This is a genomic window from Williamsia muralis (assembly GCF_051487485.1).
In the GTDB taxonomy this organism is placed as follows: domain Bacteria; phylum Actinomycetota; class Actinomycetes; order Mycobacteriales; family Mycobacteriaceae; genus Williamsia; species Williamsia muralis_B.
Genome location: NZ_JAHVCV010000010.1, coordinates 1 through 178,932 on the forward strand (window position 1 = coordinate 1; position 178,932 = coordinate 178,932).

Here is a 178,932-nt window from a genome sequence, read left to right on the forward strand (position 1 = left end):
CTCACGGATCCCTTCCGTGGCACTGCATACCCCAAAACCCGGTTGTTCGACGTCAGGACTGGTTCGCCCGCAATGGCCGCTTTCAGTCCGTCTCGCCGTTCACCAAATGCAATTCCCCACTAATCGTCTGATGCGCAATTTAAACACAGAAAGTCCGTTACCAGATCGCCAATTCGGCCATGCTGGTCGAACTGTGATTTACCGAACCCCTTCGCGCGTGTTCACGGACTCGGAAACATGGTTCTGGTAATGAGCTGTGCAAGCGACTTGGCCGGCGAACAGGCTCGTCCGGCTCGTGACTCTGCCGCAGACATTGAGCGATGAGCCGGAGTTCAAGACAACGACGCGGACGGCTTCGCGGACCACTCGGACGACCGACCAGTCGATCAAGTCCACGAGAGTCCCTGTGAGCCACTAACGCTCAGGGTTACTCGTCTCGCCGATCGAGACAGCAAGGGTGATTCACGTCCACGAACCCAGTTTCGTGATCATTGATATGCATTCGCAATACCTCGGCGATTGCGGGGAATGCGGGCGCGGCGGATCGTGCAGCTGGGGTTCGAGCTTCGGGGGTTACCGGCTCGGCGTCCGGGGAGCGTTCCTTCCGACTAGATGTCTTCGTCGGGCATTCGCGGCGTGAATACGAAAAGCCGCAGTCCGGTTGACTCCCGCTGCAAATCGAGCGACAAAACAGCCGGTTCAACGCCACCCGATTGCACGCAGCCGTTTGCAGAAGCGATGGATACGCCGCCGCCAGCACCGAGCCTCGCGGTGTCTCATCCACGCCATCGAACAATCCAGCGCAGGAATTTGCAGATCGGCGACCCGTGTCGCCTGCGGGGCCCTATAGTGGGCCAATCTCCAGTGTCGAGCGACGGCACTGGTGGCGCCAGAGGAAGTTTTCGTTCGACGGGTAACGCGGCACCGCCCGACGACGACATCTCCTACAGTGCCTTAGTCGTCGGGGACCGAGATCAAGGAGCCAGTCCCCGCATGCCCTCACCTGCAATCCCCAGCGGCAACCTCGTTCCAGCTTGGAGAATCGACTCGACCGACAAGCAGCCCGGCAGGTCCAGTGGTCGGCGCAAGCCTCGGCTCCTGGTCATGAGTGCTGTTGTGGCCGTGCTCAGTATCGGGTTGACGGCCGCGAGTTCGTTCCTGTTCACATTTACGTCCGCATCCGCGCTGACCGGCCATCCGGAGGTGCTGCGAGATGGTTGTTCGTGGGACTCATCCGGCAGCTTCGTACAGAACTGCCCGGTCTGGTCCCCGTCGCAGAACAAGTGGGTCACGGTCCAGATCCGCGCGTCGCAAGGCAGTGACCAAGGCGTGTATCTCCTCGACGGCATGCGAGCCCGCGAGGATCGTTCGGCGTGGACAACCGATGTGAGGGCCGCGGACGTCTACGACCACACCACCGACACCACGCTGGTGATGCCCGTGGGCGGCGCGTCCTCCTTCTACACCGATTGGAACGGCGGCGCGGGCGACCAGAACAGCACCATCAAGCAGGAGACGTTCCTGACCGACGAATTGCCCGCTTATCTCGCACAGAACTTCGGCGTGAGCCCGTCCAACAACGCCATCATCGGCTTGTCGATGTCGGCAGGCCCGGCGGTCACCCTGGCTGAACGTCACCCCGAGCAGTTCAAAGTCGTGCAGGCGATGTCCGGTTACTACCAAACCGACAACCCGCTGGGCGCTCTCGGCGTCTTCGCGTCTCAGACGTTGGTCTCCAACTACACAAACGGAATCCTCAACATGTGGGGTCCCCCCGGTAGCGCGCAATGGGCCGAGAACGACCCCTCCAAGAACGTCAGCAAGTTGAAGGACAACGGGCAGGTCCTCATCATCTCCTCGGGTAACGGCTTGCTGACACCCGGTGAACTCGCCCATCTGGCGCCGCAGGATCAGATCAGCGCCATCGCCTTGGAGATGTTGTCGGCGGTGTCGACCATCTTGATGCAGATGCAGGCCAGGCAAAGCGGGGCCAACGTGGTCGTCCTCCCCAATTACGGCGGGCACACCTGGGAGAACTGGGGCCGCGGACTCCGCGATGGGCGAGAAGAAGTGACGGAGGCGCTACGCAGCACCCCGCCTGTCACCGCCAAGACCCAGGTGGTCACCGCCGCGGGATCACCGGTGCCCGACGGATCGGCGAAGGTCACCGACGCCGCATTGCTGGCGGCGCAAACCCCTTCGGTGCTTCCGTCCGACATCCCGGAGACGGCAACCGCGCCCGAAAGCGTTGACCCGAGCTCCGACCCACCGGCGACCGAGTCCGCGCCCAGCGGGCCGACGTCCGCAACGGAGCCGGCGGCGACTGGGACCGCCACGCCCACCGACACCCCCGCAACCACCACGCCCGATGCAGAACAGTCGCAGGTGAACATCGAGGCACCTGCGTTGGACACTCCATCGGCGACGACCACACCCTCGGCCACGAGTGGAGCGTCGTCGGCACCGTCAGCTCCATGACCGGGCTTCAGCGGGCGGGTGACAGCGATCGCTGACGGATCGACGGGTTCACCGTCGGACGTGGGCGAGCTACGAGGGGTGACCCGCCCGCTGCCTGCGAAGCGCCGACCACGCCCCGGTCGACCAGAGCGCCCATGCGATCAACACCGGCTGGAAGAGCAGTCGGGTGGCACGGGCCTGGTCGGTGTTGAGCCCGAACGCATCACGATGGTTGATCAGCTGCGCCAGGTTGCCCGGAAACACCGCGACGAAGAACGCGGCCAGCACCAGACCGACAGCGGCTCGGCGGCGTTTGAGGAAGACGGTCGAAGTTCCCAGCGCGATCTCGACCACACCCGAAGCGAGAACGGTCACGTCCGGGCCGAATGGCACGAAGTCCGGGACCTGCGCCTGAAAATCCTGCCGCGCAAACGTCAGGTGTCCGATACCCGCGAACACCAACGCCGATCCGAGCGCAATGCGAGCGACAGCGCGCGCCGGCTCCTCAGCTGAAGGAGAGTCGGCGAGAAACACCGTCAGAGGGTTTGGCCGATTCGTCATTGGTCACCTTTGGAGTCGAGATAGCCGAAGTGGCGTGCTCAACCAGCGTAGGCAACCGGTCTGCACCATGCAGCTGATGTGAACACATCCGTTGTCCGACGCATGTCGCCGCGCCGTGCGGTTGAACGGTTGTCGCGACCGTCAGGCAGCCGACCTGGGGACGTGGTTTACTGTCGCGGGGTCGGGAGCCCAGTATCGACGGCACGGGGGAATCAGTAAGTGAGACGGCGCTTTTCGGCCATCGTGGCCATTGTGATCTTCTGTGTCATAAGTGAGCTTGCGGCAGCCCCTGTGGCGATGGCGGCACCGATGACTGACGGACTTGCGGCGCCTGCGCGCATCGAGACGTTGGTGATGGTGACGCCTCAGCGAGCAAAGCTCACCGTCTACTCGCCGATGATGCGCCGGACCGTACGTGTTGATGTGCTGTTGCCGGAGCGGCCGAGAGCCGCTACCCCACGCCCGGCGCTCTACATGCTCGACGGCATCGACGCTGGTGTCTACTCGGGGTACAGCCAGAGCGGATGGACCCAGTACACAGACATCGTCGAGTTCATGGCAGACAAGAACGTCAACGTCGTGCTTCCCATCGGCGGCACCGGCAGTTACTACACCGATTGGAAACAGGACGATCCCGCGTTGGGCAGGAACAAGTGGGAAACATTCCTCACCCGCGAACTCCCCCCGCTCATAGACTCGACGTTCGAGGGCAACGGCCGCAATGCCATCGAGGGGTTGTCGATGGGTGCCACCGGCGCATTGATGCTGGCCGTGCGGAACCCTGACCTTTACAGCGGCGCTGCGCTTTTCAGCGGCTGCCTCGACCTCGGAGACCAGACCGCCCAGAACGCCACGACCGCAAGCGTGATGACTCGCGGCGGGGATCCGGCCAACATGTGGGGTCCGGCGTACAACGAGGCGTGGCTTGCCCACGATCCAGGCGCGAATATCGGTGCCCTGCGCGGCCAACCGTTGTACGTCGCGGTCGGAAGCGGCGTGCCGGACTGGTCGATGGGCGTGGCGGGGCTTGCCTCACCCGTCGGCGGAGCTCTCGAGGCCGCAGCGTTGGCCTGCACCCGTACCTTCGAGACCAAGGCCAAGGCAGCGGGCGTAGACATCACGTTCGACTACCGAGAAGGCTTGCATTCCTGGGGCTATTGGAACGACGATCTACACCGCTCCTGGCCGACGATCCAACAGGCACTCGGACTGTGACTCCCCTGTCGCCAAGCGCGTCGGTGCAGGGAGCACGCATGCCCTGATCGCTGCCCGTCTCGACAGCGATGGGGGTAGCGGTGTGTCAGACCGTCGCCACCGGAAGCCGGGCAAGTGCCACCACGGTCACGTCGTCGGGATTGTTCGTCCGGGATGCCATGGCAGAGATCGCATCCACGATCTCGCCGGCGGACGAGGCCGCCACGGCAATGGCTGCGACGTGGTCGACAGCGGCCATCGATCCGTCGTACAGGTCCAGGACACCGTCACTGAAGCACACCACCATGTCCCCCGGCTGGAGGAACAGTTCTTGCATCGTCCAGTCGTCATCGAGTCCGAGTCCCAGCGGTAGGTCCTCGGAGCCGAGCCGCTCCCACGATCCGTCGGCGCGAGCGATCAAGGTCAGTCCATGCCCGGCATCGGCGTAGAGCATTCGGCCGTCTTCGGCGCGAATCCTGGCGTGAAAGAGGGTTGCGAACGATTCGGTGTCACCCAGATCGGTTGCAAGGCAATCTGCGGTCCGCGTGAAGGCGACGACCGGGTCCTCGTCGTTGCGGGCGCTTCGCACCACAGCCCGGGCTGTCGCCGCAATGATGCCCGCACCGACACCCTTGCCCATCACGTCTCCGAGAGTGAAACCCAGACCCCCGCGAATGGGATACCAGTCGAAGAAGTCGCCGCCGATCGCGGTCGACGGAATGCACGCGCCCGCAACCTGATAGCTCGGCAGTGGTGTTCCACTCTTCGGCAACAATGCCCGCTGAACCCGCGAAGCCTGGTCGAGTTCACTGGTCGTCGCACGCTCGCGCCGTTGGATGACAGACAGTTTCTTTCTCGACAGCCGCGACAATTCGTTCACCACGGTCGCTGCAAATGTGAATGCGCACGCACTGAACAATCCGCGCCACAACTCGTTCGGATTGTCGGACACACTCGTGCCCAGGGCGAATGGCACGAGGAGGGCCGCACACACGCCGAGGAACGAATAGAAGATGAATCGACGACCCTCTGAACTGGCGAACCAGATCACCGGCAGTATCACCAGAGACGCAAAGATCGACCTACTCTCTCCCGTCGCGAAACGAAGCGCGCCACAGGCGAACAGATCGAGTGTGGGAACGATGAAGCCGTACCTGTACAACGACTCGTCACGGGAGAAGGCAACCGCGAGAACGGTTGCGATCACGGTGACCAGCACCGCGCTCACCAGCACCCGCGCATCGCTGACGACCAGCGTCGGGATGGTGCCGCTGAGGACCACCGCCACCGAGAAGAGCGCAACGAATGGAAGTTGTTTGAGGAGGGGCGAAGGGCGATCCACACCCAATCGGTGACGAAGAGAGCCTTGCGGCATGAACTCCCTTTCCCGGAATAACGAATGTCTGATTCGACACTAGTGGACTGATCGACGATGAGCTCGGGGCATTCGGCGTCGTGTTGATGTCAGTTCCCGAAAAACAGTTGCTGCGAGGCCATCAGCCCGCTCCATGACCATCGGACAACCGCGCTGTAATCGAGAAATTTCGTCCCCAGTTCGACGGCGTTCCGTCACATCAGGTGCGGTCGAATGCGGCGAGCAACATTCGCGCTCCGGTCGAGATCAGATTCGATCGGTCTGAATGTTCAGGTCGTAGTAGAGCAATGCGCAGACAAAGGCTTGCGGTCGCGCCCATCGTGAGGAAGACGAGGTCGTCGAGCGCCGCGCCCTCCAGGTCGGGCCGCAGACGGGCGGGGAGAACGCGGGCCAGCGGTACCAAGGGGCCCTCGACCTCGCGCCAGGCGTCACCGAACTCCGCCTCATCCGAGGCAAATGACGCGCGGAGGACAGGGGCGTGTTTCTCGAACGCAGAAGTGAGGGTTTCCACCACGATCACCATCGCGTCCATCGGATCCTTGTCCATGGCGCTGCCGACGCCGGTTGCCAGTTCGGTGGTGATCTCGTGAACCGCGGTGGTCCGCAGGTCGTCGATGATGGCGTCCATATCCGCGAAGTAGCGATACACCGTACCGATGCTGACGTGTGCAAACTGCGCCAGTTGCTGGGTTGTCGGGCGGCGGGAGGGCTCGCGCCGGAGAAGCTCCACGGTTCCTTCCAGCAGCGCCTCACGCATCTCGACTCCGCGTTTCTGTCGCGGCGTCACGCGTCGATGTGGTGGGGTCGCCCGGGCCCTCTGGGTGGTCACAAAAGTGAATAGTAAGTGAGGATTCCTCGTGTTTGACTGAGATCATGACTACCGTGCCACCGAATGACCTGGTGAACACCGATGCAGCAGTCGCTCGATTCGGCGACGCCGGTCGGGTATGGCTCGAGGCCATGTGGCTGGGCGACGACCTGGCGGATGCCGTCGTGAACGACAACTTCTCCGAGTCGTCGGCCTCCTCGGCAACCGAAGCCGTATGGACTGCGCTCGCCGACGGTGTTGAGGCGGTGCCAAACGCCCCGCGGTCTTTGCAGGATCTCTTCACATTTCTGGACGCCGAACCCGACTGGGTGGACCATGAGCGGCTCGACCGCGCCGCAGATGCACTGATACGCCACACCGCCGCACTGGGAATCGTGCTGGGGGCAGCATCTCTGGTGCGAGGTGCAGGTAACACCATCGCCGGGAAGCCGCTGGCGCTGACAGGCCGGTACGTATCCCAGCCGGCCATTCGATCGGTCGAGGTCGGCGAGTGGCTGCGCAATGTCATCACCCCGGGGGGAATGCGTCGCGGCGGTGACGGCTTCGCGTACACCGTGCGGGTTCGGATGATCCATGCGCATGTGCGCCGCGCCCTTCGGCACCTGGAGGTGTGGGACGAGGCTGCATGGGGAGTACCGATCCCCCAGCCCTACATGGCGTTCACGCTGGCCGAGTTCGGCCACATCGCCATCGATGCGATGCACAAGTTGGGCGTTCGGTTCACCGACCGCGAACTCGCCGACATCTACCATCTGTGGAGATACGTCGGCCATGTCGTCGGCATGGACGAGCGGCTCAACCCGGTCAGCGAATCCGATCAGATCCGGATCGAGGAACTGTACCGGTTGACCTCACCCGGTCCCGGTGAAGACGACCGCGACTTCGTCGTGGCACTCACCGACGACTACCTGATCCCCGAACTCGCCAATGCGTTGCCAGGACCGCAACGGATCCGCCACGCGGCCGCCTCCACGCTGATGCGATCGCTGCAGAGAGTGTTCATCGGCGACGACGCGGCCGACGAATTGCACATTCCCGACGGCCGACTCAAGCACGTCGTGGGTCGCGTCGGTCCGCTCCTGGCTGTCGCGGCGCGTGTCCGGCTGGCCGTGGCCGGGGACCCTGAGCGGCTGACCCGCAGTGCCTATCTCGCGCGCGACGAGGACATGGATCGGATGCGGGCCGCCTATCGGGTCACCCATGATCTCGTGGACAACGCCCCGCCCACCCCGTTGCGGGCTGCAGCCGGACGGGGCTGACCGCCTCGGGCGTCTCGGCCGGCGTCAGCCGTCTGCGACAATTCGAACAATGACGTCCCCTCTCACCGCCTCCCGCTCTGACTGTCTCGCCGAGCATCCATGACGCGGTTTCTTGTTTTCGCACTACTGCTCGCGCTGGTGTCCTACTGGCTCCATCGGCGACTTGTCCGAGCCGCCGGCGTTGCCCGCCCGTGGTCGATCATCGTCGACATCCTCCTCGGACTGCTGTGGGTGCTGGCGATCATCGGTGTCGGCAGCGGCGAGCTGCTCGACCCGTCGTGGGCTCGCACCCCCGGGTTCGCCGGATGGGTGTGGCTGGGAACGGTCTTCTACCTCGTACTCGGACTTGCGATCATCGCCGTGGTATCTCTTGTCGCGCGGATGGTTCGGCGCCTTCGGGGCTCGCGGAGCGAATCGTTCGATTCGTCCCGTCGTCGCGCGATCCGGATTGCCACCGTGGGGGTGGTGATGGCCGCCGTTTCTACGACGAGCTACGGACTGGTCGAAGCGGCACGACCTGAGGTCGTCCGTGTCACCGTGCCGCTCGCGGCGCTTCCCGACGAGTTCGACGGATTGCGGGTGGCTCTGATCTCCGATCTCCACGTGGGACCCTCTCGCGGCGGCGAGTTCACCGCACGCGTGGTGGAAACAGTGAATGCCGAACGCCCAGACCTCATTGTCATCGCGGGCGATCTCGTCGACGGAACGGTCGAGAAGGTGGCCGGCGACCTACAGCCACTCGAACGGCTGTCGGCGCCTCTCGGGGTGTACGGCGTCAGCGGCAACCACGAGTTCTATGCCGACGACGGGGGGCGGTGGCTCGACGTGTGGGACAGGCTCGGCATCCGGACGCTTCGCAACGAGCACGCCCTCGTCGAACGAGCGGGCGCAAGCATCGACATCATCGGCATCCACGATTACTCGTCTCCGAAGCCCTACGAGCCCGACCTCGGCCGAGCACTCGACGGCCTGGACCGCGAACGCTTCGGTTTGCTCCTGGCCCACGAACCGCGCCAGGCGTTCGAGGCATCCGACATGGGTGTCGATCTCCAGCTCTCCGGTCACACCCACGGAGGTCAGATGTGGCCGATCCGCTACCTCGTGCCGCTGCAGCAGCCATCCGTGGAAGGCCTGGACCGAGTGGGCGAGACCACGTTGTACACAACACGGGGTGCCGGAGCGTGGGGTCCTCCGACCCGTGTCGGCGCGGCGCCAGAGATCACCATCTTGGAGCTGGTGCGTTCTCGGTGAATGGTTTTCGCCCGGGACACGCGGGAAACATGCGAACGCCGCGCCGACCCACCGGCGTGTCGACGGGGCAGCGGTCGCGCGTCTTCGAGACTCTTGCTTAGATGTGTCCTATGAGTACCTACACGTCGCTCGACGCTGCCATCGATACATTCCTCAACACCAACCCCTGGGCCGTTGACGTCCTCCAGTTCTTCTTGAACGGCCTGCCCTGATCAGTCGCTGAACGGGCACTGTGCCCGCAGCGCAATTGTTCGACCGAATCGGTCCGTCGCCTCACGGCGACGGGCCGATTTGCTATATGCAACATAGCCATTCATGAGTTGACTCCGGAGCTCTCCGGGTCTCGATTCCTCACTCCCCCGTAGATTCCCCGCCTGACAATCCACGGTTGCAGCACCCGGTCGATCGACCAGGCCGGAAAGCGAAACGGGCGGCCCGAGGGTGTGAACACCTCGAGCCCGTCCGGTTGGACGCCGAGGACCGACCCCCACCTCCGATTGCGCGGACGGTAACCACGTAGTGAACGCCCGGCCAATTCGGCACGAACGTTGCGAGCGACGAGGCGGTCGGCCCTGTTCCGAGCCGACCCACGCAAGGGATCGCTCGCAGCCACATCCCCCAGAGCGAAAACACCCGGGTGCCCCGGTACTTGCAGCTGATCGTTCACGCGAACGAATCCCCCTGCGTCGAGCACGCTTTCGGGCAGCCAGCCGGTGTTCGGATGTACGCGGCCGACCGCCCACAACACTGCGTCGGCAGACGCCGGAGCCTGCCCGGTGGTCCACTTGACGGCTCCTGTCGTGATCTCGTCGCCGACGAACCCCTCGTCCAAGGCGGCACGATGGCCAGGGTGGAGCTGAACTCCGAGGTCCATCAAACGGCCTCGAACACGGCGCCAGGTTCGGATGTGGTGTTGCGGAAGAGCTCTCTCGCCGGGGTACCACAGGCTGACCTTCTTCTCCGGCCACATGCCTGCCACGTTGGCCGCGCTGCTGACAGCTGCCGCACCGCCTCCGATCACCATCACAGATGGTGCCGCAGCGAGCGTTTCGTGCGCATCCCGCAGACCGGCTTTGACCTCGTCGGGCGACTGCATCGTGGGTGTGCGCCAGAATCCGTTGCTGACTCCTGTCGAGATGACCAGGGCGTCATAGGATTCGATCGACATCGAGGCGTCCGCACTCCTCACGGACAGGGTTCGTGCCACCAGGTCCACGCCGGTGATCGTGCCGTGGACCGTGCGAACGCCATCGAGGCCCCGAAAGCGGTCGAAGGAGACCCAGTAGTCGCGAGACCAGTCGTCCGGTCGGCTCAGCCTCGTCCCCAATTCCTGCCCGCTGACCAGACCAGGTTTGACCGAAATACCCACGACATCGACGTGTCCCGCCAGGTGAATCGCTGTCAGCACCCCGCTGTCGCCGAGGCCGGCCACGACAACTCGCTTGCGTGTCACACGGTCACCCGTCGCGGACGCCATGGGACAAATCTCGGTACGCGGTCGATCACGTCCTGATACCCCGCGCGGCGTTCCAGGCTGCGCTTCTCCATCATCGGAATGCTGGCCCCCAGGAACATCCCGAGCATCGCTGCTGCGCCCAGGAACAACCACCACGCATCGGACGGCGACACAGCGACCCCGAACAGCGCCAACGCAAACCAGAAACCGAACTCCCCGAAGTAGTTCGGGTGTCTCGACCAGCCCCACAGACCCCGGTCCATCACGTCGCCCGGTCTTCCGTCCCGGACGAATTGATGTAGCTGAGCATCGGCGACGAGCTCGAGCCCCACCGCGGCCAGTCCTACGGCGAAAGCGATGGCGGTGAGCCAGATGATGTCGTCACCCGGACGCGTGACGGCGATGTAGACCGGGAGCATTCCCGCGAAGACCTGCAGGGTGGGGATCACGTGGATGGCAAGAAGATCGGTGACGAACTCGAATCGGCCGGCCTGACCGCGCAACATCCCGTACCGCCAGTCCTCATGGTGCAGGCCGGGAAAACCGCGGATCCAGTTCGCCGTCAGCCGTACTGCCCAGAGCATCACCACGATCGCGATCAACCAGCAATGCACCTCATCGATGCCGAGGTCGCCGCTGGCCCACCAATAGATCATCAGAAGCGGCGGAACCACACTCCAGTAGGCGTCGTAAAAACTGGAGTTGCGATAGAACCGGCTGAACCCGAAGATCACCACGGTCGCCAGAACGTCGGCGATCAACGTGTCCAGCCACAGCCACGCCGTCTTCGGGCCCCATCCCAACCAGAGGACGGCCACCAGGATGGCGATGGAGTATGCCACTGCGATGCGTACGAGTGATGCTGTCTTCGTCACGAGGTCTGATGATGCCAGTACCGATCCCACCGGTGCCGTAAATCGACCATCATGGCTTCTTGCCGATCCCGCCGAAGCGGGCTCAGGCCAGTACGATCACAGCGCACAAGGTGAGCGTCACGTGGACGAGGCTGTACAACTTGTAGGCCAGACGGTTCCGTGACCGAGTGTTGCGAATCGCGGTGAGTACGGCCGTCGGCCAACACAACAACGCCATCAGCCCAGAGGCGACCGCGACTGCGACGTCGGATCCTCCGCTGGTGCGGAACAGCACCAGATAACTGACCGCCGGCCAGATCACCATCATCACCACGAACCAGGTGCGCACAGCGGTGGCGCCGAAGAGCAGCGGCTGGGTCACTCGTCCGATGATCCGGTCACCGCCCATGTCCCGGACATCTTCGATCGAGAGAGGAATGATGAACATCGTGGCCAGTGCGACTATCCAGAACCAGGCTGTGGCGTCCAGCGAATGCGCTATCGCCCACGAACCCCCGAGCTGAGCGATCACACCTACCCACGTGGTGACCGGTTTCCACAAGATGTAGAAGCGGGGCTTGAGGAAACGGTGCGTGATCTGCACCGTCGCAATCCAGACGATGGCGGCAACAAAGGTGGTGAGACCGAGCATCGCCGACAGGCCGACAAAGATGGCCGAGCCGACGTAGTTCCTACGCCACATCCCGGCCGGCGTGACCAGGCCTGACGGAATAGGGCGGTAGGGCTTGTTCGCATGGTCTTCTTCGGAGCCGCCCGCTTGGTTGGCGGTGTCGAAGACATAGATGAAAAGCATCGACCACAGCACACTCGCGACGATCGCGACGGCCAGATCGATCGCATCGAGATCGAATCGCAGCGCGGCGGTCAACGTGAAGAGCACCGGCGGCAGGCTTGCGACCCAGACGTTGTCGGCGTTGAGCCTGGCGGTGACAACAAGCTCGCGGCGCACACTCCACCGCGGTGTCACCGCTCGTGGAGACTTCTCCTCGACGTGCACGACTTCCCCGTCTTCCTCAACCATCGGTCGGCACAATTGCCGGTAGCCAATACGCTACTGAACACGCGTTCACAGTTCGAACCGAACCTCGGTCAACTGCTCATCGTGGAAATCCGCCCCGGGACGGAACAACCGTTGTGTACCGGCCGGCCGGCGTCGGCGATGACATGAAAGGAGCCCAGCAATTGAATCAGCTCCTGCTCGATGACGGATTCCCCCACCGGCCTCGCCGGGAGCTCGCACCCGGCGCGGTCCACATCCCGGCCTGGTTGACGCTGCAGCAGCAGCGGTGGCTCGTGGCGCAGTTCAACGAGTGGGCGACCGGACCGGTACCCATCCGCGCGGCGCGGGTGCGTGGTCGTGAGATGTCGGTGCAGATGGTGTGTCTCGGGTGGCATTGGCAGCCGTATCGGTACAGCCGGACGGCCACCGATGTCAACGGTGCGCGAGTGCTCGACTTCCCGGACTGGATGGCCCGACTCGGCCGCAAGGCAGTCGCAGACGCTGCCGAGAACACGCCGTCCGGGGAGGCCTATGAGCCGGACGTCGCCCTCGTCAATTACTACGACGACTCTGCTCGCATGGGGATGCACCAGGACAAGGATGAGCTCTCCAGAGCGCCTGTTGTCTCCCTCTCGATCGGTGACACATGCCGATTCCGATTCGGGAACACCGAAAGCCGTAACCGCCCATATACCGATATCGACCTCGAATCCGGCGATCTGTTCGTCTTCGGCGGGCCTTCACGGCTGGCCTACCACGGGGTCACGAAGATATACCCCGGAACCGCACCAGCCGATTGCGGTCTGACGCAGGGTCGGATCAACATCACCATTCGGATGACCGGGATGGAGGGCTGACCGCTACCAGTAGATTCCCGGGACGAGACGGGCAATCCGCTTCGCGGACTTGGGGATCGGCGGGGTGACCGGCAGGCTCGACCGCGTCTGACGATCTGCCGACGGCTCCGCCGAAGTGGCTTCGTCGTCCGCCGGTGCACCCTTGGCTGCGGCGGAGTCCGGAAACAGGCGGTAGGCCTGATGCAACAAAAGGTGTTTGAAGCGAGGCGCGAACAACCCTGTGAACTCGGCAGCGGTACCGACTGGGGTATCGATCCTGTCGGGGCGTTTCTCGAGCGCGCGGACCACCATCTTCGCCGCGTCGTCGGGTGAGGCCACGGGAAGCGATTGATAGATCGTCGTGGGCGCGATCATCGGAGTCCGCACCAACGGCATCCGGATCGAGGTGAACGTGATCCCGTCGTCCAGGGTTTCCGACGCGATCACGTCGCTGAACGCATCGAGCGCGGCTTTGCTCGCGACGTAGGCCGAGAACCGCGGCACCTTGCTCTGCACCCCGATGGACGAGATGTTCACTATGTGCCCGAAACGACGCTCGCGCATCGATGGCAGCAGCGCGAGGACCAACCGGACGGCCCCGAAGTAGTTGACCGCCATGGTTCGTTCGAAATCATGCATCCGGTCCGTCGACTGCGCGATACTCCGTCGGATGGAACGACCGGCATTGTTGACGAGGTAGTCGACGTGGTCGTGTTCGTCGAGGACCGTCTTGACCATGGTCTCCACCGATTCGTGATCGGTGATGTCACACGGATAGCCGAACGCCGAACCCCCTTCTGCCCGAATGTGTTCCACTGCCGCCTGCAGGTCCTCCGCGCCACGAGCTATGAGCAGGACCGTCGCTCCACGTTGGGCGATCTTGTGCGCGGAGGCCAGCCCGATTCCCGACGATGCACCCGTGATCACCACAACCCGGTCTGCGAGTTCGCCTGCGGGACTGGGCCTTCGGGCCAGGTCGGGATCGAGGTGGTCGTACCAGTACCGCCAGAGCTTGTCGGCATACGATCCGAACTTCGGTACCGTCAGACCACTGTCGGCCAGAGCAGCTCGTGTGGTCGCCGACGCGAACAGGGAGGGGAGAGTGAGATGTTCGATGACCACAGGCGGTATCCCGATCTGGTCGAGCACCAGATCGCGCGCGATCTTCACGCCCGGTAGATCGCCGAGCCCGAGAAGCGGACGTGCGATCGGCGCCGGTACCGAACTCACCGCCATCGGCGCACCTGCGGCGCGCGCCAGTGCTCCGTAGACCTCGCGGACCGACTGGGGCTTCGGGTTGACCAGATGGAAGGCCCGCCCGTCGAGGCCGGGCTGCAGCATGAGCTCGACAAGCGCCGCGGCCACGTAGTCGACAGGCACCATGTTGGTGGAGCCGATGTCAGGTACCGCGGTGGGCAGAAACGACGGCAGTCGGCTGAGCATTCTCAGCGCGGTGAAGAAGTAGTACGGACCGTCGATCTTGTCCATCTCGCCGGTCTCCGAGTTACCGACGACGATTGCAGGCCGATACACCCGCCACGTCAGTCCCGGTGACTGACGAACCAACTGCTCGGCGATGAACTTCGTCTCGTGGTACGGCGACGGAAGGCCTTGCCCCAGATCAAAATCGTCCTCGGTGAAGACGCCGGCATGGTCGCCCGCCACCGCCACCGAGGACACGTGGTGGAAGGTGGCGTCGAGTTCGTGAGCCAGGTCGATCATCGATCGGGTGCCGTCGACGTTGGCCGCCTTCGACTCCTCAGCGCTTGCGGTCATGTCGTACACCGCACCGAGATGCAGGACGTGTTCTGCTGCCGGCGGCGGCTTCTCGAGGCCCAGCCCCGGCGCGGTGAGGTCCCCGACGATCGGAACCACCCGATCGCCGCCCACCCAGGTGGCTGCCAGCCGCTGCATCCGCTCGACGGACGCTTTGCGCACCAGCACATAGACCTGAGCGTCGGGATCTCGTTCGAGAAGTTTCGGCAATACGTTCCGACCAAGGAAGCCGGTTCCACCGCTCACCATGTATGCCATCTGATCTCGACCTCCACGCTCATCGTTCGCACTCGGCTGTCGGCGCGCGTTACTCGTCGGTAATGAGGGTAGGTCAACTGACGCCCGGCAACTCCCGGTTCTTCATATTCCGGGCGACCTACCCGCCGGGCGATCACCAGCGAGTCACATGCTTGTACCGACGATCCGATCGCCGCCTGCGTTCTTGGCCCGGTACATCGCCGCGTCGGCGTTACCGACCATCACATCGACGATGTCGCCGTCCGGCGGGGGCCACGACGGAACAAACGTCGTGACCGTCCCGATGCTGACGGAGACAAAATCGGTGCCTTCTCCCCCCGCCAGACTCTGCCTGATCCGCTCGGCGAAAACCTGGGCCTGCTTGGCGTCGAGGTGCGCGAAGATCGCGAACTCGTCGCCTCCGATCCTCGCGAGAGCGTCGACTCCCCGGCACAAATCGGCAAGGCAGTTCGCTGTGCGGATCAGAACAGCGTCGCCGGTGATGTGGCCGTGCGCGTCGTTGATCGATTTGAACTTGTCGATGTCGACGACAAACGCGGTCAGTGGTGACCACGGCGGATACACAGCATGCGACTGCTGCAACGCCTCGGCCAGACCACGTCTGTTCAACACGCCGGTGAGTGCGTCGGTGAACGATTCCTTCGCATCGCGACGCAGGAATGTGAGCGCGATCTGCGCGAGGATGTTCGTCGAGAGTCCGGCGCACATCGCGGTGAGTGCGAGCGCAGAGGCCACCAGGACGGACGTGTCAGGCGACATCACCGAGTACGTGTACGTGGCAACTATGACAGCAAACAGGTAGGCCAGCTGGGCGCACATCAACCGGGGCCCGTGAACAAAGGTCACGTACATCCCCGGGACAACAAACAGATTCAGCAGGGCAAGGGCCACGAGTGGCTCCCCGACGAACAGATAGGTGGTGATGGCCGCGTCGACGAAAGCGACGAACCATGCCGAGGTCTTCTCGCGGGGCCACGGACGAAACCACCAGGCGGCCGAACAGACCGCGAAGCCCATCGCTGCAGCCAGCACAAGACCGTTGGGCAACAAGCACCTGCAGGGGTTGATCAAGATGACGAGTACCCCGAACAGCGCATACACGAGGCAGCAGATCATCGCGCAGACCCGGGTGACCAACAGCCATGTGCGTGACTCTCCGTAGGTATGCGCCCATTCATAGTCGTAGGGCTGGGTGTACCACCAGCGCAACAGGCGGAAAACGACAGCCCAACGGTGTTTGCGAGATGGCTGTGGCAGACGAGGCTGTCCACGCTCGGTCCCGCGGCGAAGCCTCATTCACCTTCTATCGTGACGGATGGTCAAAGCGTTAGATCCTGTTCGCATTTGAGCACGGCTCGGCTTGGGTGTCGACACTGGACACCTATCTCAGACGACAGAACCCCGGCCACGGTTTCATCTCGAAGAGATGGCGCAACAGAGCGATTCCGTAGAAGTTGCCTTTCGGACAGATGATTGACGCTCGCAAATCTGGGTACATCGATCCTTAGGTTGGAGCCGACCGGCCTATCTCTGCATCTACTTACTAGAGAGAACGCGAGACACACAATGACATCTTCAAGTGGTATTCCCATCCACGATCAGATGACGCCGAGTTCTGGGCCATCGCCGACTTCTGGTGAGACGTCAACCGCAGACGTCGCCAAGCAGCAAGCAGGCGATGTTGCCAGTGGCGCGACAGATGCCGGTAAGCACGTTGCATCGGTTGCAGGCGATCAGGCGTCGCAGGTTGCCGGCGAGGCCAAGACCCAGGCGAAAGACCTGCTGCACCAGACCAAGGGCGAACTGACAACACAGGCCTCCGAGCAGCAGAAGCGTGTTGCCGGTGGTTTGCGGGCACTCTCCGACGAGTTCGGATCGATGGCCGACAAGTCCGAGAATCAGGGTATGGCAACCGATCTCACGCGTCAGGCCGCCCAGCATGTGCAGACGGTCGCATCGTGGCTCGACGACCGGGAGCCCGGACAGATCCTGGACGAGGTGACCCGATTCGCCCGGCGCAAGCCCGGGATGTTCTTGGCTCTGGCTGCAGGTGCCGGCCTCGTGGCCGGCAGGCTCGGCCGAGGACTGACCGCAGCCAACAGCAGTGACAGCGGCTCCAGTTCGGGTGGAACGGCCAGTGCGGCGAACCTCCCCGACAACACGCAAACCGCGCCCATCCCGCCGATCCAGGCAGCTCCCCCGGTCGCCGGGTACGGCAGCGGACAGCATGCGGCTCCGCCTGCGCAGCCCGGTTACGTACCCGAGCCTCCCCCGTACACCGTTGCACCCGGGTATCAGACGCAACCCGGCTACCAGGCGCAGCCGGGATACCAGCAGCAGCCCGGCTACCAGCAGCCGCCGGCCCCGGGCGTGAACCCATGAGCGCCCCGTACGGCGCACACGCCGGAGAGGGAGCCGAGACAAACCCGCCGTCGATTGGCGAGCTGCTCTCAAATGTGAGCGAAGACCTGTCCATTCTCGTCCGACAGGAACTCGCACTCGCGAAAGCCGAAGCCACACAGACCGCCAGCCGGGTGGGCAAGGGCTCAGGAATGCTGGCAGGCGCTGCGGTCGCCGGCTACTTCGTACTCCTGTTCCTGTCCATCGCGCTGTGGTGGGGGCTCGGCAACGCGATCGGGCACGCATGGTCGGCTCTTGTCGTCATGTTGATCTGGGCCATCATCGCCGGTGTTCTGGCCGTCCTCGGTCGGACAGCACTGCGCAAGGCCAAAGGACTCCCGCAAACCACCGACACAGTCAAGAACATTCCCGGCGCACTGACGCCCCATCCTCAGGAGAGATCATGACCAGCAGCTCAGACCCCGATCAGATTCGTGCCGAGATCGAGCGCACCCGCGCGGCGCTCAGCTCAGACGTGGATACCCTTGCGTACGAGGCCAATCCGGCCACCATGGCCAAGCGGAAGGTCGGTCGCGTGACCGGCCGGCTCAGTGGCGTTCGTGAGCGCGTCATGGGTTCGGCACAGGACTCCGCCCAGAATGCCTCTGCGACAACCAGTTCGGCAGCATCCTCGGTCACGGGTGCGGTTCAGTCCGCGTCCGGCACCGTGCAGGATGCCGTGCAGTCGGCACCCGGAGCGGCGAAGGCCCAGACCCAGGGCAACCCGCTGGCCGCCGGCCTGATCGCCTTCGGAGCGGGCCTGCTGGTGTCTGCGCTCATTCCCGCCAGCGAGAAGGAGCAGCAGGCGGCAGTGGCCCTCCAAGAGAAGGCTCAGCCCCTCAAAGACGAGGTCACCGAGGTGGCCAAGCAGACCGCGCAGAATCTGCAGGGTCCGGCGCAAGATGCGGCCGCTGCGGTCAAGGAGACAGCCACCGACGCTGCTGACACCGTCAAGCAGGAGGGCACCTCTGCGGCCCAAGGCGTGCAGGAGCACGCGAAGGACGCGACAAACAAGGTTGCCGACCAACAGAAGTGACGTGGGGTGCCGCGCGGTGGGTCTCCCATCGCGCGGCCACGCGTGCGTCCGCGAGCCGTTCGGGGATGGCCCCTCCCCCCGATCCTCTATCGTTCTTGCACCACCCACAAAGGAAAAATGAGGCAGACATGAAGAAGTTCGCGGCACTGGTGGCATTCATCGGTTGCATGTTGTTCGCCGGCGCATGCAGCAGCGACGATGTGCAGGAAGCCACCGATCGAGCTACGGACAGCGCGAAGCAAGTGGCTGGCGACGTCTCGGACGCCACGGGGGATCTACGGGACGACGGCTACATCGAAGCTCTGAAGACTCAGGACGTGACGTTCGGAGATCGCACCAAGCAGATCGAGACCGGCAAAATGGCCTGCACGGAGCTGTCCAATGGTTCGAGTATCGCCGACACCACCAAGAAGGTGGCCGAGGATGCCGGTATCAGCGAAGACAAGGCTCGAACACTGATCAACATCGCCGTTCCCGCGTACTGCACGCAGAACTCGGCGAAACTCGCCGGCAACTGACCGGCTTTCATACCCCACTTCCGGCCCTGACCCAGTCAGGGCCGGAAGTCCATCCAGAGCTGAGTTCATAGTCTAGACTGTGAACCATGACCGACAGCGTGGCAACCGTCCTCGGAACGGTGGGCGATCGCTGGGCTCTGCTGATCGTCCGGGAGGTATCGCTCGGGCTGCGACGTTTTGACGAGATCCAGCGCGCCACCACCGCACCCCGGCAGGTGGTCTCCGATCGACTTCGCCGGTTGACCGAAGCCGGCATCCTCGCAACCCGCCCCTACTCGGTACCGCGGCGGCGGTCTCGCGATGAGTACGTGCTGACGGACGCCGGGCTCGATCTGCTGCCCGTCCTGTCCGCGCTGTCCGACTGGGGCGAGCGTCACCTCGGGTCCGGCGCCCTCCCCGACGTCGTCTACCGGCACAGCGGCTGCGGTGGCCGGATCACCGCAGTCCTGCAATGCGAATGTGGCGACCACGCCGATCCGCGCCACCGCCTCGTCGCCGAGGTCAACCGACTGTGACCACAGCCCTGCGTCAACCGCGTGCAACCTCTGGAGGACTGATCATGCCCCTCGTCCACGTATCGGAGTCTTCATTCGACAGCGACGTCCTGGGTGGTGACCGCCCTGTTCTCGTCGAATTCACCGCCCCCTGGTGCCCACCCTGCCGGATGATCGCGCCGGTACTCGACCAGATCGCCGTCGACGAAGCAGACGTCGTGGATGTGGTGGCGATAGATGTCGACGAAAACCCCGTCACGACAGCGCGTTACCGGGTCATGAGCATGCCAACGCTCGTGTTGTTCCACAGCGGCCAAGAGCGGGCACGCATCGTGGGCGCGAAGTCGCGACAGGCAATCATGCGTGAGCTCCGGCCACACCTGCCGCAAGCTGCACCCGCACATCAATAAGTTTGCGACCCACCCATCGCCGGGCTGAGGCATCTACGCTTTTCAGGTGCCGAAGCCTGATGGGAACGCCTTATGACGCCGTCGATTCTCATCGCGATGGTTGTCATCATCGGCTGGTCGCTTCTGGCCGGACGGCTCGAACGGTGGCGAATACCCGGTCCCCTGCTGATGGTCATCGCCGGCATCGCCATCGGTTTCAGCACTCGCAACGAGATCGGCAACACACTCAACACCGTGATCGCCGAACGAGCCGTGGAACTCATCCTCGCTCTGCTCCTGTTCGTCGATGCCTCCGAGGTGAAAGGTGGCTATTTCGGAGGTGAGCGCGCCATCACCGCGCGATTGCTCTGTATTGCCCTACCTCTCTCGCTCATTCTCGCCACGGTGCTCGGAGTCCTACTCCTGCCAGACCTATCGGTTGCCGTGGTACTCATCGTGGCGTGCGTGGTGGTACCCACAGACTTCTCGCCGGCGTCCTCGATCTTGCGTGACAAACGCCTTCCGGCGCGCGTTCGCCACGTGATCAATGTGGAGAGCGGATACAACGACGGCATCGTCGCACCGATCTTCGTCTTCGCTCTCACGCTCGCCGGCGACCACGAGCACGCCGCAACGCCCATCGAAGCGCTCGAGTCGGCGTTTCCTGCGGCAGCGTTCGCCATCCTGGCGGGTGCCGCCGTAGGCCTGATCTGCGCGTGGCTGACCAATTCGGCTGTGCGCCACCACCTCACCACAGCTCAGTCACTCAGGATAGGGATCGTGATGATCCCACTGCTCGCCTATGGGTGCTCGGTCACTTTGGGCGGCAACGGTTTTGTGGCCGCATTCATCAGCGGCATCGCCTACCGGGCGGCCCGGTCTCACCAAGAACTGGGCGACGAACAGTTGGGTCTGCTCGACGAAGTGGGCATTCTGGCCGGCCTGGTGATGTGGTTTGTCTTCGGGAGCACGTCGGTGCTGTTGCTGTCGCTCGGGATCGAGTGGTTGATCGTGCTGTACGTGGTGCTCGCCTTGACCGTTGTACGAATCGTTCCCGTCTACATCGCACTCACCGGGTCCGACCTCCCGCGGTCGGATCGGTTGCTCGTCGGCGCAATAGGCCCCCGTGGGACAGCGTCGATCGTGTTCGGACTTCTCGCGTTCAACGCTCTCGACGACGACTTCGCCGCGGAGACCCTCTATGCAATGACCATCACCATCATCGGCAGCCTGGTCATCCACGGCCTGGGGTCGTCGCTGATCGCTCAGCGGATGGCTTCAGATGCACGTCCAGCGACCGGCAAGTCGGTGCGCTGACCAGCCGATCAGATGTCGGCGAGTTTCTTGCGGGCGGCCTCCAGTCGCGCTTGTTCGTGTTCGGCCTTGTGTTCTGCCGCAGTCACATTCGACGCAGCGGTACGTTCGGACTTGTGCGCGAACTGCCGTTCCTGCTCCGCCTGTGACAGCTGGTCTCGCAGGTCTTCGATTCGCGAATCCAATTCGGCGACCCGGGCGGCGGCTTCTTGTGCGTCGGCCTGGGCGGTGTCCACGGCTTCTCGAGCCTCGAGCTCAGCACGTTCGGCTGCATCCACTTCCGCTTGTGCGTCGGCTCTTTGCTTCGTGGTGTCCGGCTTCTTCGCAGACGTCGTCGGCTTCGATCTACCGCCCACAACCGTCATGCCCGCAGGACCCATTCCGCTGTAGCTCGCTGCGGTGACAAGGCGTCCGGCCCGTACCAGATCGGCGAGCTCCGGGTCGGCCAGAGCGGCGTGCAGCGACTGCCCGACCTCACGGGCCGCCGTCTCGCTCACCTGCTGCCCGCGTGTTGCCGCCAACTCACCCGCGCGGCGCGCCATCGCCCGGATCACGCGCTGTCGTTGGGTGGTCAGTGCGCGTAGGTCGTCGCCGGAAAGGTGACGTTGTGCGTCACGGAGGGCCTCGCCCAGTTCGAGTAGTTCTTCCACTTGCTCGGGTTCTTCTCGAGCGAAGTTGTTCACCACCCACGCGACCAGGGTCGGCTTGCGCATCTTGCCTATCGCGGTCGCGAGTTCGCGATCACCTTCTTTGCGCGCCTGTGTGACACGAGCTTTGCGCGCTTCCACGAACTCGGCCGGGTCGAGCCCATACAGCTCGTCGGCGACCTCGTCGATGTCCACCGGTCTACTTCCTGTGCCCCCGCCCCTACGACCCGGAGGCGATCGGCGAGAGAAAGAAGACGGGAATCGTCCGCTCCGTGCGCTTCTCATAGACGGCGAAGTTCGGCCACACCGCGAGCATCCTCTGCCAGGCCTGCTCGCGTTCGGCTCCGGTCACCTCACGCCACGAGACCTCGATGGTCTTGCGCCGGTAGATGATCTCCGCCTTCTCACAGGCACGGAGGTTCAGAACCCAGACCGGCATCCGTTTGGCGCCGAAGTACGAGCCGGCGATCAGCCAGCCGCCGTCCTGGGGCACGCACAGAAGCGGCGTGGATCGTGGGACTCCCGACTTGCGGCCCGGCACGGTCAACGTGATGTTCGGTAGACCGGCGATGTCCAGTGCGCTGAGTCGCCCATTGCTGACCCGTTGTAACCGGGTGTCCCACTTCTCGATCTGCGGCAGCAATTTCGGCATCCACGAGACCGCACCTATTTTAATCGCCACCGGCGTCAGAATCCCCACCGGAACAAGGCTACTCACAACGGCACAACCTCATGGGAGAAGCGGCATCGCAGCCGTCATGTCTCGGTTGTGTCCATGTTGCTCCGGCGCCGCCGGACGATCCCGGTGACCACCGCGACGATCGCGCCGACGGCCAGGACGATGGCCGACGCGAAAGGAAGGGCATTGTCGATGAACCCGACGATGATGACGGCAGGGATGGCCAGTGCCGGCCACGGGAAGATGGTTTTCCAGTTGCTCGAACTCCAGGCCACGATGCAGCAGACACCGCTGATGAACAGCGCCAGACCACCACACAGCACCCACCGCCCGGTTGCAGTCAGTTCGCCTACCGGGTGCAAGACGTACTGTTCGATGCCGACCCCGAGAAGAGCAGCACCGAGGGTGAGCGGCAGATGCCCGTAGATGTACCCGTCGGCGCGGCCGCTGCCGACCGCACTCTCATCGTCCTGCAGCAGCGTTTTCGCCTCTGCACCACCGATGTCGAAGTACATCCACCACACGGCAGCCGCGATGGTGAAGCCGAGAGCAGCGACACTGAGCGACGACCACGCCCAATGGGTCTCGTGCATTCCGAGCACGATGGCCGAGATCGATTCACCGAGAACCAGGATCACGAACAGACCGAAGCGTTCCGGCAGATGTTCGAGGTGCAGTGGGACATCAGGACCCCACCGGGTGGCTGCGAACGGCGCCATCGCTTCGATAGCGATCCCCAGCGCCCAGAGCCAGTACGTGATCGGCGACGGGGTCAGCAACGAGACCGTCCAGATCAGCGCGCTGATCACGGTCGCGGCGAAGTACAGATTGATCGTGACGCGGACTTCGCTGATGTGTCGCCATGCCCGCAGGTAGAGGCCGGCGAGGATCACGCGGGTGGCGATGTACCCGACCGCGAAGGCCACTGTTCCGTCGCCGCCGACGGCCGCGGACGCACTCGCCGCCATGACCGCGACCGCAAACGTGGCGGCCAGTTTCAGCACTCGGTAGAGGACGTCGTTCGTGTCGAATCTGTTCGCATACAAGGTGGTGGTTACCCACGACCACCATGTGACCGCGAACAGACCGGCGAAGACAGCCACACCGTGCCAGCCGAGATCGTCTTTCAGCGCCAGCGCGAGCTGGTGAATGACCAGAACATAGGCAAGGTCGAAGAACAGCTCGAGTCTTGTCGCGGCTCGATCATCTTCGGTGCGCAGACGAGGCGGCGCCAGGAGCGGGGTGCTCTGGTCTGCCCCGCTGTCCGCACTGTCACCGTCGGATCGATCGCCCCCGAGCTCAGATGTGCGGTCAGCCATTACGTGGAAGGTCCTAACTGTTGGCCCCGACGAGGGGACGCGCGGCCTGAGCCGGCACGACGCATCCTCCGTCAGTACCCCGTGCAACGTAAACGCAAACCGGACATCCCACCACTCGTGTGGGTGTGTGTGCGATCAGTTCGACGCGGCCACGGGGGTGCGTGACTGTGTCGACCCTGCCGCCAGCCATCGAACGCGCGGCGCCAGCAGGGCATCCACGCTGAGACGACCCGCGCCGACCATTGCCAGGAGCAGCGATCCCATTCCTAGCGACAGCACCAGTTCATATCCGCCGTCGGCCACCCAGAGGCCCATGTCGATGTGCGCGAAGAAGTAGGCGCCGAGCATGTCGAGCGCGAACAGGGCACCGACGATCGGGGTGAGTACACCGACGATGAGGGCGATTCCGCCCAGGATCTCGAGCCACGTGACCACAAATGCGGACACCGAAGCCATGGGCACATCCATACCCTGGAAGCTGGCCTTGGTACCGGCATACCCATAGGTGTTCAGTTTCTGCAGTCCGTGCGCCAGGAACACCGACCCAATACCGATGCGCGCCAGCAGAATCCCGACACTCCGCACGATGGAATAGTTCATATCACCCTCGATCGACTCGTAAATCACTTGATGTTTCAAGTGAACCCTAGAGGGGAGATAATTGAAGCGTCAACTGAAGCATCAAGTAAGCAGCGGGGTTTACACTCTTTCCATGACTGGCCGACCGCCGACCCGATGGCTCGATGAGCAGGAGATGGAGGCCTGGCTGCAGGTCGCGGTTCTGCTGTCCAGACTCCCCCATGCACTCGACGCCCAGCTGTTACGCGACGCCCAATTGACCCACTTCGAATACGAGGTCCTGGCTGCGTTGTCAGAAGCACCCGAACGAACACTCCGGATGAGCGCCCTGGCCGAGTTGGCGAACGGATCCCTTTCCCGCCTGTCCCACGTCGTCAAACGGCTTGAACAACGCCAGTGGGTGTACCGCTCCGCCTGCCCAGAAGACGGTCGGTTCACCAATGCCGTCCTCACCGACGCCGGGTGGGAGAAAGTGGTGCAGACAGCACCGGGCTACGCCGAGAACGTCCGCAGACTGGTCATCGACCCGCTGACCCGCACCCAGTTGCGACAGCTCGCCGCCATCGGCCGGCGGATCAACGACGGCGGCCCACCCTCCCGATGAGGCCCGACAACCAGCACGGCTAACGGGTCGGGCCAACGGGTCAAGGGGCCACGGAAAACCAGTCGGCAAAGCCCGATCGGTCGTGCCGCCCGAGAGCACCGTGCTCGAACAGGCCAAAACCCTCCGAGCCGTCAGCTCCGGGGCCGTGACACACCGCCCGCCCCACGTGATCGATCACCCCGAACATGATTCGTCCCGCGACGCTTTCGTCGGTGACATCGTAGGTGCGGCGTTCGGTGAACTTCTCCCCTTTCCACATCCCGTGGGTCCAGTCCGGGTCGCCGCCGTATCCACCGCCGAGGTGGATCGGTACCGCCAGCCGTGATTCGATCTCGAGCCGCAACTGCTGTCCATCAGGGGTGGTGCACAGGATGGTTGCGCCGGTGGGAGTTCGGGTTCCCGACTCGTACCGGATATCGACCTGCGGCCAGCCCAGTTGCTCGACTCGGCCGTCCTTCCACACCCGCGTGCAGTCGTTGAGGATCCGGTAACCATCCGGGTTCTCTTGGATGATGAGAACGATGGCGAAGTCGTCGAAACGCATCGGCACGTACAGCCACCACATCCCATCGAAGGGCGGGTCGGCCGGTTTACCGGCGGGTTCGGCTTCTCCGACCGGACGTATGCCCCACGAGCGGTCACGGGTCCCGACCCATTTCTCCGGGCCCACCGCAATGTCCTCTCCGTCGATGGTCAGACTTCCGCTCCACGTGCCGACCTGCGCAAAACGCTGAGCCTGCAACGTGATCCGACTGCCGGTGCGCATGATGTGCGGCTGCTCCTGCAGAACGTCGAATGACCCTTCCCAGGTCATGTCCATCGCGATGCCCTCGGTCTCCTCCAAGACCAGACGCAATCTCCGCAGTGGCTCCACGACCTCGATCCGATAATTACCCACGCGCTGGTTGAGCCGGTCGGAGTCGATGGCATCACCGAGGTGAACCGCGGTCTGTACGTCACCGCGCCGCACGAGGACAAAGGCATCCTTGGTGCCGAGGTTGGGGTAATACCCGGCCCCGGTGATCACGAAGATGTCGCCGGTCCTGTCGTGCGCGTTCAGATAGCACCGGTCGTAGAAGTTGCGATCACTCGCGTCCACCAGCCCGATCGGCAGCGGCGCCTGATGGATGGGGTACTCGTCCAACGGCCCGATCACAGTGCATCCCCCGTCTCGTCGCCGATGAGGTCGGCGAGCAGTTGTCGATGATGGAACAGGCCGTCGACTTCTTCCGGCATCTCGATCTCCCCGAAGTGAACCTGCCGAGCTCCCGTTCTCATGAACACACATCCCCAGATGACTGCCGAATACGTGTAGAACCAGGTCAAGTCACCCACCTCGACGCCGGTGAGCTCTGTGTACGTACTCAACACATCTTCTTCGCGCAACGTCGTCGGCATTCCCGGCAATCCGAGAGACGTTGTTATGTGCTGAAACACCCTGTGCGCGAATACCATCCACGCCAGGTCAAGCTCACGTGGACCGAGTGCTGTCATCTCCCAATCCAGTACGGCCACGGGCTCGAAGTCTCGGTACACCGTGTTTCCCAACCGGGCGTCGCCCCACAACAACACCGGTTCGGCCGCGTCCGCTTGTGCCGGCCAATTCTCTTCGAGCCAGACGAATGCACGATCGAGCAACGGCGAACGCCCGATGCCCGGGACAGCGAACTCGTACCAGGACTTGCACCAGTTGACGTTGCGCCGCAACGCGGTATCGCCCGTCAACCCGTCGCCGAGGAACGCGAACGTCTCCACGGGCTGAGGAATGGAGTGCAATTTCGCCAGAACCGCGACGGTCGCATCCTGCAGGTGCCGTTGGCGTTCGACCGGGGCGTCATGAAACCAGTTGTCGCCGAACGTATAAGGCATCACATCCGGGGGCACCACGCCTTCCACGTGATCCATCAGGAAGAAGGGCGTTCCGAGTACGTCCCCCGTCGCCTCCATCCAATGCACCCTGGGCACGGGAACGTCCGTCAATTCACCCACCAGACGCATGACCTCGAACTGATGGTCAAGGCGATAGCTGGGGAACACCGGGATGTCTTCGTCCGCCGGCGTCACCCGGGCCACCCACCGCTGCTTTTTCTGCTCGGCGCCGTCGGTCCACACCGCGTTCAACACGATGGTCTCCGACGACATCCCATTCGAATCGATCCCGCTCTCCACCGTGATCTGCGGGTTCGCGCCACCGGGAACCACGGTGCACAGCCAGGACGCCAGCCGATCTGGAAGAGTGGTGACATCACGACTCGAGCGTTGGAGTTTCATGTCTGCAAGTGGTTGTTCAGCGGCCAAGGTGCCCCTCCGGAAACTCGTACGTCCCACCAATAGTGTGACGCAGATTACGGTACGGTCGGTTGCGTAATGAAAGCAGACGAGACAGTGGAAGACAAGACCGCCGGCGCCGGACGGCCACGTGACCCCCGCATCGACGAATCGATTCTGGCCGCCACCGCAGAACTGCTCGTCACCATCGGGTACCCCGCCCTCACCCTTGCCGCGGTCGCCGAGAAAGCCGGTACAACCAAGACCGCCCTGTACCGGCGATGGTCGGGCAAGGCACATCTGGTCCACGAGGCCGCGTTCCCCGCGACGTGGACAACCCTCATCCCGGAATCCGGAGATCTCGCCACGGACATCCGGGCGATGATCGACGGTTCACGGAGGATGTTCACCGACCCGGTTGCACGGGCTGCTCTGCCAGGACTTCTCGCCGAGATCGGGGCCGACCCGCAACTCAACGAACTCGTCATGCGGCGGTTCGAAGACGGCGTGTTCTCCGCCATGCGTACGCGTCTCGCGCAAGCTGTGGCTCGAGGTGAGGTCCGAGCGGGAGCGGATCCCGACCGGCTACTCGAAGTCGTCGGCGGGACAACGATCATCCGGTTGATCATGCGACCAGGCGACGACCTCGACGATGAGTGGGTCGATCAGACCACCGACCTGATCCTGCATGGCATCGCGCCCCCGGCGATCACCCGAGGCGGCCAGAAGGTGGCAGACAGTGCCACGTGAGGGCGAACCACTCCACAAGATGGGTTTTCTGACCATCGGGCGGTTTGATCCGGCCGATCCCGGAACCGGGCACGAGGAATTGCTGCGAACCATCGAACTGGCAGAAGAACTCGGCTTCGACAGCGTGTGGCTTCGACACCGGCACCTGCAGTTCGGCATCTCCTCCCCTGTCGCGGTATTGGCTGCGGCAAGCCAACGCACGAGCCGGATCGAACTCGGTACGGCGGTGATCCCACTCGGACTCGAGAACCCCTTGCGCCTCGCCGAAGACCTGGCGACGGTGGATCTGTTGTCCAGGGGTCGGTTGAATCCCGGGGTCTCGGTCGGAACCCCGATGCGGTACGAGGACTTCAAACACAAGCTCTATCCCGAAACCCATGCGCAGGAGAACTTCAGCAAAGACCGGGTGATCCGGCTGATGGACAACATCCGCGGGAAACCGGTGAGTGACTTCGAGGGCACAGTTGGCATCGAGCAGTACTCGAGAATCGTCCAGCCGCACTCCCCCGGGCTGATCGACCGCCTGTGGTACGGCGGAATGATGTCGTCGGCGATCTGGGCCGGACAGCAAGGATTGAATTACCTGACCAGCTCGGTGGTGACCACCGAGGCCACATCCTCCACCGACTTCGCCTCGATACAGGGCGAGCACATCGACGCCTACCGTGCGAATCACCCGAACCCCGAAAAAACCCGGGTGTCACAGGGATTGGTTGTCATCCCGACCGATTCGGCGACACCGGAGCAACGACGCAAATACCGCGACTATGCCGATGCCCGATTCGAGCGGACTCTCTCGCCTCAGGGCCCGCGCCGGATGCTCTTCGCCCCTGACATAGTCGGAACCTCGGACCAGATAGCGGAACGGTTGTTCGCCCACGCCGGCTTCCAGAGAGCCGGCGAGGTGGCGTTCGCGTTGCCCTTCTCGTTCGACGAGACCGACTATCTGCAGATCATCACCGACATGGCCACCCACCTCGGCCCGAAGATCGGCTGGTCACCCGGAGTCTGAACGGCCAGAGCCTGAACGGCCACCTGAGAACGTCGGCAGGCCTTTCATTTAGACGAACCCGGCAATGAGACTCCCAGCGCCCCACCACAACGTCAGGTGTCCTTCGTGCCGGCGTCACCTCGGGGACCTCGGCCAGACAGCTGATCCTGGTCGAGTACTCCTGTGGCATCACCCGAGCTGTCGATCGACCGGGACAAGGTTTTGCGGGCTGGGACCACCCGTCGCAGGTTCTTGACCTGGGCAGGCGTCGCCGGCGCCCTGGCCTTCACTCCTGGTTTGGTCAGTTCCCCCACCGCATTCCCCTCGCCCGCTGCTCGCGGCGATCACGTGTTCACCCTCGGCGTCGCTTCTGGCGATCCACTCGCCGACGCGGTGATCCTGTGGACCCGGTTGGCTCCAGAACCCTTGGCCCCGCGGGGCGGGATGTCCGAGTCCGATGTGCCGGTCGACTGGGAGATCGCCCTGGACAACAAGTTCACAAACGTGGTTCGACGCGGCACCGTGAACGCAATCGCACGCGACGCACACAGTGTGCACGTGGATGTCCGTGGCCTCGAGCCATCCACCGAGTACTACTACCGTTTCCGGTCCGGCGGCCACATCTCTGACGTGGGAAGGACACGGACCGCACCGGCGGCGAGCGCCGATGTGGCCGGCATGACGTTTGCCTGGGCATCCTGCCAGGCCTGGGCAGATGGATTCTTCAACGCCTACGGGGACATGGCCTCGGCTGCACCAGATGTCGTCTTCCACCTCGGCGACTACATCTACGAGAAGCCGATACCGGCTGACGGAGGGCGACGCGGATCGTCTGCCATGCCGAGCTCGTGCCACTCCGAGGCACACAGCCTCGATGACTATCGCGATCGATACGCCCTGTACAAGCTCGACCCTCATCTGCAAGCGGCACATCGCACCTCGCCGTTCATCGTCACGTTCGACGACCACGAGATCGAGAACAACTGGGCTGCAGGCATTTCGGAGGACAGCGCACCTCTGCCGGAGTTCTTGACACGGCAGGCGGGCGCACTCAAGGCGTGGTGGGAGAACACACCCGTCCGGGCGACCATTCATCCCACGCGCGGCGACATCCGAGTCTATCGCCGATTCACGTTCGGCAACCTCGCCGAGTTCAGCGTGCTCGACACCCGCCAATACCGAAGCGATCAGGTCAACGGGGACACCGATAGCCCGCTGAACAGACTGACCGCAGATCCCGCTCGCACCATCACCGGCGATATCCAGGAGCGGTGGATACTCGACGGTCTCGGCTCCAGCACAGCACGATGGAACGTACTGGCCCACCAGACACCCATGGCAGACCTCGCCCGCTCGCGGCGGGGATCCCGTGCCGTGAGCATGGACGCCTGGAGCGGTTACGAGGCATCGCGCAAGCGCGTCCTCGACGGCGTGAGAGCTCGTGGCATCGACAATCTCGTGTCGATCGTCGGCGACATCCATCGGTCCGTGGTGTCCGAACTCAAGACCACCTATACAAGGCCCGCGCCCGCGGTGGGCGTCGAGATCGCCGGCACGTCAATCGCCTCCGGAGCCGACGGGTCTGATAGCGACGAGGGAGATCGCCAACTCAAAGCGGCATCCCCGCACGTCAAGTTCGGCAACTCTCAACGCGGATATGTTCTGAACACACTGTCGAGGTCGAGCTGGGAAGCCACGTTCCGGGTGGCCGAATCGATCGCCGATCCCGGCAACACCCTGCATACGCGGGCCACGATCACCATTCCGTCCGCGAGGCCAGAAGTCCAGGTGACGTGATCACATCGGGGTGATGGATTCGGCCAGCTCACAGGCCTCATCCAGGTCCACACCATTCTTGTTGCTCAACCAGGTCATCCACCATCGCTCGCCCGCCTTCTCGACGACAGCTGAGAACACTTCGGCATCTGATCTAGACCGGTCATCGAACTCGACGCGGTAGAACTCGAAGGCCCCGGTGGTCTGGGCACCGCTCAGAGTTCCACCCTCGCGGTCCACGCGGGTACCCGAATCCGGGAAGAAGAACTCCCCCATACCCGAACCGAGTTCTTGTGCGGCAACGCGATTGTCGGCCCGGGCGGACGCAAAGATGGACCCGTCCAACACTCCGATGAGAACCATCGACGCATCGTCGCCGTTCTTCGTGAGCGCGACATCGCCATAGATGAGTTCGTCGGAATCGTCTCGGACCGTCCAGCCCGGAGGCGCGGTGATGCTGAACCCCGCGTCGGCAAACTCGACGAAACCGACCGGTCTGGGATCAGTGACCGGCACCGGTCGACCATCAACACCCCTGGCGCATCCGCCTACCACCATCATGCAAATCCACGCCGCGACAACAGTTGCGGTCACCATCCCCCGAGTGGTCACGTCCGCGACTCTAGTACATCCTCGACCGGGCCGGTCCGCCCGGAAGTGCGTTCAGGCCCGGGCAGGCCATTCAGGCCGACTCGACCCACGGGGCACCAGAACAGTTTTGTACCGGCCCGGGGTGTGCGACATCGAGACCTGTTCGGTCACCCCCTGATAAAAGCCGAGTGGGGTGTCCGCGGTGAAAGTCTCCGGATCTCGGTACATGTGTTCGTTACAGGATCCGGGCGCCGTTGTCGCGTATGCCTTGTCGAACACCCCCATGGACAGGATCCACAGTGCGGCCCTCGTCAGGGACACATGCACCTTGTAGCTGCCACCGTGAACAGCCCGGCGATGCAACGCCTCGACGATGCCCGCGGTCATCAGCCAGGACACTATGTAGTCGTTGACCACCAAGATCGGCGGCAGCCGCGGCGGGCCTTCCCCACCCTCCAGCATCATCATGCCCACAAGGGACCCTGCAGTCTGATCGAACCCCACGCGGTCGGCCCACGGCCCTGATTCACCGTTGAGAGAGGCTGTGGCATAGATGATTCCGGGTCTTTGCCGCGCAGCCTCTCGTGGACTGACGCCGATGCTGTCCAGATAACCGGGCCGTCGATTGGCGTAGAAGACGTCTGCATGGCTCAGGAGTTCGCCAATCTTGGCGGCGCCCTCGGGCCGATATGGATCGATGGTCGCCGACCGGCAACCCAGGTTCGCCGTGATGTAGGTGACGTCATGTTCGAGTTCGTCCGGTCGCCACAGATTCAGGATGTCCGCGCCGTGCAGGGCCAGCGTTCGCCCCACGCCTGCGCCGGCGATGACATGGCCCATACCGAGAGCCCTGACTCCGGAGAGAGGCTGATCGTCAGACCCGACTCTCCAGTGGGCGGAAGACAGCGGTTCCGGAGCGCTGTCGCCGATCTTGGTGATCTCGACCAGGGGCATATCCGCCAGGACGTCGCGGTAGTGCGGCTCGTCGAGCAATTCCTCGGTGGTCCGCAGCATGGGCATCACCACACCGGCGTCAGCGCCTGCCTGTTCGAGTTCGGCGCCTTTCCAACCGGCGACGGCGCGGGCGACAGCGTCGGGATCGTCGGGCACGCCCAGCAGTTTCTGCGCACCTACCTTGAGTTTCGGATATGGGTTGAGCGGCATCATCCATCGATCGTCGGCCGTGCGGTAGAAGCGAAATCCCAAGGCCTGCGAGGGATTCGACGGCGCGGTCGCCGGATAGCCGTTGAGCAGCTCCCATCGTCTGTCGTAGAACGGGCACAGCCGGTGGGGTGTCACGCGAAGGTCGACAGCGATGTCTTGGCCTGGAAATCCGCGTGATCGACCGAGTTTGGCGATGGCGATCGACTTGGCGGCCAGCGCGATGGCCGACGCACCACCGAGCCGGAGCGTGCTGGGGACCACCGGGTCGGCGCCTTTGAAGGACGTGGATCCACCGGAGTCACCCGCGGTCATCCCGAGACCGGCGAGCACGTCGGACAACTCCGCATGGACATCGAACCCATCGTTCGAAGCAGGTTGGGTGACAGCCTGTGTGAGTCTGCCGGTGAGCGTCATGACTGCTTCCGGACTTGATCGAGGACGGCGTCAGGTATGACCACGTGTTTGGCGCGCAGGTATTCACCCACAGCCTTGCCGACCTGATCGACCCGTACGTTGGACGAACCGCCGGTACCCAGCAGGCCGCGCACCACAAAGTGCACCGCCCGCAGTTCCGGGAATTCATGGCGGACGATGTCGAGATCCTTTGTCTCGGGCATCAGCCGGTGCAGTTCCTCGGTCGAGAGGAACCGCCGTAGCCACGGCCAGACCTTCGGGTAGGGGGTCCAGATCCCGACGTTGCTGTTCCCGCCCTTGTCCCCACTGCGTGCGTGCGCAACCACCCCGAGCTCAACCGTGGTCGTGGCCCCCGCATACTCCGGATCAGCCGGCTCGGGATGCTCGGGCTGGCCTGTCGTCTGGGTGACGGCGGACGGGGCGATGTCCACGGTTACGTCGTCGAGCACTGCGCGGTGGTCGATCGCGGCCAACGGCAGCAGAGCAGGCCAGTAGTCCACGCGTGGTTTGGGTGTGGAATGCAGACCGGCGGCGCCGTCATGAAAGAAACCTGGGATGCCCTGCAGGTAGAGGGCTCCAAGGCGACGTGCCATGTCCGCCGATGCCAGCACGTCGGCGTCGGCTGACATCGCCATCACCCGCACCGCGATGGTTGCGTCCCACTGCGTGTGCGGGTCGGTTGCCGCCGTCCCGATCCGAGTGCAATGAACTTCCACCCCCTCAGGCATGTCCCGGTCGATCTGGCTACGTAGCAGGGACACCTTCTCGTCCACATCCGGTGCCGTCACGAACACCGTGTTGACCACGCTGTACCCGACGAGCCCGAAAACAGCGACCTTGGTGGTGGCGGGGGGCGGCGAACCCGTGACACCGGTGACCCGGATCCGGTCTGTGCCTTCGGGCTGCAGCCGAACGTTGTGCAGGTCGACGGTCACATCGGGGTTGAGGTACTGCGGCCCCTGTATCTCGTAGACGATCTGGGCGGTGACCGTGTCGGCTGTCACCACACCGTCGTCGGTGCTGTGCTTGGTGATGACCGAACTGCCATCGGCCTCGATCTCCGCGATCGGGAACCCCGGCGTCAACGTCGGCCGCAGCGCTGTGAAACCGGAGAAATTGCCACCTGTCGCATGAGGGCCGCACTCGATGATGTGCCCTGCCATCACCGCTCCGGCCAGGCGGTCCCAATCGTCGGTTGCCCAGCCGTGCCACCACGCCGCCGGGCCGACGGTCAACGATGCATCGGTGACTCGTCCGCACACCACGATGTCCGCCCCTGCATCCAGCGCTGCCGCGATACCCCAGCCGCCCAGATAGGCGTTGGCGGCAATCGGCGTGACACCCCACTCGGACAGATCCCGTCCGGTGTCCATGTTCTCCAAACGATGACCGGCCCGCTGCAGGTTGTCGAGTTCGGCGAAGACGTTGTCCCCCTCGACATGTGCCACCCTCAGCGACAAGCCCAAGGTGGTGATCTCCGAACGCAGCGCCGCGGCGAGGGCAGCCGGGTTGAATCCACCGGCGTTGGTGACCACCCGCAGGCCCCGGTCGGCCAACGCGGGCAGGTGGGGCCGAACCTGGTCGACAAAGTACTCGACGTAGCCTTTGCTCGCATCACGCGCATACCGCGCTGCCAGTGCGGCGAGCGTGATCTCAGCCAGATAGTCACCCATCAAGACGTCCACCGGGTCGCCGCGCATCACTTCGTCGAGCGCGGTGTACCGATCTCCGAGGTATCCCGAGAAGTTTGCGATCCGGATCGGTGGAACAGCCATTCATGTACTCCCAGCGCCGTGCTCGATGTCGTCTTCTGGGAGACTATGACGCGCGTGACCGGAGGACCATGACCAAGTTCAGTGGGCCGAGATGACCGCAACGGTCCGATGCGCGACTAGCCTGATCCGGGTGGACATGTTGCACCTGCGCTACTTTGTCGCCGTTGCCGAGGAGGGCACATTCGCGCGCGCCGCGCAGCGACTGCACATGGCGGCATCACCACTGAGTCAACGGATCAAGTATCTGGAAAACAGTCTGGGTACAGCGCTTTTCGTGCGCGCCCACCATCGTGTCGATCTCACTCCCGCGGGCCACGCCCTGTTGCCACAGGCGCGCGACCTGGTCGAACGATTCGACGCCATCCCACGGCTCATCGAAATCGCCACCGCCGATCTCTCCCCCACTCTCGATGTCGGCGTGGCCTCCGACGTCACCAGCGAACTGAGGACCCGCGTTCACGATGAGTTCGCCCGTAGCCACCCCGAACTCGTCGTCACCTTCCATCCCGGCGCCACCGAACCACTGCTGCAGTCGTTGCAGGGCGGGCGCCTCGACGCCGCGCTCCTACACGGACCGATCGTGGCGCGCGGGATCGAGACGGTGCGTCTGCACACCGCCGTGGTGAAGGTTGCGGTGGGGCGCGGCAACGGATTCGACGGCCGATCGAGCGTGCGACTCGACGAACTGGCGCACCTCGCGTTTGTGTCGATCGAGCACGACGCAGCTCCGGCCATCTACCGAGGGATCGATGAGCTACTCCGCCGTCACGGAGTTCACAAGCGGATCATCCTGCCCGACCACAACTTCGGGGGTCTGGCGCATGTGGTGGCCGGCGGCAGGGCGTTCTCGCTCGTCGGATCTCCCACGGGCGCAATGGCAAAAGCGTTTGTCGGCGAGCCGATCGATGTGCTCGACGTGGAGGGGACCCGACTGAGACTGCCCACCCTCGCCGCTTGGCGCTACGACACCGACGGCGCGATACCGAGGGGTGCGCTGGCCGACGTTTTCCGGACACTCGCACGCAGGACAGGCCGGAACACCGAACCCCCTGCTTGATTCGTCGATCAGCTCTTGGACATCTGCGGACTGTCCAAGTCGTCGGCATCCATGGGCCCGACGAACTGGCTGTTGTACAGCCGGTAATACGCACCCTGCGCCGCGAGGAGTTCGTCGTGCGAACCCTGTTCGACGATCTGTCCCTGTTCCATCACCAGGATGGTGTCGGCATCGCGGACCGTGGAAAGTCGGTGGGCGATCACGAAACTGGTGCGGTCGGAGCGCAACGCGGCCATCGCCTTCTGGATCAGCAATTCGGTCCTGGTGTCCACCGAACTGGTCGCCTCGTCGAGGATGAGCAGGGTCGGCCTTGCCAGGAACGCCCGGGCAATGGTGATCAGCTGCTTTTCGCCTGCGCTGACACCGCCACCCTCCTCATCGATGACCGTGTCGTATCCGTCCGGCAAGACCCGCACGAAATGGTCGACGTGGCTGACCCGCGCCGCCTCCATGATCGCCTCGTCGTCGGCTTCGGGATCGCCGTACGCGATGTTGTCGCGAATAGTTCCACCGAACAGCCAGGAATCCTGCAGCACCATCCCGGTTCGCTCGCGAAGGTCATCCCGGGTCATCAATGATGTGTCCACGCCGTCGAGACTGATCGTCCCCGCATTGACGTCATAGAACCGCATGATCAGATTCACCAGTGTCGTCTTGCCCGCTCCCGTGGGCCCCACGATCGCGACCATGTGCCCGGGCTCGGCCACCAGCGACAGTTGCTCGATCAGCGGCCGATCCGGGGCGTAGCGGAAAGAGACGTCGTCGAACGTGATGCGGCCCTTGCTCGTTCCGGGGCTGATCGGGTCCGAGGGATCGGGTACCTGCTCGTCCGCGTCGAGGATGTCGAAGATGCGTTCGGCAGACGCGACACCGCTCTGCATGAGATTGAACATCGACCCGATCTGGGTCAGCGGTTGGGTGAACTGTCGCGAGTACTGGATGAAGGCCTGGACATCACCCAGGCTCAGCGAACCCGAGGCCACCCGCAGGCCACCGACCACCGCGACTGCCACGTAGTTCAGATTTCCCAGGAACATGATCGCCGGCATGATGATCCCGGAGATGAACTGGGCCCGCCAACTCGACTCGTAAAGCTTCTCGTTCCGGTCGTCGAATCTTGCCTCGACGTCGTCCTGCATGCCGAAGGCCTTGATCACCTCGTGTCCGGTGAACGCTTCCTCGACCTGACCGTTGAGTCGTCCGGTGCTCGACCACTGCGCCAAGAAGTGCGGTTTGGAGCGCTTTGCCACAAGGGTTGTCACGATCACCGCGGCGGGGATCGTGACGATGGCGATCAGTGACAGCAGCGGTGAGATCCACAGCATCATCACGAGGATGGCGAGCACCATCAACACCGAATTGAGTAACTGGGCGATTGTCTGCTGGAGACTCTGCGAGACGTTGTCGAGGTCGTTGGTCACCCGGCTCAGTAGGTCACCCCGCTGATTGCCGTCGAAGTAGCTCAGCGGCAGACGGTGGATCTTGTTCTCGACATCCGAGCGCATCCCCTGCACGGTGCGCTGGGTGACGACGTTGAGCAGACGCCCCATCAGCCAGCTGAGCAACGAGGAACCCACGTAGAGCCCCAGAACCAGGATCAGCACCCGGCCGACGGCGTCGAAATCGATTCCGACGCCCGGCGTCAGGTCCATCGCTGCGACCATGTCGGCGAATGTCCCATCGCCGTCTTGTCGTAGCGTCTCCACGGCCTCGGCCTTCGTTTCGCCTGCGGGCAGGCGGTCTGCGATCACCCCGGAGAAGATCAGATCTGTTGCATGGCCGAGCAACAACGGGCCCACGGCGTTGAGGACCACCGACGCCACGGCGCAGAAGAGCACGGCCCACAACGCGATGCGATGGGCGGACAGCACTGCGATCAGCCGCTTCACCGAGGGACCGAAATCGCGTGCCTTCTCAGCGGGCATCGCACCCATCGACGGTCCGCCTCCGCCACCGGGGCGGGTCATCTCCGTCCCTCCACGGAGAGCTGGGATTCCGCGATCTCGATGTACGTGGGGCAGTCGGCGAGCAGTTGCTCGTGTGTACCGATGCCGGCGACGGTTCCGCGGTCGAGTACCACAATCTGGTCTGCGTCGGCGATGGTGGTGATGCGCTGGGCCACGATGATGACACAGGCGTCGCCGGTGGCAGGTTTGAGCGCTGCCCTCAGGCGTGCGTCCGTGCTCAGGTCCAACGCCGAGAACGAGTCGTCGAACAGATAGATGCTCGGCTTACGGATGAGGGCGCGCGCGATGGCCAGCCGCTGACGCTGCCCTCCGGAGACCGTTGTCCCGCCCTGCGCAACCTTCGTCTCGAGCTGATCCGGCATGTCTCGCACGAAGTCTGCGGCCTGCGCAACGGTCAACGCCTCCCACATCTCGGCTTCGGTCGCGTCCTTCTTGCCGTATCGCAGGTTCGACGCGATGGTTCCCGAGAACAGATAGGGCTTCTGCGGAACGAGGCCGATCGATTCGCGCAAGACGGCGGGGTCGAGCTCACGTATGTCGGTGCCCCCGATGAGCACGGCGCCATCGGTGACGTCGATGAGACGGGGCAGCAGCGCCACCAAAGTGGTCTTTCCCGAGCCGGTCGACCCGACAACAGCCGTGGTTGTGCCCGGCGCGGTTCGGAAGCTGATGTCGCGCAACACCGATTCGTCTGCCCCCGGATACCGGAAGCACGCGGAGCGCACCTCCACGATGCCCGCCGAGGTACGGAGCGGCTTCGGGTCGGTGGGTGGGACCACCGATGTCTCGGTGTCGAGAACCTCGTAGATGCGCTCGGCGCACACCGATGCCCGCGGCGCCATCATCGCGAGGAAGGAGGCCATCATGACCGCCATCAGGATCTGCATCACGTAGGCGATCATCGCGGTGAGTGCGCCGATCTGGACGTCACCGTCTTCGATGAGGTGGCCGCCGAACCAGATGATGAAGACGATGGTGACGTTGCTGATCAGCATCACCGACGGGAACATCAGTGCCATCAGACGTCCGACCCGCAGTGCGGCATCGGTCAGGTCGTCGTTCGCGGCGGCGAATCGCTTGCGTTCGTGGGGTTCCCGCACGAAGGCGCGAACCACCCGGATCCCGGTGATCTGCTCGCGCAGGACGCGGTTGACCGTGTCGATGCGCTCCTGCATGGCGCGGAAGCCCGGCATCATCCGGTAGATGATGACCGCCATGGTCACGCCGAGTATGGGGACCGCAACCACGAGAACCCACGCGAGTTGGCCCCCGACCCCGATGCCGAGGACGATGCCGCCGATACACATGATGGGTGCGGTGACCAAGATGGTGCAGGCCATCACGCCGAGCATCTGGACCTGCTGAACATCGTTGGTCGTCCGCGTGATCAACGACGGCGCCCCGAACGAGCCGACCTCTCGCGCGGAGAAGCCGTCTACGCGGTGCAGCAGGTCGTGGCGGATGTCGCGGCCGGCACCGAGTGACGCGCGTGCACCGAAGTACATCGACACGATCGATCCCAGGATTTGAATCAGCGAGACGACTACCATCACGGCCCCCACCCGCAGGATGTAGCCGGTATCGCCTTGCGCCACACCGTTGTCGATGATGTCGGCATTGAGAGTCGGCAGGTAGAGCATTGCCGCGGTGGCCACGAATTGGAGGATCACCACCGCACTCAGTTCGCGACGGTAGGCGCCCATGTAGGTACGCAGAAGGCGGGTCAGCATGGGGCAGTCACAGGTTCGACGGTATCAACTCCCGCTCAGCCCGGTCACACCATTAACCAGCGGTGTAGGTCGGAGTCCGATTGCGAACTCTGCCCATCTCGTCAGATGTCGAGGCCCGAGTACATCGTGCGCGCGGGGTCGTATTTGGTACGGACGGAGCGCAGGCGCGGAAGATTGGCACCGAAGTAACGAGACGGCGCGACCCCGGATTCGATGTAGTTGACATAGGTACCCGCGGACGCCGCGCCGATCGTGCTGTGTGCGCTTTTCACCCACGACGTCGGCGACAGATACGACGCACCGGGGGCGACGTCGGTGAACCACTGCAGGCTCGCCGCGTGTGTGCGCCACGGGAATGCTGTGGCACCGGGAGCGACCCCGCTGATCGCACCGTCGAGCGGGTCGATGATCACCAGCCCGGCGCCGCCGGCCCTGGAACGGTTCCGCACCGCGGTGACGATTGCTGCAGCGATGGGGTCGGTGATCTGCGCGAGGATGTCGGACCCGGCGACAAATCCATGTCGCGGCGCGGTCGCGCCACCTGACAGCCGCAGGAACGTCGCCATCGGATCAAGCGTCGAGTAGTCGCTTCCACTCGGCGCCACCCCGACGGCCGCCGAGATGTCGGCCGCGATGCGGCGGCCCGCGCCGGTCGCGCAGACGAGCAACACCGAACAGGTGACGCCACCCCGACGGTCCGAACCGATGTTCACGTTCGCCCACGCCGATGGTTCGGCGACCGAAAGCCACCGCCGCCACCCCGATATCACCGTGGCCGCCGACGCGGGTGCAAAGTTCATGGTCACAACGTCTTTGCCCACCGAGGGTGTGGTGCGGAAGGTCAGCGACGTGACGATCCCGAAGTTCCCGCCACCTCCGCCGCGCAGCGCCCAGTAGAGGTCGTCCCGTTCTCCTGGCGCAACGGTGACAGCTTCCCCGTTGGGCAACACCATCGTCGCGGCGGCGAGGGAGTCGCAGGTGAGCCCGTGTAGCCGCGAGTCGACCCCGAGCCCTCCGCCGAGCGTGAGGCCGGCGACACCGACCGTTGCGCATGTCCCGACGGGAACCGACCGGCCTTGCTGGGCAAGACCGCCTGCCACGGCATACAGCGTGCTGGCCGGCGTGACGGTGGCCAGGCCACTTCCACCGTCATAGCCGATTCCTCCGTCGAGTCTGCGCAGATCCACCACCAACAACCCACTCGCTGCTGAGGCACCGGTGTAGGAATGCCCGCCGCTGCGAGTGGCCACCCGCAGCCGGTGCTTCACGGCAAAAGCCATACACCGCTGAACATCGGCGACAGTCTTCGGCGCCACGACGGCTACCGGAGTCGATCCGTCGTAACGCGTGTTGAAGATCTGTTTGGCCTGCGTGAACGCGGTGCGTTGCGCGGGCAGGATCACCTGGCCACTGATCGATGCCGCGAGCGCGGCCCAGTCCGACGACCGTGGGGCGGCCCAGGCTGTCCCGGCGCCACCCGCGACGGCTGCTGCCAGACCGCCCACCAGGGTTCCCTGCAGCAGCCGTCGACGTGTGAGGTGCCAAGGGGTTGGTGATGGTTCGTCGAACGTCATGACAGGTAGTGCCTCTCGATCGCCCGACGACTGCGCCACAGACTATCCGCGATCGTGAGTCCACGTCGCAGAACCATCAACCGGGACGCCTGAGACGCAGGGCCACAACGATCGCCGAACAGTTCGACGTCTCATTGAGCCCAGGGCGGTGTGATGACCGCACCGTCGGCGGTGGTCGCCTGCAGACCGGGCGTGGTGGTCACCCATGCTGTCGATGCGATGTCGCCACCATCGATCCGCACCTCGGCCCCGGCCGGAACCACGATGACCGTGCCGGCGCAGGCCGGCTCCTGCACGCCGTCCAAACCGACCGTCAGTTCTCCGTCGAGCACGAGAAGGACCTCTTCCCGACTTGGTCTGTGCGCCACTCCGATCTGGCCTGCGGGAACCGCCACCCTCCAGGCGCAGAGCTCTTTGCTCCCTCGCCGCGAACTGACATACGAGTGAAAGGTGCTCCCGTGTGCCGGGAACACCTCGGCGTCGTCGGGTTGGATGACCGGCATGTTTTCCTCCTGAGAATTGATAGACAAGTCACTTGACCATATAGACAAGCTTCTTGTCTGTCCATGCTCGACGCACTGGGTCATACTTCGAGTGTGAGCGATTCCGACTGGGCAACTGCGACGGCCGTCCTGCGAGTGTCCGCACAACTGGTGGATGACATCTCGGCCGGACTGGCCGAGCGGGGCTACCACGATGTGCGACCAGTTCATGGGTTCGTGTTCGCGGAGTTGTCCGAGAATGCCTCCACCGCAGCCGATCTGGCCACGGCATTGCAGATCACCAAGCAGGCCGCGGCCCAACTGATCGTCTATCTGGTCGAGCGTGGTTATCTCGACAAACACCCGGACCCGAACGACCGTCGCGCTCAACTGGTGACACTGACCCAACGCGGTCGCGAGTGCATGGTCGCAGCCCGCGAATCCGCGGAGCGATGCGTTCAAGTATGGCGAGATGAGCTGCCGGACAAGGACTTCAAGGCACTGACGCGGGCCTTGGACGCCATTGCAGTACCGGGCAGACTCAAACCGAGCTGGTGATCAGCTCGTCGTGCGCGTCCGTGCCTCCGGCACGGCGAGGAAGTCTTCGACTATGGCGACGACCTGATCGGGGCTTTCTGCGTGAGGATAGTGGCCGACGCCGCTGAGAACCTCGAGTCGACTGCCCGGAATCGCTTCGTGGGCCGCGTAGCCATGCGACACCGGGATGATCTTGTCTGCATCGCCCCAGATGAGAAGCGTGGGCAGGGCAGAGTTCAGGTACAACCGGTTCAGAGCGCTCACCGCCTGACCGCGGTAGTCCACCACCGACCGCAGTGTCCTCAGGAACGCCTGCCGCGTCTCGCGATCGCCGAGCGAGCTGTAAGCGCGCCACGTCTCGTCCGCGCGCGGCGAGTGCACGCCGGCGGACGCGAACCACGAGCGAATCTTGTTGCCTGCCCGGAGAACTGGTTGCGGCGCAATCACCGGGAGCACAAACTCGGCCCCGGGAGCCGAGAGCACCCGCAGGGTCCAGTTCACATCGGGTCCGAGCCCACCGCTACCGATCAAGACTAGGCGCTCGCAATACTCCGGATGTTGGTAGGTGAACTGCATGGCCACCCCACCACCGAGCGATTGCCCGACCACCGTCACCCGGTCGATCCCCAATTCCCGCAGTAAGTCACGGAGGAACGCGGCGAACGCACCCAGTGAATAGTCGCCGCGCGGTTTCGACGATTGACCGTGACCGGGCAGATCCGGTGCGATGACCCGGTGTCTCGCCGCAAGGGACGGAAGTACCGCATTCCACGTCTCCGAACTCCCTGCCATCCCGTGGATCAGTAAGAGGACCTCCGAACCGCTCCCCTCGTCCCGATATGCGACATGGTCGCCGTGCAGATCCAGGTATTTCAGTGCAGTCATTGACGGATTTCCTGTCGCGATAGAGCCGGGGCCGCGAAGGGGTCGGCGTCGATCCACGTGCCGACACCGTTCGGCCGTACGCGCGGCACCGTGCCGCAACCCATCACCACGATGATGCCCCCTGACAGGGGCCCAATCTACGCGCTGGGGGTCCACTTCCGCTTGTGATCACCGATCACGAACGCATACTGCGCCGTCACCGATCGCGCCTGCCGACACCCTGCGAGAGTTCTGCGATCCTCCGGGCAGGCCCGTCCGGTGCCAACGGTTCGGTATCCATCCCCGAACCCTCCCGGACCCCTTCGATGAACTCCTCCAGCGCGTCCTTTGCGGTGTACCGCGGGGACCAGCCGAGCTCTCGTCGAGCGCGCGTGATGTCCATCAGGGGCAGTCGTAAGACGGTGTCGAACAGGCCAGGTGAGGCGGGGATGACATGGGCGTGCCACGCTGCCCATACCCCCGCACGCAGCAACGGGGCAGGCGCCGGGATCGAACGCGCCCCGAGCATCTTGGCCAGGTACTTGGCGTCCACCTTCTCGTCGGTGGCGAGGTTGAATGCCCCGCGGACCGGCCGGACGGTCGCCTCGGCGAATGCCTCACCCACATCCGCGCTGTGTAACGCCTGGAACGACAGCCCCGGCGTCCTCGGAACCACAGGGATCAAGGCGCTGCGGACCAGCTGCCGCGGAAGGAACGGCCCGACGAAGAGACGCCGTTGCGCCGTGGATGCCTCCCGTTTGAAGATGAAACCAGGCCGCATCCTCACGACCCGCATCTCGGGGTTGCTGTGCTCGTAGCCGTCCAGCCACCGCTCGAGATACGCCTTCTCGCGCGGATAGGCCGCGCCCGGCCAGCCGTTGGTCGGCCAGCTCTCGTCGACGGGGGTGTCCTTCGGGCCAGGCGAGTAAGCGGCGACCGAGGATGAGTAAACAACAGCCGGCACATCCTCGGCCGCAGCGGCCTCGAACACCCGGATCGCGCCGCCGACGTTGTTCTCCCATGTCGAAACGGGGTCATGGGTGGGTTGAAAGATCCACGCGAGATGGATGACAACGTCTGCGCCACGAAAGAGGGGCCGCAGATCGTCCTGTCCCGTATCGCCAACGAGGAACTCTGTTTTCGGGTACGTGAGGTCTGTCGGACGGCGTGCGATGGCGCGGATGGATCTCACCTCGGACCGGGAAACGAGGGCTTCGATGACGCTCGTGCCCACATTTCCCGTCGCTCCGGTGACCACAACGGTGAGTGGTTGTGTCTCGCTCATTTGCTCCGGGTACCCAGGGCTCCCCCGCTCGACACCATCAGACGGCGGAACCCCGCGCATGGCATCGTGCACGGGGTCCCTCGGCCCAGATCGGGTCGGCGTATCAGACCTTGACGGTGGCCCGGGTGTTGTCGTCCCGATCGGCCGACTTGGACTCGCCGGACGTTTCGGATTCGGTCCCGTCGGGTGTCGAGTCGAGATCGATCGTCCGGCGCAGTGGCCGGTTGGGCAGGAGCGACACCGCAATCAGCGCAACAACCGCTGCCGCAGCTGCGATCAGGAAGATCCGCCCTGTTGCGTCGCCGTAAGCGGCGCGAATGATCGATTCGACCGGCCCCGGCAGTGAGTCGATGTCGAGGCTGCCGCCGGAGGAGCCGCCTGTGATCCCGAGCCGCGCAAGGCCGCCCGACGAGAGGTCCGCCACGCGAGTGGCAAGAACCGACCCGAGGACCGAGACGCCGATTGCGCCGCCGAAGGTCCGGAAGAATGCCACGTTGCTCGAGGCAGCTCCGATGTTGTGAACGCTGACCGTGTTCTGGACCACCAACACGAGGTTCTGCATCAGCATGCCTGTGCCGAGCCCGACGATCAGGGTGAAGATACTCACCGACCAGAGGTTGGTCGCGTGGTCGATCGTCCCCAGCAGAGCGAAGCCGACGATGAGCAGAACCGACCCGGTCACCATGAACACCTTCCACTTGCCGAACCGGCTGATCAGTTGACCCGATCCCACCGACGCGATCAGCATCCCGATCACAAGCGGAATAGAGAGCATGCCGGCGATCGTCGGTGAGAAACCGCGCGCGGTCTGGAAGTACTGGCCCAGGAACGTAGTCGAACCGAACATCCCCAGTCCCACTGCGATGGACGCGATGATGGCGAGTCCGGTGGTGCGTTCGGTCACGATCTTGAGCGGGATGATCGGCGCCTTGACTCGTGATTCCACCAGCACGGTGGCCACCAGCAGAAGCAGTCCGCCACCGACGTACATCGCAGACTCCCGGGAGATCCAGTCGTAGTATCCGGCTTTGCCCGCGAAGGAGACCCAGATCAACAGCACGGAAACGCCTGCGGTGAGCAAGGTGGCTCCCAGCCAGTCGATGGAGATGTTCTCGGCACGCACGGTCTTGATGCGGAGGGTCTTCTGCAGCAGGAACAGGGCGATCACTGCCAGTGGCACGCAGACGAAGAAACACCAGCGCCAGCCGAGTGGGCTGTCGACGATGACGCCGCCCAGGATGGGTCCGCCGGACATCGAGACGGCCATGGTGGCGCCCATGTATCCGGAGTACCGGCCCCGCTCACGGGGAGACACGATGCTGCCGATGATCGCGACGACCAGCGCCGTGAGACCACCCATTCCGATCCCCTGGACAACGCGTGCAGCGAGGAGAACCGGCACATTGTGCGCGAAGCCGGCGATGATCGAGCCGACCACGAAGATGATGATCGCGCTCTGGACAAGCATCTTCTTGCTGAAGATGTCGGCCAGCTTGCCCCAGATCGGCGTCGACGCCGCGTTGGCGAGCAAGGCGGTGGTGATGACCCATGCGTAGGCCGTCTGCGACCCCTTCAGATCGCCGATGATCGTCGGCAGGGCGGTGGCCACGATCGTCGTGCTCAGCAAAGCGGTGAACAACGCTGCGAGCAGCCCGATCATCGCCTCGAGGATTTCGCGGTGGGACATCGCGTATGGATCGTGCTTCGCCACCGCCTCGGTTGAACTTGACATCTACTTCCCGTCTTTCCCTGTGATCGTTTTCTGCGCCGGCCGTTCGGCCCGGTGCGCGTGTCTGGTCAATGAACCTCTGAGTTTTCGAAAGGCGCTGCCGGCCGCTTGCGCGTCTGCCTCGTCCCAGTCGTCGAGTGCGGTCTGTAACGACTCGGCACGCGCAGCCCTCGTTCGCCCGAGGAGCTCGCGACCTGCACTTGTCGTCAGCAACTGCGTGGCCCGCCCGTCACCGGGGTCCGGACGGCGAGCGACGTATCCCTCGGCGACCAACTCGGCCACGTGCCGACTCAACGCGGACTGACTGATGCACAGATCCGATGCCAACTCGTTCTGGCGGCACTGCCCTCGTGCCTCCAGTGCCATGAGCACACCGAGACCACCTGGCAGTGCCGGGCCTTCGTCCGTCGTCACGACGGCTCCGCGAAAAGCGCGACCCATCAGGTACAGCTCCTCGATCAATTCGCTCGCTGTTCCTGATGACACCGGCACGACGACTTCTCCCTCATATAATTGATTGCACTACACAACTTATATAAGTTACATGCGGCAATCAACTATTCCCTGGGCGCGGAGTACACCGCGGACCGAACGGGAGCCTTGGCGGAGTCCGCCGTACGGCTAGCGCGTCAAGCCCGTATTCGGCGAGGCCAGCGGGTATCCGCGGCGTACGGTTCGGGCGAGGATGCCGAGGGTGCTGCGTAGCGCAGTGGCAGAGATCACCGGAAAGATCCCCTTGGCTCGCCACTCCGGATGGATGTTCGACCAGTCGTAAAACGACACCACACGCGTACCGGCCTCACCGTCGGGATGAAGCTCATAGCCGTAGACGTGGCCGATCTGCGGCCGTAAACGGCCTTTGACAGTCCATGAGATCTCGCGACCGGGCACAAACGTCTCGATGACAACCGAGACGTCGTACTCCCCGATCGGTACGTCCCCCAGGGCCTCGCGGTCCATGTGCACGACAAACGTGTCCCCGATTGCAGTGACACGGTCGCCTGTGGCACTCATCAACATCCCGGATGCGTCGATTGCCACGTGACCTTGCGGATCTGTCAACACCGCGAACACGTCTTCGACGTTCGCGGGGATGACACGTTCGGCCTGTAGTCGCTCGATCATGGCCAGGACGGTATCGCGTTCACCGATGACCGCGCGGTCTGCCGCGCGTCAGGGTCCAACAGTGTTGAGCTCGGCGACGAGATCGAAAGCGGGATCGTCCGGGCCGATGTCGAACGTGCACTGTTGCTCGCGCGGATCCGGCACGAAGGCCCAGAACAGCGCGCCCGCAGTGCCGGCGGCGCGTTGGCCATCGATCTTGGTCTCGAAGTCCTCCACCCGGTCCTCACGGGTGCCGCACGACCCGGCGTTCTGCCCGATCTCGGCGACCACCAGTGGCTTCCCGACCGCCTGGGCCTGCACGATATGGGTGGCGAGGCCATTCCATACGTCGCCGGGCAGCGGCACGCCGTCAGCGCCGTAGTCGTGATACTCGAGCACGTCGACGTGAGGTGAAGCCCCGAGCAGCTGGTAGTCACCGCCGGCCGACCCACATTGCCCGCCTCCGAGCAGCCCCGCCCAGATCGGGGTGGACGGATCCGCTGCCCGCACCTTGGCTCCGGCTTGGTCGAAGAAGTTCCGCAGGATCTGCCCCGAGTCGGCCGGGCACGTCCGGTTCTGCCAACTGCACGCAGAATCGCCGCACAAACTCGTCTCGGGTTCGCCGACCAATTCCCAACCGGCCAGCGCAGGCGACGACTTCCACCGGTTGACCGCTGTGGTCACCCATTGGTCGAATCGGAGGGGCGCCCCTGCCGGGACCAAGGTCTTCCAGCCGGTCGTGTACCAGCTCCGACCCTTGAACAGCTCGTCTTCGCAGGCACCGTCGCCACCGGTGAAGACCGGCACGACCATCTGGTCATGAGCTTCGGCCGCGGCGAACACCGCGTCCATCGGACCGAAATCGAGCTCGCCCGTGAACTTGTTGACCGCCAGACGCTGGAAAGCGTTGAAGCGCGTCAGGGAGTTGGGCTCGAGCGACGAGAAGTAGGAGTCGAGGTCGACCATCGCGCCGCAACCCTGGTTCACCGACCAGTCAGTAGCGAGCTGGTAGGCGTTGAACCCGCTCGGCCACCATGGCGATCCATCGAGCTCGAGACCGTCCGCGGTCGCCTCCACCCTGTTCGGCCCGGCCGCTTCTGCGGGCCCGGCCTGGGCCCACTGGGTGGACCCGACACCGACCAGCAGGATCATGGCCAATGCGAAGAAGTAGTACGTACGATGCGTGGTGCGTTGCATGTGATGGAGAGCCTGTCCTCGTTTTGACCGTGACGCTCATAGTTGCACAGCTTTGTGAACGAGGAAACTGCTTCGTAAAGGAAACAGCGAGAACGCGGCCGCCCGTCAAAAGACACGGTGACCTGCGCGATCGCCGCCGGCACGACCGAAGAGGACCGATGACCCAGTCAGATCACGTCGATGTCTTGATCATCGGAGCAGGACTCTCGGGAGTCGGCGCCGCCTGCCACGTGCGGGAGAAGTTCCCCGACCGGAGCATCGCGATCCTGGAGAGCCGGCCCCGCATCGGCGGTACATGGGACCTGTTCAAGTACCCAGGGATTCGGTCCGATTCGGACATGTTCACCCTCGGATACAAGTTTCGGCCCTGGGTGGGTGACAACGCGATCGCGGACGGCCCCTCCATCCTGGAATACGTCCGGGCAACAGCCGCCGAATACGGGATCGATGAGACGATCCGGTTCAACCGCCGGGCCGTGCGTGCGGAATGGTCGAGCAGCGAACAGCTCTGGACGGTTCACATCGAGCGCACCGACGTCGGCGCCGAGACCCGGACCGAGACCATCTCCGCCAACTTCCTGATGTCCTGTAGCGGCTACTACCGCTACGACGAGGGCTACACGCCCGACTTCCCCGCGATCGAGCAGTTCTCCGGGACCATCGTCCACCCGCAGCATTGGCCGACCGACCTCGACTACACCGACAAGCGGGTGGTGATCATCGGCAGCGGGGCCACCGCCGTCACGTTGGCACCGTCGATGGCCCCCGAAGCCGCACACGTCACCATGCTCCAGCGTTCGCCTTCCTACGTCATCTCTATTCCCAAGCAGGATGCCATTGCGAACAGACTGCGCAAACTACTTCCCGAGAAATGGGCTTACGCCGCCGCGCGCGGCAAAGGCATTGCCGTCTCCACGGCCATTTACCAACTGTGTCAACGTTATCCACAGTTCATGAAGAAGCAGATCCGGTCATGGCAAGAGCGGCAACTGCCAGATTTCGACATCGACACCCACTTCGCGCCGCGCTACAACCCCTGGGATCAACGCCTGTGCCTCGTGCCCGACAGCGACCTGTTCCGCGCCATCAGAAAAGGGTCGGTGTCCATGGCCACCGACCGGATCGCCACCTTCACCGAGAGCGGCATCGAACTGGAATCCGGCGACCATCTCGACGCCGACATCATCGTCACGGCCACCGGCCTCAATCTGCTCGCCCTGGGCGGGCTCACGTTTGTGGTCGACGGGGAGGAAGTCGACCTCACCGACACGATGACCTACAAGGGCATGATGCTCAGCGGGATTCCCAACTTCTTCTACGTGGTCGGGTACACGAACGCATCGTGGACCTTGAAGGCAGATCTCGTGTGCGAGTACATGTGTCGCCTGCTCGAACACATGGACGCCAACGGATACGGCGAGAGCGTCCCGGTGAAAGACCCGTCCGTACAGGAAGAACCGTTCCTCGACTTCGCTGCCGGATACGTTCTGCGTTCGGTCGACTCGTTTCCGCACCAGGGTTCACGGGCTCCCTGGAGGCTGCGGATGAACTACTACCGTGATGTCCTCACCTTGCGCCACGGGACGGTTGCTGACGCGCCGATGAGGTTCCGGGAGCGCAATGCGTCCCTGACCTCTGCCGGCTGATCAGCCGGCCGGCGTCGACTTCTCCCGCAGCCGCTTCGCCAGCCACTCGTAGACGGCTTCGTTGTTGAGCAGGGTGAAGTGGTGGGCCGACCCGAGATGCATCCCGTCGTCGTCACGAAAACCGATGTCGCGCAGCTTGTCCCGGCCACGGGCACTGACATGGAGCACCAAACCGTCACCGAGATAGCGGCCGAGCAGGTGTTCCGGGTCTCGGGTGATCGAGGCCGAGACAAAACTGTGTTCGGCATCGGCGAGCAACGGAACCTCCGCGATGGCGGCCTGGCGCAAGGCGTCGAGATCTCGGCCCGTCCAGTCTTCGTCCACCAGCGAACCGGCGTACAGGTCCCGGATCCCGGCGCTGCGCCTGTGTAGCAGGCGGCCGATCGGACGGGACTCGGGCAGTAGCTGCAACAGCGCGGTGGCGGTGTGTACGGTCCTCGCCAACGGGGCTCCCAGATGCGGAGATCCGAGACAGACGATGTGGCGTACTTTTCCGGCCCAGCCAGCCCCCACGAGCGAGGCCCCGTGACAGGCGCTACGTGCCACGAGACCACCCATCGAGTGCCCGACCAGCGCGATCTCTTCCACGGGTACAGGCCAGTTCCTCACCACGTCCTCGATGAGCTCGGCGAGATCACGGCCGTTCTCGGAGATGTGTCTCCCCGTGTTGTACCGCACCTGCAGTTCGCTGAAGCCGAGCTCGGCCGACAACCTGGCCCCATACGTCGGCCTGCCGCCGATACCCCAGGCGACTTCGGTCTCCATCAATCCGTGCGTGAAGAAGACCAGTTTGGGCGTCGCGTGGGGGTAGGCGTTTGCCAGGGATTCCTTGTCCGCGTGTTGAATTCGCCCGTCGACCCGGAGTGACATCGGCGTGGCCAGTGGCGAATCCTGTTCGGCGAGCGCGTCACCGATCAAACCGGTCAACGCCCCGAGCGCAATTGCACCGCGTTTGGTCTCGGACGGCACCCGCCCACGTCCGTCGACGGTCCGTGATGCCACCTGCGCTGCCACCTCACAGGCAACGGCGATGGATCGATATGTTCCATCGGCGATTGCGTTGTGAATGATCCGCGACGGCGCCGCCCAGGGGCCGACACCGAGCTGCACCCCCGAGAACACGCGGTCAGAGATCGCCCGGTGCACAGTACCGACGCCGGTCACCGCCTTCCCGACCTCCTCGAAGGCCAGTTCCGCCAGCGCGCGAACCTCGTCTTGCCGCGAGCCATCCACATCGATCATGCATTCAGTGTACAACCGTGCACTGAGGACCGCGTCTGTGGCGACCGCTTCCTGACAGAGCAGTTGCACACCGGCTACCGTCCGACCATGGCATTGCACCGCTTCGCGCCGGCTCGAGGGTGGCGATGTAGGTGAGCGCCGCCACGCCTACCTCCACGCCCACGCCCGGTCCCGTCCTGGTTGTCGCGATCCTCGCGTCTTTTGTCGCGTTCCTCGACGGATCTGTGGTGAACCTCGCCCTTCCCGCCATCTCGGACGACCTGGGAGGTGGGCTGAGTACACAGCAGTGGGTGGTCGACTCATACCTCCTCGCCCTGGGCGCACTGATACTTGTGGCCGGCGCGATCTCTGATGCGTTCGGGCGCCTGCCGATGCTCCGGATCGGGCTCGTGATCTTCGGCCTGGCATCCATCGCGTGCGCGGCTGCGCCGACCGACCTCGTCCTGATCATCGCCCGCGGGCTGCAAGGTGTGGGCGCGGCCCTGCTGGTGCCCAGTTCCCTCGCGTTGATCAACTCGGCCTTCACCCCGGACGAGCAGCCCAAGGCGATCGGTACATGGACCGCGTGGACGGGCACGGCCTTCGTGATCGGTCCCCTACTCGGTGGTGTCCTCGTCGACACGTTGAACTGGCGGTGGATCTTTGCCGTCAACGTGGTGCCGGTGGCAATCACCCTGGTGCTGTCGATGCGGCTTGTCGAACCGGCCCGCACCACGCCGCGCGAACGCATCGACGTACCGGGCGCAGTGCTGACCGCCGGCGGTCTCGCCGGAACCGTCTACGCCCTCATCGAGCAGCAACGTCTCGGTCTGAGCAACCCCGCGGTGGCTGCAGCCTTGGCACTCGGACTGTTGTGCCTGGCCGGGCTGGGCTGGCGCGAAACGCATACCGACCATCCGATGATCCCCGCGAAGATGTTCGCGGTCAGGAACTTCGGTGTCGGCAATCTCTCGACGACGTTCATCTACGCCGGATTGTCGATGGGCACACTGGTGACGGCTCTGTACCTGCAAGAAGTCGCGGGTTTCTCGGCCTTGATGGCCGGGCTCGCGACGTTGCCGGTCCCGCTGCTCTCGTTTTTCATCGCTCGGCCGGTGGGGGCGCTGTCGGCACGATACGGCCCCCGCGTATTCATGGCGTCCGGGCCGATCATCGCCGGGTGCGGTTACCTGCTCATGCTGACCACCGGCGACGACTTCGACTTCTGGACACAGATGTTCCCCGGGCTTGTGCTCTTCGGGCTCGGCCTGTCGATCACCGTCACACCGCTGACCTCGGCCGTCCTCGCATCGATCGATCGGCAACACAGCGGGATCGGCTCGGCGCTGAACAACGCGATCTCACGGATCGCCGGCCTGATCGCTGTTGCCTGCACCGGAATCATCGTGGGCGGCACGCTGGACACCGCTTCATTCCATCGTGTCGTGGCGGTGACCGCGGCCCTGTTCATCGTCGGCGGCGTGGTCGCGGCCATCGGTATCCGCAATCACGGCCACCATCCCGAACAGGTCGCGGTGACGGCGGCCGCACAGTGCTGTGATCGCTCGACCACTCCCCCTGACGTCCGGCCTGCTGTCGGCCACTGACCGGTGCAAGCACCCACCGGTGCGCCGACGACGATTGAAGCGAAGGCCTGGTGGTGGAAACATCGGGACGATGACCGCACTGCTGACCGAATCCGACATCGTCGCTGCACTCGCCGATCTACCCAAGTGGCAACGTAGGGGCGACTCGCTGACTCAGACGATCGATTGTCCGGACTTTCCGGCAGCGATCGCATTGGTGAATCGGGTGGCCGAGGCCGCAGAAGAGGCCAACCATCATCCCGATATGGATATCCGTTGGCGCACAGTGACTTTTACCCTCAGCACGCATTCGGCGGGCGGAATCACAAGCCTCGATGTGATGTTGGCGCAGCGAATAGACAACCTGGCTCCCTGACTGGCCGGCGCTCTCGGCGAGCGAGTCCGTATCGAAGACACCGCCGGGCGAGCCTGCGCGGCCCGCCCGGCGGGTGTTGCGCCCCCGTGCGGATGAGAACAGTGATGCGGTGTCAGGCCTTGGTGAGCGCCGCGTATCGCGCTATGTGCATGTCCGCAGAACCGAACTCGTACTCGATGGCCGTGAGCCGTTTGAAGTAGTGGCCGATCGCGAGTTCCTCGGTCATGCCCATCCCGCCGTGCAGCTGAACGGCGTTCTGCCCGATGAATCGCGCCGCCCGACCGATGGTCGCCTTCGCCGCCGACACCGCCAGCGCGCGTTCGGTGGGCTCTGCCTCCAAGTTCAGGATGGCGAGGTACACCGCAGCAATCGACTGTTCGAGCTCCATGTACATGTCGACCATTCGATGCTGCAGCGCCTGAAAACTGCCGATCGGCTGACCGAACTGCTGACGCTGCTTGGCGTATTCGACGGTGTCCCCCAGCACTTTTCGCATCAGCCCGACAGCTTCGGACGACACCGCCGCAGTGGCCTCGTCCACGGCCCGGTCGATCGACGCCCATGCATCGCCTTCGCCACCCAAGACGGCATCGGCGGGTAGGCGTACCCCGGTGAACACGAGATCCGCCGCGTGCCGGTCATCGATGGTGCGGTAGGCGTGGACGGCCAAACCTTCAGGAGGGTTGTCGGCACCAACATCAACAAGGAACAACGAGATCCCCGAGGTGTCGCGCCGGCCGCCCGCAGTCCGGGCGGTGACAAGCAGATGGTCGGCGAGGGGTGCACTGCTGACAACCACTTTCGTGCCGTCGAGCACCCACTCGTCGCCGTGTCTACGGGCGATCGTCGACACATCATTGAAGTCGGGACCCGATGTGGGTTCGGTGGCCGCGAACGCCGTGATCGCATCCCCCGCGACCAGTTTCTCCAGAACGGCCGTGGCGCGATCCCCGCCCGCCCGTTGCAACAAAACGCCGCCGAAGACAACTGTGTCCACGAAGGGCTCGACAACAAGAGCCTGGCCGAGTGCTTCGGTGACGATCATCAATTCGACCGGCCCACCGCCGATTCCACCGGCTTCCTCCGGAAGGGTCGCACCCAGGATTCCGAGTTCGTCAGCGAAAGCTCGCCAGATCGACGGCTGCCATCCTGCCCCCGTCTTGGCGGCCGCCCGACTCTTCTCCAGGTCATAACGGTTGGCCAAGAACTTGGCGAGGCCATCGCGGAGCAGTTCTTGCTCTTTGGTCAAGTTGAAGTCCATCAGAGCCCCAATGCTGCTTTAGCGAGAATATTTCGCTGAATTTCGTTGCTACCGGCGTAGATCGAGCCCGCCCGGTCGTTGAAGTAACGCAGTGGCGCGACTGCCTCCCACGGTTCACCGCTGACGTAACCGTCCGCGGGCTCGGTGAACTCGGAGATCGGACCACCAGGTTTGGTCGCGTGCGGTTGGTAGACCCGTCCGCGTGTACCGGCGGCCTCCAGGGTGAGTTCGGTGAGCTTCTGGCTGAGTTCGGTCGCAAGCACTTTGAGCATTGACGAGGCAGGACCCGGATCTTTGCCCGACGCCATCGCCGACAGCGTTCGGTATTCCAGGATCTCGAGGACCTTTGTGCGAATGCGGGCTTCGGCCAGCTTGGCCGAGAAACCGGGATCGTCGATGAGCGGGCGTCCACCGGGCCCCGGCTGCGACGCCGCCGAGGTGGCCAGAGACTCCGCCATCACCTGCAACGCCGGGGCGGCCGCGCCCCCACCTCGTTCGAACACGAGGAGATACTTCGCCACGGTCCAGCCGTCGTCGATCTTTCCGAGCACGTTTGCCTTGGGCACCCGCACATTGTCGAAGAACACCTGGTTCTGGACCTGCTCGCCCGATGTCATCACCAACGGTCGTACTTCGATGCCGGGCGAGTTCATGTCGATCAACACGAAGGTGATGCCCTGCTGCTTCTTCTGCTGCCGGGATGTGCGAACGAGGCAGAACATCCAGTTCGCCTCGGTGGCATGGGTTGTCCAGATCTTGCTGCCTGTGCAGACCAGGTCATCGCCGTCGTCCTTCGCCGCCATCGAGAGGGACGCAAGATCCGAACCGGCCTCGGGTTCGGAATATCCCTGGCAGAAAAAGACCTCGCCGGTGAGGATCCCGGGTAGATAGTAGTCCTTCTGTTCCTGGGTGCCGAAGGCGATGATGGCATGGGCAACCATCCGAATCCCCATGGGAGACAACGACGGTGCGCCGGCGATGATGGACTCGCGACTGAAGATGTAGTGCTGGGTGAGGGTCCAGTCGCAACCGCCGTGCTCGACCGGCCACGCAGGCGCCGCCCAGCCTCGCTCGTGCAAGATGCGCTGCCACTCCATGCTCGCCTCGTGGTCGGAGTAGACGCTGGTCATCAGACGGCCGGCACGGCGCAGGTCCGGGGTCAACTTCTCGTCGAGGAAAGCGCGCACCTCGTCTCGAAACTCCGAATCGGCGGCCGACCATTGCAAGTCCATGTGCGCTCCTGAAGCGGTGTGCTGATTGACCGGAGGGCCGGTCGGAGACAAAATCTACTTATGTCTCACCAGACCGTCAACAGCCGGTCACACCCTCGCGTGCACCGTGACGACGTGATCGACCTCGCGCACGACTGGTTCCTCGCCGGCAGGCGGGTCGACATACAGGCGCTGTCACGCGAACTGAAGATCGGCCGCGCGACGATCTACCGATGGTTCGCGGGCCGGGAAGTGGTTCTCGGCGAAGTCGTGTGGCGAATACTCATCGAGGCCATCGAACGGGTCGAGGCGCGAGGTGGAGCGCTCGATGCCGACAAGTTCGTCAGCAACTTCGGTTTCCTCGCCGAGACCGTTCGCAATTACCAACCGCTCGAACGGTTCGTCGCGGATGACCCCGAATATGCGCTGCGGGTCCTCACCTCGCGGTACAGCGTGGTGCAGGGCAGGTTGATCGAATGGACTGTCGGCAAACTGGCCGCCATGCCCGAGCTCTCGCGGTACCCGGACACTTCCGGTCTCGCGTATGCAGTCGTCCGCCTGGGTGAATCGTTCATCTGGAGTGACATGATCACCGGTGACCCTCCGCAACCCGACAAGGCCACCGAGATGGTGGGCATGTTGATCGCGGGCGCATGCGCGAATTCTTCTGGTCGAGCCTGATCTGCGCCGTGGCCGTACAGCTTCCACCGATACTGGTCCGGCTGCACCCGACCCCGGCAGCGACGCGCGGATAACATTCCCTCATGGCGTCGCGAACACACCATCGAGCTACCGGACATGACTGACATCCGCTGGGCAACGTTCGACTGTTACGGCACGTTGATCGACTGGCGTCACGGACTCTCGACCGGGATGGAGTTGATCTTCCCGGGCCGCGGCGCGGACCTCCTCGACACATTCAACCGGCACGAACCACAGGTCCAGGCTCAGTTCCCGGAGATGCGCTACCGCGAGGTGTTGACCGAGACGTTTCGTCGCACCGCCGACGAAGCCGGTCTTGTCCTCAGGGCCGACGACGCCGACGTGCTGGCCGCGGGTATCGCCTACTGGCCGCCCTTTCACGACACAGCTTCCGAGCTGGCCCGCCTGCGGGCATCGGGGTGGCGTATTGCCCTGCTGACCAATTGCGACCGCGACATCATCGGCGCAGCGCAGCGCCGCCTCGGGATTCCTGTCGATGCGGTCATCACCGCCGAGGACGTGGGTTCGTACAAACCGGCCCATCCGCACTTCGAACGGTTCGCCCAAACCTTCGGGCCCGAACCCGGTCAGTGGGTCCACGTCGCACAGGGCTACTTCCACGACATCATCCCGGCTCATGCCCTCGGCATCCCCAGGGTGTGGGTGAACAGACTCGGCCAGAGCGACGACCCATCGATCGCCGATGCGGTGATCCCCGACCTGAGTCGGCTGACCGAGGTGGTCGCCGCGGTCGGTACCGCCGCCGCTGCGCGCTCGTGAGGAGTCGAACGTCACGCACCGCGATGTGTAGCGCTGCGAACTGGCGGGTATTCGCCTGACGGCCCGGGCAGCAGCCTCGGGCGAGCACGGCGACGAGAGGGAGACATGGCGGAGTATCGAGTTCTCAATCCAGACGAGGATGTTGTCGACAAAGTCGAATTCAACAACGCCGAAGACGCCTACGAGTGGTTCAAGAATCGCGAGGTGCCCTCAGGACAGCTCGGTTTCCGTATGGAGGTCAACGTCGACGGAGACTGGCGGTTCTTTGACCAGACCGATGGAACCCGATCACGCGACTGACTCCGTGTAGGCGGTCACACCGCCGGCGGACCTTGCTGCATCCAACGGACATACCGTTGGATGCAGCTTTTTTCTGCTACTCCGCCGTTCGGGACCGCTCGGCGAGCAACGCCAGACGCCGCAGAGCCTCCGAGTTCCTCGGATGAACCGCCAAGTGCTGGATCTGGTCGGGCATCAGTGACAACGGCGGGTTGGCCGCGTGCTCGATCATCTCGATGCGGCACCCTTGCGGAATCTCGTGCAGGCGCAGGATGATCTCGGCCTTGCCGAAGGGCAGAGCCCGCGCGATCAATCGCAGCTCGCGCCCTTCCTCCATACCCACCGACTCCGTCCGGTCGTTGAGCAGAACGGGCCACAGCCCTACCGAATGCGCGATGTTGCTTCCCGGTTGCGGCCAGTTCGCATCGACCGCACGTATCCGTGACGACCCGACAACCCAATTGGCATACGACCAGCCGTCTGCGAGTACACGCCACACATCTTCCGTCGACGCGGTTGTTTCATGCGTTGTAGCCACGAACCCCTCCAGTGCTCTCGGCAGGCCTGCGGGTCGGGACTCGACCCGCGCGAAGCAGCAGCGCCGCTATCTCAGCCGGTTGTCGATCTTACGGATCCGATGTACCCACCGACGTCGATCTCACACGTGACCATGGTTTCCGGGGTACGGACGACGCTGCGGCCGACGGCGATTCGTCAGGCCGTTAACCTGCCGAACTGTTAAGCTCCGCGCGAGTCAAGGCAGCGCTCGGGCGGCCGATGGCCGCGCGAAAGGTGAATACGTTGCAGTTGCGGCGCATAGAGCATCACGTCCGTCGATCGCTCTCACTGGCTGTGGCCGCCGTGATCCTGGCCGGCTGCGGAACCGGCGGTGATGCGGACGGGCCCGACAATGTCGCAGTGGGACCAGTCGACACCACCTCTGAACCCGTCTCGACGCCTCCGCCTGCTCCGGCTCGGCTGGAGAGCAACGTTGCGATGGAACGACTTTCGCCGAACGCCAAACCGCCCCAGTTCGTGTTGTTTTCCTTCGACGGTGTCGGCGTATCAGAAAACTGGGATCTGTTCCTGGACACCGCGAGCGAGGTCGATGCACGCTTCACGGCTTTGATGACCGGCTTGTACTTCCTCACCGACAAGAACAAGAAGAAGTACACCGGACCCGGTTACGCGGCCGGAGAGTCCTCATTGGCTTTCGGAGGCACCGAGAAGGAAGTCATCGAACAGGTCGACTATCTCAATCGCACGTGGTTCGCCGGTCACGAGATGGGCACTCACTACGTCGGCCATTTCTGTGCCGGCACAAAGAACCCCGGGCGCGACTGGACCACCGCCGAATGGAACCACGAACTCGATCAGTTCTTCCGGCTGATGACCGAGTGGAAGTCACTCAACAACATCCGGAACGCACCCGATCTCGCTTTCGGGCCCGAAGCCGTCAAAGGCGGGCGTACGCCCTGCCTCGAAGGCGGTATGGGGCAACTGTTCCCGGCATTGGGAGCGCACGACATGACGTGGGATTCGTCGAAGGCGGCCCGGCAACCGGGCATCTACTGGCCGACGAAGGTCGGCAGCATCTGGGAGTTCCCCATCCCGTACACGTGGTCACCACCGCTGAATCACAGGCAGACCGCGCTCGATTACAACTACTGGTTCACGTTCAACCAGGCCAAGGACAGCCCCGCCAGCGCACCGAAGATCCGCCGTATCGTCAAGGAATCCTACGACTACATGTTCCGGCGAGCCTATGAAGGCAACCGGGCCCCATTGGTCATCGCCAATCACTTCAATGATTGGAGCGGGAACGCGTTCAACCCCGCCACAGCTGACTTCATGCGCGAGGCATGTGTGAAACCCGAAACGATCTGTGCCACCTATCAAGACGTGATCGCGTGGATGGAATTGCAGGATCCGGCGGTGTTGGCGCCATGGCGAAAGATGGCACCGGTTGCCGTCGACGCCGACAGCTGACTGCACCCCACTGCCCGAACATCATGGAAGGTCTCCCGATGCGACGACAACGCATTCTTGCCCTGCTCGGTTCACTGGCCGCCACGGCCGGCCTGATCGCCGGCTGTTCCGACGACGGAGGCGACGCCGGAGAAGTGGCTGCCCAGTCGTCCGTCGCGAGCGCCGGGCCCTCGGTCTCGGACGAGGTCACGGTGACCCGGATTGACTACCCGACTCTGGACGGTACGGACCCGGAGCAGAACTGGGGCGATCTCTACCTGCCCGCGGGACCGCAGGCGGTGGATTCCACACGCCTGGTCGTCTTGATCCACGGTGGGGCCTGGCAGTCCCAGCTGGGTGCTGATCTCTTCGATCCCTTCGCCCGTGACCTCGCTGCACGGGGAATGGCGGTGTACAACATCGAGTATCGCCGGCTGGGTTCAGGCGGGGGCTGGCCGACCACATTCGAGGACGTCTCGCAGGCCCTCGACAATGTCATCGCGATCGACAAGAGATTCCCCCAATTGGAGACCACCGACGCACTGGTGGTCGGACACAGCGCCGGAGCCCAGCTGGCGGTCTGGGGTGGGACACGGCACAAATTGGATCCCACCGAGGTGGGTGGCAATCCGAAGTTCCGACCTACCAGAGTGGTCTCGCTGGCCGGTCCCCTGGACATGGTGCAGGCGGTTCGCAACGGCGACGACCGGATCGTCGCGGCACTCGGCGGGACTCCGGGGCAGGTACCGGAGCGTTACGCGTCGGTGGACCCGATCCAGAATCTCGATCCTGGAACTCCGGTGATCGCCGTCCACGGCACCAGGGACACCGTGGTACTTCCCGCCTTGTCGCAGCGGTACGTCACTGCACTGAAGAACGAGAACGGCAGTGGCCGTGTGGTTCTGATCGATGGCGAGGATCACGGCTCGATCGTGAGCTCGAACTCCGCAGCCTATCGCCAGATACTCGACATCATCACGGAGGGATCAACCAAGAGTGTCGACCAACTGAGCGAGTGACCACCTGTCATCGCACGGTTGCGGTGACCAAAAGGTATTCCCACTCCATCACGCCGTCATGGGTCATGGCAGCGCGTGCGAGTTCGTCCAGACCGTCGTCGAGCGCTGCGACAGCCGCGGGGTCCGCCGCATTCGCGTTGTACACCGCGATGGTGGGCCCGTACGTCTTCTTGAAGAAGCGGCGGAACTCTTCCGGACTCTGAAAGCGATCGACGGTGAGTGTCCGCCGCTCGGCAGTGACGTCGGCATGGTCACCGAACAGTTCGCGGACGTGGGTTTCGTCGCCCCACAGCGGAGGAGGCTGCGCCCCCGGTTGTGGCGCGGGTGCGTACGGCTTCATGGTCGCGAACATCCGGCCGACGAACCCGCCGGGCGTCCAGCTGATCAATCCCACCCGCCCGCCCGGGCGGCAGACACGGATCAGTTCAGCGGCAGATTGCTGGTGATCAGGAGCGAACATCACTCCCACGCACGACATCACCACGTCAAAACTGTTGTCGGCAAAGGGAAGAGCCTCGGCATCGGCCTCTTGCCAGGACAGCTGTACGCCCTGCTCGGCAGCAAACGCACGACCGGCTTCGAACAGCTCGGGGGCAAGGTCCGCCGCGATCACCTCGGCTCCGGCTCGGGCTGCCGGTACGGACGCGTTGCCCGAGCCGGCCGCTACGTCGAGCACGCGGTCGCCGCGCTGCAGGTCGAGTTCGGCCACCAGGATCTCACCGAGAGCGGAGATCACCTCAGTGGCGACCGCCGGATAGTCACCCGACGCCCACATCGCGCGGTGCCGTATCTTGAGCTCGTTTGTGGTTGGACCTGACGTGGTTCTGGTGGTGTCGGTGGTCATGGCATGGGCCTCATCTCTTGCGTGATCGGTTCATCTCAGAGTCCGACCGTGGCCCACCAACAGTCCAGTGCTGGATCTGAACCGGTCCAGTACAGAGTTTGTACTGGTCAGTGTCCGGCACGAGGTGTGTACTGGCTGGAGTGATCCAGAGGAGGGTTGATGTCCGGATACGGCCAGTTCTGCCCTGTCGCCAAGGCGATGGAAGTACTCGACGAACGATGGACCCTACTCGTTGTTCGTGAATTACTCGCCGGCAGTACACATTTCAATGAATTACGGCGCGGTGTACCGCGGATGTCGCCTGCGCTGCTCTCCAAGCGGTTGCGTACTCTCGAGCACGCGGGCGTCGTCGAACGCCATGTTGCCGGCGGGCGGACGAGCTACGCGATGACTGCAAGCGGCAGGGAACTGTCGTCGGTGGTGGAGGCCCTCAACGCCTGGGGCATCCGCTGGATCGGCGAGCTCGGAGACGAAGACCTCGACCCCCACCTGCTGATGTGGGACATGCGCCGGACAGTACCCACAGACGTGTGGCCGACGAGCCGCACGGTGATAGCCTTCCGGCTCGGCGGCGTGGCTGCCGGCGCCGACCGCTGGTGGCTGGTCGTGACGCAAGGCCAGGTGGACGTCTGCGACTACGACCCCGGCTTCGAAACCACCGCCACGGTTGTGGCCGAGCTCCGTGACCTCACCGCCGTCTGGCGGGGTGACCGCTCCTGGGAGGCGGCCTGTTCCATCGGCGCGGTCCAGATCGTCGGTCCCGCCGACGTCCGCCGGCGTGTGCCCGGCTGGATCGGGCAGGGGCAGATGGCTGCGATTCCGAGACCCGTCACGGCAGACCGGACATGATCACCGCGTGCCGGAGATGAGTCCTTTGGTGGCGTCCCACAGCCGGGCCGCAAGCTCGGCGTCCTGCGCCTCCTTGCTGGGCTCGACCTGCTTTCCGCCTTTGACGTAGCGGCCGGTGATGGCACCGGCCTCGGGTGCGGATGCCGCCCACACCGCTGACCGTGCACCTTTGTCGACCGTCGCCATGAACGGCGTGAGCAACACGCCGATCACCTGATATCCGAACGGCAGATCACGCCCGAGAGTTGTGCCCTTGACGAATCCCGGATCGGCACAATTCGCCACCAATCGAGCTGGGTCGTTGCGGCGCCCGAGTTCGGCCGTGAACAGCGTCAGCGCCAACTTCGAGTTGTTGTACACACGTTGACCACTGAACTTGCGACCCTTTTCCTGCAGATCCTCGATGTCGATATGGCCGCCGCGGTGTCCCGACGAACTGATGTTCACTATCCGCGACGGTTCGCCGTCAGCGGCTGAGTCCGCCATGACGGGCGCCAGCGACGTACTGAGTACAAAGGGCGCGAGGTAGTTGACCGCAAAGGTGAGTTCGAACCCGTCCTTGGACTCACGTGGCTCACCGATGTCGATGCCGGCGTTGTTGATCAGCACATCGATGCGTTCGAATCGCTGTTGCAGATCGGCCGCCAGCGCACGCACATCCGCCAGATCGGACAAGTCTGCCAGCGCTGTACTGACACTGCCGGTCGGCGATTGACCCGGTGATCCTGAGCCGAGCTCGCCAGCCACCTCTGCGGCCTTCACCTCGTCTCGGGCCACCAGGACGACGTCGGCGCCCCGCGCGTACAACTGCCGTGCTGTTTCCTTGCCCAGCCCCGATGTGGCCCCCGTGACGACGACGGTCTTTCCCGCCAGCTCATGCGTCTGCGTCATGGTTTCCTCCCTGTCGGCCGGTGGCCGGGTTCGTCTCTGCCATCACAGGATTCCGGATTCGCGCCCCACCTGCACAGTGCGGACAACAAGATCGTCGATGACCTGGTTCGTGGGTCCGCCGTCTCGCGAAGCATTGCGCGGATCGTTGATCAATCGTCGGCGAACGCCCTCGGCGATGATGGTCAACCGCCACAGGGCAAGGGTGTGCCAGTAGCCGGCATCGGTCACGTCCCGACCCGTCGCCTCCGCATAGCCGGCGATCAACTCGGCCCGCCGCGGAAACCCGGGAAGTGTCGGCGCGGTGAAAGGCCCGGCTACCCCGTCTTCGGCTTCCGGCCAGAACGCCAGCAGGTTGCCGAGGTCGGCGAGCGGTTCACCGAGCGTGCACAGCTCCCAGTCCACGATGCCGATCACCTCACCGTTGTCGGCTCCGGTGATCACGTTGCTCATGTAGTAGTCGCCGTGCACCAGTGTCACCTCGGACTGATCAGGAGCGTGCGCGGCAAGCGCCTGGGCGACCTCGGTGATCTCCGCGATGTCCTGGGTCTTGGAGTGTTCCCACTGCGCCGTCCAGCGTTTGAGTTGTCGCGCCGCATACGGCTTCTTGCTCGCCAGGTCATCGAGACCGACCTTGTCGAGGTCAACCGAATGAACGGTGCCCAGTGCCCGCGGCAGACTCAGTCCGATTGCTCGCCGCCGTTCGGGCGACAGTTCCGAGGCCACCGACACATCGTCGACAACAACCCCGTCGACATAACTCATCAACACAAGCGGGGCGTCTGTGACAGCCGGATCACTGGTGGTGGCGATCATCTTCGGCACCGGCACCGCGGTGTCCTGCAGTGCAGACATGATCCGGTGTTCGCGCAACACGTCATGTGCCGATGCCAGCAACGCGCCCAGCGGCGGGCGACGCAGCACCCAGTTCCGGCCATCCGCGTCCCCGACTCGGTACGTCAGATTGGATTGACCATTGCCGATACGGGAAAAGGACAGCGGGGCAACAGCTCCGACGTCGAGACCGACGATCCACGCGGTGACGAGATCGGTGTCGATCCCGACGGCCGTACTCATGCCTTTGCCTCCGTCTTACGGTAAGGCCCGAGTTCCTGGCGTGCGATGGTCCGTTTGTGCACCTCGTCCGGGCCGTCGGCCAGACGAAGAGCACGTAGGTGCGCGTACATGCTGGCGAGTGGGAAGTCGTCGGACACCCCTCCCCCTCCATGGACCTGTATCGCCCGGTCGACGATCTTGAGCGCCATGTTGGGCGCGGCGACCTTGATGGCAGCGATCTCGGTGCGCGCTTGCTTGTTCCCCACCGTGTCCATCAACCACGCCGCTTTGAGGGTGAGCAATCGATTCATCTCGATGTCGATGCGCGCCTCGGCGATCCAATCCTGGATGTTCGCCTGGGCGGCGAGCGGCTTACCGAATGCGATGCGCGAGGAAGCGCGCTCACACATCAGCTCCAGGGCGCGTTCGGCCATCCCGATAGCTCGCATGCAGTGGTGAATCCGTCCCGGACCGAGGCGGGCCTGCCCGATCATGAAACCTGCCCCGGCCCCGGCCAGGACATCGCTGTCGGGCACACGTACGTCTTCGAAGAGAACCTCGGCGTGTCCCTCCCTGTCCTGGTAACCGAACACCGGCAGGTTGCGGATCACGCTGACACCTGGAGCGTCGATCGGGACCACCATCATCGATTGCTGCGCGTGAGCGGCCGCGTCGGGATCGGTCTTCCCCATCACGATCAGGACTTTGCAGTTGGGATGTAATGCGTTCGACGTCCACCACTTTCGGCCGTTGAGGATCCACTCGTCCCCCGACCGGATCATGCTCATCTGGATGTTTGTCGCGTCGGAGCTGGCGACCGCCGGTTCGGTCATCGCAAACGCGGACCGGATCGTGCCCTCGAGGAGAGGCGTCAGCCAGCGCTCTTTGTGCTCGTCACTGCCGAACAGCGACAGCACTTCCATGTTCCCGGTGTCCGGAGCCGAACAGTTGGTTGCCTCCGGTGCCAGTGCAGCACTTCGACCCATGATCTCGGCGAGTGGCGCGTACTCCGAGTTGGTCAGACCTGCGCCGTAACGGGGATCGGGATGGAAGAGATTCCACAGCCCGCGCTCTTTCGCCTCGGTCTTGAGTTCTTCGATGATGGGCGGGTCGAAATGCGGATTCCCGGATTCGGCCATTTGCCTGGCGTAGATCTGCTCCGCCGGATACACATGCCCCGCCATGAAATCGAGCAGGCGATCTCGGTATTCGAGGCATCGGTCCGAGTAAGCGAAATCCATGTGATGAGTCCTGTATCGAGTGAGATGTCTCGGGCATACTTGATCGCCCGAGTCGAACGCCGGCTGGTTCGGATCGTCAGGAATCCGCGAGCAGATGACGCTGATAACGACGCATCCCGGAAATCCAACGGTCGTAATCCGACCCCTTGTTACGGTAGAAGTCCAGCACTTCCGGATGCGGGAGAATCAGGAATTTTTCCTGTTCGACCGCGGCGAGAACCTGGACCGCGACGTCTGCCGGTTGTAGTACCGCACCCGCGCCGGTCACCGCGCTGGCCGCAACGGAAGCGCCCGGCTGGTCGGTCTCGAACCCGGAGCGGAGCAACTCGGTCTCCACTCCCATGGGGCACAGGCAACTCACTTTCACACCCTGGTCGCCGTAGGTGACCGAGAGCCACTCGGCAAAGCCCACTGCAGCGTGCTTGGAGACCGAATACGTGGCCGAACCGATCTGCGTCAGCAGACCTGCCGCAGACGCCGTCGACACGAAATATCCGCCGCCACGCTCGATCCATCGCGGAACGAGCAACCGCGCGGCACGGACGTGGGCCATGACGTTCACCTCGAGGGCGATGTTCCACAGGTCGTCGGGAGTGTCCAGGCCCAGTCCGGCGGTGGTCCCGGCGTTCGCGAAGAAGATGTCCACCGGCCCGAACTCGCTCTCGGCGCGGTCGACAATCCGCTGGAGCACACCTTCATCCGCGACATCACCGCCCTCCGCTACAGCACGACCATCAACCGAAGCGTTGATCTCGTCGGCAACGGCCTCTGCCTTGCCCGCGTTGAGGTCTGCAATCACAACCCGGCTGCCGGCCTCTGCCAGAGCACGACTGAGGGCCGCGCCGATCCCGGCTCCACCGCCGGTGACAACGGCAACTTTCTGGGCTACGTCCATCTCTGCGATCGTAGGCGAGTCACCCGGCGGCGACGTCACACGCGGGGGCGGGCGCGTCCTCGAAGAGCGGGGCACCCAAGGGCTCCAGATACGCGACGTACAGGACCACGGGAACAGTGCCGAGGTTGCGTCCGACGTGGGTGTTGGCGACCCCGCTCGGTTCGTTGATGAAATCGCCCGTGCGGAAGATCTGGGGAACACAATCGGGACCCGGATGGGTCAGGGTGCCCGCACCGACGAATCCGACAACCGGTCCATCGTGGTAGTGCCACCCGGTGGTCCCGCCCGGAGCGATGGTGATCTCACGCGCCACCACGTGGACACCGGCCGGGATGAACGGGATCAATTCGGCGGGAATCTCGAAATCGGCGAGAGTCTTCGCCGAAATGTCTTTGCTGGGCGTCGCCGTAGCACTCGCCGTGCCGACGAACAATGCGGCCGTCACCAGCAGAACTGCGGTCACAGACCGGATGAGTTGTTTCATTTGCTGAGAGTAACGGCGATCGAGCCGCCTCACGCGGTGTTCGATACGAACCCCATCGTTCGAGAATCGGCCGCCGTACAATTCTTGCGCACAGCCGGATTGCCCGGTTTCACCACGAGGAGCGACGTGACACGTTCATCCAACCGACCGTCCCGCCTCGGCTTCTTCACTCGGAACGCCGTGGGTTTCAGTTCGGCAGAGGCGTTCATGATCATCGCGATCACCACCATTCTCGTCACCCGGGGTTACTTGTGGATCACCGACTATCCGCAAGTCGGCGGCGGAAACCTACACATCGCCCACGCGCTCTACGGCGGAGCATTCATGATGCTGTCGCTGCTGATCAGTTGGTGGCTGCTGGGGTTCGGCGCCCGATTGTTCTGTGTTGTCCTCGGCGGTATCGGCTTCGGTCTGTTCCTCGACGAGGTGGGCAAGTTCGTCACCAAGGACAACGACTACTTCTACGGGCCTTCCGCCGAGATCATGTATGTACTGGTCGTTTTCGTTCTGATCGTCGGCCGGGTCCTTCGAGAGGTTCGACCTCTGAGCGCTCACGAGAAGGTGTCGTCGGCAGCTTCCATCGCGGCCGACGGGGTTGCCCGAGGTCTGGCCCCGCACCGGCGGGAGCTCGCGCTGCGCCTGGTCGAGGAAGCCGAGGAGATGGGCTACGACAAGGTTGCGGCGGAACACGTTCGTAGCCTTCTGCTGACATCAGGCATCGCATCTGCGCGGTTGTACGCGCTGTCGCAGTGGGCTCCCCGCTTGATCCCATCGTGGTTCCGAAGTCCGCGATGGCTGCCGATCGTCGGTTGGCTGATGACCGTGACCGCGGCGCTGGCGTTCGGCTTCGGGCTTCTCGGCATCGCGACGAACGGGATCTACCTGGACGACGACAACGTGAAGTTCGAGTTGGCGGGCATGAGCATGGCCACCGCCATTCTTCTCCTGAGTTCAACTGTCACACTTGCTTTTTCACTCCCGGCGATGGTGATGCTGCGTAGAACCGACAAGATGTGGCCGCTGCATTTCCTGCGGTACGGCGCACTCACCTTCACGATGCTCAATGCGTTGGTCGATTTTGCGACCGAAGGGTTCGCCGCTCTGGTGAACCTGTCTGTCGGGCTGTTCACCCTGGCCATCATCTCTTACCGGATCGATGTCCGTGCCAGGGTGGCCCGGCCTCGGGCACACGAGGAAGCGTTGGCGGCAAGCACTCCCGTCCGCGACTGAGCCGCTCGGTACTCCGCCTCAGCCGAGGTCGCGGGGCCTCAGCCGAGGTCGCGGGCGAGTGCACGTCCGGCCGCCCGGCCGGAGAATATGCAGCCACCGAGGAAAGTGCCCTCCAGTGCGTTGTATCCGTGTACCCCGCCGCCACCGAAACCCGCGACCTCGCCGGCTGCATACAGACCTTCGAACGGCTCACCGGATGGCCGGATCACCTTCGCATCGAGATCGGTCTCCAGCCCACCCAGCGTCTTTCGGGTCACCAGGTGCAGGCGGACGGCAATCATCGGGCCGTATTTCGGGTCTTGCAACTTGTGAGGCCGTGCCACCCGGATGATCTTGTCACTGAGGTAGTTTCGGGCATTGCGGATCGCCATGATCTGCATGTCCTTGGTGTATTTGTTGTCCAGTTCGCGGTCGCGGGCCACCACTTCGGCTTCGATGCTCGCGAAGTCGAGCTGCGGACCTGTGGTGATCTCGTTCATCCCGGCCACCAGATCGCGGAGGTTGTCGCGGACGACAAAGTCGATGCCGTGCTCCTTGAAGGCCTCGACCGGACCCGTTGCGCCTTTGCGGACGCGCTGAAGGAGAAGCTTGATGTCTTTTCCGGTGAAGTCCGGGTTCTGCTCCGAACCCGAGAGGGCAAACTCCTTTTCGATGATCGCCTGGGTCAGGATGAACCAGGTGAAGTCGTGGCCGCCGCGAGTGATCGTTCCCAGTGTGCCCAACGAGTCGAAACCGGGGAAGTTCGGAACCGGAAGCCGTTTGCCCGTGGCGTCGAGCCACAGTGACGACGGGCCCGGGATGATCCGGATGGCGTGGTTGGGCCAGATCGGGTCCCAATTCTTGATCCCCTCGGGGTAGTGCCACATGCGGTCACTGTTGACGATGTTGCCGCCGGTGATCTGGGCGATCTCGAGCATTCGACCGTCCACGTGCGCGGGTACGCCGGTGATCATGTGTGCTGGGGCAGGCCCGAGGCGGTCCACCGGCCAGTTCTTCTTCACGAGGTCGAAGTTGCCGCCGATGCCTCCTGAAGTGACGACCACAGCTTCGGCACGGAGTTCGAACTCGGCGGCGATTTCACGACTCGACGACACACCTCGCCGCTGGGTCGAGGGCACCAGGACAGATCCCCGTACGCCGACTGCCGCGCCGTTCTCCACGATGAGCTCGTCCACCTGATGCCGGTACTTGATGGTGACCAGACCCTTGGCGGCACCGTCGAGAACCGGCTCGCGGAACACCCGGACCACCTCCGGGCCCGTCCCCCAGGTGATGTGGAATCGCGGGACAGAGTTGCCGTGGCCGGCAGCGAGACCGGAGCCACGCTCGGCCCAACCGACGGTCGCCATCACCCGCAGGCCCAGATCGTGCAGATACGAACGCTTTTCGCCGGCGGCGAAGTTCACGTAGGCCTCGGCCCATTGCCGCGGCCAGTGGTCCTCACGGTCACGGTCGAATCCGGCGGAACCGAACCAGTCCTGCCGGGCCAGTTCGACCGAATCCTTGATACCGAGTCTGCGCTGCTCGGGGGAATCGACGAAGAACAGACCACCCAGAGACCAGAAAGCCTGCCCACCCAGGTTCTGTTCGTTCTCCTGTTCCAGCACGGCCACACGCTTGCCGGCCTTCACCAGTTCATGGGTTGCGACCAGCCCGGCCAGCCCGCCCCCGACCACAATGACGTCAAACCTGTCGGCCATCACGGCGCCTCCTCGCGTCCAATACCCGGCATGACGTTCACCCGGCGCATCCGAACAGAGCATAAAGAACTACGCGGGCGGCAGTCCGAGCTACGGCGGCTTTGCGAATTGCCCGCACCGTCGAGGCGCGGAGAAGATACTTGGGGCGTGGTGACAACGGACAGTGGAGAAGACGGCCACGAACGGCAGCGTTTCCGGAAGCTGGCTCAAGCGGCGATGAACGCAGACGTCACTGTCGGGCAACTGGACACGATCATCGGCGACCTCGGCGGGGCCCTCACCGACTTCGACAGGGCGATGGGCGAATTCGACAGGACCCTCGGCAGTTTCGGCGCAGCCATGGACGACTTCTCGGCGACACTCGCGCGGGTGGACAGCACGGTCACGAAAATGGTTGCAGTGGTCGAACGGATCGAACGTGTTGTCGGACGGGTGGAGAACATCGTCGACATCACCGAGAGGTTGATCGCACCGGTGGCATCCGCCGAGGCGATTGTGCGTGACCTGCTGGGAATCGGACGGCGGCGCTGACGGTCACCGCGACCTCATTCCCGCCGGGCGGCCGACCGCACGTAGTCGCTGGGTGTCCAACCGACAACAGCCTTGAACTCGCGGGCCAGGTGCGCCTGGTCGGAGTATCCGAGTGACGCTGCCACATCCGCTACCGACATGTGGCCTTCACGCAGGGCGAGCGCAGCGTCTTGCAACCGGCGACGTTGGATCAACCACTTGGGGCTCAGTCCCGTTCGATGTACGCACAACCGTTGAAGGGCGCGCGTGGACATGTTCACCGCATCTGCGAGTTCCGCGACGCGGCGCGGCCCGCCATCGTCTTCGACCACATCGACGACCCGGTTGATCAACTCGCCTTCGTCATCGATCTCCCACCCCGTGGCCCACTCGAGGTATACGGACAGGACCTCCTCGTCGGCGCTCCGATCCGATCCCGTACGCGAGCGCATCGCCGTCCGCACTGCTCCTGCGACATCGCCCCGGCCGGGGATGGGCAGAGGCTCGCCGATCGGCAACACCGGTCCGGCAACCGTCGCACCCGCCATCGATCTGCCTGTCATCAGAGTGATCGCAGCGGGTCGCAGCAGAACTGCCGCGGCCCAGCTCTTTCCTTCGAGCTTCTGCTCACTGGTCCCCTGACTGACGCAGTACAGCGCCGCCTTGTCCGGCTCGACGACCACGTTCCCGCCGGGGTGTTCGAGGACCGGTTGAACGATCGGTGCGGACAGGTCCCAGGATGCGATCCAGACATGTCGTAGAAGGCTCCCGGCCCGATGTCCGGGCGGGACGGGGAGGCGTGAGATGTGTACGCCACCGGCGCCTGGGCGCAGGTCGCCACGCGGCCCGGCGGGCCCATGGTGGGAACTGTCGCGTTTCTTCAAGCGCTCACACCCTGCGTCGGTGGACCATCGCCTTCATGAGTATCCACGCTGCCAACGGGCAATTCACCGATCACGGAATCCCCCACGGCTATACCTCCCTCACGCCATTCATCGTCGTCACGCCTGCTGCCGAGGCAATCGATTTCTACAGCAACGTCTTCGGGGCACGCGTTGAACAGCGCACCGACTTCCCCGGTCCCGACGGTCAACCGATTGTCGCGCATGCCGACCTCGACTTCGGGACGGGGCGGCTACAACTCGGCGACCCCAACCCTCAGTATGGACTGGTGCCGAGACCAGACGGGGACTCCGACTGTTACTCGATGGCCATCTACGTCACCGACGTGGATGCCGTCGTGCGGCGGGCCGTCGATGCGGGTGCGATCGTCCGCGAGGAGGTACAGACATTCGTTTCCGGTGATCGCTTCGGTTCGGTGCGCGACCCTTTCGGGGTCCGATGGTCGGTGATGACCCGGATCGAAGACCTCTCCCCTGCCGAGAGCGCCTCGAGAATCGAGGAGTGGGCCAAGCAGCAGGGCTGACGATGCTTCGACCCTCTGGCCGGCGATCAATTGCCTTGCCCGGTCTCGTGCCCGCCTGAGAGCATCACCGAATGCTCGATGACGTCTTCTTCGCCGCTCACCAGGGACTGCCGCGCGAGGCACCGGGGTCGGTCGCGACGACTCAATTGCTGTTCAGGTTGGCCGACGTGAAGACACCCGTTCCTCACGTCCTCGATGTCGGCGCCGGAACAGGCCCTGCCACAATCGTTTTGGCGCAGCTGGGGGCTCGCGTGACGGCCGTGGACACCCATCGGCCCTTTTTGGACGCCCTGTTGTCCAACGCGATCACCGCAGGTGTGGCGGATTCGATCTCCATCGACGAGGTCGCGATGGAGACACTCGATTATCCCGACCACCATTTCGACCTCATCTGGGCGGAGGGTTCGGCCTACATCATGGGCGTCGACAACGCCCTCAGGCGGTGGCGACGGCTGCTTGCACCCGGTGGTGCCGTCGTACTCACCGACGCCAACTGGCTGACCACCGCTCCAAGTCGCGAAGCGGCCGATTTTTGGCGATCCGCGGCTCCCGAAATGCGGACCGTCGCCCAGAGCATCGATGCGGCCCAGGCGCTGGGCTGGGTGGTGACAGCGACGTACCTGCTACCCGACAGCGATTGGGACGAGCTGTACGGCCCGCTGGCGGCCAGCATCAACCGCCTGCGCCATGAACAGCGCGCCGACGACGAATCCCTCGACATCGTCGAGACGGAAATACACATCCGTCGCCGGTTCGGTGCAGAGTACGGCTACGTCGGGTACGTGCTGCGTCCCGCGCAGACGATCACCAATGCGTAGCGTGGGCCCATGGGCATCACGCATTCGAGTACCGTCCCCACCCCTGTAGACGAGGTGTTCGCCTGGCACGGACGGCCTGGCGCCTTCACGCGGCTGGCCCCACCGTGGGGACCACCGTCGTTGATCAAAGAAGCCGAGTCGCTCAGTGACGGAACTGCGGTGTTGGGGTTCCCAGGTGGATTGAAATGGGTCGCGCAGCATCAGCCATCGAGGTACCACCCACCCAATCAGTTCGTGGACAAGTTGGACTCGTGGCCACTGAAGTCCGTGCTGACGTGGACGCACCACCACGGATTCTCTGCCGTCGACGCGAACTCCACAATGGTCACCGACACTGTCGACACACCCGTCCCGACTGCGTTGCTACGGCCGATGTTTCGCTACCGCCATCGCCAGCTCGCCGACGACCTGGCAGCCCACGCATGGGCGAGCGAGTTGGGGCGCGGACCGATGACCATTGCGATGACCGGCTCCTCCGGCCTGGTGGGTACCGCCCTCAAGGCCTTCTTGACCACCGGCGGGCACCGGGTGATCTCACTCGTGCGCCGCGATCCCTCCCACGGAGACGAGCGACGCTGGGATCCGGACAATCCGGCACCAGACCTGGTGGACGGCGTCGACGCAGTGGTCCATCTGGCCGGCGAATCCATCGCGGGCCGATTCAGTGACAGCCACAAACGAGCGGTCCGCGACAGCCGCATCGACCCGACGGCGAAGTTGTCGTCGGTGATCGCGGCCAGCACACCGCAGCCCGCGCTCATCTGCGCCTCGGCCGTGGGCTTCTACGGTTACGACCGCGGCGACGAGCAGCTCGACGAAAAGGCCTCGCGTGGAGAGGGATTCCTTGCCGACGTTGTCGCCGACTGGGAGGCGGCGACCGAAGCAGCAGGCGACTCCGGCGTCCGGGTCGTCAACGTCCGCACCGGCATCGTGCAGGCTGCGGCCGGTGGCACACTACGGCTGTTACGCCCACTGTTCACCGTGGGGTTCGGCGGGCGAATCGGGGACGGCAGGCAGTGGCTGCCGTGGATCGCAATCGACGATCTGGTGGACATCTACCATCGCGCCATCGTCGACGAGACATTGCAGGGACCGATCAATGCGGTGGCACCGAATGCCGTGCGTAACAGCGACTACACCGCAGCCTTGGCCAGGGCGGTGCACCGGCCGGCGATCCTGCCCGTGCCCAGTCTGGGTCCACAACTGATCCTCGGCGCGCAAGGCGCTCGCGAACTCGCGTTGGCCAACCAGCATGTGGTGCCGTCCCGGCTCACCGCGATCGGGCACCGCTTCCGGTGGCCAGAAGTATCCGACGCACTGCGCCATCAACTCGGCGGTGCCACCGGCCGGACGTAGGTCGGGCAGCGCACATGATCAGCGTGCGAGCTCTCTTCTGATGGTCTCGATGAAGCGGTCCACGTCGTCGTCGGTGGTGTCGAACGAACACATCCATCGCACCGTTCCCCCCAACTCATCCCAGTCGTAGAAACGCCACGACTCACGAACCCGTTCGGCGGCAGCACGATCGAGGACGGCGAACACGGCGTTCGACTCGGTGGACTGCGCGAAACCAAGCCCCGGTACACCTTCGAGACCGGCGCGTAGACGCGCTGCCATCGCGTTGGCGTGCGCGGCAGCGCGAATACCGTTGCCGTCCTCGAACAGTGCCAGCAGCTGTGCCGAGATGAAGCGCATCTTGCTGGCCAGCTGCATGCTCAGTTTACGTAGATAGATCAAGCCGTCGACCCGGTCTGGGTCGATCACCACGATCGCCTCGGCGCCGAGCGCACCGACCTTGGTGGCGCCGAGGCTGACGATGTCCACACCGACGTCGGTGGTGAACTGCCCCATCGGCATCTGCAGGGCCGCAGCCGCATTCCACAACCTGGCTCCGTCGACATGCAACGCCATGTTGTTCCGGTGAGCGAAGTCGGCGTTGGCCGCGATCTCTGCCGGGGTGTAGAGCGTCCCGAGCTCGGTGACCTGGGTCAGGCTGACCACAGCAGGCTGTGCCCGATGCTCGAATCCCCAGCCATAGGCCTCCGTCGCGATCAATTCCGGCGTCAGCTTGCCGTCGGGGGTGGGCACCGTCAGCAGCTTGATACCACTGACGCGTTCGGGCGCGCCGCCTTCGTCGGTGTGGACGTGCGCAGACTCCGTGACGATTGCAGCGCCCCAACGCGGCATGAGCGATGTCAGTGCCACCACATTGGCGCCGGTACCGTTGAAGACGGGGAAAACCTCTGCGCGAGCACCGAATTCGTTGCGGATGACCTCCCGTAGCGCATCGGTGTAGTCGTCTTCGCCATAAGAGACCTGATGGCCGCCGTTCGCCTCGGCGATGGCAGTCAACACCTCTGGCAACACTCCGGCGTAGTTGTCGGACGCGAAGGCACGCCACTGGGGGTCATGTCGTCTCAAGGATTCTGCTTTCCATGTGGGGTCTCACCCTCCGAAACGCTCGGTACGGATGTTCGCGGCGGGATAACCCAGATCGAGTAGCCACTGCGCATACTGTTCGACGAAAGCCGTTGGCCCGCAGACTCGCACCTGCGGGTCGAGGTCCACGGGGATCAGTGCGGCCGCGAACTCGTCGATGTCCGGCCGACCGGCCGGTCGCGTCGACGATTCAGGCGCCTGCCGCGTGTACACGTAGTCCACGCGCAGTCGTTCAGAAGCGGCCAGGCTTTCCAGTTCCTGCGCGTAGTAGCGACTTGCGGGGGTGCGAAGCGAATAGAAGAGCCGGAAAGGCGCCTGGGAGGACGTGAGTTCGTGTTCCCGGATCATCGACATGAGTGGCACCACGCCTGATCCACCTGCGATCAGCTGCACCGGGTTCTGTTCGTTCGGCCGCCAGACGAACCAGCGACCGATCGGCCCGCGGACCTCCACCTGGTCACCCACCTGCAGGTCGTACACCAGGTAAGGCGAGACCTCTCCGTCCTCGAGCTCCTCGACGGTGGTCTCGAGCAGGTCGTCACCGGTGGCCGCGGCAATCGAATAGGACCTCACCGCCTGATATCCATCCTCGGCGGTCAACCGGATGTCGATGTGTTGACCCGATAGCACCCGGCCCCGATCTGGCAGCCGCAAGCGCAGGGTACGGGCGGTTTGAGTCTCCATCTCGGCCGCGACCACCGTCGCGGGCCGCCAGCCGTTCACCAATACCGCTCTTCTTTCCACGGGTCACCGTGGTTGTGGTATCCGTTGGTCTCCCAGAAGCCCGGCACGTCGTCGTCCATGATCGTCAGACCGTTGACCCACTTGGCTGACTTCCAGAAGTACAGGTGCGGGATCAACAGTCGTGCCGGCCCACCGTGTTCGGCCGCAAGTGGCTCACCGTCGAAGGTGTGCGCAACCCACGCCTTGCCGTCGAGGACATCTTCCAGCGGCACGTTGGTGGTGTACCCGCCGTAACAGTGGGCCAGGATGAAACCGTCGGGATCGACGTCGTCGCCGAGGAGCACATCCAGCGAGACCCCCCGCCACGTCGTGTCGAGCTTGGACCACGCCGTCACGCAATGGATGTCGACGGTGACGTCTTCCTGGGGCAGCGCCATGAACTCGTCCCACGTCCAGCTCTGCAGCTCACCGTCTCGCCCTTTGACGTCGAAGCCCCACTGCTCATGTCGGATCGCCGGGGTGGGTCCGGCGGTCAGCACGGGGAAGTCGCGGGTCAGGTATTGCCCTGGCGGTAGCCGATCGTCTTTTTGCCGGCGGCGGGCCCCGAAGCCCTTGTTGATGATGGCCATGGGTGCAATTGTGCGCTGTGCTCACCGATCGTGCATCGACAGGCCCACGGTATGAAAGCCGACGAGGGTTCGCCGGACCTGTCTCGGTCGGGTTGGCAGTTGCGCCGAATCTCGACCACCATCTCGGGCCGCACCAGAGATGGCGCGGACTACGCTGAACCCGTGTCGCATCCGAGCCTGCTCTGCATCCACGCGCATCCAGATGACGAAGCGCTCTGGACAGGGGGTGTCCTCCTCCGATGCGCAGAACTCGGCGGTCGCACCTCTGTTGTCACATGTACGTGGCCCCCGGGATCCGAACGGGCCAACGAACTGCAGCGGTCCCTTGAGATCCTGAATGCCGGTGCCCCGAGGCTGTTGGGGTACGCAGATCTCGGTGTCACCGACACCACAGAGGACTACCGCTCGTTCTGCGACGCCCCTTTTGATGAACTGGTCGAGTCGGTGGTCGCCCACATCCGCGCATTCCGGCCGGACACCGTGCTGACGTACGACCCGATGGGTGTGTATGGGCACCCCGACCACATCCAGACACACCGCGTTGCGGTTGCTGCGATCGGAGCAGCCGGATACCCGCAGCTGTACCCCGAGGCGGGCCCACCGTGGCGGACGAAACTTCTCTACCAGGCCACCATGCCGTTCTCGGCTGCCCAGCTTCTCTGGCCTGCGGTGAGAAAACAGGCGAACCGCCCGGTGGGGCCCCTGCCCGGGGTGCCCGACGAGGAGATAGACCTCTTCGTCGACGTGACTGCGTGGCTGCGGACCAAGTGGGACGCCTTGTCCGCACACAAGACCGAGATCGCCAGAGGTGGCGCGATGACAATGCTCGCCGCTCTGCCAGAGGAGGTTCGCTGGGACGTCCTGCGGACCGAGTGGTTTCAGCGAATGGCGCTCCAGCCCGACGTGGAAGCGTTCGACGCCCTACGTTTTTTGTCCTAGCTCACTCGAGCTTGGTCCGTAAGCCGCTTGCGCGCAGCACTTTCCGATTCACACCGGCCCTGATGGCCTCTTCGGTGCCGACGAGCCGCACGCGAGCACTGGCCCGGGTGATGGCCGTATAGAGCAGTTCGCGTGTCAGCAGCGACGACCGCTCCGGAGGGATCACCACGGACACGGACTCGTACTGCGACCCTTGGCTGCGGTGAATTGTCATGGCATACACCGACGTTGCCGATACCAGCTGAGACGGATGCAGCATCTTGATCGACTGGCCGCGCGCGAACGCCACCATCGGCCTGCCGTCGATGTTCACCACCACCCCGGTGTCCCCGTTGTAGATGCCTGTGTCGTAGTCGTTTGCGGTCACCAGCAGTGGTTGTCCGGCGAACCACCGGCCCGTGTCGAAGGCCTCCTCCGGTGCGTCGATCCACTCGGTCGCCAATCGCGACCAGTATTCGACGCCCGACGTACCTTCCCGATGAGCACAGAGCAGTCGGTGCGAGCTCAGACCGGCCAGGGCCGCCCCAGCATCCCCGGCCTCTGCGGCCACCCGCACTGCGGTGGCGGAGTCGACGACGTCGCGCCGCACCGATTCGAGAGCGTCGAACCCGACGAGTTCGAACTCGTCATGTCCGGCACCGAGGAGATCGATCACCTCATCGGCATCGCCCCGGCGCACAGCCGCCGCCAATTGTTCGATTCTCTCCCCGAACCGGCGCACCCGCGTGAGACGGATCACCCCTCCGCCCAACTGTTCTCGCTCCTCGACCGACAGCGCGTCGACGTTGTCGGCGTCGGGTTCGAGGTCATCGGCGACCAGACTGCTCAGCACCGGATTGGTCTGCTCGGTGACGGGCCTCGCGACCAGATCGGCGAGCACAGCCCCGGCATCCACCGAGGCAAGCTGATCGGGATCCCCCACCAGCACAAGCCTGGATTGGGGACGCAACGCATCGAGCAGTCGCGACATCATCGTCAGCGACACCATCGACGTCTCATCGACGACCACCAACTCGTGAGGCAGTCGATTCGTGCTGTCGTGTGCGAATCTGCTGCGGTTACCCGGCCGCCATCCGAGTAACCGGTGAAGGGTGGTTGCCGTCAGATGCTCCGGGAGCCCGAGTTCGGGTGCCTGAGCGCGCACCGATGCTTCGAGTTGGGCCGCTGCCCGGCCCGTCGGCGCAGCCAGAGCAACGCGGAGACCCGGCCCGTACTCGTCGAACATGAGGGCCAGTACCCGCGCAACGGTGTGCGTTTTACCGGTGCCCGGCCCCCCTGCGATGACCGTTGTCCACCCGGCTGTCGCCAGGGCAGCAGCAATCCGCTGTCGGTCGGGACCGGCGTCGGGGAAATGCCGGTGAAGCCCTTCCGACAATCGCCCGGCGTCGAGATCCGGATGTGTGCGGGCCCGGTTGTCGAGGAGCTCACGGATCCGCTGTTCCTGCTGGAAGTAGCGACGGAGGTAGAGCAGTGGGCCCTCGGGAGTGTGTGCGAGATGGAGCGGCCTCAACGGTCCCGATGCCGGACCTGTCAGCAGAGGACTCGACTCGAGCGCTTTGACGACGTCGGCCGGGTCCGGCCACGGCAACGTGTCCGGATCGATCCCCGACTCCTCGTCGTCGATGGCGATCTCGGAGAGCCGGTTGACCTCCACACAGACCGACCCCAACCTGACAGCGCGCACTGCCAGCGCGGTGGCGATCAACACCGTCGGCTCGATGTCGGTCTTGGACAGCGCAGCAAGTCGTTGAGCCACATGGACATCGGCGGCGCTGAGCACGCCGGCCTGATTGAAGGGCACCAGTGGCGCAGCGGCGTTCAGCACGATCCGCGCGTCGACATCGGCGGTCACGCGGCCACCGTCCTTCCGGCGATCAGGTCGGACACGGCAGCGATGAGGGCCGCGGAGGGCTGCCAATCGAACACGCCGCAGCCCGATGGCGTCTGCGGCCCGATCATTGCGCGGACGAAATGGTACTGAACGCCGCCGAGATGCACCGACGGGTCGTAACCCGGCAATCGCCAGCGAAGGTAGCGGTGCAACGCAACCGAATACAGCAACGCCTGCAGAGGATAGTGCGAGTGCATCATTTCCCGGGCCATCAACTCCGGTGTGTAGTCCAGGCAGGTGAGGTCGCCGCGCGCGGTGCGGTTCGTCTTGTAGTCCACCACCACGAATCGGTCGCCCGGAACCCGTAGAACCGCGTCGATGCTGCCGGCGAGGAATCCGCGCAGCGGCGGTGCGGGCACCCGGCGCAGCAGGGCGGGATAGTCGGCGAGCAGATCATCGGGCGACAGATGCTCCGCCATCAGGTCGCTGATGTCTCGCAGGGTCGGATCGGTCTGCGATCCGAGCGGGAACTCAAAGCTCAGCTCCGACAAGCGATCCTTCGAAGGAATGCGCGCGAGAGTGAGTTCGCGATCAGAACCCAGAGGTGTGTGCATCACCGCGGTCAGCGCTTCGGCGAGCACATCGATGTCGACCTCCGCCATCCGCGCCAGCGCGGCCTCGACACAGCGGCGACGCACTTCGCCCGCCAGATCGGCGACATCGGTGTCGACGGTCTCGAGTACCTCGTGGACAAGCGTTCCGAAGGCCGCCCCGAAAGGCAACGAGTTCATCAGCGACACGTCTTTGAGTTCGGCAGGACCTTCCGTGGTCGCCTCGGCAAGAGGTTCCACCGTCTGCTCGTCTGTTTTGTCTGTGGCCTCGGGCTCGCTCGCCACGCCCGGCTGATGTGTGCCCGCGACCAGCGCCGAATAGGAGGTGCGCCGCCACGTGCGGTCTATGACGCGGGTGAAGGACGCTGACCCCAGGTCGCCCGCGGACGGTTTCGGTTGCTGCCAACGGGGACTGCCCATGGGGGCAAACGTTGCCGGCTGCACGGTGACCACGTCGCCTGCCGCCTCACCCCATTCGGTGAAGAAGCCGGCCACCCGTGCATCGTCGGGTACCACCGGACGTGGTTCGGGGTTGGTTTTGTCGCGGCTGAACAGCAGCCTGTGAAGCGGCGACGAGCGGGTGGCTGTCGCGGGCGCCCACCACAGCACCACGGCGGAGGCAGCGCGTGTGAGCGCGACGTACAACAATCGCAACTCTTCCCCGTCTTCCTCGGCAGCGGCGGTGTCCCGGCGGGCCCGGTACCCGGGTGCGTCCTTGCCTCCGACGTCAAGGATTCGCTCTCCTGCGTCGTTGTGCAGCAACAGAGTTGCCGGGTTCGGATGGCGCGCCGCGTCCCAGCCGTAGGGCACGTAGACGATCGGAAATTCGAGTCCCTTGCTGCGATGCACGGTCAGGAGTTGGACCGCCGCGGCGTCGCTGTCGAGACGGCGGCTCTGCTCGCCCTGATTGCCGGCGACCGGATCCTTGATCAACTCGGCGAGTCGGCGCACGAGTGCGGTGAGACCCAGCCCCTGCTCCACCACGGCGCGGTTGCACAACTGGGCGACGTGGGTGAGGTCGGTGAGTCGGCGTTCACCGCCGGTGATACCCAGCAGACGGCCCGCGATGTCGCGGCGGCCGGACAGATGCTCGTACACCGCCGCGAACCCGGCGTCCTGATAGACCGCCACCAGCTCGCGGATCATCGCGCTGATGTCCGCTGTCAGCTCGTCTCCGCCTGCATCGAGTTCAGTGGCAGTCCACCCCAGAAGCGGGGTCAGCGCCGCCAACCGGATTCGGGCCGTACGACTCGGCTGCTCCATCGCCTGCAACAACCACAGCCAGTCGAGCGCTCCCTGGGTGCTGTAGACACTGGTACCTCCCGCCAGCACCGACGGTATCCCCGCGGCGTCCAGGGCGCCTTGAATCATGCTGAGATGTTTGTGATTTCGGACCAGGACTGCGACGTCGCCAGGCTCGACCGGCCTCGCCTTCCCACCGATGACGTAGTTGGTGGCGGAATTGAGCAGGTCGGTGAGGTCCGCGGCGACGTCGTCGGCCACCGCCCGGCGCAGCCGGTCCAGTACCGGGAACCCCGATTTGTTCAGCGGCCCGTGTCCCTTGCGGTTCAGATGGCGCAACCGCAGCGGGACCAGACCGGGAAGCCGAGATCCGTTGTTGTTCGCGGTCACCTGGTGCACAACGATGTCCGGGCTGCCCAGAGCCGCTCCGGCGTAGATCCGGTCCAGCGCCTCGATCAGACCGGCGTCACTTCGCCAGTTCGTTGGAAGAGCCTGATGGTTGTCTGCGGCGCGTACGGCATCGAGGTAGCTGAACACCTCTGCGCCTCGGAATGCGTAGATCGATTGCTTCGGGTCGCCGACGAGCACCAACGTCGTGTGACCGTGGAACGCGAGGCGAAAGATCTCCCACTGGACCGGATCGGTGTCCTGGAACTCGTCGACGAGCACCACCCGAAATCGGCTACGGATCCGTCGGCAGGCCGCCGGCCCGTGTGCGGGGTCGGCCAATGTGTCGCGCAGCAACATCTGCAGGTCGTCGTAGTCACGCACATTGGTGAGGCGTTTACGCCTTTCCACCTCTTTGCGTACCTGCGTGGCGAACTCCACCCGCAGGTGCTCGTCCGCCCCGGGTTCAGCATCAGGCCCCAGCCGCGCCTGTCGCCCGAACACCGCCGCCCGCGAGAAGGCATGGGCGTCACGAAGACTGAACGGCACCGCGTCGACACCGCTGAAGCGCCGCAGGTACAGGTCGTCGGTGACTTCGGTGATCAGATCGCCAACGTCCTCCACCAGAGTGATGTCGTTCTCGAAGTCGCCGGCAAGCCCCAGCCCGTCCAGCATGCGGCTGCAGAATGTGTGCGTGGTCGCGATGGTCGCCGCATCGAAGTCCGACAACGCAGCGGTCAACCGTTCGCGACGAACACCCACCTCCTCGCCGCTGCCGCGGGCGAGCATTGCCACGAGAGGGTCATCAGATTGCGCCGCACATTGCGGATCGGCAAGTGCCCGTGCGAGATCGGCCAGTCGTAACCGGGTACGTTCTCGCAGTTCAGCGGTTGCGAACCGGCTGAAGGTGACCAGGAGTAGTTCGGACAACGGCACCCCGGATGCCACGTACCGAGCGGCCAGACCGACGATCGCGTACGTCTTGCCGGTGCCGGCACTGGCCTCCAATACCGTTGTGCCGCCGGGCAGTGGTCCGGTGATGTCGAAGGTGACGGGAGAAAGACTGCTCTGGGTCATCTCAGCGCACCGTCTCGGCGTCGAGCAGCGGAGCCCACAGGCCGGTCGCCAGGGCACCGAACCTGGACGGTTCGGTGAGAACCGCCGCATCCTGTTCCGGTGGCTCGGACAGGATCGCCGCGAACTCGTTGCCGTACAGATACTTCACATACAGGTCTTGGCCCTCTCCCCCGAAGTCACTCTTGAAGCTCACCTCGGCAGCCTCGATGGCAAGTTCGACGCCGTCGCCCCGGTTGCGACGGGTCGCATACTCACAGGCCGCAGTGGTCGGCAGCGGCAGTGGCGCACGCAGGCCGGCATCGCGCATCGCCACCAGGTCACGGAGCGTCGCCGCGGGATCGGGAGGACTCTTGATGTCCGATCGCGCAAGGCGGCCCCCGTACTTTCCCCGACCCAGCACCACAGCCGACCGATCACCCGACTCACTCGCCGCCAGCGCCAGCAACGCCACCCAGGCCGCCACCCGGTGTTTCGGAGCCACACGCGAGAAAATCGTGCGCACGACAACACCTCCGTGTACGGCGGGCACCGTACCGGTCAGACGTCGACCACCGCCGAGCTCCACCGTGACATCCCTTGATTCCGAAGGACTTTCGTGCAGCGGAACGGCCGCTGACACCAGGGACTCGACGTCGCCGGCAATACGTTGGAACACCTGACCACCGAGTCGGAACGGTGGAAGTGACCCCCGACGCAGTTCGGCGGCGCGTAGCGCGGGCCCCTCGACACCTGCCAGTCGGGACTGCAGCATCCGGTCGCCGATGGCCCACCGGTCGAGTCCGTCGAGGTCCGCGCTGAACACATCGCTCAGCTCTTCGTCGTCGCCGGGCAGATACATACCCAGCCGCTGGCGGCAGAACGCCCGCATCGGATGTTCCACGAACGCGATGAGGTCGGCCAACTCGACGTCGCCGAGCTTCTCCGGCAATGGTTCCGGCAGGAACGCAGGCTCGCTGATCTGGATCGATTGGGCAGAGCGCGCACCGGCCAGCGCAGAATCATCGAAGCTGAACGGGGCACCGGCATCGAAGTTGACGGGATCGAACGCGTGCAGCGGGTGCGCACGCACCACCGTCGACCCCTCGGTCAGCATCGCGTCGGCCGAGTCGATCAACTCCCCCACCGGAACGGCGGGCGGGCGACGAAGTCCGGTGACTGGATCGTTTCCGGTGAACAGTATGACCAGGCGGTCGATGGCCGACATGGTGGCGTCGAGGAGCAGCTGACGGTCCTCGCTACGGATGTCTCGTTCTCCCACAGCGGGATTGCGGGCCATGATGTCGTCGCCGTTGACACTCCCGACCCGCGGGAAGCTCTCGTCGTCGAGCCCGAGCAGGATCACCACTCGGTGTGGCACGGCCCGCATGGGCACCATGGTGCAGACGGTCAGCTCTCCGGTACGGAAGTTTGCCCTGGTAGGTCGGCCGGCCAGACGGTGCGCGAGCATCGCGCGGACGTCGGCCAACCGGACGATGGCCTGGCCGCCGTGTTCGGTCGCGGCAGCCAACTCGCGGTGCGCCTGACTGCGTTGCCAGGTGTCGGCCGACTTCACCGCCGTGAGCAGATCCATTGCCCTTGAGAGGTTTTGGGACCACTCGACTGCCGGTCGCGGGCCTCGGAGGGTTGCAAGTGAGTCGTCGAGTCGACTGATGAACTCCGCGAAGCGGCCGGCGAGGCCGACGTCTGCGCTGTCGACGTCGTCGAGCGGCAGTGCGGTGTCGAGCCAGCCGAGTTCACTTTCGTCGGCCGCCACCCCGAGCAGGATTCGGTCCAGCCCTGCGCCGAAGGTGTTCTGCCCGAATCCGCCGAGCCCGAACGGCTTGCGCTGGTTGTCGTTGATACCCCAGCGCGCGCCTGATTCGGCGGTCCACTGCCGCAGTCGTTCCAGGTCGTCGTCGCTGAAATCGAACCTGGTGCGCACCGGTTCGCTCTCCGCCAGCCCCAGCACTTCACTGGCCTTGACGCGCCCCCCTGCGAGCTCGAGCAGATCCGACATGACCCCGAGCAGTGGATTGGTCTGCCGCAGAGCCCGATCCGCGAGTCGCACACGCAATTGATGACCGGGGTGCACATTGATCGATTGCCCGAATGACGCACGGATCAACGGGGCGTAGGTCTCCACGTCGGGGCACATGACGATGACGTCACGCGGGTCCAGGTCCGAATCTTCCTGGAACATGTGCAAGACCAGTTCGCGGAGCACCTCCACCTGCCGGGCCGGCCCGTGACACGAATGAACCTCGACGCTACCGTCGGCCGCCCCGACGGCGGGCAGGACCGAATCGGTGCGCATCGCGTGCTGCAGCCGCCGCAGGTGCGTGTCGACAGGGTCGTCAGCGCGGTGGTGGAGATCTTCGTCCGCGACGTCGGTCAGCCGGACCTGGAGTTCACGCACTTCTCGCGAGAGCGACGCCACCAGGGGGTGCTCGATGAACCGGGCGTCGATGTCGCTGCGGCGCGCCTGCCCGCCGAATCGTGGCATCTTCTCCCACAGAGCCGGACTCGCATGCGGCAGAAAGACGTTCACGTCGCGGTGGACGCCGAGTGCCGACAGGATCGCCAGCTGCTGGGTGGTGAGGCGGGTGGCCCCGAAGAGGGCGATACGCTCAGGCAGGTCGACCGCCGAGGCCTGTCGCCGCAGTGCCGTGCAGACGTCGTCGAGACGTTCCGGCGGGCTGGGTGCGTCGATGCGCTCACGCAACATCCGCCAGAGATGCGGCTGCCACAGCACATCTTCGTCGAGCTGATCGTCCACTCCGTCAGTGTCCGAACCGGCGACCCAGTCGAGGATCATCTGGGGACGATGTGTGGCGTAGCTGCGGAACAGTTGAGTGAGGTGCTCCGCTGTCCCGAACCGGCGTCCGACACGGAAACCGGGAGCTGGTGACGTGGTTCCGACGGCACTCCGATACCCGAGATGCCGGGCGAGGATTGCGCACGCGGGGTCGTCGACTGCGTCGTCGATGACCCCGAGCAGCGTCCACTGCATGCGCGCGGGCGCCCATGGATCGTCGTCGGGCCTGCCTGCAGCGGCGGTACCGCTGACCTGGGCGACAACATCGTCGACCAGCGCCGCCGGCGAGGGAAACGCGATGTTCGCCGCAATTCCGTCGCCACGGTGGTCGCCACCCGGATCCCGGCTCGTTCCGAGGGTCAACGACAACTGCTGGGTCAGCCAGCGCTCGACACCCTGCGCAGGGACCGCGACCACCTCACCGGCGAACGGATCGCCGGGCGGCTCCGACAGGATGCCGGCCAACGCCGCGACCAGAGTGCTGGTGCGTTCGGCACGATGAAGTCTCAGCACTGCACGCCCCCTCGTCCGCGGTTGTCAGGCCGGTATATCACCGCTCGCCGACATCGATCGTCACTGTGCGGTCAGGCGCGGCGCCGGAAAGGAACCGGGTCTGCCATCTTTGCCTCGAGGAGGTCGCGTACGGCGTCGGGCACAGGTCTGGTGCCGCCGGTCTCGGGGTCGATCATCACCCCGGTCGTCTCGCACAGTCCCACCAGGTTGCCTTTCCCGTCACGCAATTCGCTGCCGAAGTCGAAGGACGATGTGCCGAGGCGGCTGATCCAGACCTTGGCCGTCACGGGCTCGGGGCCGTAATAGAGCGGCGCCACGAATTCGATCTCCTGTCGGGCGAGATGGAAGGCGCCGGTACTGCGACCCTGGGTGGCGAACCAGCGGGTGACAGTGCGCACCCGGGCTTCTTCGAACAGTCGCGCGAACTGCACGTTGTTCACGTGGTGGTTGGTGTCCAAGTCACCCCAACGCAGCTGCAGCTCGACCGTGTGCAGGTCGGTGGGGATTGAACCGGAGGAGGTGTCTTTCACCGGTGCCAGCGTAGTGGCAGGGCCGCCGAGATCCGGTGACGGGTCCATCGCCGCGTTGCCGACAACGTCGACTCCCGACTTACGCACTCGCCGAACGGATTTCACCCACGTGCACTCACCCACATGGCTAGGCGACCCTGACGGCCGGGCAGGTCGGCTGATCGCCGCCATCAGCGGTGATCCCCGCAGACCCGCGATTTGACGATCGCCACCCACTCGCAAGCTGTCGCAAGCCCGAATCTTACGTCTCACCAGCACCGATGCCCTGGTTGAATGGTCTGCTCCGACACTCTCCGGCGAGGTCTACCACTTGCGTCGCACGAGACCGTAGGATGCCGACATCACGTCAGTGGAATGGGGAATGAAGAGTTGATCATCGAGACCGATCGCCTGGTTTTGCGGCCGGTGTCGATTGCCGATACCGACCACCTCGTCGAACTCGACAGCGACCCGGCGGTGATGCGTTATGTCACCGGTGGGACCGCCACCCCTCGAGAGGTCATCGAGGACTGGGTGATCCCGCGAGCGCTGGCCGAGGCGGGCCACCGCGGCGGTGCCGGCGTCTGGGTTGCACTCGATCGGCTCGACGTCGTCGCAGCGCGTTCCGTCGGCGACCCCCACGCAGAGACAAGCGGGTTCGTCGGCTGGTTCGGTTTGCGGGCGCCCCGCCATTCGTCGGAATCGGAGTTCGAACTGAGCTACCGGCTGCGGCGCCGAGCCTGGGGACGCGGATTGGCCACCGAGGGAGCTCGGGCACTGGTCCAGCTGTCTTTCACCGAGCTGAGCATCAGCCGCATCTTCGCGGGCACCATGGCAGTCAACGCTGCTTCGCGCCGCGTGATGGAGAAGTCGGGTCTGCGCCTGGCCCGGTTACACGACTGCGCCGACACCTCGATCGCAGGTTCCGAACGCGGTGAAGTCGAGTACGAGATCCTCAAAACACATTGGGAATCAAGCAGTTTCCCGTGGGCACAATCCGCCCGAATCGCATCGAGCATGATCGCCTGAACCGCTCACCTGCACACCTTCGGGCGAATCCGGCCCTTGCCGCGACCAACGCGAGCTCATTGACTACCGTTAGCCAATGAGCGGGTTTTGACCAGCCCTGAGATCCCGCCGCACACCGCCAACCGACAGGAGATGGTCATGAGCGACGAGACTGTAGGTTCGACCCGGCATCGGGTAGTGGTCATCGGTTCCGGCTTCGGGGGGCTGTTCGCGACCCAGCGCCTGCGAAAAGCCGACGTCGATGTCACCTTGATCGCACGGACCACGCATCACCTCTTCCAGCCGATGCTCTACCAGGTGGCCACCGGCATAATCTCCGAAGGTGAGATCGCTCCCGCGACCCGCGTCATCCTGCGCAAGCAGGCCAACGCCCAGGTCTTGATGGGCAACGTGGAGGGCATCGACCTCGAGAAGAAGATCGTGACGTCACGGCTTCTCGAGCGCATCACCGAAACCCCCTACGACAGTCTGATCATCGCTGCGGGCGCCGATCAGTCCTACTTCGGCAACGACCACTTCGCGCAGTTCGCGCCCGGCATGAAGACCATCGACGACGCGCTGGAGTTGCGTGGTCGCATCCTCGGAGCGTTCGAACAGGCCGAGTTGTCCGAAGACCACGAAGAACGGGCCCGACTGCTCACCTTCGTGGTGGTCGGCGCCGGTCCCACCGGCGTCGAACTGGCAGGCCAGATCGCCGAAATGAGCGACAAGACCCTCAAGGGCACCTTCCGTAACATCGATCCCACCGAGTCCCGCGTCATCCTGCTCGACGCGGCGCCTGCGGTTCTTCCGCCGATGGGCAAGAATCTCGGCACCAAGGCAGCAAAGCGTCTCGAAGAGATGGGCGTCGAGATCCAGCTCAACGCGATGGTTGTCGACCTCGACTACGACGGCCTCGTGGTGAAGGACAAGGACGGCAGCACCAGACGCATCGAATCGCAGTGCAAGGTGTGGTCGGCAGGTGTGGCCGCCAGCCCGCTCGGCAAGCAACTCGCCGAGCAGAGCGGAGTGGAACTCGACCGCGCCGGACGCGTCAAGGTGGAGCCCGATCTGTCCATTCCCGGCCACCCCAATGTGTTTGTCGTCGGCGACATGATGTCGGTCGAGAACGTGCCGGGCCAGGCCCAGGGTGCGATCCAGGGTGGGCGCTACGCTGCCGACGCGATCAAGGCCGAGCTCAAGGGTGGCAAACCCGAAGACCGTGAGCCGTTCAAGTACTGGGACAAGGGCTCGATGGCCACCATCTCCAAGTTCAGTGCCGTCATGTCGGTCCCGGTTCCTGGCCTGAAGAAGAACTTCGAGACCGAGGGCTTCTTCGCGTGGCTCGGATGGTTGCTGCTGCACCTGGTTTACATCGTCGGGTTCAGGAACCGTCTCACCACCATCGTCGACTGGTCGTTCGCATTCCTCACCCGAGGTCGCTCGCAGCTCACCATCACCGAGCAGCAGGTGCTGGCGCGCAACGCCATGGACCAGTTGGCTCAGATCGAGCTCGACAGACTCAAGGACGGTGGGGGCGACGCCGTGCCCGCGGACCGCGACCAGACCCCCGGCGACAAGCCGGTCCTGTCCGACCCCGCCAAGTCGTTCACATCCGAGCGAAGCTCGGATCAGTCCAAGCCTGCCGCCAGCTGATCTGACCTCAGCCGACCAGTTCGGCTGCCGTCCGGTCCGCCGCGGTCAGCGTGTTCGCCAGAATGGTTGTCATGCTGCCGCCGGCCACCAGCCCCAGGCGCGCCGCTGTCGCGGTCGGATGCACGGTGTCGGGCCGATTGTCGGGGTAGCGGTACTCACTCAGGAGTACCGACGGTGAGCTGAGGCTGTCGGTGTCGGGCCGACCGAGGCGCAATTGATGTCGCAACGCAGCCGTGCCGGCGATGTCGACGCTCATCCGACCCGACCACCGTCCGGCATCCTCGCCGCGGCGGCCAACCTGCACCCGTTCACAGAACCGGAACTCCCCCGACCCCGCGATCTCCACTGTGCATCGCGTGTGATGCACCGCGTCGCCCGCGATGATCGTGGGCTGTGGATCGACGATCAATGTGGCCCCATCGGCAACGGTGATGTGCCAGGACATGTCCGAGACGGTATCGATCCGGCCCGGCAGCGCGATGGCGGCAGCCACACTGCGCAGCGTCAGTGCAGCACCGGATCTCACATCGACATGGATGTCGATCCGGTCGCCGCCAAGGGGCGTCGCTGCGCTGGAGATCAGATGCAAGACGTCGCGGCCGGTCTGACGAACCGCCAGACCGCCGCTTGCCCGGACTCGAGGTGATCGCCCCTTGTTCGCCTCGAGATACAGCTCGGTGTGCATGTGATGTGCCGGCTCGTCACACCGTGTTCAGCGGTTGCGTCCGCGCTGCCGCGAGTTGGTCACGCACCCAGCTGAGCACGTCGGTCGCCGCTGGGTCGTCGGTCAGAGAGATCAGCACGGTCGGACGACCCTCACGTACCTTCTCCGCATCGCTTCGCATGACGTGAAGGTCGGCGCCCACCATCGGTGCCAGGTCCGTCTTGTTCACCACGAGCAGGTCGGAGAAGGTCACGCCGGGACCACCCTTGCGCGGCACCTTGTCGCCGCCCGCCACATCGACCACGAAGATCTGCGCATCGATCAACCCCGTCGAGAACGTCGCCGTGAGGTTGTCCCCGCCCGACTCCACCAGGATCAGGTCGAGCGGCGGATTGGCCTCCACGAGGTCGTCGATGGCATCGAGGTTTGCGGTGATGTCGTCGCGGATGGCGGTGTGGGGGCACCCGCCCGTCTGGACGGCGGTGATGCGCTCATCCGGCAAGACGGCGTTGCGGCGCAGGAAGTCGGCATCCTCGGTGGTGTAGATGTCGTTTGTCAGCACGGCAACCGACAGTTCATCACGGAGCTGGCGGCACAGAGCGGCCACCAAGGCGGTTTTACCAGAGCCGACGGGACCACCGATTCCGATGCGGAGTGCTTCACCGGCGACTCGTTCGCGCTTGGGCCGCGAGTGATCATGCGTGTGCGGCTGTCCGTCGATGAGGTGCGGGGGCATGGTGTTCTCCTTCGGTTGTGCGGAACGTGTTGTGGTAACGCCCGTATCGACGTCGACCCTGAGTTGTCAGGACGCGAACAGTGGCATGGCGCGCAGCTCGTGACGCTGCGCGAACACATCGAGCAGCGGATCGGAATAGTCGGCGAGCTCGGCACAGGCGATCGCCGCGGTCTCTTCGCAGAGTTCGGTCATCTGAACCCCGAGCAGAGCGACGTCGCCAGGGTCCAACGCCAGTAGCCGCTGGCCGGCAGTGGCTGATCCGGTCATGGTCGTGTAGATGAGCACCAGCGCGCTCTGGTACCCGTCGAGGCCGGCGGCACGTGCCACCGAACCCGTCACGACGGGTAGATGCGGCCGGGCGGAGTGCTCGGTCCAATCATGGTGCGGCCAGATCTTTTTCCCTAGGCGCAGCATGCCTCGGCCTTGCGAACGGGACGCCGACCGAGCCGCGGCCGACGGTGTTCGCGCGTCGGTCTGTACGTCGGCAGCCGGCACCTCGAGCCGGTGGTCGACCACTGCGGCCGTGATCGATGCGGCGACAAGACCTGTCGTGCGTACCCGCCTGATGAGAAACGCTCGCAGCGACGGGACGTCTCGGACCACACCGGAGGTGATCGCCTCCTCCAGTCCCGCAGAGTGGACATGAGCGCCCACCGGGAGCCGAGAGTCCGCCAGAGTCAACAACATTGCGAGGTTCGTGGCACCTGACCCACCCATCGGTGGCGCTGCCTCCCCTGTCGAGATCGCGGTCATCAGAACAGGAAGTACCGCTGGGCCATGGGCAGTGATGCGGCCGGCTGCTGGTCCCAGACCTGGCCGTCGATGGTGACCGTGAAGGTGTCGGGGTCCACCCGGATCTCTGGCTGCGCGTCATTGTTCGTCATGTCCGCCTTGCCGACCCGACGGACGTCCTTCACCACCGCCAGGCGCCGATCGAGTCCCAAACGGTCGGGCAGACCGTCCTCGATGGCTTGCGGCGCAACAAAACTCAGCGACGTCGCCGCGGCGAGCTTGGGCGTCGCGCCGAACATCGGTCGGGGCAGCACTGGCTGCGGGGTCGGGATGGACGCGTTGGCGTCGCCCATGGCCGCCCACGCGATCGCCCCACCCTTGATGACGGCGTGCGCGCGGACACCGAAGAACGCCGGATCCCACAGCACGAGGTCGGCGAGCTTGCCCACCTCGACCGAACCGATCTCGTCGTCCAGACCGTGAGCGATCGCAGGACAGATGGTGTACTTCGCCACGTACCGTTGCGCGCGGGTGTTGTCGGCGGTCCCGTCGCCGGGAAGGGCACCGCGACGTTCCTTCATCACATGCGCGGTCTGCCACGTTCGCAGTACCACTTCGCCGATGCGACCCATCGCCTGCGAGTCCGAGCCGATCATCGAGATCGCGCCCATGTCGTGCAGCAGGTCTTCGGCGGCAATGGTCGACGGCCGGATGCGGCTCTCGGCGAACGCAAGATCCTCGGGCACACTGGGATTGAGGTGATGACACACCATCAGCATGTCGAGGTGTTCGTCCAACGTGTTCACCGTGTGCGGCCGGGTCGGGTTGGTGGAACTCGGCAGCACATTCGGGTACGCCGCAACCGTGATGATGTCGGGTGCATGCCCGCCGCCTGCGCCTTCGGTGTGGTACGCGTGGATGCCACGCCCGGCGATGGCTCCGAGTGTCTGTTCGACGAATCCGGCCTCGTTCAGGGTGTCCGAGTGCAACGCCACCTGCACCCCCGACTCATCGGCGATCCGCAGACACGCATCGATAGCTGCGGGTGTGCTGCCCCAGTCCTCGTGGAGTTTGAATCCCGAAGCGCCGGCCCGTAATTGCTCGCGCATCGAGTCTGCGCTGACCGTGTTGCCCTTACCCAGCAGGGCGATGTTCATCGGCCAGTGGTCGGTGGCCTGCAGCATCGAGGCGAGGTGCCAGGCACCGGGCGTGACCGTGGTCGCCTTGCTGCCCTCCGCCGGACCCGTCCCCCCGCCGATGAGCGTGGTGATCCCGTTTCCCAGTGCCTCGTCCATGATCTGCGGGCAGATGAAATGCACATGGCAATCGATGCCGCCCGCCGTGACGATCTTGCCGTTGCCCGCGATGATCTCGGTGGACGGGCCGATCACAAGATCCGGATGTACCCCGTCCATGGTGTCCGGGTTGCCGGCCTTCCCGAGGGCCACGATCCGGCCGTCACGAATACCCAGGTCAGCCTTGATGATTCCCCAGTGATCGAGCACCACGACACCGGTGATGATGGTGTCGGGAGAACCGTCGGCCCGGGTTGCGCGGCCTTGGCCCATCGATTCGCGGATGACCTTGCCACCGCCGAAGACCGCCTCCTCACCCGCGAGACCAGGTCCGCCCGACCTGTCCTCGATGACCTCGATCAGCAGGTTGGTGTCTGCCAGACGGATCCGGTCCCCCACGGTGGGACCGAACAGATCGGCGTAACGCGCACGGCTCAACGATGCCATCTACGAATCCAACTTTCCGGGTGGGTTCAGCGAAATACCGTGCACCTCACGGGTACCGGCGATCGGCACCAACTCCACGGTGGCCTCGATGCCTGGTTCGAAGCGAACGGCCGTGCCCGCCGGGATGTTCAAGCGCTTCCCGTGTGCGGCCTGACGGTCGAAGTCGAGGGCAGCGTTCGATTGGGGAAAGTGCACGTGGCTGCCCACCTGAACGGGGCGGTCGCCGGCGTTGGTCACCACGACGTCGGTGATCTCGGCACCCTCGTTGATGACGATTTCTCCTGGCGCACAAAGTACCTCGCCAGGGATGGGAGAAGACTCTGCCATCGTGACTCCTCTAGGAGATGGGGTTGTGCACGGTCACGAGCTTGGTGCCGTCGGGAAAGGTCGCCTCCACCTGCACGTCGTGCAACATCTCGGGGACCCCGTCCATGACCTGTTCGCGGCTGAGCACTTCGCGTCCCGTGGACATCAGTTCCGCCACGTTCCGTCCGTCGCGCGCCCCCTCGAGGATGTGGTCGGTGATGACCGCGACGGCCTCGGGGTGATTGAGCAGCAACCCACGCCCCTGCCGACGACGTGCCAATTCCGCAGCGTACGAGATCATCAGTCGCTCTTGCTCATGCGGCGACAGATGCACGATGTCCTCCTCGATTTTGAACAGCCGATGAACACGCATCGACCGACTCATACTGCCACGCAGAGCCCGCGACGGCGCGGTGGAAGTCGCCATCGAACCGAAGAGTCAGCCGAGCACGCCCCCACTAGCGCGCAGTTCACCCAGGGCCGCGGCCGAACACCGAGGTCCGACGGCCAGCACATCTGCCTCGGTGAACGCACCCACCGACAGTCCACGCAGCACCACGAGGGCCAGTGATTGAGCCGTCGCGGGCTCGTCCACGAACTCCGAACTCTGGCGATCGAAGTACGACTGCAACCGCGTGACGGCCGGCGACATCGCCGATCGGAAGAAGCCGTACACCGCCAGCCATCGAGTCACGAGATGGCCCGGGTGCATGTCCCACCCCTGATAGAAGCCACGTTCCAGGCTGCGGGTGACGAGTCGGTGGTGACGGCGCAGCGCCGCTTCGACAACCTCGGCGGAACCGACCGGGGACACCTGGGTGGACCCGTCCGACACCCAGACCCCGGTCTGCGCTGCCGCGACGAGCATCACCGACTTGGCATGGTCGGCGACCGGATGTTCCAGCGACTGCTGGGACGACACGATGCCGCAGGCAGCGCTGTAATCATATGTCCCGTAGTGCAATCCGGTCAGCCGCGGCCCGCCACGATGGATCGCTTCGGCCACCGTGGCCCGTCCGTCGGCGCCGAGCACCGCCTGGGGGCTCTCGATCTGCAGTTCGAAACGCAATGCGCCTTCGAGCAGTCCGTGCGCGCGTTCGAGCTCCTCGCAGATCATCACCACCGCATCCACCTGGGCTGCCGCGCGCAGTTTGGGGACGGTGAACACAAACCCGTCCGGCACCCCGCCGGCAGCATCGAGCACAAGCTCCAGCGACCGCAGGCCACGCGCCCGTTCAGTGGCACCCAGCCCCTTGCAGCGAACACCGAAGGCATTGGGCGCCTGCTCAGGTCGGGCAGACCATGTGGCGATCGTGTTGCCGGCCGCTCGGGCGTCGCGGTCCTCGACCACATCCGGTCGCCAGCCGTATCCGTCTTCGAGGTCTATCCGGAGGTCTTCGATCGGCTGGCTGCGCAACCGGGCCTGGACCAGCGAGGCGATGCCGGTGCGGTCGAGGTCGGCAACCACGGCGGCGGCCTCGTCGGCGATCGCCGACGCCCGGTCCCCCCAGGTGCCGGGGGTGTCCGCGTCCACGTCGGCGGCACTCACATAGACGGTGTGGGCAGGCTGCTTCTCGGCGCGATCGCCGGGATACGCCCGGTCGAGTTCAACATCGACGGCAGAGAGGACCGCATCGATGCGGGCTCGCGCCGGGTCGGACAATCGTGTCGCGGCCGGTGCCGCATCGTGTCCCATACCGGCGCAGATCAGTTCTCGGCGGCGATGTTCTGCAGCCGTACCCGGCCCTGCGCGATCAACTTGCCCGACTCGTCGGTGATGTCGACCTCCCACAGCTGCTGACGACGGCCCCGGTGGATCGGCTTCGAACGTGCAGTCATGGTGCCCGTGCTCACCGCCCGGAGGAAATCGGTGCTGTTGTTCACCCCGACGACATGAGAATCGGTGATCCCCTTGCTGTTCAGCCATATCTGACCCGAGGTGCTCGCGACCGATTCGACCACCGAGCAGTACACGCCGCCGTGAACGATGCCCCAGGGCTGCAGGAGCTTGGGGGCGATCTCGAACGTTGCGGTGACCTCGTCAGCTGTTGCCGATTGCATCTGCAAACCGAGCTCGTTGTCGAAGCCCTTGGGCAGCGCGCCCAGCGTCTCGGTCAGATCGATGTTGTCTGTCACCGTGGTTCTCCCTTGCCTGAGGCCGCGCTCTCGGACTACGCGTCGCGTGATCGACAGTCTGTCAAAACCCGGCTGACCGGGTCCGCCCGCGGTGACCCTCTCGACCGGATCGGCACGACAAAAGAATCAGCAGGCCCCACCTTTCGGTGGGGCCTGCTGTGGCGCGGACCGGGGGTCTCTGCAGCCCTCAGGACACTCGCTCGGTCCCACGTAAGAATGAATGTAGGCTAGCCTTACCAACCTGTCAACCGCGACGGAAGAAAATTGATGGCACCACGCGTTGAGCTGTTTGATGAGAAGAAACGTAAAGTGAGAAGAATGAACGGGTTGGGTGAGCTCGAGCGGGCAGTCATGGACAATTTGTGGTCGTCCGCAGAACCGCAGACAGTGCGTCAGGTACACGCAGCTCTGTCGGCGGATCGCGAACTCGCGTACACCACCGTGATGACCGTCCTCCAGCGACTGGCGAAGAAGAATCTCGTCACGCAGCTGCGCGATGACCGTGCCCACCGCTACTCGGCCACCCATCCGCGTGAGCACCTCGTGGCGAGCTTGATGGTTGACGCGCTGAGCGAAGCGGACGAGGCTGGATCACGGCAGGCCGCCCTGGTTTCCTTTGTGGGCCGGGTCGGCGCCGACGAGGCGGAAGCGCTTCGACGTGCACTGGATGAACTGGAATCGGCCCGCGGAGCCCACGGCGAGTCATATCGATCTTCTGAGCCCTAGGACCTATTTTGACCGCGTTGGTGTTCGGGATCGTGGCTCTCGTTCTCGTGGGCCCGGCCCCGTCATGGCTCGCTCGCGCCCAGTGGCCACTCCGCGCCCCGCGTGCGGCCATGGCTCTGTGGCAGTCGATCGCCATCGCGGCAGTGCTTTCCGCGTTCAGCTGCGGCCTCGCCATCGCCGCGAATCTTCTTGTCCCCGACGCGCAGGGACGGCCCACGACGAACCCGTTCGACGAGATCGAAAGCCTCGGCGTGGTGCTCTGGACGGTCTACGTCAGCGTGTTCTTGATCACACTTCTCATCGGTGCGCGGCTGTTCTACACCGTGATCCGAGTCGCCATGCGTACCAGGGCGCGCCGGTCGGCCCACCGCGAACTCATCGACCTGCTCGACCGGATGGATCGCACCGTCCCCGGTGATCCGCTCAGTGCGCGCGACGTGCGCATGCTCGAAGTCGATCAGCCCATGGCGTACTGCCTCCCCGGCCTGCGACAGCGTGTGGTGGTCAGCGAAGGCACCGTCGCCCGTTTGCGCCGGGATGAACTCGACGCCGTGATCAGTCACGAGCGTGCACACCTACGCGCCCGACACGACCTGATCCTCGAAGCCTTCATCGCCGTTCATGAAGCCTTTCCCCGATTCGTCCGTAGCCGTTCAGCGCTGGGTGCCGTGCAGTTGCTCGTCGAACTGCTCGCCGACGACACCGCCATCCGCTGTGCTGGGCGCAAGCCGCTCGGTCGTGCCCTCGTCGCGTGCGCCGATTCGGTGGCGCCTCGCGGCGCGATGGCCATCGGCGGACCCAGCACCCTCACCCGAGTGCAGCGGCTCGTCGACACCCGTCCGGCCACAGCCATCTCGGCGTTCGCCTACGCCGCTGCCGCCGCGATCCTGGTGATCCCGACGGTCGCCGTGGCCGTTCCCTGGCTCACCGAGCTGCATCGCCTGATCGACAACTGATCTCGCCGCGAGGTCCGGTGAGCTTAGTCATAGGGTGTACGCATGACTGAAACAGCTGCCCGCGCCCAGATCGGTGTCACCGGCTTGGCGGTGATGGGCTCCAACATCGCCCGAAACTTCGCCCGCCACGGCCACACCGTCGCACTGCACAACCGCAGTATCGCGAAGACCGACGCACTGATCGAAAAGCACGGTCACGAGGGAGACTTCGTGCGGACCGAGACAGTCGCCGAGTTCGTCGCGGCGCTCGAGAAGCCCCGTCGCGTCCTGATTATGGTGAAAGCCGGCGCCCCGACCGACGCGGTGATCGAGGAGCTCGCCGCCGAGATGGAGGAAGGCGACATCATCATCGACGGCGGCAATTCGCTCTACACGGACACCATCCGGCGCGAAGCCGCGATGTCCGAGCGCGGCCTGAACTTCGTCGGTGCGGGTATCTCCGGCGGCGAAGAGGGTGCGCTCAACGGACCGTCGATCATGCCGGGCGGTCCCGCCAAGTCCTACGAGTCCCTCGGCCCGTTGCTCGAGTCGATCTCGGCCCACGTCGACGGGGAGCCCTGCTGCACCCACATCGGCCCCAACGGTGCCGGGCACTTCGTCAAGATGGTCCACAACGGCATCGAGTACGCCGACATGCAGCTCATCGGCGAGGCATACGACCTCATGCGCAAGGCCCTGGACCTCCCTGTCGCCGAGATCGCCGACGTCTTCCGCGAATGGAACTCGGGAGACCTCGACAGCTACCTCGTCGAGATCACCGCCGAGGTCCTCAGCCAGGTGGATGCCGAGACAGGCAAGCCACTCGTCGACGTCATCGTCGATGCAGCGGGTCAGAAGGGCACCGGCCGCTGGACCGTGAAGTCCGCTCTCGATCTGGGCATCCCCACCACCGGCATCGCCGAGGCGGTCTTCGCCCGGGCGTTGTCGAGCGCAACCGATCAGCGAAAGCAGGCACAAGGCCTGGCGTCGGGCACGCTGGCGGCTGCGCCATCGGACAAGGCGACCTTCATCGACGACATCAACAAGGCGCTCTACGCGTCCAAGGTGGTCGCGTACGCACAGGGCTTCGACCAGATCGCGGCCGGCAGCAAGGAATACGACTGGAACCTGCATCCCGGCGACCTCGCCACCATCTGGCGGGGCGGCTGCATCATCCGGGCCAAGTTCCTAAACCGCATCCGGGACGCGTACTCGGAGAACCCGGAACTGCCCAGCCTGCTGCTCGCTCCGTACTTCCGCGACGCGGTCGAGAACGCTGTGGACAGCTGGCGCCGCGTCGTCGCCACCGCGACCACGATGGGTATCCCCGTTCCGGCGTTCGCATCGTCGCTCTCGTACTACGACGCACTGCGCGCCGAGCGACTGCCGGCTGCTCTGACCCAGGGTTTGCGTGACTTCTTCGGCGCACACACCTACCAGCGCGTCGACAAAGAAGGCACGTTCCACACGCTGTGGAGTGAAGACCGCACAGAGATCGAGGCCTGATCCCCGATTGGACGACCGGCCCCCGGTCTTGTGTTGCAGTGACACCTCCCCACCTGCAGGTTGGGCTGTCACAACGGCACAAGGTCGGGGGTTTCGGCCTTCCCGGGTAGAATTGCCTCACGTGCGCTTCCTTGACGATCATTTCCCGAGCCATGACCTGACCTACGACGACGTATTCCTCGTCCCCGGTCGAACCGACGTCACCTCCCGTTTCGATGTCGACCTGTCCACCTCGGACGGCTCGGGAACCACCATTCCACTGGTCGTCGCCAACATGACCGCAGTCGCAGGACGTCGGATGGCCGAAACCGTGGCGCGACGCGGTGGACTCGTGGTGCTACCGCAAGACCTTCCCATCAGCGCGGCCGCCGACATGATCTCGTTTGTCAAGGGACGGCGCCTGGTCGCCGACACCCCCGTGGTCCTCGGTGGTGATGCCGCCGTGTCCGATGCTCTGGCGCTGCTGCCCAAGCGTGCCCACGGCGCGGTGGTCGTCCTCGACACCGATGCGGCGACGCCCATCGGAGTGGTGACCGAGCGGGCCTGTGTCGACGTGGACCGGTTCGCCCGGCTCACCGAAGTGCTCGACCCCGACTTCGTCACCGCCCCCGCGGGAACGCCTCCGCGAGAGATCTTCGAGCTGCTCGAGGGAGCCCACACCGACCTGGCCGTGCTCACCGAGCCGGACGGAAGCCTGGCGGGAGTGTTGACCCGCGTGGGTGCTCTGCGCGCGGGCATCTACCAACCCAATGTCGATGGCGCCGGGCGACTGCGCGTTGCCGCTGCGGTGGGCATCAACGGCGACGTGACGGCCAGGGCGACTGCGCTGGTCGAGGCCGGTGCCGATCTGCTCGTCGTCGACACCGCGCACGGTCACCAGGAACGCATGCTGGCGGTGCTGGGGCAGATCGCCGACGCCGACCTCGGCGTGCCCCTGTGCGCAGGCAACGTGGTCTCGGCGCAGGGCACCAAGGACCTGATCTCCGCGGGCGCGTCGATCGTCAAGGTCGGGGTGGGGCCGGGCGCCATGTGCACCACTCGGATGATGACCGGCGTGGGTCGGCCCCAGTTCTCCGCGGTCGCCGAATGCGCTTCGGCGGCAAGAGATTCGGGCGCCCACGTCTGGGCAGACGGTGGCGTGAGGCATCCCCGTGACGTGGCCCTGGCCGTTGCCGCGGGCGCCTCGAACGTGATGATCGGTTCCTGGTTCGCCGGAACGTACGAGAGTCCGGGTGACCTGAAGTGGGACCGCGACGGCAAACCGTACAAGGAGAGCTTCGGCATGGCCTCCAAACGAGCGGTCGCGGCACGGACAGCCACCGACAGCGAGTTCGACCGTGCACGCAAGGCACTGTTCGAGGAAGGGATCTCCAGCTCGCGGATCGCCCTGGACCCCGAACGGCCCGGCGTCGAAGATCTCATCGACCACATCTGCGCAGGAGTTCGCTCGACGGCGACGTACGCGGGCGCGCGGTCGCTCGACGAATTGCACAACAAAGCTGTCCTGGGGGTGCAGTCGGCAGCGGGCTTCGCGGAGGGACGGCCATTACCGACGGGTTGGTGACCCGTTAAGATCGTTGATATTCCGGCATCACCTTTCAATGCCCTACATCTGGAGGCTGGATTGTTGCGCCTCCACCGGGAGCGGAGCGAAGTTCTCTTGTCTCGAACGTCACCGAGCGAACTCCGCCTCGCTGTGTCATCGGAACCCGTAGACGGCCGTGGTGATCGTTGATGCAAGCGCTCATCCTGGCCGGCAGCCTTCTCGGCTTCCTCGCACTGACCTTGGGAACCGCTCTGTTCGTCGCGGCCGAGTTCTCGCTGACCGCGCTCGAGAGGTCCACGGTTGAGAACGACGTACGGACTCGGGGTGACCTGCGATCGAGGCAGGTCAGCAAGGCCCACAAGTCGCTCTCGTTCCAGTTGTCCGGTGCCCAACTGGGCATCACGATCACCACGCTTGTCACCGGGTACATCGCCGAGCCGGTCCTGGCACAGCTCTTCGAGCCGGCCTTCGAAGCGGTAGGGCTCCCGGACGGCGCGACAACGGCCGTCTCGCTCATCCTCGCCCTGGTCATCGCCACGTCGTTGTCGATGGTTCTGGGTGAGTTGATCCCGAAGAACCTCGCGATTTCCAAGCCACTGCCCACAGCCCGCGCCACCGCCGGCCCGATGAGTTTGTTCTCGGCAACCTTCAGGTGGCTGATCAACGCCCTCAACGGCACCGCGAACTGGGTGGTCAGACGCCTCGGCGTCGAGCCCGCCGAGGAACTACGTTCGGCGCGTTCCCCCCAGGAACTCGGCAGCCTGGTTCGCAATTCCGCCAGGCAAGGCGCACTGGACCCCGGCACCGCTGCTCTCGTCGACCGCTCCTTGCAGTTCGGCGAACGTACGGCCGAGGAACTGATGACCCCGCGGGTGACCGTGGAGTCGCTCGACATCCACGACACCGTTCGAGACCTGATCCTCGCCTCATCCCGTACTGGGTACTCCCGGTTCCCGATCCTCGATGGCGGCGACCTCGACAACATCATCGGCATCGTCCACATCAAGCAGGCGTTCACCGTCCCTCTGACCGCGCGCGCCACCACGCAACTGGGCACGCTCGCGCGGGACGTCCCCGTGGTTCCGGCAAGTCTCGATGGTGACGCGCTGATGCAGCAGATCCGGGCGGACGGTTTCCAAGTCGCCGTGGTCGTCGATGAGTACGGCGGCACAGCCGGCATCGTCACCACCGAAGACCTGATCGAAGAGATCGTCGGCGACGTCACCGACGAACACGACGACGAGCAGGCCGACGTCCAGCGCGATGGGGACGGATACATCTGCAACGGACTGCTGCGTATCGACGAGTTGCTGGATGCGATCGGATACCGGGCACCTGACGGCCAATACGACACCCTGGGCGGGCTGTTGATGTTCCAGCTCGGCCGCATCGCCAAAGAAGGTGACGTGATCGATCTCCCCGTCCGTACAACCGCATCCGAGGACGACGAGGATTCGTCGCAGACGGAGTCGGATCAACGGTGGCAGGCGCGCGTGGTCCGGATGGAAGGTCGCCGGATCGATGTCGTGGCGTTGACGCCGCTGTCCGGGTCGGATGTGGAGCATTCCGATGGGTGATCTCTTCGGTGTTGTCCTGACGGTGTTCCTCTTGGGCGGCAACGCCTTTTTCGTCGCCGCCGAGTTCTCACTCATCTCGGCTCGTCGCGACCGCCTCGAGGCGCTCGAGGAGCAGGGCAAACGCCGGGCGCGCACGGTCATCGAGGCAGGCGAACATCTGTCGCTGATGTTGGCCGCAGCCCAGCTCGGCATCACGATCTGTTCGATCCTGCTCGGACGGGTCGGCGAACCGGCGATCGCGCACCTCATCGAAAAGCCTTTGGAACTCGTCCACGTACCGCATGGTCTTCTGCACCCGATCGCCTTTGCGCTGGCGTTGTCGCTGGTGGTCGTCCTGCACATCCTCCTCGGCGAGATGGTCCCGAAGAACATCGCGCTTGCCGGCCCCGAACGTTCGGCGATGCTCCTGGTGCCGGTGCACCTGCTGTTCATCAAGATCGCCAGACCGCTGATCGCGTTCTACAACTGGTCGGCGAACGTCTCGCTGCGCATCATGCGGGTGGAGCCGAAAGACGAGCTGGACGCGACTGTCTCGGCCAACGAGTTGTCGCAGATGCTGGGCGAGTCACGGCAAGAAGGCCTCATCGACGAAGAAGAGCACGACCGGCTTACGCGTGCACTCCAGACCTCTGGTCGGACAGTTCTCGAAGTGGCGATCCCGCTCAGCGAACTGCGCAGTGTGCAGGTCACCAAGGACGCCGAGACCGGCCGTGTGGGGCCAACTCTCGGCTCGATCGAGCAAGCAGTCACCGACACCGGTTTCTCGCGCTACCCGGTACGCGGCACCGACGGTACCTACACCGGTTACCTGCACCTCAAGGATGTGCTCGACGAGATCCTCGACGAATCGGTTGGTCCCGACAGCATCATCGGTGTCGACAAGATCCATCCCCTCCCGGTCCTGGCGGACCGCACAGCACTCGACGAGGCCACCTCGGCCATGCGGCGCACCAGTTCACATCTCGCCGCCGTGGTCGACGACAACGGTCGCACGGTTGCGGTGGTCGCCCTGGAGGATCTCGTCGAGGAGTTCGTGGGAACGGTGCGCGACGAAACGCACCGCGTGTGAGTGGGTTCGTGGCCGTGCAGTCCCCTGTCGCCCAGGACTGGCAGGCCGCCGCACAGGCACATCGTGAGCGGGTCGACTCCCTGCTGAGCCGGCACCCGGCACGACTTCAGGACGCCACCGGGGGCGAGGTCGTTCATCCCGTGTGGGGATTCCTGTTCACCTACTACAGCTATCGCCCCGCCCAACTGCGCCGCTGGCACCCCGGTTTCGGACACCCGATCAGCGGTTCCGCCGGTCGCCGCTACCTCGATTACTCCGGATACGCAGAGGTCGACGGGGTGGTCACCGTGAATCCACGCCACCTCGCCAAGCGACGCGAGACCGTCCAGTACGTACATGACCTGCTGTCGGCAACCCGCGAACGCCCCGCTCGGCTCAACTGCTTCGGTCTGCACGAGTGGGCGATGGTGTACGCCGCCCCCTCCGAGCAGATCAGGCATGCGGGCGTTCCCCTGCGGCTGTCGTCCGCCGACACCGACGCAGTGGTCCGTTCCCTGCCGCTTCGATGCACCCACTACGACGCGTACCGCTTCTTCACCGAACCTGCTCGGCCACTGAACCTGACGGTGCTCGACCGGACGACTCAACAAGACGCAGAACAACCAGGGTGCATCCATGCCGGAATGGATCTCTACAAGTGGGCGTTCAAGCTGTCGCCGCTCATACCTTCCGAGCTCGTGGTGGATGCATTCGAGATGGCACTCCGGTTCCGCGAGCTCGACATGCGGGCAAGTCCCTATGACCTGACGGCGTTCGGATTCGAACCCATCGCAATCGAAGAGGCAGCCGGGCGCAGCGAATACGTGCGGGCACAGTCGGTCCTGACCCAGCACGCCCAGATCGTTCGTTCCCGGCTCATCGACCGATGCAGTGCGCTGTTGACCGGCCAAGAGCCCCTTCCTACCCATGAGTAACATAGAGGTCGAAATTGACCTGATCGAAAGAAAGTGAGGCCGGTTATGGCTCAGCGCGTCACCGTCGACGGCGGCTTGCAGGTTGCGTCCGTTCTTTACGACTTCATCAACAACGAGGCGTTGCCCGGCACCGGCGTAGACCAGGATGCGTTCTGGGCGGGTGCCGCGGCGGTCATCACCGACCTCACCCCACGCAACCGTGAGCTCCTCGCCATCCGCGACGACCTTCAGGCCAAGGTTGACCAGTGGCACCGCGACAACCCGGTCTCAGACCCCGCTTCGTTCGATTCCGACGCTTACAAGGCGTTCCTGACCGACATCGGTTACCTCGCCCCGGTCCCCGACGATTTCCAGATCACCACCTCAGGTGTGGATGACGAGATCACCAGCACCGCCGGACCGCAGCTGGTGGTGCCCATCCTCAACGCCCGGTTCGCCCTGAACGCGTCGAACGCCCGCTGGGGATCGCTCTACGACGCGCTGTACGGGACCGATGTCATCCCCGAGTCCGACGGCGCCGAGAAGGGCAAGTCGTACAACAAGGTTCGCGGCGACAAGGTCATCGCGTTCGCCAAGGACTTCCTCGACACCGCCGCACCCATGGAGTCCGGCAAGCACGCCGACGCCACCGGTTACGCCGTCGTCGACCAGCAGGTGCAGGTCACCCTGTCAGGTGGTTCCACCACCGGCTTCGCCGATCCGGCCGCATTCGCCGGATACTCCGGTGACGCAGCCGCCCCCAGCGGTATCCTGGTGCGCCACAACGGGCTACACCTGGAAATCCAGATCGACGCAGACTCCCCCATCGGATCGACGGATCCGGCTGGGGTCAAAGATGTGCTGGTCGAGTCCGCGGTCACCACGATCATGGACTTCGAGGATTCGGTCGCCGCCGTCGATGCCGAGGACAAGGTCACCGGCTACCGCAACTGGCTCGGCCTGAACAAGGGCGACCTGGCCGAAGAGGTCACCAAGGGCGGTAAGACCTTCACCCGGGTGCTCAACCCCGACCGCACCTACACCGCCCCTGACGGGTCGGAATTGACCCTGCACGGCCGGTCGCTGTTGTTCGTGCGCAACGTCGGTCACCTGATGACCAACGACGCGATCATCGCCGCCGACGGCAGCGAGGTCCCCGAGGGCATCCTCGATGCGCTGTTCACCTCGTTGATCGGTAGCCACGGCCTCAAAGCCGAAGGGCTGCAGAACTCGCGGACCGGTTCCATCTACATCGTCAAACCGAAGATGCACGGCCCCGACGAGGTCGCCTTCACGGTCGAATTGTTCGGCCGGGTCGAGCAGGTCCTCGGGTTGCCCACCGGCACGCTCAAGGTCGGGATCATGGACGAAGAACGCCGCACCACGGTGAACCTCAAGGCCTGCATCAAAGCAGCTGCCGACCGGGTTGTGTTCATCAACACCGGTTTCCTCGACCGCACCGGCGACGAAATCCACACCTCGATGGAAGCCGGAGCCGTCGTCCGCAAGGCAGAGATGAAGGCGCAGACCTGGATCAAGGCCTACGAAGACTTCAACGTCGACACCGGCCTGCACGCGGGCCTGCAGCACAAAGCGCAGATCGGTAAGGGAATGTGGGCCATGCCCGACCTGATGGCCGACATGCTCGAGCAGAAGATCGGCCACCCCAAGGCCGGCGCGAACACCGCATGGGTGCCCTCGCCCACCGCCGCGACCCTGCACGCGCTGCACTACCACCAGATCGACGTGTTCGAACGCCAGAACGAAATCGCCAAACGCGATCCGGCGTCGGTCGAGGACATCCTCACCATCCCCCTCGCTCCCCGCACCGACTGGAGCGACGACGAAAAGCGTGAAGAACTCGACAACAACTGCCAGTCCATCCTCGGTTACGTGGTGCGGTGGATCGATCACGGCGTCGGCTGCTCCAAGGTGCCCGACATCCACGACGTCGCACTGATGGAAGACCGTGCAACACTTCGGATCTCAAGCCAACTACTGGCCAACTGGCTGCGCCACGGCATCGTGTCCGAAGCAGACGTCGTCGCAGCTCTCGAGCGGATGGCCCCGGTGGTCGACAAGCAGAACGCCGGCGACCCGACCTACCGGCCGATGGCCGCCGACTTCGAGGCATCCATCGCCTTCCAGGCAGCCAAAGAACTCATCCTCGAAGGCGCCCGGCAACCCAACGGCTACACCGAGCCGATCCTGCACCGGCGTCGACGCGAGTTCAAGGCCGCCAACGCCTGACCCGCGAAGCGCGGCGCAGGGCGTCGTCGTCTGATAATTTCCTTGTGGCCCGAGCACCTTGCTCGGGCCACAAGGCATTTCTCACCGAAAGTCGAGCACCGTGCTTTCTGACGTCCGAAAATTCGCCCTGCTCGCCGTTGCCGCGGCCGCCCTCACCTTCTCGGCCGCCGGCTGCACCAGCGACGAGACCGGCACGGCCACAACTGCTTCCAGTTCTGCGGTGGAGTCCACCGCAGATTCTTCGGAGACGTCGCAGACCGCCTCCACCACATCGGAGGACAGCGGCGAGATCACCGAGATCGACGCCGAGGTCGGTGACTGCGTGAACCTCACCGGCACGATGCTCGACGCGAAGATCGCCCCGGCAACCTGCGGTGCCGTCGACTCCCACTACACCGTCGTGGCGAAGGTCGCCGATGAGGACAGCTGCCCATCGGACGTCGATCAGACGTATTACGAGGAGCTGAACGGCTCCACGACCGGGGTGCTCTGCCTCGACATCGACTGGGTTGTCGGCAAGTGCTTCGAGATGGGCACCGCGTCGGACAGCACGGTCCAGGTGCCCTGTACCGGGTCCACCGGCGAGCGCATCCTCGCGGTACTCCCCAACACCGTGGACGAGACCGACTGCCCCGCAGAGACAGAGACCTACTACACCTACGACGAGCGCAAGAAGATCGTCTGCACCGTCGCACTGTCCTGACCTGGGCTCGTGCCGATGCCGTCGGCGCGGGCGGCTCGACCACCAGGAGATACGACCGCATAGACTGCGCAGCACAAGTCAGTCGGCAACCCGGTGGAGCTGTGACCAGCCAGTCGCCGAAGCTGTAGGTTGCGGTGGACATGAACTTCGTGGATTGAGGTGTGCGTGGGCGAGCATCGCAGGGCCGGTGGCAGACGCGGTGTCAGCCGTGGCCTTCTTGTACTGGCTGTCGCCGTGGTCGTCGTCGTCGCGCTCGGATTCCTCTGGGTTCTGCTGGGCGACCGCATCAACGAACAGGGCAAGGATGCAGCCGCGCGCTGCGTCGAGGGCGACCTCTCCGTGTCGATCGTCAGCGACCCCGGTCTCGCGGTCCCTCTCAAGGCCGTCGCGGACAAGTACAACAAGACGCGTCCCACCGAACGCGACCGCTGCATCACGATCGAGGTTCGCCCAGGCGATGCCAAGGTGACGCTGGACGGTCTCACCGGGGACTGGGACACCGCGTCGCGGGGCCAGTTCCCGGCCGCATGGATTCCGCAGTCGTCGGTGTGGAGTTCACAACTGATCGCGGCTCGGCCGGATGTGGTCGACGGATCCCCCGCGTCACTCGTGACCAGTCCGGTGGTCCTGGCCATACCGGCTGCAGCCGCCAAGGCCATGGACGGCGATGTCGGCTGGATCGAGCTGCCGACCCTGCAGCGCTCGGCGAAGGCGATGGAAGATCTCGGACTGCGCGGCTGGGGTGAACTCAGGATGGCGATGCCCGTAGGCCCGCAATCGGACGCGACGATGCTGGCGGCCCAGGCCATCGCCACCGAGGTGTCGCGCACACCCAGCGGACCGTTGTCTCCGGAAGACGCTGCCTCCCCGCTTGTCTCGTCAACGCTCCGCGCGATGCTCGCCTCAGCGCCGGCGACGGATCTGGGTTCGTCCGAGAGCGGGGTGCGGGCACTGCAGCAGCAAGCCGATCCTGCGACTGGCACGATCCATGCCGTACCGATCACCGAACAGCAGCTGTATGCGATCACCAAGGACGACGCCAATTCTGCTGTGGTGGCGCTGTTCCCGTCCGGGCCGACACCCATGGCCGATTTCCCGGTCGTCGAGATGACCGGTGATCAGGTGGACGCGGCACAACGAGACGCCGTCGGCGCCTTCATCGACTACGTCCACGACCCCGAACAGATCTCGACCATCACCTCACTGGGTTTCCGCGGCGCAGGTCAGCTGCCGCCGGCAACCTCGACCGTGACGTTCCCGGTGACGCCGACACCCATGCCGATGCCGTCGCCCGAGGCACAGAACGCGATCACCGAGGTGCTCACCCGGCGCAGCTGAACCCCGCCCGGGTTCAGGCGAACGCCTCGATCGGCGGGCAACTGCAGACCAGATTGCGGTCGCCGAACGCCCCGTCGATACGTCGCACCGCGGGCCACACCTTCGCTCGGGCACCCGCCGACGGCAGCCCGTTCGGGTACACGGCGACCAGTCGGTCATAGCTGTGCTCCCACTCCCCGACGAGACACTCGGCGGTGTGCGGGGCACCCTGCAGTGGGTTGTCGTCGGCCGGCCACTGACCGTCGGCCACTTTGTCGATCTCCGCGCGAATCGAGATCATCGCGTCGCAGAATGCCTCGATCTCGTCCAGGTTCTCGCTCTCGGTGGGCTCGATCATCAGCGTTCCGGCGACCGGAAAACTCATCGTCGGAGCGTGGAAGCCGTAATCGGCCAGACGTTTTGCGACGTCGTCCACCGTCACGCCGGTGCTCTTGGTGATCGGTCGCAGGTCGATGATGCACTCGTGCGCCACCCGGTTGCCCGCGCCGGTGTACAGCACGGGGTACGAGTCGTTCAGTCGGGCAGCGATGTAGTTGGCGGAGGCGATCGCCGTGAGCGTTGCCTCCCGCAAGCCCTCAGCTCCCATCATCCGGATGTATGCGTAGGTGATCGGCAGGATCGACGCCGAGCCATAGGGCGCACCCGAGATGGTGAGATCGCCAGGCAGCTCATCAGCAAGTGGATGTCCCGGCAGGAACGGCGCGAGGTGCTCGCGCACTCCGATCGGTCCGACGCCGGGACCGCCGCCGCCGTGCGGGATGCAGAACGTCTTGTGCAGGTTCAGGTGGCTGACATCTCCACCGAAGCGCCCTGGGCGGGCCACTCCCACCAGTGCGTTGAGATTGGCGCCGTCGACGTAGACCTGGCCGCCTGCGTCGTGCACCGCGGCGCAGATGTCACCGACCTCGTCCTCGAAGACACCGTGGGTCGACGGGTAAGTGAGCATGATTGCTGCCAGATCGGCCGCGTTGGCGTCCACCTTGGCGCGTAGGTCGTCGACATCCACGTCGCCGTTGTCGCGGCAGGACACCACGACCACCCGCATGCCCGCCATGACCGCGGATGCTGCGTTGGTCCCGTGGGCACTCGACGGGATGAGGCAGACCGTGCGGTTCGAGTCACCACGGCTGCGGTGGTATTCGCGAATGGCCAACAGCCCGGCATATTCGCCCTGCGACCCCGCGTTGGGCTGGACGCTGACCCGGTCGTAGCCGGTGATCGCGACGAGCCAGTCCTCGAGTGAAGCGATGATCTTGCGCATGCCGGGTACGTCACCTGCCGGAGCAAAGGGGTGCAGCCGGGAGATGGTCGGCCAGGTGATGGCTTCCATCTCGGCGGCGGCGTTCAACTTCATCGTGCACGAGCCGAGTGGGATCATGCTCCGATCCAGTGCGATGTCCTTGTCGGCAAGACTCCGCAGGTACCGCATCATCGCGGTTTCGGTGCGGTACCTGTTGAACGCGGGATGGGTCAGGTATTCGCTTGTACGGCTGTCGATCTCGGGCCAGTCCTCGGCGGCGTTCGAGGCGTCGATTCCGAATGCGTCGCGGACCGCGGACACGTGGTCCGCGGTGGTGGCCTCATCGCAGGCGATCGCGACATGGTCGTCGGCCACCAGTCGGAGGTTGATGCCACGTTCTTTGGCTGCGGCGACGACGCCGGCGGCCCGCCCGGGCACGGAGGTCAGCACGGTGTCGAAGAAGTTGTCGTGCACCACCTCGACACCACCGGACCGCAGCGCCGCCGCAAGTGTGCGGGCATGACCGTGCACCCGGCTCGCGATGGCGCGGAGGCCGTCGGCGCCGTGATAGCTGGCGTACATCGCGGCGATGATCGCGAGCAGCACCTGCGCGGTGCAGATGTTGCTGGTCGCCTTCTCTCGCCGGATGTGCTGCTCACGGGTCTGCAGCGACAACCGGTAGGCGAGGTTGCCGTCGGCGTCCTTCGAGACTCCGACGAGGCGACCCGGCAATTGCCGTGCGTGTTTGGCGTGGACTGCCAGGTAACCGGCATGGGGTCCACCGAAGCCCATTGGCACCCCGAAGCGTTGGGTGGTTCCGAAACACACGTCGGCGCCCAGCTCGCCGGGCGCAGCGATCAGTGTGAGGGCCAGCAGGTCGGCGCCGACGGCGACCAGCGCACCGCGCTCGTGTGCCGCTTCGATGAGTGGAGTGCAGTCGATGACGCGGCCTGACGCTGCCGGGGTCTGCAGCAGGACGCCGAAGAAGTCTCCGTCGGGAAGTCCTTGCGCGAGGTCGGTGGTGACGATCTCGATCCCCAGCGGTTCGGCGCGGGTGGCGATCACCGCTGCCGTCTGCGGGAAGACATCGCTGTCCACGACAAATCGGGGCGACTTGCTCTTGCCGGCCCGGCGCAGCAGGGTCATGGCCTCGGCGGCAGCAGTCGACTCGTCGAGCATCGACGCATTGGCCACCTCCATGCCGGTCAGGTCTGACACCATCGTCTGGAAGTTGAGCAGGGCTTCGAGGCGGCCTTGACTGATCTCGGGCTGGTAGGGGGTGTAGGCGGTGTACCACGCCGGATTCTCGAGGATGTTGCGGACAAGGACAGGCGGGGTGAGGGTGTCGTAGTAGCCGAGGCCGATCATCGACGTCGCAACGGTGTTCTCGGCTGCGAGTGCGGCGAGTTCGGCGAGCACTTCGTGTTCGGATGCCGCAGGCGGCAGTGCTTCGAGACCGTTGTCCTGCGGGCCGTCGAGAATGCCTGCAGGCACCACTTGCCGAGCGAGGTCGTCGAGTGAGTCGGCGCCGATGAGCGAGAGGATTCGTCCGAGTTCGCTGTCGTCTGGACCGATGTGGCGATGAGTGAAAGAAGAGCCGGTCATGGTGGGACCTCCGCAGCGGTCACCCACGGGGCGACCACAGGTTGTGCCGACCGAAGCCGGACGCCGGTCCTCCCCCTCTGTCCTATCCACACTGCCCGAGGGACCGGTGGACGCCTGAGAGATTCAGCCGCACGGAATGCGGCCTTTCACCATGGGCGGACGGCTGATGCCGCCACTCTCCAGAGACGCCGACGACGACACGGTCCTGGGTGCCTGAGAGTTTGACGGAGAGGTATTGCTCCTTCGGCGGTCACACTGCTGTGACGCTCTCCCGGGTCGCTGCGACGCGGGTTCAGTCTAGACCGACGTCGGGAGACATTGCCGGAGGGGCGATGTTCTAGCCGGTGCGGCGAGCCCGGCTCTTGCGACGCGAGGCCAGCTCGTCCTCGGGAGCGGCTTCGGTGACACCGCCGTCAGCACGCTCGGCCGGGAAGTCGGCGATGGTTCCGCTCAGTTCACGCATGGCACCGCTGACCGCGATCCCGAAAACACCCTGACCACCCTGAAGGAGGTCGACAACTTCTTCGGCGGACGTGCACTCGTACACCGTTGTCCCGTCGGAGAACAGGGTGATGCGCGCCAGGTCCTCGACCCCGCGCTTGCGGAGGTGATCGACGGCCACGCGGATGTTCTGCAGCGAGATGCCCGTGTCCAGAAGTCGCTTGACGATCTTCAGGACCAGGATGTCCTTGAAGGAATAGAGTCGCTGGCTACCGGAGCCTGCGGCGCCGCGGATGGATGGGACGACCAGCGAGGTGCGGGCCCAGTAGTCGAGCTGGCGGTAGGTGATTCCCGCGATCTGGCACGCGCTGGGCACTCGGTAGCCGACGAGCTCGTCGGGCACGGTGTCATTGGGGAACAATCCCGGGATGATGTCGTCCAGCGACCCCTGCGACGGTCGGTCGATCCGGTGGGCATTCTCCCCTTGGGCAGTCTCCCCCACATGGGCAGTTTCACCGTCGTGTGGCTGATCGCCCACTGGGATCTCCTCGCGTGCTCTGTCGGTGACCGTCCGAGCGACGTCTTGGCGCCGACGGGCCCAAGTTTACGCGCTCTGACTGGTCAAAATCACATCACCGCAATTTTCACGGCCTGGAGATGACCGTAGGTCCAGGAGGGGCGCCGATCAACGCGACTCGCCCTAACCCTGAACCTAAACTCGAGCTTTAGACGATTCGTGACCCCACGGTTTCCGTTCTGTGATCCAAGCCGGGCTGCATCACCGTCAGAACGGAAGGCTCACGCGCCTCCGGTGGCCTTGAAGTCGTCCGGAGACACCGAGTCGAGGAACTCCTTGAACTTCTCCACCTCGTCCTCCTTGACCTCGCCTGCCGATTCGTCGTCGGCGTCGTCGCTGTCGTCATCGGGCATCAGTAACCCGGCTTCGGCGAGTACGGACTCCTCGGCGTAGATCGGCACCTCTGCCCGCATAGCAATCGCGATGGAATCGGATGGCCGGGCGGAGATGCGCAGATCCCCGGCGAACACCAGGTCTGCGTAGAACGTGCCCTCTTGCATGTCGACGATGCGGACTTCGACGAGCTCATGACCGAGCGCATTGATCAGGTTGACGATCAAGTCGTGCGTCAGCGGTCGGGGCGGCTCGATACCCTTCTGTCGCAAGGCAATCGAGGCTGCTTCGCTCTGCCCGATCCAAATGGGCAGGAAGCGCTCACCACTGGTCTCCTGCAGGAGCAGGACCGGCTGGCTCTGCGGCGGTTCGACCCGGATACCTACAACGCGCATTTCACTCATGCGATCGGCCCTCCCAACGCTTGTGTGGGCGAATGCTGCACCGCCATCAATCCTATGGCAAGTGAGGCCGCGCGACGACCGAGAAAGCCAAGAGTGGCTCAGTCGAGCACTTCGCGGACGGCCTGCTTGACCAATTGGGTGTGCAGTGTGACCGACAGGGCGGCGATCTCTCGCACCATCTCCTCGGCCCGGTCGCGGGCCCCGGTGCCCTTGCCCTTGGCGATGGGTCCGGCGATCTGCGCGACCAGACCCGCTTCGCGTTCTGCCGAGACCTTGAATGCCCGCAGATGCCGCGCCTGGAGACCAAAGTTCGCGAGGGCTGCTGCCGCCGCGACCAGCCGCACAGCATCCTCATCGAAGAAACCGCGAGGGCCCGGCACGAGCAGACCGTTGTCGCACAGTTCGGTGACAAAAGCCGAGTCGACCCCGGTGCGTTCGAGGAGGGTGTCCCGGCTGAGCCGGCCACCTCCGCCCTGCGAGAAGTCCGTGGCCGGCGCCACCCAGTTCTTCGCCGAGGACAGCAGTCGCGGCCCGGCCTGTGTATCGGACTGAGCGCCACGATCGATCTCGTCGAGCTGTTCTTTGATCACCTTGAGCGGGAGGTAACGATCGCGCTGAGCGGTCAGCACAAACCGCAACCGCTCGCAGTCCGCCCGGCTGAATCGTCGGTAACCCGATGGCGACCGCTCGGGTGTGATCAGACCTTCAGACTCGAGAAACCGGATCTTCGAGATGGTGACATCCGGGAATTCGCCGCGCAGCTGATCGAGGACCGAGCCGATTGACATCGATCCTTCAGATTGCTGCCCCGCCGACGGAGAGGTCACGCGTTCGAGGAACCTTCGTCACCACTGGGGCCGGTCAGGAAGACGAGGCGGAACTTGCCGATCTGCACCTCGTCGCCATTGGCGAGAACGGCGGAATCGACCGGCTCGCGGTTGACGTATGTGCCGTTGAGGCTGCCCACGTCCACCACCTGGAAGTCGTTGTCGCCCAAGCGGAACTCAGCGTGACGGCGACTGACCGTCACGTCGTCGAGGAAGATGTCGCTGTCGGGGTGCCGACCGGCCGATGTGGTGGCCTGGTCGAGCAGGAAACGAGAACCGGCGTTGGGGCCGCGTTTGACGACGAGCAGCGCGGTGCCTGCGGAGAGCCGCTCGACGCCGCTGTCGGCCGATACGGTGGCGGATCCTCCGGTCGACTCCATCTCCTTGATGAAATCGGCCCGGAAGACCGAAGTGGTCTCTACCGGAGCCTCGATGTCCTTCTCGTTGTCGCTCACCAATTCTCCTTCTTCGTAATTGTCCCCGCGGCCCGGAAGGGGGCCAAGTCGTTCCACGGCATTTCGGCGGTCGATCGCTCACACGCCGGATTCGTCCTCATCAAGTGGTTTGGGGAATTACCCGTGACCTAGACCGTACCCTGCCATCGGCCGCAGATGCATAAAGCTGCTGCATACAGTTCCCAAACCGACCCGTCACCGGGTTGCCCTATCCGGCAGTGACTTCGCGATATCCGGACGCATCGAGCATCTCACCCAACACGGCGTCGAGATCGGCGTCGTCACCGACGTTGATCTCCACCAACCAACCCATGCCGTAGGGCTCGGAGTTGACCAGGTCAGGACTTGCTTCGAGCCGGTCGTTCACGTTGGTCACAACTCCGGCGAGCGGACCGAAGATGTCCGACACGCTCTTCGTCGACTCGACCTCGGCGAACGACTCCCCCACGACCACCTCGTCATCCACCGCGGGCAACTGAACGAAGACGACGTCGCCGAGCTGGTCCTGCGCGTAATCGGTGATTCCGACCCGAACGGTCGTGTCGGACACCTTTTTCACCCACTCGTGCTCGGTGGTGTAACGCAGATCGTCGGGAGTCTGCTTGTCGGTCACGTGTGACGCCTTCCGGTTAAGCATTCGCTTCGGGGGTTGAAGGGAGAATTTAGCGCACCATCGGTGTTCATCTCACCGGGGCGAGTTGTCTGGTGTGCTTTTCGCGTGATGCACGGGCGGCATCGTGCGCATCACCTGCACCACCTGTATCCAGTAGAGGACAAACGACCACAGGTACATGCCCGTGCCCCAGATCATGAAGGCCCATCCACAGGGATAGAAGATGTCGCCTATGACCGAATCGAGTTGCCCGGCAAGGATCATCGGGAACCCGTACATCAGCGCGAACGTCGCTGCCTTGCCGATGTAGATCACAGGCAGGGCCGTGAGGCCGCGGCTGCGCAGCAGGGGCGCGCTCGCCAGCAAGAGGACGTCGCGGCCGATGAGTACACCGATCAGCCACCACGGCATGATCCCGCGGATCGCCAGGCCGATCGGTATGACCAGCATGTAGAGCCGATCGGCCGCGGGATCGAGGAGAGCGCCCAATCTGGACGACTGGTTCATCAGCCGGGCTATCTTGCCGTCCGCCCAGTCGGACAGTCCCGCGAAGAACAAGATCGCGAACGCCCAGCCGTCGGCTTCCTTCGCGAGCAGGACCCAGAGGAACACCGGCACCATCACGAGCCGTACGGCGCTGAGCAAGTTCGGAACGGTGAATATCCGATTCGTTTCCACAACCGGTTCCGGGCCGATCTCCTCCATGCGAACTACCCTGTCACATCCGCCGCAGTCGGCGTTTCGCGGTTGTCCGGCGCCTCGGTGTCTGCGCTTGTTGCCGTCAGCGCCCGGTCTGGCCGTCGATCAGCTCGCGCAAGATGTCGGCGTGACCCGCGTGGCGGCCCGTCTCCTCGATCATGTGGGTCAAAGCCCAACGAACGCTTGGCGCAGGGCGTCCCGGCGCGGACCGTGGCAGACGCGCGGCGAGATCGGCACAGTCGTCGAGGACATCGTTCGCCGACTCGACGGCCTGCCGGTACCTCGCGATCACGTCATCGACGCTGTCCGATGCCTCGGCGGTGAAGGTCGATTGCCACCTGGTGACCGTCTCGCCGAGGAATGTCGCCCGTTCCACATGAACGAGATGGTTGAGCAGGCCGAGCAAGTTCGTTCCAGAAGGTACCGCGGCCGCCCGCACCTGCGGTTCGGGAGCGCCGTCCACCTTCGCGACGATCGAGGTCCTCAGGTAGTCGAGAAATCCTCTGAGTACCTCGACTTCGCTGCTACCGGTCCGGGGCGGCGGCGTATCCCGACGACGCCTGACGCGACCCGACGAGCTCGTGGTCCCCATGGCCGGTTCCTCCGTTCGTCCGGCCATCCACGATGTCGAACAGCCTGCCAGACCAGCCTCGCCCAGACGGCTCCGTCTGTCACGAAAAGTTGCCGCCTCGGCAAGAACTGCCCGACACACCGGCCACCGAACCCGCGGGCCACCTTGCGCAGGCCCGCCCCGCCCCCGACCGCTAGCGGAAGATGCCGACGATGCCCTGCAGCGCCTTCGCGCCACCGGAGCTGAACGGGCTGTCGTGCACCATGTACGTCCATGTGGTGGTCGAGCGGCGCAGGTCGGCCTGTTCCAGGTCCACACCGTCAGCAGTGATGACAGCTTCACGGAATGTCTTGCGAGCGTTGTCGACTGCTTCGCCGGGCAATCTGCCGAACTCATCGAGGATCAGCTTGTGGAACTCGTCGAGGGGTGACTCCCGACCGAGTGAACGCAGATGGATGCTGGCCCGGACGTCTGAGACGAATGCGAGATGGTCGGCCCAGGCGCGGTCGAGATGGAACAGCATGATCTCGCGTGCAGCCTGCTCGAGGACCGCTACGGGGACGGGCTCGGCTTTCTCGACCGGTACCGACGAATCGGAGTCGACAGCGGTCTCAGCAGGATCGTCGCCCACCGACTTCGTATCGGGAGCATTGCCCGAATCGGCGGATTCGGCCGGCTCGGGGACATCGCCGGTCAGTTCGCGGTACCGGTCGTTTTCCAGGTCCTTCAGCTCGGTGAGAGCCGTGTCGGTCGTCAGCAGCTTCATGCGCCGCGCGATCACGATGTCGCGTTGCTGGTTCACCAATTGGTTGTAACGCCAGGTGTTCGCATGCAGTTCGAGCATGACGCCTTCGGCGACCCGCTGTGCCTGCTCGATCAGGTCGACACCCTTGGAGCCCAGTGACCCGTCCTCCGACGAACTGACCGGGTCGCGTTTGAGGGTGAGGTTGCGCGTGACAACCGGATCCTCCACGCTCGAGAAGAACACCGAGCGACCCGGATCCCCTTGTCGCCCAGCCCGGCCGCGCAGCTGATTGTCGAGTCGTTCGGTGTCGTGGCGACCGGTACCGACCACGCAGAGTCCGCCGAGTTCGACCACTTCGTCCCGCTCGGACGTCGATTCGCCGTCCTTCTGGCCTGCGGAGCCGCCGAGCTTGATGTCGGTGCCTCGCCCGGCCATCTGGGTCGACACGGTGACGGCGTTCTTGGCACCGGCCTCAGCGATGATCTTGGCTTCTTCGGCATCGTTCTTGGCGTTGAGGACCACGCTCTGCACACCGGCCCGGCCGAGGAGGTGGGCGAGCTCTTCGGACTCCGCGACGTCATGTGTACCGATCAGGATCGGCTGCCCGGTTTCGTGGATCTCCTTGACGAACTCGACGACGGCTTCGGCCTTGTTGGCCTTCGTGTCGTAGACCCGGTCCACCTCGTCGACGCGGATGTTCTTGGTGTTGGGCGGGATCTGGGACACGGCCAGCTGATAGAACTGCCGGAATTGTTCGCCTGCCGCCAGCGCCGTACCGGTCATCCCGCACACCTTCGGGTAACGCCCGATCAGCGCCTGAACGGTGATGGTGTCGATCACCTCGCCCGAATCGGTCTGCGCCAGGCCTTCTTTCAGCTCGACGGCTGCCTGCAGGCCATCAGGCCACCGCTGCAGCTGGGCTACTCGCCCCCGCGAGGCGTTGATGAGGTGGACTCCCCCGTCGCGCACGATGTAGTGCACATCGCGTTCGAGCAGGATGTGTGCGTGCATCGCCACGTTGACGTGCACGAGCGTGGTGCCCACATGCTCTTCGTCATACAGGTTGATGCCACCGAGTTCTTGTTCGATGAACGCCGCACCCTCGTCGGTCAGGTAAACGTTCCTGCCCTCGGCGTCGACTTCGTAATGCGTCTTCTTCAGCTTGCCGACGGCATCGTGGATGGGTTTGTCGGGCACTTCACCGGTGGTCGCACCGGCGAGGATCAACGGCACCAGTGCTTCGTCGACGAGCACCGAGTCGGCCTCGTCGATGATCGCCACGTCCGGTTTGGGTGACACGAGATCTTCCGCTCGGGTGGCGAGTTGGTCACGCAGGACGTCGAAACCCACCTCGTTGACCGAACCGTAGGTGATGTCGGTGTCGTAGGCAGCCTTGCGCTCCTCGCGCGTGGAGTTTTCCGACACCGCAGACGACGAGATGGCGAACTGGTCGAACAGAGGCTTCATCCACTCCGCGTCACGAGTGGCGAGGTAGTCGTTCACCGAGACCACGTGCACCCGATGTCCCTGCAGCACATAGCCGATCGCGGCGATTGCGCCGGCCAACGTCTTGCCCTCACCGGTGGCCATCTCGATGATGTCGCCCTCGAGCAGTCGAAGAGCGCCCTGCAGCTGCACGTCGAACGGCCGCATGTCCAGCGCCCGATCTCCGGCTTCACGGACCAGGGCCAGGAAACGGGCCCGGTCCTCACCCTCGGGGTCGGTGATGTCGAGTTTCTCCGCCTCCGTGGCGAAGTTCTCGTCGCTCAGCTCCGCCGCCCATGAATCATGGTCACCGGACTTCTTGATCAAGGTCAGAGACTTCGACTGGTTGCGCGAAGACTGCGCTCCCAGCAGTCGCCACATGTTGTTCGTGAGCTTTCCCACCGAGCCGTACTCCCGTCCATCTGCAAAAGTGCCGTGCTCCACCGTACGCGGAGTGCGTCCGCGGGTTACCGTACGCGGCAGGCTTCCCGAGCAATCAGACTCTGCCACTTTCGCGCTGGTCACGGGAGCAATATGATTCCGTCCCGGAGGTGGCCAATGAGCTCGGATCGCGATTCCGATCGGTCCAAATCGCCGACAGTCAGGTTCGCGGTTCGCGCAGCGGTCGCCGGCGCGGTGCTGGGATGCGCAGTCGGTCTCGGCGCGTACAACAACTGGCTCGTCTCGCTCTTGGTGGGCGTTCCGTTGGTGATCACCGCACTCGTCATCTCGCCACGTCCCCGCCGTATCGACGGCCTGCTGAAGGCAGGCCAGTCCCGCAAACAGATCCCGGTGACGATCGAGGCACTGACCAGATCAAGCCTCGACGCGTCGGATGTGCAGCCCACACTCGTGACGGCAACCATCTCGCCACCCAATGACACCGACTATCGCGCGCGTTGGCTGACGGCGATGCCCAAGCCGGTTGCCGCAACCGTGCTGCAGGACTCCCAGACCACACTTCCCTCTGCCCTGATCCCGCCTCGTCCCGACAGCTCGCTGTCCTACGACGCGGGTATCGCGCCGGCAAAGGCCACAGAATTCGGGAACCACCCGCCGAACTCCACGCTGCTGCAGCCTCTGATCACAATTCTGGTTGCGGTTGCACTGTTTGTCGGGGTCGGTAGTGGGTGGCACATCTCGGTGTCGAGGTCGGGCACCGGGAGCTCATCCACCTCGGTCGAAGACACCGAATCCGCCTACGATCCTCAACAGCAGATCGATAACTTGTTGCGGCAGATACGAACTCTGGGACCGAATGCCGGGAACAGCATTCTCAGTCTTCGCATCACGCGCGACGGTTACGACAGCGCATCCGTGCTCGACCGAAAGACAGGCGAAAGCCTGGACATCGACTACACGGGGTCGAGCAAGACGTGGAGCGGACCGGAGCGCAACCCCACCGATTCGCGAGGGCCACGGACTTTTCGGGCAGATGAGTTGTTGCGGATGCAATTCACCACCATCCGAGATCAGATGAACGCCGTCATCCCGGAGGAATCTCGGTTCTTCAAGTCGATGACGGTGGTGCGTTCGGGCGATGACCAGCCCGTCCTGGCGACGGCGGACTTCGGCGACGACATCGAGGACGGAGTCGACATCCAGGCGAACACTGAGGGAGTTGTTGCTACCTGGTTCAATCCGGGCGACTTTCAGACTTCAGTGACTCTAGCCGCGGAGATGATGGCCGAGGCCGGAATCCCTACGGACCAGCCGATTCTCAATAGATTCGAGATCCGTGGGGATCCGGACTCGGCGACGATCTCGGCTGGAGACATACAAAATTCTGGCGGAGTACTTGTGGAGTACACCGACCTCAAATCGAGCGGATCGCTGAGCCGCGCACCCGGCCACTTTCCTTCGCTGCGTATTTACAGTGAGAACAAGACCGGTCGGCTGCGTGCGGGTTCTTTCGCTTTCACCGACGTGTCGGCATCTACTTTCGATCAGGTACGTAATGACGCGATGCGGCGCGGCAACGTCGACACGTTCGATCGCGACCTCGTGGACATCGAGGCTTCGCACCGGTACGTACTAAACGAGTATCAGACGGTCATCTCGATCAAGTCTGGACCTGACCCTACCGAAGAGATCTACTCTCTCGACGGACAGTACATCTCGCCCAAATGACCTATTGCAGGCTGCCAACAACAAGCAGCTAGTCCGCCTCCAAAGCCCTTCGCCGTCCCGCATCGATTTCCTCCATCGCCTGCGGCTGTGGATGAAGGCTGCCGCGGTCGGTCAGGTCGGTGACGATCTGCTTGATCTGGTTCAGGTACTCGGCCTGCTGCTCACCCTGCACGTTTCGCGCATTCTCCAGCAGCGACAACGCAACCGTTAATTCCCTCTGGTCGTTCACCTCGAGTAGCCCGGTACCCACCGCGCGCCCGTATTTCTCACATTCGACCCACGCCTTACGCAGGTCGATGACCGCCTGCTGATACTCGTCGGCACGGTCGATGTTGACCGGGAACGTATCGGTGCGCAGCTCTTGGGCGCGGTTCAGTGTCGTGTGGAAGACCTCCACGGTGTCGACCGACACGTCAGTGACCGCAGGGAACCGGATGAGCAGTTCGGGTTCGAGTTCGTACTGGGCGTAGTCTGCCAGCACATCATCGTGTTGTTTGATTGCCAACTGCCACAACCGTTGTGCGGCTTCCTCGCTGTCGGCGTTCGCGATGCGCGGAATCAACCGGCCAGGCGGGGGCTGTGCAGGTTGGTAACCCGGCTCTGCCGCTGCTGGTTTGGCGAGGCCACCCGTGCCCTTGCCCACCCTGACCGCGCGCTTGGCCGGCTGATGGGCGCGGAGGCGGGCGATCACCTCCGCCGCGGCCGGGTCCGACTCGATCGCCGCGATCTGCCACTCCTGATCCGGGTTGCTCGTGAACCGCAAACGTAGGTACCGGCAGCCCCGAACGTGGAACTGATCGGCGCGCGACGATCGGCTGACAGATGTGTCGGTTGCCAGCTCCGAGCTCTGTTTGACCGACAGCAGCGAGTCGAGGGGAAAGGAGTGCAGCTCGGAGTCGGCATTGCCGAAATGGACCGTCTCATCGTCCACGGTGATCGTCACGGCCGGCAGGTCACGGATACGGCCCAACGCCGCCAGTAGCAGGCCCAGCCCCACTGTCACGATGACGATGAGACCGGTTGTCATGGGCGGGGCATCAACGACCGTCAGTGCGACCAACTCCAGCAGCGAGGCGATCACGAGCGCGCTCGCAGCTGTTGCGAGCCGTTCGTGAGTCGTACTGCGGTACTCGGTTCGGCACGTTACCGATGCGGGGCCGGAACTGCTCGCCACGTCTTGCCTCCTACGGTGCGCCGCACTGCTCGCGACGCTTACACCGCGGGACTTTACCTCTGATCGGACAAGGCCTCGCGAACAATCGGGGCGACCTTCTCGCCATACAGTTCGATGCTTCGCATCTTTGCTTCATGGGACAAGGTGCCGTTGCCGTACTTCATGTCGAAACGGGTGACCTTCAGTGCCCGGACATTCTGAATGATCTTCGCAGCAACGGTGTCCGGGGAACCCACATACAACGAACCGTCCGGGCCTGCCGCCTGCTCGAACTGACCTCGTGTCGTGGCCGGCCATCCTCGTTCCCGCCCGATCCGATTCATCTGATCGCGGTAGTGGGGCCACAGTTCTTCGCGGGCCTGTTCGTCGGTGTCGGAGACGTGACCCGGCGAGTGCATTGCCACCGGCAGCTCTGTGTGCCCGAACTCGTGCAGCGCCCGATGGTAGAGATCTACGAACGGTTCGAATCGCGCCGGCTCCCCACCGATGATGGCCAGCACCAACGGTATTCCGTATCGCGCCGCGCGTACCACCGACTCCGGCGAGCCACCGACACCGATCCAGGTGGTCAACCCTCCCTTCGCGGTTTTCGGGAACACCTCCTGTCCGGTCAGGGGCGCCCGGTGACCGCCGTTCCAGGTGATCGGGCCCTCTGATCGCAGCTCGGCGAACAGGTCCAGTTTCTCGGAGAACAACTCCTCGTACTGTGCGAGGTCGTAGCCGAACAACGGGAACGATTCGGTGAACGAGCCGCGCCCCAAAATGACTTCCGCCCGGCCCCCAGAGATCGCGTCGAGAGTGGCGAAGCGCTGGTACACGCGGATCGGATCATCTGAGCTCAGTACGGTCACAGCTGTTCCCAGACGGATGGACTCTGTCTGGGCCGCAATTGCGGCCAGGACCACCTCAGGTGCTGAGACGGCGAAGTCCTCGCGGTGATGCTCACCGACACCGAAGAAGTCCAGGCCCACCTTGTCGGCGAGAACCCCTTCTGCGACCACATCCCGGATGACCTGGTCGTAGGAGAGCGGTTCGCCATCCGGACCGGCAGTGCGGTCGCCGAATGTGTCCAGGCCGAGTTCCACGGCCGACGATTTTGGTACAGGCATCGAGGTGTCCTTCTTCCTTCGCGGTCACGTGGGCAACCACATCAAGGCTTCGAAGATTCCCGCGGCCGTCGAAACGCCGGCGGGTTCGTCTGTACGCGCCTGCCAACGGTTGACACCGATGGTTCAGTGAAACGATGGTGCCTTTACCCAATCTGCTCGCGTTCATCGTCGCCGCAGTTGTGCTGATAGCAGTTCCGGGGCCCAGTGTGCTTTTTGTCGTCGGACGTTCGATCGCCTACGGCAGGCGAGTCGGCCTCCTGAGCGTGCTCGGCAACACCATGGGTCTGATACCCCAGATCGCGGCTGTCGCGCTGGGCATCGGCGCCGTGGTGTCCGCGTCCGCAACCATGTTCATGGTCATCAAATCGGCCGGTGCTGTGTACCTGGTCTATTTGGGGGTCCAGGCGATCCGTCATCGCCACCTGATCCACGCAGGCGCCGGTCCGGGCGATGGAGTGACGACGAGACGCGTTGTGTCACAGGGATTCACGGTAGGCTTCACCAATCCCAAGGCACTGGTGTTCTTGGCAGCAGTTCTCCCCCAGTTCGTCGACCCTGGCCGAGGCGCCCCCGGACTTCAGATGTTTGTCCTGGGGGCAGTCTTTGTCGTGATCGGGCTGATCTGCGACAGCGCGTGGGCGATGGCCGCATCGGTCGCCCGCTCGTGGTTCACCGATTCACCCCGGCGGCAAGCACAGTTGAGTGCAACCGGCGGATTGATGATGATCGGGTTGGGCGGCACGCTGGCGTTGTCCGGCAACAAGGCGTGAGCCGGATCGTTCGGCCCGGTGTTCACAATCGCTGACGACGCGCTTGCAACCCAGTAGGCTCCCTCCATGGGAAAGAAGGACAGCGGTAAGAAGAGCAAGGCCCAGAAGATCCCCAAAGACGTCTACGAGGCCGAACTCTTTCGCTTGCAATCCGAGTTCGTGAAGTTGCAAGAGTGGGTGAAGGACACCGGCACTCGGGTTGTGGTGATCTTCGAGGGCCGCGACGCGGCCGGCAAGGGCGGCACGATCAAGCGCATCACCGAGTATCTATCGCCCCGCGTTGTGCGCGTCACCGCATTGCCCGCACCCACCGACCGCGAGCGCGGCCAGTGGTACTACCAGCGATACATCGCCCACCTGCCGGCGCCCGGCGAGATCACCATCTTCGACCGATCCTGGTACAACCGGGCGGGCGTGGAAAAAGTGATGGGCTTCTGCACACCCACGGAGCACTCCCTGTTCCTGCGTCAGACACCCATTTTCGAACAGATGCTCCTCGACGACGGCATCATCCTTCGCAAGTACTGGTTCTCGGTGTCCGACGACGAGCAACTCCGACGATTCCGGTCGCGGCTCAATGACCCTGTGCGGCAATGGAAACTGAGTCCGATGGACCTGGAATCGGTGTACCGCTGGGAGGATTATTCTCGCGCGAAGGACGAGATGATGGTGCACACAGACACGCCGAACAGTCCCTGGTACGTGGTCGAATCGGACGTCAAGAAGCACGCTCGACTGAACATGATGTCGCATCTGCTGTCCACGATCGACTATCACGAGGTGAATAAACCGAAGGTCGACTTGCCCGAGAAGCCGATCGACACCGGAACCTATCAACGACCTCCTCGCGAACTGACGACCTATGTACCCGACCATGTGGCCGAACTGGTCGGCGACGTCGAGACCTGATCCGGCAGAGGCCGTCTATGTCGCGTAGGCCTCGATCGGCTGGGTCAACCGGATGCTGTTCCCGGATGGGTCTCTGAACCCCGCGTCGATCCCATACGGCCTTTGCTCGGGCACCTCGGTGAACTCGACCCCGCGGGCTGTGAGTTTTTCGTATTCCGACTGACAATCGTCAGTGGTGAGAAACACCGTGCCGGCAAAACCCTTGGTGACGAGCGCGAGGATCTCGTCGTGCGTGGATTCGCTCACCATCGGTGGTGCCGGGATGGCCATCAGGATGATGGTCACATCGTCTTGCCCGGGTGGTGCCACGGTCAGCCAACGGAATCCACCCAACTCCGGCACGGTCGCGTCGGACCGCACCTCCATGCCCAACTGCTCGGTGTAGAACTTCAGCGCAATGTCTTGATCGTGAACCCAGATCTGCGCTCCGGCGACTCTCATGATGAACTCCTGTGCTCAAGTGGTATTTACAAAGTCGACGCTAACGCCGCGCTGCCGGTCGAGTCTTCTCCCCGTGTGCTGTTCGTCGAATCGCCCGATCTCCAGGAATCGGTTGCTAGAGCCGACTGTCGGGCGCGGGACGACTGAACGTACGAACCACGCACGCGGGCACCATCGCTCGGTCGGCTGCGGCAGGCAGACTGGCCCGATAACGGGCCGGCGTGAGTCCGTAGGTTCGCTTGAAGCTCGTGGTGAAAGACCCGACACTGCGCAAACCGACGGCCACACAAACATCTGCCACCGAATAGTCGGTGTTACGCAGCAGGGCCGCAGCGCGTTCGAGCCGACGCGTCTGCAGGTAGGTGTGCGGCGTTTCACCGAAAGCACGCGTGAAAGCGCGACTGAAATGTGCACGGGACAACATCGCGGCCGCAGCCATCTGATCGACGGTCAGTTCGTCGGCGTACTGCGTGTCGATCAGATCTCTGGCGCGGAGCAGATACCGCGACGGGGGAAGGCTGCCCACGTGGCCACTATTGCACGCCGACCCGGCGCAGACCATCCCCAGAGTTGGTGCTCCGAAGGCCGAACCGCCCAGACGGGCCCAGCCCTTGATCACCCAGCTCTCACGGCGATCACCGCATGGCCGGCGTCCTCCGAATACGTTGCCGTGACGATGAAATGCGCGGCGCGGAGGTGCTGTGAGATCTTCGCCTGCCGATCGTCTACAGAGCCCGGGCCCTGGCCGTAGACCAGGACCAAACGCCCCTTGGGCCGGAGCGCGCCACGCAACACTGCCAGCTCCCGCTCTGCGGACGTCGTCCAGAAGACGTTGACGTTGATCGCGAGCGCTGCGTCGAAAGAAGCGGTGTCGACGCGTAGTTCGCTCAGATCGCTCTGTTCCACTCGCAGTCGTCCATCGGCGACAAAGTCGGTACAGCGTCTGATCGTTCTACTGACCGCGGTGGCCGATCTGTCGATCGCCAGCATGTCGCCGCCGGACAATGTGGGGCACAACAACTGCGCCGCCACACCGTTTCCACAGCCGATCTCGAGCAGCCTCTCCCGAGGCTGAGGCGCCAGGAGTTCCGCCGCCCACAGCACACGTGCAGGTACATCCGCTGCACGCACCTCGACTACCCGACAGAGCGGTCGCTGTCGCTCCAGTACTGCTTGCGCAGCGCCTTCTTGTCCGGTTTGCCCAAAGCGGTCAATGGCAGAGCGTCGGCGACGACGATCTGCTTCGGCGACTGGACCGCACCCTTGCGCTCTTTGACCGCGTCCTGGATCTCGGTGGTCATCCGCGCGATCGACGATTCGTCCGTGGGCGCATCGGACCGCAGCACCACGATCGCGGTCACCGCTTCACCCCACTTCTCGTCGGGAACTCCGATGACGCCGACCTGCGCGACCGAAGGGTGTTCGGCGACAACATCTTCGACTTCGCGGGGGAAGACATTGAACCCGCCGGTGACGATCATGTCCTTGGTGCGGTCGACGATGAACCAGAAGCCGTCCTCGTCTTCTCTCGCGACATCTCCGGTGCGAAGCCAGCCGTCTCGAAATGCTTCTGCCGTTGCTTCGGGTAGTCCCCAATAGCCACCCGCCAGCAGCGGACCGGCCACGCAGATCTCCCCGGGCTCCCCTACCGCGACCGGCTTGTCGTCTTCACCCAGGAGGGCGGTGCGCAAGAATGCGGATGGACGGCCGCAACTCGACAGCCGCTTGTCATCGTGGGCGTCCTTGGGGAGGTAGCTGATCACCATCGGTGCTTCGGACTGTCCGTAGTACTGCGCGAAGATCGGACCAAAGCGTTCGATGGCCTCGGCCAGCCGGACAGGGTTGATCGCGGATGCTCCGTAGTAGACGGTCTCCAGCGACGACAGATCGCGGGTGTGCGAATCGGGGTGGTCCATCAAGGCGTACAGCATCGATGGCACCAGCATGGTGGCGGTGATCTTCTGTTCTTCGATGGTGCGCAGCACTTCGGCGGGATCGAACTTCGGCAACACCACCATCGAGCCGCCCTTCATCAGGGTCGGAACGAAGAATGCAGCCCCAGCATGCGACAGCGGGGTGCACATCAGGAATTTCGGGTGCTCCGGCCATTCCCACTCGGAGAGCTGAATCTGCGTCATCGTGGACATTGCCGAAGCAGTCCCGATGACTCCCTTCGGCTTTCCGGTTGTGCCACCGGTGTAGGTGATCGACACGATGTGATCGGGGGGAAGATCAGCCGCTTTGAGAGGCTTGGCCTCGAACCGCTGCGACTCCGCGATCACGTCGCGGGCGACCTCTGAGAGCTCAGATGGAACCGGGCCCAGCGTGAGTACCTGCTTGAGACTGTCGACACGCTCGAGGAGTGCGGCCGCGCGCTCGACGAACATCGGCACCGGGTCGATGACCAGGGTGGTGATCTGCGCGTCGCTCAGCACATAAGCATGGTCGTCGAGCGATCCGAGCGGATGTAGAGCACTGCGTCGCCACCCCTGGGTTTGTCCCGCTCCGATGACCAACAGGACCTCGGGCCGGTTGAGAGCCAGCAGGCCGACCGCACTGCCCGATCCGGCGCCGAGTGATTCGAACGCCTGGGTGTATTTGCTGATCTGCTCGGCCATCTGCCCCCCGGTGAGGGTGGTGTCGCCGAGGAACAGGACCGGCTCGTTCGCATGGCGGCGCAGCGCCGCGACCATGAGGTGGCCCAGGTGGGTGCCGCCGCGCAGATGGTCGAAATCGGTGGGGGTATCCGCAGAAACTGTCATGTCGTCAGACTAGAACGTGTTACAGATTTGGGGAAGTTCTTCACCAAAACCGCCGGTGATCGGCATCGTGGTAGAAATGCGCGGTGCCTGAATCGGACCAGCAGACCTTGACCGTGGCGGCCGTGTGTTTCTCCGACGACCACCAGAGAATCCTCACCGTGCGCAAGTCGGACACACAGATGTTCATGTTCCCGGGCGGCAAACTCGAAGCCGGCGAAGACGCGACCGCTGCCGCGATCCGCGAGGTGGACGAGGAGATCGGGATTCGGCTCACTGCTGACGACCTGATGCTCGTGGGCACCTTCCGGGCACCCGCGGCCAACGAGACCGACACCATGATCTCCGCCACGGTCTTCAGCTCACGACTTCCCGCGATCCCCATCGCCTCCGCGGAAATCGCCGAACTGCGGTGGGTGCACCGCACTGACACCGGAGCAGATCTGGCACCACTGCTGCGCGATCACGTCTTCCCGGTGATGAACGCTCACTGAGGCGTGGTGCCGGCGCAACAACCCGGCCTCCCCGGCGCGCGTTCGACCGCTGACCGGCGGCCGTCAAATCGTTTGACCATCCCTCATGTCGCGCACATGCTGGACGAGTGCGGTTCCGCCCGATCGAGCGTCATGACCTACCTCTGATCCAGCGATGGCTGGAACAGCCGCATGTGGCGAGATTCTGGAACCACGACACGTCCGACGCGGCCGTAGAGCGGGACTTCGGTGGCAGCATCGAGGGCACCGAACCGTGTGAGGTCTTCGTCGTGATGCACGACGGTGCGCCGATCGGTGTGATCCAGCGGTATCTGTTCTCCGCCTACCCCGAGGATCTCGTCGAGATGCAAACCCTGGTCTCCGTGCCTCCGAACGCTTTGTCTGTCGACTACTTCATCGGTGTCCCCGATCTCACCGGCCAAGGATTGGGCACTGCCATGATCCGCGAGATGGTCGACAAGTCATGGGTTGATCATCCGTTATCCGACACGATCATCGTTCCGGTTGCGGTGGCCAACCCCGCTTCGTGGCGCGCCCTGCTCGCTGCCGGCTTCACTCAGGTCGCCACCGGGTATCTCACACCGGACAATCCGATCGACGACGGTCGACACCACGTGTTCCGAACGGACCGGCCGTAGTCGGTCGCTTCTCATCGTCACAGCGACGAAATGAGCCCGTTATAGATGATTCGTAGGGTTCGCAGGTCAGGGCTTTCCCAGAACAAGGTGGAGAGTCCGTGCCTGAAGGGTCTAACACATGAGTGGAAACAACATCCGGCTTGCCGCGATCACTGCGGTCGAGGCGTACACGCCGCCTCCCCCCAGTTTCGACACGGCCGAGGCTCCCGGAGACATCTTCGGCGAGAACGTGTTCAACAAATCGGTCATGCTCAAACGCCTACCGAAGAATGTCTACAAGTCCGTCATGGCGACGATCGAAAAGGGAACCACATTGGATCCCGCGATCGCCGACGCCGTCGCGTCAGCGATGAAGGATTGGGCACTGGAGAAGGGGGCGACACATTACGCTCACGTCTTCTATCCCCTGACGGGCTTGACCGCGGAGAAGCATGACAGCTTCCTCGAGCCGGCGAGCGACGGTTCGACACTCGCAGAGTTCCAGGGCAAGACGCTCATCCAGGGCGAGCCCGACGCGTCGAGTTTCCCCAACGGAGGGCTTCGCAACACCTTCGAGGCACGCGGGTACACCGGCTGGGACGTGACCAGTCCGGCATATGTGTTGGAGAACCCGAACGGCAATACTCTCTGCATACCAACAGTTTTCGTGTCGATGACCGGCGAGGCCCTGGATCACAAGACCCCGCTACTGCGCTCACAACAGGCGATGGGTAAGCACGCCGAGCGTGTGCTGCGGCTGTTCGGTCACTCGAACCCGGGCCACATCGTGGCCTTCTGCGGGCCCGAGCAGGAGTACTTCCTGGTGGATCGACACTTCTTTCTGGCGCGTCCCGACCTGATCAACGCCGGCCGCACATTGTTCGGCACCAAGCCCCCCAAGGGCCAGGAGTTCGACGACCACTACTTCGGTGCCATTCCCGAGCGGGTCCTCGGATTCATGATGGACACCGAACGTGAACTGTTCAAACTCGGGATCCCAGCCAAGACCCGGCACAACGAGGTGGCGCCAGGGCAATTCGAGATCGCGCCGATGTTCGAACGAGGCAACATCGCGGCCGACCATCAGCAGCTCCTCATGACAACCTTCAAGACCGTTGCCAAAAAGCACGGCATGGAATGCCTGTTCCACGAGAAGCCATTCGAAGGTGTGAACGGTTCGGGCAAGCATGTGAACTTCTCGCTCGGCAACGACAAGTTCGGCAGTCTCCTGGTTCCAGGGGACACTCCTCATGAGAACGCGCAATTCCTGGTCTTCTGTGCGGCTGTCATCCGCGCCGTACACCTGCACGCGGGGCTCCTACGGGTCTCGGTCGCCTCGGCGACCAACGACCATCGTCTCGGCGCCAACGAGGCGCCGCCGGCCATCGTCTCGATCTTCCTCGGTGAGCAGCTGGCCGATGTGTTCGAGCAGATCGCCAAGGGCGAGGCCACCTCGTCAAAGGGCAAGGGCACCATGATCATCGGCGTGGACACCCTCCCTGTGCTGCCGACCGATCCGGGCGATCGAAACCGCACCAGCTCCTTCGCTTTCACCGGGAATCGCTTCGAGTTCAGGGCGCCGGGATCGATGCAGACGATCAGCGAACCCATGGTTGTCCTGAACACCATCATGGCCGACTCGCTGGACCACTGTGCGACCGTTCTCGAGGAAGCGGTCAAGGAAGGTGTCCAGTTCGACACCGCCGTCCAGAAGCTGCTCACCGACATCATCACCGAACACGGCGCCGTGGTGTTCAACGGCGACGGCTATTCCGACACGTGGCCGATCGAAGCGGAGTCGCGCGGTCTGCCGAACCTGAAGACCACCGTCGACGCATTGCCAGAGCTGATCTCTGCCAAGTCGATCGAACTCTTCTCCAAGTACGGCGTGTTCAACGAGCGCGAGATGCACAGCCGGTACGAGATCGGCTTGGAGCACTACACCCTGACGATCGGGGTCGAGGCCAAGCTCACCCTCGAGATCGGGTCGACCCTGGTTCTACCGGCCGCGGTCAGGTACCAGACAGAATTGGCGACCAACGTCGGAGCGTTGAAAGCGGCAGGCGTGGAAGCAGATCTCACGCTCCTCAACGCACTGTCCGAACCGCTTGCAGCTTTGACGAGCGGTCTGACGCACCTCAAGGAGGCTCTGGCGACACATGTCGAGGGAAGCTACGAAGAAGCGGTGCACGCCAAGGACGCACTGCTACCCGCGATGGACGCGGTGCGCGAAGCCGCCGACCAGATCGAAGCGCAGATCGCAGATGATCTCTGGCCGCTGCCGACCTACCAGGAGATGCTCTACATCCTGTAGATCAACCAGCTCTCGGATGACCGGGAACATGCTGTCGAACAGAATCGTCGCCCCCATTCGGGGCGACGATTCTGTCTGTCAAAGGCGCTCAGCTCCAGCGGTTTTCGGTGACGAACTCGGAGATCGGCCGACCGTGTGCCCAATCATCGATCTCCAGGGCAGGCCGGTCGGGAAAATCGGGAACAGGTCCGAGGCAGAGCACTGCGACCGGCTCGGCGCCGGGCGGCAGGTCGAGCAGATCACTGAGGACCTCAGGATCGAACAGCGACACCCAGCCCATCCCGAGGCCTTCCGCCCGGGCGGCCAACCACATGTTCTGGATGGCACAGGACACCGAGGCGAGGTCCATTCTCGGCATCGTTCGACGCCCGAAAATGTGCCGGTCGCGGTCGTCGCCGAGTGCCACGACCAGCAGTTCGGCACAATCGAGTACACCTTCGACCTTCAGCTGAAGGAACTCGTCCGACCGCTCCCCCAACGCCTCCGCAGTCCGACACCGTTCTTCGTCGACGATGTCGCGGATCTTCCGGCGCAGCATGTTGTCGGTGATGCGCAGGAATCGCCAGGGCTGCATCAGCCCCACACTCGGGGCCGCATGGGCAGCCTGCAGGAGTCGAGTCAAGACCTCCTCGGGCACCACCGAATCGGGAACGAACCGCCGCATGTCTCGTCGTTCGCCGATGGCCCGGTACACGGCTGCTCGTTCGGAGTCGGCGAAAGCGTGAGGATTCACAGCGCGAATGCCTCCTCGAGTTCGGGCACCAGCGCACGAACGGCGGGGCCGGCGGACTCGGGCCAGACGACAGCCAGCAGTGCGGGATCAGGTAGACCTGCAAGGGGAACGGCGGTGAGTCGATCACGATGATCGTCCGCCATCGACATGCTCAGTATGCCGATTCCGAGTCCTCTGGCCGCCAGTTCCACGATGGCATCCGGAGCACTTGCTTCCAGCGCGATCACCGGTTCCACACCGTGAGCACGACATGCTCGGTCGAATGCTGTTCTCAGACCGGTCCCCGCAGGCATGGCGATGATGCGTTGGTCGGCGATGTCGTTCACGCTCAGGCTTTTCCGCCTGTCCAACGAGTGGCCCACAGGCACCACCGCACACAGACCTTCACTCACGATCGTCATCGAGTTGAGTCCGGACGGAAGACTACCGGCCGCACCGATCAGAGCGAGATCGATTGTTCCACTGCGTACTTCACCGACCATCAGGTCCGATGAGCTCTCGCGCAACATCACCTCCACCCCTGGATGCGACCGATGGAACTTCTCCAAGGCGGCAAACAACGGCGTGATGGTGCAACCGGTCACCATGCCGATGGTGAGGTGGCCACGCAGCAAACCCGCCACCTCGTCGACAGCCTGTTCCACTCCCGCAGCCGCAGCCAGCGCATGCCGAGCCGGTTCGAGTGCCGCACGCCCAGCCGGCGTCAGCCGCACCACCCGACTGGAGCGGTCGAACAGTTCGCAGTCCAGTTCCTTCTCCAGCTGCCTGATCTGTGCGCTCACCCCGGATTGACTGATGTGAACCCGTTCTGCCGCACGCGTGAAGTTCGATTCGTCAGCCACCGCGACGAAGTACTCGAGTTGACGTAGCTCCATATCCAGTAATTCTAGTTTGCAGAAGAACAATCTGTTGGACTTCTTGAATGGCGGACGTGAGGCTGAATTCAGTCACATACCGACCAACGAGGAGACATCGTGCCGAATCGAGAACGGGCGCTGCGCCCTGAGGACCTGACCCGACTGTTCGTCGAACGCTGCAACGCAGGCGACGCGGAGGGGGTGGCATTGCTCTACGAAGACGACGCTGTCATGGCCTATCCCCCGGGCGCGAAGACCGTCGGTCGCGCGGCCATCCAGGCGTTGTGGGAGAAGGTGCTGACCTCGCGGCCACAGTTCGAACCAGAGGCGCCGCTGCCGACTCTCATCAGCGGAGACATCGCCTTGACGTCAACACCACCCCGAGACGGATCAGGCGCACGAGCACAGGTGGTGCGGCGTCAACCCGACGGCAGCTGGCTCAGGCTGCTCGACCAGCCGGAGTTCGTCCCACCGTCTGCCGATTGACCCTCTAATCGGCCAGCGGACCGTGTGGATCGACGAGCAGCGTCACCTGAGCAGCAAACCAGCGACACCACAGATCACCGCTCCATCGCTGTTCGTCGACCAACATCAGCCACACCCGCCGGGACGCCATCGTCCACACCGCATCAACGATGAGCGTCTCGGGGTCGGCGTCAAGGATTAGCGACAGCGCAAAGCGGACTTCGTTGTGACGGGTGCGTTCACGCTCGGCGAGCCGCGAAGCCGCCTCTGCATCGGTGACAGCCGCCTGATCGAGCACGGCCTGGATGACCGCTGACCGTTCGTGCGCGCCGCAGAGCCATCGTGCCCCGGCCGCTATTCGCGCGCGTCGATCGCCGACGCCCATCGCGCGATACTCGGGCATCTCTCGAACTGGGATGGCCCGACCATCAGAGAGCGCACCATCGATACACGCGTCGAGCAGCGCCAACTTCGATTCGAACTGGGAGTAGACCGTCTGACGCGTGACTCCCGCGGCAGCAGCAACTTTCGCCATCGTGGTGGGCACCCACCCTTCCTCGACGAACATCGCGTGTGCCGCTGCCACGACTGCGCGTCGTTTTTCGAGAGCTCGTTCTGCGCGTACCTCCGACGAGTATGTGCGGACCATTCGATCAGCCTATATTCATTTGACTTTACGCGCTGTAATCTCAATTGGACCGATCAATGAGGAGCTCCCCATGGCCATTGCCGAAATCACGTCCACTGTCCCCACCAGCCTGGGTGATCTGCACGTCCGCGCAGTGGGCAACGGTCCACCCGCGGTGTTGTGGCACAGCATGTTCGTGGACTCGTCGAGCTGGGACCGGGTGCTGCCCACCCTCACCGAACACCGGCGTCTCTTTCTCATCGACGCCCCCTCGTCTGGTAAGAGCGACGCCCTGGCACGGCCCACCGACATCGGCGCCTGCGCATCTGCAGCAGCTGAACTGATGACGTCGCTGGCCGAAGACCTCGACGGACCAGTCGACTGGCTCGGCAACGCATGGGGAGGCCACGTCGGAATGCACTTGGCCGCAACACGTCCTGACCTGGTCCGCACTCTCACCGCGATCAGCGCACCGACAAATCCGATCAGCAAGCCGTTGCGTCTGAAGGTCCGTGCCCTCGCCCCGCTGTACCGCATGTTCGGTCCTCGGGGGTTACCGCGCAAGGCGATCGAAGAGACACTGTTCACCGACCGGACACGGGCGACCGATACAGAAGCAGTCGCGTTGCTCAGGGCTTCGATGCGGCGAGTGACGAACGCGGCGATGGTGAATGCGATCTCCACCGCAATTCTCAACCGAACAGACCTGACGTGGGCGGTGGAGAGAATCGCCTGTCCGACTCTGTTCGTCACCACTGATGACCGAGGCGAATGGACGCCCGAGGAGGCCAGAGCTGTCGCGGCAACGATGACCGATGCGCGCGAGGTCACCGTCAAGGGTGCCCGCGTCATTCCGGCGATCGAACAGCCCGTGGCCCTGGCCACCGCAGTCATCGAGTTCTGGAACGAGCAGCGCGACAACGTCGTCTGACGCTCCCGACGCGTTCTGGCCCGCGGGGCGGTAGCGTTCTCCGGATGCTGCGATTGACGGAAATGACTTCGTGACGAGGCCGACCGCGCCTGTGGCGTCGCGCGGGATCGTCGCGATCCTGTTGATGGTCATTCCGCTGAGCCAGATTCCGCTGGACGCATATACCCCGGCACTCCCCGACATGGCGACCGAGCTCGGGTCGACAAGCACAACGATGCAGAATACGGTCACCGCCTACATGTTGGGTATGGCGTTGGCCTTCATCCCGGTGGGCGTGATCTCGGACGCGGTGGGGCGCAAACCGGTGTTGCTGGTGTGCCTTTCGATCGTCGTCGCAACGAGCCTGGGTTGTTCGGTCTCAGACGACGTGATCACCTTGCTGGTCCTACGCTTTCTCCAGGGTTGCGGGGCCTGCGCCTGCCTGGTCCTGGCCTACGCCATCGCCGCCGATTGCTTCGCCGGTACTCGACTGATCGCCGTCTCGGGCCTACTCGGCGCAGCGTGGGGCGTGGCTCCGGTACTGGCTCCGGCGGTCGGCGGACTGCTGGTGCAGTTCATCTCGTGGCGGTGGATCTTCGCTCTCATCGCGCTACTTGCTGCCTCGGTCGCTGTCCTGGTCACGGTCGCACTACCGGAAACACTCGCAGCTGATGACCGCGATCGGGTGGACTTGCGGGTCACCGCCCGTGTCCTGACCGCCGCGTTACGCCACCGCGTGTTCGTGGTGCTGATCGTCGTATTCGGCCTGATGGCATCAGCCCAGTTGGTATTCGGTGTGGTCGGCCCATTTCTCTATCAAGAAGAACTGGACTTCTCACCGGCCGCGTACGGCGCGATGGCCTTGATCGTCGGAGGTGCGAACCTACTGGGCGAGCTGGCGTGCGGCACACTTGCGACCCGCATCCGCACCCGACCGCTGGCCTTCGGCGCACTGGGCGTCTTCTTCTGCGGGGCAATTGTTCTCGTCGCTTCCGCAGCGCTGATGGGCGTGAACGCACCGGCCATCACCATCGGCGCCTGTCTCGCCTTGGCCGGGTGCGGTGTCTTGTGCCCGCAGATGTATGGACTTGCCCTGGGCTTGTTCGACCGCAATCTCGGCTTGATCGGCGGGGTGGTGAGTGCAGGGTGTTACCTCATCGTCAGTGCCGCAATGACCACCGCAGGGGTCCTCCCCGAGAACTCGCAAGCACCATTGGGCTGGCTGTACCTCGGGATCGGAATCGCCGTCGGAGCGCTGCTTTTGTGGGCCACGGCACCCAAACGGATAGGCGTCCGGTAGGACGCGGCGACACTCATCGGACCCGTCTGGCAGCGATGGGCAGAATGAGACCATGGCTCACCTACTTCACCTCGATTCGTCCGCCGACGTCCACACCTCCCGATCTCGCGAGCTGACCAAGCTGTTCGCGCAGACATGGCTCGCCGCCGACTCGACAAGAACGGTCACCTACCGAGATCTCCATCGCGACCCCATCCCACACCTTTCCGACGCAGGTCTGCACTACGCCACCCGGCTTCGGTCTGCCACAGAGAAGCCCAGTGAAGAGTCGGAGGCCCTGCAGTGGCAACTGATCAACGAAGTGATTGCCGCCGACATGGTGGTCATCGGTGCGCCCATGTACAACTGGTCGTTGCCCTCCACCCTGAAGGCCTGGATCGACCACATTCACGTGCTGGGCACCACAGCACCTTTCGACACTCCCGACCAACCGTTCGCAGACAAGCCGGTGGTGGTCATCTCCTCGCGAGGCCTTGTGTACACGCCCGGCACGGCCGAGGAGTCGCTGGACCACACCATTCCGCCACTGACCCAGGTTCTCGGGAAAGCACTGGGGATGCGGGTCGAGGTTGTCACCGACGACCTCACCTTGGTAGGTCGCATCCCGGATCTGGATTCGAAATCGGCACAGGCCGCCGAGGCCAGGCGCAGCTCCGAGACGCGCGTCCGTCAACTCGCCGGGCAGCCGTTGGACTAACTCCCGTCCCCCGGCAACATCGCCCGGACCGCCTCGATGGTGTCGGCCATCGCGGCGGTCTTGTCCGGCCGGTACCGCAAGACGCGTGCGAAACGCAACGCGACACCGCCGGGATATCGAGTGCTCACCTGCACGCCATCCAACTCGATCTCCACCACGATCTGAGGATGCACATACACCGTGTGCTGGTCCCGGTCTCGCTCCACCTTCGGGAATTCTTCTGTCTGCCAACGCAACAGCTCATCGGTGAGCCCCTTGAACGTCTTACCCACCATGATCGGTTCCCCGCCATCCGGATCGCGAGCGCCGAGGTGCAGATTGGAGAGGTAGCCCGTCCGACGGCCGTAGCCCCACTCGGCACCCAGCACGATGAGATCGAGCGTGTGCTCCGGCTTGACCTTCTGCCACGACTTGCCCCGACGGCCCGCCGCGTACGTCGAGTCGAGGGCTTTGATCATGATGCCTTCATGACCGGCGGCGAGCGCCGCATCGAGATGGGCCTCGGTCTCCTCGACAGTCGGAGATCGTAGCGCCGGAATCCGATGTTGGGGCGCAAGGCGATCGAGTACAACTACTCGGTCGGACAGCGGCCGGTCGAGCAGGTCTTCACCGTCGAGATGCAGGCAGTCGAAGAAATATGGCTGCAGCAATAGATCGCGCTGAGAACTGGCACCGAACCTGCTCATCGTCTCCTGAAACGGCCGAGGTCGGCCGGAGTCGGCGAGCGCCAGCGTCTCCCCGTCCAGAACCACCGACTCACACGGCAGGTCACGCACCAACTGCACGAGCTCGGGTACCCGATCGGTGATGTCGTTGAGTGTTCGTGTGAAGATCGCCACGTCATCGCCGTTGCGATGTACCTGGATTCGAGCCCCATCGAGCTTGTACTCCACGCTCACGTTCCCACCGAGCGCCGAATGCGCCTCGCCGAGCGACTTCGCGGGCGAGGCAAGCATCGGCCGCACCGGCCGGCCGACCTCCAAACCGAATGACTGAAGGGCGGCTGCGCCGCCGCCCATTGCCGCGGCGGCGGTCTCGGCAAGGCTGCCCGACAGCATGAACGCGCGCCTCACCACGTCAACCGGCAGATTGGAAGCCGTCGCGATCGCCTCGGTCATCACGCCTTCCAGCGCACCCTGGCGTACTTCCCCGGTGAGCAACCGGATGAGGAACTCTTGTTCGCCTGCGGTCGCCCTCTCGAACAGGCTGCCCAGCAACTCCTTTCGAAGTTTGACCGAGCCGGCACCGGAGGTCGCGGCCAACTCGTCGAACAGGTTGTCGACCTCTGCCACCGTCCACGTCGGGGCTGCGGCCGCGTGCGCCCGAGCCCCCGAGAGCGTGCGCCAACCGATGCCGAGTCGGCCTTGCAGTGTCTCGCCTGACAGCCAGGCGACCACAGCGCGTACGTCCTGCGGCGCGGCGCCCCGCAACAGATCTGCGATGGCGAGGGTCTTCGCTTTCCGCGAGCGGGTTGCGGCGACCGCCGCGCTGGTGGTCACGACGTCATCGAGGTGCATCCGTCAACGCTATCGATCGCTTCGGACAGGACCGTTCAACCTTGCCAGGGAGGGGCCATCCCCCAGCCCCAACGCGGCACCGGGGCATGCCGCATCGGCGTGGCTCCCGGTTGGGAGTTCTCCACCGCTATGCGGGTGCCCCACTCGAGGTAGGCGACAAAGGCCGACCTGAACTCTGGATCGCTGGGCAGACCCACTTCGTCCGCTGCATCGAGCAGTAGGTCCACCCAGCGCCGGCGTTGCGTCTGCGTGATGGCCTTACCGACGTGATGGGCCAGCATGTTCTCGTAGCCGCCGCCATGCGCGGTGTATTCGGCAGGGCCGCCGAATACCTCGCCCACCCACGAGGCGACATGTTGCGCGTGGTGCGCATCCATTCCGGCGAACAACGGTGCCAGCAACTCGTCTTGCGGGACCAGTTCGTAGAAACGAGTGAAAAGCTCATCGAACGCTTCCGCGCCGCCCGCCCATTCGAACAGGGTCGGCGGGACGTCGGCGCCCGAGCCGGTACCGGTCACGCCGGTCAGCTCGTAGTGCTGCATCTCGTCGATGGCGCCCACGTAATTCTTGATCTCGGCGAAAAACGCCCGGAACCGTTCACTGCCGCGAAAGCCTGTCAGATGCCCATCCAGGGAGTCCCATGTGATGCGCAGGATGTAGTGGTCGGGCTTTTCGACTGCTCGCGACAACTCGAAGTCGATGCAGTGCTCGGACTTGCGCAGGGCGTCGGCGGCGCGGGCGTACGCAGCCTCGAACTCGGCAGCTGATGATTCGTCGATGCGGTAGCGGATGTACTCCAGGATCATGGCGGGCCTCCAGCGCAGACGTTACAGCGGGCAGAGGGCGCGCACCGCGAAACGGGATCGGAGATGCTCCATTCGGCTTGGCCGCGGCAGCGGCGCGCGACCTCGCCAACCGCCTGAACCGCTATCTCGTGCAACGGGCCGCATCACCGCTTGGCATCATGCTCGTGTGAGTATCCGGATGCTGGCCACCGACCTCGACGGCACCTTGCTGACGTCTCGACGAACGATCAGTGAACGGTCGGCGGCGGCCATGGCCGCCGCTGCTACAGCCGGTGTCCGAGTGGTATGGGCGACTGCGAGAGCGCAACATTCGGTCCGCAACCTTGCTGTCGACAGTGGCTTTCGCGGTTATGCCGTTGCTGCGAACGGCGCCGTGTTGATCGACCTCACCGATGGCGAGGCCACCATCTTCGACGTGCAGGCGATGGCATCTGAGGTCGCCGACACGGCAATCGAACAAGTGCGAACCCTCTTTCCCGGCACCGTGTTCGCCGTGGTCGGCCCGACTCGTTTCATCGCCGACCCGGCATACGCCGCACTTTGTGTGTTCGCCGACCACCATCGAGATCCGCTGACCATGGAGATGAGCGACACGGCCTCGCTGGACAACGAACCGATCGTCAAAGTCGTTGCGCGCCACGCTCATATCCCGAGCGTCGATCTCTTTCGGCGGGTGGCGAAGGCCGGGATCCCTGGCGTGACCCCCACCCATTCCGGCGCGCCCTACGTGGAGATGGCCGCCGAAGGCGTCTCCAAGGCCAGTGGACTCGCCCGACTGTGTGACGCGTGGGGCATCGATCCGACCGAGGTCGCGGCCTGTGGAGACGCGATCAACGATCTGCCGATGCTCGAATGGGCCGGCCTGGCGCTGTGTCCGGCAAACGGCTCACCCGATGCCCTCGCTGCTGCCGATCACATCCTGGCGACCAATGACGACGACGGGGTGGCCAGGTATCTCGAAGGCCTCCTCGATGCCCCCGGTGATACCGGTTAGAGGAAGTTCAGCACCTCGGTACCCCACGCCGCACGTAAATCCCGGTCGAGGTCATCGACCACTTTGTCTTGCCTGTCGATCACCAGGGTCGCACGCTGATCCGGTACGTATGGGGGCCATTCCGGGTCACCCGGTAGTCCGCCGGGATGACCGTCGACGGCGAAGTTCACCCATCGATTCTGGAGACGGGCAGAAAGCGCCTTGCCCACTTTCAGGCCACCGAGTTTGAACGTGATGTCCTTGCGACCGGCCACCAGGTTGCCCCAGACATACGGCAATTCGGTGGCATGGGTGGCCCCGACCCGCAAGGCCCGCAGCATCGGTGTGGCCCAGTCGAACCGGTAGAGATACACCGGCGCGACGGCACTGTGCGCTTCGGCGAGCCAGATGGTCGGCATCCGAAAACCGACGTCGCGGGCGACTGCGAGTCCGGCTGCCTTCATCTTCAAACCCGAGTAGGCCGAACCGATCTCGGCTTCACTCGGTAGTTTGAGTTCCGGCTGTTCTGCCGCGATCTCGGCGAACATCGCGCGAATCGCATCCGGCGTGATCGGCATCAACGGCGACTTCATCCACTTGAACAGCGCCGCCTCGTCTTTGTTGGTTCCGATGATGAGGGGAACGGGGTGTGAGCGGCCGGCTCGGGCCGCCGCCAACGGATAGTCAGGCAACAGATCCTTGTCGACCACCGGTGCGAACGCGAGCGTGCCGGGTGTTGCGGCCGGCACATCGCTGAACAATTCGAGTCCTGCCGACACCAGGCGATCGACCGGCATGTCGTACAGTGTCGCAACCTGATCCGGTTCGACCCCGACCTTCTGGAGAAAGATGTCGGCGGCGCGTTTCGCCCTTGCGCTGTCGTACACCGAGGTCGCCGGCGAGCTCTGCGCGATTGCACGGGAGAACAGCCCTGACGCAGCAGGAACGGTCAGGAGTGTCGTGACGATGCCCCCACCCGCTGATTCCCCGAAAAGGGTCACCCGTTCCGGGTCTCCCCCGAAGCCGGCAATGTTGTCTTGAACCCATTGCAACGCGAGGACCACGTCTCGCAGCGCGAGGTTGGTGTCGAAAACGCGCTCCTCGGTGTTGAACGCCGACAGATCAAGAAATCCCAGCGCACCGAGTCTGTAGTTCACCGTCACCAACACGACGTCGCCATCAGAGACAAGCGCGCGCCCGTCGTACAACGGCTGACTCGACGTGCCGAAAATATATGCGCCCCCATGGATCCAGACCATCACGGGCCGTGGGTCGTCCGGAGTGACCACCGACGCGGACCAGACGTTGAGGCTCAGGCAATCCTCGTCCTTGACGGCGCCGGGTCCGAGCGTGATAACCGGATTGTTCGGTTGCGGTGCCACCGGACCGAACGTGGTCGCGTCGACGACGTCGGCCCAAGGTTCCGGTGGCACCGGCGCCCGCCAACGCCGCTCGCCCGTGGGTGGCGCCGCATAGCGGATACCCCGCCACGACTTGGTGATCCCGTCATCCAGGCCCCGAACCGGCCCACTGGTGGTTGTCACCACGTTCTCGTCGTCTGCCATGTCTGAGCTCCTACCGAGGAAGGCAATGTCGCTCACACTACGCAAACGGTCGCTTACGCGAATGCAGACAACATCATCCGTCCACGTCGCGCAGAGAATCTGAGCCGGCGCGGAGACAACCCACTACTCGTGCATCAGTTGTGAGCCGCGTTGAATGCCTCGACGATGGCGTTGGGAATACGACCGCGGTCGGAGACCTCGTAACCGTTCTCGCGGGCCCATTCACGGATGGCGGCCAATTGCGACTTGTCGCTGCGCACTTCGGAGGTGGCCGGCGACTGCTTGGCGGTGGCCCTGCGCTGACGGCCACCGATCTTGGTGGCCTTGTCGATCCACTTCTGCATGTCTTTGTCGAACTTCTCGGCCGACTTGGGCCCGAGATCGAGGGAGTATTCGACACCGTTGACGGTGAACGTTTCCACGATCACCTCTGAAGGGTCGAGATCGGAACCGTCGAGGTCGTCGGTGATCTGTTCGATGGTTTTGCGTGCCATGTTCTGCGCCCTCTTCGTCGGGGAGGCGGTCCAGCGCCTGATGGGTGGTGACGTCTCGTGTTCGCCCGAACATACCTTTGTCCGCCTCTGTACACCGAACTGGGGATAGCGCTCCCGCGCCGAGTCTGCTGTCGCGCCGGGTCGAGATGCCATGCCGCATCTCGACACCGGTCAGGCGGTGTTGATGAAGCGCTGTCCTTCATGCCAGAAAGGGGCTCCGCCCCGAGTCGGCGCCGGTGTTCCAGAGTGATTCCTGCCGAGCATGTTTGAAACCGGATAACGGAGGAATCCTTCATGTGGCCTGAATCACTATTCTGAAAGGAAGGTTTGAACATGCCTGCAGGACAAACCGGATTCGATGATGTTTCGTTCGATCTGATCTCGGTGCAATACCACTCGCTGAAAGCCGGACACGACTACGGCCAGTACGTGCGTGATGCCCGCAACGCCGGCCGTGACGACATCGCAGACTTCTTCGAGCAGGTGATGGCTCAAGACTCCGAACGCGCTGAGAAGTGCCACGGATTCCTGCGCGATCTCCAGAGCTGACGCGGCAGGTTCGTACCTGTCGCTGATCTTGCCGACGGGGACGATGACCCCAGAACCGGGCCGTTCCCCCACCGATCCCTCACCACTCGACCCGCCTCCCCGGCGGGTCGTTTTTCGTTGGGCACATCGACACTATTTGCGTCTTGACTTATATAAGTAGCCAGTGAAATATAGCTGTGGTGCACGCACTCGACATCCTCGGCGATCCGGTCAGAAGGAGACTGCTCGAGCTGCTCGCGGACGGAGAACGGTCGGCCGGCGAGCTATCGCAAGCAATCGGCAGCGAGTTCGGAATCAGCCAACCGGCGGTGTCCCAGCACCTCCGCGTCCTGCGCGACAACGGTTACGCGACCGTACGTCCCGACGGGGCACGCCGGCTCTACGCGGTAGATGCCGATCCGTTGCGCGCTGTCGATGAATGGCTTGCGGCATTCCGCGGCTTCTGGACGCCGCGATTGGCCGCGCTGGACACCGAGATCGCCCGTGGCAAGCGCACACGAAAAGGAACAACCCACCGAGAGGACCTGACATGACCGACGGCCAATTGCCCGATACGGCAAAGCAACTCAGCAGTGTGGAGAGGGCGGTTACCGCAAAGGACAACGGCTCGACGATCAGCACATCAGCCCGCCTGAGTCAGGTGTACAACACCTCGGTGGCCGACCTCTGGGAAGCCTGCACCACAGCAGACCGCTTGGCCCGGTGGTTCGGCAATGTCACTGGCGACCTGGTACTGGGAGGCGAATACCACATCGAAGGAAATGCCAGCGGCACCGTCGAAACCTGCGATCCCCCGACGAGCTTCACTCTCACCTGGAAGTTCGGCGAAGAGATCACCTACCTGACGGTCCGGCTCGAAGAAGTCGCCGATGAGAAGTCGCGACTTGTCATCGAGCACTCCGGCGACATCGACCCCGATCGGTGGGCCCAGTACGGACCGGGCGCGGTCGGGATCGGCTGGGACCTCGGACTGCTCGGTCTCGCGCTGCACCTCGAGACCGGGGCCGATGTGCCGGCCGAGACCAGCGAGTGGGCCCAGACCGAATCCGCCCAGCAGTTCATGTCCGAGAGCAGTCGGCGTTGGGCAGACGCGCATATTGCTGCGGGCGCATCGCAGGATGCCGCGCGTTCGGCCGAGATGCGAACCACGGCCTTCTATCTGGGCACGGACGTCCCCGAGGCGTGATTCAGACGACGGCCTCTCACGCGAGCGCGGGCAAGACCTCCTTCTCGAAGAGTTCGATTCCCGAAAGATCGTATGCAGCTTCGGGGAAATAGAAGATGCCGTAGGAGAGACCATGGCCCTTGAGTACGGTCAGCTTTTCGATGATCTGCTCAGGGGTCCCCACCCCTGGTAGTCCGCGAAACGCACCTAGGGCACCCTCGGCCGCATCTGCGCCGACGTGCGGGGTCAGTCGATCTTTGAGCGTGCTCAACCGCTGTTCCACCTCGGCCTCGGTGGAACCGATCGCGACGTTGTAGTTGGCAGATCGAACAATCGCGTCGAAGTCAGACCCGACGGCTTCGCAGTGCGTCCGCAGAATGTCGGACTTTCGTACAAATCCTTCGGGGGTGCCGTCGAAGTTCGTGTACTGCGCGTACTTCGCCGCGATCTTCAAGGTGACCTTCTCGCCCCCACCTGCGATCCACAAGGGAATGCCGCCCTCCTGCAGAGGAAGTGGACGGACGATTGCACCATCGACCTGGTAGTGCTTCCCATCGAGCGATGCCGAGCCTGTGCTCCACGCCTGCTTCATGATCTGCACACCCTCGTCGAGCCGGCCCAGTCGTTCCCCCGCCGACGGGAAGCCATAGCCATAGGCACGCCACTCGTGCTCGTACCAGCCGCCGCCGATCCCCATTTCGACCCGGCCGCCCGAGATGAGATCGGTGGTGGCTGCCACCTTCGCGAGATATGCCGGGTTCCGGTAGCTCATCGCCGTGCACATCTGCCCCAGCCGGACGCGAGACGTGGATGCTGCGAGCGCCGACATCAACGTCCACGCCTCGTGGGTGGCCTCGTCGGTGGGAGCGGGAACCGTGTGGAAGTGGTCGTAGACCCACACCGAGTCCCACGGACCGTTGTCGGCGCGCACCGCGAAGTCGCGCATCACCGGCCATTGGTCGGCGGGGTCGATCCCGACTAGGTCCAGACGCCATCCCTGAGGCACAAACAATCCGAATCGCATGAACCCGATCGTAATGGGAAGCGTTCTCTGTGTCCGCCTGCGCGTCGCCACCGCGCAGTGTGGCGCCGGTGGTCGAAGGTTGCGCCCTGGGAAGCACTTCACGCCCGTCACAGCACCTTTCGGTACAGATTCGCCGACTACACCGGTTCGTAGGTACCTGTCACCGGCGCACCAACGGTCTTGTATTCATGAATGGCAAGACCGCCTGGGGTCTTCTCATGGCGGATGAGTTGTAGACCTGCGGGCGTTCCCCCGGCAGGGAACAACCGCCGTCCTGAACCCACCACCACCGGAGCGATCACCAGCCGGATCTCATCGACCAATCCCGCGGCTAGCATCGACTGTCCGAGCCGGGCACTCCCATGGATCTGGAGGTCGCGACCCGGCCGGGATTTCAATTCGGCGACCTGCCCCGCCACGTCACCGGACAAGATCGTCGTCGGGGACCGGGCGGCAGTAGTCAGAGATTGGGAGGCAACGTATTTCGGGAGACCGTTCATGTTCTTCGTGAATGGATCGTCGGGGTCGGTGATCGCCGGCCAGTCACGCGCGAAGTTCTCATATGTGCGCCGACCCACCAACAAACCGTCCGCTTGGTCGAGCCATCTAGCGGCGATCCTGATGAACTCTTCGTCCATGTGCGGAACCAACCAGCCGCCTCCCGTGAACCCGTCAGTCGTGTCTTCGTCGGGAGACCCGGGACCCTGACAGACCCCATCAAGTGACACGAACTGCATGAGCGTCAGCTTCATCAGCTGGGCTCGCCTTCGACCAGATCTGCGAGCTGCCGGGTGACAGTACCCCAACCGTCATGAAAGCCCATGCGCTCGTGGCTGTCTCGATCCGCAGGGGAACGGTGCAGGGCTCTGGCCTCATACGCAGTGCCTTCAGGGTGGTCGGCAACAGTGATGATGGCAGTCATGAACGCGTCCGTCGATGGGCGCCAGCCGCCTGTGAGGCTGTCGGTGAAAACAATCCGCCGGAACGGGTCGACAGCGAGGAAACAGCCGGTGATGTGTGGTTCGAATCCAGCCCCGTCTTCGCTGATCTCGGTACGGAAAGAACCGCCGGGCCGCAAATCCATCTCGCGCACCCTGCATACCGTCGGATGGGGAACCCACCACTTCTCGAACTTGGCAGGGTTTGTCCAGGCGTCCCACACCGCGGCAGCCGGAGCCTTGATGACCCTGGAGATGACGAGGTCGAGCTCAGGGTTGGGCTGTGTTGTCATGTCATTTCTCCTGATGTTGTTGCGTCGCTACCTCATTGACGACAAAGCTCTCGAGTCGATCGGTGCGTTGTTGCCACAGGGCGCGCTGGCTTTCCAACCAATCCTGCGCGACATCGAACTGTTGTTGCTCGATCACGCACGTGCGAACCCGGCCGACCTTCATCGTGCGTATCCAGCCGCTGTCTTCGAGTTGCCGGATGTGTTTCATGAAGGAGGGCAAGGCCATGTCGAACGGCTGGGCGAGCTCGCTGATACTCGCCGGCCCCTCCCCCAGGCGCCCGATGACCGCCCTGCGGGTGGGATCAGCGAGGGCTTGGAAAACCCCGTTCAATTGCTCTGAATACTGAGCCATAAGGCAAACTATCAGCGTTCGGATACTTAGCGCAAGGGCTAAGTGTCACCGGGTCGCGCCGCAGCCCCGGTGCGCCTATCTGCGCGCAGGCGAAGGGGTCAAGATGATCGGGTCAGCGCCGCGATGGTTCGCCGTAACCGGTGACCGTGGTCAGGATGAAAACGGAGTCCTCGATCGCGGTCACGCTGTGCCGATGGTGCGTGAGCCCACGAAGTTCACCTACGTTCAGGACGACCTCACCCTCATCCGCGGTCACCTTCACCCTGCCGCTGAGAACAAGCATGCTCGCTGCCGGCGGCGAATTGTGTTCGCCAAGTTCGGTACCGGCAACCATCGCCATCAACGTCTGGCGCAGCGGTCCGTCGTGAACGAGGATGTCGGCACTGCGGCCATGCGCATCGTCGCGTGCGATGTCCAGGTGCTTGCGAGACAGATCTTCCAGGGTGGAGCTCGTATCGACCACGTCGTCCTCGCTTCATGATGTGCGCTCGAAGTTCTCCGCCCACGCTATCGCGTCACGGCTCACCGAGGCGACCACACGCCCGATCCAGCCTCCGCGCGGCCTCAGTTACAGAATTGACCGCGGCGGTCGGGAATTGATAGAACCTCACTCATGTTAATTGAGTCAGATCCACTCAACTCTTAACAAGGAGGCTCCGCGAATGCCCGCATTCTTCGGCCCCGAGGGCCCGCGTCGCATCGACATCAGTCGGCTGATGAGCAGGTCCACCCAAGACCTCATCGCCGAGTCCGCCAGGTTCGCCGCCGGTCGAGGCGACACAGAACTCGACGCTCTACACGTTCTGCGCGTCATGACCGCCACGGAGCCCACAAAAACGCTGATGGAGCGCGCCGGGGCCGACACGACGGCGGTGGCGGACACCATTGAACAGCGTCTTCCTCAGGGAACGCCGACCAATGGTTTCACCACCACATCTCTGAGCGCTGCACTGAAAACTGCTGTGTTCGAGGCTCACCAACTCGCCCAGACCTTGGGCTCGACGTACATCGACCCAGAACATCTGTTCCTCGCGCTCGCCGCCGACCATGACAGGGCTGCGGGTCGTTTGCTCGCCGCTGCCGGCATCACACCCGAACATCTGCAGACCGCACTGCAGGGCGGCTCGGTCGCAGCGGAGTCCACGACAGCCACCCCGACGCTGGACAAGTTCGGATTCGACCTGACCGACAAGGCCCGCGCTGGGGGCGTCGACCCGGTCATCGGCCGTGCCGATGAAATCGAACAGACCATCGAGATCCTGTCTCGACGCACGAAGAACAACCCGGTGCTGGTAGGCGAGGCCGGTGTCGGCAAGACCGCCATAGTCGAAGGTCTCGCTCAACGGATCGTCGACGGTGACGTGCCCGATCGTCTCGCAGGCAAACGCATCGTGCAGCTCGACCTGTCGAGCATGGTCTCAGGGACCCGGTATCGCGGTGACTTCGAAGAGCGGCTGACAAAGGTGATCGATGAGATCGCAGCGAACAAGGACGAACTCATCGTCTTCATCGACGAAGTGCACACCATCGCAGGTGCCGGCGCCGGAGCCGAGCGATCGATGGATGCCGGAAACATCCTCAAGCCCAAGCTCGCTCGCGGTGAACTGCACATCGTCGGTGCCACGACGCTCGACGAATACCGGACGAACATCGAGAAGGATCCCGCGCTCGAGCGTCGATTCCAACCGGTGACGGTGCCCGAACCCAGCGTCGAGGACGCCGTGGCAATCCTCGACGGACTACGCGGACGATACGAGGAACACCACGGGATCCGATACTCCGATGAGGCGATCCGCGCAGCTGTCGAGCTGTCCGCCCGCTACATCGGTGACAGGTTCTTGCCGGACAAGGCGATCGATCTGATCGACCAAGCTGGTGCGCGGATGCAACTCGCTTCACCGGCAACCGACGTCGAGGCGATCCAAAAGCAACTGACCCAACTCGAGACGGCCAAAGAGCAGGCGGTCGCGGCGGAGGACTACGAAAAGGCCTCCGCATTGCGTGACGAGACCGCCCGGCTCCAAGCACGGCTGTCGGGCGCGCCGTCCGAGGCAGGCGAGGCACCTGAGGTGACCGCCGAACACATCGCCGAAGTGGTCGCCCGTGCCACCGGTATCCCGGCAAGTCAGATGACCGAGCAGGAACGCGAGCGTCTACGCCGCCTCGAGGACGAGTTACATCAGCGTGTTGTCGGCCAAGAGGATGCGGTGAAGGCCATCGCGCGCGCTGTTCGCCGGAGCCGTACCGGGATGAGCGACCCGGATCGGCCTGTGGGCAGTTTCTTGTTCCTCGGACCGACAGGCGTCGGAAAGACCGAACTGGCAAAGGCTTTGGCAGCTTCGCTCTTCGGCGACGAGAAGAAGATGCTCCGACTCGACATGAGCGAGTTCGGAGAACGGCACACGGTCAGCCGCCTCATCGGGGCTCCCCCCGGGTACGTCGGATACGGCGAGGCTGGGCAGCTCACCGAGCAGGTCCGCCGGAACCCATATTCGGTGATTCTTCTCGACGAGATCGAGAAGGCGCACCCGGACGTGTTCAACACGCTGCTGCAGGTGCTCGACGACGGTCGTCTCACCGACGGGCAGGGTCGCACGGTCGACTTCAAGAACACCGTGCTGATCATGACCAGCAACCTGGGATCGGACATCATCTCCAGCAAGTCCGGTGGACTCGGATTCAGCTCCGGCGACGCCGAAGCCGCCGAACGGCCGGTGCGTGAGCGTGTGATGGCTCGGCTGCGGGAGTCGATGCGACCGGAGTTCCTCAACCGGATCGACGAGATCGTGGTCTTCCGCAAGCTCGACACCGAGCAACTGCACAAGATCACCGATCTGCTCTTGGCCGACAGCCGCAAGCGGCTGGGCGCCAAGGGAATCGACATCGAGTTCTCTGATGCTGCTGTCGACTGGATCGCAGAGCACGGGCACCAGCCCGAGTTCGGCGCGCGACCACTGCGCCGTTCGATCCAGCGCGCGGTTGATGACCGGATCGCAGATCTGCTGCTGGACGAGGTCCTCCTCGACGGCGGCAAGGTCTCGGTGCAGGTCACCGACGACCAACTGGATCTGTTGGTCAGCTAACCCGCGGCGTCGATGCCCCATCCGGTACGCCGGGCGGGGCATCACCGCGTTCGGCCCCAGATTGATCGACTCGGAGCAGAAGATCGACTACCACTGGCGCGTGGTCGCTGGCTTGGACTTCGCCAGGCGACGGCAGCACCTTGCGAGCATCGGTTCGCACGAAATGCGCCGAGGCGTAGATCCGGTCGCTGTTCGCGGGTGCACCTGCCGTGGCTTCGAGTAGGCCGACCGACTCAAAGACCTGGTGCTCACGATGGAACTCCGGCGATCCGTCTCGCACATTGAAGTCGGCGCCCATGATGGTAGGCCCCGGCCAGGTGTCGGCCGTTGCCGCGATCGGGTCCACCTGACGCCGCTGCTCGTCGATTCCGTGATGAGGCGGGCTGAAATGTCCTGAGAGAACTCGGATCTCGCGCCCCGCACGGGTTCGCACCAACGCGTCCGTGGCCACCCGCGGTTGGTACTCGATCACTCCTCCGAACGGCACCCACGACCGGTGGACCTTCCCACTCACCATTCCCGAGTACGCGTCGGATGCCGCACGAAAACGGCGGAGAGCGCTGTCCCCCATCGCATCCCCGATCCGAAGTCCTCGAGCATCGGTGATGTCGAAACCGTTGAAAGTGAGAATCCCGGTCCCCTCACGACGGCCGTTCACCTTCTCGATCGCCGGAGTCATCACGGCGCCCGTCGGTTTCAATCGATGCGCCAGCTGCTTCAACGTGTCCGTGTAGTTCGATCGGGTCGCGAAGTGGTCCAATTCCTGCAGGAGCACGATATCCGGACGCTCGTGCCGGATGGTAGCGGCGAGGTGGTCGAGACGGGCAGGCGTGGCGAAGAATTGACCAGGCCCGCCCATCCCGCCATGCACGTTGTATTCCATGACACGTACTTGTTCGGCCGAGCCGGCATCCGGGACGGGCGCACTGGCCCTAGGGACGTCGGCGACCTTGTGACGTTTGATCTCGCTGACCAGTAACCCTGTCGCCGCGCCCGCCGAGGTGCCTGCTCCTACCCCGACGCTGGTCATCGCACCTACGAGAGACCCGACAGCAGCCCCGACGAGAACCGATGGCCCTCGGGAACGAACGTGTCGTCCGACCATGTCGATCGCGCCGGGTGCATAGGCCGGCGCGTCCAGTGGCGGCAGACTGCCACCCGCTGCGAGCGGATGATCTCGCAGCAGGTGGACATCTGTGTCGACCAGAACTGTCACCGGATTCTCCCGAGGGTCGTGCCGGTCAGGCCGCGAGTGAGAACACGGCAACCAAGAAGTCGGAGTCGTCGGTGAACGGACGCAGGTCCCAGGTGGACAGGAGAACGTCAACCGAGAGTCCGCTGCTGGTTGCGTCATCGAGAAAATCAGCAAACGGGTAGTCGCGGCCTGCACCGAACCCGACGACGACCCGGCCTTCCGGTGCGACGTGCCGGGCGAACCCGGCTAGGACGTCGCGGCGAGTCGATGGCGCAACAAAAGTCACCACATTGCCCGCACAGACGATGACATCGAAGTCAGCTGCCACCCCTCGGGCCGGCAGATCAAGGTCGGCGAGGTCGCCGACAAGCCAGGTCGGGCCCGGATGATCGTGCTCTGCAGCGTCGATGAGGACAGGGTCCACATCGACGCCGACGACCTCATGGCCGGCGTCGTGGAGATGGCCGCCCACCCGGCCCGGGCCGCAGCCGGCGTCGAGAACACGACTACCGCGGGCCAGCATCGCGTCGATCAGCCGCGCCTCTCCGACGATGTCCTGGCCGCGGGCCGCCATCGTGCGGAACCGCTCGACATAACGTGTGGAGTGCGCCGGGTCGGCCTCGACGATCTTCTCCCACTGACTGGGGGTGCGTTCGCTCATTCGGGCTCCTGACTCAGATCGTCCACGCGGTTCTGTCCCCAACCGTATGTGGACGTTGAACGAGCCGTCGCGCGAGCGGCCGTTTCTACCGTCCGAAACCCGCGTCTCGCAGAGCTTGTGCCAGTGAACCGTTCGACGGCGCCGGTGCCGTCCTTCCGGTTGTGTTGTCGCGCTTCGGCTTTCTCGGCTGACCGGTGTTCTTGGGCCGCCGTTGCCCCTGCCCGCCCGGGCGATCGTCGGACGTACCGCCGGAACGAGGCGTCTCGTCGTCGAGACGGAGGGTCAGTCCGATGCGCTGGCGCTCGACGTCGACCTCCAACACCTTCACCCTCACCACCTGCCCCGACTTCACGACCTCGTGCGGATCGGAGACAAACCGGTTGGCCATCGCCGACACGTGCACCAAGCCGTCCTGGTGCACGCCAACGTCGACAAAGGCGCCGAACGCAGCGACGTTGGTGACCACACCTTCGAGGACCATTCCCGGTTTGAGGTCGGCAACCTTCTCGACACCCGCGGCAAACGTCGCAGTGGTGAATGCCGGTCGCGGGTCGCGGCCGGGCTTCTCGAGTTCGGCGAGGATGTCCGAGATCGTCGGTATCCCGAATCGTTCGTCGGCGAACTCGGCCGGACGGATCGATCGGAGGGTGCGTTCGTTGCCGATGAGTTCGGCCAAGGTCACACCTGATCGGTCCAGGATGCTCCGGACCACCGGGTACGCCTCGGGGTGGACACCCGACGCATCAAGAGGGTCGTCGCCATCTCGGATTCGAAGAAAACCGGCGCACTGCTCAAACGCCTTGGGACCCAACCGAGGAACCTTCAGCGAAGACTCACGACTGCGAAACGGGCCAGTGGTGTCGCGGTGAGCGACGATTGCCTCTGCCAGCGTTGTCGTCACACCGGAAACGCGCGAGAGCAACGGAACGGATGCGGTGTTCAGATCAACGCCCACTGCGTTCACGGCGTCCTCCACCACCGCATTGAGGCTGCGCGCGAGCGTCCCCGGCGTGACGTCGTGCTGGTACTGGCCGACGCCGATCGACTTCGGTTCGATCTTGACCAGTTCGGCCAGTGGGTCTTGTAGACGCCGGGCGATGGACACTGCACCTCGCAGCGATACATCCATGTCCGGCAGTTCATGTGAGGCGTATTCGGAGGCGGAATACACCGATGCGCCCGCCTCGCTCACCATCGCCTTGGCCGGGGCGTCAGCTCCCGAAGCCCGGATATCGGTGATCAATTCGGCGGCGAGGGCATCTGTTTCTCGTGAGGCGGTGCCGTTGCCCACGGCGATCAATTCCACTTTGTGTCGTGCGACCAACGCCGCGAGTGTCGCCTTGGCGACGTCCCACTGTTTCTGCGGTTGGTGCGGGTAGATCGCGCAGGTGTCGAGAACCTTGCCGGTTCCGTCGACCACCGCGACCTTCACGCCGGTACGGAAACCCGGATCAAGTCCCAACGTCGTCCGTGCCCCCGCCGGTGCGGCGAGCAGCAGGTCGCCGAGATTTCGCGCGAACACCGCGACGGCGTCTTCCTCGGCACGGGCACGCAGACGCACACGCGCGTCGACCATTGCGGTGATCATCAACTTGGTGCGCCACGCCAACCGCGCGGTGCTCAGCAGCCACTGGGTCGCAGGGCCGGTGTTGGCTGTGTCGACACCCAGGGCCGCCGCGGCGAGCGCCTGATAACTCTCGTCGTCCCCACCGTCGAGGGTGAGTGACAGCGCCTCTTCTTTCTCGCCGCGCATCACGGCCAGCACGCGGTGGGAAGGCACCTTGTCCAGCGGCTCAGAGAAGTCGAAGTAGTCCCGGAACTTCTGGGCGGCAGCACTTTTCGCCACCTCCTCAGTTCTGGCCGTGGTGCGTAGCGATCCTTCGGTCCAGAACTTCTCGCGAATCGTCCCCACGAGTTCGGCATCCTCCGAGATGCGCTCGGTGAGAATGTGACGGGCGCCCTCGAGAGCGGCCGCGACGTCGGCGACAGTCTCTGAGACATACCCGGCGGCAGCATCCTCGGGCACGACGCTCGGGTCGGAGACCAGTCGATCCGCGAGTGGTTCGAGCCCGTTCTCCCGCGCAATCTGCGCCTTCGTCCGACGTTTGGGCTTGTACGGGAGGTAGATGTCTTCGACACGTGACTTGGTCTCGGCGGCATTGAGCGCAGCCCTCAACTCATCGGTGAGCTTGCCCTGCTCGGCGATGGACGACAACACCGCGGCCCGCCGCTCGTCCAGTTCGCGTAAGTAGCGTAGGCGCTCTTCGAGCGTGCGCAGCTGGGCGTCGTCCAGGCTGCCGGTCACCTCTTTGCGATAGCGAGCGATGAACGGCACCGTAGAGCCTTCGTCGAGCAGCCGGACAGCGGCCGCCACCTGCGCTTCCCGGACCGCCAGTTCTTCGGCGATGCGGGTGTTCACGGACTTCACGGGTTGGCTCGAATTCACTAGCAGAACCCTACCCAACGATCAGCCGAGTCCGATCTCGATGGTCGGTGTGTCGGGCTGGGGGTGGGATGTATGGCCACAGTCGCGTGGCGACACGTCGGCGGACTCACCCAGTCGAGGGCATGTCCGTCGGACTCAGTACCGCACAGACCACAGCGGGGAGTCCTGCAGTCGTCGGGTGGGGGCCGCGGTGAGCAAGCCGAATCGGTGCGGGTCGGAGGTGATCGCCGCGGCGGCCTCCTCAACAGCCGATCTCGTTCCACTCGGTCCCGAGGTGAGCACCAGATACGCATTGCCCGCTCGTGCGGTGTGCACCTCGGCGACCACTTCTCCAGTCTGTACAGGCGTCAGACGACTGCGCAGCAGGCTCGACCATTGAGCGGAGGACATGGTCGTGTCGACGACCCGAGCATGCACGATCACGGGTTCGCCGCGACCATCACGGTTGCCGGCGTTGTTGTCCACCGGCCACCTCCGTGCTCGCCTCAACGACCCGACCCCTCGACGGATCGCTGAGGATGTTCTCTCCACCTCGCTCCTCAGCCCACGTACCTCAGACAACTTCTCCCCCTACCTATTTGAGAAATCACCTGTCACTGCACACCCGCGGTTCGCGTGTTCTTGCGATTCCCTGTCGGCAAGAACCGGCACCACATGATCGGCACCTGCGCGCATCGGTGCAGTCAACCTGTCCGGCAGAGATGCGCGGCCTGCTGACCGCCATATGCCTCCGCTGACCAGACGCCGTATCACGTGAGCGGACAGGTGAAGAACTCGCGATCAAAGCCGATCGGCCTCGACACATGCGCTCAACGACTGACCGTGCGCCAACAACGCCATGCATTCCTTGCGATCGAACTCGGAACCCCAGAGTTCGAGAAATTCCTCCCGGCTGGGAGCGCAAAAGTGATCTTAAGGGACATTGTTGCAGGGCCGCAACAAATTAACTATCTGTCTTTTGCTCTCCGGGAAGGCCGAGGATATGCAATCGCTGAATGGGACCCCTGCGCCGCTCGCGATCACGAAAATCAGCGGACGATCAAACCGCCTGCGGCCGCAGGTAAGCAGAGCTGGATGACGGTTGAGGGCAGAGAATCACCAAGGCGAGTGCAGACCGAAGTGACGGACGACCGCCGACTGCACCGCACCTGCATCCGGGCCCAACCACGCGGAGAGGTGACTGCCCACATCGATTGTCATCAATTGACCGTTGGGCAGTGAATCGATTGCGTAGACGGATTGCTCGAACGGGACATCTGCATCAGTTCGGGCATGCACCAGCAACACTGGCGCGGCGACGGCGTCCAACGGTAGGTCGAGTGTGCGAAATTGCTCGAAGTCGTTGTCGAACCCTGCTTTCCGGTTTCCGGTCACCGTGCTGAACAGTTCCGTCGCAAATTGCCGCTGTCCGGGGTCCGACATGATCTGCGCAGTCAGCTGTTTCGCTTGCGCGCGAGTCATGTCACCTTCGCCGGAAATAAGCGTCGAGATTGCAGTGGCGGCCGCCTTGTCGACGAGGGTATTGGCGAACCAGGTACCGAGCCGGGTGAAAAGCATTCTCTCTTCGCCCATCTCGAGACGGCCACGTATCGTTCCAGCGGGATCGAACGTCGTACTGACACCGGCGATGGCCGCGACCGCTGCCACACGGCCGGGATGGGCTGCCGCCAGCTCGTAACTGACCGGCCCGCCGCCCGACCAGCAGAAGACACCGAACCGGTCGATGCCCAACGTCGACATGAGCTCAGCCACTTGGTCAGCTTGCTCTGACGGAGTCCGATTACGTTCTGCCAGTGGGGTGTTCAGATAGCCGGGCCGCGAGATGGCGATGGTTCGATGGTCAACTGCCAGGAACCTGCTCATGAGGACACCCTGATCGCACCCGCCCGGCGACCCGTGCAGGAACAGCACCGGCGGGCCGGCGCCTGTATCGGTGTACTCGATCGGTCCCTGCGAGGTGTCGACAACGGCAGCTGCCATGTCCGGCTTGCCCTGACCGTGTCGCGCCATGTCGCGGCTCCTTCACCGAGTCAGCACTTTCTAGGGACAGTAACGCGCTCCGGCACTCGTAGGGCGCGAACCGACGTGCCCATATGGCTCGGTCTTATCCCGTGGCGTCAGACCCACATCGGATGAGAGGCTGTGAATCACTTCCAGGAGGTGAGTTCCATCGACCGGCCACATCAGAACGATCAAACCCGGCGTCTGGTGCACGCGTTGCATGACGCCGACTCTTCGACTCGCTTGCGCACGGCGCTCGCAGCGGGCACCGAGCCGCACGCTGAGTTCGTCAGCGTCCTGGTGGAATGCTGTGCGTTCGAGTCGGACTTTTACGTCCGCGACATGCTGACGTGGGCACTGACCCGCCATCCTGCTGAGATCGTCGTCCCACTCTTGCTGGCCGAGCTACATTCCACGAGTGCGCAAGCGCGCAGTCAGGCCTTGCACACCTTGTCGAAGATCGGCGATCCCGCGACATGGTCGGAAATACCCATCGAGCTCGTACACGATGCCGACGACGAGGTGGCCAGGGCGGCGTGGCGTGCCGTTGTTGTCCTCGTTCCCGACGGGCACGAACACACCGTGGCTCTTGAGCTGGCCACGGAACTCGGTCGCGGCGACCGTGAAACTCAACGGAGTCTCAGCCGTGCGCTGATCGAACTCGGCGACACAGTTCCCTGCATCCTCGAGACCGCAAGCGAGAGCGGCAATCCGGCGGTGCGCGCTCACGCCAGGGCGACGCAACGCCTCTGGGATGACCCCGACAGCGCATTCACCGTGACGGTCGAGGATGCCAAGAAGGTCGCCAACGCTGGACCGCCGCCGGATCAGGACGCATAGCTCGACCACCGGGGCGTCGCGCGGCGACCACCGGCGCAGCCGCGATGAGACACACGGCAGGGCTTGACCACTTGAGGAGATCGCGCCGGGAGGGTAGACCGAACAGGTGCCGGAACTGCCAGAGGTCGAGAACGCCAGACAGGTCGTCGAGAAGGCGCTGAACCGTGTCATTGTCGAGATCGACGACACCGACACGTTCGAGTGCCGTCCGCATCGGCCGGGCGAGATCGCTAGTGCGCTGAAGGGCGGCAAGCTCACCGATGCTTGTCGCCGGGGCAAGGCCATGTGGTGCGAGACGACGATCGCCGACGGCTCCACGGGTCCGACGCTTGGCATCCACCTCGGCATGGGCGGGCGAGTCATCGTTACCGCACCTGACGGTGACCAGACCTCGCGGTACGGCGGCGGCGATCCGCACGTCGGTGAACGAGACACCGACAAGCCTGAGTGGACGCGCTTCGCGATGACGTTCGAAGACGGCGGTCAACTCAGGCTTTTCGACAAACGCCGCCTCGGCAGGGTTCGCCTCGAGCCGGACATCGAAGCGCTCGGGCCTGATGCCGCTGAGATCTCGCGGGAGGATTTCCGTCGTCGAATCGGTTCCAGCGGAGCACCTCTCAAGGCACGACTGCTCGATCAGACCGCGATCGCCGGCGTCGGCAATCTCCTCGCCGATGAAGTCCTGTGGCAGAGCGCGCAGTCACCGGCGCGGCGTTGCAAAACCCTGACAACCGACGAACTCGACGAACTGCGTGTCGTCCTGCGCCGTGCCATCCGATCCGCGATCAAGAAGGGTGGTGTCCACACCGGCGAGATCATCCCCTATCGCAAGTCCGGCGCCGTGTGCCCTCGATGCGGTGCACCGATGTCGCGGGGCACCGTCGGCGGACGCACGACGTGGTGGTGTTCGAAGGAACAGTCGTGACCTCCGCATCCACATGGCGATAGATCGGAATATGCAGTGACAGACTTTGACACGCTGGTCGTCGGTGCCGGGATTGCCGGACTCACCGTCGCACGAATCCTCTCCGGCCAAGGCAGGCGCGTGGTGATCCTGGAAGCTCGCGATCGGGTGGGCGGACGCGTCTGGACGTCCCGTGCCGACGGCGACGTCGTCGACTACGGCGCATCGTGGATACACGGGATCGACAGCAACCCGGTTGCCGGCGCGGTCGAGGCTTTCGGCATGCGCACCGTTGAGTTCACCGTGGGCAGTTTCCAACCGGGCGGCCGGCCGATTGCGTACTACTCCCCTGCCGGCACCCGATTGAATGCAGAGGACACGGAGCGTTTTGTGTCGGACATTCATCGGTTCGACGAACAGTTCAGACTGACCGTCGCCGCATCAGATCCAGGTACGTCGTATGGCATGGCGGTTGAAGCCACTTTGTCGCAACTGGATTGGAGCGACGAACGCTCGATGCGAGTCCGCGAGTTCATGCGGCATCGGACCGAGGAACAACTCGGTGTGTGGCTCGACGACCTCGACGCACATGGCCTCGACGACGATGCGATCGAGGGAGCGGAAGTCGTCTTCCCCGACGGATATGACGTACTCGCCACCCGCCTTGCCGAGGGACTCGACGTCCGACTCGAGCACGAGGTCACGCGGGTCCAGTGGGGGCCGAGCGGCGCTTCCGTCGACACCGGACGCGGTCGCTTCTCTGCCGACCGGGTGGTGGTCACGGTGCCGCTCGGTGTGCTGAAGTCGCCGGAGTTCGTCTTTGATCCCCCACTACCCGAGGCACACGAAGGGGCTCTGGCCAGGCTTGGGATGAACGCTTTCGAGAAGGTGTTCTTGCGGTTCTCACACAAGTTCTGGGATGCAGACGTCTACGCAATACGTCAACAAGGGGAAGCCGGCCGCTGGTGGCACTCCTGGTACGACGTGAGTTCGATGGCGGGTTCTCCGACCCTCCTGACCTTCGCCGCCGGCCCGTGTGCGCGGGAAACCCGCGAATGGTCGGACGCGCAGATCGCCGACTCCGTCCTCGATGCACTCCGAAAGCTGTACGGCGACCGCGTCCTCGAACCCGAACGGGTACACGTCACTCGATGGCAGGACGACCCGTACTCGCGGGGTTCGTACTCGTACATGTCAGTGGGCTCGGACCGTGTGGATCACGACGATCTGGCCATCCCGATCGACGACGTGCTGCACCTGGCGGGCGAGGCAACCTGGACCGACGATCCCTCCACGGTGACCGGTGCGCTGAAGTCAGGGCATCGTTCGGCGGAACAGATCCTGGGTCGTGCCATCTCGTTCGAGGAGATCTGGGCCGAGCACAGGCGTTAAAAAGGCGGTCCCGGATTTCTCCGGAACCGCCTTGACCCTGCCATCACTGTCGGGCTGACAGGATTTGAACCTGCGACCACTTGACCCCCAGTCAAGTGCGCTACCAAACTGCGCCACAGCCCGTTGCTGATCCGTGAGGAGCAGCGTCAGAAAGACTATCTGACGGGCGGCCTCCGATGCCAATCGGTTCCCGGAGTGCCGCCCATCAGCTACTTCTTGCGCTCTCGCTTCTCGCGCACGCGCACGTTCACCCGGACAGGTGACCCGTCGAAGTTGAAGGCCTCCCGCAGCTTGCGCTCCAGGAACCGGCGATAACCGGCCTCCAGGAAGCCCGTGGTGAAGAACACGAACGTCGGCGGCCTGGTGGCCGCCTGAGTGGCGAACATGACCCTGGGGAGGCGGCCTCCGCGCATGGGCGGCGGCGTCTCGGCGATCACGGCCTTGAGCCACGTGTTGAGCTGCCCGGTGGACACTCGCTTGTCCCACGACTCCAGCGCGGTCTCCAGCGCCGGCACGAGCTTCTGGACGGCGCGTCCCGTGTGCGCGGAGATGTTGACCGTCCGTGCCCAGGGCACGCGCGACAGGTCGCGGTCGATCTCCTTCTCCAACTGGGTCCGGCGGTCCTCGTCGACCAGGTCCCACTTGTTGAAGGCGATCACCAGGGCGCGGCCGGCCTCGATGATCATCGTGAGGACCCGCTGGTCTTGCTCGGTGATCGGTTCGGACGCGTCGATGAGCAACACCGCCACTTCAGCTGCCTCGATGGCCGAACGGGTACGCAGCGAGGCGTAGAACTCGTGTCCGCTCGACTGCTGCACCTTCTTGCGCAGGCCTGCAGTGTCGACGAAGTTCCAGATCTTGCCGCCCAGCTCGACCAACTCGTCGACCGGGTCGACGGTGGTTCCGGCAACGTTGTCGACAACCGCCCGATCTTCTCCGGTCAGTTTGTTCATCAACGAGCTCTTGCCCACATTCGGCTTGCCCACCAACGCAACTCGGCGCGGACCACCGGTGAGAACGGATTCCCGGGGGGTCTCGGGCAGTGCTTCCAGGATCCGGTCGAGCAGATCGCCGGTGCCACGGCCGTGAGCTGCGGACACTGTGAACGGCTCCCCCAGACCCAGCGACCACAACGACGCGGCTTCCGATTCCAGGCGTTCATCGTCAACCTTGTTGGCTGCCAGCAGCACTGGGGTCTTCGACCGGCGCAACACCTTGGCAACCGCTTCATCGGTGCTGGTGGCACCGACCGTGGCATCCACGACAAGAACGATCGCGTCGGCCGTCTTCATCGCGACCTCGGCCTGGCGGGCCACCGACTGCGCCATCCCCTTGGCGTCCGGTTCCCAACCGCCGGTGTCCTGCACCAGGAATCGTCGACCGGCCCAGGAGGCGTCGTACGACACGCGGTCGCGTGTCACCCCGGGCACATCCTCCACAACCGCCTCGCGGCGACCGAGGATGCGGTTGACGAGTGAAGACTTACCCACGTTGGGGCGTCCGACGATGGCGACGGTCGGAACGGCAAGTGGGGCGCCGTCGTCGTCCACATCGGCGAACTCACTCAGGTCCCATTCGGCTTCATCTGTCCATATGCCGTCAGACGACGGCGCGGCCCCATCAAAAGTGTCACTCATGCTTTTACCTCAATCCGGTTACGCGCCAACTCGACCAGCTTGGCGATAACCTCTTCGATGCCCAGATCGGTGGTGTCGACCTGGACCGCATCCTCCGCGGGCCGCAACGGCGACGTCGCTCGTGTGGAATCCAGATGATCCCGACGGATCACGTCGTCAAGAACCGTTTGGTAGTCGCTTTTCATTCCCGCAGCGGTGTTCTGATCATGTCGACGCTGCGCCCGCGCCTCCGGCGAGGCTGTGAGAAAGATCTTCAACGTGGCGTCGGGGAACACGACGGTGCCGATGTCGCGGCCTTCCAGAACGCTGAGCCCACTCTGCGCGAGGTCGCGTTGTGCCTGTACCAGGCGCGTGCGTACTGCGGGTACCGCCGACACCGCAGACACTGCACGTGTCACCGCGTCGCTCCGGATCTCGTCGGTCACATCCTCGCCGTCCATCATGACGATCTGCGCTTGCGGATCGTTGGTGACGGAGATGGTGAGGTCGTCGGTGGCCTTGTCGATCGACTCCGGGTCATCCAGCGACGCGCCGGCGCGAAGGGCCTTGAGCGTTGCCACCCGGTACATGGCGCCGGTGTCGATGTAGTTGCCGCCCAGCGCTATTGCCACGCGACGGGAGACGCTCGACTTGCCGGTGCCGGCGGGGCCGTCGATCGCTATCACGGCTCGTTCGGTTCCGGTCACATCCCCACCGCCTTGTACAGGGCACCGATCTCGTTGTTGCCCAGCACCCGCAACGTTCCCGGACGCTGCTCTCCGACGTTGACTGCGCCGATGTCGGTGCGTACCAAGCGGATCACCGGGTAGCCGGCTTCATCGAGGAGGCGACGCACAATCCGCTTGCGCCCTTCGTGCAGGGTCAGCTGCAGCAAGGAGATTCCCTCGTTCACGTCGAGCAGCGAGAACTTGTCGACCTTGGCCGGGCCGTCATCGAGCTCGATACCGTCGCGCAGGATCTTGCCCAGCGTGCGGTGCGCCTCACCGCGAACGGTGGCCATATACGTCTTCGGCACCTCGAAGGACGGGTGCATCAACCGATGGGCGAGTTCACCGTCGTTGGTCAGCAAGATGAGACCCTCGGTGTCCGCGTCCAGACGGCCCACGTGAAAAAGCCTCTGCCCGGCCATGACTCGCTCGGCAACCAGATCACCGATGCAGGGACGACCGAAGTCATCTGCCATCGTCGACTGCCAGCCCTTGGGCTTGTTCAGCGCGAGGTACTGGTGTTCTTCGTTGACGACCACGCGCGCGCCATCCACGCGCACGACGGCTGTCTTGGGATCGATGCGCAGGCCTTGCTCCAGGACGATTTCTCCGTCGACCTCGACCCGGCCGGCTGCGATCATCTCTTCGGCACCGCGTCGCGAGGCGACCCCGGACTGCGCGAGGACCTTTTGCAGCCGCATGCCGCCTTCGACGTACGTCGCACCATCGCCGCCGACATCCAACGGGTTCTGCTCGCGCGCCGGCTTGGCGTTGTTGAGCCTCACCTGGCCGCTCTTCACATCGGGTGCCGACCGCGGTTTGCCTTCGGGCCCAGCACCTTTGCGATGGCTCTTCCGGAATCGTTCGACGGCCGCACCCTGTCCGCGATGTGCGGACTTACCGCCGCGCTCCCCCGCGGGCTTCCCACTACGCTCAGCGCCGGGCCTACCAGCGCGCTCGCCGGCGGAACGGCCACGTTCTCCCGTGGGCCGTCCACCGCGTTCATCTGACTGCCTGCCGGCACGGTCGGCACCGGGGCGTCCGCCTCGCTCGCCACGTTCTCCGGCCGGTCTACCGCCACGTTCTCCCGACGGCCTACCGCCACGATCGGCCGTCGGCCTGCCGCCGAATTCACCTGCGGGGCGCTCTCGACGATCTCTTGATGGGCGCGCGCCGCGCTCGGCTGCGGGTTTACCGCCACGCTCCGATGACGGGCGTCCTCCGCGGTCGGGCTCGGCCGAGTCCTCGAACCTCGAAGCGCGCCTCTTGCCCTTGTCTTTGTTTCTGTCCGGTCTGCCGTCTCGGCTAGCGGGTGCCATGCTTTTGTCCCTAATTCCCGTTGTCGTCAGTCGTCGTCAACGGTGATGTTGTTGGTCTTGTCCTTCAAGTCTGCCCTGCCACCTGCCAACTTGGCGAATCTCGGGTCGCTGTTGATCTCGTCACCGAGGGCGTCGATCACATCCACATCGGGCAGCAGCGGCGCCAGATCCGGCAGCTCACCGAGCGAAGCGAGACCCAGACGCTCCAGGAACAGTTCAGTGGTGCGATACATCACCGCGCCCGAATCAACGTCGGTCCCCGCCTCACTGATCAGGCCACGAGCGATCAAAGTGCGGATGACCCCGTCGACGTTGACACCCCGGACAGCACTGACACGAGACCGTGTGACCGGCTGTCGATAGGCGATGACGGCGAGCGTCTCCAACGCCGCCCGGGTCAGTTTCGACCGTGCGCCATCGAGCAGGAGCCGTTCGACGTACGGCGCGAAGTCGTTGCGGGTGTAGTACCGCCAGCCGTCCCCGGCAAACCGCAGGTCCATGCCACTGCGTCGCTCGGTCAGCTCTTGACTCATCTGGCGGAGCAGGGCATCCACCCGAGCGCTGGTCTCATCGAGCGCCGATGCCAGCTGCTCACTCGTGGCGGGAGTGTCGACAACAAGCAACATGGCTTCGAGCGCTGCTCGCATCTCGGCTTCGTCGAGGGTCTCCGCCTCGAAGAGTGCGTCCGATTCCACGGCCGGAACGCCGCCGTCTGGCTCATCCATAGTCTTCCGCCTTCACCACGATCGCCGCCGGATCTGAGATCTCGCCGGTCCAACTGACCCGTAAGGTGCCGAGTGCCTCGGGTTGTTCGAATGCGACTGCTCGTTCCCGGAACAATTCGAGCAGGGCCAGGAAACGGGCCACCACTCCGAGCCCTGAGTCACACTCGGCCACCAGGTCGGTGAAACTCACCCACGCTCCGGCACCGGCATTGCGCAAGATCTCGCCGACTCGGGCTGCCTGTTCTGGAACCGAGATCTGTGAGACATGTAGGTGTCCGAGACCGACCTGCGGAACCGGTTTGGGTGTCATGGCCGCAACGGCCACCTCGGCGAACACCGCTGGGCTGACGCCGATCGTCACCTCGGGCAGCAATGACTCGAACTGAGCCTCCAGCGATACCGCGCGTGGATACCGCTGCAGCGCAGCAGCTTCCAGCTCCGCAAAGAGTGCAGCCACCTGTTTGTAGGCCCGGTACTGCAGCAGGCGCGCGAAAAGTAGATCGCGGGCTTCGAGAAGTGCGAGGTCTTCGTCGTTCTCCACCTCACCAGACGGCAGCAGTCGGGCCGCCTTGAGGTCGAGCAACGTGGCAGCCACCACGAGGAACTGGGTGGTCTGATCCAGTCCCATCTCGGTACCGAGCTGCTTGGTGTAGGCGATGAAGTCGTCGGTGACCTCGTGGAGCGCCACCTCGGTGACATCCATCCGGTGTTGACCGATGAGGTTGAGCAGCAGGTCGAAGGGGCCCTCGAAGTTGGTCAGCTTGACCTGGAAACCCGTTTTCTCCGGTGGTGCTTCTGTCATCACGACTAGCGGGTGCGAGCGATGACTTCGCGGGCCAGCGCTCGGTATGCGCGCGCACCCGCGGACTTCGGTGCCCATGACGTGATCGGTTCGCCCGCGACGCTGGTCTCGGGGAAGCGCACGGTGCGCGCGATCACGGTGTCGTACACCTTGTCCCCGAACACCTCGACAACGCGGGCCATCACCTCGCGAGAATGCAGGGTGCGCGCATCGAACATGGTCACAAGGATGCCGCCGAGCTTGAGGCGCGGGTTGAGCCGATCACGCACTTTTTCGATGGTGTCGTTGAGCAGCGCCAGCCCTCGCAGACTGAAGTACTCGCATTCCATCGGGATGATCACGGTGTCGGCGCACGACAGCGCATTGACGGTGAGCAATCCGAGCGACGGCTGGCAGTCGATGAGCACGTAGTCGTAGCGGTCGAGCAGGGGGTGCAAGGCGCGGCCCAACGTGTGTTCACGGCCGACTTCGGTGACCAACTGGATCTCGGCCGCGGACAGGTCGATATTCGACGGCAGCAGGTCGAGGTTCTCGACCCGCGTGCGCATGAGCACCTCATCCGCCGACACCTGCGGCGGAACCAGCATGTTGTGAACGGTCAGGTCGAGTTCGTGATGGGGTACGCCGAGCCCCGCCGACAACGCGCCCTGCGGGTCGAGGTCCACGAGCAGCACCCGCCGCCCGCACTCGGCGAGAGCGGCACCCAAGTTGATGGTGGAGGTCGTCTTGCCGACCCCACCTTTCTGGTTGCAGACAGCAACCACCGTCGCCGGGCCGTGATGGTCGAGCGGCGCCGGTTCGGGTACCTCACGCACGGGACGTCCGGTCGGGCCCAATTCACTCGCTGGGCTGGGCTTCTCGCGATCGTGATCCCAGCCGCTCGGCGTCGTCTCGTCGTCGTTGTCGCCGCGCGAAGGCGTGGAGATCATCAATTGATGCGCGTCACGCCCGTGGCCTCGATCTGGTGGCTGTGGCGTTGTCACATCACGAGCCTAGTGGGTCGGCGCGACACGGCTGTGGAGGCTCACCGTCGCGGGCGCAGCAGGACGTCTTCATCGGGCCCGCGGATGAGCCAAGGCATACACCTCACGCATGGTGCCGACCGTGACCAGCGTGTACACCTGCGTGGTGGTCACCGACGCATGACCCAAGAGTTCTTGCACGACGCGCACATCGGCACCGCCGTCCAGCAGATGGGTCGCGAAACTGTGCCGCAATGTGTGCGGGGAGACCGATTTGTCCAATCCGGCACGCGCTGCCGCGTCGACGAGCACCTGCCACGCACTCTGCCGACTCAAGCGCCCCCCGCGGGTGTTGAGGAACAACGCCGGATTGAACCGCGAGACCAGTGCGGGTCTCCCCCGCACCAGGTAAGCGTCGAGTGCGGCGATGGCCGGCCTCCCGACCGGTACCACCCGCTCCTTGCCCCCTTTGCCACGGAGCAGAACCGACCGGGATTCGGTGTCGATGTCGTCGACGTCCAGAGTGACCGCCTCAGAGATCCGGGCGCCGCAGCTGTACAGGAGTTCCAGCAACGCACGATCGCGCAGCGAACGCGGCCCGTCAGAGACGTCGTCCCCTCCGCTGGCGGCAAGGATTGCCAGCACTTCGTCCACGGGAAGGCTCTTCGGCAGCCGGCGCGGGGCCTTGGGTGGGGCGACGGCGTGGGCGACATTGGCCTGCACAAGGCCTTCGCCGGCGGCAAACTTGTGAAAGCCCCTGGTGGCTACCAAGGTTCGGGCGATCGAACTGTCTGCGAGCGGCGGTCGGTCCTTGTCCGAATCGCCACGGCGTAACGCAACCAAGAACTCCCGGATGTCGGATTCAGTGACCTCGGCGAGCGAATCGATCCCCCGCTCGGCCAGAAACTCCTGGTACCGCCGCAGGTCTCGTGCATACGACTGCAAGGTGTTGACGGCCGAGCCGCGCTCGACCTCCAGGTGATCCAGATACATCTGCACCTGGTCGGTGAGCGTCATGACGCGGCCAGGCTCATGAGTTCTCGAGAACGTCGACGGCCCGGCCGGCGGTCATGCCTGTGCGGCCTTGCGTTGAGCAAACGCGACAGGCCGGTCAGTCCAAGGCGCGTCGGTACCTCGCAGAGAAACTGAGCGTGCTCGGGCGGCAGCCAGTGACAGGATGCCACTCACGGCCGTCGAGTTGACTATCTCGCCCGAGAGCACCATGTCCACTGCATCATCGACGCCGACCCACTGCATCTCCATATCGGCTTCTTCGTCTTCGGGGTCCGGCCGCGGGACCTCCCGGATGCCCGTCGCGAGATAAACGCGCAGGGCCTCATCGGTGAATCCCGGCGAGACAGCCACATCGACCAACACGTTCCAGTTGTCGGCAGCCAAGCCGGTCTCCTCGACCAACTCCCGCTTGGCCGCTTCCAACGGTGACTCATCCGGCCCGGCGTCCAGCAGGCCCGCGGGCAGTTCGAGGAGCCGACGACCGAGCGGATGCCGGTACTGCAAGACCAAAGCGATCTCGTCTTTGTCGTTCACCGCGGCGATGGCGACCGCACCGTGATGCTCGACCACCTCACGCTTCGCCGTGCGGCCTCCCGGCATCTGAACCTCGTCGACCCGAAGGGCCACAATTGCGCCGCTGTACTGCAATTCGCTTCCGACGGTGGCGAACTCGTGTGGCGACTGGCTCAAGCGCCGGCCTCCAGCACGCCGGCCTCGGCAGCGGTGACGTCATCGAGATCGGCGGGATCCGCATCGTCATCGGGATGAATGTTCACCGGCAGTCGTTCGGCTGCCTTGTACCGCAGCGAGGCCCGCACGAATGCACTGAACAATGGATGAGGGCGTGTGGGCCGGCTCTTGAGCTCGGGGTGCGCCTGCGTGCCCACCATGAACGGATGCACCTCGCGGGGATACTCGACGAACTCCACGAGATGCCCGTCCGGTGAGGTTCCAGAGAACACGAGGCCACTCTCGGCGATCTTGTCCCGGTAGGAGTTGTTCACCTCGAATCGGTGGCGATGACGTTCGGAGACCTCGACTGCGTTGTAGGCAGTGGCCACCACGGAACCACGATCCAGCTTGGCGGGGTAGGCGCCCAGGCGCATGGTTCCGCCGAGGTCGGCTTCGCCGGCGACAACCTGCTCCTGATCGGCCATCGTCGAGATCACCGGGAACGGAGTCTCCGGATCGAACTCGGTGGAGCTGGCCTCATCGAGCCCGGCGGCACGCGCGGCCTCGATGACGATGCACTGCAAACCGAGGCACAGACCCAGCAACGGGACGCCGTGGGTGCGTGCGAATCGCACAGCGCCCACCTTGCCCTCGATTCCCCGGATCCCGAACCCTCCGGGGATGAGGATGCCGTCCGCGCGGGCCAGCGCCGTCTTCGCACCGGCGTCCTCGGCGCACTCGTCCGACTGCACCCAGACGAGGTTGACCTTCGCGCGGTGGGCGAACCCACCGGCCCGGATGGCCTCGGTGACCGACAAATAGGCGTCGGGCAGCTCGACATACTTGCCCACCAGCGCGATCGTCACCTCTTCGCGCGGCTCGTGAACACGCTTGAGGAGCTCGCCCCACACCGTCCAGTCGACGTCGCGGAACGGCAGACCGAGCTTGCGCACCACGTACGCGTCGAGCTGCTCGGAGTGGAGCACCTTGGGGATGTCGTAGATGGACGGGGCGTCCGGCGTCGAGATGACGCCTTCGACCTCCACGTCGCACATGAGGGCGATCTTGTTCTTGAGAGGCTCGGGCACGTCGCGGTCGCAGCGCAGGATCAACGCGTCGGGCTGGATACCGATGTTGCGCAGGGCGGCCACCGAGTGCTGAGTGGGCTTGGTCTTGAGCTCACCCGACGGCGCCAGGTAAGGCACCAGCGACACGTGCAGGAAGAACACGTTGTCGCGGCCGACATCGTGGCGGATCTGGCGAGCCGCTTCGATGAAAGGCTGCGACTCGATGTCACCGACGGTGCCACCGATCTCGGTGATGACCACATCGGGGATCTCGCCGTCGGCGTCGGCCTGGCTCATCGCCCGGACGCGGTTCTTGATCTCGTCGGTGATGTGCGGGATCACCTGAACCGTGTCGCCGAGGTATTCACCGCGACGCTCTTTCGCGATGACGGTCGAATAGACCTGCCCGGTGGTCACATTCGCGAAACCGGAGAGGTCGCGGTCGAGAAAACGTTCGTAGTGACCGACGTCGAGGTCGGTCTCGGCGCCGTCTTCTGTGACAAAGACCTCACCGTGCTGAAAAGGATTCATCGTGCCCGGATCCACGTTCAGATAAGGATCAAGCTTCTGCATCGTGACGCGAAGGCCGCGAGCTGTGAGCAACTGGCCGAGGCTCGAAGCCGTCAGGCCTTTGCCGAGTGACGACGCGACGCCCCCGGTGACAAAGATGTGCTTTGTGCCTGAGCGCGCATGGCGTAGTGGTCGCAACGCTTCTTCCGTTCGGCTGGAGACGAAGCCGAGGGCGGGGCTTGACCATCGGCTAGGCGGCAAGAAAACCTTGCCTACCTACGGGACTCCACGGTAACACCAATGCGGACTTTTCTTCACCGCCGCGACACGGACGGACACGCTCGCCACCATCCGAATCGGGACCGGGGTGGCGAGCGTCCAGCGAGCGTCTGTCATTCCGGGGCGATGGCGGTGGCTCCTGGGCCGGTGCCGAATGCTCCCTGTTTGTTGCCGAGCTCGTCGGTGAGGGCCAGCACCGTGGTGATGCGTCCGGTGGCCTGATCGACGTTGTCGACGGTCGAGATCTTCGAGTTGAGCGATGGATCGGCCCGGATGACAGCGATCGGCGAGGAACCCTCTGCCGACCCCGTTCGTCCGACCAGAACGGTGCCGGAACCCCGCTGGGCGAACGCCACGGCAAAACGCCCGATCACCTGTCCGCGCGCGCCGGAGTCATCAGCGAACTTGTTGCCTGTCACAACAATCGACAACTGAGCAGGCTTCACCGCCCCGTTGGCGTAGTCGACGAAACCGCCCTGCTTGAGTGCAGCCAACCCGGCGGTGGTGTCGCTCGACGAGACCTGTGGTTCGGCATCCTCCGGCGACAGGTTCAGCAGCAGCCCGAGAAGATCACCGGCGCGCCCGCCGGAGTCTGTCAGTTCGGTCCGGAGTTCACTTCCGGGCGGGATGGACTGGTCGATGATCGACCGCATCTTCTCGGCATTCTGGTCACTGATGAACGCCTCCGTCAGAGCCAGCTGGCCGTTGAAAATCGCACCGGACTTGTTCAGGTTGTCTTTGACGGCTGCGACGTCACCCTCATCAGCGTTCGGAGTGGTGATGATGAGCACGGGTCGGTCCTTGAGGCTCCCGCCGAGCAGCCGGCCCGCGATGGCGGCGTCAAAATTGTTCGCCGCGTTGAGATTACTGCTGAGTTGCTGATTCTCGTCTCGCAGTTCTTGCTCACGTTCGTCCTGCGCATCGCTGGACGACCCGAAGGTGTCGGCGACGAAACCGGAGCCCAACACCACACCAACAGCCAGTGCCAAGAACACCGCGACCAGCGAGATGGCATGCTGGCGAAGCGAAATCACAGATCCCTCTTTCTCCCCGCAGTGTCGCACCCGAGTACGGGGCGGTACCGCGGACACGTCGTGTCAATCATCGCCGGCAGCGGGGTTCGACATTGCCGTGCGAGCAGTGGATTGAGGTGAGGCGTCACTCATTCCAGACCCGGGTGACCCAGTCGGCCAGCCGGTCCCACTGATCTGCCGCCCAGTCGATCACCTCGGTGCCGGCGCTCGACATCAGTACCGCAACGATCAGCGCGGTCAGCGCGGCCAGGATCAGCAGGGCCACCGCCGCGCCGGAGACGCGTGAACGGTACAGAGTGGCAACAGCTTTCGAGTCGACCAGCTTGGGCCCCACCTTGAGCCGGGTGAGGAACGTGGACGGGTTCGACTCCCGCAGGCTGCGATCGAAGAATTCGTCGATCGATGCGGCGTGGCCGACGGTGACGATGAGGGCGGCTTCGTGGTGGTTGACGAGCAACAGTGCCAAGTCAGCGGCCGAACCTGCAGCGGGGAAGGTCATGGCCCCGATGCCGAGGTCCTGAATACGCTCGAGTCCGGGCGCATGTCCGTCGGGATCGGCCGGAAGCACCACCTGTGCTCCCGATTTGAGCGTTGCCGACTTCATACCTTCGGGATCGCCGACCACCAGATCAGGGCGGTAACCCATCTCCATCAACGTGTCGGCGCCACCTTCGACACCCACCATGAGCGGCTGGTATTCCTTGATGAACGGCTTGAGCCGCTTGAGGTCCGCGACGTGGTCGGGTCCGTCCGCGACCACCACGACGTGGCGGCCCTCGATGCGGATGTCGACATCCGGCACGCCCACTCCGTCGATGATCAACGGCGACTCGCTGCGGATGAACTCGATCGTGTTGCCGGAGAACGCCTCCAGATGATCGACCAGGCCTGTCTTGGCATCGATCATCAGGTCCGCGATCTCGCGCTCGCCCAGTTCGGTGCCCTTGGCGAGACGACGTTCACCGCTGTAGAGCCCGCCTTCGTCGATCCGGATCTTGGCGCCATCCTTGATGCGCTTGAACACCTCGACGCCGACGTCGTCGATCAGGGTGATGTTGGAGGCCGCCAGCAGCTCGGGACCGAGGTTGGGGAACCGACCCGAGATGGACGGTGAGGCGTTGACCACCGCCACCACGTCGGCGGCCACCAGGGCGTCCGCGGTGACGCGATCGAGGTCGACCTCATCGAGGATCACGATGTCCCCCGGGCCGACTCTCGAGAGCAGACGTTTGGTGTTCTTGTCGATCCTGGCGATACCGCTGATCCCAGGCAGAGTTTCGGTTGTGCGTGACAGCAGGGCAGGCATCTTCATGCGAGAAACACTGAACCACTACTCGACAGTTTTGGCGGAGGCGCGCCGTAACACACGCCACTTTTGTCACATGAGTAACAACGGTGTCATTCCGCGAATGCGGTCTTCTCCTGCTCGGCCGTGCCGAGAAGTTCCTCGGCGTGAGCACGCCCAGTGTCCGAATCACCGAGACCGGCGAGCATGCGAGCCAGCTCGGCGATGCGTTCATCGCGATCGAGCACCTCCACCGAGCTGGTGACCCGGCCGGCCTTTCCGCCACGCGATTGCCCACTGGTCTGCTTACCGATCAGCAGATGATTGTCGGCAAAAGCTGCGACTTGCGGGAGATGCGTGACGACGATGACCTGGTGTGCTCGGGCAAGGCGTGCCAGCCTGCGGCCGATCTCCACCGCTGCCCGGCCACCGACGCCGGCGTCGACCTCGTCGAACACCATCGTCGATCCCTTGCCCTGACCCGCCAACACCACTTCGAGTGCCAGCATCACCCGCGACAGCTCACCGCCAGATGCCGACTTCGCGATGGGACGCGCAGGTGCGCCCGCGTGTGCACTCAGGCCGAACTCCACCCGGTCCACACCATGTGATCCGGCATGCACCTGCTGCCCGGAAACCTCGATGGCCCGGCGGTCACCGTCGGTGGCCACGTCGGATACCACCGAGACCTCTAGTTGCGCATCCCCCATCGCCAACCCGGCCAGCTCTGAACTGACCTTGCCGGCAAGCGATTTGGCCGCTTTCACTCTCACCTTGGTCAACTTGACCGCCGCAGCGGCGACGTCGTCTCTCGCGGCAGACACCCGGGCGGCGAGCTCGTCGAGCGACTCCGAGGAGTCACCGATCTCGGTCAGTCGCGACCGGGCGGCCTCGGCCCATGCGATGACGCCGTCGATGTCCGGTGCGTACTTGCGGACCAACGACTTGAGTTCGGCCTGCCGTTGCAGGAGCTGCTCGAGTTCGGCCGCATCGGTGGGCAGACCGGAGACGAACGAACTGAGTTCTTCCCCGATGTCACCGACCACGGTCAGCGCTTCTTCGACGCGCGGCAACAGGGTCCGCAGGGTGTCGTCGTTGATCGCCGCCAGCGTCGTCCGGACTGCCCCCAACCCGTCGAGCACGGACGATCCGGTCTCCGCGTCGATCTCCGACCCAGCGCCCGTCACCACGTCCAGTGCCGTCACCGCAGCGTTGCGGATGGTCTCCAGATCGCTGAGCTGACGGACAGTCGCCGCGATCTCTTCGTCTTCACGGGGCTGCGGCGCCACCTTGTCGATCTCGTCGAGCCCGAACCGCAGTCGGTCTGATTCCTGGGCGATCTCCCGCGAATTGGCCTGCCGATCGCGTAGCTGGTCGGCGAGGGTGATCCACCGGTCGCGCGCCTCGCGGTAGGCCTTGAGCGGTTTGGTGACCGCCTCGGCCGCGAACCGATCGAGTGCGTCGCGTTGGTGTTCGGCCCGCAGCAGCCGCAACTGGTCGTTCTGCCCGTGAATGGCGAGCTGTCCACTGGTGAACTGCCCCAGCAGCCCGACCGGAACGGACCGTCCGCCCAGATGTGCCCGTGAGCGGCCGTCCGCGTTGACGGTACGGACGGCGATGACGGTGCCATCCTCGTCGAGTTCTGCCCCTGAGGAGTCGAGCACCTCCGCTGCGTCCGGGCCCGTCGCCCGGAACCGGCCCTCGACAACCGCGCGTTCCTGCCCCGATCGCACCCGCCCCGCATCGGCCCTCGCTCCCGACAACAGATGGAGACTGGTGACGACCATCGTCTTGCCTGCACCCGTCTCACCGGTCAGTACGGTCAAACCCTCGTGGAACTCGGCACCGGCCTTGTCGATGACGCCGAGGCCACTGATCGAGATCTCTTCGAGCACTACAGCTGCCTCCCCCGCCAACCGGTGACCGGCAGCTGGAACTTGCGGACCAGACGGTCGGCGAACGGGTCAGAATCGATGCGCACCCAATGCACCGGTCGCTCACCGCGAACCACCTCGATCCGGCCTCCCGCCGGCACGTCGATGTTGCGGCGACCGTCGCACGACAGGAGTGCATCCTGACCTCGGGCCAATACCTCCACCGCGACCCGCGACTGAGGGCTGGTGATCATCGGCCGGGCGAAGAGTGCGTGCGCATTGGACGGCACGAGCAAGATCGCCTCGAGGTCCGGCCACATCACGGGTCCGCCCGCCGAGAACGCGTAGGCGGTCGACCCGGTCGGCGTGGACACCAAGATGCCGTCCGCCCCGAACGCCGAGACCGGTCTGCCGTCGACCTCGGTGATCAACTCCAAAACCCCTTGCCGGGAAAGGTTCTGGATACTGGCCTCGTTCAGGGCCCAGCTCTTCGCGATCACCTCACCGTCGACGTGGACGCAGACGTCCAACGTCATCCGGTCTTCGATCTCATAGTCGCGGCGAATCAGTTTGCCGATCACTTCATCAACCCGGTTGGCCTCCGCCTCGGCCAGGAACCCGATGTGCCCGAGGTTGATTCCGAGTACCGGCGCCCCGACGGGGTGGGCGAGTTCGGCAGCTCGCAGGAACGTGCCGTCGCCACCGAGCACGATGATCACCTCGCAACCCACCGCGGACTGCTCGTCGCCCGCGGTCACCGCGACGTCAGCGCCGATCTCGCGGAGCTCTGCGGGATCGAGTGGATAGACCGTGCCGAGATATTGGGGGCCAGGATGGCTGGGCATGGTGTCGTGGTCGATCACGCGCAATCCGACGCCCGCCTCGGCGCATCGTTTGGCTATGACGGCCATGGTCTCGTGGACGTTGTCCCGTCCGGTGTGGGCGACCACCAAGAACTCACGTCCCGATGCCGCCGGTGCGGCGTCGTTGTGGTCTGTCACTGGGGCCCTTCCTCGATTGCCTGGGCTATCGCTGCGCCTACCTCGTCGTCCACCGTCACCGGTTCCGACTCGCTCGCTGCAGTCGACTCTTTTCGCAGCCACAGGAAGTATTCAACATTGCCCGACGGCCCTGGCAGCGGGCTGGCAACCGCACCGAGCGTACGAAGGCCATACCCTGCCGCTGTTCGGGCGACAGCGGTTACCGCTTCTGCACGCAGAGCGCGATCGCGCACGACTCCCCCTGATCCCACCCGGTCTTTGCCGACCTCGAATTGCGGTTTGACCATCGGAAGCAGGTCCGCTCCCACCTGAGCGCAGTCGGCGAACGCTGCGAGCACCAGGTTAAGGGAGATGAATGACAAGTCGGCGACGACGACCTCCACCGGACCGCCGATCTGCTCGGCAGACAGGCTCCGAACATTGGTCCGGTCACGGATGTCGACGCGCGGATCGTTCTGTATCCGCCAGATGAGCTGGCCGTACCCGACGTCGACCGCGACCACCTCGGTTGCTCCACGCCGCAGCAACACATCGGTGAAGCCGCCGGTGGACGCACCGGCATCCAGGCAGCGTTTGCCCGCCACCGATAGTCCGAGCGGCTCGAAGGCCTCCAGTGCACCCAGGAGCTTGTGGGCGCCCCGTGAGGCCCAACCTTCGTCGTCGGAGTCGGCTACGACGATCGGGGCACCGAGATCGACATTGGTGGCCGGCTTGGAGGCGACCGTTCCGTTGACCTTGACGCGGCCGGCTTCGATGAGCGCTCGCGCGTGCTCTCGAGACCGCGCTTCACCTCGCCTCACCAGCTCGGCGTCCAGCCGGGCTCTACGCGCCATGGGAACGGCACTCAGACACGATCGACCTTTTCGAGGGCCTCGGTGAGTACTGTGTGCGCTCTGTCCAGCAGCTCGGCCTGCCGGGCCAGCTGGTTCAGACCCATACCTTTGGCGTCGTCACCAGCCGCGACTTGATCGGCCTGCTCGAGCAGATCTGCCACCCGCTCCCGGATCTCACCGAGGTCGACGTTGGATGCAGGTTCGACAGGAGCCGGCCCAGGTCTGGGGCCGGGCCTGGGACCTGGGATGGGGCCGGGGCGGGGATGGTTCATCGCCTGCCAAGGCTAGTCGATTGTTAGCGTCGAGCGATGACGTCCACCACCGACGGATCGCCGTCCCACGCACCTGATGCCCGTGTCCTCCGCCGTGAGACGCAATTGTGCATCTCCCTGTCGGGACGGCCGAGCAACATCGGCACCAAGTTTCACAACTATCTGTACAACGAGATCGGGCTCGACTACGTCTACAAGGCGTTCACGACAACCGATCTTCCCGCCGCCATCGGAGGTCTGCGAGCCCTCGGCATCCGCGGTGCCGGAATCTCGATGCCCTTCAAGGAAGACGTCATCGACCTGGTCGACGTGATGCATGATTCGGCCGCCGCGATCGCGTCGGTGAACACGATCGTCAACGAGGACGGTGTCCTCCACGCCTACAACACCGACTATCAGGCAGCGGCGAATCTGTTGCGCGACAGCGCGATTCCGAAAGACTATTCGGTAGCCATCGCCGGTAGCGGGGGGATGGCCAAAGCGGTGGTCGCCGCTCTCCGCGATGAGGGATACCAGAACACCGTCGTGGTGGCCCGCAACCGTGACGCCGGTTCCGCGCTGGCAGAACAATATGGCTTCACCTGGCAACCAGACCTCGGCGCGGACCGCCCACAGCTACTGGTCAATGCGACCCCGATCGGCATGGCCGGCGGCCCCGACGCTCACGGCCTGCCCTTCCCCACCGAGGTTGTCGAGGCAGCACAGGCCGCGTTCGATGTGGTCGCGATGCCGTCGCGGACCCCACTCATCGCGGCGTTCGACACCCGTCCCACCATCACCGGCGCACAGGTGATCGCCCTGCAAGCGGCCGAGCAATTCGTCCTGTACACCGGTGTGCGCCCGAGCGACGAACAGATCACGGCCGCATCAGAATTCTCTCGGAGCTGACCGATCCGCACTCAGCTCAGAAGACCGGCACTCATCAGCGCAGCTTGCGCTTCTTCTTCGGCGGCCTCCACGGTCCAGCGAGCGCGCGGCTCCTGTGACCACGCGGCATGGAGCACCGCGTAGAGAACCGCGCTCGCGTCCGCACCGTCTTGAGCGACCACGGTCAACGTGCCGTCCAGGACACTGACGTGCCAGCCGGGGCGAGGGCCGACAACAACATCGTCGGCCGCGGCGTTGAGTCCGCTGAGATCCGCCGACACGAACGTCGGTCGCTGCGCCTCCGGAGCATTCAGGGCGTCAACGGCAGTGCTGACCCCCGTGAGGACAAGCAGACTGTCCGCCTCGATGGCGTTGGCGCCTTCGATGTCGGTGTCGAGGCGGTCGCCGACCACCAGCGGCGTCTTGGAACCGCTGCGGTTGACCGCGTCGATCATCAGCGGTGCCGCAGGCTTTCCGGCGACCTGAGGTTGCTGTCCGGTTGCGTTCGCCACGGCGGCCACCATCGAACCGTTGCCGACGAGAAGTCCGCGGTCAGTCGGAAGCGTCGCGTCGACGTTGCAGGCAACCCAGCGGGCGCCGGCGCGGATCGCCAGGGCGGCCTCGGAGAGATTGGTCCAGTCGGTATCCGGCGAATGTCCTTGCACAACAGCGGCCGGACGATCGTCGGCGCTTCTTGTCACCCCGAGGCCTGCAGATCGGACTTCGTGGACGAGTGCGTCGGTTCCCACGACCAAGACCCGCGAACCCATCGGCAACTGTTCGGCAAGCAGCCGAGCAGCGGTCTGGGCACTGGTGACAACCTCATCGGGTTCCGCGACGAAACCGAGATCGCGCAGGTGCGCTGCGACATCGTCGGGAGACCGGCTGGCGTTGTTCGTGACGTAGAAGTTGCGCTGGTCGCCGGCGTCCAATGCTTCTCTTGCGCCAGGGATCTCATCTTTTCCGGCATAGACGGTGCCGTCGAGATCCAGGAGCAGGACGTCATAGCCGTCACGGAGGCGCGCACCCGGCTCGGCGGGCGCAGCCGGGACGAGTTTCGGGACAACGGGAGCGGGCACCTGAACAGGCTTGGCAACAACAGGCACAGACCGTGTCGTCGGAGCGGGCTCGGCCAATGTTGTCGACGCGGAGGTCTCGTCCTCGCCGGTCAATCCACCTTCTTCGAACTCGGCGTCGACGCCCTCGGGGTTGCTCAGCTCCATGAGCCGTTCCTCGGCGTCGGTCACATCGTCGTCGTCGGCGGCAGCGGCGTTCATGAACCAGGTGATCGCCTCGTCACGACGGCCGGCGGCCAGCAATGCCGCCGCATAGGCGTAGAAGTAGCGCGCGGCCTCGGTACCGACTCGAGATGGGTCGAGATCTTTGGTCTGCAGCGTGACGATGGCCTTGTCGAAGTCGCCGAGGTCGAGACGGGCGCCCGACTCCACGATGCGCATCTCGGCGGCCTCTTCGCCGGTGAGTGCCCGGGCTTCTTCGCTTCGTGCGACATCGATTGCGCGTTCGGGCCGACCCAGGCCACGCTCGCAATCGGCGATCATGGGCAGCAGGGCGTTTCCACCTGACATCCGGCGGGCTGCGCGCAGTTCGGACAGCGCCTCTGCCCACTCCTGGGCGTTGTAGGCCGCGAGTCCGGCTGCTTCCCTGACCATCGCGATCCGGCCGGCGCGACGACGCGCTGCGCGTGCGTGTTCCAGGGCAAGCTGTGGATCCTCGTCGAGCAGCCGGAACGTCATGATCAGGTGACGCGACACGGTGTCGGCGTTCGTACGGTCGAGACTCAGGAGATCGCGGCGTACAGCGGTATCAAGATCCTGGGGCACCACGTCTTCAGGGATGGGTGGTTCTGGCGGCCGATTGGCCGAACCGGTTCCGCGGCGTGCATCCGAGTCGTTGCGGAAGTTACGTCCGCGGTCTGAGCCCGAGCGATTCGATCCCCCCTGACGGTCGGATGACCGGCCACCGGGTTGATTGCTACGTCCACTGCCGCCGGTGCTTCCGCCACTGCCACGGTTCATTCTGTCGTTCACGTCTGCCTCTTCGTCACGATCTCACCGCAGCGGACGGGCCGCCAAATCGATGGATTCACGCTATGTAGTTGCCTGTTGATGGCCGATCGGCCGCACGCCAGGGTAGTCGCTGAAGGCCCTCGGCGACGAATTGCCGGCGACGCGCCCTCTACAACGAGGCGATGACCTCGCGAGCCGCACGCTCCCCGGACCTCACCGCGCCGTCCATGTACCCGGTCCAGTAGTCGGAGGTCTCCGTGCCGGCCCAGTGAACCGGACCCACAGGCGCTCGCAAAGATCTGCCATACCGCGTCAGCGTTCCGGGTTTGCTGACGGCCACCGGGCCGCCTTGCGACCACGGTTCGAGGTCCCATTTGAAAACGCCATGGTCCAAGTGATTTCGGGCCTCTGGACCGAAATAGTCCACGAAGTTCTCGATGCACTCGTCGACCAGCTGTTCCTGCGGCGCGTTGTCCAACCGCCGCATCGCGTCGGCCGAGATGAACCCCATCAGGACGTGGTTGCCTTCGGCGTAGTTCTCGAAGCAGACGTCGATCGGGTCGCCGTTTCCGATGACCTGACCCGACAATCCCTTCGCACGCCAGAACGGCTCGGCGTACACGGCAGCGAACTTGCTGATGGCACCCATCCGATAGCCGTCCTGCAAACCGGTACGCTCTGCCGGCAGCCCAGGGCTGAACTGAATGCGACCGGTGATCGCGGGCGACATGGCAACGATGACTTTTCTTGCCCTCAACTCCCCAGCATCACTCTGTACAGTCGCGAATCCATCCGACCAGGAGATATGACGGACTGCGGCGTTGTACACCATGCAACTACCCAGTGCTGCGGCCATCCGAAGAGGAATCAGCGCAGCACCGCCGACAAACAGCCGCTCCTGGGCGCCACCGGAGGTACTCAGTAGTCGGATGAGGCTACCGGGATTGGCCTCATCTCCTGCTGCGGCAACGTAATTGAAGAAGTACAGGGCCGACACCTCGTCTGCTTCGACGGAAAGCGCAGCAGAACAGGCGACGGAGAGCAACATCCTGGCGGTCGGAGACATCGATCGCGCCTCCAGCCATTGCTTCCATGTGATCGAGTCCAGGTAGGACGCATCAGGGTGCTTCCACGGTTCACCAACCGGGAATTGGAGCAGACCTTGCACCTCGAGCTGAGCGAGAGCAAACGCCGCCTCTGGGCTGGCCGGGTCGATCGGCACGCCCAGCGCACTCGGCATGGTGGAACGCTGGCCGCTGTTCCAGAAGACGCTGTCGCCCTCGTTATAGGTCGGTACGGAGACCACACCGTACTCACGCGCCAACGCGGCGATGTGGGTCTGCGTTGGACCCACGAATTCCGCTCCGGCATCCAGGGTCACACCTAGTTTCGGTGTGCTGATGTTGTGGACTCGTCCGCCGGCGCGTTCGCGGGCCTCGAGGACCTTCACCGATTTCCCGGCTCTTGTAAGAGATCGCGCAGCAGCGAGACCTGACAGGCCGCCACCGACAACGACCACGTCGACAAGGTCATCGGGGTTCATTACCGCGGTAGATTTCCCGGCTCCGAGAACAGACGTTCCGACGGAGACGCCGACGGCCCCCACCACTGCCGCACCCAGCAACTGTCTGCGCGTCATCCCGGCAACACTCAGAACAGGTGGCCCGGAGCGGGTAACTTCCGTGTACGACATGGCCAGAAGTGTAAGACCCCGGAACCAAAAGTGGGTCGTTTGACCCAGTTTTGATGTAGGCAGCCAAGCGCAAGTCCGGCTTAAACCGAATCGGCGACGATCCGCAACAGCACCCAGAAATAGCAAAACGCCCCGCGCCCAACATCTTTCGATGTCAGACGCGAGGCGTTCGCGAGTTGTGTTCGGCGGTGTCCTACTCTCCCACACTGATTAGGGTGCAGTACCATTGGCGCTGGAGGGCTTAGCTTCCGGGTTCGGAATGGGGCCGGGCGTTTCCCCTCCGCTATAGCCGCCGTAACTTTATGAAACCAGTACACACGTCT

167 protein-coding genes, 1 tRNA gene, 1 rRNA gene and 1 riboswitch are annotated in these 178,932 nt (G+C 64.3%); of the genes, 64 read left to right on the forward strand and 105 right to left on the reverse strand.

The features are described from left to right. Positions 1-993: 993 nt before the first annotated feature. Positions 994-2,478, forward strand: a complete 1,485-nt coding sequence (locus KXR83_RS22710; protein WP_437426788.1) for an alpha/beta hydrolase-fold protein — start codon at positions 994-996, stop codon at positions 2,476-2,478. A 69-nt stretch (positions 2,479-2,547) separates the two neighbouring features. On the opposite strand, the gene KXR83_RS22715 is transcribed toward KXR83_RS22710, so the two are convergent. Then, entirely contained in the window at positions 2,548-3,018 is a 471-nt protein-coding gene (locus KXR83_RS22715) for a DoxX family protein (protein WP_247208889.1), read from the reverse strand. Positions 3,019-3,327: 309 nt separating this feature from the next. On the opposite strand from KXR83_RS22715, the gene KXR83_RS22720 reads away from it, so the two are divergent. Beyond that, a complete protein-coding gene (locus KXR83_RS22720; protein ID WP_437426789.1) occupies positions 3,328-4,233 on the forward strand; it encodes an alpha/beta hydrolase in 906 nt (301 codons plus the stop codon). Between the two features lie 85 nt (positions 4,234-4,318). Here KXR83_RS22720 and KXR83_RS22725 read toward each other — a convergent pair whose 3' ends face one another. After that, positions 4,319-5,554, reverse strand: coding sequence for a PP2C family protein-serine/threonine phosphatase (locus KXR83_RS22725; protein ID WP_437426790.1), 1,236 nt, complete (start codon positions 5,552-5,554; stop codon positions 4,319-4,321). A 232-nt stretch (positions 5,555-5,786) separates the two neighbouring features. Then, entirely contained in the window at positions 5,787-6,344 is a 558-nt protein-coding gene (locus tag KXR83_RS22730; protein ID WP_437426924.1) for a TetR/AcrR family transcriptional regulator, read from the reverse strand. A 116-nt stretch (positions 6,345-6,460) separates the two neighbouring features. Between KXR83_RS22730 and KXR83_RS22735 the strand changes: the two genes are divergently transcribed. After that, positions 6,461-7,675, forward strand: a complete 1,215-nt coding sequence (locus tag KXR83_RS22735) for an oxygenase MpaB family protein (protein ID WP_437426791.1) — start codon at positions 6,461-6,463, stop codon at positions 7,673-7,675. A gap of 99 nt (positions 7,676-7,774) precedes the next feature. After that, positions 7,775-8,926, forward strand: a complete 1,152-nt coding sequence (locus KXR83_RS22740) for a metallophosphoesterase (RefSeq protein WP_437426792.1) — start codon at positions 7,775-7,777, stop codon at positions 8,924-8,926. A gap of 313 nt (positions 8,927-9,239) precedes the next feature. Here the strand turns inward: KXR83_RS22740 and KXR83_RS22745 are convergent, their stop codons facing one another. The 3 genes from KXR83_RS22745 to KXR83_RS22755 all read right to left on the reverse strand — a co-directional run bounded on the left by KXR83_RS22745 (position 9,240) and on the right by KXR83_RS22755 (position 12,278). Then, complete coding sequence (locus KXR83_RS22745) at positions 9,240-10,379, reverse strand: FAD-dependent oxidoreductase (protein WP_437426793.1); 1,140 nt, start codon at positions 10,377-10,379, stop codon at positions 9,240-9,242. After that, positions 10,376-11,257, reverse strand: coding sequence for a DUF1295 domain-containing protein (locus KXR83_RS22750; protein ID WP_437426794.1), 882 nt, complete (start codon positions 11,255-11,257; stop codon positions 10,376-10,378). Before KXR83_RS22750 ends, KXR83_RS22745 begins: the two co-directional genes overlap by 4 nt. A gap of 82 nt (positions 11,258-11,339) precedes the next feature. Then, a complete protein-coding gene (locus KXR83_RS22755) occupies positions 11,340-12,278 on the reverse strand; it encodes a UbiA family prenyltransferase (protein ID WP_437426795.1) in 939 nt (312 codons plus the stop codon). 161 nt (positions 12,279-12,439) lie between these two features. Between KXR83_RS22755 and KXR83_RS22760 the strand changes: the two genes are divergently transcribed. After that, a complete protein-coding gene (locus KXR83_RS22760; protein ID WP_437426796.1) occupies positions 12,440-13,114 on the forward strand; it encodes an alpha-ketoglutarate-dependent dioxygenase AlkB family protein in 675 nt (224 codons plus the stop codon). A gap of 3 nt (positions 13,115-13,117) precedes the next feature. On the opposite strand, the gene KXR83_RS22765 is transcribed toward KXR83_RS22760, so the two are convergent. Both KXR83_RS22765 and KXR83_RS22770 read right to left on the reverse strand, forming a co-directional pair. Then, positions 13,118-15,127: an SDR family oxidoreductase gene (locus tag KXR83_RS22765; RefSeq protein ID WP_437426797.1), complete on the reverse strand. Its 2,010-nt coding sequence runs from the start codon at positions 15,125-15,127 to the stop codon at positions 13,118-13,120. 144 nt (positions 15,128-15,271) lie between these two features. Further along, a complete protein-coding gene (locus KXR83_RS22770; RefSeq protein WP_437426798.1) occupies positions 15,272-16,423 on the reverse strand; it encodes a GGDEF domain-containing protein in 1,152 nt (383 codons plus the stop codon). 270 nt (positions 16,424-16,693) lie between these two features. On the opposite strand from KXR83_RS22770, the gene KXR83_RS22775 reads away from it, so the two are divergent. The 7 genes from KXR83_RS22775 to KXR83_RS22805 all read left to right on the forward strand — a co-directional run bounded on the left by KXR83_RS22775 (position 16,694) and on the right by KXR83_RS22805 (position 21,281). Continuing rightward, positions 16,694-17,509 (forward strand): hypothetical protein, encoded by an 816-nt coding sequence (locus KXR83_RS22775; protein ID WP_437426799.1) that lies wholly within the window; start codon positions 16,694-16,696, stop codon positions 17,507-17,509. After that, complete coding sequence (locus KXR83_RS22780; RefSeq protein WP_023958217.1) at positions 17,506-17,934, forward strand: phage holin family protein; 429 nt, start codon at positions 17,506-17,508, stop codon at positions 17,932-17,934. The genes KXR83_RS22775 and KXR83_RS22780 overlap by 4 nt, the downstream gene beginning before the upstream one ends. Beyond that, positions 17,931-18,563, forward strand: a complete 633-nt coding sequence (locus KXR83_RS22785) for a DUF3618 domain-containing protein (protein WP_437426800.1) — start codon at positions 17,931-17,933, stop codon at positions 18,561-18,563. The genes KXR83_RS22780 and KXR83_RS22785 overlap by 4 nt, the downstream gene beginning before the upstream one ends. 128 nt (positions 18,564-18,691) lie before the next feature. Next, complete coding sequence (locus KXR83_RS22790; RefSeq protein ID WP_437426801.1) at positions 18,692-19,081, forward strand: DUF732 domain-containing protein; 390 nt, start codon at positions 18,692-18,694, stop codon at positions 19,079-19,081. Between the two features lie 86 nt (positions 19,082-19,167). Further along, a complete protein-coding gene (locus KXR83_RS22795) occupies positions 19,168-19,596 on the forward strand; it encodes a winged helix-turn-helix transcriptional regulator (protein ID WP_437426802.1) in 429 nt (142 codons plus the stop codon). Positions 19,597-19,640: 44 nt separating this feature from the next. Next, positions 19,641-19,985, forward strand: a complete 345-nt coding sequence (trxA, locus tag KXR83_RS22800) for a thioredoxin (RefSeq protein ID WP_437426803.1) — start codon at positions 19,641-19,643, stop codon at positions 19,983-19,985. A gap of 72 nt (positions 19,986-20,057) precedes the next feature. Beyond that, positions 20,058-21,281, forward strand: a complete 1,224-nt coding sequence (locus KXR83_RS22805; protein ID WP_437426804.1) for a cation:proton antiporter — start codon at positions 20,058-20,060, stop codon at positions 21,279-21,281. A gap of 8 nt (positions 21,282-21,289) precedes the next feature. Here KXR83_RS22805 and KXR83_RS22810 read toward each other — a convergent pair whose 3' ends face one another. From KXR83_RS22810 to KXR83_RS22825, 4 genes are all read right to left on the reverse strand, one after another. Then, positions 21,290-22,120 carry a hypothetical protein gene (locus KXR83_RS22810; protein ID WP_437426805.1) on the reverse strand — a complete coding sequence of 277 codons (831 nt, stop codon included), beginning with the start codon at positions 22,118-22,120 and terminating at the stop codon, positions 21,290-21,292. A gap of 25 nt (positions 22,121-22,145) precedes the next feature. Then, on the reverse strand, positions 22,146-22,625 hold the full coding sequence (locus tag KXR83_RS22815; protein WP_084248268.1) for a nitroreductase family deazaflavin-dependent oxidoreductase: 480 nt from the start codon (positions 22,623-22,625) through the stop codon (positions 22,146-22,148). 56 nt (positions 22,626-22,681) lie between these two features. Continuing rightward, the gene (locus tag KXR83_RS22820; protein ID WP_437426806.1) at positions 22,682-23,923 is read right to left on the reverse strand and encodes a low temperature requirement protein A; all 1,242 of its coding nucleotides are present in this window, start codon (positions 23,921-23,923) and stop codon (positions 22,682-22,684) included. Positions 23,924-24,058: 135 nt separating this feature from the next. Continuing rightward, positions 24,059-24,523 carry a DoxX family protein gene (locus KXR83_RS22825; RefSeq protein WP_437426807.1) on the reverse strand — a complete coding sequence of 155 codons (465 nt, stop codon included), beginning with the start codon at positions 24,521-24,523 and terminating at the stop codon, positions 24,059-24,061. 112 nt (positions 24,524-24,635) lie between these two features. On the opposite strand from KXR83_RS22825, the gene KXR83_RS22830 reads away from it, so the two are divergent. Further along, a complete protein-coding gene (locus KXR83_RS22830) occupies positions 24,636-25,106 on the forward strand; it encodes a MarR family winged helix-turn-helix transcriptional regulator (RefSeq protein ID WP_437426808.1) in 471 nt (156 codons plus the stop codon). 40 nt (positions 25,107-25,146) lie between these two features. On the opposite strand, the gene KXR83_RS22835 is transcribed toward KXR83_RS22830, so the two are convergent. Then, positions 25,147-26,262, reverse strand: coding sequence for a hypothetical protein (locus KXR83_RS22835; protein WP_437426809.1), 1,116 nt, complete (start codon positions 26,260-26,262; stop codon positions 25,147-25,149). Beyond that, positions 26,259-27,377: a phosphotransferase family protein gene (locus KXR83_RS22840; RefSeq protein WP_437426810.1), complete on the reverse strand. Its 1,119-nt coding sequence runs from the start codon at positions 27,375-27,377 to the stop codon at positions 26,259-26,261. Before KXR83_RS22840 ends, KXR83_RS22835 begins: the two co-directional genes overlap by 4 nt. A 96-nt stretch (positions 27,378-27,473) precedes the next feature. Here KXR83_RS22840 and KXR83_RS22845 point away from each other — a divergent pair, with 96 nt between their 5' ends. The 3 genes from KXR83_RS22845 to KXR83_RS22855 all read left to right on the forward strand — a co-directional run bounded on the left by KXR83_RS22845 (position 27,474) and on the right by KXR83_RS22855 (position 30,912). Next, positions 27,474-28,124 carry a TetR/AcrR family transcriptional regulator gene (locus KXR83_RS22845; RefSeq protein WP_437426811.1) on the forward strand — a complete coding sequence of 217 codons (651 nt, stop codon included), beginning with the start codon at positions 27,474-27,476 and terminating at the stop codon, positions 28,122-28,124. Further along, the gene (locus KXR83_RS22850) at positions 28,114-29,136 is read left to right on the forward strand and encodes an LLM class flavin-dependent oxidoreductase (RefSeq protein ID WP_437426812.1); all 1,023 of its coding nucleotides are present in this window, start codon (positions 28,114-28,116) and stop codon (positions 29,134-29,136) included. The genes KXR83_RS22845 and KXR83_RS22850 overlap by 11 nt, the downstream gene beginning before the upstream one ends. Before the next feature lie 162 nt (positions 29,137-29,298). Further along, positions 29,299-30,912, forward strand: a complete 1,614-nt coding sequence (locus KXR83_RS22855) for an alkaline phosphatase D family protein (protein WP_437426813.1) — start codon at positions 29,299-29,301, stop codon at positions 30,910-30,912. Here KXR83_RS22855 and KXR83_RS22860 read toward each other — a convergent pair whose 3' ends face one another. The 3 genes from KXR83_RS22860 to KXR83_RS22870 are packed head-to-tail and all read right to left on the reverse strand — an operon-like array spanning position 30,913 to position 34,835. Beyond that, positions 30,913-31,503: an APA family fibronectin-binding glycoprotein gene (locus KXR83_RS22860; protein WP_437426814.1), complete on the reverse strand. Its 591-nt coding sequence runs from the start codon at positions 31,501-31,503 to the stop codon at positions 30,913-30,915. Positions 31,504-31,554: 51 nt separating this feature from the next. Further along, a complete protein-coding gene (locus KXR83_RS22865; RefSeq protein WP_437426815.1) occupies positions 31,555-33,060 on the reverse strand; it encodes a CoA transferase in 1,506 nt (501 codons plus the stop codon). Next, the gene (locus KXR83_RS22870; RefSeq protein ID WP_437426816.1) at positions 33,057-34,835 is read right to left on the reverse strand and encodes an acyclic terpene utilization AtuA family protein; all 1,779 of its coding nucleotides are present in this window, start codon (positions 34,833-34,835) and stop codon (positions 33,057-33,059) included. The genes KXR83_RS22865 and KXR83_RS22870 overlap by 4 nt, the downstream gene beginning before the upstream one ends. Positions 34,836-34,971: 136 nt before the next feature. Between KXR83_RS22870 and KXR83_RS22875 the strand changes: the two genes are divergently transcribed. Next, positions 34,972-35,892 carry a LysR family transcriptional regulator gene (locus KXR83_RS22875; protein WP_437426925.1) on the forward strand — a complete coding sequence of 307 codons (921 nt, stop codon included), beginning with the start codon at positions 34,972-34,974 and terminating at the stop codon, positions 35,890-35,892. A gap of 8 nt (positions 35,893-35,900) precedes the next feature. Here KXR83_RS22875 and KXR83_RS22880 read toward each other — a convergent pair whose 3' ends face one another. From KXR83_RS22880 to KXR83_RS22895, 4 genes are all read right to left on the reverse strand, one after another. Beyond that, positions 35,901-37,859 (reverse strand): ABC transporter ATP-binding protein, encoded by a 1,959-nt coding sequence (locus KXR83_RS22880; protein ID WP_437426817.1) that lies wholly within the window; start codon positions 37,857-37,859, stop codon positions 35,901-35,903. After that, positions 37,856-39,589, reverse strand: coding sequence for an ABC transporter ATP-binding protein (locus KXR83_RS22885; RefSeq protein ID WP_437426818.1), 1,734 nt, complete (start codon positions 39,587-39,589; stop codon positions 37,856-37,858). Before KXR83_RS22885 ends, KXR83_RS22880 begins: the two co-directional genes overlap by 4 nt. A 101-nt stretch (positions 39,590-39,690) precedes the next feature. Further along, positions 39,691-41,163, reverse strand: a complete 1,473-nt coding sequence (locus KXR83_RS22890) for an FAD-binding protein (RefSeq protein ID WP_437426819.1) — start codon at positions 41,161-41,163, stop codon at positions 39,691-39,693. Between the two features lie 131 nt (positions 41,164-41,294). Next, a complete protein-coding gene (locus KXR83_RS22895) occupies positions 41,295-41,666 on the reverse strand; it encodes a cupin domain-containing protein (protein ID WP_437426820.1) in 372 nt (123 codons plus the stop codon). A 93-nt stretch (positions 41,667-41,759) separates the two neighbouring features. Here KXR83_RS22895 and KXR83_RS22900 point away from each other — a divergent pair, with 93 nt between their 5' ends. Further along, positions 41,760-42,203, forward strand: coding sequence for a MarR family winged helix-turn-helix transcriptional regulator (locus KXR83_RS22900; RefSeq protein ID WP_437426821.1), 444 nt, complete (start codon positions 41,760-41,762; stop codon positions 42,201-42,203). On the opposite strand, the gene KXR83_RS22905 is transcribed toward KXR83_RS22900, so the two are convergent. From KXR83_RS22905 to KXR83_RS22930, 6 genes are all read right to left on the reverse strand, one after another. After that, positions 42,204-43,067 carry an alpha/beta fold hydrolase gene (locus KXR83_RS22905; RefSeq protein WP_437426822.1) on the reverse strand — a complete coding sequence of 288 codons (864 nt, stop codon included), beginning with the start codon at positions 43,065-43,067 and terminating at the stop codon, positions 42,204-42,206. Positions 43,068-43,263: 196 nt separating this feature from the next. After that, positions 43,264-44,331, reverse strand: a complete 1,068-nt coding sequence (locus tag KXR83_RS22910) for an NAD-dependent epimerase/dehydratase family protein (protein WP_437426823.1) — start codon at positions 44,329-44,331, stop codon at positions 43,264-43,266. A 103-nt stretch (positions 44,332-44,434) separates the two neighbouring features. Continuing rightward, positions 44,435-46,063, reverse strand: coding sequence for an MDR family MFS transporter (locus tag KXR83_RS22915; protein ID WP_437426824.1), 1,629 nt, complete (start codon positions 46,061-46,063; stop codon positions 44,435-44,437). Beyond that, complete coding sequence (locus tag KXR83_RS22920; protein WP_437426825.1) at positions 46,064-46,552, reverse strand: MarR family winged helix-turn-helix transcriptional regulator; 489 nt, start codon at positions 46,550-46,552, stop codon at positions 46,064-46,066. It lies immediately after the preceding gene. Positions 46,553-46,681: 129 nt separating this feature from the next. Next, positions 46,682-47,185: a polyketide cyclase gene (locus KXR83_RS22925; protein WP_437426826.1), complete on the reverse strand. Its 504-nt coding sequence runs from the start codon at positions 47,183-47,185 to the stop codon at positions 46,682-46,684. 48 nt (positions 47,186-47,233) lie between these two features. Then, the gene (locus KXR83_RS22930; RefSeq protein WP_437426827.1) at positions 47,234-48,361 is read right to left on the reverse strand and encodes a beta-mannosidase; all 1,128 of its coding nucleotides are present in this window, start codon (positions 48,359-48,361) and stop codon (positions 47,234-47,236) included. 158 nt (positions 48,362-48,519) lie between these two features. On the opposite strand from KXR83_RS22930, the gene KXR83_RS22935 reads away from it, so the two are divergent. Then, a complete protein-coding gene (locus tag KXR83_RS22935; protein WP_437426828.1) occupies positions 48,520-50,007 on the forward strand; it encodes a flavin-containing monooxygenase in 1,488 nt (495 codons plus the stop codon). Here KXR83_RS22935 and KXR83_RS22940 read toward each other — a convergent pair whose 3' ends face one another. Beyond that, on the reverse strand, positions 50,008-51,249 hold the full coding sequence (locus tag KXR83_RS22940; RefSeq protein WP_437426829.1) for a lipase family alpha/beta hydrolase: 1,242 nt from the start codon (positions 51,247-51,249) through the stop codon (positions 50,008-50,010). A gap of 131 nt (positions 51,250-51,380) precedes the next feature. Between KXR83_RS22940 and KXR83_RS22945 the strand changes: the two genes are divergently transcribed. Both KXR83_RS22945 and KXR83_RS22950 read left to right on the forward strand, forming a co-directional pair. Then, positions 51,381-52,835, forward strand: coding sequence for an MFS transporter (locus KXR83_RS22945; RefSeq protein ID WP_437426830.1), 1,455 nt, complete (start codon positions 51,381-51,383; stop codon positions 52,833-52,835). Between the two features lie 70 nt (positions 52,836-52,905). Further along, complete coding sequence (locus KXR83_RS22950) at positions 52,906-53,190, forward strand: 4a-hydroxytetrahydrobiopterin dehydratase (RefSeq protein ID WP_437426831.1); 285 nt, start codon at positions 52,906-52,908, stop codon at positions 53,188-53,190. Between the two features lie 112 nt (positions 53,191-53,302). Here KXR83_RS22950 and KXR83_RS22955 read toward each other — a convergent pair whose 3' ends face one another. Both KXR83_RS22955 and KXR83_RS22960 read right to left on the reverse strand, forming a co-directional pair. Next, positions 53,303-54,451, reverse strand: coding sequence for an acyl-CoA dehydrogenase family protein (locus KXR83_RS22955; protein WP_437426832.1), 1,149 nt, complete (start codon positions 54,449-54,451; stop codon positions 53,303-53,305). Continuing rightward, entirely contained in the window at positions 54,451-55,683 is a 1,233-nt protein-coding gene (locus KXR83_RS22960; RefSeq protein ID WP_437426833.1) for an acyl-CoA dehydrogenase family protein, read from the reverse strand. The genes KXR83_RS22955 and KXR83_RS22960 overlap by 1 nt, the downstream gene beginning before the upstream one ends. Positions 55,684-55,743: 60 nt before the next feature. Between KXR83_RS22960 and KXR83_RS22965 the strand changes: the two genes are divergently transcribed. The 3 genes from KXR83_RS22965 (at position 55,744) to KXR83_RS22975 (ending at position 57,444) form a co-directional block, all read left to right on the forward strand. Further along, positions 55,744-56,343, forward strand: a complete 600-nt coding sequence (locus tag KXR83_RS22965) for a QsdR family transcriptional regulator (protein WP_437426834.1) — start codon at positions 55,744-55,746, stop codon at positions 56,341-56,343. A 117-nt stretch (positions 56,344-56,460) separates the two neighbouring features. After that, entirely contained in the window at positions 56,461-57,144 is a 684-nt protein-coding gene (locus tag KXR83_RS22970; RefSeq protein ID WP_437426835.1) for an HAD family hydrolase, read from the forward strand. A 105-nt stretch (positions 57,145-57,249) separates the two neighbouring features. Further along, positions 57,250-57,444: a hypothetical protein gene (locus tag KXR83_RS22975; protein ID WP_023958137.1), complete on the forward strand. Its 195-nt coding sequence runs from the start codon at positions 57,250-57,252 to the stop codon at positions 57,442-57,444. Between the two features lie 76 nt (positions 57,445-57,520). On the opposite strand, the gene KXR83_RS22980 is transcribed toward KXR83_RS22975, so the two are convergent. After that, positions 57,521-57,961 carry an SRPBCC family protein gene (locus KXR83_RS22980; protein ID WP_437426836.1) on the reverse strand — a complete coding sequence of 147 codons (441 nt, stop codon included), beginning with the start codon at positions 57,959-57,961 and terminating at the stop codon, positions 57,521-57,523. A gap of 239 nt (positions 57,962-58,200) precedes the next feature. Between KXR83_RS22980 and KXR83_RS22985 the strand changes: the two genes are divergently transcribed. Next, positions 58,201-59,412: a polysaccharide deacetylase gene (locus KXR83_RS22985; RefSeq protein ID WP_437426837.1), complete on the forward strand. Its 1,212-nt coding sequence runs from the start codon at positions 58,201-58,203 to the stop codon at positions 59,410-59,412. A gap of 38 nt (positions 59,413-59,450) precedes the next feature. Next, a complete protein-coding gene (locus KXR83_RS22990) occupies positions 59,451-60,410 on the forward strand; it encodes an alpha/beta hydrolase family protein (RefSeq protein ID WP_437426838.1) in 960 nt (319 codons plus the stop codon). A gap of 7 nt (positions 60,411-60,417) precedes the next feature. Here KXR83_RS22990 and KXR83_RS22995 read toward each other — a convergent pair whose 3' ends face one another. Continuing rightward, on the reverse strand, positions 60,418-61,254 hold the full coding sequence (locus KXR83_RS22995) for a class I SAM-dependent methyltransferase (RefSeq protein ID WP_437426839.1): 837 nt from the start codon (positions 61,252-61,254) through the stop codon (positions 60,418-60,420). Positions 61,255-61,413: 159 nt separating this feature from the next. Between KXR83_RS22995 and KXR83_RS23000 the strand changes: the two genes are divergently transcribed. Beyond that, positions 61,414-62,103 carry a winged helix-turn-helix transcriptional regulator gene (locus KXR83_RS23000; protein WP_437426840.1) on the forward strand — a complete coding sequence of 230 codons (690 nt, stop codon included), beginning with the start codon at positions 61,414-61,416 and terminating at the stop codon, positions 62,101-62,103. Here the strand turns inward: KXR83_RS23000 and KXR83_RS23005 are convergent, their stop codons facing one another. The 5 genes from KXR83_RS23005 to KXR83_RS23025 all read right to left on the reverse strand — a co-directional run bounded on the left by KXR83_RS23005 (position 62,104) and on the right by KXR83_RS23025 (position 66,667). Next, on the reverse strand, positions 62,104-62,994 hold the full coding sequence (locus KXR83_RS23005) for an SDR family oxidoreductase (protein ID WP_437426841.1): 891 nt from the start codon (positions 62,992-62,994) through the stop codon (positions 62,104-62,106). It abuts the gene before it with no gap. A gap of 42 nt (positions 62,995-63,036) precedes the next feature. Beyond that, positions 63,037-64,068: a phosphotransferase family protein gene (locus KXR83_RS23010; RefSeq protein ID WP_437426842.1), complete on the reverse strand. Its 1,032-nt coding sequence runs from the start codon at positions 64,066-64,068 to the stop codon at positions 63,037-63,039. Further along, positions 64,065-65,288 carry an acyl-CoA dehydrogenase family protein gene (locus KXR83_RS23015; RefSeq protein WP_437426843.1) on the reverse strand — a complete coding sequence of 408 codons (1,224 nt, stop codon included), beginning with the start codon at positions 65,286-65,288 and terminating at the stop codon, positions 64,065-64,067. The genes KXR83_RS23010 and KXR83_RS23015 overlap by 4 nt, the downstream gene beginning before the upstream one ends. A 76-nt stretch (positions 65,289-65,364) precedes the next feature. Beyond that, the gene (locus KXR83_RS23020) at positions 65,365-66,183 is read right to left on the reverse strand and encodes an SDR family oxidoreductase (protein ID WP_437426844.1); all 819 of its coding nucleotides are present in this window, start codon (positions 66,181-66,183) and stop codon (positions 65,365-65,367) included. Positions 66,184-66,202: 19 nt separating this feature from the next. After that, on the reverse strand, positions 66,203-66,667 hold the full coding sequence (locus tag KXR83_RS23025; protein ID WP_437426845.1) for a cupin domain-containing protein: 465 nt from the start codon (positions 66,665-66,667) through the stop codon (positions 66,203-66,205). A gap of 207 nt (positions 66,668-66,874) precedes the next feature. Between KXR83_RS23025 and KXR83_RS23030 the strand changes: the two genes are divergently transcribed. After that, positions 66,875-67,897 (forward strand): hypothetical protein, encoded by a 1,023-nt coding sequence (locus KXR83_RS23030; RefSeq protein WP_437426926.1) that lies wholly within the window; start codon positions 66,875-66,877, stop codon positions 67,895-67,897. Positions 67,898-67,935: 38 nt separating this feature from the next. Here KXR83_RS23030 and KXR83_RS23035 read toward each other — a convergent pair whose 3' ends face one another. After that, on the reverse strand, positions 67,936-69,597 hold the full coding sequence (locus KXR83_RS23035) for an FAD-binding dehydrogenase (protein WP_437426846.1): 1,662 nt from the start codon (positions 69,595-69,597) through the stop codon (positions 67,936-67,938). Positions 69,598-69,744: 147 nt separating this feature from the next. Here KXR83_RS23035 and KXR83_RS23040 point away from each other — a divergent pair, with 147 nt between their 5' ends. Beyond that, entirely contained in the window at positions 69,745-70,128 is a 384-nt protein-coding gene (locus KXR83_RS23040) for a hypothetical protein (protein WP_437426847.1), read from the forward strand. 14 nt (positions 70,129-70,142) lie between these two features. Here KXR83_RS23040 and KXR83_RS23045 read toward each other — a convergent pair whose 3' ends face one another. Next, positions 70,143-70,991 carry a helix-turn-helix domain-containing protein gene (locus tag KXR83_RS23045; RefSeq protein ID WP_437426848.1) on the reverse strand — a complete coding sequence of 283 codons (849 nt, stop codon included), beginning with the start codon at positions 70,989-70,991 and terminating at the stop codon, positions 70,143-70,145. Between the two features lie 35 nt (positions 70,992-71,026). Here KXR83_RS23045 and KXR83_RS23050 point away from each other — a divergent pair, with 35 nt between their 5' ends. The 3 genes from KXR83_RS23050 (at position 71,027) to KXR83_RS23060 (ending at position 73,707) form a co-directional block, all read left to right on the forward strand. After that, positions 71,027-71,533, forward strand: coding sequence for a VOC family protein (locus tag KXR83_RS23050; RefSeq protein ID WP_437426849.1), 507 nt, complete (start codon positions 71,027-71,029; stop codon positions 71,531-71,533). 71 nt (positions 71,534-71,604) lie between these two features. Continuing rightward, complete coding sequence (locus tag KXR83_RS23055) at positions 71,605-72,351, forward strand: class I SAM-dependent methyltransferase (RefSeq protein ID WP_437426850.1); 747 nt, start codon at positions 71,605-71,607, stop codon at positions 72,349-72,351. A gap of 9 nt (positions 72,352-72,360) precedes the next feature. After that, on the forward strand, positions 72,361-73,707 hold the full coding sequence (locus tag KXR83_RS23060; RefSeq protein WP_437426851.1) for a TIGR01777 family oxidoreductase: 1,347 nt from the start codon (positions 72,361-72,363) through the stop codon (positions 73,705-73,707). An 18-nt stretch (positions 73,708-73,725) separates the two neighbouring features. On the opposite strand, the gene KXR83_RS23065 is transcribed toward KXR83_RS23060, so the two are convergent. From KXR83_RS23065 to KXR83_RS23075, 3 genes are read right to left on the reverse strand one after another with little or no spacing between them, the layout of a single operon-like run. Next, entirely contained in the window at positions 73,726-74,772 is a 1,047-nt protein-coding gene (locus KXR83_RS23065) for a threonine aldolase family protein (protein ID WP_437426852.1), read from the reverse strand. 24 nt (positions 74,773-74,796) lie between these two features. After that, positions 74,797-75,513: a ferredoxin reductase gene (locus KXR83_RS23070; RefSeq protein ID WP_437426853.1), complete on the reverse strand. Its 717-nt coding sequence runs from the start codon at positions 75,511-75,513 to the stop codon at positions 74,797-74,799. Beyond that, a complete protein-coding gene (locus tag KXR83_RS23075) occupies positions 75,510-76,103 on the reverse strand; it encodes a sulfite oxidase-like oxidoreductase (protein ID WP_437426854.1) in 594 nt (197 codons plus the stop codon). The genes KXR83_RS23070 and KXR83_RS23075 overlap by 4 nt, the downstream gene beginning before the upstream one ends. Positions 76,104-76,154: 51 nt before the next feature. Here KXR83_RS23075 and KXR83_RS23080 point away from each other — a divergent pair, with 51 nt between their 5' ends. Then, positions 76,155-77,042, forward strand: coding sequence for a PIG-L family deacetylase (locus KXR83_RS23080; protein WP_437426855.1), 888 nt, complete (start codon positions 76,155-76,157; stop codon positions 77,040-77,042). Between the two features lies 1 nt (position 77,043). On the opposite strand, the gene recD is transcribed toward KXR83_RS23080, so the two are convergent. The 4 genes from recD to KXR83_RS23100 all read right to left on the reverse strand — a co-directional run bounded on the left by recD (position 77,044) and on the right by KXR83_RS23100 (position 86,132). Further along, positions 77,044-78,894: an exodeoxyribonuclease V subunit alpha gene (recD, locus tag KXR83_RS23085; RefSeq protein ID WP_437426856.1), complete on the reverse strand. Its 1,851-nt coding sequence runs from the start codon at positions 78,892-78,894 to the stop codon at positions 77,044-77,046. After that, entirely contained in the window at positions 78,891-82,190 is a 3,300-nt protein-coding gene (locus KXR83_RS23090; protein ID WP_437426857.1) for a UvrD-helicase domain-containing protein, read from the reverse strand. The genes recD and KXR83_RS23090 overlap by 4 nt, the downstream gene beginning before the upstream one ends. Position 82,191: 1 nt before the next feature. Next, a complete protein-coding gene (gene recC, locus KXR83_RS23095) occupies positions 82,192-85,497 on the reverse strand; it encodes an exodeoxyribonuclease V subunit gamma (RefSeq protein WP_437426858.1) in 3,306 nt (1,101 codons plus the stop codon). A gap of 71 nt (positions 85,498-85,568) precedes the next feature. Beyond that, positions 85,569-86,132 (reverse strand): thioesterase family protein, encoded by a 564-nt coding sequence (locus KXR83_RS23100; protein ID WP_437426859.1) that lies wholly within the window; start codon positions 86,130-86,132, stop codon positions 85,569-85,571. A 249-nt stretch (positions 86,133-86,381) separates the two neighbouring features. On the opposite strand from KXR83_RS23100, the gene KXR83_RS23105 reads away from it, so the two are divergent. Both KXR83_RS23105 and KXR83_RS23110 read left to right on the forward strand, forming a co-directional pair. Next, the gene (locus KXR83_RS23105; protein WP_437426860.1) at positions 86,382-87,035 is read left to right on the forward strand and encodes a GNAT family N-acetyltransferase; all 654 of its coding nucleotides are present in this window, start codon (positions 86,382-86,384) and stop codon (positions 87,033-87,035) included. Between the two features lie 132 nt (positions 87,036-87,167). Beyond that, entirely contained in the window at positions 87,168-88,670 is a 1,503-nt protein-coding gene (locus KXR83_RS23110) for an NAD(P)/FAD-dependent oxidoreductase (RefSeq protein ID WP_437426927.1), read from the forward strand. Between the two features lie 7 nt (positions 88,671-88,677). Here KXR83_RS23110 and KXR83_RS23115 read toward each other — a convergent pair whose 3' ends face one another. The 8 genes from KXR83_RS23115 to KXR83_RS23150 all read right to left on the reverse strand — a co-directional run bounded on the left by KXR83_RS23115 (position 88,678) and on the right by KXR83_RS23150 (position 94,911). Then, the gene (locus KXR83_RS23115) at positions 88,678-89,355 is read right to left on the reverse strand and encodes an urease accessory protein UreD (protein WP_437426861.1); all 678 of its coding nucleotides are present in this window, start codon (positions 89,353-89,355) and stop codon (positions 88,678-88,680) included. A gap of 16 nt (positions 89,356-89,371) precedes the next feature. Next, complete coding sequence (gene ureG / locus KXR83_RS23120) at positions 89,372-90,070, reverse strand: urease accessory protein UreG (protein ID WP_023958086.1); 699 nt, start codon at positions 90,068-90,070, stop codon at positions 89,372-89,374. Positions 90,071-90,136: 66 nt separating this feature from the next. Next, the gene (locus KXR83_RS23125; RefSeq protein WP_437426928.1) at positions 90,137-90,787 is read right to left on the reverse strand and encodes an urease accessory protein UreF; all 651 of its coding nucleotides are present in this window, start codon (positions 90,785-90,787) and stop codon (positions 90,137-90,139) included. Positions 90,788-90,822: 35 nt separating this feature from the next. Then, complete coding sequence (locus tag KXR83_RS23130) at positions 90,823-92,544, reverse strand: urease subunit alpha (RefSeq protein ID WP_437426862.1); 1,722 nt, start codon at positions 92,542-92,544, stop codon at positions 90,823-90,825. Then, positions 92,545-92,871 carry an urease subunit beta gene (locus tag KXR83_RS23135; RefSeq protein ID WP_437426863.1) on the reverse strand — a complete coding sequence of 109 codons (327 nt, stop codon included), beginning with the start codon at positions 92,869-92,871 and terminating at the stop codon, positions 92,545-92,547. 10 nt (positions 92,872-92,881) lie between these two features. Further along, positions 92,882-93,184 carry an urease subunit gamma gene (locus KXR83_RS23140; RefSeq protein WP_031332263.1) on the reverse strand — a complete coding sequence of 101 codons (303 nt, stop codon included), beginning with the start codon at positions 93,182-93,184 and terminating at the stop codon, positions 92,882-92,884. A gap of 105 nt (positions 93,185-93,289) precedes the next feature. Beyond that, positions 93,290-94,546 carry a DUF6986 family protein gene (locus KXR83_RS23145; RefSeq protein WP_437426864.1) on the reverse strand — a complete coding sequence of 419 codons (1,257 nt, stop codon included), beginning with the start codon at positions 94,544-94,546 and terminating at the stop codon, positions 93,290-93,292. Between the two features lie 11 nt (positions 94,547-94,557). After that, a complete protein-coding gene (locus KXR83_RS23150) occupies positions 94,558-94,911 on the reverse strand; it encodes a PaaI family thioesterase (RefSeq protein ID WP_437426929.1) in 354 nt (117 codons plus the stop codon). A gap of 384 nt (positions 94,912-95,295) precedes the next feature. On the opposite strand from KXR83_RS23150, the gene KXR83_RS23155 reads away from it, so the two are divergent. The 10 genes from KXR83_RS23155 (at position 95,296) to KXR83_RS23200 (ending at position 107,529) form a co-directional block, all read left to right on the forward strand. Then, positions 95,296-95,712, forward strand: coding sequence for a BlaI/MecI/CopY family transcriptional regulator (locus tag KXR83_RS23155; protein ID WP_023958072.1), 417 nt, complete (start codon positions 95,296-95,298; stop codon positions 95,710-95,712). A gap of 8 nt (positions 95,713-95,720) precedes the next feature. Next, positions 95,721-96,668 (forward strand): M56 family metallopeptidase, encoded by a 948-nt coding sequence (locus tag KXR83_RS23160; RefSeq protein WP_437426865.1) that lies wholly within the window; start codon positions 95,721-95,723, stop codon positions 96,666-96,668. Between the two features lie 42 nt (positions 96,669-96,710). Next, entirely contained in the window at positions 96,711-98,153 is a 1,443-nt protein-coding gene (gene gndA, locus KXR83_RS23165) for an NADP-dependent phosphogluconate dehydrogenase (protein WP_116915230.1), read from the forward strand. Positions 98,154-98,274: 121 nt separating this feature from the next. Further along, positions 98,275-99,717, forward strand: coding sequence for a GuaB1 family IMP dehydrogenase-related protein (locus tag KXR83_RS23170; protein WP_437426866.1), 1,443 nt, complete (start codon positions 98,275-98,277; stop codon positions 99,715-99,717). Positions 99,718-99,887: 170 nt separating this feature from the next. Beyond that, complete coding sequence (locus KXR83_RS23175) at positions 99,888-101,276, forward strand: hemolysin family protein (protein WP_437426867.1); 1,389 nt, start codon at positions 99,888-99,890, stop codon at positions 101,274-101,276. Beyond that, positions 101,269-102,345: a hemolysin family protein gene (locus tag KXR83_RS23180; protein ID WP_023958061.1), complete on the forward strand. Its 1,077-nt coding sequence runs from the start codon at positions 101,269-101,271 to the stop codon at positions 102,343-102,345. The genes KXR83_RS23175 and KXR83_RS23180 overlap by 8 nt, the downstream gene beginning before the upstream one ends. Then, positions 102,342-103,259: a 3-methyladenine DNA glycosylase gene (locus KXR83_RS23185; protein WP_437426868.1), complete on the forward strand. Its 918-nt coding sequence runs from the start codon at positions 102,342-102,344 to the stop codon at positions 103,257-103,259. The genes KXR83_RS23180 and KXR83_RS23185 overlap by 4 nt, the downstream gene beginning before the upstream one ends. A gap of 45 nt (positions 103,260-103,304) precedes the next feature. Further along, positions 103,305-105,488, forward strand: a complete 2,184-nt coding sequence (locus tag KXR83_RS23190; RefSeq protein ID WP_437426869.1) for a malate synthase G — start codon at positions 103,305-103,307, stop codon at positions 105,486-105,488. Between the two features lie 100 nt (positions 105,489-105,588). Then, positions 105,589-106,191, forward strand: coding sequence for an LppU family putative lipoprotein (gene lppU / locus KXR83_RS23195; protein ID WP_437426870.1), 603 nt, complete (start codon positions 105,589-105,591; stop codon positions 106,189-106,191). A gap of 165 nt (positions 106,192-106,356) precedes the next feature. After that, positions 106,357-107,529, forward strand: coding sequence for a substrate-binding domain-containing protein (locus KXR83_RS23200; RefSeq protein ID WP_437426871.1), 1,173 nt, complete (start codon positions 106,357-106,359; stop codon positions 107,527-107,529). A gap of 13 nt (positions 107,530-107,542) precedes the next feature. Here KXR83_RS23200 and gcvP read toward each other — a convergent pair whose 3' ends face one another. The 9 genes from gcvP to secA2 all read right to left on the reverse strand — a co-directional run bounded on the left by gcvP (position 107,543) and on the right by secA2 (position 117,926). Continuing rightward, the gene (gcvP, locus tag KXR83_RS23205) at positions 107,543-110,374 is read right to left on the reverse strand and encodes an aminomethyl-transferring glycine dehydrogenase (RefSeq protein WP_437426872.1); all 2,832 of its coding nucleotides are present in this window, start codon (positions 110,372-110,374) and stop codon (positions 107,543-107,545) included. 190 nt (positions 110,375-110,564) lie between these two features. Then, positions 110,565-110,658, reverse strand: a riboswitch (glycine riboswitch). 53 nt (positions 110,659-110,711) lie between these two features. Beyond that, positions 110,712-111,353, reverse strand: coding sequence for a MerR family transcriptional regulator (locus tag KXR83_RS23210; protein WP_023958051.1), 642 nt, complete (start codon positions 111,351-111,353; stop codon positions 110,712-110,714). 260 nt (positions 111,354-111,613) lie between these two features. Beyond that, on the reverse strand, positions 111,614-112,129 hold the full coding sequence (locus KXR83_RS23215) for a bifunctional nuclease family protein (RefSeq protein WP_030162603.1): 516 nt from the start codon (positions 112,127-112,129) through the stop codon (positions 111,614-111,616). Between the two features lie 98 nt (positions 112,130-112,227). Further along, entirely contained in the window at positions 112,228-112,917 is a 690-nt protein-coding gene (gene ftsR / locus KXR83_RS23220; RefSeq protein WP_062798665.1) for a transcriptional regulator FtsR, read from the reverse strand. A 35-nt stretch (positions 112,918-112,952) separates the two neighbouring features. After that, on the reverse strand, positions 112,953-113,411 hold the full coding sequence (garA, locus tag KXR83_RS23225) for a glycogen accumulation regulator GarA (RefSeq protein WP_030162599.1): 459 nt from the start codon (positions 113,409-113,411) through the stop codon (positions 112,953-112,955). 208 nt (positions 113,412-113,619) lie between these two features. Continuing rightward, positions 113,620-114,024 (reverse strand): glycine cleavage system protein GcvH, encoded by a 405-nt coding sequence (gene gcvH, locus KXR83_RS23230; protein WP_062798667.1) that lies wholly within the window; start codon positions 114,022-114,024, stop codon positions 113,620-113,622. 72 nt (positions 114,025-114,096) lie between these two features. Then, a complete protein-coding gene (locus tag KXR83_RS23235) occupies positions 114,097-114,729 on the reverse strand; it encodes a CDP-alcohol phosphatidyltransferase family protein (protein ID WP_437426873.1) in 633 nt (210 codons plus the stop codon). Positions 114,730-114,805: 76 nt separating this feature from the next. Continuing rightward, complete coding sequence (locus KXR83_RS23240; RefSeq protein ID WP_437426874.1) at positions 114,806-115,315, reverse strand: DinB family protein; 510 nt, start codon at positions 115,313-115,315, stop codon at positions 114,806-114,808. A gap of 172 nt (positions 115,316-115,487) precedes the next feature. After that, positions 115,488-117,926 carry an accessory Sec system translocase SecA2 gene (gene secA2, locus KXR83_RS23245; RefSeq protein ID WP_437426930.1) on the reverse strand — a complete coding sequence of 813 codons (2,439 nt, stop codon included), beginning with the start codon at positions 117,924-117,926 and terminating at the stop codon, positions 115,488-115,490. Positions 117,927-118,082: 156 nt separating this feature from the next. Here secA2 and KXR83_RS23250 point away from each other — a divergent pair, with 156 nt between their 5' ends. Then, the gene (locus tag KXR83_RS23250) at positions 118,083-119,654 is read left to right on the forward strand and encodes a hypothetical protein (RefSeq protein WP_437426875.1); all 1,572 of its coding nucleotides are present in this window, start codon (positions 118,083-118,085) and stop codon (positions 119,652-119,654) included. Between the two features lie 28 nt (positions 119,655-119,682). Here KXR83_RS23250 and KXR83_RS23255 read toward each other — a convergent pair whose 3' ends face one another. Both KXR83_RS23255 and KXR83_RS23260 read right to left on the reverse strand, forming a co-directional pair. Continuing rightward, positions 119,683-120,828, reverse strand: a complete 1,146-nt coding sequence (locus KXR83_RS23255) for a hypothetical protein (protein ID WP_437426876.1) — start codon at positions 120,826-120,828, stop codon at positions 119,683-119,685. Between the two features lie 53 nt (positions 120,829-120,881). Then, on the reverse strand, positions 120,882-121,937 hold the full coding sequence (locus KXR83_RS23260; RefSeq protein WP_437426877.1) for an LLM class flavin-dependent oxidoreductase: 1,056 nt from the start codon (positions 121,935-121,937) through the stop codon (positions 120,882-120,884). Between the two features lie 134 nt (positions 121,938-122,071). On the opposite strand from KXR83_RS23260, the gene KXR83_RS23265 reads away from it, so the two are divergent. Together KXR83_RS23265 and ppk2 are read left to right on the forward strand one after the other, a co-directional pair. Continuing rightward, the gene (locus tag KXR83_RS23265; RefSeq protein WP_437426878.1) at positions 122,072-122,707 is read left to right on the forward strand and encodes a LysE family translocator; all 636 of its coding nucleotides are present in this window, start codon (positions 122,072-122,074) and stop codon (positions 122,705-122,707) included. Between the two features lie 66 nt (positions 122,708-122,773). Continuing rightward, positions 122,774-123,616: a polyphosphate kinase 2 gene (gene ppk2, locus KXR83_RS23270; protein ID WP_437426879.1), complete on the forward strand. Its 843-nt coding sequence runs from the start codon at positions 122,774-122,776 to the stop codon at positions 123,614-123,616. Between the two features lie 15 nt (positions 123,617-123,631). Here ppk2 and KXR83_RS23275 read toward each other — a convergent pair whose 3' ends face one another. The 4 genes from KXR83_RS23275 to fadD8 all read right to left on the reverse strand — a co-directional run bounded on the left by KXR83_RS23275 (position 123,632) and on the right by fadD8 (position 126,819). Beyond that, complete coding sequence (locus KXR83_RS23275; protein WP_437426931.1) at positions 123,632-124,060, reverse strand: VOC family protein; 429 nt, start codon at positions 124,058-124,060, stop codon at positions 123,632-123,634. 112 nt (positions 124,061-124,172) lie between these two features. Further along, the gene (locus tag KXR83_RS23280; RefSeq protein WP_437426880.1) at positions 124,173-124,583 is read right to left on the reverse strand and encodes a helix-turn-helix domain-containing protein; all 411 of its coding nucleotides are present in this window, start codon (positions 124,581-124,583) and stop codon (positions 124,173-124,175) included. A gap of 89 nt (positions 124,584-124,672) precedes the next feature. Further along, a complete protein-coding gene (locus tag KXR83_RS23285; protein ID WP_437426881.1) occupies positions 124,673-125,188 on the reverse strand; it encodes a class I SAM-dependent methyltransferase in 516 nt (171 codons plus the stop codon). A gap of 5 nt (positions 125,189-125,193) precedes the next feature. Beyond that, positions 125,194-126,819: a fatty-acid--CoA ligase FadD8 gene (fadD8, locus tag KXR83_RS23290; RefSeq protein ID WP_437426882.1), complete on the reverse strand. Its 1,626-nt coding sequence runs from the start codon at positions 126,817-126,819 to the stop codon at positions 125,194-125,196. Between the two features lie 83 nt (positions 126,820-126,902). Here fadD8 and KXR83_RS23295 point away from each other — a divergent pair, with 83 nt between their 5' ends. The 3 genes from KXR83_RS23295 (at position 126,903) to KXR83_RS23305 (ending at position 130,241) form a co-directional block, all read left to right on the forward strand. Next, positions 126,903-127,310, forward strand: a complete 408-nt coding sequence (locus tag KXR83_RS23295) for an NUDIX hydrolase (RefSeq protein WP_437426883.1) — start codon at positions 126,903-126,905, stop codon at positions 127,308-127,310. A 107-nt stretch (positions 127,311-127,417) separates the two neighbouring features. Continuing rightward, positions 127,418-127,948, forward strand: coding sequence for a GNAT family N-acetyltransferase (locus KXR83_RS23300; protein ID WP_437426884.1), 531 nt, complete (start codon positions 127,418-127,420; stop codon positions 127,946-127,948). Between the two features lie 118 nt (positions 127,949-128,066). Further along, complete coding sequence (locus tag KXR83_RS23305) at positions 128,067-130,241, forward strand: glutamine synthetase III family protein (RefSeq protein ID WP_023958015.1); 2,175 nt, start codon at positions 128,067-128,069, stop codon at positions 130,239-130,241. Positions 130,242-130,329: 88 nt separating this feature from the next. Here KXR83_RS23305 and bluB read toward each other — a convergent pair whose 3' ends face one another. Both bluB and KXR83_RS23315 read right to left on the reverse strand, forming a co-directional pair. Next, positions 130,330-130,974, reverse strand: a complete 645-nt coding sequence (gene bluB / locus KXR83_RS23310; RefSeq protein WP_116915207.1) for a 5,6-dimethylbenzimidazole synthase — start codon at positions 130,972-130,974, stop codon at positions 130,330-130,332. Further along, entirely contained in the window at positions 130,971-131,849 is an 879-nt protein-coding gene (locus KXR83_RS23315) for a LysR family transcriptional regulator (protein ID WP_437426885.1), read from the reverse strand. Before KXR83_RS23315 ends, bluB begins: the two co-directional genes overlap by 4 nt. Positions 131,850-131,948: 99 nt before the next feature. Between KXR83_RS23315 and KXR83_RS23320 the strand changes: the two genes are divergently transcribed. After that, positions 131,949-132,317 carry a YybH family protein gene (locus tag KXR83_RS23320; protein WP_437426886.1) on the forward strand — a complete coding sequence of 123 codons (369 nt, stop codon included), beginning with the start codon at positions 131,949-131,951 and terminating at the stop codon, positions 132,315-132,317. A 4-nt stretch (positions 132,318-132,321) separates the two neighbouring features. On the opposite strand, the gene KXR83_RS23325 is transcribed toward KXR83_RS23320, so the two are convergent. Then, complete coding sequence (locus KXR83_RS23325) at positions 132,322-132,945, reverse strand: helix-turn-helix domain-containing protein (protein WP_437426887.1); 624 nt, start codon at positions 132,943-132,945, stop codon at positions 132,322-132,324. Positions 132,946-133,015: 70 nt separating this feature from the next. Here KXR83_RS23325 and KXR83_RS23330 point away from each other — a divergent pair, with 70 nt between their 5' ends. The 3 genes from KXR83_RS23330 (at position 133,016) to KXR83_RS23340 (ending at position 135,831) form a co-directional block, all read left to right on the forward strand. Beyond that, on the forward strand, positions 133,016-133,855 hold the full coding sequence (locus KXR83_RS23330) for an alpha/beta fold hydrolase (RefSeq protein WP_437426888.1): 840 nt from the start codon (positions 133,016-133,018) through the stop codon (positions 133,853-133,855). Between the two features lie 70 nt (positions 133,856-133,925). Continuing rightward, positions 133,926-135,134 carry a multidrug effflux MFS transporter gene (locus tag KXR83_RS23335; protein ID WP_437426889.1) on the forward strand — a complete coding sequence of 403 codons (1,209 nt, stop codon included), beginning with the start codon at positions 133,926-133,928 and terminating at the stop codon, positions 135,132-135,134. Positions 135,135-135,186: 52 nt separating this feature from the next. Next, entirely contained in the window at positions 135,187-135,831 is a 645-nt protein-coding gene (locus tag KXR83_RS23340; protein WP_437426890.1) for an FMN-dependent NADH-azoreductase, read from the forward strand. Here KXR83_RS23340 and KXR83_RS23345 read toward each other — a convergent pair. Together KXR83_RS23345 and KXR83_RS23350 are read right to left on the reverse strand one after the other, a co-directional pair. Continuing rightward, entirely contained in the window at positions 135,828-137,348 is a 1,521-nt protein-coding gene (locus KXR83_RS23345; RefSeq protein WP_437426891.1) for an ATP-dependent DNA ligase, read from the reverse strand. The genes KXR83_RS23340 and KXR83_RS23345 overlap by 4 nt on opposite strands. A gap of 35 nt (positions 137,349-137,383) precedes the next feature. Further along, positions 137,384-138,154 carry a group II truncated hemoglobin gene (locus tag KXR83_RS23350; RefSeq protein WP_437426892.1) on the reverse strand — a complete coding sequence of 257 codons (771 nt, stop codon included), beginning with the start codon at positions 138,152-138,154 and terminating at the stop codon, positions 137,384-137,386. A 178-nt stretch (positions 138,155-138,332) separates the two neighbouring features. On the opposite strand from KXR83_RS23350, the gene KXR83_RS23355 reads away from it, so the two are divergent. Further along, complete coding sequence (locus tag KXR83_RS23355) at positions 138,333-139,148, forward strand: HAD family hydrolase (protein ID WP_437426932.1); 816 nt, start codon at positions 138,333-138,335, stop codon at positions 139,146-139,148. Here the strand turns inward: KXR83_RS23355 and KXR83_RS23360 are convergent. Then, positions 139,145-140,692: a carboxylesterase/lipase family protein gene (locus KXR83_RS23360; protein ID WP_437426893.1), complete on the reverse strand. Its 1,548-nt coding sequence runs from the start codon at positions 140,690-140,692 to the stop codon at positions 139,145-139,147. The genes KXR83_RS23355 and KXR83_RS23360 overlap by 4 nt on opposite strands. A gap of 134 nt (positions 140,693-140,826) precedes the next feature. After that, positions 140,827-141,186, reverse strand: coding sequence for a histone-like nucleoid-structuring protein Lsr2 (locus KXR83_RS23365; RefSeq protein WP_437426894.1), 360 nt, complete (start codon positions 141,184-141,186; stop codon positions 140,827-140,829). A 333-nt stretch (positions 141,187-141,519) separates the two neighbouring features. On the opposite strand from KXR83_RS23365, the gene KXR83_RS23370 reads away from it, so the two are divergent. The 3 genes from KXR83_RS23370 (at position 141,520) to KXR83_RS23380 (ending at position 142,921) form a co-directional block, all read left to right on the forward strand. Then, positions 141,520-141,735: an acyl carrier protein gene (locus KXR83_RS23370; RefSeq protein WP_437426895.1), complete on the forward strand. Its 216-nt coding sequence runs from the start codon at positions 141,520-141,522 to the stop codon at positions 141,733-141,735. Positions 141,736-141,914: 179 nt separating this feature from the next. Then, positions 141,915-142,268, forward strand: coding sequence for an ArsR/SmtB family transcription factor (locus KXR83_RS23375; protein WP_437426896.1), 354 nt, complete (start codon positions 141,915-141,917; stop codon positions 142,266-142,268). Further along, positions 142,265-142,921 carry an SRPBCC domain-containing protein gene (locus tag KXR83_RS23380; RefSeq protein WP_437426897.1) on the forward strand — a complete coding sequence of 219 codons (657 nt, stop codon included), beginning with the start codon at positions 142,265-142,267 and terminating at the stop codon, positions 142,919-142,921. The genes KXR83_RS23375 and KXR83_RS23380 overlap by 4 nt, the downstream gene beginning before the upstream one ends. Before the next feature lie 16 nt (positions 142,922-142,937). Here the strand turns inward: KXR83_RS23380 and KXR83_RS23385 are convergent, their stop codons facing one another. The 5 genes from KXR83_RS23385 to KXR83_RS23405 all read right to left on the reverse strand — a co-directional run bounded on the left by KXR83_RS23385 (position 142,938) and on the right by KXR83_RS23405 (position 145,970). Then, entirely contained in the window at positions 142,938-143,924 is a 987-nt protein-coding gene (locus KXR83_RS23385; protein WP_437426898.1) for an LLM class F420-dependent oxidoreductase, read from the reverse strand. Between the two features lie 137 nt (positions 143,925-144,061). Beyond that, a complete protein-coding gene (locus KXR83_RS23390; protein ID WP_437426899.1) occupies positions 144,062-144,676 on the reverse strand; it encodes a dihydrofolate reductase family protein in 615 nt (204 codons plus the stop codon). Further along, positions 144,676-145,155 (reverse strand): SRPBCC family protein, encoded by a 480-nt coding sequence (locus tag KXR83_RS23395; protein WP_437426900.1) that lies wholly within the window; start codon positions 145,153-145,155, stop codon positions 144,676-144,678. The genes KXR83_RS23390 and KXR83_RS23395 overlap by 1 nt, the downstream gene beginning before the upstream one ends. A 1-nt stretch (position 145,156) precedes the next feature. Then, positions 145,157-145,507 carry an ArsR/SmtB family transcription factor gene (locus KXR83_RS23400; protein ID WP_437426901.1) on the reverse strand — a complete coding sequence of 117 codons (351 nt, stop codon included), beginning with the start codon at positions 145,505-145,507 and terminating at the stop codon, positions 145,157-145,159. A gap of 112 nt (positions 145,508-145,619) precedes the next feature. Next, the gene (locus KXR83_RS23405; protein WP_223249095.1) at positions 145,620-145,970 is read right to left on the reverse strand and encodes a cupin; all 351 of its coding nucleotides are present in this window, start codon (positions 145,968-145,970) and stop codon (positions 145,620-145,622) included. 199 nt (positions 145,971-146,169) lie between these two features. Between KXR83_RS23405 and KXR83_RS23410 the strand changes: the two genes are divergently transcribed. Continuing rightward, positions 146,170-148,590, forward strand: a complete 2,421-nt coding sequence (locus tag KXR83_RS23410) for an ATP-dependent Clp protease ATP-binding subunit (RefSeq protein ID WP_437426902.1) — start codon at positions 146,170-146,172, stop codon at positions 148,588-148,590. On the opposite strand, the gene KXR83_RS23415 is transcribed toward KXR83_RS23410, so the two are convergent. The 5 genes from KXR83_RS23415 to KXR83_RS23435 form a co-directional block, all read right to left on the reverse strand. Beyond that, the gene (locus KXR83_RS23415) at positions 148,583-149,806 is read right to left on the reverse strand and encodes an endonuclease/exonuclease/phosphatase family protein (RefSeq protein ID WP_437426903.1); all 1,224 of its coding nucleotides are present in this window, start codon (positions 149,804-149,806) and stop codon (positions 148,583-148,585) included. The genes KXR83_RS23410 and KXR83_RS23415 overlap by 8 nt on opposite strands. Positions 149,807-149,831: 25 nt before the next feature. Beyond that, a complete protein-coding gene (locus tag KXR83_RS23420) occupies positions 149,832-150,446 on the reverse strand; it encodes a class I SAM-dependent methyltransferase (RefSeq protein WP_437426904.1) in 615 nt (204 codons plus the stop codon). A gap of 85 nt (positions 150,447-150,531) precedes the next feature. After that, positions 150,532-152,892 (reverse strand): Tex family protein, encoded by a 2,361-nt coding sequence (locus KXR83_RS23425; protein WP_437426905.1) that lies wholly within the window; start codon positions 152,890-152,892, stop codon positions 150,532-150,534. A 135-nt stretch (positions 152,893-153,027) separates the two neighbouring features. After that, a complete protein-coding gene (locus KXR83_RS23430) occupies positions 153,028-153,357 on the reverse strand; it encodes a hypothetical protein (RefSeq protein WP_437426906.1) in 330 nt (109 codons plus the stop codon). A gap of 630 nt (positions 153,358-153,987) precedes the next feature. Further along, positions 153,988-154,902 (reverse strand): alpha/beta fold hydrolase, encoded by a 915-nt coding sequence (locus KXR83_RS23435; protein WP_437426907.1) that lies wholly within the window; start codon positions 154,900-154,902, stop codon positions 153,988-153,990. A 159-nt stretch (positions 154,903-155,061) separates the two neighbouring features. Here KXR83_RS23435 and KXR83_RS23440 point away from each other — a divergent pair, with 159 nt between their 5' ends. From KXR83_RS23440 to KXR83_RS23450, 3 genes are all read left to right on the forward strand, one after another. Then, entirely contained in the window at positions 155,062-155,733 is a 672-nt protein-coding gene (locus KXR83_RS23440; RefSeq protein WP_437426933.1) for a HEAT repeat domain-containing protein, read from the forward strand. A 106-nt stretch (positions 155,734-155,839) separates the two neighbouring features. Continuing rightward, positions 155,840-156,658 (forward strand): Fpg/Nei family DNA glycosylase, encoded by an 819-nt coding sequence (locus KXR83_RS23445; RefSeq protein WP_437426908.1) that lies wholly within the window; start codon positions 155,840-155,842, stop codon positions 156,656-156,658. A 36-nt stretch (positions 156,659-156,694) separates the two neighbouring features. Continuing rightward, the gene (locus tag KXR83_RS23450; protein WP_437426909.1) at positions 156,695-158,029 is read left to right on the forward strand and encodes a flavin monoamine oxidase family protein; all 1,335 of its coding nucleotides are present in this window, start codon (positions 156,695-156,697) and stop codon (positions 158,027-158,029) included. Between the two features lie 49 nt (positions 158,030-158,078). Here KXR83_RS23450 and KXR83_RS23455 read toward each other — a convergent pair. The 16 genes from KXR83_RS23455 to KXR83_RS23530 form a co-directional block, all read right to left on the reverse strand. After that, positions 158,079-158,152: transfer RNA gene (locus KXR83_RS23455), tRNA-Pro, on the reverse strand. Between the two features lie 86 nt (positions 158,153-158,238). Next, entirely contained in the window at positions 158,239-159,666 is a 1,428-nt protein-coding gene (gene der, locus KXR83_RS23460; protein ID WP_030162491.1) for a ribosome biogenesis GTPase Der, read from the reverse strand. Next, complete coding sequence (gene cmk / locus KXR83_RS23465) at positions 159,663-160,331, reverse strand: (d)CMP kinase (protein WP_207779597.1); 669 nt, start codon at positions 160,329-160,331, stop codon at positions 159,663-159,665. The genes der and cmk overlap by 4 nt, the downstream gene beginning before the upstream one ends. A 17-nt stretch (positions 160,332-160,348) precedes the next feature. Beyond that, a complete protein-coding gene (locus KXR83_RS23470) occupies positions 160,349-161,692 on the reverse strand; it encodes a pseudouridine synthase (protein WP_437426910.1) in 1,344 nt (447 codons plus the stop codon). A gap of 26 nt (positions 161,693-161,718) precedes the next feature. Continuing rightward, positions 161,719-162,417, reverse strand: a complete 699-nt coding sequence (scpB, locus tag KXR83_RS23475; RefSeq protein WP_437426911.1) for an SMC-Scp complex subunit ScpB — start codon at positions 162,415-162,417, stop codon at positions 161,719-161,721. Beyond that, positions 162,410-163,219 (reverse strand): segregation and condensation protein A, encoded by an 810-nt coding sequence (locus KXR83_RS23480; RefSeq protein WP_030162473.1) that lies wholly within the window; start codon positions 163,217-163,219, stop codon positions 162,410-162,412. Before KXR83_RS23480 ends, scpB begins: the two co-directional genes overlap by 8 nt. 5 nt (positions 163,220-163,224) lie before the next feature. Then, positions 163,225-164,148 carry a ParA family protein gene (locus tag KXR83_RS23485; protein WP_099382132.1) on the reverse strand — a complete coding sequence of 308 codons (924 nt, stop codon included), beginning with the start codon at positions 164,146-164,148 and terminating at the stop codon, positions 163,225-163,227. Positions 164,149-164,271: 123 nt separating this feature from the next. Continuing rightward, positions 164,272-165,198, reverse strand: coding sequence for a site-specific tyrosine recombinase XerD (gene xerD, locus KXR83_RS23490; RefSeq protein WP_437426912.1), 927 nt, complete (start codon positions 165,196-165,198; stop codon positions 164,272-164,274). A gap of 51 nt (positions 165,199-165,249) precedes the next feature. Beyond that, on the reverse strand, positions 165,250-165,885 hold the full coding sequence (locus tag KXR83_RS23495) for an NUDIX domain-containing protein (protein ID WP_437426913.1): 636 nt from the start codon (positions 165,883-165,885) through the stop codon (positions 165,250-165,252). Continuing rightward, positions 165,882-167,642, reverse strand: coding sequence for a CTP synthase (locus KXR83_RS23500; protein WP_437426914.1), 1,761 nt, complete (start codon positions 167,640-167,642; stop codon positions 165,882-165,884). Before KXR83_RS23500 ends, KXR83_RS23495 begins: the two co-directional genes overlap by 4 nt. A gap of 194 nt (positions 167,643-167,836) precedes the next feature. Then, on the reverse strand, positions 167,837-168,757 hold the full coding sequence (locus tag KXR83_RS23505) for a copper transporter (RefSeq protein ID WP_437426915.1): 921 nt from the start codon (positions 168,755-168,757) through the stop codon (positions 167,837-167,839). A 124-nt stretch (positions 168,758-168,881) separates the two neighbouring features. Beyond that, complete coding sequence (gene steA / locus KXR83_RS23510; RefSeq protein WP_437426916.1) at positions 168,882-170,069, reverse strand: putative cytokinetic ring protein SteA; 1,188 nt, start codon at positions 170,067-170,069, stop codon at positions 168,882-168,884. 86 nt (positions 170,070-170,155) lie between these two features. After that, complete coding sequence (recN, locus tag KXR83_RS23515) at positions 170,156-171,937, reverse strand: DNA repair protein RecN (protein WP_437426917.1); 1,782 nt, start codon at positions 171,935-171,937, stop codon at positions 170,156-170,158. Beyond that, positions 171,937-172,917 carry an NAD kinase gene (locus tag KXR83_RS23520; protein WP_437426918.1) on the reverse strand — a complete coding sequence of 327 codons (981 nt, stop codon included), beginning with the start codon at positions 172,915-172,917 and terminating at the stop codon, positions 171,937-171,939. Before KXR83_RS23520 ends, recN begins: the two co-directional genes overlap by 1 nt. Then, positions 172,914-173,750 carry a TlyA family RNA methyltransferase gene (locus tag KXR83_RS23525; protein ID WP_437426919.1) on the reverse strand — a complete coding sequence of 279 codons (837 nt, stop codon included), beginning with the start codon at positions 173,748-173,750 and terminating at the stop codon, positions 172,914-172,916. The genes KXR83_RS23520 and KXR83_RS23525 overlap by 4 nt, the downstream gene beginning before the upstream one ends. An 11-nt stretch (positions 173,751-173,761) precedes the next feature. Further along, a complete protein-coding gene (locus KXR83_RS23530; protein ID WP_437426920.1) occupies positions 173,762-174,022 on the reverse strand; it encodes a hypothetical protein in 261 nt (86 codons plus the stop codon). A gap of 36 nt (positions 174,023-174,058) precedes the next feature. Between KXR83_RS23530 and KXR83_RS23535 the strand changes: the two genes are divergently transcribed. Further along, positions 174,059-174,910 (forward strand): shikimate 5-dehydrogenase, encoded by an 852-nt coding sequence (locus KXR83_RS23535; protein WP_437426921.1) that lies wholly within the window; start codon positions 174,059-174,061, stop codon positions 174,908-174,910. Positions 174,911-174,921: 11 nt separating this feature from the next. On the opposite strand, the gene KXR83_RS23540 is transcribed toward KXR83_RS23535, so the two are convergent. From KXR83_RS23540 to rrf, 3 genes are all read right to left on the reverse strand, one after another. Then, entirely contained in the window at positions 174,922-176,937 is a 2,016-nt protein-coding gene (locus tag KXR83_RS23540) for an HAD-IIA family hydrolase (RefSeq protein WP_437426922.1), read from the reverse strand. A gap of 148 nt (positions 176,938-177,085) precedes the next feature. Then, positions 177,086-178,609, reverse strand: coding sequence for a flavin monoamine oxidase family protein (locus KXR83_RS23545; protein WP_437426923.1), 1,524 nt, complete (start codon positions 178,607-178,609; stop codon positions 177,086-177,088). 180 nt (positions 178,610-178,789) lie between these two features. After that, positions 178,790-178,906, reverse strand: a 5S ribosomal RNA gene (rrf, locus tag KXR83_RS23550). Between the last annotated feature and the right edge of the window lie 26 nt (positions 178,907-178,932).

Bases quoted from the DNA above. Each gene is read 5' to 3' on its own strand.
- KXR83_RS22905 (WP_437426822.1), bottom strand. From the start codon at position 43,067: ATGACTGCACTGAAATACCTGGATCTGCACGGCGACCATGTCGCATAT.
- KXR83_RS22915 (WP_437426824.1), bottom strand. From the start codon at position 46,063: ATGTCAAGTTCAACCGAGGCGGTGGCGAAGCACGATCCATACGCGATG.
- KXR83_RS22880 (WP_437426817.1), bottom strand. From the start codon at position 37,859: ATGACCCGCCCCGGTGGCGGAGGCGGACCGTCGATGGGTGCGATGCCC.
- KXR83_RS23330 (WP_437426888.1), top strand. From the start codon at position 133,016: ATGGCCATTGCCGAAATCACGTCCACTGTCCCCACCAGCCTGGGTGAT.
- KXR83_RS23060 (WP_437426851.1), top strand. From the start codon at position 72,361: ATGGGCATCACGCATTCGAGTACCGTCCCCACCCCTGTAGACGAGGTG.
- KXR83_RS23305 (WP_023958015.1), top strand. From the start codon at position 128,067: ATGAGTGGAAACAACATCCGGCTTGCCGCGATCACTGCGGTCGAGGCG.
- KXR83_RS22995 (WP_437426839.1), bottom strand. From the start codon at position 61,254: ATGACCACCGACACCACCAGAACCACGTCAGGTCCAACCACAAACGAG.
- KXR83_RS23175 (WP_437426867.1), top strand. From the start codon at position 99,888: ATGCAAGCGCTCATCCTGGCCGGCAGCCTTCTCGGCTTCCTCGCACTG.
- KXR83_RS23470 (WP_437426910.1), bottom strand. From the start codon at position 161,692: ATGGCACCCGCTAGCCGAGACGGCAGACCGGACAGAAACAAAGACAAG.
- KXR83_RS23025 (WP_437426845.1), bottom strand. From the start codon at position 66,667: ATGAAACAACTCATCCGGTCTGTGACCGCAGTTCTGCTGGTGACGGCC.
- KXR83_RS22765 (WP_437426797.1), bottom strand. From the start codon at position 15,127: ATGGCATACATGGTGAGCGGTGGAACCGGCTTCCTTGGTCGGAACGTA.
- KXR83_RS23365 (WP_437426894.1), bottom strand. From the start codon at position 141,186: ATGGCACGCAAAACCATCGAACAGATCACCGACGACCTCGACGGTTCC.
- ftsR (WP_062798665.1), bottom strand. From the start codon at position 112,917: ATGTCAATCGGCTCGGTCCTCGATCAGCTGCGCGGCGAATTCCCGGAT.
- KXR83_RS22865 (WP_437426815.1), bottom strand. From the start codon at position 33,060: ATGACGCTCACCGGCAGACTCACACAGGCTGTCACCCAACCTGCTTCG.
- KXR83_RS23435 (WP_437426907.1), bottom strand. From the start codon at position 154,902: ATGGCGCGACACGGTCAGGGCAAGCCGGACATGGCAGCTGCCGTTGTC.
- KXR83_RS23400 (WP_437426901.1), bottom strand. From the start codon at position 145,507: ATGGCTCAGTATTCAGAGCAATTGAACGGGGTTTTCCAAGCCCTCGCT.
- KXR83_RS22805 (WP_437426804.1), top strand. From the start codon at position 20,058: ATGACGCCGTCGATTCTCATCGCGATGGTTGTCATCATCGGCTGGTCG.
- KXR83_RS23390 (WP_437426899.1), bottom strand. From the start codon at position 144,676: ATGAAGCTGACGCTCATGCAGTTCGTGTCACTTGATGGGGTCTGTCAG.
- KXR83_RS22770 (WP_437426798.1), bottom strand. From the start codon at position 16,423: ATGAGGCTTCGCCGCGGGACCGAGCGTGGACAGCCTCGTCTGCCACAG.
- KXR83_RS23055 (WP_437426850.1), top strand. From the start codon at position 71,605: ATGCTCGATGACGTCTTCTTCGCCGCTCACCAGGGACTGCCGCGCGAG.
- KXR83_RS23360 (WP_437426893.1), bottom strand. From the start codon at position 140,692: ATGGCAGACGACGAGAACGTGGTGACAACCACCAGTGGGCCGGTTCGG.
- KXR83_RS23325 (WP_437426887.1), bottom strand. From the start codon at position 132,945: ATGGTCCGCACATACTCGTCGGAGGTACGCGCAGAACGAGCTCTCGAA.
- gcvP (WP_437426872.1), bottom strand. From the start codon at position 110,374: ATGACCGGCTCTTCTTTCACTCATCGCCACATCGGTCCAGACGACAGC.
- KXR83_RS23260 (WP_437426877.1), bottom strand. From the start codon at position 121,937: ATGCCTGTACCAAAATCGTCGGCCGTGGAACTCGGCCTGGACACATTC.
- KXR83_RS23000 (WP_437426840.1), top strand. From the start codon at position 61,414: ATGTCCGGATACGGCCAGTTCTGCCCTGTCGCCAAGGCGATGGAAGTA.
- KXR83_RS22830 (WP_437426808.1), top strand. From the start codon at position 24,636: ATGACTGGCCGACCGCCGACCCGATGGCTCGATGAGCAGGAGATGGAG.
- KXR83_RS23355 (WP_437426932.1), top strand. From the start codon at position 138,333: ATGCTGGCCACCGACCTCGACGGCACCTTGCTGACGTCTCGACGAACG.
- KXR83_RS23410 (WP_437426902.1), top strand. From the start codon at position 146,170: ATGCCCGCATTCTTCGGCCCCGAGGGCCCGCGTCGCATCGACATCAGT.
- KXR83_RS23105 (WP_437426860.1), top strand. From the start codon at position 86,382: ATGGGGAATGAAGAGTTGATCATCGAGACCGATCGCCTGGTTTTGCGG.
- KXR83_RS23130 (WP_437426862.1), bottom strand. From the start codon at position 92,544: ATGGCATCGTTGAGCCGTGCGCGTTACGCCGATCTGTTCGGTCCCACC.
- xerD (WP_437426912.1), bottom strand. From the start codon at position 165,198: ATGACGCTCACCGACCAGGTGCAGATGTATCTGGATCACCTGGAGGTC.
- KXR83_RS22925 (WP_437426826.1), bottom strand. From the start codon at position 47,185: ATGATCGAGCGACTACAGGCCGAACGTGTCATCCCCGCGAACGTCGAA.
- KXR83_RS22885 (WP_437426818.1), bottom strand. From the start codon at position 39,589: ATGCTGACCCGCCTTCTGCGTACCTACATGGGCGCCTACCGTCGCGAA.
- KXR83_RS23420 (WP_437426904.1), bottom strand. From the start codon at position 150,446: ATGAGCGAACGCACCCCCAGTCAGTGGGAGAAGATCGTCGAGGCCGAC.
- KXR83_RS22965 (WP_437426834.1), top strand. From the start codon at position 55,744: ATGTCTCACCAGACCGTCAACAGCCGGTCACACCCTCGCGTGCACCGT.
- KXR83_RS22825 (WP_437426807.1), bottom strand. From the start codon at position 24,523: ATGAACTATTCCATCGTGCGGAGTGTCGGGATTCTGCTGGCGCGCATC.
- KXR83_RS22960 (WP_437426833.1), bottom strand. From the start codon at position 55,683: ATGGACTTGCAATGGTCGGCCGCCGATTCGGAGTTTCGAGACGAGGTG.
- KXR83_RS23530 (WP_437426920.1), bottom strand. From the start codon at position 174,022: ATGAACCATCCCCGCCCCGGCCCCATCCCAGGTCCCAGGCCCGGCCCC.
- KXR83_RS22975 (WP_023958137.1), top strand. From the start codon at position 57,250: ATGGCGGAGTATCGAGTTCTCAATCCAGACGAGGATGTTGTCGACAAA.
- KXR83_RS22955 (WP_437426832.1), bottom strand. From the start codon at position 54,451: ATGGACTTCAACTTGACCAAAGAGCAAGAACTGCTCCGCGATGGCCTC.
- KXR83_RS22715 (WP_247208889.1), bottom strand. From the start codon at position 3,018: ATGACGAATCGGCCAAACCCTCTGACGGTGTTTCTCGCCGACTCTCCT.
- KXR83_RS23485 (WP_099382132.1), bottom strand. From the start codon at position 164,148: ATGATCTCCACGCCTTCGCGCGGCGACAACGACGACGAGACGACGCCG.
- KXR83_RS22845 (WP_437426811.1), top strand. From the start codon at position 27,474: ATGAAAGCAGACGAGACAGTGGAAGACAAGACCGCCGGCGCCGGACGG.
- KXR83_RS22875 (WP_437426925.1), top strand. From the start codon at position 34,972: ATGTTGCACCTGCGCTACTTTGTCGCCGTTGCCGAGGAGGGCACATTC.
- KXR83_RS23190 (WP_437426869.1), top strand. From the start codon at position 103,305: ATGGCTCAGCGCGTCACCGTCGACGGCGGCTTGCAGGTTGCGTCCGTT.
- KXR83_RS23240 (WP_437426874.1), bottom strand. From the start codon at position 115,315: ATGGGGACCACGAGCTCGTCGGGTCGCGTCAGGCGTCGTCGGGATACG.
- KXR83_RS22780 (WP_023958217.1), top strand. From the start codon at position 17,506: ATGAGCGCCCCGTACGGCGCACACGCCGGAGAGGGAGCCGAGACAAAC.
- KXR83_RS22890 (WP_437426819.1), bottom strand. From the start codon at position 41,163: ATGACGTTCGACGAACCATCACCAACCCCTTGGCACCTCACACGTCGA.
- KXR83_RS22940 (WP_437426829.1), bottom strand. From the start codon at position 51,249: ATGATCGATGTGGATGGCTCGCGGCAAGACGAGGTTCGCGCGCTGGCG.
- KXR83_RS22990 (WP_437426838.1), top strand. From the start codon at position 59,451: ATGCGACGACAACGCATTCTTGCCCTGCTCGGTTCACTGGCCGCCACG.
- KXR83_RS23015 (WP_437426843.1), bottom strand. From the start codon at position 65,288: ATGGATTTCGCTTACTCGGACCGATGCCTCGAATACCGAGATCGCCTG.
- KXR83_RS23115 (WP_437426861.1), bottom strand. From the start codon at position 89,355: ATGCACACCGAGCTGTATCTCGAGGCGAACAAGGGGCGATCACCTCGA.
- steA (WP_437426916.1), bottom strand. From the start codon at position 170,069: ATGAAGATGCCTGCCCTGCTGTCACGCACAACCGAAACTCTGCCTGGG.
- KXR83_RS23135 (WP_437426863.1), bottom strand. From the start codon at position 92,871: ATGGCAGAGTCTTCTCCCATCCCTGGCGAGGTACTTTGTGCGCCAGGA.
- fadD8 (WP_437426882.1), bottom strand. From the start codon at position 126,819: ATGACAGTTTCTGCGGATACCCCCACCGATTTCGACCATCTGCGCGGC.
- KXR83_RS23180 (WP_023958061.1), top strand. From the start codon at position 101,269: ATGGGTGATCTCTTCGGTGTTGTCCTGACGGTGTTCCTCTTGGGCGGC.
- KXR83_RS23525 (WP_437426919.1), bottom strand. From the start codon at position 173,750: ATGGCGCGTAGAGCCCGGCTGGACGCCGAGCTGGTGAGGCGAGGTGAA.
- KXR83_RS23150 (WP_437426929.1), bottom strand. From the start codon at position 94,911: ATGCAATCGGCAACAGCTGACGAGGTCACCGCAACGTTCGAGATCGCC.
- KXR83_RS23030 (WP_437426926.1), top strand. From the start codon at position 66,875: ATGATCATCGCGATCACCACCATTCTCGTCACCCGGGGTTACTTGTGG.
- KXR83_RS23050 (WP_437426849.1), top strand. From the start codon at position 71,027: ATGAGTATCCACGCTGCCAACGGGCAATTCACCGATCACGGAATCCCC.
- trxA (WP_437426803.1), top strand. From the start codon at position 19,641: ATGCCCCTCGTCCACGTATCGGAGTCTTCATTCGACAGCGACGTCCTG.
- KXR83_RS23250 (WP_437426875.1), top strand. From the start codon at position 118,083: ATGAGCTCGGATCGCGATTCCGATCGGTCCAAATCGCCGACAGTCAGG.
- KXR83_RS23125 (WP_437426928.1), bottom strand. From the start codon at position 90,787: ATGGGTGGGTCAGGTGCCACGAACCTCGCAATGTTGTTGACTCTGGCG.
- KXR83_RS23020 (WP_437426844.1), bottom strand. From the start codon at position 66,183: ATGGACGTAGCCCAGAAAGTTGCCGTTGTCACCGGCGGTGGAGCCGGG.
- KXR83_RS23545 (WP_437426923.1), bottom strand. From the start codon at position 178,609: ATGTCGTACACGGAAGTTACCCGCTCCGGGCCACCTGTTCTGAGTGTT.
- KXR83_RS23340 (WP_437426890.1), top strand. From the start codon at position 135,187: ATGGCTCACCTACTTCACCTCGATTCGTCCGCCGACGTCCACACCTCC.
- KXR83_RS22930 (WP_437426827.1), bottom strand. From the start codon at position 48,361: ATGCAACGCACCACGCATCGTACGTACTACTTCTTCGCATTGGCCATG.
- KXR83_RS23075 (WP_437426854.1), bottom strand. From the start codon at position 76,103: ATGGCCATCATCAACAAGGGCTTCGGGGCCCGCCGCCGGCAAAAAGAC.
- KXR83_RS23380 (WP_437426897.1), top strand. From the start codon at position 142,265: ATGACCGACGGCCAATTGCCCGATACGGCAAAGCAACTCAGCAGTGTG.
- KXR83_RS22790 (WP_437426801.1), top strand. From the start codon at position 18,692: ATGAAGAAGTTCGCGGCACTGGTGGCATTCATCGGTTGCATGTTGTTC.
- KXR83_RS22935 (WP_437426828.1), top strand. From the start codon at position 48,520: ATGACCCAGTCAGATCACGTCGATGTCTTGATCATCGGAGCAGGACTC.
- KXR83_RS22720 (WP_437426789.1), top strand. From the start codon at position 3,328: ATGACTGACGGACTTGCGGCGCCTGCGCGCATCGAGACGTTGGTGATG.
- ppk2 (WP_437426879.1), top strand. From the start codon at position 122,774: ATGGGAAAGAAGGACAGCGGTAAGAAGAGCAAGGCCCAGAAGATCCCC.
- KXR83_RS22910 (WP_437426823.1), bottom strand. From the start codon at position 44,331: ATGAGCGAGACACAACCACTCACCGTTGTGGTCACCGGAGCGACGGGA.
- der (WP_030162491.1), bottom strand. From the start codon at position 159,666: ATGAGTGACACTTTTGATGGGGCCGCGCCGTCGTCTGACGGCATATGG.
- KXR83_RS23265 (WP_437426878.1), top strand. From the start codon at position 122,072: ATGGTGCCTTTACCCAATCTGCTCGCGTTCATCGTCGCCGCAGTTGTG.
- KXR83_RS23090 (WP_437426857.1), bottom strand. From the start codon at position 82,190: ATGACCCAGAGCAGTCTTTCTCCCGTCACCTTCGACATCACCGGACCA.
- KXR83_RS23005 (WP_437426841.1), bottom strand. From the start codon at position 62,994: ATGACGCAGACGCATGAGCTGGCGGGAAAGACCGTCGTCGTCACGGGG.
- KXR83_RS23395 (WP_437426900.1), bottom strand. From the start codon at position 145,155: ATGACAACACAGCCCAACCCTGAGCTCGACCTCGTCATCTCCAGGGTC.
- gndA (WP_116915230.1), top strand. From the start codon at position 96,711: ATGACTGAAACAGCTGCCCGCGCCCAGATCGGTGTCACCGGCTTGGCG.
- KXR83_RS22950 (WP_437426831.1), top strand. From the start codon at position 52,906: ATGACCGCACTGCTGACCGAATCCGACATCGTCGCTGCACTCGCCGAT.
- KXR83_RS22740 (WP_437426792.1), top strand. From the start codon at position 7,775: ATGACGCGGTTTCTTGTTTTCGCACTACTGCTCGCGCTGGTGTCCTAC.
- KXR83_RS23385 (WP_437426898.1), bottom strand. From the start codon at position 143,924: ATGCGATTCGGATTGTTTGTGCCTCAGGGATGGCGTCTGGACCTAGTC.
- KXR83_RS22710 (WP_437426788.1), top strand. From the start codon at position 994: ATGCCCTCACCTGCAATCCCCAGCGGCAACCTCGTTCCAGCTTGGAGA.
- KXR83_RS22755 (WP_437426795.1), bottom strand. From the start codon at position 12,278: ATGGTTGAGGAAGACGGGGAAGTCGTGCACGTCGAGGAGAAGTCTCCA.
- KXR83_RS22735 (WP_437426791.1), top strand. From the start codon at position 6,461: ATGACTACCGTGCCACCGAATGACCTGGTGAACACCGATGCAGCAGTC.
- KXR83_RS22840 (WP_437426810.1), bottom strand. From the start codon at position 27,377: ATGAAACTCCAACGCTCGAGTCGTGATGTCACCACTCTTCCAGATCGG.
- KXR83_RS22870 (WP_437426816.1), bottom strand. From the start codon at position 34,835: ATGGCTGTTCCACCGATCCGGATCGCAAACTTCTCGGGATACCTCGGA.
- KXR83_RS23010 (WP_437426842.1), bottom strand. From the start codon at position 64,068: ATGAGTACGGCCGTCGGGATCGACACCGATCTCGTCACCGCGTGGATC.
- KXR83_RS23315 (WP_437426885.1), bottom strand. From the start codon at position 131,849: ATGGAGCTACGTCAACTCGAGTACTTCGTCGCGGTGGCTGACGAATCG.
- KXR83_RS23535 (WP_437426921.1), top strand. From the start codon at position 174,059: ATGACGTCCACCACCGACGGATCGCCGTCCCACGCACCTGATGCCCGT.
- KXR83_RS23235 (WP_437426873.1), bottom strand. From the start codon at position 114,729: ATGGAGGAGATCGGCCCGGAACCGGTTGTGGAAACGAATCGGATATTC.
- KXR83_RS23145 (WP_437426864.1), bottom strand. From the start codon at position 94,546: ATGGGACACGATGCGGCACCGGCCGCGACACGATTGTCCGACCCGGCG.
- KXR83_RS22985 (WP_437426837.1), top strand. From the start codon at position 58,201: ATGGCCGCGCGAAAGGTGAATACGTTGCAGTTGCGGCGCATAGAGCAT.
- KXR83_RS23480 (WP_030162473.1), bottom strand. From the start codon at position 163,219: ATGACAGAAGCACCACCGGAGAAAACGGGTTTCCAGGTCAAGCTGACC.
- KXR83_RS23035 (WP_437426846.1), bottom strand. From the start codon at position 69,597: ATGGCCGACAGGTTTGACGTCATTGTGGTCGGGGGCGGGCTGGCCGGG.
- KXR83_RS23080 (WP_437426855.1), top strand. From the start codon at position 76,155: ATGAAAGCCGACGAGGGTTCGCCGGACCTGTCTCGGTCGGGTTGGCAG.
- KXR83_RS23215 (WP_030162603.1), bottom strand. From the start codon at position 112,129: ATGAGTGAAATGCGCGTTGTAGGTATCCGGGTCGAACCGCCGCAGAGC.
- KXR83_RS23350 (WP_437426892.1), bottom strand. From the start codon at position 138,154: ATGATCCTGGAGTACATCCGCTACCGCATCGACGAATCATCAGCTGCC.
- KXR83_RS22895 (WP_437426820.1), bottom strand. From the start codon at position 41,666: ATGCCGGTCATCCAACCCGACGACGCCGAGGTGTTCCCGGCACACGGG.
- KXR83_RS23345 (WP_437426891.1), bottom strand. From the start codon at position 137,348: ATGCACCTCGATGACGTCGTGACCACCAGCGCGGCGGTCGCCGCAACC.
- KXR83_RS22775 (WP_437426799.1), top strand. From the start codon at position 16,694: ATGACATCTTCAAGTGGTATTCCCATCCACGATCAGATGACGCCGAGT.
- KXR83_RS22970 (WP_437426835.1), top strand. From the start codon at position 56,461: ATGACTGACATCCGCTGGGCAACGTTCGACTGTTACGGCACGTTGATC.
- KXR83_RS23370 (WP_437426895.1), top strand. From the start codon at position 141,520: ATGCCTGCAGGACAAACCGGATTCGATGATGTTTCGTTCGATCTGATC.
- scpB (WP_437426911.1), bottom strand. From the start codon at position 162,417: ATGGATGAGCCAGACGGCGGCGTTCCGGCCGTGGAATCGGACGCACTC.
- ureG (WP_023958086.1), bottom strand. From the start codon at position 90,070: ATGCCCCCGCACCTCATCGACGGACAGCCGCACACGCATGATCACTCG.
- KXR83_RS22795 (WP_437426802.1), top strand. From the start codon at position 19,168: ATGACCGACAGCGTGGCAACCGTCCTCGGAACGGTGGGCGATCGCTGG.
- KXR83_RS22785 (WP_437426800.1), top strand. From the start codon at position 17,931: ATGACCAGCAGCTCAGACCCCGATCAGATTCGTGCCGAGATCGAGCGC.
- KXR83_RS22820 (WP_437426806.1), bottom strand. From the start codon at position 23,923: ATGGCTGACCGCACATCTGAGCTCGGGGGCGATCGATCCGACGGTGAC.
- KXR83_RS23110 (WP_437426927.1), top strand. From the start codon at position 87,168: ATGGTCATGAGCGACGAGACTGTAGGTTCGACCCGGCATCGGGTAGTG.
- KXR83_RS22730 (WP_437426924.1), bottom strand. From the start codon at position 6,344: ATGCGTGAGGCGCTGCTGGAAGGAACCGTGGAGCTTCTCCGGCGCGAG.